General features: G+C 35.4%; 209 protein-coding genes, 3 tRNA genes, 11 pseudogenes and 1 riboswitch (1 of these 224 running past the window's edge). Of the genes and pseudogenes, 108 read left to right on the plus strand and 115 right to left on the minus strand.

Annotated features, from left to right (window positions below; genetic code table 11):
* Window positions 1-137: 137 nt before the first annotated feature.
* Window positions 138-260 carry a hypothetical protein gene (locus AAGD59_RS03545; RefSeq protein ID WP_255324787.1) on the minus strand — a complete coding sequence of 41 codons (123 nt, stop codon included), beginning with the start codon at window positions 258-260 and terminating at the stop codon, window positions 138-140.
* 112 nt (window positions 261-372) lie between these two features.
* A complete protein-coding gene (locus AAGD59_RS03550) occupies window positions 373-3,633 on the minus strand; it encodes a UvrD-helicase domain-containing protein (RefSeq protein ID WP_265027796.1) in 3,261 nt (1,086 codons plus the stop codon).
* A gap of 81 nt (window positions 3,634-3,714) precedes the next feature.
* Between AAGD59_RS03550 and AAGD59_RS03555 the strand changes: the two genes are divergently transcribed.
* The 13 genes from AAGD59_RS03555 to AAGD59_RS03610 all read left to right on the plus strand — a co-directional run bounded on the left by AAGD59_RS03555 (window position 3,715) and on the right by AAGD59_RS03610 (window position 11,325).
* Window positions 3,715-4,581 (plus strand): 4-(cytidine 5'-diphospho)-2-C-methyl-D-erythritol kinase, encoded by an 867-nt coding sequence (locus tag AAGD59_RS03555; RefSeq protein ID WP_015589090.1) that lies wholly within the window; start codon window positions 3,715-3,717, stop codon window positions 4,579-4,581.
* 3 nt (window positions 4,582-4,584) lie between these two features.
* A complete protein-coding gene (locus AAGD59_RS03560; RefSeq protein ID WP_015589089.1) occupies window positions 4,585-4,941 on the plus strand; it encodes an Mth938-like domain-containing protein in 357 nt (118 codons plus the stop codon).
* Window position 4,942: 1 nt separating this feature from the next.
* Window positions 4,943-5,743 (plus strand): metal ABC transporter permease, encoded by an 801-nt coding sequence (locus AAGD59_RS03565; protein WP_010962536.1) that lies wholly within the window; start codon window positions 4,943-4,945, stop codon window positions 5,741-5,743.
* 131 nt (window positions 5,744-5,874) lie between these two features.
* The gene (locus AAGD59_RS03570) at window positions 5,875-6,054 is read left to right on the plus strand and encodes a hypothetical protein (protein ID WP_010082539.1); all 180 of its coding nucleotides are present in this window, start codon (window positions 5,875-5,877) and stop codon (window positions 6,052-6,054) included.
* A gap of 5 nt (window positions 6,055-6,059) precedes the next feature.
* Entirely contained in the window at window positions 6,060-7,052 is a 993-nt protein-coding gene (gene holA, locus AAGD59_RS03575) for a DNA polymerase III subunit delta (protein WP_015589088.1), read from the plus strand.
* 169 nt (window positions 7,053-7,221) lie between these two features.
* Window positions 7,222-8,256, plus strand: coding sequence for a Fic family protein (locus tag AAGD59_RS03580; RefSeq protein WP_015589087.1), 1,035 nt, complete (start codon window positions 7,222-7,224; stop codon window positions 8,254-8,256).
* Between the two features lie 83 nt (window positions 8,257-8,339).
* Entirely contained in the window at window positions 8,340-8,516 is a 177-nt protein-coding gene (locus AAGD59_RS03585) for a hypothetical protein (RefSeq protein ID WP_153801318.1), read from the plus strand.
* A gap of 146 nt (window positions 8,517-8,662) precedes the next feature.
* A complete protein-coding gene (dapB, locus tag AAGD59_RS03590; protein WP_010962542.1) occupies window positions 8,663-9,448 on the plus strand; it encodes a 4-hydroxy-tetrahydrodipicolinate reductase in 786 nt (261 codons plus the stop codon).
* Window positions 9,445-10,203 carry a phosphate ABC transporter ATP-binding protein PstB gene (pstB, locus tag AAGD59_RS03595; RefSeq protein ID WP_006280935.1) on the plus strand — a complete coding sequence of 253 codons (759 nt, stop codon included), beginning with the start codon at window positions 9,445-9,447 and terminating at the stop codon, window positions 10,201-10,203. Before dapB ends, pstB begins: the two co-directional genes overlap by 4 nt.
* 78 nt (window positions 10,204-10,281) lie before the next feature.
* Entirely contained in the window at window positions 10,282-10,584 is a 303-nt protein-coding gene (locus tag AAGD59_RS03600) for a transposase (RefSeq protein WP_265027795.1), read from the plus strand.
* A gap of 71 nt (window positions 10,585-10,655) precedes the next feature.
* Window positions 10,656-11,003, plus strand: coding sequence for an IS3 family transposase (locus tag AAGD59_RS03605; RefSeq protein WP_265023746.1), 348 nt, complete (start codon window positions 10,656-10,658; stop codon window positions 11,001-11,003).
* Between the two features lie 3 nt (window positions 11,004-11,006).
* The gene (locus AAGD59_RS06960) at window positions 11,007-11,168 is read left to right on the plus strand and encodes a DDE-type integrase/transposase/recombinase (RefSeq protein ID WP_010082071.1); all 162 of its coding nucleotides are present in this window, start codon (window positions 11,007-11,009) and stop codon (window positions 11,166-11,168) included.
* Window positions 11,161-11,325 carry an IS3 family transposase gene (locus AAGD59_RS03610; protein ID WP_010082072.1) on the plus strand — a complete coding sequence of 55 codons (165 nt, stop codon included), beginning with the start codon at window positions 11,161-11,163 and terminating at the stop codon, window positions 11,323-11,325. Before AAGD59_RS06960 ends, AAGD59_RS03610 begins: the two co-directional genes overlap by 8 nt.
* Before the next feature lie 179 nt (window positions 11,326-11,504).
* Here AAGD59_RS03610 and prfB read toward each other — a convergent pair.
* Window positions 11,505-12,609 (minus strand): peptide chain release factor 2 gene (gene prfB, locus AAGD59_RS03615; RefSeq protein ID WP_141456981.1). Its coding sequence is split into 2 segments (ribosomal slippage): window positions 11,505-12,533 and window positions 12,535-12,609, totalling 1,104 coding nucleotides; the frame shifts between segments, so codons are not numbered across the junction.
* A gap of 153 nt (window positions 12,610-12,762) precedes the next feature.
* Here prfB and mgtE point away from each other — a divergent pair.
* The gene (gene mgtE / locus AAGD59_RS03620; RefSeq protein ID WP_015589086.1) at window positions 12,763-14,133 is read left to right on the plus strand and encodes a magnesium transporter; all 1,371 of its coding nucleotides are present in this window, start codon (window positions 12,763-12,765) and stop codon (window positions 14,131-14,133) included.
* A 255-nt stretch (window positions 14,134-14,388) separates the two neighbouring features.
* On the opposite strand, the gene AAGD59_RS03625 is transcribed toward mgtE, so the two are convergent.
* Window positions 14,389-15,849: a TrkH family potassium uptake protein gene (locus AAGD59_RS03625; protein ID WP_265027794.1), complete on the minus strand. Its 1,461-nt coding sequence runs from the start codon at window positions 15,847-15,849 to the stop codon at window positions 14,389-14,391.
* 408 nt (window positions 15,850-16,257) lie between these two features.
* Between AAGD59_RS03625 and AAGD59_RS03630 the strand changes: the two genes are divergently transcribed.
* The gene (locus tag AAGD59_RS03630; protein WP_015589084.1) at window positions 16,258-17,244 is read left to right on the plus strand and encodes a hypothetical protein; all 987 of its coding nucleotides are present in this window, start codon (window positions 16,258-16,260) and stop codon (window positions 17,242-17,244) included.
* A gap of 79 nt (window positions 17,245-17,323) precedes the next feature.
* On the opposite strand, the gene AAGD59_RS03635 is transcribed toward AAGD59_RS03630, so the two are convergent.
* The gene (locus tag AAGD59_RS03635; RefSeq protein WP_015589083.1) at window positions 17,324-18,340 is read right to left on the minus strand and encodes a substrate-binding domain-containing protein; all 1,017 of its coding nucleotides are present in this window, start codon (window positions 18,338-18,340) and stop codon (window positions 17,324-17,326) included.
* 141 nt (window positions 18,341-18,481) lie between these two features.
* Between AAGD59_RS03635 and dcd the strand changes: the two genes are divergently transcribed.
* Window positions 18,482-19,039 (plus strand): dCTP deaminase, encoded by a 558-nt coding sequence (gene dcd, locus AAGD59_RS03640; RefSeq protein WP_006280485.1) that lies wholly within the window; start codon window positions 18,482-18,484, stop codon window positions 19,037-19,039.
* A 5-nt stretch (window positions 19,040-19,044) separates the two neighbouring features.
* Here the strand turns inward: dcd and AAGD59_RS03645 are convergent, their stop codons facing one another.
* Complete coding sequence (locus tag AAGD59_RS03645; RefSeq protein WP_141456986.1) at window positions 19,045-20,067, minus strand: hypothetical protein; 1,023 nt, start codon at window positions 20,065-20,067, stop codon at window positions 19,045-19,047.
* 438 nt (window positions 20,068-20,505) lie between these two features.
* Between AAGD59_RS03645 and AAGD59_RS03650 the strand changes: the two genes are divergently transcribed.
* From AAGD59_RS03650 to AAGD59_RS03670, 4 genes are all read left to right on the plus strand, one after another.
* Window positions 20,506-23,832: a glycoside hydrolase TIM-barrel-like domain-containing protein gene (locus tag AAGD59_RS03650; protein WP_174516821.1), complete on the plus strand. Its 3,327-nt coding sequence runs from the start codon at window positions 20,506-20,508 to the stop codon at window positions 23,830-23,832.
* Between the two features lie 57 nt (window positions 23,833-23,889).
* The gene (locus tag AAGD59_RS03655; RefSeq protein WP_015589080.1) at window positions 23,890-24,756 is read left to right on the plus strand and encodes a hypothetical protein; all 867 of its coding nucleotides are present in this window, start codon (window positions 23,890-23,892) and stop codon (window positions 24,754-24,756) included.
* 185 nt (window positions 24,757-24,941) lie between these two features.
* On the plus strand, window positions 24,942-26,105 hold the full coding sequence (locus AAGD59_RS03660) for a multidrug effflux MFS transporter (RefSeq protein WP_006279533.1): 1,164 nt from the start codon (window positions 24,942-24,944) through the stop codon (window positions 26,103-26,105).
* A gap of 309 nt (window positions 26,106-26,414) precedes the next feature.
* The gene (locus AAGD59_RS03670; protein ID WP_410529958.1) at window positions 26,415-27,941 is read left to right on the plus strand and encodes an ankyrin repeat domain-containing protein; all 1,527 of its coding nucleotides are present in this window, start codon (window positions 26,415-26,417) and stop codon (window positions 27,939-27,941) included.
* Window positions 27,942-27,996: 55 nt separating this feature from the next.
* Here the strand turns inward: AAGD59_RS03670 and AAGD59_RS03675 are convergent, their stop codons facing one another.
* Window positions 27,997-28,263 (minus strand): hypothetical protein, encoded by a 267-nt coding sequence (locus AAGD59_RS03675; protein ID WP_341812871.1) that lies wholly within the window; start codon window positions 28,261-28,263, stop codon window positions 27,997-27,999.
* 5 nt (window positions 28,264-28,268) lie between these two features.
* Window positions 28,269-30,257 (minus strand): transketolase, encoded by a 1,989-nt coding sequence (gene tkt / locus AAGD59_RS03680; RefSeq protein WP_015589077.1) that lies wholly within the window; start codon window positions 30,255-30,257, stop codon window positions 28,269-28,271.
* A 113-nt stretch (window positions 30,258-30,370) separates the two neighbouring features.
* Between tkt and rpsD the strand changes: the two genes are divergently transcribed.
* The 8 genes from rpsD (at window position 30,371) to AAGD59_RS03720 (ending at window position 35,191) form a co-directional block, all read left to right on the plus strand.
* Entirely contained in the window at window positions 30,371-30,985 is a 615-nt protein-coding gene (gene rpsD, locus AAGD59_RS03685; RefSeq protein WP_010962555.1) for a 30S ribosomal protein S4, read from the plus strand.
* Window positions 30,986-30,994: 9 nt separating this feature from the next.
* Window positions 30,995-31,081, plus strand: a tRNA-Leu gene (locus tag AAGD59_RS03690).
* Window positions 31,082-31,111: 30 nt separating this feature from the next.
* Window positions 31,112-31,312, plus strand: coding sequence for a Fe-S cluster assembly protein IscX (gene iscX / locus AAGD59_RS03695; protein ID WP_007552114.1), 201 nt, complete (start codon window positions 31,112-31,114; stop codon window positions 31,310-31,312).
* A 447-nt stretch (window positions 31,313-31,759) separates the two neighbouring features.
* A complete protein-coding gene (locus AAGD59_RS03700; protein ID WP_010082513.1) occupies window positions 31,760-32,101 on the plus strand; it encodes a DUF721 domain-containing protein in 342 nt (113 codons plus the stop codon).
* Between the two features lie 37 nt (window positions 32,102-32,138).
* Window positions 32,139-32,453 (plus strand): 50S ribosomal protein L28, encoded by a 315-nt coding sequence (gene rpmB / locus AAGD59_RS03705; RefSeq protein WP_006279619.1) that lies wholly within the window; start codon window positions 32,139-32,141, stop codon window positions 32,451-32,453.
* The gene (lipA, locus tag AAGD59_RS03710; RefSeq protein ID WP_015589076.1) at window positions 32,446-33,309 is read left to right on the plus strand and encodes a lipoyl synthase; all 864 of its coding nucleotides are present in this window, start codon (window positions 32,446-32,448) and stop codon (window positions 33,307-33,309) included. The genes rpmB and lipA overlap by 8 nt, the downstream gene beginning before the upstream one ends.
* 53 nt (window positions 33,310-33,362) lie before the next feature.
* Window positions 33,363-34,079, plus strand: coding sequence for a bifunctional demethylmenaquinone methyltransferase/2-methoxy-6-polyprenyl-1,4-benzoquinol methylase UbiE (ubiE, locus tag AAGD59_RS03715; protein ID WP_010962557.1), 717 nt, complete (start codon window positions 33,363-33,365; stop codon window positions 34,077-34,079).
* Window positions 34,076-35,191 (plus strand): FtsW/RodA/SpoVE family cell cycle protein, encoded by a 1,116-nt coding sequence (locus AAGD59_RS03720; protein ID WP_015589075.1) that lies wholly within the window; start codon window positions 34,076-34,078, stop codon window positions 35,189-35,191. The genes ubiE and AAGD59_RS03720 overlap by 4 nt, the downstream gene beginning before the upstream one ends.
* 194 nt (window positions 35,192-35,385) lie before the next feature.
* Here the strand turns inward: AAGD59_RS03720 and AAGD59_RS03725 are convergent, their stop codons facing one another.
* Window positions 35,386-36,249, minus strand: coding sequence for an Rpn family recombination-promoting nuclease/putative transposase (locus AAGD59_RS03725; protein ID WP_015589074.1), 864 nt, complete (start codon window positions 36,247-36,249; stop codon window positions 35,386-35,388).
* Between the two features lie 979 nt (window positions 36,250-37,228).
* On the opposite strand from AAGD59_RS03725, the gene AAGD59_RS03730 reads away from it, so the two are divergent.
* Together AAGD59_RS03730 and AAGD59_RS03735 are read left to right on the plus strand one after the other, a co-directional pair.
* Window positions 37,229-38,938: an ABC transporter ATP-binding protein gene (locus AAGD59_RS03730; protein ID WP_015589073.1), complete on the plus strand. Its 1,710-nt coding sequence runs from the start codon at window positions 37,229-37,231 to the stop codon at window positions 38,936-38,938.
* A 232-nt stretch (window positions 38,939-39,170) separates the two neighbouring features.
* Window positions 39,171-40,967 carry a hypothetical protein gene (locus AAGD59_RS03735; protein WP_265027792.1) on the plus strand — a complete coding sequence of 599 codons (1,797 nt, stop codon included), beginning with the start codon at window positions 39,171-39,173 and terminating at the stop codon, window positions 40,965-40,967.
* Between the two features lie 330 nt (window positions 40,968-41,297).
* Here AAGD59_RS03735 and AAGD59_RS03740 read toward each other — a convergent pair whose 3' ends face one another.
* The 8 genes and pseudogenes from AAGD59_RS03740 to AAGD59_RS03770 form a co-directional block, all read right to left on the minus strand.
* Window positions 41,298-41,423: a hypothetical protein gene (locus tag AAGD59_RS03740; RefSeq protein ID WP_007549126.1), complete on the minus strand. Its 126-nt coding sequence runs from the start codon at window positions 41,421-41,423 to the stop codon at window positions 41,298-41,300.
* A 518-nt stretch (window positions 41,424-41,941) separates the two neighbouring features.
* Window positions 41,942-43,270, minus strand: coding sequence for an IS4-like element ISWosp9 family transposase (locus AAGD59_RS03745; RefSeq protein ID WP_041573564.1), 1,329 nt, complete (start codon window positions 43,268-43,270; stop codon window positions 41,942-41,944).
* A gap of 106 nt (window positions 43,271-43,376) precedes the next feature.
* Window positions 43,377-43,936, minus strand: a pseudogene (locus tag AAGD59_RS03750) (hypothetical protein).
* A 20-nt stretch (window positions 43,937-43,956) separates the two neighbouring features.
* Window positions 43,957-44,841 (minus strand): Rpn family recombination-promoting nuclease/putative transposase, encoded by an 885-nt coding sequence (locus AAGD59_RS03755; protein ID WP_015589065.1) that lies wholly within the window; start codon window positions 44,839-44,841, stop codon window positions 43,957-43,959.
* A gap of 263 nt (window positions 44,842-45,104) precedes the next feature.
* A pseudogene (locus tag AAGD59_RS03760) lies at window positions 45,105-45,218 on the minus strand (BRCT domain-containing protein); the annotation flags it as partial.
* Window positions 45,219-45,317: 99 nt separating this feature from the next.
* A complete protein-coding gene (locus tag AAGD59_RS03765; RefSeq protein ID WP_081600772.1) occupies window positions 45,318-45,482 on the minus strand; it encodes an IS3 family transposase in 165 nt (54 codons plus the stop codon).
* A 238-nt stretch (window positions 45,483-45,720) separates the two neighbouring features.
* Window positions 45,721-46,062: an IS3 family transposase gene (locus AAGD59_RS06965; RefSeq protein ID WP_095866567.1), complete on the minus strand. Its 342-nt coding sequence runs from the start codon at window positions 46,060-46,062 to the stop codon at window positions 45,721-45,723.
* A 21-nt stretch (window positions 46,063-46,083) separates the two neighbouring features.
* Complete coding sequence (locus AAGD59_RS03770) at window positions 46,084-46,368, minus strand: transposase (protein WP_038198869.1); 285 nt, start codon at window positions 46,366-46,368, stop codon at window positions 46,084-46,086.
* A 198-nt stretch (window positions 46,369-46,566) separates the two neighbouring features.
* Between AAGD59_RS03770 and AAGD59_RS03775 the strand changes: the two genes are divergently transcribed.
* The 4 genes from AAGD59_RS03775 (at window position 46,567) to AAGD59_RS03790 (ending at window position 49,021) form a co-directional block, all read left to right on the plus strand.
* On the plus strand, window positions 46,567-46,752 hold the full coding sequence (locus tag AAGD59_RS03775) for a hypothetical protein (RefSeq protein ID WP_006280029.1): 186 nt from the start codon (window positions 46,567-46,569) through the stop codon (window positions 46,750-46,752).
* A complete protein-coding gene (locus AAGD59_RS03780; protein WP_041573517.1) occupies window positions 46,733-47,074 on the plus strand; it encodes a hypothetical protein in 342 nt (113 codons plus the stop codon). The genes AAGD59_RS03775 and AAGD59_RS03780 overlap by 20 nt, the downstream gene beginning before the upstream one ends.
* A 39-nt stretch (window positions 47,075-47,113) precedes the next feature.
* Window positions 47,114-47,755: a fructose-6-phosphate aldolase gene (gene fsa, locus AAGD59_RS03785; RefSeq protein ID WP_015589064.1), complete on the plus strand. Its 642-nt coding sequence runs from the start codon at window positions 47,114-47,116 to the stop codon at window positions 47,753-47,755.
* 336 nt (window positions 47,756-48,091) lie between these two features.
* A complete protein-coding gene (locus tag AAGD59_RS03790; protein ID WP_174516903.1) occupies window positions 48,092-49,021 on the plus strand; it encodes an ankyrin repeat domain-containing protein in 930 nt (309 codons plus the stop codon).
* A gap of 3 nt (window positions 49,022-49,024) precedes the next feature.
* Here AAGD59_RS03790 and secA read toward each other — a convergent pair whose 3' ends face one another.
* Window positions 49,025-51,685, minus strand: coding sequence for a preprotein translocase subunit SecA (secA, locus tag AAGD59_RS03795; protein WP_341812873.1), 2,661 nt, complete (start codon window positions 51,683-51,685; stop codon window positions 49,025-49,027).
* A gap of 219 nt (window positions 51,686-51,904) precedes the next feature.
* Between secA and AAGD59_RS03800 the strand changes: the two genes are divergently transcribed.
* Together AAGD59_RS03800 and AAGD59_RS03805 are read left to right on the plus strand one after the other, a co-directional pair.
* Window positions 51,905-56,377, plus strand: coding sequence for a tetratricopeptide repeat protein (locus AAGD59_RS03800; RefSeq protein ID WP_341812874.1), 4,473 nt, complete (start codon window positions 51,905-51,907; stop codon window positions 56,375-56,377).
* A complete protein-coding gene (locus tag AAGD59_RS03805) occupies window positions 56,364-56,540 on the plus strand; it encodes a tetratricopeptide repeat protein (protein ID WP_141457140.1) in 177 nt (58 codons plus the stop codon). Before AAGD59_RS03800 ends, AAGD59_RS03805 begins: the two co-directional genes overlap by 14 nt.
* A 38-nt stretch (window positions 56,541-56,578) precedes the next feature.
* On the opposite strand, the gene odhB is transcribed toward AAGD59_RS03805, so the two are convergent.
* Window positions 56,579-57,751 carry a 2-oxoglutarate dehydrogenase complex dihydrolipoyllysine-residue succinyltransferase gene (gene odhB / locus AAGD59_RS03810; RefSeq protein WP_015589060.1) on the minus strand — a complete coding sequence of 391 codons (1,173 nt, stop codon included), beginning with the start codon at window positions 57,749-57,751 and terminating at the stop codon, window positions 56,579-56,581.
* Window positions 57,752-58,787: 1,036 nt separating this feature from the next.
* Between odhB and hemC the strand changes: the two genes are divergently transcribed.
* The 3 genes from hemC (at window position 58,788) to AAGD59_RS03825 (ending at window position 60,832) form a co-directional block, all read left to right on the plus strand.
* On the plus strand, window positions 58,788-59,666 hold the full coding sequence (gene hemC / locus AAGD59_RS03815; RefSeq protein WP_015589059.1) for a hydroxymethylbilane synthase: 879 nt from the start codon (window positions 58,788-58,790) through the stop codon (window positions 59,664-59,666).
* Complete coding sequence (murB, locus tag AAGD59_RS03820; RefSeq protein WP_141457145.1) at window positions 59,657-60,544, plus strand: UDP-N-acetylmuramate dehydrogenase; 888 nt, start codon at window positions 59,657-59,659, stop codon at window positions 60,542-60,544. Before hemC ends, murB begins: the two co-directional genes overlap by 10 nt.
* Before the next feature lie 96 nt (window positions 60,545-60,640).
* Entirely contained in the window at window positions 60,641-60,832 is a 192-nt protein-coding gene (locus AAGD59_RS03825) for a hypothetical protein (protein WP_070356842.1), read from the plus strand.
* 114 nt (window positions 60,833-60,946) lie between these two features.
* Here the strand turns inward: AAGD59_RS03825 and AAGD59_RS03830 are convergent, their stop codons facing one another.
* The 4 genes from AAGD59_RS03830 to AAGD59_RS03845 all read right to left on the minus strand — a co-directional run bounded on the left by AAGD59_RS03830 (window position 60,947) and on the right by AAGD59_RS03845 (window position 64,655).
* The gene (locus tag AAGD59_RS03830; protein WP_015589057.1) at window positions 60,947-61,879 is read right to left on the minus strand and encodes an Rpn family recombination-promoting nuclease/putative transposase; all 933 of its coding nucleotides are present in this window, start codon (window positions 61,877-61,879) and stop codon (window positions 60,947-60,949) included.
* A 306-nt stretch (window positions 61,880-62,185) separates the two neighbouring features.
* Entirely contained in the window at window positions 62,186-63,997 is a 1,812-nt protein-coding gene (gene glmS / locus AAGD59_RS03835) for a glutamine--fructose-6-phosphate transaminase (isomerizing) (protein WP_141457364.1), read from the minus strand.
* Between the two features lie 80 nt (window positions 63,998-64,077).
* Window positions 64,078-64,449 carry a preprotein translocase subunit YajC gene (yajC, locus tag AAGD59_RS03840; RefSeq protein WP_015589055.1) on the minus strand — a complete coding sequence of 124 codons (372 nt, stop codon included), beginning with the start codon at window positions 64,447-64,449 and terminating at the stop codon, window positions 64,078-64,080.
* A gap of 129 nt (window positions 64,450-64,578) precedes the next feature.
* Window positions 64,579-64,655, minus strand: a tRNA-Asp gene (locus AAGD59_RS03845).
* Between the two features lie 191 nt (window positions 64,656-64,846).
* Here AAGD59_RS03845 and rpsB point away from each other — a divergent pair.
* The 7 genes from rpsB to AAGD59_RS03880 are packed head-to-tail and all read left to right on the plus strand — an operon-like array spanning window position 64,847 to window position 69,442.
* Window positions 64,847-65,695, plus strand: a complete 849-nt coding sequence (rpsB, locus tag AAGD59_RS03850; protein ID WP_015589054.1) for a 30S ribosomal protein S2 — start codon at window positions 64,847-64,849, stop codon at window positions 65,693-65,695.
* Window positions 65,676-66,536 (plus strand): translation elongation factor Ts, encoded by an 861-nt coding sequence (gene tsf, locus AAGD59_RS03855; protein WP_015589053.1) that lies wholly within the window; start codon window positions 65,676-65,678, stop codon window positions 66,534-66,536. Before rpsB ends, tsf begins: the two co-directional genes overlap by 20 nt.
* Before the next feature lie 10 nt (window positions 66,537-66,546).
* A complete protein-coding gene (gene pyrH, locus AAGD59_RS03860; RefSeq protein ID WP_015589052.1) occupies window positions 66,547-67,290 on the plus strand; it encodes a UMP kinase in 744 nt (247 codons plus the stop codon).
* Between the two features lie 7 nt (window positions 67,291-67,297).
* Window positions 67,298-67,855 carry a ribosome recycling factor gene (gene frr / locus AAGD59_RS03865; protein ID WP_007549203.1) on the plus strand — a complete coding sequence of 186 codons (558 nt, stop codon included), beginning with the start codon at window positions 67,298-67,300 and terminating at the stop codon, window positions 67,853-67,855.
* A gap of 5 nt (window positions 67,856-67,860) precedes the next feature.
* Window positions 67,861-68,124: a hypothetical protein gene (locus AAGD59_RS06970; protein WP_039964055.1), complete on the plus strand. Its 264-nt coding sequence runs from the start codon at window positions 67,861-67,863 to the stop codon at window positions 68,122-68,124.
* A 6-nt stretch (window positions 68,125-68,130) separates the two neighbouring features.
* Entirely contained in the window at window positions 68,131-68,826 is a 696-nt protein-coding gene (gene uppS, locus AAGD59_RS03875) for a polyprenyl diphosphate synthase (protein WP_015589050.1), read from the plus strand.
* Window positions 68,816-69,442: a phosphatidate cytidylyltransferase gene (locus tag AAGD59_RS03880; protein ID WP_015589049.1), complete on the plus strand. Its 627-nt coding sequence runs from the start codon at window positions 68,816-68,818 to the stop codon at window positions 69,440-69,442. The genes uppS and AAGD59_RS03880 overlap by 11 nt, the downstream gene beginning before the upstream one ends.
* A gap of 16 nt (window positions 69,443-69,458) precedes the next feature.
* Here AAGD59_RS03880 and AAGD59_RS03885 read toward each other — a convergent pair whose 3' ends face one another.
* Together AAGD59_RS03885 and coaD are read right to left on the minus strand one after the other, a co-directional pair.
* Window positions 69,459-69,650, minus strand: a complete 192-nt coding sequence (locus AAGD59_RS03885; RefSeq protein WP_006279326.1) for a zinc-finger domain-containing protein — start codon at window positions 69,648-69,650, stop codon at window positions 69,459-69,461.
* A gap of 68 nt (window positions 69,651-69,718) precedes the next feature.
* Window positions 69,719-70,225, minus strand: a complete 507-nt coding sequence (coaD, locus tag AAGD59_RS03890; RefSeq protein ID WP_015589048.1) for a pantetheine-phosphate adenylyltransferase — start codon at window positions 70,223-70,225, stop codon at window positions 69,719-69,721.
* Between the two features lie 79 nt (window positions 70,226-70,304).
* Here coaD and AAGD59_RS03895 point away from each other — a divergent pair.
* The 3 genes and pseudogenes from AAGD59_RS03895 to AAGD59_RS03905 all read left to right on the plus strand — a co-directional run.
* Window positions 70,305-70,377: transfer RNA gene (locus AAGD59_RS03895), tRNA-Phe, on the plus strand.
* Between the two features lie 218 nt (window positions 70,378-70,595).
* Window positions 70,596-71,459, plus strand: coding sequence for a gamma-glutamyl-gamma-aminobutyrate hydrolase family protein (locus tag AAGD59_RS03900; RefSeq protein ID WP_015589047.1), 864 nt, complete (start codon window positions 70,596-70,598; stop codon window positions 71,457-71,459).
* Between the two features lie 221 nt (window positions 71,460-71,680).
* Window positions 71,681-71,888: pseudogene (locus AAGD59_RS03905) on the plus strand (IS4 family transposase); the annotation flags it as partial.
* A 67-nt stretch (window positions 71,889-71,955) separates the two neighbouring features.
* Here the strand turns inward: AAGD59_RS03905 and AAGD59_RS03910 are convergent.
* From AAGD59_RS03910 to AAGD59_RS03915, 3 genes are all read right to left on the minus strand, one after another.
* Complete coding sequence (locus AAGD59_RS03910) at window positions 71,956-72,120, minus strand: IS3 family transposase (RefSeq protein WP_081600771.1); 165 nt, start codon at window positions 72,118-72,120, stop codon at window positions 71,956-71,958.
* Window positions 72,121-72,358: 238 nt separating this feature from the next.
* Window positions 72,359-72,700 carry an IS3 family transposase gene (locus AAGD59_RS06975; protein ID WP_095866567.1) on the minus strand — a complete coding sequence of 114 codons (342 nt, stop codon included), beginning with the start codon at window positions 72,698-72,700 and terminating at the stop codon, window positions 72,359-72,361.
* A 21-nt stretch (window positions 72,701-72,721) separates the two neighbouring features.
* Window positions 72,722-73,006: a transposase gene (locus AAGD59_RS03915; protein ID WP_038198869.1), complete on the minus strand. Its 285-nt coding sequence runs from the start codon at window positions 73,004-73,006 to the stop codon at window positions 72,722-72,724.
* 85 nt (window positions 73,007-73,091) lie between these two features.
* Here AAGD59_RS03915 and AAGD59_RS03920 point away from each other — a divergent pair, with 85 nt between their 5' ends.
* Window positions 73,092-73,727 carry a hypothetical protein gene (locus tag AAGD59_RS03920; RefSeq protein ID WP_041573515.1) on the plus strand — a complete coding sequence of 212 codons (636 nt, stop codon included), beginning with the start codon at window positions 73,092-73,094 and terminating at the stop codon, window positions 73,725-73,727.
* On the opposite strand, the gene AAGD59_RS03925 is transcribed toward AAGD59_RS03920, so the two are convergent.
* The 3 genes from AAGD59_RS03925 to AAGD59_RS03935 form a co-directional block, all read right to left on the minus strand.
* Complete coding sequence (locus AAGD59_RS03925) at window positions 73,656-74,951, minus strand: Na+/H+ antiporter NhaC family protein (protein ID WP_341812875.1); 1,296 nt, start codon at window positions 74,949-74,951, stop codon at window positions 73,656-73,658. The two genes, AAGD59_RS03920 and AAGD59_RS03925, sit on opposite strands and share 72 nt — an antisense overlap.
* Window positions 74,952-75,995: 1,044 nt before the next feature.
* On the minus strand, window positions 75,996-76,619 hold the full coding sequence (ccmA, locus tag AAGD59_RS03930) for a heme ABC exporter ATP-binding protein CcmA (RefSeq protein WP_015589045.1): 624 nt from the start codon (window positions 76,617-76,619) through the stop codon (window positions 75,996-75,998).
* Window positions 76,620-76,622: 3 nt separating this feature from the next.
* Window positions 76,623-77,054, minus strand: coding sequence for a hypothetical protein (locus AAGD59_RS03935; RefSeq protein WP_006279891.1), 432 nt, complete (start codon window positions 77,052-77,054; stop codon window positions 76,623-76,625).
* 196 nt (window positions 77,055-77,250) lie between these two features.
* Here AAGD59_RS03935 and aspS point away from each other — a divergent pair, with 196 nt between their 5' ends.
* Window positions 77,251-79,053 (plus strand): aspartate--tRNA ligase, encoded by a 1,803-nt coding sequence (gene aspS, locus AAGD59_RS03940; RefSeq protein WP_015589044.1) that lies wholly within the window; start codon window positions 77,251-77,253, stop codon window positions 79,051-79,053.
* Window positions 79,054-79,114: 61 nt separating this feature from the next.
* Entirely contained in the window at window positions 79,115-80,377 is a 1,263-nt protein-coding gene (locus AAGD59_RS03945; protein WP_015589043.1) for an MFS transporter, read from the plus strand.
* 7 nt (window positions 80,378-80,384) lie between these two features.
* Here AAGD59_RS03945 and AAGD59_RS03950 read toward each other — a convergent pair whose 3' ends face one another.
* Window positions 80,385-81,308 (minus strand): RluA family pseudouridine synthase, encoded by a 924-nt coding sequence (locus tag AAGD59_RS03950; protein ID WP_006279888.1) that lies wholly within the window; start codon window positions 81,306-81,308, stop codon window positions 80,385-80,387.
* 408 nt (window positions 81,309-81,716) lie between these two features.
* Window positions 81,717-82,697 carry a pyruvate dehydrogenase (acetyl-transferring) E1 component subunit alpha gene (pdhA, locus tag AAGD59_RS03955; protein ID WP_006279887.1) on the minus strand — a complete coding sequence of 327 codons (981 nt, stop codon included), beginning with the start codon at window positions 82,695-82,697 and terminating at the stop codon, window positions 81,717-81,719.
* 55 nt (window positions 82,698-82,752) lie between these two features.
* Here pdhA and hemJ point away from each other — a divergent pair, with 55 nt between their 5' ends.
* Window positions 82,753-83,181 carry a protoporphyrinogen oxidase HemJ gene (gene hemJ, locus AAGD59_RS03960; RefSeq protein ID WP_010082641.1) on the plus strand — a complete coding sequence of 143 codons (429 nt, stop codon included), beginning with the start codon at window positions 82,753-82,755 and terminating at the stop codon, window positions 83,179-83,181.
* Window positions 83,182-83,749: 568 nt separating this feature from the next.
* Window positions 83,750-85,069 carry a tRNA (N6-isopentenyl adenosine(37)-C2)-methylthiotransferase MiaB gene (gene miaB, locus AAGD59_RS03965; RefSeq protein ID WP_010962578.1) on the plus strand — a complete coding sequence of 440 codons (1,320 nt, stop codon included), beginning with the start codon at window positions 83,750-83,752 and terminating at the stop codon, window positions 85,067-85,069.
* Window positions 85,070-85,208: 139 nt separating this feature from the next.
* On the opposite strand, the gene AAGD59_RS03970 is transcribed toward miaB, so the two are convergent.
* Window positions 85,209-86,675, minus strand: coding sequence for a peptide MFS transporter (locus tag AAGD59_RS03970; RefSeq protein WP_007548626.1), 1,467 nt, complete (start codon window positions 86,673-86,675; stop codon window positions 85,209-85,211).
* A 176-nt stretch (window positions 86,676-86,851) separates the two neighbouring features.
* Between AAGD59_RS03970 and ileS the strand changes: the two genes are divergently transcribed.
* Together ileS and AAGD59_RS03980 are read left to right on the plus strand one after the other, a co-directional pair.
* Window positions 86,852-90,211 carry an isoleucine--tRNA ligase gene (gene ileS, locus AAGD59_RS03975; protein WP_141457155.1) on the plus strand — a complete coding sequence of 1,120 codons (3,360 nt, stop codon included), beginning with the start codon at window positions 86,852-86,854 and terminating at the stop codon, window positions 90,209-90,211.
* 58 nt (window positions 90,212-90,269) lie between these two features.
* On the plus strand, window positions 90,270-92,924 hold the full coding sequence (locus AAGD59_RS03980) for a hypothetical protein (RefSeq protein WP_265027755.1): 2,655 nt from the start codon (window positions 90,270-90,272) through the stop codon (window positions 92,922-92,924).
* On the opposite strand, the gene pheT is transcribed toward AAGD59_RS03980, so the two are convergent.
* Together pheT and AAGD59_RS03990 are read right to left on the minus strand one after the other, a co-directional pair.
* Window positions 92,915-95,254 carry a phenylalanine--tRNA ligase subunit beta gene (gene pheT / locus AAGD59_RS03985; protein ID WP_141457159.1) on the minus strand — a complete coding sequence of 780 codons (2,340 nt, stop codon included), beginning with the start codon at window positions 95,252-95,254 and terminating at the stop codon, window positions 92,915-92,917. The two genes, AAGD59_RS03980 and pheT, sit on opposite strands and share 10 nt — an antisense overlap.
* 112 nt (window positions 95,255-95,366) lie before the next feature.
* Window positions 95,367-95,648 (minus strand): hypothetical protein, encoded by a 282-nt coding sequence (locus tag AAGD59_RS03990; RefSeq protein ID WP_015589038.1) that lies wholly within the window; start codon window positions 95,646-95,648, stop codon window positions 95,367-95,369.
* 229 nt (window positions 95,649-95,877) lie between these two features.
* On the opposite strand from AAGD59_RS03990, the gene AAGD59_RS03995 reads away from it, so the two are divergent.
* From AAGD59_RS03995 to AAGD59_RS04020, 6 genes are read left to right on the plus strand one after another with little or no spacing between them, the layout of a single operon-like run.
* Window positions 95,878-96,603, plus strand: a complete 726-nt coding sequence (locus AAGD59_RS03995) for a F0F1 ATP synthase subunit A (RefSeq protein WP_265027756.1) — start codon at window positions 95,878-95,880, stop codon at window positions 96,601-96,603.
* 59 nt (window positions 96,604-96,662) lie between these two features.
* Window positions 96,663-96,890: a F0F1 ATP synthase subunit C gene (locus AAGD59_RS04000; protein ID WP_006014985.1), complete on the plus strand. Its 228-nt coding sequence runs from the start codon at window positions 96,663-96,665 to the stop codon at window positions 96,888-96,890.
* A gap of 3 nt (window positions 96,891-96,893) precedes the next feature.
* Window positions 96,894-97,373, plus strand: a complete 480-nt coding sequence (locus AAGD59_RS04005; protein ID WP_015589036.1) for an ATP synthase subunit B — start codon at window positions 96,894-96,896, stop codon at window positions 97,371-97,373.
* Between the two features lie 8 nt (window positions 97,374-97,381).
* Window positions 97,382-97,858, plus strand: a complete 477-nt coding sequence (locus AAGD59_RS04010) for a hypothetical protein (RefSeq protein ID WP_141457161.1) — start codon at window positions 97,382-97,384, stop codon at window positions 97,856-97,858.
* A 5-nt stretch (window positions 97,859-97,863) separates the two neighbouring features.
* Window positions 97,864-99,453, plus strand: coding sequence for a glycosyltransferase family 2 protein (locus tag AAGD59_RS04015; RefSeq protein ID WP_141457162.1), 1,590 nt, complete (start codon window positions 97,864-97,866; stop codon window positions 99,451-99,453).
* Entirely contained in the window at window positions 99,435-100,463 is a 1,029-nt protein-coding gene (locus AAGD59_RS04020; RefSeq protein WP_174516784.1) for a COX15/CtaA family protein, read from the plus strand. Before AAGD59_RS04015 ends, AAGD59_RS04020 begins: the two co-directional genes overlap by 19 nt.
* Here the strand turns inward: AAGD59_RS04020 and AAGD59_RS04025 are convergent.
* Both AAGD59_RS04025 and AAGD59_RS04030 read right to left on the minus strand, forming a co-directional pair.
* Entirely contained in the window at window positions 100,412-102,487 is a 2,076-nt protein-coding gene (locus AAGD59_RS04025) for an acetyl-CoA carboxylase biotin carboxylase subunit (RefSeq protein ID WP_015589032.1), read from the minus strand. The two genes, AAGD59_RS04020 and AAGD59_RS04025, sit on opposite strands and share 52 nt — an antisense overlap.
* A 72-nt stretch (window positions 102,488-102,559) precedes the next feature.
* Window positions 102,560-103,315 carry an ankyrin repeat domain-containing protein gene (locus AAGD59_RS04030; protein ID WP_265027757.1) on the minus strand — a complete coding sequence of 252 codons (756 nt, stop codon included), beginning with the start codon at window positions 103,313-103,315 and terminating at the stop codon, window positions 102,560-102,562.
* 149 nt (window positions 103,316-103,464) lie between these two features.
* Between AAGD59_RS04030 and gltX the strand changes: the two genes are divergently transcribed.
* Complete coding sequence (gltX, locus tag AAGD59_RS04035) at window positions 103,465-104,886, plus strand: glutamate--tRNA ligase (RefSeq protein WP_141457167.1); 1,422 nt, start codon at window positions 103,465-103,467, stop codon at window positions 104,884-104,886.
* A 519-nt stretch (window positions 104,887-105,405) separates the two neighbouring features.
* Here the strand turns inward: gltX and AAGD59_RS04040 are convergent.
* Window positions 105,406-105,594, minus strand: a complete 189-nt coding sequence (locus AAGD59_RS04040) for a hypothetical protein (RefSeq protein ID WP_197907315.1) — start codon at window positions 105,592-105,594, stop codon at window positions 105,406-105,408.
* 189 nt (window positions 105,595-105,783) lie between these two features.
* On the opposite strand from AAGD59_RS04040, the gene sdhA reads away from it, so the two are divergent.
* Complete coding sequence (gene sdhA / locus AAGD59_RS04045; RefSeq protein WP_015588990.1) at window positions 105,784-107,583, plus strand: succinate dehydrogenase flavoprotein subunit; 1,800 nt, start codon at window positions 105,784-105,786, stop codon at window positions 107,581-107,583.
* On the opposite strand, the gene AAGD59_RS04050 is transcribed toward sdhA, so the two are convergent.
* The 4 genes from AAGD59_RS04050 to AAGD59_RS04065 all read right to left on the minus strand — a co-directional run bounded on the left by AAGD59_RS04050 (window position 107,584) and on the right by AAGD59_RS04065 (window position 114,066).
* Window positions 107,584-110,190, minus strand: a complete 2,607-nt coding sequence (locus AAGD59_RS04050) for an ankyrin repeat domain-containing protein (RefSeq protein ID WP_265027758.1) — start codon at window positions 110,188-110,190, stop codon at window positions 107,584-107,586.
* A 286-nt stretch (window positions 110,191-110,476) separates the two neighbouring features.
* Window positions 110,477-111,082 carry a guanylate kinase gene (gmk, locus tag AAGD59_RS04055; protein WP_015588988.1) on the minus strand — a complete coding sequence of 202 codons (606 nt, stop codon included), beginning with the start codon at window positions 111,080-111,082 and terminating at the stop codon, window positions 110,477-110,479.
* Window positions 111,066-112,871, minus strand: coding sequence for a pentapeptide repeat-containing protein (locus AAGD59_RS04060; RefSeq protein ID WP_015588987.1), 1,806 nt, complete (start codon window positions 112,869-112,871; stop codon window positions 111,066-111,068). The genes gmk and AAGD59_RS04060 overlap by 17 nt, the downstream gene beginning before the upstream one ends.
* Entirely contained in the window at window positions 112,864-114,066 is a 1,203-nt protein-coding gene (locus AAGD59_RS04065; RefSeq protein WP_015588986.1) for an ankyrin repeat domain-containing protein, read from the minus strand. The genes AAGD59_RS04060 and AAGD59_RS04065 overlap by 8 nt, the downstream gene beginning before the upstream one ends.
* Window positions 114,067-114,198: 132 nt before the next feature.
* Between AAGD59_RS04065 and AAGD59_RS04070 the strand changes: the two genes are divergently transcribed.
* A complete protein-coding gene (locus AAGD59_RS04070) occupies window positions 114,199-114,582 on the plus strand; it encodes a hypothetical protein (protein WP_174516765.1) in 384 nt (127 codons plus the stop codon).
* Between the two features lie 229 nt (window positions 114,583-114,811).
* Here AAGD59_RS04070 and ychF read toward each other — a convergent pair whose 3' ends face one another.
* Window positions 114,812-115,906 (minus strand): redox-regulated ATPase YchF, encoded by a 1,095-nt coding sequence (gene ychF, locus AAGD59_RS04080; RefSeq protein WP_015588985.1) that lies wholly within the window; start codon window positions 115,904-115,906, stop codon window positions 114,812-114,814.
* Between the two features lie 118 nt (window positions 115,907-116,024).
* On the opposite strand from ychF, the gene AAGD59_RS04085 reads away from it, so the two are divergent.
* Together AAGD59_RS04085 and AAGD59_RS04090 are read left to right on the plus strand one after the other, a co-directional pair.
* The gene (locus tag AAGD59_RS04085) at window positions 116,025-117,017 is read left to right on the plus strand and encodes a hypothetical protein (RefSeq protein WP_015588984.1); all 993 of its coding nucleotides are present in this window, start codon (window positions 116,025-116,027) and stop codon (window positions 117,015-117,017) included.
* Between the two features lie 88 nt (window positions 117,018-117,105).
* Window positions 117,106-118,281, plus strand: coding sequence for a CCA tRNA nucleotidyltransferase (locus AAGD59_RS04090; protein WP_015588983.1), 1,176 nt, complete (start codon window positions 117,106-117,108; stop codon window positions 118,279-118,281).
* On the opposite strand, the gene AAGD59_RS04095 is transcribed toward AAGD59_RS04090, so the two are convergent.
* The 4 genes from AAGD59_RS04095 to AAGD59_RS04110 all read right to left on the minus strand — a co-directional run bounded on the left by AAGD59_RS04095 (window position 118,265) and on the right by AAGD59_RS04110 (window position 121,784).
* The gene (locus AAGD59_RS04095; protein ID WP_341812877.1) at window positions 118,265-119,959 is read right to left on the minus strand and encodes a hypothetical protein; all 1,695 of its coding nucleotides are present in this window, start codon (window positions 119,957-119,959) and stop codon (window positions 118,265-118,267) included. The genes AAGD59_RS04090 and AAGD59_RS04095 overlap by 17 nt on opposite strands.
* A gap of 218 nt (window positions 119,960-120,177) precedes the next feature.
* A complete protein-coding gene (locus AAGD59_RS04100) occupies window positions 120,178-120,711 on the minus strand; it encodes an HK97 family phage prohead protease (protein ID WP_006280514.1) in 534 nt (177 codons plus the stop codon).
* A gap of 250 nt (window positions 120,712-120,961) precedes the next feature.
* Window positions 120,962-121,294 carry a hypothetical protein gene (locus AAGD59_RS04105; RefSeq protein WP_044471216.1) on the minus strand — a complete coding sequence of 111 codons (333 nt, stop codon included), beginning with the start codon at window positions 121,292-121,294 and terminating at the stop codon, window positions 120,962-120,964.
* A gap of 55 nt (window positions 121,295-121,349) precedes the next feature.
* Window positions 121,350-121,784 carry an ankyrin repeat domain-containing protein gene (locus AAGD59_RS04110; RefSeq protein ID WP_015588980.1) on the minus strand — a complete coding sequence of 145 codons (435 nt, stop codon included), beginning with the start codon at window positions 121,782-121,784 and terminating at the stop codon, window positions 121,350-121,352.
* A 171-nt stretch (window positions 121,785-121,955) separates the two neighbouring features.
* Here AAGD59_RS04110 and AAGD59_RS04115 point away from each other — a divergent pair, with 171 nt between their 5' ends.
* Together AAGD59_RS04115 and tatC are read left to right on the plus strand one after the other, a co-directional pair.
* Window positions 121,956-123,053, plus strand: coding sequence for a type I glyceraldehyde-3-phosphate dehydrogenase (locus tag AAGD59_RS04115; protein ID WP_174516762.1), 1,098 nt, complete (start codon window positions 121,956-121,958; stop codon window positions 123,051-123,053).
* Entirely contained in the window at window positions 123,050-123,811 is a 762-nt protein-coding gene (gene tatC / locus AAGD59_RS04120) for a twin-arginine translocase subunit TatC (protein ID WP_015588978.1), read from the plus strand. The genes AAGD59_RS04115 and tatC overlap by 4 nt, the downstream gene beginning before the upstream one ends.
* A 53-nt stretch (window positions 123,812-123,864) precedes the next feature.
* Here tatC and AAGD59_RS04125 read toward each other — a convergent pair whose 3' ends face one another.
* Entirely contained in the window at window positions 123,865-124,320 is a 456-nt protein-coding gene (locus AAGD59_RS04125; RefSeq protein ID WP_015588977.1) for an arginine repressor, read from the minus strand.
* Window positions 124,321-124,445: 125 nt separating this feature from the next.
* Between AAGD59_RS04125 and AAGD59_RS04130 the strand changes: the two genes are divergently transcribed.
* Genes AAGD59_RS04130 through AAGD59_RS04140 form a run of 3 tightly spaced genes read left to right on the plus strand, consistent with a single transcriptional unit; the run spans window position 124,446 to window position 126,452 of the window.
* The gene (locus tag AAGD59_RS04130) at window positions 124,446-125,180 is read left to right on the plus strand and encodes an ABC transporter substrate-binding protein (RefSeq protein ID WP_015588976.1); all 735 of its coding nucleotides are present in this window, start codon (window positions 124,446-124,448) and stop codon (window positions 125,178-125,180) included.
* On the plus strand, window positions 125,180-125,827 hold the full coding sequence (locus tag AAGD59_RS04135; protein WP_007548901.1) for an amino acid ABC transporter permease: 648 nt from the start codon (window positions 125,180-125,182) through the stop codon (window positions 125,825-125,827). Before AAGD59_RS04130 ends, AAGD59_RS04135 begins: the two co-directional genes overlap by 1 nt.
* A complete protein-coding gene (locus AAGD59_RS04140) occupies window positions 125,820-126,452 on the plus strand; it encodes an amino acid ABC transporter ATP-binding protein (protein WP_227738583.1) in 633 nt (210 codons plus the stop codon). Before AAGD59_RS04135 ends, AAGD59_RS04140 begins: the two co-directional genes overlap by 8 nt.
* Before the next feature lie 390 nt (window positions 126,453-126,842).
* On the opposite strand, the gene AAGD59_RS04145 is transcribed toward AAGD59_RS04140, so the two are convergent.
* On the minus strand, window positions 126,843-128,042 hold the full coding sequence (locus tag AAGD59_RS04145) for a phage major capsid protein (RefSeq protein WP_015588975.1): 1,200 nt from the start codon (window positions 128,040-128,042) through the stop codon (window positions 126,843-126,845).
* Between the two features lie 48 nt (window positions 128,043-128,090).
* Between AAGD59_RS04145 and AAGD59_RS04150 the strand changes: the two genes are divergently transcribed.
* Window positions 128,091-128,384: a hypothetical protein gene (locus tag AAGD59_RS04150; RefSeq protein WP_010962608.1), complete on the plus strand. Its 294-nt coding sequence runs from the start codon at window positions 128,091-128,093 to the stop codon at window positions 128,382-128,384.
* Window positions 128,385-128,576: 192 nt separating this feature from the next.
* On the opposite strand, the gene AAGD59_RS04155 is transcribed toward AAGD59_RS04150, so the two are convergent.
* The 5 genes from AAGD59_RS04155 to AAGD59_RS04175 form a co-directional block, all read right to left on the minus strand.
* A complete protein-coding gene (locus AAGD59_RS04155) occupies window positions 128,577-129,374 on the minus strand; it encodes a hypothetical protein (RefSeq protein ID WP_015588974.1) in 798 nt (265 codons plus the stop codon).
* A gap of 49 nt (window positions 129,375-129,423) precedes the next feature.
* Entirely contained in the window at window positions 129,424-130,098 is a 675-nt protein-coding gene (gene pyrF, locus AAGD59_RS04160; protein ID WP_006280567.1) for an orotidine-5'-phosphate decarboxylase, read from the minus strand.
* Between the two features lie 30 nt (window positions 130,099-130,128).
* Window positions 130,129-131,451, minus strand: coding sequence for a hypothetical protein (locus tag AAGD59_RS04165; RefSeq protein WP_015588973.1), 1,323 nt, complete (start codon window positions 131,449-131,451; stop codon window positions 130,129-130,131).
* Between the two features lie 157 nt (window positions 131,452-131,608).
* Window positions 131,609-133,090: a hypothetical protein gene (locus AAGD59_RS04170; RefSeq protein ID WP_265027759.1), complete on the minus strand. Its 1,482-nt coding sequence runs from the start codon at window positions 133,088-133,090 to the stop codon at window positions 131,609-131,611.
* A 63-nt stretch (window positions 133,091-133,153) separates the two neighbouring features.
* Complete coding sequence (locus AAGD59_RS04175) at window positions 133,154-135,622, minus strand: valine--tRNA ligase (RefSeq protein ID WP_174516760.1); 2,469 nt, start codon at window positions 135,620-135,622, stop codon at window positions 133,154-133,156.
* 259 nt (window positions 135,623-135,881) lie between these two features.
* Between AAGD59_RS04175 and AAGD59_RS04180 the strand changes: the two genes are divergently transcribed.
* A complete protein-coding gene (locus tag AAGD59_RS04180; RefSeq protein ID WP_341812878.1) occupies window positions 135,882-136,970 on the plus strand; it encodes a hypothetical protein in 1,089 nt (362 codons plus the stop codon).
* 50 nt (window positions 136,971-137,020) lie between these two features.
* On the opposite strand, the gene AAGD59_RS04185 is transcribed toward AAGD59_RS04180, so the two are convergent.
* Window positions 137,021-137,536, minus strand: coding sequence for a gamma carbonic anhydrase family protein (locus AAGD59_RS04185; protein ID WP_141457186.1), 516 nt, complete (start codon window positions 137,534-137,536; stop codon window positions 137,021-137,023).
* Between the two features lie 144 nt (window positions 137,537-137,680).
* Between AAGD59_RS04185 and secG the strand changes: the two genes are divergently transcribed.
* Genes secG through AAGD59_RS04200 form a run of 3 tightly spaced genes read left to right on the plus strand, consistent with a single transcriptional unit; the run spans window position 137,681 to window position 140,041 of the window.
* Window positions 137,681-138,001, plus strand: coding sequence for a preprotein translocase subunit SecG (gene secG, locus AAGD59_RS04190; protein WP_007548880.1), 321 nt, complete (start codon window positions 137,681-137,683; stop codon window positions 137,999-138,001).
* Window positions 138,001-139,605: a CTP synthase gene (locus AAGD59_RS04195; RefSeq protein ID WP_015588967.1), complete on the plus strand. Its 1,605-nt coding sequence runs from the start codon at window positions 138,001-138,003 to the stop codon at window positions 139,603-139,605. Before secG ends, AAGD59_RS04195 begins: the two co-directional genes overlap by 1 nt.
* 25 nt (window positions 139,606-139,630) lie before the next feature.
* The gene (locus tag AAGD59_RS04200) at window positions 139,631-140,041 is read left to right on the plus strand and encodes a nucleoside deaminase (RefSeq protein WP_015588966.1); all 411 of its coding nucleotides are present in this window, start codon (window positions 139,631-139,633) and stop codon (window positions 140,039-140,041) included.
* 106 nt (window positions 140,042-140,147) lie between these two features.
* Here AAGD59_RS04200 and AAGD59_RS06980 read toward each other — a convergent pair whose 3' ends face one another.
* The gene (locus AAGD59_RS06980; protein WP_410529959.1) at window positions 140,148-140,354 is read right to left on the minus strand and encodes a hypothetical protein; all 207 of its coding nucleotides are present in this window, start codon (window positions 140,352-140,354) and stop codon (window positions 140,148-140,150) included.
* A 157-nt stretch (window positions 140,355-140,511) separates the two neighbouring features.
* Window positions 140,512-141,777 carry an MFS transporter gene (locus AAGD59_RS04210; protein ID WP_256359313.1) on the minus strand — a complete coding sequence of 422 codons (1,266 nt, stop codon included), beginning with the start codon at window positions 141,775-141,777 and terminating at the stop codon, window positions 140,512-140,514.
* A gap of 1,102 nt (window positions 141,778-142,879) precedes the next feature.
* Between AAGD59_RS04210 and AAGD59_RS04215 the strand changes: the two genes are divergently transcribed.
* Both AAGD59_RS04215 and AAGD59_RS04220 read left to right on the plus strand, forming a co-directional pair.
* The gene (locus tag AAGD59_RS04215; protein ID WP_015588963.1) at window positions 142,880-143,980 is read left to right on the plus strand and encodes an ATP-binding protein; all 1,101 of its coding nucleotides are present in this window, start codon (window positions 142,880-142,882) and stop codon (window positions 143,978-143,980) included.
* A 547-nt stretch (window positions 143,981-144,527) separates the two neighbouring features.
* Window positions 144,528-145,526, plus strand: a complete 999-nt coding sequence (locus tag AAGD59_RS04220; RefSeq protein WP_015588962.1) for a pyruvate dehydrogenase complex E1 component subunit beta — start codon at window positions 144,528-144,530, stop codon at window positions 145,524-145,526.
* On the opposite strand, the gene AAGD59_RS04225 is transcribed toward AAGD59_RS04220, so the two are convergent.
* The 14 genes from AAGD59_RS04225 to pgsA form a co-directional block, all read right to left on the minus strand.
* Window positions 145,502-145,882, minus strand: coding sequence for a TrbC/VirB2 family protein (locus AAGD59_RS04225; protein WP_015588961.1), 381 nt, complete (start codon window positions 145,880-145,882; stop codon window positions 145,502-145,504). The two genes, AAGD59_RS04220 and AAGD59_RS04225, sit on opposite strands and share 25 nt — an antisense overlap.
* Before the next feature lie 726 nt (window positions 145,883-146,608).
* On the minus strand, window positions 146,609-147,409 hold the full coding sequence (locus AAGD59_RS04230; RefSeq protein WP_197907194.1) for a hypothetical protein: 801 nt from the start codon (window positions 147,407-147,409) through the stop codon (window positions 146,609-146,611).
* Window positions 147,410-147,980: 571 nt separating this feature from the next.
* Entirely contained in the window at window positions 147,981-149,777 is a 1,797-nt protein-coding gene (gene lepA / locus AAGD59_RS04235; protein ID WP_015588959.1) for a translation elongation factor 4, read from the minus strand.
* Window positions 149,778-149,856: 79 nt separating this feature from the next.
* Window positions 149,857-151,260 carry a malonyl-CoA decarboxylase gene (locus AAGD59_RS04240; RefSeq protein ID WP_265027789.1) on the minus strand — a complete coding sequence of 468 codons (1,404 nt, stop codon included), beginning with the start codon at window positions 151,258-151,260 and terminating at the stop codon, window positions 149,857-149,859.
* A 1,001-nt stretch (window positions 151,261-152,261) separates the two neighbouring features.
* Window positions 152,262-152,897: a transposase gene (locus AAGD59_RS04245; protein ID WP_265027790.1), complete on the minus strand. Its 636-nt coding sequence runs from the start codon at window positions 152,895-152,897 to the stop codon at window positions 152,262-152,264.
* On the minus strand, window positions 152,881-153,210 hold the full coding sequence (locus AAGD59_RS04250; RefSeq protein ID WP_141456678.1) for a transposase: 330 nt from the start codon (window positions 153,208-153,210) through the stop codon (window positions 152,881-152,883). Before AAGD59_RS04250 ends, AAGD59_RS04245 begins: the two co-directional genes overlap by 17 nt.
* Before the next feature lie 392 nt (window positions 153,211-153,602).
* The gene (locus AAGD59_RS04255; protein ID WP_265027791.1) at window positions 153,603-154,295 is read right to left on the minus strand and encodes a thiamine diphosphokinase; all 693 of its coding nucleotides are present in this window, start codon (window positions 154,293-154,295) and stop codon (window positions 153,603-153,605) included.
* On the minus strand, window positions 154,276-154,551 hold the full coding sequence (locus AAGD59_RS04260; protein ID WP_006280002.1) for a SemiSWEET family sugar transporter: 276 nt from the start codon (window positions 154,549-154,551) through the stop codon (window positions 154,276-154,278). Before AAGD59_RS04260 ends, AAGD59_RS04255 begins: the two co-directional genes overlap by 20 nt.
* Window positions 154,540-154,642, minus strand: a riboswitch (TPP riboswitch). It overlaps the preceding gene by 12 nt.
* A 76-nt stretch (window positions 154,643-154,718) precedes the next feature.
* Window positions 154,719-155,564 carry an SPFH domain-containing protein gene (locus AAGD59_RS04265; RefSeq protein ID WP_141457374.1) on the minus strand — a complete coding sequence of 282 codons (846 nt, stop codon included), beginning with the start codon at window positions 155,562-155,564 and terminating at the stop codon, window positions 154,719-154,721.
* A gap of 7 nt (window positions 155,565-155,571) precedes the next feature.
* Window positions 155,572-156,510, minus strand: a complete 939-nt coding sequence (locus AAGD59_RS04270) for a M23 family metallopeptidase (RefSeq protein WP_015588956.1) — start codon at window positions 156,508-156,510, stop codon at window positions 155,572-155,574.
* Window positions 156,507-157,247 carry a YebC/PmpR family DNA-binding transcriptional regulator gene (locus AAGD59_RS04275; protein ID WP_015588955.1) on the minus strand — a complete coding sequence of 247 codons (741 nt, stop codon included), beginning with the start codon at window positions 157,245-157,247 and terminating at the stop codon, window positions 156,507-156,509. Before AAGD59_RS04275 ends, AAGD59_RS04270 begins: the two co-directional genes overlap by 4 nt.
* A 60-nt stretch (window positions 157,248-157,307) precedes the next feature.
* Window positions 157,308-158,015, minus strand: a complete 708-nt coding sequence (locus AAGD59_RS04280; protein WP_015588954.1) for an outer membrane protein assembly factor BamD — start codon at window positions 158,013-158,015, stop codon at window positions 157,308-157,310.
* 60 nt (window positions 158,016-158,075) lie between these two features.
* Complete coding sequence (locus tag AAGD59_RS04285) at window positions 158,076-159,017, minus strand: hypothetical protein (protein WP_015588953.1); 942 nt, start codon at window positions 159,015-159,017, stop codon at window positions 158,076-158,078.
* A 111-nt stretch (window positions 159,018-159,128) separates the two neighbouring features.
* Entirely contained in the window at window positions 159,129-159,671 is a 543-nt protein-coding gene (pgsA, locus tag AAGD59_RS04290) for a CDP-diacylglycerol--glycerol-3-phosphate 3-phosphatidyltransferase (protein ID WP_015588952.1), read from the minus strand.
* Between the two features lie 134 nt (window positions 159,672-159,805).
* On the opposite strand from pgsA, the gene AAGD59_RS04295 reads away from it, so the two are divergent.
* A complete protein-coding gene (locus tag AAGD59_RS04295) occupies window positions 159,806-161,128 on the plus strand; it encodes a malic enzyme-like NAD(P)-binding protein (protein ID WP_015588951.1) in 1,323 nt (440 codons plus the stop codon).
* A 14-nt stretch (window positions 161,129-161,142) separates the two neighbouring features.
* Here the strand turns inward: AAGD59_RS04295 and AAGD59_RS04300 are convergent, their stop codons facing one another.
* Window positions 161,143-162,015: a P44/Msp2 family outer membrane protein gene (locus AAGD59_RS04300; RefSeq protein WP_080717615.1), complete on the minus strand. Its 873-nt coding sequence runs from the start codon at window positions 162,013-162,015 to the stop codon at window positions 161,143-161,145.
* 164 nt (window positions 162,016-162,179) lie between these two features.
* Here AAGD59_RS04300 and AAGD59_RS04305 point away from each other — a divergent pair, with 164 nt between their 5' ends.
* Window positions 162,180-162,404 carry a BolA/IbaG family iron-sulfur metabolism protein gene (locus tag AAGD59_RS04305; RefSeq protein WP_015588949.1) on the plus strand — a complete coding sequence of 75 codons (225 nt, stop codon included), beginning with the start codon at window positions 162,180-162,182 and terminating at the stop codon, window positions 162,402-162,404.
* A 9-nt stretch (window positions 162,405-162,413) separates the two neighbouring features.
* Window positions 162,414-162,737, plus strand: a complete 324-nt coding sequence (gene grxD / locus AAGD59_RS04310) for a Grx4 family monothiol glutaredoxin (RefSeq protein ID WP_006280013.1) — start codon at window positions 162,414-162,416, stop codon at window positions 162,735-162,737.
* A 194-nt stretch (window positions 162,738-162,931) separates the two neighbouring features.
* On the opposite strand, the gene fumC is transcribed toward grxD, so the two are convergent.
* The 4 genes from fumC to murC all read right to left on the minus strand — a co-directional run bounded on the left by fumC (window position 162,932) and on the right by murC (window position 168,587).
* The gene (fumC, locus tag AAGD59_RS04315; protein ID WP_015588948.1) at window positions 162,932-164,326 is read right to left on the minus strand and encodes a class II fumarate hydratase; all 1,395 of its coding nucleotides are present in this window, start codon (window positions 164,324-164,326) and stop codon (window positions 162,932-162,934) included.
* 475 nt (window positions 164,327-164,801) lie between these two features.
* Window positions 164,802-165,824: an Obg family GTPase CgtA gene (gene cgtA / locus AAGD59_RS04320; RefSeq protein ID WP_174515741.1), complete on the minus strand. Its 1,023-nt coding sequence runs from the start codon at window positions 165,822-165,824 to the stop codon at window positions 164,802-164,804.
* Window positions 165,812-167,086 (minus strand): phosphopyruvate hydratase, encoded by a 1,275-nt coding sequence (gene eno / locus AAGD59_RS04325; RefSeq protein WP_015588946.1) that lies wholly within the window; start codon window positions 167,084-167,086, stop codon window positions 165,812-165,814. The genes cgtA and eno overlap by 13 nt, the downstream gene beginning before the upstream one ends.
* Window positions 167,087-167,090: 4 nt before the next feature.
* Window positions 167,091-168,587: a UDP-N-acetylmuramate--L-alanine ligase gene (murC, locus tag AAGD59_RS04330; protein WP_341812879.1), complete on the minus strand. Its 1,497-nt coding sequence runs from the start codon at window positions 168,585-168,587 to the stop codon at window positions 167,091-167,093.
* Window positions 168,588-168,613: 26 nt separating this feature from the next.
* Here murC and AAGD59_RS04335 point away from each other — a divergent pair, with 26 nt between their 5' ends.
* From AAGD59_RS04335 to AAGD59_RS04345, 3 genes are all read left to right on the plus strand, one after another.
* Window positions 168,614-169,288, plus strand: coding sequence for a septal ring lytic transglycosylase RlpA family protein (locus AAGD59_RS04335; protein WP_015588944.1), 675 nt, complete (start codon window positions 168,614-168,616; stop codon window positions 169,286-169,288).
* Window positions 169,289-170,159: 871 nt separating this feature from the next.
* The gene (locus tag AAGD59_RS04340; protein WP_141457199.1) at window positions 170,160-171,524 is read left to right on the plus strand and encodes an ankyrin repeat domain-containing protein; all 1,365 of its coding nucleotides are present in this window, start codon (window positions 170,160-170,162) and stop codon (window positions 171,522-171,524) included.
* Window positions 171,525-171,657: 133 nt separating this feature from the next.
* Window positions 171,658-173,145: a type II secretion system protein GspD gene (locus AAGD59_RS04345; RefSeq protein WP_015588942.1), complete on the plus strand. Its 1,488-nt coding sequence runs from the start codon at window positions 171,658-171,660 to the stop codon at window positions 173,143-173,145.
* 7 nt (window positions 173,146-173,152) lie between these two features.
* Here AAGD59_RS04345 and AAGD59_RS04350 read toward each other — a convergent pair whose 3' ends face one another.
* A complete protein-coding gene (locus AAGD59_RS04350) occupies window positions 173,153-174,064 on the minus strand; it encodes an outer membrane protein (protein WP_141457201.1) in 912 nt (303 codons plus the stop codon).
* A 67-nt stretch (window positions 174,065-174,131) separates the two neighbouring features.
* Window positions 174,132-175,358 (minus strand): tRNA (N(6)-L-threonylcarbamoyladenosine(37)-C(2))-methylthiotransferase MtaB, encoded by a 1,227-nt coding sequence (gene mtaB / locus AAGD59_RS04355; RefSeq protein WP_015588940.1) that lies wholly within the window; start codon window positions 175,356-175,358, stop codon window positions 174,132-174,134.
* Window positions 175,359-175,747: 389 nt separating this feature from the next.
* Between mtaB and gatA the strand changes: the two genes are divergently transcribed.
* On the plus strand, window positions 175,748-177,217 hold the full coding sequence (gene gatA, locus AAGD59_RS04360; protein ID WP_015588939.1) for an Asp-tRNA(Asn)/Glu-tRNA(Gln) amidotransferase subunit GatA: 1,470 nt from the start codon (window positions 175,748-175,750) through the stop codon (window positions 177,215-177,217).
* A gap of 180 nt (window positions 177,218-177,397) precedes the next feature.
* Here the strand turns inward: gatA and AAGD59_RS04365 are convergent, their stop codons facing one another.
* Window positions 177,398-177,991 (minus strand): hypothetical protein, encoded by a 594-nt coding sequence (locus tag AAGD59_RS04365; RefSeq protein ID WP_227738582.1) that lies wholly within the window; start codon window positions 177,989-177,991, stop codon window positions 177,398-177,400.
* An 85-nt stretch (window positions 177,992-178,076) separates the two neighbouring features.
* Here AAGD59_RS04365 and AAGD59_RS04370 point away from each other — a divergent pair, with 85 nt between their 5' ends.
* The 4 genes and pseudogenes from AAGD59_RS04370 to AAGD59_RS04375 all read left to right on the plus strand — a co-directional run.
* Window positions 178,077-178,361, plus strand: a complete 285-nt coding sequence (locus tag AAGD59_RS04370) for a transposase (protein WP_038198869.1) — start codon at window positions 178,077-178,079, stop codon at window positions 178,359-178,361.
* Window positions 178,362-178,508: 147 nt separating this feature from the next.
* Window positions 178,509-178,724 (plus strand): IS3 family transposase, encoded by a 216-nt coding sequence (locus AAGD59_RS06985; protein WP_245836010.1) that lies wholly within the window; start codon window positions 178,509-178,511, stop codon window positions 178,722-178,724.
* Window positions 178,725-178,962: 238 nt separating this feature from the next.
* Window positions 178,963-179,115 (plus strand): IS3 family transposase, encoded by a 153-nt coding sequence (locus AAGD59_RS06990; RefSeq protein WP_141457203.1) that lies wholly within the window; start codon window positions 178,963-178,965, stop codon window positions 179,113-179,115.
* A gap of 106 nt (window positions 179,116-179,221) precedes the next feature.
* A pseudogene (locus AAGD59_RS04375) lies at window positions 179,222-179,782 on the plus strand (IS4-like element ISWosp9 family transposase); the annotation flags it as partial.
* A gap of 36 nt (window positions 179,783-179,818) precedes the next feature.
* On the opposite strand, the gene AAGD59_RS04380 reads toward AAGD59_RS04375, so the two are convergent.
* The 4 genes and pseudogenes from AAGD59_RS04380 to AAGD59_RS04395 form a co-directional block, all read right to left on the minus strand.
* Window positions 179,819-180,907 carry an IS481-like element ISWpi2 family transposase gene (locus AAGD59_RS04380; RefSeq protein ID WP_015588908.1) on the minus strand — a complete coding sequence of 363 codons (1,089 nt, stop codon included), beginning with the start codon at window positions 180,905-180,907 and terminating at the stop codon, window positions 179,819-179,821.
* A 60-nt stretch (window positions 180,908-180,967) separates the two neighbouring features.
* A pseudogene (locus AAGD59_RS04385) lies at window positions 180,968-181,087 on the minus strand (MarR family transcriptional regulator); the annotation flags it as partial.
* 16 nt (window positions 181,088-181,103) lie between these two features.
* Window positions 181,104-182,333 carry a DNA modification methylase gene (locus AAGD59_RS04390; RefSeq protein WP_174517000.1) on the minus strand — a complete coding sequence of 410 codons (1,230 nt, stop codon included), beginning with the start codon at window positions 182,331-182,333 and terminating at the stop codon, window positions 181,104-181,106.
* 124 nt (window positions 182,334-182,457) lie between these two features.
* Window positions 182,458-182,934, minus strand: coding sequence for a crossover junction endodeoxyribonuclease RuvC (locus AAGD59_RS04395; RefSeq protein WP_015588906.1), 477 nt, complete (start codon window positions 182,932-182,934; stop codon window positions 182,458-182,460).
* Between the two features lie 845 nt (window positions 182,935-183,779).
* Here AAGD59_RS04395 and AAGD59_RS04400 point away from each other — a divergent pair.
* The 3 genes and pseudogenes from AAGD59_RS04400 to AAGD59_RS04410 all read left to right on the plus strand — a co-directional run.
* A pseudogene (locus tag AAGD59_RS04400) lies at window positions 183,780-184,196 on the plus strand (virulence RhuM family protein); the annotation flags it as partial.
* Between the two features lie 77 nt (window positions 184,197-184,273).
* Complete coding sequence (locus AAGD59_RS04405) at window positions 184,274-185,056, plus strand: helix-hairpin-helix domain-containing protein (RefSeq protein ID WP_174516999.1); 783 nt, start codon at window positions 184,274-184,276, stop codon at window positions 185,054-185,056.
* Window positions 185,037-185,282 carry a BRCT domain-containing protein gene (locus tag AAGD59_RS04410; protein WP_174516998.1) on the plus strand — a complete coding sequence of 82 codons (246 nt, stop codon included), beginning with the start codon at window positions 185,037-185,039 and terminating at the stop codon, window positions 185,280-185,282. The genes AAGD59_RS04405 and AAGD59_RS04410 overlap by 20 nt, the downstream gene beginning before the upstream one ends.
* Window positions 185,283-185,418: 136 nt before the next feature.
* Here AAGD59_RS04410 and AAGD59_RS06995 read toward each other — a convergent pair whose 3' ends face one another.
* Window positions 185,419-185,682, minus strand: coding sequence for a JAB domain-containing protein (locus tag AAGD59_RS06995; protein ID WP_255498674.1), 264 nt, complete (start codon window positions 185,680-185,682; stop codon window positions 185,419-185,421).
* Window positions 185,622-186,032: a DNA repair protein RadC gene (locus AAGD59_RS07000; protein WP_255498673.1), complete on the minus strand. Its 411-nt coding sequence runs from the start codon at window positions 186,030-186,032 to the stop codon at window positions 185,622-185,624. Before AAGD59_RS07000 ends, AAGD59_RS06995 begins: the two co-directional genes overlap by 61 nt.
* Before the next feature lie 518 nt (window positions 186,033-186,550).
* On the opposite strand from AAGD59_RS07000, the gene AAGD59_RS04420 reads away from it, so the two are divergent.
* From AAGD59_RS04420 to AAGD59_RS04440, 5 genes are all read left to right on the plus strand, one after another.
* Window positions 186,551-187,447, plus strand: a complete 897-nt coding sequence (locus AAGD59_RS04420) for an Rpn family recombination-promoting nuclease/putative transposase (RefSeq protein ID WP_213863264.1) — start codon at window positions 186,551-186,553, stop codon at window positions 187,445-187,447.
* Between the two features lie 20 nt (window positions 187,448-187,467).
* Window positions 187,468-188,181 (plus strand): pyrimidine dimer DNA glycosylase/endonuclease V, encoded by a 714-nt coding sequence (locus tag AAGD59_RS04425; RefSeq protein WP_015588934.1) that lies wholly within the window; start codon window positions 187,468-187,470, stop codon window positions 188,179-188,181.
* A 109-nt stretch (window positions 188,182-188,290) separates the two neighbouring features.
* On the plus strand, window positions 188,291-189,766 hold the full coding sequence (locus tag AAGD59_RS04430) for a hypothetical protein (protein WP_015588933.1): 1,476 nt from the start codon (window positions 188,291-188,293) through the stop codon (window positions 189,764-189,766).
* A 53-nt stretch (window positions 189,767-189,819) separates the two neighbouring features.
* The gene (locus AAGD59_RS04435) at window positions 189,820-192,060 is read left to right on the plus strand and encodes a hypothetical protein (protein WP_341812880.1); all 2,241 of its coding nucleotides are present in this window, start codon (window positions 189,820-189,822) and stop codon (window positions 192,058-192,060) included.
* Window positions 192,061-192,100: 40 nt separating this feature from the next.
* Window positions 192,101-193,231 carry a hypothetical protein gene (locus tag AAGD59_RS04440; protein ID WP_341812881.1) on the plus strand — a complete coding sequence of 377 codons (1,131 nt, stop codon included), beginning with the start codon at window positions 192,101-192,103 and terminating at the stop codon, window positions 193,229-193,231.
* 473 nt (window positions 193,232-193,704) lie between these two features.
* Here the strand turns inward: AAGD59_RS04440 and AAGD59_RS04445 are convergent, their stop codons facing one another.
* Both AAGD59_RS04445 and AAGD59_RS04450 read right to left on the minus strand, forming a co-directional pair.
* Window positions 193,705-195,207 (minus strand): ankyrin repeat domain-containing protein, encoded by a 1,503-nt coding sequence (locus AAGD59_RS04445; RefSeq protein WP_341812882.1) that lies wholly within the window; start codon window positions 195,205-195,207, stop codon window positions 193,705-193,707.
* A gap of 524 nt (window positions 195,208-195,731) precedes the next feature.
* On the minus strand, window positions 195,732-196,793 hold the full coding sequence (locus AAGD59_RS04450) for an ankyrin repeat domain-containing protein (protein ID WP_151808102.1): 1,062 nt from the start codon (window positions 196,791-196,793) through the stop codon (window positions 195,732-195,734).
* A 790-nt stretch (window positions 196,794-197,583) separates the two neighbouring features.
* Between AAGD59_RS04450 and AAGD59_RS04455 the strand changes: the two genes are divergently transcribed.
* From AAGD59_RS04455 to AAGD59_RS04470, 4 genes are all read left to right on the plus strand, one after another.
* Window positions 197,584-198,951: a hypothetical protein gene (locus tag AAGD59_RS04455; protein ID WP_265028004.1), complete on the plus strand. Its 1,368-nt coding sequence runs from the start codon at window positions 197,584-197,586 to the stop codon at window positions 198,949-198,951.
* 9 nt (window positions 198,952-198,960) lie between these two features.
* The gene (locus tag AAGD59_RS04460; RefSeq protein WP_265028003.1) at window positions 198,961-199,824 is read left to right on the plus strand and encodes a hypothetical protein; all 864 of its coding nucleotides are present in this window, start codon (window positions 198,961-198,963) and stop codon (window positions 199,822-199,824) included.
* The gene (locus tag AAGD59_RS04465; RefSeq protein WP_265028002.1) at window positions 199,824-201,185 is read left to right on the plus strand and encodes a hypothetical protein; all 1,362 of its coding nucleotides are present in this window, start codon (window positions 199,824-199,826) and stop codon (window positions 201,183-201,185) included. The genes AAGD59_RS04460 and AAGD59_RS04465 overlap by 1 nt, the downstream gene beginning before the upstream one ends.
* A gap of 161 nt (window positions 201,186-201,346) precedes the next feature.
* A complete protein-coding gene (locus AAGD59_RS04470) occupies window positions 201,347-202,654 on the plus strand; it encodes a hypothetical protein (protein WP_265028001.1) in 1,308 nt (435 codons plus the stop codon).
* 487 nt (window positions 202,655-203,141) lie between these two features.
* Here the strand turns inward: AAGD59_RS04470 and AAGD59_RS04475 are convergent, their stop codons facing one another.
* The 7 genes from AAGD59_RS04475 to AAGD59_RS04505 all read right to left on the minus strand — a co-directional run bounded on the left by AAGD59_RS04475 (window position 203,142) and on the right by AAGD59_RS04505 (window position 208,651).
* Window positions 203,142-204,617 (minus strand): recombinase family protein, encoded by a 1,476-nt coding sequence (locus tag AAGD59_RS04475; protein WP_265028000.1) that lies wholly within the window; start codon window positions 204,615-204,617, stop codon window positions 203,142-203,144.
* A 2-nt stretch (window positions 204,618-204,619) separates the two neighbouring features.
* The gene (locus AAGD59_RS04480; RefSeq protein ID WP_265027999.1) at window positions 204,620-205,051 is read right to left on the minus strand and encodes a DUF2924 domain-containing protein; all 432 of its coding nucleotides are present in this window, start codon (window positions 205,049-205,051) and stop codon (window positions 204,620-204,622) included.
* 4 nt (window positions 205,052-205,055) lie between these two features.
* Window positions 205,056-205,529: an ankyrin repeat domain-containing protein gene (locus AAGD59_RS04485; protein WP_265027998.1), complete on the minus strand. Its 474-nt coding sequence runs from the start codon at window positions 205,527-205,529 to the stop codon at window positions 205,056-205,058.
* A 38-nt stretch (window positions 205,530-205,567) separates the two neighbouring features.
* Window positions 205,568-206,278 (minus strand): ankyrin repeat domain-containing protein, encoded by a 711-nt coding sequence (locus tag AAGD59_RS04490; protein WP_265027997.1) that lies wholly within the window; start codon window positions 206,276-206,278, stop codon window positions 205,568-205,570.
* Between the two features lie 167 nt (window positions 206,279-206,445).
* Window positions 206,446-207,606, minus strand: a complete 1,161-nt coding sequence (locus AAGD59_RS04495) for a phage tail protein (RefSeq protein WP_265027996.1) — start codon at window positions 207,604-207,606, stop codon at window positions 206,446-206,448.
* Window positions 207,606-208,397, minus strand: coding sequence for a baseplate J/gp47 family protein (locus AAGD59_RS04500; protein ID WP_265027995.1), 792 nt, complete (start codon window positions 208,395-208,397; stop codon window positions 207,606-207,608). The genes AAGD59_RS04495 and AAGD59_RS04500 overlap by 1 nt, the downstream gene beginning before the upstream one ends.
* Before the next feature lie 2 nt (window positions 208,398-208,399).
* Window positions 208,400-208,651, minus strand: coding sequence for a hypothetical protein (locus AAGD59_RS04505; RefSeq protein WP_265027994.1), 252 nt, complete (start codon window positions 208,649-208,651; stop codon window positions 208,400-208,402).
* Between the two features lie 128 nt (window positions 208,652-208,779).
* Here AAGD59_RS04505 and AAGD59_RS04510 point away from each other — a divergent pair, with 128 nt between their 5' ends.
* Window positions 208,780-209,754 (plus strand): IS110 family transposase, encoded by a 975-nt coding sequence (locus AAGD59_RS04510; RefSeq protein ID WP_265027993.1) that lies wholly within the window; start codon window positions 208,780-208,782, stop codon window positions 209,752-209,754.
* A gap of 89 nt (window positions 209,755-209,843) precedes the next feature.
* Here AAGD59_RS04510 and AAGD59_RS04515 read toward each other — a convergent pair.
* From AAGD59_RS04515 to AAGD59_RS04605, 19 genes and pseudogenes are all read right to left on the minus strand, one after another.
* Window positions 209,844-210,017, minus strand: a pseudogene (locus AAGD59_RS04515) (baseplate assembly protein W); the annotation flags it as partial.
* A 2-nt stretch (window positions 210,018-210,019) separates the two neighbouring features.
* Window positions 210,020-210,273 (minus strand): annotated as a pseudogene (locus AAGD59_RS04520) (PAAR domain-containing protein).
* Entirely contained in the window at window positions 210,270-210,734 is a 465-nt protein-coding gene (locus AAGD59_RS04525; RefSeq protein ID WP_047759504.1) for a phage baseplate assembly protein V, read from the minus strand. Before AAGD59_RS04525 ends, AAGD59_RS04520 begins: the two are co-directional and overlap by 4 nt.
* A complete protein-coding gene (locus AAGD59_RS04530; RefSeq protein WP_265027992.1) occupies window positions 210,721-211,194 on the minus strand; it encodes a hypothetical protein in 474 nt (157 codons plus the stop codon). Before AAGD59_RS04530 ends, AAGD59_RS04525 begins: the two co-directional genes overlap by 14 nt.
* Entirely contained in the window at window positions 211,191-211,703 is a 513-nt protein-coding gene (locus AAGD59_RS04535) for a phage tail protein (RefSeq protein ID WP_406833170.1), read from the minus strand. Before AAGD59_RS04535 ends, AAGD59_RS04530 begins: the two co-directional genes overlap by 4 nt.
* A complete protein-coding gene (locus tag AAGD59_RS04540) occupies window positions 211,696-211,989 on the minus strand; it encodes a hypothetical protein (protein WP_265027991.1) in 294 nt (97 codons plus the stop codon). The genes AAGD59_RS04535 and AAGD59_RS04540 overlap by 8 nt, the downstream gene beginning before the upstream one ends.
* 17 nt (window positions 211,990-212,006) lie before the next feature.
* The gene (locus tag AAGD59_RS04545) at window positions 212,007-213,011 is read right to left on the minus strand and encodes a major capsid protein (protein WP_265027990.1); all 1,005 of its coding nucleotides are present in this window, start codon (window positions 213,009-213,011) and stop codon (window positions 212,007-212,009) included.
* A 37-nt stretch (window positions 213,012-213,048) separates the two neighbouring features.
* A complete protein-coding gene (locus tag AAGD59_RS04550; RefSeq protein ID WP_265027989.1) occupies window positions 213,049-213,423 on the minus strand; it encodes a head decoration protein in 375 nt (124 codons plus the stop codon).
* 76 nt (window positions 213,424-213,499) lie between these two features.
* Window positions 213,500-214,540, minus strand: coding sequence for a S49 family peptidase (locus AAGD59_RS04555; protein ID WP_341812883.1), 1,041 nt, complete (start codon window positions 214,538-214,540; stop codon window positions 213,500-213,502).
* A gap of 23 nt (window positions 214,541-214,563) precedes the next feature.
* A complete protein-coding gene (locus tag AAGD59_RS04560; RefSeq protein WP_341812884.1) occupies window positions 214,564-215,970 on the minus strand; it encodes a phage portal protein in 1,407 nt (468 codons plus the stop codon).
* A complete protein-coding gene (locus tag AAGD59_RS04565; RefSeq protein ID WP_237350031.1) occupies window positions 215,967-216,671 on the minus strand; it encodes a glycoside hydrolase family 25 protein in 705 nt (234 codons plus the stop codon). Before AAGD59_RS04565 ends, AAGD59_RS04560 begins: the two co-directional genes overlap by 4 nt.
* Entirely contained in the window at window positions 216,668-216,892 is a 225-nt protein-coding gene (locus tag AAGD59_RS04570; protein ID WP_114517333.1) for a gpW family head-tail joining protein, read from the minus strand. Before AAGD59_RS04570 ends, AAGD59_RS04565 begins: the two co-directional genes overlap by 4 nt.
* Entirely contained in the window at window positions 216,893-218,719 is a 1,827-nt protein-coding gene (locus tag AAGD59_RS04575; RefSeq protein ID WP_341812885.1) for a phage terminase large subunit family protein, read from the minus strand.
* Window positions 218,716-220,200 carry an ankyrin repeat domain-containing protein gene (locus AAGD59_RS04580; RefSeq protein ID WP_341812886.1) on the minus strand — a complete coding sequence of 495 codons (1,485 nt, stop codon included), beginning with the start codon at window positions 220,198-220,200 and terminating at the stop codon, window positions 218,716-218,718. The genes AAGD59_RS04575 and AAGD59_RS04580 overlap by 4 nt, the downstream gene beginning before the upstream one ends.
* A 3-nt stretch (window positions 220,201-220,203) precedes the next feature.
* Window positions 220,204-220,683 (minus strand): hypothetical protein, encoded by a 480-nt coding sequence (locus AAGD59_RS04585; protein ID WP_341812887.1) that lies wholly within the window; start codon window positions 220,681-220,683, stop codon window positions 220,204-220,206.
* Between the two features lie 28 nt (window positions 220,684-220,711).
* Window positions 220,712-221,314, minus strand: a pseudogene (locus tag AAGD59_RS04590) (DNA-methyltransferase); the annotation flags it as partial.
* Between the two features lie 155 nt (window positions 221,315-221,469).
* Window positions 221,470-222,942, minus strand: coding sequence for a group II intron reverse transcriptase/maturase (gene ltrA, locus AAGD59_RS04595; RefSeq protein WP_264378235.1), 1,473 nt, complete (start codon window positions 222,940-222,942; stop codon window positions 221,470-221,472).
* Between the two features lie 590 nt (window positions 222,943-223,532).
* Window positions 223,533-224,153 (minus strand): annotated as a pseudogene (locus tag AAGD59_RS04600) (ParB N-terminal domain-containing protein); the annotation flags it as partial.
* A gap of 102 nt (window positions 224,154-224,255) precedes the next feature.
* Window positions 224,256-224,723 (minus strand): Holliday junction resolvase, encoded by a 468-nt coding sequence (locus AAGD59_RS04605; protein WP_341812888.1) that lies wholly within the window; start codon window positions 224,721-224,723, stop codon window positions 224,256-224,258.
* A gap of 626 nt (window positions 224,724-225,349) precedes the next feature.
* On the opposite strand from AAGD59_RS04605, the gene AAGD59_RS04610 reads away from it, so the two are divergent.
* The 3 genes and pseudogenes from AAGD59_RS04610 to AAGD59_RS04620 all read left to right on the plus strand — a co-directional run bounded on the left by AAGD59_RS04610 (window position 225,350) and on the right by AAGD59_RS04620 (window position 226,238).
* Complete coding sequence (locus AAGD59_RS04610) at window positions 225,350-225,631, plus strand: hypothetical protein (protein WP_264376457.1); 282 nt, start codon at window positions 225,350-225,352, stop codon at window positions 225,629-225,631.
* Window positions 225,573-225,894: pseudogene (gene rhuM / locus AAGD59_RS04615) on the plus strand (RhuM family protein). The gene AAGD59_RS04610 and the pseudogene rhuM overlap by 59 nt, the downstream one beginning before the upstream one ends.
* Window positions 225,895-225,941: 47 nt before the next feature.
* Window positions 225,942-226,238: a virulence RhuM family protein gene (locus AAGD59_RS04620; RefSeq protein ID WP_264376582.1), complete on the plus strand. Its 297-nt coding sequence runs from the start codon at window positions 225,942-225,944 to the stop codon at window positions 226,236-226,238.
* Window positions 226,239-227,348: 1,110 nt separating this feature from the next.
* Here AAGD59_RS04620 and AAGD59_RS04625 read toward each other — a convergent pair.
* Complete coding sequence (locus tag AAGD59_RS04625) at window positions 227,349-229,481, minus strand: AAA family ATPase (protein WP_265028027.1); 2,133 nt, start codon at window positions 229,479-229,481, stop codon at window positions 227,349-227,351.
* Between the two features lie 231 nt (window positions 229,482-229,712).
* Here AAGD59_RS04625 and AAGD59_RS04630 point away from each other — a divergent pair, with 231 nt between their 5' ends.
* The gene (locus AAGD59_RS04630) at window positions 229,713-230,207 is read left to right on the plus strand and encodes an RNA polymerase sigma factor (RefSeq protein WP_213864031.1); all 495 of its coding nucleotides are present in this window, start codon (window positions 229,713-229,715) and stop codon (window positions 230,205-230,207) included.
* A 52-nt stretch (window positions 230,208-230,259) separates the two neighbouring features.
* On the plus strand, window positions 230,260-230,686 hold the 5' portion of the coding sequence (locus AAGD59_RS04635) for an ATP-binding protein (RefSeq protein ID WP_265024760.1). It continues 383 nt past the right edge of the window; 427 of the gene's 810 nt are visible here — the first part of the coding sequence; it begins with the start codon at window positions 230,260-230,262; the stop codon falls past the right edge of the window.

The following is a 230,686-nucleotide window of genomic DNA, read 5'->3' on the forward strand; positions in this document are numbered from 1 at the left end:
ACAATCGTCATTCCGCTACGTGTTAGCGGCTAAGAGATACCGTGACGGGATGACGTAGGGGTTGCCGAGAACTTGTCATTCCAGTGCTTGACACTGGAATCCAGTTTTCTTTACAAATTCACCAAAAGTGCTTCATTCTATAACGCAAAACCCATACTCACCAAACCCAATGCATTACTTGCAATTAAGTTTCCTGGATCCAAGTAGTCAGGGCACTGGGATGACACCGTCATAAAGGAACCAGTGTCAGCTACTTTCATGACACCCTTCTGGTAGGCCCAAATCGCAATGTTCGTACAGTTGTGGAATGAATCGCGGTATGACGGTTCGCGGTGGTATGACGTAGTAGCTATTTCTTGCAATCAAGTTTCGTTAAAAGTCAGATTGAATGGTTAAATCTTCCACCCAAATAACCACGCACTCTACTTGCTTGTTTGGATATATTTCTTGTACTAAGGTTTTATAGATTAACATCTGTTTTTTTATTTCATTTAATAAGGAAACAGAAACGTTACGGTGTGACTTGTAGTCAATTATGATTGCTTTATCTTGCGTTATGCATAGCCTATCTAGTCGTACTAATACTGGTTCGCCATCGATTATTCCACTCAGTGTAATCTCTGATTTGCCTCCTAAGTCAAACAAATAGCCATATTTTTCATTAAAGGCCAATATTTTACTGTAAATTTCATCCTTATCTTCACTGGTGTTGATGTTATCAAGGTATTTTCTGACCCAATTTTTTCTCCTTTCTTTTTCTATCTTGGGCATATACTGCAATATGCTGTGAATTATTAGGCCTCTTGCATAACCATCTGTCATCCCAGTGCTCTTTTTTTTGTCATTCAAGTAGCTAGACACTGGCTTTTTTTCTCTAGGTTCCAGCGTTACGTGCTGGAATGACATTGATAGGTTTGGCGGAAGAGAAATGACCGGAACGTCAAAGTAATCACTTTTTTTATAAATGTAAGGGTAGTTTGCGTTCACACATAGCACTTCAACTTTTTCTTTAAATATTGGCTGTAAGCATGCTTGTTTCTTTTCATATGATGTTCCATACTGAGTGATTAAATCATACCAAGAGCCCTTTTGCACTGGCTCTTTGCTTAAGATGTATAACTCATCTTCAGCACGCGTGAGTGCTACGTATAATAAACGCAAATATTCATTATAATCCTCTAGTTTTTTCTCTCTTTTTACTTGATCACAATAAGCATTGTTGTTTTTTCCACACCAAAATGGCACTTCCATTCCATCAAAGATGATACTTTCATTGCTTCTTGGCACCGTATTTGTATCAACCAAAAATACTATGGGAGCTTGCAGACCTTTTGATTTGTGAATCGTCATTATTCGCACAGCATTGCGTTCTGATTGCATATCATTCTTAATCTCCGGATTATTCTCCTTGATCCATTGAACAAACGCTTGAAGAGATGGGTTTTCAAATTGCAACACAAGGTTCATAAATTCGTCTAGAACCTCAAAGCACTCAAGACCTAGCCTTGCAGCAAATTTCTTCTTACCTGTGCGCAATATATGTGTAAATAGTGCAAGAGGAGACTCTATGCGAGATAAGTTAATGAGATAGTTTAATTCACTATAGATAACCACAGAATAATCCTGAATTCTTTCCCATAGTGAATGCTCTTTACGGTCGTATGCAATGTTAAATAAATCATCCTCGGTGAAATTAAATAGCGGTGATTTTAAAGCATTTGCAAGAGCTAAATCATTTGCCTGGAGGAGTAAAAATTCGGCCAAAGCTATTAAGTCCTGCACGGCTATATAGTCCATAATTCTAAAATAATCCCGGCCTACAACTGGCACATTTGCTTTTTTAAGTTCGCTTATTATGTAATCAACTAACACGTTTCGTTGTCGCACCAAAATCATAATGTCTCTTGGCTCTATATGGCGATCTTTAGCGACTAAAATCCGCCCTTCGTTTAACCAATTGTGAATTCTGTTAGCTATTGTTTGAGCAAGTAATCGATCTGCTATTGTATAACCTTCCTTGCATGTCAGAGGAATTTGTAAAGCTCGCTGTTCTTTCTCTTTGCGCCTTGGTAACGCTGGCCAAATTTCAATATATCCTTGGTCATTTTCTCTATGTGGAACATGTTTTATTTCATTATCATTAAAAGATATTTCTGCGCGGAAGTTATTAAATATTCTATCTACAAGCATCAAAACTTCTGGAGTTGAGCGAAATGACTTTTCAAGTTGGCATGATATCCAATCTCTACCACCAGTTTTCGTATGAAAGTATTGTTGCATATAGTTGAATAGATGGGGATTTGCTCCTTGAAATCTGTATATTGATTGTTTTACGTCACCAACTACAAATAAGGTTCGCTTTTCATCATTACCGGCAAAAAATTCATCGCAGAGATTTGTTATAATTTTCCACTGGCTGATGCTATTGTCTTGTGCCTCATCAACAAGGATGTGATCTATTTTTTGATCCAAGTTAAACAATATCCAATCTTTATAGTTTGGATTGCTGAGAAGATTTGTTGCTAAGCCAATTATATCATTGTAGTCAAGCAGTGCATTTTTTGATTTTTCGCTACTGTATAGATCAACATATACTTTAAATATACCAAGTAAGCTACTGGTTCTCTTGAATATTTGATAAGAGTTCATGTCTCTTATATGGGTAAATACTACATTCTGAACGCTCTCTATTATTTGCTCTGCATCTTTGAATTTCTCCAAAATACTTTTTGTTGCAATGGATGATATGCTCTTTTTTTCGTGCGATTCTGATTTTAGAAATACCTTGGCTAGGTTTTCTATTTTGGTGTCATTCCACTTTATTCCGGTGTCATCCGAGTAGCTGACACTGGTTCTTTTTTTCTGGATCCCAGCTGGGATGACAGTAGAATAAAGTATTTCACTATAACTCTGATCTCTTTTACTGCCTTCACTTAATATCTCGGCTAGTCTTCCCACGTGCTCAATTGTTTCACTCTGTAAGTCATGAATTCCATCTGGGGCGCTCAATTTATCTTTGATATATTTCGAATCATTTGCTGACATCGATCTTTTTACACATAAAGTATAAAGCAAATCGCGTAGTTTATTTTCATCAATTTCAGTTGCAATAAGGTTGATATCATCCTGCACAGTTTCGTTATGAAGCACTTTATTGAATATGATGGAATGTAATTCTTTACATTCACTCAGCGTGCAATTTGGAGCAATGCCAGCTTCTATGGGAAAGCTGGAAATTAATTTGTAACAGAAAGCGTGTATGGTTTGTATAGTTAGACCAAGATTTTCCAGTTCAGAGAAAAGCCTTCTTGCTCTTGTTAAATAATCTTTATTTTTTCTGGATCCCAGTGTCACGCACTGGGATGACAAGTAGGGGTACATCGGAAAGAAATCTAGTTGTTCCAGATCCATTATTAATTCACTATCTGAACATATTGCCCACTTACTGAGTATGCTGTGAATGCGATTCTCCATCTCGTTTGCTGCAGCATTGGTGAATGTTAAGCAAAGAATATTTCTTTTGTTTTCTAATAAAAGTCTCAATACTCTGTCTATTAAGATTTTTGTTTTGCCTGTACCAGCGGACGCATTTACCCACACAGAGAAATTAGGATTTATGGCATTTGATCTCATCAGAAGTGCGAGAACCTTATAAAAGTTGACTAGAATAGCATTATACATATAATGTAAAAATAGTGTTAGTGAAGATATATAATGAAAAGTTTTTGTGTAAAGGCGCCTGCAAAAATCAATCTTTTTTTGCATGTTGTAGACAAAAAAGAAACAGGGTATCACTTGATTGAAGGTTTATTTGTCTTTGCTAATCTCTCTAATTTTTTGGAAATAAAAGTAGGTGAGAAGGATTCTAGATACGATAACTCTACAGTTGAATTTATAAACTCCGAGTCTAGAATAAATAACCAGTATAACACTGTAATGAAAGCGGTTAATCTGCTGCTTAGGCATGCTCCTGTACGCACTAAAGTCACTGTAAAGGTTGTAAAAAACATACCAATTGCTGCAGGACTTGGTAGCGGATCCTCAGATGCTGGAGCTGTGGTACGTACGCTAGGGAAGCTGTGGGAGATTGATAGGACGATTTTAAATGAAATAGCCTTAAACGTTGGTGCTGATGTTCCCGCAAGCGTAGATAGCAAGCCAGTTTTTGTTAGAGGTATTGGCGAAGAATTATGCCACATTAAAAAATTCTCTTTACCTACAAATGTGGTGCTTGTGAAACCGAAAAAAAGGTTTTTGAGTACACCAGAGGTATTTTCCAAACATGAAGGAAAATTTTCTGAGCCAATTAAATGGAGCGATGACGCTGAAAAGGATTTGTTGAAGCTTCTTAAAGAGACGAGAAACGATCTTCAAGAAATAGCAATAAGCTTTGTACCTGAAATTAAGGATGTGATATCAACACTTGAGTCACAAGAAGGCTCTATACTTTCTCGCATGTCAGGCAGTGGTGTATCATGTTTTGGAATATTCGATAGTGAGGAAAATGCAAAAGCTGCTGCAGTTAATATCGGAAAAAAGCAACCAGAATGGTGGGTATGTGACACTCAATTAATAGTTTGACTTATGCCCTTAATTTCCGAGAATAAAAATCTTATAAATGGTTACAGGGAAGGAAAATTTTTGGTGAATAATAGAGAATATTGCGGCTCAATTATAATTTTTCCTGAAAAGGTGATTAAATTGAAAGAAAGTGATATAAATAGCAAGGAACATTTTAAATCTTTTTTAACAGAGGAAATAGAAATTTTGATAATAGGTACTGGTAAAACACGCAATATACTAAGTTCTTCAGTGAAGTCCTATCTTATGGAACAAAAAGGTTTAAATTTTGAATTTATGACAACAGGTTCTGCATGCAGAACCCATAACGTTTTAATATCCGAAGATAGATTTGTTGTCAGTTATCTAATAGCCATATAGCATGCTTACCCAGGACTTTTTCATCAATAGTCTAGTTGCAGTAGTTGTAATTAGCCTAGTAACAGGCGCTTTAGGATCGTTTATGATATGGCAAAGGTTATCTTATCTTGGTGATAGTTTGTCCCATTCTTCGTTGCTTGGTGTTGCACTTGCTTTAATCTTTAAGATTAGCCCATCGCTTAGCATAATGCTCATTGCAATTACATTTGCTATACTACTTTCTCTTAATTTTAACAGATTATATTCTGCTGATACGATATTGAACATTGTTACCAATGTAGTTTTATCATCGAGTTTAATACTTATGTCTTTTCTTCCATCTGGCAATAATAGTATTATTAGCTCACTGTTTGGTGATATATTAACGCTCGATCAAAGTGATATAGTATTGATTTTTTTAACCTCTGCAGTAGTTACTTTGATATTAATATTTAGATGGCGTTATTGGTTAATGATTTCAATTAATCAAGATTTAGCAGTAGTTGAAAAAATTAATGTTACCTTTGTTAGACTAGAATTTTTAATCACTCTTGCTATATTTATAGCAATTGCTGCCCAACTAATAGGAATATTACTCATTGCTGCATTTTTGCTAATACCAGCAGCATCTGCAAGGCTCATTTCGAAAACTCCAATGCAGATGATTATTGTTGCAACAGTTTTTTCTGTGATCTCTGGGATATCAGGTCTCATGTTATCTGCAAGTTTTGATTTGTTAACTGGACCTGCAATTATACTTGTTGCAGCGGTATATTTAATTATCGCTTATTTTATAAGGCTAGTATTAAGCAGGTTGGCTTAATTTTGATCTCGAATGTTAATAATTTTGTAATATACTCATTATAAAACATCACTATCTTAGCACAAAATAGTTTTTGCTATACTATTATTTATATGCTAATGATAAGTTGTTAATTTTATGGAGTAAGCAATATGAGCGAAGAAGGATTTTTTTCCAAATATATATCTCAACCTGTGAAAAAATTTTATAATTATATTACAGGAAAAACAGAAGAGTCAGATGATGTAGCAGGTGATGTGCATAATATTGCACAAGGAGACTCAGAGTCTTTGGATACTCATGTACAGTCAAATGAGAATGATATCATATAGATAGCATGAGGGTCACACCATCCAAAGTTAAAAAATTCCTAGAGAAACCTGATGCTTTACGTGGTGTGTTAATTCATGGAAGTGATAACAGTAGGGTTGATTTTTATGTACAAGAAATAATTGCTAATTTGGGTGAGTATTCAGTTCAGGTGATGGATTTTGCAATAGTGAATAAGTCACCCAGTTTACTGTTTTCTGAATTGGCAAACGTTTCGATGTTTACCAGCAAAAAATTAATTAAGCTGATAAATGTGAGTGGAGGTATATCCAAAGAGTTAAAAAACGTATTGGATTATAACGCAAGTGGTCACTATGTAATGATGGTAGCAAGTGATCTTCCATATAATTCTGCGACTAAAAGTTATATGGAGAGTTCAAAAATTTTTGGTGTGATTGCTTGCTATAAGGACAGCAACAGCAATCTTTATGACATTATATCAAGTTACTTAAAACAAAATGATATAAAATGCACAAATGAGATAATCTACCATTTGCAATCTTACTTTAATCATAGCAAGCTGCCTATATGTTCAGAACTTGAGAAGTTAGTTTTATACTTAGGGGAGAGAAAAGACCTAAAACTTACTGATATAGAATTATGCTTTTCAACTTCCGGCAACGACTATGCTACACTTGATGATTTATGTTCTGCCATAGCAAGTAAAGATATGTTGCGCTTCATTAGAATTTCTGATGCATTGGTATCGCAAGAAAATTTTTCACCGATAGCGCTAATTCGCATTATATCAAATTATTTCCTACGCCTTGAAAACGTTTTGCTGTCAGTGCAAGGTGGAATGAGTGAGCAGGCTGCGATTGATCAGCTAAGCCCTCCATTGTTTTTTAAACAATTGCAGAGTTTTAAATCTCATTTGAAAAGTTTGCAACTTTCAGAACTTAAGAAGATCTTGGAAAAATTGATAAGCTTAGAAGTTACCTGTAAAAAAACTGATTTAGATCATAAAATGATTTTTCAACATGCACTGACGGGTAGCTGACTACTCGGATCCAGCCTTTCTTATAATTTCATCAAAATGTTGTATTTTAACATAAAATAGCTGCTTTTATGCCTACCAAAATTCATTCTTTAGTGTGTGTCTCACAAGTATTCTTTGCTAATAGGATATTTTCGAATATAATTGAATATAACTAGATAAAAATACAGATATGTTTGACATTTCAAAAATTGTAATAACACCTGAAATGTTAAAATTAGTTGCTGAAATTGATGAATTTAAAGGAGCATGGCAATTGTTTGGTAATTTAGCTCCAGAACGTTTACAAATGCTCAAGAAAATTGCAACAATTGAAAGTATTGGTTCTTCTACTCGTATTGAAGGGGCAAGATTATCAGACCGTGAAGTTGAGCAATTACTATCCAAACTTGATACACGCTCATTTCGTTCTCTAGATGAACGAGAAATAGCCGGATATGCGTATGTGTGTGAAGAAGTATTTCAAAACTTTAACAAGATGCCATTTACAGAAAACACTATAAAACAGTTTCACATCTGGCTTTTACAATTTTCATATAAAGATCAAAGGCACATGGGAGAATATAAAAAATTCCCCAATCATGTTGAAGCGTTTGATGAATCTGGAAAAAGCTTGGGCATAGTTTTTGAAACAGCCTCTCCATTTGAGACAGCAACACAAATGCAAGAACTTATTTATTGGACTAGCCAGCAATTAGAGGTGAAATCGTTACACCCTCTATTAATTATTGGCATTTTTATAGTTACTTTTTTAGCTATTCATCCCTTCCAGGATGGAAATGGCAGATTATCACGCATTCTCACAACTTTCTTGTTACTAAAGTTAGGGTATATCTATGTACCTTACAGTTCCCTTGAAAGTAATAAGGAGAGTTACTACTTAGCTTTGCGTCGTACTCAACAATCCTTGAAGACGAGCAGCAATGATTTTAATCCATGGCTTATGTTCTTTTTAAGGTCACTACAAAAGCAAAAATTTTATCTTGAACAAAAGGTGTCACATGAAAAAGTGTTAAATCTCTATTTACCACCACTTTCTGCTGAAATACTAGCACTACTCAGCAAACATGGACGTCTTACAATTAAGGATTTGGAAAATATTACTAAAGCAAACTGCAATACCTTAAAGAAGCACGTATCTAATCTCGTAAAGAGTAATCACATTACTCAGCATGGAAAAGGCAGAGCAACCTGGTATGTAATATAGAGCTCAATAGGATATGTATTCATTTTGAATTGTTAAATTATTCAGCTATAGAATATAGATCACAGCTGTACAAACATTGTAGTTTGAGCCCACTAGATCCCAGTGCCCTATTCTTGTCATCCCAGTGCCTTCTCCTGTCATCCCAGTGCCCAGACACTGGGATCCAGAAAAGTTTGCTTGTAAGCAAGCAAACTAGCATAGAAAGTGGTTACAACGTTTTCGATGAGATTGCAGAAAGGCTAGATTCCAGACTGGAATGACATCGTTCACTATGTACCATATTGCAATAGTTGTGGTCAAGGCACTGGGATCTGAAATTGCAGTGTTCGTACAGCTATAGAATATAGATCAGAAGTGACAGAGCTTAAAAAAAGGCCTAACATTCTTAATAAACGTAAAAAGCTTTATGAAAATCAGAGTTGGAGTAATAGGCTGCTTAGGCAGAATGGGCAAAAAAATACTCAATGAATTAATTACAAATACCAAAGTGGAAATAGCAGGTGCTGTTGCCCGTTCAGGTAGTAAGTACATAGATTCAGATATTGGACCAATTATAGCCAATCTAGGAATTAAAGTTACAAGTTCTATTAGTGGCATATTTGAGTCATCTGACGTTGTAATAGATTTTACAACTAAAGAATGTATGTTAGACTGCCTTAAAGCAGCTGTAAAATTTAAAACACCGCTGGTTAGTGGCACAACTGGAATAGAAGGTGTCGATTTGAAAGAATATGCTGCTGAAGTTCCAATATTATGGTCAGCAAATATGAGTGTTGGGGTTAATGTGTTGCTGAAATTGGTAAAAAAAGCTGCTGAGCTTTTAGGTAATGAATATGACGTTGAGATTTGGGAAATGCATCATAACTTAAAAAAGGATTCACCATCTGGAACAGCTATAGAACTTGGCAAAACAATTGCTAACGCTTCAAAAGTGGATTTTCAGTCCAATCAATATTTACATAGTGGTTCAAACATAAGGAAAAAGGGGGGAATAGGTTTTGCAGTATCTCGTGGAGGTGGAGTAATAGGAGATCACAGCGTGATGTTTGTTAATTCTGATGAACGGATAGAACTAAACCACAAAGCAATTGATCGCACAACATTTGCTAGAGGAGCTGTTCAAGCAGCAGTATGGCTATACGAAAATAAAAGAGAAATTCCGGGGCTCTATTCAATGCAGGATGTGATATGAGCAATACACGTGCCTCTGTTAAAGATTTAAATCTCTGGTACGGCTCTAAGCAAGTTTTATTCGATATAAATTTGAATATTTATAAAAGAAAAGTTACTACTTTTATCGGACCATCCGGATGCGGTAAATCAACATTTTTGCGTTGTTTTAATCGTATGAATGACTATGTACCAGGTTGCAAAACTGTTGGTGAATTAGATATCGATGGGCTGGGTGATATATATTCACGCGATATGGATGTTGTACTACTTAGAGCAAAAGTTGGTATGGTATTTCAAAAGCCAAATCCTTTTCCAAAATCAATATATGATAATGTTGCTTGTGGGCCAAAATTGCATGGTATGGCGAAGGATAAGCAAAAATTGAATGAGATGGTGGAAAATAGTTTAACCAAGGTTGGTTTATGGGAAGAATTGAAGGACAGATTGCAAGATAGCGCACTCAATTTATCCGGTGGCCAACAACAGAGGCTATGCATCGCTCGCGCAATTGCAGTGAAGCCAACTATTTTATTAATGGATGAACCGTGCTCTGCTCTTGATCCAATGGCAACCAATGCAATCGAAAATCTTATACAAGAGCTGAAATTAAGATTTACTATAATTATGGTGACTCATTCAATGAAGCAAGCTAAAAAGTTATCTGATAGTGTAATTTTCTTTCATAATGGCAGAATTGTTGAGTCTGGAAGCACTCAAGAAATATTCGAAAATGCTCAATCTCCCTTAACAAAGGAGTATATCCTGGATCATTAAATTTCTGACCTTACCCAGAAAAAGTGGAGAGAAAGAAAAGAGTTTTTTCGGGTAAAATAAAATTTTGGAGGATTAGAAATGGTAAGAGAATATACGGCAGAATTCAAATTGGAAGCTGTTAAGCTGACAAATGAACAAAGAAAGGTAGGTCAACCAGTTGCAAAAGTAGCAAGAGATCTAGGAATAAGGGATAGTGTATTAGGAAAATGGATGAAGAAACACAACGAAAAAAAGTCGGCAGCAGATGCATTTCCAGGTAGAGGTAACATGGCTCCTTACGACAAAGAGAGGTTTGATTTACAAAGCAAGAGTAACAAGGGAAAGAGACATTTAAAAAAAAGCCCTGGCCAGTCAAAAAGAGTAAAATATTTTTTTATATAGTAACTGCTATAAAGTACAGGAATTATGTAGGATTTTCTGCTAGTGGCTACTATAAGTGGACCACAAGAAAAATAAGCAGTAGAGAATCAGCAAATAAAGAGTTATTAGCAGATATTCAAAAAATATATCAAGCTTCTAAATGTAGATATGGAGCTCCTAAAATTCATGCTGAATTGAAGGCTTTGGGTAAAAGTTGCAATTTGAAAACGGTGCAAAGTATTATGCAGAAAAATGACATCAGGGCTATACTGAGAAGAAAGTTTAAAATTAAAAAACAACAAACAGATAATAGAGCTGTAGCTCCCAATATACTAGATCAAAACTTTATTGTTGATCAACCAAATAAAGTATGGGATTACTTACATCAAAACCAAGGAGGGATGGCTATATTTGGCAGCAATAATTCTCACGTATGGTAGTTAATGAGTAGTGCAATAAATAAACAATTGGTTATGAACTCTTTATTAATGGCCATTAATAGGCGTAAACCTGTTAAAAATCTACTGCTGCACAGTGACCAAGGTTCACAATATACTGCGCAAGGGTATCAATATCTCTTAGCTGTAAAGAATATAGATGAGTAATAAAGGCTGTTGTTACGACAATTCTGTTGCAGAAAGCTTCTTTAGCTCATTGAAAAGAGAAATACTTATTGATACTTCACAACACTCTGCTCAACAAACTAGAACTGCAATATTTGAATACATAGAAATTTTTTATAACAAACAACGTCACTATTAACTATTGCATTCCAGAACAATTTGATGCATCATTCTTTTTGTAAAAAACATTCCAAACTTTCTCTCCACTTTTTCTGGGTAAGGTCACTTTTCCACTGATCATATTTAATCGCCATAACTTTACTCCTACTTTAACAATATTTTAATTATCATATATTATGGCAAGAAAGTCAACCCTACCTAATTTTGCTTAGTAAGCACACTAACTATGAAACAATCTATATTACCATCAAAAACAGAATTTATATTGCCCACTTCATGTCCGGTTCTTAAATCCTTCACCATTTGATATGGATGCATAACGTACGATCTGATCTGATTACCCCAGCCTATATCGCATTTTTTACCATATTCTTCAGCCATTTTCTGTTCTTTTTTTTCCAGTTCAATTTGGTATAAACGTCCTTTAAGTAATTTCAATGCCTCATCTTTATTTCTGTGTTGAGAACGACCATTTTGGCATTGAACTACAACACCAGTTGGAATATGCGTAATGCGTACCGCACTTTCAGTTTTGTTCACATGCTGACCGCCTGCTCCAGAAGCTCGGTAGGTGTCGATCTTTAGATCCTTTTCATCCACAGCAATATCAATTGAATCTTCTATCACTGGAGTTACTCCTACACTTGCAAAACTGGTATGACGTTTACCATTTGCATCAAACGGCGATATTCTAACCAGCCTGTGAATTCCACTTTCACTTTTTGCCCACCCATAAGCTTTTTCTCCAACGATTTTTATCATTGCAGACTTTATACCAACTGACTCTCCTTCTAATTTTTCTACAACTTCAACTTTAAAGTTGTGATAAATTTCTGCCCACCTTATATACATGCGCATCAGCATTTCAGCCCAATCATTGCTCTCGGTTCCGCCAGCTCCTGAGTGGATTTCTAAAAAGCAGTTATTATTATCTGCTTCACCAGTAAATAAGGACTCTGTTTCTTTATACTTGATTAATTTCTCTAGCTTAGCTAATTCATTTTCAACTTCAGAGAAAAATTCTTCATCATTTTCATCAATAGCAGACTTCATTAAGCTGATGGCATCGTTGTAATCGCTTTCCAGCTTTAAAAACGACTCTACGTCATTCTTAATTTTAGAACGTTCTTTTAAAACTTCTTGTGCTTTTTGGTTATCTTGCCATAGGTCATCATTCGACGCTTGGGAGTCAAGCTCTTCAAGGCGCAACTTTAATTTTTCTATGTCAAAGACACCTCCTGATAAGAGAAATACTTTTATTTAAGCTTTGAAAGTGTTCAAGAATTTCTGGATAAGTTTTCATTATACTTTAGATTTTAATATATTTACTATCAATAACAATAACAGTAAACAAAATAGAAATTTAACCATATGATAGTTAATTTAAATAATTTCATTATACTTTAATGTTTAAGGAAATCAAGCGCGTATATTTATTAAAAAATAAGGTAAAGTAATGAATATTAAAATAAGTTCTCATTATGGTTTAGACAAAAAGGCTATTGATGACTTAATAGAGTCACTTGATAACGAGGAGCTAGAGAATGTTTGTAGTATTGTAAAAACGATAGATAGCGTTCAGTTAGCTTATTTTTTATCTACTTCAATCAGTGATCACAGGGAGAAATTAGTTAATATCCTCGATCAACATTTGTTAAGTGATGCCCTAGTGCATGTAGTGCCAGATTTACAAATAGAGATCATAGAAACATTGGGAATAGAAAATACAGCAAAGTTACTAATGCTCCTTGATGTAGAAGATATAGTAACCATAGTGAAAGATTTAGATAGAAAGTCTGTAGAAAATATACTTTACTATTTGCCCAGCAAAACTCAGAAATCGGTAGAGGAGTTGCTATCATATCCAGAAGAAAGTGCAGGAAGGTTAATACATAAAGATATGGTTATAGCTCCATATTATTGGACAATAAATCAACTGACAGAATTTGTGTGCAACTATAAAAAAATACCAGAAAAATTTCACCAGATATTCATTATCAACTCAAAATTAGAGCCTATAGGCAGTGTTAATTTAAATAAGGTAATATCTCACTCAGGAGACACAATAATAAAAGAGATAATGGATCATGACATAAAAATCATTAAAACTGGAGTAGACCAAGAGGAAGTAGCAAGAATATTTAAAGATTACTCTCTATTATCGGCTCCGGTAGTAAATAAGAATGGTAAAATTATTGGTGTGATCTTAATTGAAGATGTGATAAAAGTTGTTCAACAAGAAACAGAAGAGGATGTACTCAAAATAAGCGGTGTATCTTCTAAAGCCGATATAAATGCCCCTATACATAAAACTATAATTAAAAGGCTACCTTGGTTACTGTTTAACCTCTTAGCTGCAACAATGTGTTCCATAGTAGTTGGCTTTTTCGATGATGTAATAAAAAGTTTTATAGTGCTGCCAATAATCATGCCGATAATTGCATCAATGAGCGGAAATGCAGGATCCCAAACAGTAACGCTAACCATCCGGGCAATCGCAACAAAATATCTAACTGAGCAAAATGCAAAAAGAATACTGATGAAAGAATTTTTAATAGGTCTTATAAACGGGGTGATCTTATCTACTATTTCATTAGTAGTGTTAGCAATAAGGTTTCACAACTTCAAAGTGGAGATGATTTTTGTGGTCTCCATGATTATGATGTCAATTATTGCAACGTTCATCGGAACTTTCATTCCTATAATGCTTCATCGCTTAAAGTCTGACCCTGCCGTTTCTTCTTCAATCCTAACATCGGCAACAACTGATATTCTCTCAGCTTTTATATTTCTTGGTTTAGCTACGATCTTTTTATTAAATAGCTAATACTATCTATAGCTATACCGCCGCGAACCGTCATGCCGCGATTCATTCGCGGTATCTCTTAGCATAGATCCCGCTAACAAGTAGCGGGATGACGAGAAAGGGGCTACTTGGATGACATTCTTCCTGGTGTGCACAAATCACAATGTTCGTACATCTGTGGATTTATTCGCGGTATAGATATCGCTAACGAGTAGCGGAATGACGGTTTTTCAAATTGTCGTAAGTCAGTTTAGCTATAATATCAAGTTTCACCAACTATTTCTCTCTATTAAATAAGAATAAATTACCTATACAAAAATAGATTGGCAATATTTCAAGTCTGCCAAGCAGCATTAAAAACGATAGAAATAATTTTACTTCATTACTGAAAGAGGAATAATTACCCGAAGGACCTATTAAATTACTAAATCTCGGGCCAGAGTTTGTAAGCGTTGCAGAGACTGAACTGATGCTAGTTATAAAGTCTGCATTGCTTAAGTAAGACATCACTATTGATGAAATGGTAAACGTTAACATGAAAATTGCAAAAAATATAAAGACAGAGTGAACTTCATCATTCTCCAGAATTTTTCCATTGAATTTTACTCCATTGTCTGCATCAGGGTTTAATAAAAGGTAAAAGTAATTTCTTATAGACCTTAAAAGAACAATCAAGCGGAAGATTTTGACACCACCACTTGAAGAACCGCTACATCCACCAACAAAGGTTAGAAAAAAAGCTAAGACTGAAATGAAACTCCAATCTATATGATTACAGATTGCATAACCAGTTGACGTAATCAAGGAAGTGATGGTAAATGTGCTGCATCTAAATGATAATGACACTCCTAAATCAACATTTTTATACAACCAAAAACAAGCAAATAAAGATGAGATAGTAGCTATCTTAACAAAGTAAGAGACCTGTTCATCATAGCAAATGTCTAACCGTCTTATAATTTTTAAATAGCTAAGAAAAGGCAGAGAACCCAAAATCATAAAAACGATCGTTATGGCTTCTAGTATGGGATTATTATAGTGCCCTATAGAATCATTATAGTTAGCAAATCCACCAGTTGATACAGCAGACATTCCGTGACATATTGCATCAAATAGTGGCATACCAGCTAGATAATAGGAAAATATGCATAACAAAATTAAGCCATAATATATTGCCGTAACATGAATCACTACGCTTCGCGTGTTCGGCAACTTCCTTTTGGTAGCATCTGAATATTCAGAATAAAGTAAATTATTTAGGCTGAGAACCTTAAACATAGGAAAAACTGCAATTCCTAAAGTGATTACACCAAAACCCCCCATGCCGTGTAGCATTGCTCTCCACAGCAGTATTCCTGGAGATTGTTTTTCAATATCATTAAATATAGTTGCCCCTGTGGTTGTGATGCCAGATATCGTTTCAAACAATGCATCAACATAGCTCAGATTATCAAAATAGAAAGGAATAGCTGCAAACAGAGACAAGGCAATCCAGGTGCAACTAGTAATCGCAAAAATTGCTGGCATTCCATGCAATCTACTTAATTTACCGAGTAAAATAAAAATTGCGCCAGATGTGCAGGTAATTATGAATCCAGCGAAAAAATTTTTCCATTCGTAGCTGAGATACTTATTGGTAATAGCAGGAATAAGCATTGCTAAGCTAAATAGCAATAGGAATATTCCCACAATAAATGCAATTGAACGTAAAGTTTGTAAACGTTGATGATTTTTCATAGAGTTACTTCCTCGCTATACAAAGCCATAAAAGCTACTCTAACGTCAAGCATTTTGTTGGCCTTTATTAACAGTTATTAACAATATACTTGATTTACTTGTAAATATGTATGATAATTAAATTTTTATTAGAGGTAAGATATAGTTGAATTAACTGATGCACAAGAAGAAATTCTAGGTTCATTAAGACAGGCAGTCAGGAATGACAATTTTCAAGAAGTCCAGAACGTACTCAACAATAAGGAACATAATGATATACAAGCAGTTTTGAGCCACGAGGGGACTCTGACTAGTGACAAAGGTACCATTTAAATGATGTTATTGGCTGTACTAAAACTAGCGTTAACACTAAAGTAGGGATCATTGAACTAATTTGGAAGGAAGCTGATCAAAAAAACTCGTGATTTTTTGTGTGATTACAAGGTAACAAAATCTTTTGAAGATCAACCATATTTTACGGATACAATAGATGATCTTAAACGCTTTCAAGGAAAATTTGACCCTCATAGCACAGAATATTTTGCTCTTGTACAAGTTGTTCAAAAAATAGAAGATCACAAGTGGGTAATGGATCTTGATTCCAACTTACAAGAAGCAATAGAAAACCTTGATATTGATCAAGTTAAAGCAGCATTAGAGAATTGTGGTGAAGATGTAGAAAGGGTTTTAGAGCGAGAGGTATATTGGAGTAGTGGAAGAGTAGATGCCCTTTTAGTTTATCCTCTGAAAGTTGAATATAGTGAAGAATTGAACCAAGAAGATGTGGAAAAGATAAAAGAAAGCTTTAAATTAATGTTTGATGCTGCTTCTCCAGGGCTCCTTGGGTTCGAGCCCAATGGAAATAACTATGTAATGGATAAACTTACATGTGCACAAAAACGTTTTGCTAAAATACCTGGAGTAGGTGAGCAATGCTTTCAAGATTTGATTCAAGAATTTGAGGAAAAACTTAGTAAAAATGAACTAGATAATGCCAAGATTAATGATCAGATAGCATGGGATAAAGAGTATGCGACTCGATTTTCACAAGAAATCAATCAGGATCCGTCTGAGAATGATGATCTTAACTTTATAGATGACACTGATCTAGATCAAAACACCGTAAACTCTGCACCAACTGCAGACAACAAAACCCCAGAAAAAAACGATACAAACTTCTGGAGTGAACACAAAGGGAAGATCGCTCTGGGCGTTGTTGAACTATGCGTAGTTGGTGCTATTGCAGCCTATGTGCTGGCATATCCTGTAGTTGCATTAGTTTTAGAAGTTTTAGCAGTTTCAGCATTGGCTGTACTAGCTTATATTGGAGGAGTTTGTGAGAAATCAGAAAGCCCAAATACGAAAAGCTCGGACCCGGTTGTTTCTGGGGTGTTGCAACAACGCAGAACTGTCTAATTAGTAATCCATTGTCATCCCAGCGCGCCGCGCTGGGTCTGACTACGCTAGAACAAAGAATATAAAAGAAACGTTGCCGTCACGTTATATCATAAACCTTTGCTGAAGCTTTCTTTATATCTTCACTTGAAAGTGGAATTAGACCAAGCCTAGATAGGTACCCATCTTCAATGCCGATCGAATCTATAATTTCTTTTATGAATTCTCTTAATCCATCAACAGTATCCAGGTGTTCTTTCTTTATATAAAGGTATAGAGGTCTTGCTAATATATATTTTCCCGATGATATATTTTCGTAAGTTGGCTCAATTCCTGCAATTGTGCTCCCTTGTATTTTATCTTGATTCCTCATTAAAAAGCTAAAACTAAATATCCCTAAAGCGTTCTTGTTACTTTTCAATTTTTGTATTATTATGTTTTCATTAATTCCAACTTCTATATACCTTCCGTCATCCCTTATATTACCACATGCTTTCTTTCTTTCTTCCTGATCTTTATAATTCTCTTTGAAAATTCTCGAGTTCATGCATGAATATTGATCAAGCATAATAGAATTAACCAAAGTTTCGTATGTGCCTGTATTTTGATGTGGACCATAAATTTCAATTTCTGTTTTTGGTAAGGCTTGATTTACATCAGACCAAAACTTCTTATTATTTTTTACTAATTTATCATTTTCTTGAGAATATGCAGATAAAGTTTCAAATAAGTCCTTCTTTGTGAAATCAAATCTATGGCTTTGATTTGAATTTGCAATGACAATTCCATCATAGCCAATGATGATCTCTATCACTTCATTAATTTTATTTCTTTTACATAGTTCTCTTTCTACTTCCTTCATAGGGCGAGATGAAGTGGTGATGTCTGGCGTGTCTTCCCCTATTCCTGAGCAAAACATTTTGAACCCTGATCCACTTCCTATTGATTCCACAACTGGAGTCTTAAAAGGGAATACACGATTGAACTCCTCGGCTATAAACGAGATAAAAGGAAAAACAGTTGAAGATCCAACAATTCTGATGTATTTCCTGGCATCAGCATTTGACGGCGGCGTGAATAATACGAATACAAAAATCAGGAGAAAGTTTCTAAGCATTATTTTTAGTTAAGAACATAAATCTAATTATTGTAACAAAACATCAAACTGAAAAGCTTTAATTGCATGACAAAAGCTACAGTTTACATTTAAATTTTATTTTATATTATTGTAAGTATTACACAACTTTAAGGAACAGTTATGGCAGTTATGCCAGATAAATGGATAAGAGAAAAAGCTGAAAACTTTGGAATGATAGAGCCTTTTGTGAATCACAAAAGCAGCAAAGGTGTTATATCTTTCGGACTATCATCTTACGGTTACGATGCAAGAGTGGATAATAAATTTAAAATTTTTACTAACGTTAATTCAGCCATCGTGGACCCTAAAAATTTTTCTGAGAATAGTTTTATAGATAAAGAAACAGACGTATGCATAATTCCACCAAATAGCTTTGTGCTTGCAAGTACAGTGGAATATTTTCGTATACCAAGGAATGTACTGGTCATTTGTGTTGGTAAATCAACTTACGCAAGATGTGGAATTATAGTAAACGTTACTCCCTTAGAACCTGGATGGGAAGGTCATGTCACACTCGAATTCTCAAACACCACTCCACTTCCTGCAAAAATTTACGCTAATGAAGGCGCATGCCAATTCGTATTTTTAAGCGGCGAAAGTGAATGCGAGAAATCATATGATGATATGAAAGGAAAATACATGAATCAGCATGGTATCACTTTGCCGTTAGTTAAGTGATTACTTTAGGTAAAGCGTGATATTGTTTTATTGTACTGAAGATTACTAAAATGAGTTTTAACTAATTTGTCGCATTCTTTATCACCTAAAACTGCACGTGCAGAGTGGTTTTTAAATGACTCTACATAGCTTGAAAAGAAATTTGTAGAAGGATTACTTAAAGCTTCTGCAACTTCTTTTTTTTCTTTATCATTGGAAAGCTGATTAAATAGTTCTTCTCCCTTTTTTTGCAGCTCATTTTCAAATTCCTGCTTTATAGTATTCTTATCTGCTTTTTGCAAGAAGGAAAACTCTTCAAAAGTGTACAAGGAAGAGACAATACTGTTAAATGTGCCAGTAAAACATGCACTTGAACCACGACCACCACGCACTCCGTATTCTGTTTGCGATTCTACTAAATGTTTAACCAGTTGATATTTTCTCTGTGATATGCGGGTATTAATAGCTATATTATTTGCTCTAGTTTGATCGTTGCAAGCCTTCCAAACTAAATTTAAAACTTGCTTCAATGTTAACCCGCTTCCACTATGTGTACCAGGGTTATTTTTTATACGCTTCAAGCACTCAAGTGCATGTTTTTTCTCATCTTCTGTAAGTTGATCTTTATCTGCAGCTTTTTGTGTGCCATTTGCTATGCACTCTAACTGATCAATAAATCCTTCTATTTCCTCTATAAACTTATCATCAATATCAGGCTCACCGTAGTTTTCTTTTAGCTTTTGAACGTTAATATTAATTGCATCATTTACATCAGTATCATGCGTTGTTTGTGGAATACGTGCTGCCTCCATAAATGCTTCAGCTCTTTGCTCTAGCCATTCTGGTGCTTTGCCTCCTGCAAAAAGATATAGCTTACTCAATACATTGGCGATTGAGAGAAACACCAGGAAAGAAATAACAAATATTATCAAAAGTACTACAGATAAACCTATGATTAGCCACCTTACAGGAGCTAGCAGAATTTCTTTTGCTTTTTTTAATTTTGACGGTCTTTGTATGTTGTCTGGTGTATTTACTACTGCTGGCATAATTAGTTTAAGTTAATATCAATATTATTAATATACTATATTTTTTCTTATTTTGTCAACTCAAATTTCTACTTCCGCACTTTCTTATTGTTGCTTACAATGATTATAGCTACACCATGTGCTTTTCTTAATTACAAACTTCAACTATTCATTGTAAATTATTGAATTTCCTACTATTTAGTAGCAAATTGTCATCCAAGTGGCTGTAAAACGACAAATTCGTCATTCCGCTGCTTGTTAGCGGCTAAGAGATACCGCGAATGAATCGCGGTATGACGGTTAAGTACCCTGCTACGTGTTAGCAGGATCTAGAGATACCGTGACGGTATGACGGTTCGCGGCGGCATAACGATAAGCTCGTCATCCCGCTGCTTGTTAGCGGCGCGGCGGCATGACGTAGAGCCTACATTAACTATAGAAACAAAAAGGAGGATTACCATGTCTACAATAATTTTATCATCAATTTTTGGTCAAGCAGGCAGCATTTTTGGGCCAATTGGCCGGATTATCGGCTCAGAACTTGGTGCTCTTCTTGGTGCACAGCTAGATGGGGCAATGTTCGGCCTTGAAGCCGAGCAAAAAGTAACGCATGGGGCAAGGCTAAAAAATCTGCAAGTTCAAACCTCAACCTACGGCAGAACGATCCCAATTATCTATGGCACTGCTCGTGTTGCAGGGAATATTATTTGGGCACAGCCAATAAAAGAAGAGGCGATAACCACCAAAAGTAAAATTGGAAGAGGTATGAACGTTACATATAATTACTATGCAACGCTTGCAATTGCGATCTGCAAGGGGAAAGTAGAAAAATTAAACAGAATCTGGGCAGATACAACATCACTTAGCTTTGATGAAATAGATTATACTTTTTACAGCGGCAGAGAAGACCAAAATCCTGATCCATTTATGTCATCAATTGAAGGAGAGGGGAATGTGCCGGCTTATAGGGGAATATCTTACATAGTCATCAAGAATTTTCCTTTAGCAGACTATAATAATCATGTTCCGGTATTTACGTTTGAAGTGCAAACTGCAGTAAAGTCAAATGAATTTTCAGTAGCAAAAAATATTCGGAATATCAATATCATACCAGGTTCAGGTGAGTTTGTATATGATACAAAAATACAGAAGAAAATCGCGCAAGAGAAAATAAGCAGCAACCAATATATCCCATATGGGCTGGCGCAAAGGGTAAATCACAACAACCACACTAAAAAGAGCGATGCAATGCTTTCTTTGGATCAATTAAAAGAAGATTTGCCAAATGTTGAGTTGGTGTCGGTGGTAGTCAATTGGTTTGTGAATAATCTGAACATTAAAGATTGTAAAATATACCCTGCAGTTGAATTTCAAGATGATTCCGCGATATTACCTGATGATTGGCAAGTAGGGGGTGTAACCAGAGATAATGCTCAGCTAATTTCAAAAGATGCGAGTGGAAACCCAAGGTATGGTGGCACAGTTAGTGATGCAGCGTTAACTAGATATATAGAAGAGCTGCACAGCAGAGGTTATAAGGTGATGCTCTATCCAATGCCCTTACTTGATACAAAGAACAAAGAGTGGCGAGGAAGATTGAGTGGGGCTCCTGAAGATATAAGTGATTTTTTTAAGAATCAGTACAACAAATTTATAGAGCATTATGCAAGCATTGCCAAACAAACTAAAGTGGAAGGGTTTATCATTGGTTCTGAATTTGCGCAACTTACCAAAATCAGGGATGAACAAGGGAATTACCCTGCCGTTATAGAGCTGGTCAAGCTTGCAAAGCGAATAAAACTTAATCTTGGAAAAGAAGTAACAGTTACCTACGCTGCAGATTGGAGCGAATACCATTCATATGATGGTTGGTATAATATGGATGAACTGTGGTCTTCAGAGTACATCGACGTTGTTGGCATAGATGCTTATTTTCCACTGACTGATGGTCCAGAGCCTCCTTTTGGCTATTCTGCGGAAGATGTAATGGGTGGTTGGAGCAGTGGAGTGGGGTATGATTATTTCTATGATTACTCAAAGAGTGAGTCTGAAAAAGTAAAGTATAACGACAGCAGGTATGCGTGGAAAAATATAGAGAAATGGTGGAGTGAAACTCACATAAACCCCGGTGGTAGTAAAACAAAATGGCAACCAAAAATGAAAAAAATATGGTTTACTGAATATGGATTTCCCAGTATGAACGGCTGCACTAATGAGCCAAATGTGTTTGTTGACAAAGGCAGCATAGAGAGCAAATATCCACGATATTCAAACGGAGAGGTGAGCTTTCTTTCGCAAAAAATTGCAATTGAAGGAACGCTAAAAAAGTGGCAAAGTTCAGAAATGGTAGAAAAAATGTTTCTCTGGGCATGGGATGCAAGGCCATTTCCTTATTTCCCCAATTTGTGTGATATGTGGACTGACTGCCATAATTGGCAGACAGGACATTGGATTCAGGGAAAGCTTTCACAGCTTAATATTTCCGATGTTTTATCGGATCTGTTACAAAAAACAGGTTTAAAAAGCGATCAGTTCGATGCAAGCAACGTCAAAGGGTTATTGTCTGGGTATGTGATAAACGACCAGCAATCGGTACGTTCAATTATTAAAATGCTGCAAAGTTGCTATTTTTTTGATGTGGTTGAACAGGACTCTAAACTGAAATTTGTCCAAAAGGGCAGGGGAGTTACGACTGGAATACCAATTGGTGAAATGGTTTTCAGTAACAATTCAAAACTTGCTAATATCAGTCAATTAGATTTAAACAATAAAGTTAACGTCGTTTATTTTAATCGCAATTTTGGCTATCCAATTGATGTTAAATATGCTGAGTTGCCAAAGCAAGGCGCTGCTATAACAGTTGAAATACCGCTCATTATGGAGGAGGGAGAGGCGCAAAATATAGCTGAGGTTTTACTTTATTCTTCGTGGCAAGAGAGAAATATATACAATTTCAAGCTGCCGATAAAATATGCGTGGCTTGTGCCAAGTGATGTAATAACGATTTTAGACGGTGAGAAAAAGCATACGGTGAGAATTATAAAAACAAAATTCGAAAGCATGTCCATTCAAGTAATTGGCGTTGGTTATGATCACTCTATATATAAGCTTTCTTTTCCTTCAACAAGGTCACTTATGCTGAAGGAATACCCTCCCTCTCACATTAGCAAAACCATCGTAGAAATGATAGATTTACCGGATATTAAAGGTAATAGTGCAAGCTTTACTTTAATTAGTGAGGAAAAGAATTGGAAGGGAGCAACACTCTTTATTTCGTACAACGATAAGGATTATAAGCCTATTGCAAGCACAAACAAGCAGTCTACTTACGGATATGTAATGGAATCTACCGACGAGGGGCTTATAGTAGTGCTACGTTTTGGTATATTGAGTTCTTCATATAACCATTATTTAAGTGATGGTGTCATCCCAGCGCTTGACTATATTTCTCCTGGATCCCAGTGTCTGGGCACTGGGATGACGGAAGAGGGTTTTACAAGCACTAACGTTAGTACTATAAATGTAAGCAATTTAGCACTGGTTGGAAAAGAGGTGATAAAGTTCCAGAGTGCTGAACTAATAGATAAAAATAAATATAAGCTTAGCAACCTAATTAGAGGGCAAGAAGGCACCAAAGAGTATCAGCACACCACAGGTGAAAAATTTGTTCTACTTGATGATTCAATAATATCTTTTGAAGTGCAACCAGGAAAACGACTTTTCCTTAAAGCAGTGACTTATGGTGATTCATTGGATAATACGGAAGCGAAGGTCTTGAGTAATTGAAATTTAATAAAGTAAGTGCTAAAATTAATATACAGGTATTAATGGTAGAGATATAACATGTCAAAGGAAATGGTCAATGCGTTGAAAGCTGAAGTGAAGAAGCTCAAATATGCTGATTTCAAAGCTAACACTTGGGACGAAGTAATTTCTGGTGAGGGAACATATAAGGATCTTAATAGAACACACGGCCTTGCTATTAACGGACAAAAAATAACTAACGAATTTATTAACAATCTGTATTCAAACCATAAAAATCTAATTCTACGGGATGAAAACGGAAAAGGGAATTATCGTCCATTTCTCAGACAAATTTTTACAGAAATGTTTAAACACGTTGGTGCAACAATTCCCAATAACTCTATTATTGAGGAGTTAATAAATAACTATTATCAGGGCGGATATACTCATTTTCTTCCTAATGATATGAATCAAGCTCTTGGATCTTTTCATTTGTCAACGCAAGGCAACTGTATGACAAGAGAGTATATTATGGATTGTCGTGAACCCAATTGTATAAAGCTTAGTTTTAGCATGAAATATACAAAAATGCTTAACTATGATGATTGTACATATATCGAAACACCAGGTTTTTGCAGTTCAGCGGAGTTTAAGCTGAAATGTAAGGATGAAAATGTGACGTATGAAGACGGTAAGGTATTGCTTACCATTCCTAAAGAGTTAGAGGACTATAAAGCTGGTGATGACGGTTTGTTTGATAAGCTTACTTATATTATAAATAAGCTTATTGAGTATTTCAAAAAACTTTGTGAGAAATTGGGCTTTGAGTTTGATACAAGAATAGAGTACGATCCTGAGCGTAATATAAAAATAGAGCATAATCTTGGTGAACCACTAAAGGTAGTAAGTGAGGCAAATGCATCTTCTGTTGAAGACTTAAAGCTTAAAGTGAATAATCAAAGATAAGGTATTGAAATTCAGGCTTTTCATGATTTTAGCTTAAGATTTCAGTGTCCGCTACTCGAATGACATCGTTTACTATGTAACATTGTACTTATACTAATGAAAAAAATACATTATAATTAAGTATATTTAATCCAGTAAATCATTAAGTGAAAACAGCTCTTCCGCAAAATATCATCTCTCTTATTATGATATTGTCTGTAGCAATTGTCGATATGGCAACTGACCTATACTCAGTTGCACTACCAAGCATTGCCAATTATTTTAAAGTAGAAGGCAGTGTAGTGCAGCTTACAATTAGCTTGAATCTAGTTGGATTTGCAGTATCTGGCTTAATTTATGGTCCATTATCGGACCATTATGGTAGGCGTCCAATGATGCTGATTGGTATGACAATTTTTACTTTGGCAAGTGTCATGTGTTATATAGCCGACAGTATTGCGCTCTTGATACTAATTCGCTTCATACAAGGAACAGGGGCTGGTGTTGCAGGTGTTGTTGGGTATGCAGCAATAAGGGATATGTACTCGGGTAGTGAATACTCGAGAGTCATTTCAAAATTAAATATGGTTGTGGCACTCTCACCTGGAATAGCTCCAGTGGTGGGCAGTTATATAATTTCACATGGGTATAGTTGGAAATTTTTGTTTTTTATTATATCACTTGCAGCAATTGCTATACTTATTTTTATCTACTTTAAGTTACAAGAAACACTCACTGTAAATAAAAATGAAACCAGTATAACTAACATAACTACTAATATCTGCAAGCAATATATATCAATATTTAGAAATTATCGTTTCCTTGGGTTTTCAGCCATTCATGGATTAACTTTCATGTGGCTTTGGGCATACATTGCTAACTACCCTTTCATATTTGAATCGATGGGCATTGAAGTACAGTATTTTGGCTACCTCATATCGATCATAGTCATATTTTACATAATTGGAACTTTAATTAATAGAAGGTATGTACCAAAAGTAGGGGTTAGCAAAATGCTAATAATAGGTTTGGTGTTACCGATAATATCCGATAGTTTATTGGTATATTTTTATTTCGCGGACAAGTTAAATATATTAATTCTTCAAACTGTTTGGATTCCAGCCAATATCGGACTTGCATTAATAATAAGCAATAACGTAACTTCTGCTTTAGAAACGATCAAAGGTATAGGGCTTGGTAGTGCAGTTCTCTCATTCTGCAATATGATGTTTGGGGCTATTGGAATATATATAGTAGGAAAATTTTTTCGCTATGGTATTTTACCAAATTTACTATTAACAATAGCATGCTCTACAATTGCAATTCTTATGTACAGCCAGCTCAAATGTACTGAAAAACACAGGGAATAACCATTATTTGCGTGATCCAGAGCTCATGGGTTATTAATGACTTTATCATGATAATATAATTTTACAGGGGGTGAGAGCTCATAGATTATTAACGGCTTTATCATAACAATATAGTTTTACAAAGAGGTGTAGGATGAGTAGTTCACAAAGTAGAGATAATTTTTTTAAGGCTGTTGAAAGAGGTGATATTGATGCAGTAACCCGTCTAATAAGTGAAGGAGCAGATGTTAAGGTAGAAAATGATAAAGAGGAGAGACTCCTTTACATATTGCTGCTGTATGGGGCCATAAAGATGTAGTAGAAGCCCTATTGGATAAAGGGGCAAATGTTAATGCAGTAGATAAAGATGGAAAGACTCCTTTCAAATTAGCTGCTAACGAAGAAATACAAACTCTATTAGAAAACACAGCTAAATTACTTGAGGCTGCTAGAAAAGGTAATATTGAGGAAGTAACCCGTCTAATAAGTGAAGGAGCAAAGGTTAATGTAAAAGATCAAGATAACAAGACTCCTCTACATTGGGCTGCTGAAAAGGGCCATAAAGAGGTAGTAGACGCCCTACTGAAAGTAAATGGAATCAATGTTAATGCAACAGATTGGTCGCAAAAGACTCCTTTACATTTGGCTGCTGTAGAGAGCCATAAAGAGGTAGTAGAAGCCCTACTGCAAGTAAATGGGATCAATGTTAATGCAACAGATTGGTCGCAAGAAACTCCTTTACATTTAGCTGCTGTAAAGAACCATAAAGAGGTAGTAGAAGCCCTATTGGGAAAAGATGGAATCAATGTTAATTTACCAAATAACAAGAAAGATACTCCTTTACATTCTGTTCTTAAAAAGGACAACATAGATATAAATGTATTGAACGCTCTACTGGGAGCAGAAGGAATCAACGTTAATGCACAAGATAAATATGGCAAAACTCCTTTACATTTGGTTCTTAAAAAGGGCAATATAGACATAAATGTATTGAACGCTCTACTGGGAGCAAAAGAAATCGATGTTAATGCACAAGATGGAGATAGGGCTCCTTTACATTGGGCTGCTGAAAAGGGCCATAAAGAGGTAGTAGAAGCCCTACTGCAAGTAAAAGGGATCAATGTTAATGCAACAGATTGGTCGCAAAAGACTCCTTTACATTTGGCTGCTGTATGGGGCCATAAAGAGGTAGTAGAAGCCCTACTGCAAGTAAAAGGAATCGATGTTAATGCAAAAGATCAAGGTGGAAAGACTCCTTTACACTTTGCTGCTGAAAGTGGTTATCAGCAGGTGGTGCAAGCTCTATTGGATAAAGGGGCAGATGTTAATATAAAAGATAAAAATGAAAAAACTCCCTTAAATTTAGCCACTGATAAAGAAATACAAGCTCTATTAAGGAATGCAAAAAACCCTGGCGACGGTTCTAAGCCATCGACGGACAATGAAGAAAATTCAGAGGAAGATGCTGGTACACGAGAGAAAGAAAAACAAGAAGGTGATGCTCAATCAGGATCAGACATTACAAAGCAAGAAGCTGATAAAACTGTAAATTCGGGGAGTGGAACACCACAAACACAACAGGGGACCACCAGTGCAGGACAAGGAACTGATGTACAAGACAACGGTGTAAATTATGTTGCTTCCACAGAACCTGCACAAACAGAAGAACAGCCGAGCTCTTTTTTTGGTAGTTTGTTTAGTATACTTATGAAGCCTTTTTCATTAGTTGCATCATTTTTTGGTGGGTTTTTTTCATGGTTGTTTGGGTCTGATGAGCCAACACAATCATCATCTGAATTTGATCAACCAGTTGTATTAGAATCACCAAGTAGTTCAGAAGGCAATGACATAATATAGCCAGAGGTTTACTAGATTCCAGCGTCACGCGCTGGAATGACATGGTGGTATGTATTCAAGTAGCTGACACTGGTTCCTTTATGACGGCAGTGCCCAGAGGTGTCATCCCAGTGCCCAGACACTGGGATCCAGGAAACTTAATTGCAAGTAATGCATTGGGTTTGGTGAGTATGGGTTTTGCGTTATAGAATGAAGCACTTTTGGTGAATTTGTAAAGAAAACTAGATGCCAGTGTCAAGTGCTGGAATGACATCATCTTGGATGGAAATAACGTCACGCGCTGGAATGACAAAGAAGAGTGGGCTTTCATATGGTTATGCAAGAAGTCTACTGAATGTAAACCAGTTTCTCACACACACATTTTACCACATGATCAGCGTTGATATTAAAATGCTCATAAAGTGTTTTATAAGGTGCTGATTCTCCGAAGCTTTTCATGCCAATAAATATACCGTTTGAACCTATGTATTTATGCCAACCCATTTCACTTCCGGCTTCAATTGCAACTTTAATGCTGTCATTATTTAATATTGCCGCTTTATATTCATCGCTTTGCTCGTCAAAAAGCCTCCAGCATGGCATAGAAACAATCCTTGTACCTATACCCTTTTCCTGCAATTTCTCCCTTGTTTCAACTGCAATTTCAACCTCGGACCCCGTAGCAAATATCGTCACTTTTAATTCTTTTGAACATTCACACAAAATATATGCACCAAACTTCGATAAATTAGCAGATTGATCGATATCAGAGTAGAACTTGCGCATGTAACTTACGTTTTGCCTTGAGAGCGCAAACAGTGCTGGAGATTCTTTCTTTTCGAGTGCAATGCTAACACACTCCAGAGTTTCAACTGCATCGGCTGGCCTAAAAACATATAGATTTGGTATAGCACGCAAAGAGGCTAAATGCTCTATTGGCTGATGAGTTGGGCCATCTTCTCCCACTCCAATTGAGTCGTGAGTCATGACATACATAACCTGCTGCTTCATCAGAGCTGAAAGACGTATAGCAGGACGACAATAGTCGGAAAATACCAAAAAAGTGCCGCCATAAGGAAGAATCGCGCCGTGAAGTGCCATACCATTCATACATGCTGCCATAGCGTGCTCTCTCACTCCATAGTGGACATAAGAGCCACTATAATTATTGCTATTTATTACCTGCATGTGCTTATATTTAGTGCAATTTGACCCGGTAAGATCAGCAGAACCGCCGATTAATTCCGGCATATGTTGTGTTAAAAGTTCCATTACCCTACCAAAAGAAGATCGAGTAGCTTCGTTTGGCATTAGCTCACATATTTGTTTCTTCAGGTCAGCTAAAACACCAGCGATATTATCCGGCAAACGCTTATCAAGTCTTCTTTTTAGTTCTTCATTTTTTTCTCTGGATTCCAGTGTCACGCACTGGAATGACAATGAATTGTAATTTTGTTTTGCTCTCTCAACAGTTTTCTTCCAGGCATTTTTCACATCTTCTGGTACATGGAATGGTTCATAATTCCAGTTTAATTTCTCTCTCATCTGTTTGATGTCTTCCTCCGAAAAAGCACCACTGTGAGCAGAGGATGTGCCAGCACGGCTTGAAAATTTTCCGATAATGGTTTTGCAGCAGATCATTGTAGGTTTATCAGACTTTTTTGCTTGCTCTATTGCAAAGGATATGGCATCAAAATCATGGCCATCAATTTTGTCAACATTCCATCCATACGCTAAGAAGCGTTTCTCTACATCGTCAGAACAGGAAAGGCAAGTAGCGCCATCTATAGAAATATCATTATCATCAAAAAGAGCTATAAGCTTATTCAATTTAAGATGCCCAGCAAGTGATGCTGCTTCATGGCTTATTCCTTCCATAAGACAGCCATCCCCTAGCATCACGTAAGTGTAGTGATTGATTCTAAACTGCTTTTCAAGTATCGATTCAGCAAGTGCCATGCCAACAGCAGCGGCAAACCCCTGCCCTAAAGGGCCTGTTGTTGCCTCTACTCCGGAAGTCAAGCCAAACTCTGGATGACCTGGGGTCTTGGATCCCATTTGCCTGAAGTTCTTTAGCTCATCTATGCTAATATAACCTGTCAAATATAATATTGAATATAGTAACATTGACCCATGACCGTTTGATAAAACAAAGCGATCTCTATTGAACCATTTAGAATCATCAGGATTATGATTCAGATATTTAGCAAACAAAACAGTTGCAACATCTGCCATGCCAAGTGGCATACCTGGGTGTCCAGAGTTTGCTTTTTGTACTGCATCAATTGATAAAAAACGGATGGCGTTTGCCATAGATTCCAAATGTGAATGATTCATGTGTTAATAGAAAAACTTAAAAATGAAGTATAAAAGATTATATCAGCAAAAACAAGTTGACACTGAGTGCTAAAATCCTTAATAATCTAAAGTTAAATCGTGAGAGTTTTTATATGACAACTGTTATCACTAGAAAGTATAGGATTAGCCGTAGACTTGGTGTAAATTTATGGGGTAGAGCTAAAGACCCAGTAAACAAAAGGAAATACCCTCCAGGTCAACATGGTATTCTTGGATTCAAGAAGTTATCCGACTTTGGTAAGCAGTTTGCTGCGCATAAGAAATTTAAGTTTTACTATGCGATTTCAAGTAAGCAGCTCAGACGTACATTTTTAGATGCTTATAACAGAAAGGGTTATACGGCTGATAATTTTATCGGTATCTTAGAATCGAGATTAAGTTCTGTTTTATACCACTCTGGTCTTGTTCCAACAATTTACTCAGCAAAGCAGCTCATATCTCACAAGCACGTTACAGTTAATGATAAGGTGGTTAACATATCGAGTTATCGAGTGAAGCCAGGTGATATAATAAAAATAAGAGAAAGGGCAGCAAAAATCCCTGTAGTAGTAGAGGCTGAACAAAAACAAGAGCGCAAGGCTCCGGATTATTTAGAAGCAGATAGTAAAGAGCATTCAGTGAAGTATTTGAGGTCACCTCAATATTCTGAGGTTCCTTATTCAGCAGACATGGAAGTCAATTTAGTAGTAGAGTTTTACTCTAGATAGATAAAAAAAGCCCGTGTGGCGGAATCGGTAGACGCAGCGGACTTAAAATCCGTGGGTTTTGCGACCTTGGGAGTTCAAGTCTCCCCATGGGCACCAATTTAACTTAGCAGATAAATACAAAAAAGTATGAAATGGCTTGATATAGAAGATATTGTGGAAGCTCTGGAGGAAAAATTTCCAAATGAGAATATAATTAGTATCAGATTCACTGAGCTTAAAAAAAAGGTCTTGAGTTTAGAGGAATTTGATGATGATGAAAAACGCTGTAACGAGAAAATACTCGAAGCCATTCAGGCAGCTTGGATTGAGGAAAGATTAACCGCATAGCAATAAACCATACGCAAACGTGATTTCTATTACAATTTGCATATGGATTATGCTATTTTTTGGATCTAGCCTGGCAAGTTAATAATAATTTAACTAATTACAATTAAAACAGCTATAAGGTTAATTATGAGGCAAAGATGACAGCACAAAATTTGGTAAATGGAACGATCTTGACAAGTGCTACGTTGAGATAAGTTTTGCATAAAAATACTGCTTTTACGGTGTGAGGCTAGAGGTTTGTAAAGCAGTTAGAAGGTTGTCATCTAAGTAGCGTGACCAGAGCTAGATTCCGCGAACACGCCGCGGAATGACGACTATGCAATATGCGTTGCGGAGTGACGATTATGGTCATACCGTCACGGTATCTCACAAACATGTAGCAGTAATGACAAAATCTCAAGTTATATGTATACTTTTATATTATCTACCTACTAAAAAAACAGAAAAATGCTCAAACGTAGCGGTCCAAAAAAATTAAAGTCTATAATAGAAAACTATGCATTAAAATGCATGAAAAATAAAATTAGCAAAAATGAAATACGTCTTATTTTAAACTGGCGAAATATAGTAGGGAAAGAAATAGCAGAGTGTACAAAACCGAAAAAGATCTCATATGCACAGAATATAAATTCGGGTGTGTTGCATCTGGTAGTAACAAATGGCAGCAAAGCATTGGAAATTCAGCATATGATTTCTCTTATAATAGAAAAAATTACGATATTTTTTGGCTATAAAGCAGTATATGGTATAAAAATTAAGCAAGAGAGTATTGACTATTTGACTATATAAGGTAATCTAAGTACATAGAATAATTTGGTATATTGAAGTGAGTAGAGTTTGTGAATTAACAAATAGAAAAAAATCTTTTGGTAATAAGGTATCACATTCAAATCGTAAAACAAAGCGTACCTTTCTTTTAAATTTACATAAGGTTACGTTGACAAGTGATATATTGAATAAAAAGTTTAGATTTCGTGTGGCAACAAGAACTTTGAGAACTATAGATTACAAAGGTGATTTAGATGCTTTTTTGCTCAACACAAGAACGATTAAACTAAGTGAGAAAGCGCAGAAGATAAAAAGAAGGTTGAAAAAAGTTTTAGTAAAGCAAGAGGTAGAGTTAGCAGTTTCAGATGCATAGCAAACCTCAATGGCTCAGAGCAAAAGCTCCGACCGGTGAAGTGTTCAATGAGACCTTAAACATCGTTAAACTGCATAACTTGCATACAGTGTGCGAAGAGGCTGCATGTCCAAACATTGGTGAATGTTGGAATAAACGTCATGCTACTGTGATGATTCTTGGTTCTGTTTGCACTCGTGCTTGTGCATTTTGCAACGTTGCAACTGGCATTCCTGATAAACTAGATCCTCATGAACCAGAAAATTTAGCAAAAGCAATAAAAAAGTTAAACTTAAAGCATGTTGTTATTACTTCCGTTGATCGTGATGATTTACCAGATGGTGGCGCAAATCAGTTTATACAGTGCATAGAAGAAATTAGAAAGATAACTTCAGAAACAACAATAGAGATTTTAACTCCTGATTTTTTAAATAAGAAAGGAGCATTTGAAGCAATCGCTGTTGCATCACCTGATGTCTATAACCACAATATTGAAACAGTGCCGAGATTGTATGCAAAAATAAGACCACGAGCTCGCTATTTTCATTCACTATATTTACTGAAGATGGTAAAGCAGATTAATTCTAAAGTTTTCACAAAGTCAGGGCTTATGGTTGGTCTTGGAGAAACAAAAGAGGAAATACTTCAGGTTATGGACGATTTGCGCAGTGCTGAGGTTGATTTTATTACAATTGGTCAATATCTACAACCAACTCCAAAACATGCAAAACTTGATAGGTATGTTACCCCAGAGGAATTTGAGCATTATAAATATATCGCTTACTCCAAAGGGTTCCTAGTGGTTGCATCAAGCCCACTAACTCGGTCATCATACCACGCTGAAGAAGATTTTAACAGGCTCAAGGCCTGTCGTTGACATTTGTGTTAATTCAAATTAATTTTTACTAATTATAAAGGAGTTTTTACGTAATGTCTACTATAAAAATCGAGAAGAAATCACAATTAGTTAAAGAGGTATTCGATTCCGTGGCAAGTCGCTACGACACCATGAATGATATAATGAGCCTCGGAATGCACAGATTATGGAAAGATAAGATGGTAAATAGTGTGCATTTTACAAAAAACTCTAAGGTTTTAGATGTTGCTGGAGGAACTGGAGATATAGCAATAAGAGTAGTAAGAAAAGAGCCAAGTGCTAAGGTTACAGTATGCGATATAAATCAAAACATGCTAAACAGAGGACGTGATAAAGCTATAAATTCAAACCAAATTAATTTTGATTGGGTATGTGCAAGTGCAGAAAGTTTACCATTTGAAGACTCCGAATTTGATTATTGCACAATAGCTTTTGGCATTCGAAACGTTTCTGACCGCAAGAAGGCTTTAAATGAGGCGCACAGGGTATTAAAACCACATGGAAAATTTATCTGCTTAGAATTTGCCCCTATGCACTATCAAAATGAGATATTTACCAAACTTTATGACTTATATTCATTTAAAGTAATTCCTAAAATTGGCAGCATAGTTGCTAAAGACAAGAGTTCTTATGAATATTTAGTGAGGAGCATTAGAGAGTTTCCAACTCAGGCTGATTTTAAAATGGAAATTGAAGAGGTAGGCTTTAAGAATGTTGAGTTTCATAATATGAGCTATGGAATAGTGGCATTACACATTGGAACAAAATGAATATTAAACTCTGGTATAGAACGCTGGATTACTATCTCATCCTTCCAGTGTTTTTTTTGCTCACTATAAGCTTCATTCTTGTTTATTCAGCAAGCCCTGTAATTGCGCAGCGTCTTTCTTTACCACAAGATTATTTTATACGGCGTCACACAATTTATATAGTCCTGTCACTAATTACCTTGGTGACATTTTCTTTTCTCAACACAAGAACTATACTTAACCTCTCGTTCGCAGGTTTCATTTTATTTACTATTCTAGTAGCAATTGCGATAATACTTGGTATAGAGGTAAAAGGTGCGAAACGATGGTTACATATTGTCAAAATTTCAGTTCAACCATCTGAGTTTGTAAGGCCATTTTTTTCTGTTGTTATAGCTAGTATCTTGGCCAGCGAAATGAAGTTTAAAATACACATATCAATCATAATATTTCTGTTAGTTTTTGTGTTGTTACTTTTGCAACCTGATTTCAGTATGTCTATGCTTTTAACATATTCTTTTATTGGTCAAATGTTTATTGCATGTATACCATTTTTATACTTTCTATGCATAATAGGAATGGCCACAACTGGAACTACAATAGCTTACTTATGCCTCCCACATATAAAGCAAAGGATTTACAATTTTGTCTTTTTTACGCAGCGCGATAACTTTCAAGTCACAAAATCATTAGAAGCATTCAAAAGAGGTCAATTAACTGGGGTTGGACCTGGTGAAGGTAGCGTAAAAGCCTCTCTTCCTGATTGTCATACAGATTTTGTGTTTTCTGTTTTAGCAGAAGAATTTGGTTTGATTACGTGCTTAGCCACATTGATGTTATTTGGCATCATTTCCGCCCGTTTGCTTTACGTTGCATATAGGGAAAATGAATTATTTAATCTGTTAGTGATTCTCGGTATCTCAATGCAATTCATCACACAATTCATAATAAACATAGGGGTAACATTGAGTGTTTTTCCAACCACCGGCATAACCCTGCCGTTACTTAGCTATGGTGGTTCTTCTCTTTTATCTTCGAGCATCGCACTTGGCATAATGCTGTCTTTTAGTAGAAATCAAGCTATTGCATTAAAGTTTCGTGAGCGTATTATGCTTGGAAGGTATATGGACTAAACTTGTACCGCTCACAACTATTATTGGTATCCCTCCAAAATGGGTATCTGTTCAGATGAGTGGCAAGAGATATTATGAAATCTGAAAGAGTTATGTGGAAATTTTTCAGAAAATATTCCACTGACATGCTGAACAACAAATACATCACTATGTCGTTTATCGCAAAAACTTATATTTTTCGTAACCATTCACACTTAATTCTGCAATTCTTTGATCTCACTCATAGAAAGACCAGTAGTTTGAGCTATAATATTAAAAGAAACACCTGCTTTAAGTAGATTCTTTGCGACTTCAATTTCCCTCTCTTTTCTACCTTCCTCTTTAGCAAGATCAAGTCTGTATTCAAGAATGGCTTCTTCTTTGCGCAGATCCATTATTCTTTCTTCATAAGCTATTAGATCTTTTTCATTCCAGTGAAACTTATCTAATTCATCATATGCTAGCTTTATTATTGGTGATTTTTCCGCAATTTTTCTGAGATCTTCGTCCGTTGTTTCATCTGCATATTTGAAAAAAAATAGCCAACGGTCTACTACACTTTCTAGTTGTTCTTCTCTACTCTTAGGAAATTTTGGCAGCTCTATGAAGATAAATTGAAAATCTTTTAAGTCATGCTCATTGGTTTTCTCATCTCTTATGGTATGGCTAGATATATAGTCAAGCTTATCAGGGAATAAGGTACAATTTGAAATCGCGATAAAGAAAATCTTCTTTAAATCAACGTATTTACCAGATTTATCAGCTTGTCTTGAGTAAGCCTTAGCAGCATAAAGTTGTGCACGTTTTTCAAAGCCTTTATCACGAGTGAGCTGCATCTCAATTATATACCTGTTCCCACTAGAATCCCTGCAAAGAACATCAACAATGCTTTGTTTATCAGAAGCAATTTCAGGGTCCATAATGGTGCTTAAGAATTCTACTTCTTGTATAGTGTTGACTTCAGTACATCCTAAAATATCGTTCAAAAAATGAATAAGAATATTCTTATTTCTCTCAGTACCAAATATTTTTTTAAATGTTAGGTCCAATTTTGGATCGAGAAATTTAGAAAGAGCCATAGTAAAAATACTGAGAAAAGATTAATAATTATACACTATTATTAACAACTATTCAACCATATTTTTAAGTATAGCTATACCGCTGCGGCGCTAACACGTAGCGGGATGACGAGCTTATCGTCATACCACCGCAAACCGTCATACCGCGATTCATTCACGGTATTTCTAGATCCCGCTAACACGTAGCGGAATGACGAATTACTATCTACACTGTCATACCGCGATTCATTCGCGGTATCTCTCAACATAGATCCCGCTAACACGTAGTGGGATGACGAGCTTATCGTCACGCCGCCACGAACCGTCATACCGCGATTCATTCGCGGTATCTCAGCCGCTAACAAGAGATCCCGCTAACACGTAGCGGGATGACGATTGTCGTTTAGCTATAAATATTAAGGAATTTACCAAACGAAAAAAAGGCAAAAGAAACCCTAGTCATTGTCTATTTTCAGTATTGGCGTTTTTTAAGTCTTAAACACTGCAATTTAGCTGCTTTTAATTGCAACTAACCTACGCTGCAAATGTTTAAGAAATTTACTAAGCAGAAAAAAAGACAAAGAATTCCCGAGTTAGCTAGTCTTTTACTATCTCTGTCGAGTATTGGCATTTTTTGATGTCTTGTAACGCTTTATAAGCGCGTTCAGCTTATTTAGATAAAAATCTAGATGTAGATGAAGTTTTGTAAAGACATACAGTATCTATATACTGCAAAAAATTGAACATAAGACGCCGATACATTAAGTAATCCTTACCTTTTAATCTGCAGATTGGCGAAAGCAAATACAATAGCTTCAGTTTCATGATAAGAGGGCTGGCGGAGTTTGTCAAGCAAGTTTTTTGTTTCTGCGAGCTACTACCCTTTCTTGGTGGACTAAAATCACAACAGCTGCAGAACCTAAATTGCTTCATACTACACCTTTTCCCTTTCCCCTGAAACTAGAATCTATATACTTAACTTTAGAAACTTTAAAATAAGATGCGATCTAATATTAGGCAGTTATTTTACTATATAAAGCCTAATCTATCTTATTTCATCATAGCTTTTATTGCAGTTTTATTTTCAGCCTTAATGATCCTCCTCTTTGGCAGAGGCTTAAGCAATATAATTGATTCTGGCACAGAGCACGATTTTACTACCAAACTATTAGTTGCAATACTTATAGTTTTAGCCATTTCTCTCACTGCATTTACTCGGTTATATTTCATTGGCATTGGCAGCGAGAAAGTTATCGCAAGAATCAGATATGACTTATATAGCAGTATCACTAACTTGCAACCAAGTTTCTTTGAGAACACAGGCGTACAAGATGTTATTTCAGCGTTAGTTACTGATACCTCTGTGCTGCAATCAATAATAAACAGCAGCTTACTAACCATATTACGAAATTTTGTGATTCTGATTGGTAGTGTTGCTATGTTATTGTATACAAATATACAACTAACTGCGTATGCAGCCGCAATAATACCTATACTACTCATTATCATGACCTCACTTGGAAAAAAAGTGCGTAGCTATGCACGCTTTGCCCAGGATAAATTAAGTGAGCTTGCGTCATTTAGTGAGGAAAATTTTAGATCTATAGTGACTATCAAATCGTTTGTACTCGAGGAAAACGAAAAAATCCGTTTTAAGGAACATTTAAACTCAGTATCAAAATCATACGTAAAATTAGTACTCTTGCGTGCTATTTTAGTAACTCTAGTTATCACGTGTGTGATAGGTTCACTAGTTGTTTTGCTCTTTTTTGGTATTAAAGAAGTCTTAAGCAATAATATAACTATTGGAAAACTCTCCTCATTTGTGTTTTATTCAGCGCTCGCAGCAGGAGCTATAAATAATTTGAGCGATAATATCAGTGATTTACAACGAGGTCTTGGAATAGTAGAGCGTTTATTTGAATTTAAAAATATGAAAAGCTCTATAGCAGATCCCGATGATCCTATAAAAATTTGTAGTGTTCAAAAGGGAATTTCGTTTAATGGCGTAACATTTTTTTATGAATCTCAGTCTGATAAGCCAGCGTTAAATAACGTATCATTTTCTATAGAGGCAGGTCAAGCAGTATCAATTGTTGGACCATCTGGCAGTGGTAAAAGCACCATTTTAAAGCTTCTGCTCCGTTTTCATGATCCAAACAAAGGTAGCATTACTATCGATGGGCACAATATTAAGTCAATTGCGCTAAATGACCTCAGATCGTTGTTTGGCTTAGTGCCACAAGATCACATGATATTTTCTTGCTCAATAATGGAAAATATACTATATGGCAAACCAGGTGCCGAATATGAGGAAGTGAAGCAAGCAGCCATCAGCGCTTATGCGATGGAATTTATTGATAAGCTGCCTGATAAATTTGATACATTTGTAGGAAAAAGAGGATTAAAACTTTCTGAAGGACAAAAACAACGTATTGTAATAGCAAGGGCCATACTCAACAATCCTCAGGTTTTAATACTGGATGAAGCAACCTCTGCCCTTGATTACAAAAGTGAGAACCTCGTGCAAAAAGCCTTGAGCAAGTTAATGCAAAACAGAACAACAATCGTAATTACACACAGGCTATCAACCGCACTCAAGACTGACAAGATTATAGTAATTAATCATGGAAAAGTAGAAGAAGTAGGAACTCATGACTCTCTAATAAGTAAAGACGGGCTGTATGCAAAACTGGCGAAGATACAGTAGGCATGAAATATTGTGTAAATTAAAAGAGAATTTAAGCTATATCGTTGTTGATTTAATGAGTATGCTAGATTTAAAATTAAAATTAAAATTATTAATTTTTTAATTTTATTATTTTATAATGGTTCCATAGTTATCCGGAAATTTCGTGACCTGTGGTTTCTTTCATTCACGTTATATTCATAGCTTGTTCTATCTTAATGTAATTCCAATTTTAACTGTATAGGAGGTCTCTATGTTAAAACATAACTATAGTGATAAAATCAATAATCGCTATTCATATACTAACAAATTTTCTTATAGTGATGAGGGTGTAGATGAGACGATCAAGGATAAAATCACAACTGAAGATCAGGTAGTAACTGATGATAAGGTAGTAACTGAGGATCAGGTTACGGGTCTAAGAGATCAGATCGAAAAAGAGAAAAAGGATGATGAATTTACCAGAGAAACACTTGAAGAGTGCAAAGACAGGGCTAAGAAGGCAGAAGATGGTGCTAAAAAGGCAGTAAAACGTGCAGAAGATGATGCTAAAAAGGCAATAAAACAAGCACATGGTGAAGCTAAAGAAGCAAAAGAACAGTTTGCGAAATGTGAAAAAGATGCTGAGAGGATAAAAGAAGACGCTGGAAAGGCAATCAATCAGGCAAAGAATGATGCTAAAGCAGAAGCTGCGGAAGCAGTAAAACAAGCACATGGTGAAGCTAAAGAAGCAAAAGAGCAGTTTGCGAAATGTGAAAAAGATGCTGAGAGGATAAAAGATGATGCTAAACAGGCAATAGAACGTGCAAAAGATGATGCTAAAGCAAAAGCTGCGGAAGCAGTAAAACAAGCACATGGTGAAGCTAAAGAAGCAAAAGAGCAGTTTGCGAAATGTGAAAAAGATGCTGAGAGGATAAAAGATGATGCTAAACAGGCAATAGAACGTGCAAAAGATGATGCTAAAGCAAAAGCCGATTTAGCAATAAAACAAGCTCAAGATGAGATTGAAAAAGTGAAAGCAGAAGCTAAACAGGCAAAAGCAGACGCTGGAAAAGCAAAAGAGGAGGCTGAAGGGATAAAAGAAGCATTTGTACAGTGTGAAAAGAAAGTTGAGAAAGCCAAAGAAGAAGTTGTAAAGTGTAAAATTGGAATGGCAAAGGCAGAGGTTGAGTGGTATAAAAAAGAAGCTGAAGAATGCAAAAAAGAGAAAGGAATTGGTACAGGCAAACCTGATACTGGTGAAAAAGGAGATGAAACTGGTACAAACAAACCTGATACTGATGAGAAAGAAGATGAAACTGGAAAAGCAAGTGTCATTACATCTCAAGAAATAACCTTAGATTGTTCCCAAGCTGAAAATTGTGGAGCATATGCTTCTTGGTATACAGCTTATAATAAGATAGGTCATCAAGGTTTTAATACATCTGATTTACTAAAGGAATTGTATCCTGAGATGTATAGTAATCCTAAAATTGCGACATATATAGAAAAGGGAATAGAGGGTTATTACGGTGTAGTAAATTTTAAATTTGCCTTTACAGAGCTTTTTGATTCAGCACACTATTTTAGTAATATGTCATGTAAAAAATGTATGGATAATCCACAAGAGATAGCCTGTCAAGACGATGAAATTAAGAGTTTCTGTTACCCTGCCGGTTATCATAATAATAAAGAATACAACAAAAGCTTTTTTATGAGAGAATCATGTCCTGATCTCATTAGAGAGTCCGATCGAACAATTGTTGCGAAAGCAAAACAAATTGCACCATTGATACTTGTTAACACATTAGGACAAATGATAGATAAAGAGGGCAATAACACTCAGATATTGTATAGTTCATTAAAGCCTTATCTAAAGGCTAATGGCAAAATAAAGGACTGTGGAGTTGACAAAAAGTGTGAAGATTTTGCTAAAATTATGAAGAAAGTTGCATGGGACAGTGATAAGGAAGTACTATTAAAAACTGTTTTTGATAGTACGGAAAAAACAAATCCTTACTATTATGATAATGAGGATAGTCTTGTTTCTGTTGATACTAATTTTATATAAGACTGAATGCTTTCTGGGCTTTTCAGCCCAGATGGCATTTTTGCAGAAAAATAGAGTGAGTAACCAGGATCGAACTGGCGACATTCAGCACTACAAACTAACGCTCTGCCAACTGAGCTACGGTTGCCAATAGGAACTCACAACTCTCTAATAAGTGAAGACGGGATGTATGCAAAACTGGCGAAGATACAGTGGAGTTGAAAAAAAATTTAAATCATACCGTTAGTTGATATGCTAGATTTATAATTTAAATTATTAAATTTTTAATTATTTTAATTTATAATAATCTCATAGTATTTTTTAAAGGATCATTATGGTTTATAATTATAGTCATTTACCAAAACTACCATGTACGGCTTTTAATTCGCCAGCATCAGTTTCACCAACACCAGTATCGAACTGTGCACAAGCTTGTGCACCTGCATACGCACCTTGTGCTACTAATTCGTGCCACAATCATTTTAACTCATATCATAATTATTATGACACATGTCATAATCCTTGTGATGAATTTGGGTTTCTTTGTTAGAAGATTGTTTTTAAACAACTCATAAACGCACGTCTAGCTATACGTGCTTCCAAGAGCACATGGGTGTTATTCAACCCATGTGTTTCATGTTTTGCTTGAGAAGATAAGCAATTGTTATTCACAGTAACCATATATTACAATTTATTTCAGCAACACGACTAATTTGACTACTGACAGCTTCTTCTTGGAATCTTATCATTATTCTACCATAGTAAAACTTTTAACTCTAATATCTGCTACATTAAAGTCGTATTTTGAAATGTACTGTAGGTTAAGGACTTTGTATATGCTAATTTTAGCCTTAAAATTATTAAATCATTAACTTTTTTATCCTATAATAATCTAATAGTTGCTTTTTAAAGGATTTTTATGACTTACAATTTTTCTTCGTATCCACGTATGGATTCATGTACTCCTGTGCGCACAGCTTGCATAACCATACGCGTCAAGTTAAGGAATGTAGAGAGCTTAAAGTAGATACCCTGGTCTTCCTATATCTGTCTTTCAAAGAAAACTTTGACCAGATTATAGTAAGCTTTTTTAGAAAAATTTTTAAATTATTGACAATATTGTTTAATATCAAAAAGAGCTCTCTAACCCGCCTTTTCAATTCAATAAATGCCTTTGTTAAACTGAGCTCCGTGTTCTTTTTTAGTTTTACACAGCCAATCATTCCGTGAAATACGAGAATAGCACATAATTTTGCGTATAGCTCGCACAATACTCTAAATGGATTTGTCTTTCCTTTTAGTTTATCAAGATTGATATGACTTTTATATAGTTTAAATAGTAATTCGATTTGCCATCTTACTCTATAAACCGTCAATATTTGTTCAGCATTAATTTTACTCTCTGGAACATTAGTTATAAATATTGACCAATCTAATAACTTTTGATTCTTTTGAGAAGATGTATATCCATGTGACTTTGCTAATTTATTAGCCTTTCTTCTTCTAGCCATAGACTGTTCTTCAGTTAGCTTTTGACATATAATTCTTACCTTAATTTTTACTTCCTTTCCTAATAATACTTCTTTTTCTGAAGATAATTGACCTTCCAAATACTCCAATAGCTCTATTTTTTGATTTGTTTCTATATCATATATATTGGTATCAGACTTATAACGACTAACAAAATATGCACCTGCTTCATCAATCTGTTTAAAAGAACTAGGCACAAAGTAGCCCAAGTCAAATATTAGCAAATCATTGGCTGATAAACCGTTCAGATAATCCCTATAACCTTGATCCGACCTTATTCCTTCCATAAAATTTAACTTATCTAGCGCTTGATTCAGGTAATCAAAGACTAACTGTAGCTTTATTCCTGATTTGGTATTATTCTCACAATCTCTATAGCTACTGCCATATCCTTTGTACATATCTTCCATGCTACTGGGCAGGCTAATGTAGCTGCTATCCAATAATTTAACGCTTCCAAATTGCTGTAAAATTTTGCAATCAATCTGTAGACTTTTTTTAAATAAACACAAAGCTTCGTTATACATTTTTTTCATGAACTCAACTGCTTCTTCACTAAACCTAAAATCTAAACCCTGTTTTGTAATTTCTATCGAGTCTTCATTTAGCAATTGGCACATTGTTTCTATGCTGCAATCATCAACTCCTATGTTACCAAAAACCATAGCTTTTATGAATGATGAGCCATTAAGTTTTCTCTTTCTTTTTATAAAACCTACTGCAATTGATATTTCGTCTGCTTTTTCATTAAAGAATTCATTGAGGTCTTTTGATAAGCAAGCTATTCTGTCCATTGTAAGTTCTCTCATTCATATATCCAAGAGAATTTATACCTTATTATTTTCCTTCACTCTATCAACTTTACTTACACTTTTCCTTAACTTGACGCGTATGGTTTATTTAACACTCCCGAATTTTTTGCAACTTCAATTTTACCTTTTTATATCCAATTTGGATGCATTCTCTACCTATGAGCTGTATGCCTGTAGCATTAAATTTTCCGTTGTCCAATCTTCTGCTCTTTTCCCACTTAGCAAATCTCATCTTTTCCTGTAAATAGTACTTTCTATAGGCTTTTATGGAACTACCACATTTATAGCGATCAGACAGTGCTTGTATAAAAGTTGAAAAATTAGCAAATCCTTATTACTATCACACCAATCTACTATTTCTTCGGATTTATGCGTTCTTTTGTATCGCCAAGTGTACTCTTTACATAATTCTCTTCCGAACCAATAAAAGTTCCCTTCTGATTGCCTAGCCCACAAAGAACAAGGATGATTGTTGTGAGTCAGTTTATATGGGACTTCTATATTCTGATTTATGATACTGACAAAAGGATTTGGATGCTGTTGAAAAAACATTACTCAATAATTGAGCAGTTTCTAATGGCATTTTTACTATATACATAACATTTGCGCCGCAATTGCTGGGTTTTCATCTAGTACAAAGATGTTCATCTAGACATCCAAAGATAAAATTAGCTTAAGTTTTTGATTTCGTCAGCTGTAAGACCAGTAGTTTGGGCTATAATATCAATAGAAACTCCTGCTTTAAGTAGGTTTTTTGCGACCTCAATTTTCTCTGCTTTTCTGCCTTTTTCATGTCCGATTTGGATGCCTTCGTCTCTAGCATCATCAAGTTTTTGAGCGAGGATGCCTTCTTCTTTCCGCAGATCCATTATCCTTTCTTCGTACGCTATCAGATCTTTCTCATTCCAGCGAAACTTGTCTAACTCATCGTATGCTAGCTTTATTATTGGCGATTTTTCTGCAATATCTTTTAGGTCTTCATCTGTAGTATCTTCTGCGTACTTGAAAAAAAAGCACCAGCGCTCTATTGTACTTTCTAGCTGCTCTACTTTGTTTTTTGCGAATTTAGGCAACTCAATAAATATAAAATAGAAATCTTTTAGATCATGCTCATTAGTGTCTTCATCTCGAATAGTATGCTTTGATTTGTACTCAGATTTATTAGGAAACAGTACACAATCTGCTATAGCAATGAAGATAATTTCCTTAAGGTTATGATACTGGTCACCTTTATCAGCTTGCCTTGAGTAAGCTTTAGCAGCATATAGCTGAGCACGTTTCTCAAAGCCCCTATCACGAGCGAGTTGCATCTCGATTACATATCTGAACCCACTAGAATCCTTGCAAAGGACTTCAACGATGCTTTGTTTATCAGAGGCGACTTCAGGATCCATGTAGGTGCTAAGAAACTCAACTTCTTGTATAGTATCTATCCCGGTAAATCCTAAGATATCATTGAGGAAGTGAATAAGAATGTTCTTATTTTTTTCGGTACCAAAGACCTTTTTGAAGGTTAAGTCTAATTTTGGATTGAGAAACTTAGAAAGAGCCATAGCGAGAGTACCTAAAAAGCATTAATAATTATACACAATTCTGAAGAAATATTCAACTTCTTTATTTTTAGTTTATTTTTTAAGTTTTGAATGTGTTGATGAAAAAAATGTCTTCCATAAATGATCTGAGAATAGCATTTCATACTCTAGACTCCTTTTGTACTCTTTTATCAACCATTCTGTAAAGTATCTTAAAAGGCCAGCAAATGGATGTCATGAATTTAGCAACTGTAATGGCCATCAAAGATACCCTTCAATAGCGTTTATTTTTCTCTCATATTAAATTCCTCCTCGGTTAAAATTTTAATACCCAGCTTTTTAGCCTTTTCGAGCTTTGACCCAGGTTTTTCGCCGACAACCAAGAAGTCCGTTTTAGGCGATACACTTGAATGACCTTACCCAGAAAAAGTGGAGAGAAAGTTTGGAATGTTTTTTACAAAAAGAATGATGCATCAAATTGTTCTGGAATGCAATAGTTAATAGTGACGTTGTTTGTTATAAAAAATTTCTATATATTCAAATATAGCAGTTTTGATATGCTGTTTAGAGTGCCGAGAGGTGTCTATTGGTAACTCCCTTTTTAGAGAACTGAAGAAGCTTTCCACAACAGAATTGTCGTAACAACAACCTTTATGACTCATCTATGTTTTTTATGGATAAGAGATATTGATAACCTTGCAAAGTATATTGTGAACCTTGATCACTATGTAATAGTAGATTTTTGGCAGGTTTACGCTTGTTAACGTCCATTAATAAAGAGTCCATAACCAATTGTTTATTTATTGAACTGCTCATTAACTACCATGCGTGAATATAGATCGATTATTGTTGCCAAATATAGCCATCCTTCTTTGGTTTTTATATAAGTAATCCCATACTTTATTTGGTTGATCGACAATAAAGTTTTGGTCTAATATATTGGGAGCTACTGTCCGTTTGTTGTTTCTTAATTTTAAATTTTCTTCTCAATATAGCCTGAATACCATTTTTCTGCATAATACTTTGCACTGTTTTTAAGTTGCAACTTTTACCCAAAGCCTTTAATTCAGCATGAATTTTAGGAGCTCCATATCTACATTTAGAAGCTTGATATATTTTTTGAATATCTGCTAATAACTCTTTATTTGCTGATTCTCTACTGCTTATTTTCCTTGTAGTCCACTTATAGTAGCCACTAGCAGAAAACCCTACATAATTCCTGCACTTTATAGTGTTTACTATGCTCTTTTATGAAAAAATATTTTACTCTTTTTGACTGGCCAGGGCTTTTTTTAAAATGTCTCTTTCTCTTGTTACTTTTGCTAACTCTTTCTGTAAATCAAATCTCTCTTTGTCATAAGGTGCTACATCTGGAAATGCATTTGCCGCTGACTTTTTTTCGTTATATTTCTTCATCCATTTTCCTAATACACTATCCCTTATTCCTAGATCTCTTGCTACTTTTGCAACTGGTTGACCTACCTTTCTTTGTTCATTTGCCAGCTTAACAGCTTCCAATTTGAATTCTGCCGTATATTCTCTTGCCATTTCTAATCCTCCAAAATTTTATTTTACCCGAAAAAACTCCTTTCTTTCTCTCCACTTTTTCTGGGTAAGGTCAAAGGCGGGCTCAGTAATGCTAGAAGTCAAACCAAAAAAAAGCAACAGCCGGCGAACTCACTCTATTTATAGTACAGATGAAGAGAATTGGATTTATATACCAGTGCCGAAAATAGTTGACAAAGATTGTGTATACTTATTACAATTGTTTGGGTACCAGAAGTTTTTACGGCAACAAAGTATGCACTAACTATAAGTAAGGAAGACTTTAAGCAGGCAATAAAAAAAATGAAGGAACGTTTAAAAGAGATTAAAGGAGAGAAGAAAAAGGTAAAAGGGAATACGGCAGAAAATGAATCTTATTACAAATAGCATAAAGGGCTTTTATTCTAGTGTTAAATCGGACCTAGATTGGCAAGCCAAACGTAGTCTTATTAGGACATTAGTAAAAGAAGTCAACATTGATCTTGATAAAGTAGATGTAGTATTTAAGATCAAAGAACTTGAAAACCCCGCCCAGAATGGACAAAATCAAAAGATGGTACATTGTCTAAGGGGTCTGGGCACTGGGATGACATCTTTTTTCTTGGTACAAATTACTCTTATGTCTCAATATTTGTACAGTTGTGTTATCGGCTGTTTGATGTTTACAACGCAGGAAGTTCATACGGTTGTAAGTCAAGCGGTAGGATGACAAGATTTTGCAAGGGTATTTTTTTTATAGGAGATTAACATGGAAATTTTTCTTGATAGCGTTGATTTAAATGAAATTAAAGGACTAAAGGAGTTCATTGACGGCATAACAACTAATCCTTCTTTAATAGCAAAGTCCGGGCGTAAAGATAAATACGAGGATTTAGTGCGTGAAATATGCTCTATTATAAAAGGGCCTGTTAGTGTTGAAGTTGTTGCAGATAGCCATGAAGAGATGATCACAGAAGGTCTGAATTTAGCAAAAATTGCTGATAATGTTGTGATCAAATTACCTCTTACACATGAAGGATTAATTTCTTGTAAAAAGTTATGGACAGAGCATAAAATACCTGTTAACATCACATTATGTTTTTCTCCTGGACAAGCACTGCTTGCCGCTAAGGTCGGTGCTTGTTTTATTTCCCCCTTTGTTGGTCGCCTTGATGATATAAGCTATGATGGCTTATCGCTAATAGAAGATATATGTACTATATATTCTAATTACGGTTTTGATACTAAAGTTCTTGTTGCATCAGTGAGAAGCCCAGCGCATGTAATAGAAGCTGCAAGGTTTGGTGCTGATTCAATTACTGTGCCAGCAAAAGTACTTAGACAATTAATTAATCACCCACTTACTGACCAAGGGCTAGCAATATTTGAAAAAGACTGGGGTGTAAAATAATAAACGGTTACAAATGAACATAAAAATTGGCGTATCCGTTCAGGCAATGGCGTCAACTTAAGAGCCTTCATTAGCAAACTCTCCTAAAGACATGATGGCGTTTGCTACCTTATTGCGGCTGCCCTGGTCGAATCTTAACTTTATAGCTAACCCAAGAAAGGTTTCCCTACATCATACCGCCGAGGCGCTAACGAGTAGCGGAATGACGAATTTGTTGTTTTTCAAATTGTAGGTAAACCTAAAGCTATAGAAAAAAAGAAGAACCAGTTTCTTAGTTTTTCATTGACATAATCCACTCCATATGCCATAATAAAATTTTATATCTTGGAGAAGGAAATGACATTAAGGTTAATACTACAAGAAGTCAACAGTAGTCCAGATCTGAGTAAGGAAAATTTAATTGATAGAATTAAAGATAAGCTGCAGCAGGAAAATCAACTTATATATGATGAGTGGAAAAAAAACGAATTTGATATAAATTACACGTTTATAGTGCTCAAGTGCAATTTATTACTTATAGCAGCTGAAAATGGCTATGAAAAAGTAGTAAGATACTTAACAAAAAACGGAGCTAATGTTAATGTACAAGATGAATGGGAAAAAACCTCCTTACATTATTCTGCTCAGCATGGGCATGCACAAGTAGTAGAAGTTTTGCTAGAAGAAGGAGCAGACGTTAATGCACAAAATGAAGATAAAGGGACTCCTTTGCATTATGCTGCTTATAGTGGTCATATAGAAGTAGTAAAACATCTTATAAAAAAAGAGGCAGATGTTAATGTAGTGGACAGATATGGAAGAAGTCCTTTACATTATGCTGCTGAGAATGGATACACACAAGTAGTAGAAGTTTTGCTAGAAGAGGGAGCAGACGTTAATGCACAAGATAAAGACGGAAGAACTCCTTTATATTATGCTGTTTATTACACTCATGGTGAACATCCAAGACTAAATTATCAACATCCAAAAGTAGCGAAACTTCTGCTAAATTATGGTGCAGATCCATCATTTATTCATAGACCTAAAGCTATAACAGCAGGAATTACTGTAGGTATATTAGCTGCCATTGTTGCTCCATTAGCACTCATTTATGCTACTGCATTACCTGCACTAGCAATAGTTGTAATTACTGTGGCATCTGCACTGATCGTTGGTGGAATTTCCTATGGGGTTGCATATAAGTCATCAGAGCATTCATTAAACAGTAAGCTAAGTGAGGTTAGCTGCAGTAATGTTGATGGAAATAAACAAACTGTACAACCATAATTATTAATTCACCACAGTAACCGCGCCGTGGCAGTGTTTGTACTTCTTTCCAGAATTACAAGGGCACTTGTCGTTTCTTGAGACTTTGGGAAGTCTGCTATTTCTAGCAGAATGTAACCTATTGCCTATCTCTTGGTTATCTGCCAACTTAAAGTGCGCTAGGCGGTGAATGGTGAGTTCCTTCCATTTTTCAAGCATTGACTCAAACATCAAGAAAGCTTCGCGTTTAAATTCATTCAGTGGATCTTTCTGCCCCATGGCACGTAGGCTTATGCTTTGTCTTAGGCTCTCTAGAACTGAAAGGTGTTCCCTCCATAAATGATCAAGTGTCATTATCATCATTTGCTTCACGATCGTATTCCACAAATCTGTAGTGTGCTGACTGTTGAAATATTTTTCTTTCTCAGTAAAAAATTCTTGTATCTTATCATTTATATAATCCAAAACTTCTTGTTTGTTTAAAAACTTTGCTAAATCTTCTTTATCAAGCGTTATTCCATACCTTGTATGGAATTCTTTGACTATATCTTCAATATAATCCTCATAATAGCCACTTTGGACTATACCTTCTATTACGCTCTCATTTACTTCGCTATATACTTCAAGTAAATCATTAATTTCGTTGCCTAAGATATTGTTTCTCTGCTTAAAAATAACTTTACGTTGGTTGTTGATTACGTCATCAAACTTAAGTAGAGATTTCCGCACGTCATAGTTTCTAGCTTCAACTTTCTTTTGTGCTTTTTCGAGTGCCTTATTGATCCATGGATGATGAATAGCTTCGTTATTCTTTAGCCCTACTTTTTGTAAAAAACTTCTCATTCTATCAGAGCCAAATATTCTCATTAGGTCATCTTCGAGCGATAAAAAGAACTTAGAAAGTCCAGGATCCCCCTGACGACCAGAACGGCCGCGTAATTGATCATCTATTCTCCTGCTTTCATGTCTTTCGGTTCCAACCACACATAAACCACCAGCTTTTATAGCAATTTCCTTATCTTTTTTTACTCTTTCAACTATTTCTTGGTATTTTTTTTCTCTTTCATCAGCATTTTTTATCTTCTTTAGCTCCACCTTTGCAATCATTTCAGCATTTCCACCAAGCTGAATATCAGTTCCACGTCCTGCCATGTTAGTTGCTATGGTGACACTGCCTGGCACTCCAGCTTGTGCTATTATGTACGCCTCTTGTTCATGATAACGAGCGTTTAATACGGAATGCTTAAGAGAATGGCTTTGCAAAAGCGCAGAAAGCTTCTCAGAGTTTTCGATGCTTACCGTGCCGACAAGGACCGGTTGAAGGCGTTTATGGCATTCTTCTATGAACTTTAACACAGCATTAAATTTTTCTTTTCCTGTGCCATAAATTTCATCATCAATATCAACTCTTTTTACAGATACATTGGTTGGAATTTTTACTACATTTAATCTGTATATATCACTAAACTCTTCTGCCTCTGTTGCTGCTGTTCCAGTCATTCCGGAAAGTTTATTGTACATACGAAAGTAATTCTGAAATGTGACCGATGCTAAAGTTTGGTTTTCATGCTGAATTTCAAGATTCTCCTTCGCTTCAAGTGCCTGATGAAGACCATCGGAATATCTCCTGCCCTCCATCATACGCCCAGTAAATTCATCAATAATCACTACCTTGCCATTCTTTACTATATAATCTTTATCAGCAGTAAACAGCTTATGTGCACGTAATGCTTGGTCTATATAATGAGTCATTATCATGCTGTCAGTATCATAGAGCGAGGAATTTTCAGGAATGAGATTGTATGACCTTAGTAGTTCCTCCACTCGTGAAATACCATCTTCAGTCAAGAATACCGTTCTACCTTTTTCATCTACTTCATAATCGGAGTCAACTAATTTGGTTACTATTTTATTGATATGCTTATATATCTGATTGTTTTCCTCAACCGGGCCAGAAATAATAAGCGGAGTGCGAGCTTCATCAATGAGTATTGAGTCCACTTCATCAACTATTCCGTAGTGAAAGCCTCTCTGAACCATGTCTTCTTGAGAAAATTTCATATTGTCTCGCAGGTAATCAAAGGCAAGCTCGTTATTTGTGGAATACACGATATCTGCACTGTAAGCCTCTTTCCTCTCTTCGTCTGTCAAGTTATTCGTAATAAACGCAACAGAAACCCCAAGAGAATTATATAATTTGCTCATCCACTCTGTGTCTCGTTTTGCAAGATAATCGTTAACAGTTACGACGTGCACGCCTTTCCCTTCTAAAGAATTAAGGTATGCAGCTAAAGTTGCAACGAGTGTCTTTCCCTCTCCTGTTTTCATTTCTGATATCATGCCATTGTGGAGCACCATTCCACCAATCAGTTGAACATCAAAGTGCCTCATGTTAAGAAATCTTCGAGAGGCTTCACGCACAACTGCAAATGCAGGTACGAGAAGATCATTTAACGTTTTCCCATTTTTCAATTCTCGATTGAATTCTTCAGTTTTACCAGCAAGCTCCTCATCAGATAAGCTCTGCATTTCTGTTTCTAATGCATTTATTTGCTGAACAATTTTCCTAAAGGATTTTATTATCTTCTTATTTGTTGACCCAAATATCTTTCTTATAAAAAAGAATGACAACGTAAAAATGAAAAATATAAGAATGGCTGTCAAAATTAGCGGAGAATCTAGCATAAACTTAAGTAAAGTCTTATTTAATATGAGATTATATTACTAAATGCAGCCTACAGCAATTACATATTAGATTTGGGGAGTCTTTATGCTTAAGACAGCAAACAAAATTGACCCTGTTCGGCACTGTTATTACAATGTTAAAGAATCTGTTGCATTATCTTAGGCACTTGGTGACTTTAATTTTTTATAGAAAGAAGTTATTCGTAGGTTTAGTAGGGTATGAATGTAGAAAACAAACAGTCTGAAGTACTTAGTAATCGTACATTTAAGAAGAGAGATGGCACATCAACAGGTGATCATGGTCGCAAGTATGAAGTAAAATTATTAATGCTGTATCTACTTCATGGGTTAAGTAGTAAAATTGACTTTTGGTTAGCATCAAACATAGAAGGTTTTGGAGCCTTTGATGATATTTTTTTTGAGTATAAAGATCAGAAGAACAAATCGAGAATTATCTTGGTTCAAGCTAAGCACTGCAATACACATCGCTCTTCGAAGAATATTACTTTTGAAGATTTGTTTATTGATGGAAATGATAGAAAGCAACAGAAAGAAGATTTCGGGTTAAACAAATATTTTGAATCTCATCCTGAGATTAAGCAAAACCCTGAGTGTAAGAACAGTGATATTACGCTTGTCATTCATACTAATGTCAATGTGAACCTAAAAAAAGGTACAGAGAAGCAAGGAAGCGTAGAAACATTAGAGAAGTATCTGGAAGAGTCAAAGTTAACAAATGATAACACTTTAAATATTTATGAAGGTCAAAAAGGAACGTGCTACAAAATAAAAAATCATACTGAACTGAAAAAATACTTCAGTTGTGGTAGTGACGATGAAATAGAAGATTTTTTACTTAGAATAAGGTTTGTAGTTGATCAACCTAATCATTCAAAATTAGATGATATTATTAAGAAAGAAATAGGGAATATATACAAAATATCAGGGGAAGAAGATATTGATACAGTTTTTGTCCGTGTATATGATAAGGTAGGGAAATGGTGGGCACAACAGGGTAGCAAAGTTTCTTATCTAACAAGAAAAGACGATTATTTTAGGGAAGTTATAGAACATCTTTATAGTCTCAAACCTAGAGAAGATCTATTTGAACGGTGGAACATTCCACCTAAAATAGCTAGTGGAAATTTCATTGAACGAGAATATCTCAATGAAGAAATAGTAAATCATCTAAAGACAAAAAATGAGCCAGTTATATTAACTGCTTTGTACGGGTTAGGTGGAGTAGGTAAAACACAGTCAGTGCTAGATTTTATTCAAAAACATGGGAAAGAATACAAGGCAATATGTTGGTTTAATGCAAAAGATGAAGATCAACTACTCAGTGAATATGTTAATTTAGGAAGAAAATTAAATATTATTCACGATGAAGACAACATTTCTATTGCACAGCGAGCTTATTATGTGAAAAACTGGCTAGAAGATTCTAAACGTGAAGGCTGGTTGTTGATTTATGATAATGTATCAAATTATGAAGTCATTTCTAAGCTCAGACCTACAAAAGGCGGCAAAATAATAGTTACGTCTCGTAATACTGAATGGCCACAAGGGAGTATAGGTGTAGACGTTTTTACTCCCCCAGAATCAGAATTATATGTTAAGAAAATTCTAGGCCAGGTTTCAGAAAGCGATAGGCCAAATATAGGTATATTGGCAGAAAAGTTAGGTAGATTACCTTTGGCATTAGCTCAGGCTTGCGCTTACATCAAAGAAAACAAAATGACTATCTCACGTTACTTAGAAATTTATGCAGAAAGGAAGCTTTATTTATTATCTCATAAAACACTACCTAAGGATTCTAACCATGAGCCTGTGTTTATTACTTGGGATATTACAATGGACGCAATTCGTAATGAGTCTAAACTAGCAAGCAAGTTGTTAGTAGCTTGTGCATATTTAGACAATGATATTCCTAAAGATTTGTTAAGAATATTTCCTGAGATTGTAGAGAACAATTCTGAAGAAAAACCTTTTGAAGAAGTATTAGGTATATTATTGAGATATTCGATGCTAGTGTCCAATGAGCAGAGTAGTAGTGTTTCTATTCACTGTTTAGTACAAGATGTAATTAGGCTAAAGTCAAAGGAAAGTGGAAAAATTAAAAAAGATATAAAAACCGTTTTTCAATTATTAAAAGAAAGCTTCCCTGACGACAGTGATAAATTAGAAGATTATGCTAAGAAGCGACAATTATTGCCGCACTTAGAAGCGTTTTTATCACATATAGATAATTGGCTAGCAAAAAATCCTTCAGAAAAACAAACAATAGAAAAGGATTATCTTGTGTATTTGTTAATATGGATGAACGATGGATACCATGACTTGGGTAATCCCAGAAGACAAAAGGAGCTGCTTGAACAGGCTTTATCTATCTTTAAGAAATATTATGGGCCTTATAATTTTCAAGTTGCTATAGCGCTGGCAAATCTAGGTATCGCTTATGGGGATCTGGGTAATCATAGGAGACAAAAGGAGTTACTTAAACAGGCTTTACCTATTCTTGAGAAACATTATGGCTCTGACCATTTCCAGGTTGCTATTATACTGACAAACCTAAGCAACGCTTATGGGGGTCTGGGTAACCCTCAGAAAGCAAAAGAGTTACTTGAACGGGCTCTAGCAATTCAAGAGGAACATTATGGGCCTGATCATTCCCAAGTTGCTGTTATATTGACAAACCTCGGTATCATTTATGGGAATTTAGGTAACTATGAAGAAAAAAAGGAGTTGCTTGAACGGGCTTTAGCAATTCAAGAGAAACATTATGAGCCTGATCATTCCCAAGTTGCTAGCACATTAGTAGGTCTAGGTACCTCTTATAGAGCTTTAGGTGATTCTCAGAAAGCAAAAGAGTTACTTGGACGGGCTTTAGCAATTCAAGAAAAACATTATGGCTCTGATCATTTTCAAATTGCCATTGCATTGATAAACCTCGGTATTGTTTACGGTACCTCAGGTGATCCTCAGAAACAAAGGGAGTTGCTTGAACAGGCTTTACCTATTCTTGAGAAACACTATGGCTCTGATCATTTTCAAGTTGCCATTGCACTGACAAATCTAGGTAATGCTTATGGGGATTCAGGTAATCCTAGTAGGCAAAAAGAGTTGCTTGAACAGGCTTTACCTATTCTTGAAGAATACTATGGTTCTGATCATTTTCAGGTTGCCATTGCATTGGCCAATCTAGGTGATGCCTATGGGAATTTAGGTAATTCTCGGAAAGCAAAAGAGTTGCTTGAACGGGCTTTAGCAATTCAAGAGAAACATTATGAGCCTGATCATTCCCAAGTTGCTAGCACATTAGTAGGTCTAGGTACCTCTTATAGAGCTTTAGGTGATTCTCAGAAAGCAAAAGAGTTACTTGGACGGGCTTTAGCAATTCAAGAAAAACATTATGGCTCTGATCATTTTCAAATTGCCATTGCATTGATAAACCTCGGTATTGTTTACGGTACCTCAGGTGATCCTCAGAAACAAAGGGAGTTGCTTGAACAGGCTTTACCTATTCTTGAGAAACACTATGGCTCTGATCATTTTCAAGTTGCCATTGCACTGACAAATCTAGGTAATGCTTATGGGGATTCAGGTAATCCTAGTAGGCAAAAAGAGTTGCTTGAACAGGCTTTACCTATTCTTGAAGAATACTATGGTTCTGATCATTTTCAGGTTGCCATTGCATTGGCCAATCTAGGTGATGCCTATGGGAATTTAGGTAATTCTCGGAAAGCAAAAGAGTTGCTTGAACGGGCTTTAGCAATTCAAGAAAAACATTATGGACCTGATCATTTCGAAGTTGCTAGAACATTAGTGAGCTTCGGTACCACTTATAGGACTTTAGGTGATCCTCAGAAACAAAGGGAGTTGCTTGAACAGGCTTTACCTATTCTTGAGAAACACTATGGCTCTGATCATTTTCAAGTTGCCATTGCACTGACAAATCTAGGTAATGCTTATGGGGATTCAGGTAATCCTAGTAGGCAAAAAGAGTTGCTTGAACAGGCTTTACCTATTCTTGAAGAATACTATGGTTCTGATCATTTTCAGGTTGCCATTGCATTGGCCAATCTAGGTGATGCCTATGGGAATTTAGGTAATTCTCGGAAAGCAAAAGAGTTGCTTGAACGGGCTTTAGCAATTCAAGAAAAACATTATGGACCTGATCATTTCGAAGTTGCTAGAACATTAGTGAGCTTCGGTACCACTTATAGGACTTTAGGTGATCCTCAGAAAGCAAAAGAGTTACTTGAACAGGCTTTAGCAATTCAAGAGAAACATTATGGCTCCGATCATTTCCAAGTTGCTATCACATTGACAAACCTAAGTAACGCTCATGGAGATTTAGGCAATCTTCAGAAAGCAAAAGAGTTGCTTGAACGGGCTTTAGCAATTCAAGAGAAACATTATGAGCCTAACCATTTTACAGTTGCTATAATACTAAAAAACCTAGGCGGAACTTATGGAGACTTAGGTGATTCTCAAAAAGCTAAAGAGTTGTTTGAACGGGCTTTACCTATTTTTGAGAAACATTACGGTCCTGATCATCTTGAAGTTGCTAAACTATTGGCAAACCTAAGTATTACCTATGGGGATTTAGGTAACCCTCAGAAAGCAAAGGAGTTGCTTGAGCAGGCCTCATTTATTCTTGAGAAGCATCATGTCCATGATTACTTCTAAAGTTGTTGAACTATGGGAAATTCTAGGCCCCGCTTATGGTGCTCTAGGTAACCATAAGAAACAAAAGGAGTTGTTTGCACGGGCTTCATCCATCTTTAAGAAACATTATGGCCCTGATCATCCGGAAGTTGCTAAACTGCTGGCAGAACTAGATGACATTTAGGTTTTTAGCAATACTGGATTAACAACAATTCATTTGAGCTACACTTCCAAAACTAATCTATTTGGATCTTCTATATAATTTTTTATTTTAACGAGGAAAGTAACTGCTCCTTTGCCGTCAACTATTCTGTGATCGTAAGAGAGGGCAATGTACATCATAGGTCTAATCTCAATTGAGTTGCCCATGGCAACTGGCCTGTTTTGTATTGAATGCATTCCAAGTATTCCAGATTGCGGAGGGTTTATTATCGGAGTAGAAAGGAGCGAACCATATACTCCGCCATTTGAAATGGTAAATGTTGCACCTTCCATTTCTGATACTTGTAATTTACCTTCTCGTGCTTTTTTGCCAAGAGCAACTAAAGTCAACTCAATTTCTGCAAATGACATCTGATCGGCACCCCGAATAACTGGTACAACAAGACCTTTATCGGTGCCAACAGCAACACCTACGTCATAGTAATGTTTATATATGATTTCATCGCCTGAGATTTCAGCGTTAATTTCAGCAATTTCTTTCAATGCTTGCACCGCTGCCTTTATAAAAAACGACATAAAACCAAGTTTTATTCCATATTTTTTTTCAAAGGCGTCCTTATATTTTGCTCTTAGATCCATGACATTCTTCATGTCAATTTCATTGAACGTGGTCAGTATTGCAGCAGTATTTTGCGATGCTTTCAAACGAGCGGCAATTACTTGTCTTATTTTGCTCATTTTTACTCGTTCCTCTCTTTGCTCTCCACTTACTACACTTTTTGGCAATTCATATTGTTTTATTGCAGGTTGTTCAGCTTTGTTCATATGGCCTATCACATCTGCTTTTGTTATTCTGCCTCCCATGCCAGTTCCTTTGACGCTTTCTGCACTGATTGCATTTTCTTCCATAATTTTACGAGCTGATGGAGCATCTTTTTTAGCAGCACTTTCGCTTTTATCTTCTTTTCTCGCTTCCTCTTTTACTTCTCCCACGGAAAGCTTCGCTAACAATTGATCAGGGCTTATTACATCATCTTCCTTTACAAGAAATTCAGTTATTTGCCCCGAAGCTTCTGCAGTTAATTCGAGTGCTGTTTTGTCAGTTTCAATTTCAAAGATCAAGTCATCTACTTTTACTGCTTCTCCAATACCCTTCTTTATTTTTACTATACCTTCTGTAACTGATTCACCACCAAGAGTTTTTGGTGCTCTGATTTCTATAATTTTGCTCATAAAACAACTTCCGTATAAAACTTTCTATAGATTTATACATGAAAAGAGACATGTAATAAACTAATAAATTCATTGAGGCTCTTATCATTTAGAAGTGGACCACAACTCCCAAATGTCATTCCAGCGCAGCCATAAAAATTCCTTGACAAACTCCGCCAGCCCCCTTATCATGAAACTGAAGCTATTTATTTATCTTCTCTGTACAGATTAAATGACAAAAAAACTCACGTATCTGGCGTCTCATGTTTAATTTTTTGCACTATGTGCACTCTATGTCTTTATCAAATTTCTGGGTTTTTACCTACACAAGCTGAAATATGCTTATAAAGCATTTAAAACATAAAAAAACGCCAACTTAAAAAATGGATAGTGAATAACTAGCTACCCTAGGGTTTCTTTTGCCTTTTTTTCTGTTTAGTAAATTTCTTAATGTTTATAATTTAGATTAGTTGCGGTTTAAAAGCAGCTGAATCGCGGTTATTAAGTGTTTAGAATAAAAAAACGCCATACTTGAAAGTATAATGTAAGTAATTAGCCAACCACGGGGCTTCTTTTGCCTTTTTTTTCGTTTGGTAAATTTCTTAATATTTATGGCTAAACGACAATCGTCATCCCGCTACTTGTTAGCGGGATCTAGAGATACCGCGAATGAATCGCGGTATGACGGTATGCGGCGGCGTGACGATAAGCTCGTCATCCCGCTGCTTGTTAGCGGGATCTCTTGTTAGCGGCTGAGATACCGCGAATGAATCGCGGTATGACGGTTCGCGGCGGTATGACGATAAGGTTTATACCTTGTCATGCAAGTACTAGAATCCAGTAAGCTTATTTATGCATGTAAAAGGCTATTATTTTGTAAAGTCAAAGTTGCTTTTGGTTTTAAGTTAAAGTACAATAAATGCAAAGGCTCATATAAACTGGATCCAAGTACTTGAATGACATCAGAGAGAGGGTAACCGAGGTTCATGCGATACACGCTACCAAAGTGTTTAAATAATTAATTAGGTTAAGGTTTGGTATTCAAACAGTCGTACACATGCCAGTCAAAATAGGTACCAGAGGAAGCAAGCTTGCAGTTGCCCAGGCTTTGGAAGCAAAACAAAAGTTGCTGGATTCTTTTCCTAACTTATCTATTGAAATTGTTAAAATAAAAACTTCTGGAGATAAGTATGCAAACGCAAATCTTGCTGAAATAGGAGGCAAAGGATTATTCATTAAAGAAATTGAGACTGAATTGCTCGAAAATAATATAGACATGGCAGTTCATTCGCTAAAAGATATGCCTGCGTTTTTCTCAGGGGGTTTAACAATTCCTTGTGTTTTAGAAAGGCTAAGTTCATGCGATGCGTTTATTTCTCATAAACACAATAGCCTTGAGTCTTTGCCACAGCAGGCTACTATTGCCACTTCTTCAATAAGAAGAAAAGTTCAGTTATTAAATGTTAGACCAGATTTAAATATAGTACCGCTACGTGGAAATGTAACAACCAGATTGCAAAATCAAAGTTTTGATGGAATAATTCTAGCTGAAGCAGGACTCATAAGATTAGAAAAACATCACTTGATTACAGAGGTATTGCCACCAAAAGTTATGTTAAGTGCAGTGGGGCAGGGGGCGGTTTGTATTCAATGTAGAAGGAATGATGTAAAAATTATCAATCTTTTAGAGAAAATTAATAATAATATGTCTTTTATAGGAGTGAAATCAGAGCGCAGTTTTATGAAGACAGTGAATGGTTCATGTTTTACACCACTTGCAGCTTTGGCTGAATATGTGAGCGAAAATATGCTACACCTTCGTTGTATGTTAGCAAGTGGAAAAAATATATACTTCACTGAGCGCACTTCATTTATAGAAGATGCGGAGAAAATGGGTATGGATGCAGGATTAGAGTTGAAATCAAAATGCTTATAAGCTTACCTAAAGTACGTGGAATCTATCGTTATGATGTCTTAATGTCTAAAGCGACGTGGTTAAATGTTGGTGGACGAGCTGATGTATTATTTAAACCATGTGATATTGAAGATTTAACATACTTGATTAAAAATACTGAACTGCCAGTTAGCGTTATTGGTGCAACATCCAACATAATAGTGCGAGATAGTGGCATTCGAGGAATAACAGTAAAATTAGGTAAGGAGTTTGCATATATTAAAAGTAAGGGTAACAACTCTATTGTAGCTGGGGGAGCTGTGCTGCTCAGCAACCTTGCTCACTTTGCGGGAAATCAGCAGATTAGTGGGTTGGAGTTTCTAGTTGGAATTCCAGGAACAGTTGGTGGCGGAATAGAAATGAATGCAGGTGCATATGGTAGTGATATCGCAAGTGTTGTACAATCCATAAAAGCAGTGAATCTAGAGGATGGAAACCTATATGAGTTCTCCAGCGAAGAAATGGGGTATTTTTACCGTGGACATAGCCTAAAAGGAAATTGGATTTTTGTTGAAGCTGAGTTTAAAGGAATAAACTCAGAGTATGAGCTTATACTGCAAAGGTTAAAGGAAGTTATTGAGAGGAAAAATAAAAGCCAGCCAATAAGAGGAAAAACTGCTGGGTGCATATTCAAAAATCCAAAAAACTACCGAGCATGGGAGTTAATTGATAAATCTGGCTGCCTAGGGTTAAATATTGGTGGAGCTAGAATCTCTAAGAAACATTGTAACTTCTTGCTCAATTACGATAATGCAACTGCATCTGACTTGGAAAACCTTGGCAACAAAGTAAAAGATGCAGTAAAGGATAAATTTAATGTTGAACTTGAGTGGGAAATAAGGGTTTTGGGTAGCTATTAGATAGTTTTTATAGCTTATGTATATTCGTTCAGGAGAACGGCAAATAAGGTAAACAAGTAATCTAAAAAAATAATCATAGAGAAACCGTGAGGTAATGTGGTTAATCTTGTAGAACTTTGCAAGAATCTAGAGAGAAAAATAGCAAAGTTATACCAATTCTCATTATTAGTGAATCAAATAAGCGATATTGTAGAGTTATTTAATTGTGGAGTGAGAAAGAAAGGCAATAGTATGGCTTTTTTTCCATTGTTATCTATCCGTTTATTGTGCAGTGGGAATTGGTATTAGCTGAACGGACACTATTGTTATACTATATCTTATATACAATTGTGCAATATGGACAATGGCAACAAATTTACTAGCGAAATTCAGTGATTTATGATTGATAATTAAAGTTCTTAATTAGTAACCGTTCACACTTAATTCTTCAATCTCACTAATAGAAAGGCCAGTAAATTTGACAATAGTGTTGACATCAACATTGTTAGCCAGCATTGCTTTTGCGACTTCGATTTTTCCTTCGATTTTTCCTTCAATTTTCCCTTCCTCTTTACCGATTTTGATGCCTCTTTCTTCGCCAATTTGGATGCCTTTTTCAGTAGCAAGGTCAAGTCTGTATTCAAGAATGGCTTCTTCTTTCCGTAGATCCATTATTCTTTCTTCATAAGCTACTAAATCTTTTTCATTCCAGCTAAACCTGTCTAATTCATCGTAGGCTAACTTTATTATTGGTGCTTTTTCTGCTATTTTCCTTAAGTCTTCTTCCGTAGTTTCATCTGCATATTTGAAGAAAAATAACCAACGATCCACTATGCTTTCTAGCTGTTCTTCCTTATTCTTAGGAAATTTAGGTAGTTCAATAAATACAAATTGAAAATCTTTTAAGTCATGCTCATTGGTTTTCTCATCTCTTATAGTGTGGCTGGATATATAATCAAGCTTATCAGGAAATAAATTACAATTAGAGATAGCAATAAAGAAAACCTTCTTTAAATCAATGTACTTACCAGATTTATCAGCTTGCCTTGAGTAAGCCTTAGCAGCATATAGTTGAGCTCGTTTTTCGAAGCCTTTATCGCGAGTAAGCTGCATTTCAATCACATACCTGGCCCCACTAGAATCCCTGCAAAGAACATCAACTATACTTTGTTTATCAGATGCAATTTCAGGATCCATTATAGTACTGAGGAATTCCACTTCTTGTATAGTATTTATCTCAGTAAACCCTAAAATATCATTCAAAAAATGTATGAGAATATTCTTATTTTTTTCAGTGCCAAATATTTTTTTGAAGGTCAAATCCAGCTTAGGGTCGAGAAACTTAGATAAAGCCATAGCCAAAGTGCTTAAAAATATTAATAATTATACACTATTATTAACAATTATTCAACCATATTTTTGAAGATAGCTATGCCGCCGCGAACCGTCATACCGCCGCGGTATCTCTAGATCCCGCTAACAAGCAGCGGGATGACGAATTACTTAACCGTCATACCACCGCGAACCGTCATACCGCCGCGGTATCTCGGCATAGATTCCGCTAACTAGTAGCGGAATGACGATTGTGTATCGTGTTTTGCTAAAAATCACAGAATGCAGTCTGGTTACCTTATTAGAAGTTTAGCTTTAACTTTAAATGGACTACTCAACCGTGACAGACTTAGCTAAATTTCTTGGACAATCTGCATCTAACCCTTTTTTTGCTGCAGTAAAGTAAGCAAGGAATTGCATAGCAACACTGTAGATGATTGGAGAGATAAAATTATCAGTGTCTGGAAGTTGCACCACATCTGCGCAAACTCCCCTTAGGAATGGCGCTCCTTGTTTATCACTGAAGGCAATTACTTTGCCTTTTCTTGCAATAATCTCTTGTATATTAGATAGCGTTTTAAAGAATAAATCATCATAAGGGATAATTGCTATAACAAGCACAGTAGAGTCTATTAAAGCAATAGAACCATGCTTCATTTCTCCCGCTGCAATACCAGTTGTATTGATATATGAAAGCTCTTTTATTTTCAATGCGCCTTCCATTGCAACTCCGTATGAACTTCCTCTGCCGATTAAAATAACGTTATTGTGTTCTAATATACTGCCCGATATATGTTGTATTTTCATCACATTCAAAACGTGCTCAACATACTCGGGAATAGAATTGATAGCACTGCTTAGCTGTTTTATTCTCTCTCCACCCAGTATACCTTTTATTTTTCCAAGCTCCACGGCAAAGCATGCTAAAGTTGCAAGTTGCGCAGAAAAGGTTTTTGTTGAAGCAACACCAATTTCTGGCCCAGCAAGAGTATGTAACACAATATCTGAGATCTTTTCAATGCTGCTGCTAAATGTATTAGTTATACTTATGATTGTTTGCTTCTGTGATTTCGCATAACGCAGCGCTTCTATGGTATCTGCAGTTTCGCCAGATTGAGAGATAAATAACCCAATGCTGCCTTCTTCCAGCTTGACGTTGCTATACCTAAATTCTGATGAGATTTCTAGATATACTCGAACTTGAGCGACATTTTCCAGCCAATACTTTGCTATTAGCCCAGCAAAATAAGATGACCCGCATCCAACTATAGTAATGTGATTCAGTTCAGAGAATAATTTTTTGTTGACCTCTTTATATTGCTTGTAAAATTGGTTTATTGTTTTGTTTAATGCACAAGGTTGCTCAAAAATCTCTTTTAACATGAAGCTAGGGTAACCATTTTTGCTAATTAGAAAATCACTTGGACTACTATTTTCTATACTGCGTTTAACTTGTGTACCATTGTTGTATATACTAACTCCACTAGATTTTATCACTGCAATGTCATCATCTTCCAAATGCGATATTTTTTCCACAAATGCACTTAAAGCATTAGAGTCAGATGCAGCAAACACTGTGTTACAGTTATAGCCTATTGCTAAAGGCAAATTTCTCTTCGCAACAAATAAGGCGTCTGGATATTCTGCAAATAATAAGACCAAGGCAAATGAGCCGTGTAGGTTGTTTAAACACTTAAATAGAGAATCAACTGGCGACAATCCTTCATCAAGATATAAGGTTAGCATGTTTGGTATGATCTCTGTGTCAGTGTCAGTATGGAATGGCATTCCCCTTTCTTCTAGACCCTTTTTTAGCAGATTGTAATTCTCAATTATGCCGTTATGAGCAACAACAACATTATTTGTACGAATGGGATGAGCATTTTTAAGGCCTGGAACTCCATGTGTAGCCCAGCGAGTATGTGCTATACCAACTGTACTGTGAGACATCTTGCTGTCATCAACAACTTCACATAACCTTTCGACTTTACCTTCTGATTTTTTGACTTCTATCTTACCTTCGTTATTTATGATTGCTATACCTGAGGAATCATATCCCCTATATTCCAATTTTTGTAACCCAGTTAGTAAGGTTGGTATTACTGAATCACCGCTACTTACTACACCAAATATTCCGCACACAAATGGATCACCAAACAAACTTTTTTCTAAACATGTTAAGCATTTTTGCCTTTATTACTGGTTGATTTATATTCTTTTTATCATTCTTTCGATTTTACCTTTTTAATTGGTTTAGCTGCTACTTTTTGAGTTTCTTTGCTTAAAACCTCAGATATAGCGGACTTTAGAACTTTTATCTCAACTTTTGGTGCTATTTCTATTATAAATTGTGCATTTGCCTCATCAACTTTATTAACTTCACCTATTATTCCACCAGAAGTAATGACTGTATCACCACGTTTTATTTGATCTATCATCTTTCTATGTTCTTTTAGTTTTTTTTGTTGTGGGCGAATAATGAGAAAATAAAATACCACAAATATTAAAATCAATGGAGTAAAACTAGCAAAAGATGCGCCGATACTTGATGTATTGCTAGTTGCATCTGCTGCAAAAACTTCAGAAATGAGCATATTTAATCCTAATTGTTAATGATAAAAACAAACCTATTTAAGTATTAATTACAATACCATGCCATGTCAAGTTTGGTGGAAGCATTTCTCAATATCGGTTGCGAATTCTAAGTTATGCTAAAACTAATATGGCGGGAGTGATGAGACTTGAACTCACGACCTCATGCGTGACAGGCATGCGCTCTAACCAACTGAGCTACACCCCCCTAATTTCTTTTTAGCGTTTTCGGGCTTCAACTTTAAAGCTAATAAACATGTTGCCCTTTGTCAATATTTTTTGTTTGCGCTTTGCTGTCTTTTCTATTACTATGTAAATAATTTAATTTCACACATGGCTTGTACAAGTAGTCCCATTAGGGTTATGCCATGGAAGATAAACTATTTGGAGGAATGATATATGACAAATTTGCCTAAAGTCACTGTGCGTGATTTAGCTGAATCTGGTGTACATTTTGGTCACAAAATTAGTCGCTGGAACGCAAAAATGGCTCCATATATATATGGGGTACATCAAGAAAATCGTATACATATAATTGACTTGCGAAAAACATTACCATTGCTACAGGTGGCCATGAAGGCTTTATATGACGTTGCATTTCAAGGTGGTCGCATTCTATTTGTTGGTACAAAGTTTCAAGCTTTTGATATTATTGCAAGTGAAGCGATTCGTTGTGGTCAATATTATGTGAATCATCGTTGGCTTGGTGGTATGCTTACTAATTGGGGCACTGTTTCTTCTTCGATAAAAACCTTGATGCAATATGAGAAAATATTAAATGACGAGGATAGCATTTTAACAAAGAAAGAATTGGGAAACATTGAAAAGAAAAAGCAAAAGCTTGATAAGGCGCTTGGCGGTATTAGAGAAATGGGAGCAATTCCTGATATCTTATTCATCATTGATACTAATAAAGAGCATATAGCGGTTAAGGAGGCTAAGAAGTTAGGAATTCCAATAGTTGCAATACTTGATACTAATTCTGATCCAGATGGTATTACTTATCTAATACCTGGAAATGATGACTCAAGAAAATCAATAGAGCTCTATTGTAAATTAGCTACCGACTCTATATTAGCTGGAATAGAGTCTAGTCTAGCAAAATCTGGAGTTAAGATTGATGATATAAGGGGTGATGAGTTTATTCAAGAAAAAGAAGACGGTATTGTGCAAACTAAAAAGAGACGTAGTAAAGTTTACAAAGAAGAAGAAAGGGAGGTAGTAACAAATGAAGATGAATCCAGATGATATAAGAGAATTACGTGATAGAACAGGGCTTGGCTTAAGTGACTGTAAAAAAGCATTAGAAGAATGTGATGGTGACATTAAGAAAGCCGTTGATAAGTTACGTACAATAGGTCTTGCTAAAGCTGACAAAAAATCTGATAGAGTAGCTTCAGATGGACTCGTTGTTATGTGTTTGACTGAAAATTATGGTGCATTGGTTGAACTCAATTGCGAAACAGATTTTGTTGCAAGGAATGAGAAATTTATAGAGTTAGTTTCAAATTTAGCATCAATTGCTCATCAAGAACGCTGTACTAGCGTTGATGAGTTAAAAAATGCCAAGTATGAAAGCATTGGCACAGTGCAGGAAGCTATTATGAATGGTACGTCAGTTCTTGGTGAGAAGCTAGAGTTAAGCAAGCTTTGTTACTTAGAAGCTAAGGATGGAGTTATTGCTGGCTACGTACATGGTGATGTGTGTGGCTTAGGTAAGATTGGTGCTTTAATTGCATTGCAATCATCTGGTGATAAGGCGAAGCTACAAGAGATTGGGAAACAAATAGCTATGCATGTAGTTGCTATGAAGCCTGAAGCTTTGTCTATAGATGATTTAGATCAAATGAAGTTGAAAAATGAACGTTCTATAATTGAAGAGCAAGTGAGGGGCTTAAATAAACCTGAAGAAGTAGCAAAAAAAATAGTAGATGGACGAATGGCTAAGTACTATGAAGAAGTTGTTTTACTAGAACAAAAGTTCATAAAGGATGATAAAATGAAAGTTTCTGATTTTATAAAGTCAAGCGAGGTGAGTGCTATTAAATTATCTAATTACAAGTTACTTGTTTTGGGTGGTGCAAACTAAATGGTAAAAAATGTTTCCCTCAACAAATGAAAAAAGCGAAATAAAATATTCCAGAGTGTTATTTAAAATCTCTGGTGAAGCTTTAATGGGGTCACAGTCTTTTGGCTATGATATGGGAATAATAAGCCAATTATGCAAAGATATAGCTGATATTAACAGGCTTGGAGTTCAGGTATGTATTGTTGTTGGTGGTGGTAATATCTTTCGTGGCACATCTGCGTCTTTAAGTGGCTGTGAAAGAGCAAGTAGTGATTATATTGGAATGCTTGCAACTATAATCAATGCTTTAATTTTACAAAACTTTTTAGAAAAAAATTTAATAGCTTCTAGGGTATTATCTGCAATACCCATGGCCACTGTATGTGAACCTTACATAAGAAGGAAAGCTATTCGTCATTTAGAAAAAGGTAGAGTGGTAATTTTTGCAGCAGGCACAGGCAACCCATTTTTTACTACAGATACAGCTGCAGCCTTACGTGCTGTTGAAATGAATTGTGATGTTATTCTAAAGGGTACGCAAGTAAATGGTGTATACTCCGCTGATCCGAAAAAAAATGAGGATGCTGTAATGTATGATAGGCTTTCTTACACGGATTTATTGACTCGTGATTTAAAAGTTATGGATGCATCAGCAATTTCACTTGCTCGTGAGAATTCTATTCCAATTATAGTTTTTTCTTTGAAGGGAGAAAAAATAGTCAATATTATTAAGGGTCAAGGTACTTATACTATAGTTTCAGATTGTAAACATTAGGTAATTTATGTTAAATGAAATAAAAGCTAAAACAAAAGAAAGAATGCTAAAAACTATTCAGTCCTTTCATGATGATATTAAAGGCGTACGCACTGGTAGAGCTAGCGCATCGTTGCTTGATGGTATAGTTGTAAATATCTATGGTGGACATCAAAAGTTAAATCAGGTTGCAGGTGTTTCGGTTATAGATAACAAAACTCTATCAATTAAAATTTGGGATATTAATGTTGTCGGTGAAGTGAAAAATGCTATATTAAATGCCAACTTGAATTTAAATCCTGTTGTTGAGGGCAATACCATACGTATAGCTCTTCCGGACTTAACACAAGAAACCCGTGAAAAATTAGTGAAATTATTGCATCAGTTTGCTGAAAATGCACGGATTGCCATTAGAAATATACGTAGAGATATTATGGAAGAAACAGAAAAAATGAAGGAAAATAAAGAAATCTCAGAAGATGATTTTCATGGTGCTAAAAAGGAAATACAAAATATTACTGATAATAATATAAAAAAAATTGATGGTGAATTGTCCATCAAAGAAAAGGATATACTGAATCACTAAATGATATGGAGAAAGCTTACATAGCAAATGATGTCATTCCAGTGCTTGACACTGGAATCCAGTCTTTACTATACAACTATCTGATGCACTTGTTTGAAATCAAATTTCCTGGATCCCAGTGTCGGAGCACTGGGATGACACCAATTTTGCATTCAAGTATCAACTATTGGTGTCACTACAGTAACTCTCTTCCTGTCATGCAAGTAGCTGACACCTTCCAGGTGTCCATTGAAATCCAAAAAATTTCACTCAAGTCAAAATTAGGTTAAATTTAAATGTTGAATCAAGAATCTTTACCGAAACATTTAGCAATTATTATGGATGGTAATGGTAGATGGGCGAACAATCAAGGAAAGGTAAAAATTGATGGTTATAAAAAGGGCAGTGAAGTTGCATACGATATTGCCAAGTATTGTACGGACCTAACCATACCCTACTTAACTTTGTATGCATTCTCTATGGAGAATTGGCTTAGACCCAAAAACGAAACTGACTGTCTATTTGATTTATTTTACTCCGTTTTAACTAATGAAGATAAAGTCAATTTCATTTGCAACTGTAACATTAAGTTGAATTTTATTGGCAATTTAAGTCTGTTATCCAGTAAAATATTGGATCAAATTAAAAAAGCAGAAGAAATGACACATAAGAACGATGGTTTATTACTCACTGTGGCAGTCAGTTACGGAGCAAAGCAAGAAATTACACAAGCTATAAGCAATATTATAAAAGAAAATATTGCTTATGTATCAGAAGAGGAATTTGAAAAATTTCTGTATACTAAAGATTTGCCAAAATTGGATTTATTAATTCGCACTGGCGGCGAAAAAAGGTTAAGCAACTTTTTATTATGGCAAGCAGCTTATGCTGAATTGTATTTTTGTGATACTTTATGGCCTGATTTTTCTTGTCAAGATTTGAGTAAAGCATTAGAAGATTATACAAAAAGAGAGAAAAAATATGGTAGATAATAATTTTATAATTAGAATGTTGTCCTCAATAGTAATATTATTCATATTTTCCTTTGCTACATATTTCAGTGATTTATCGTTTTACCTATTGATTTTTTCAATAGCAGTTTTATCTTCTTTTGAATGGTATAATCTAACCCAAGGAAATAAAATTTTATACGTTTTTGCATTATTATTGATTGCACTACCAAGCGCCTCATTAATATATTTATATAATCTACCACAGGGAAAATACGCATTAGTATGGTTCGTCTTAACCATTTGGGGAATTGACGTTACTGCCTACCTATTTGGTAAGAATTTTGGTGGAGCTAAAATTTGCCCAATTCTTAGCCCTGGAAAAACTTGGACAGGACTTCTTGGTGCGATTTTAGCTGGAGTAGTGTGCACAATTTTTGGATCAATATTTTTTGGTCTATTTTCAATTTTTTATTCTCCAATCATTGGCCTTGCAATTGCTATTCTAGCGCAACTTGGCGATTTCACTGAGTCGCTTGTTAAAAGAGCTTACGGTGTTAAAGATAGTGGAAATATGATACCTGGCCATGGGGGAGTGCTCGACCGTATGGACAGTTTCATTTTTACTGCCCCTCTTATTGCTATTTACATAAGCTAAGTCTGCAGAAGTGCCATTAGAGTTCATCCCTAGTCAGCTCCCCAACCGCTTCTACAGTGCAGTCATGGACAAACGTCTTTTCACAATAAGGGCAGGCTATTTCCTCTTCTTCTCCCATATCTAAATATATTAATGGATGGCCAGAACCCTCATCATTCTCATCACCATGACAACAAACTTTTCTATTATTAACCCTCACTTTTGACATGCTGCTCCTTTAGCTTATAACATTTTATATATTGAATATACCCATTCAGAAATAAAAAACAACAAGCACTATTCTCCATTTTTTATCCTATTCAGGTTAATCAATTCGTTTTGAACGCCTTTTGATACAAATTTGCTAACATCTTCTCCTAATCTTGCTATTTCCTTTACAAAACTTGATGAGATAAATTGAGTATCTTCAGAAGCAGGAAGAAATATGGTTTCGATTTCAGGAAGAAGTTTATAATTTACCCAGCTCATTTGAAACTCGTAATCAAAATCCGATACTGCTCTTAATCCCCTAATAATAACAGAAGCATTCTGCTCTTTGGCAAACTTCACTAGCAACCCATTAAAAGATATAACATCTGCATCAATTCCTAGTCCTTTGATTTCATTTTCAGCCATGCTTGTGCGTAGCTTTGTGTCAAAGGCAGTATGCTTATTAACGTTTTCTGCAACTCCTATTATTAATTTATCGACTAGTTTACACGCTCTTTTGATTATGTCAATATGCCCAAAAGTTATAGGGTCAAATGTGCCAGGGTAGATTCCTATTTTGTCATTAATGTTCATCCTTTATTTTTATAAACTACTTTAAAAACTTTTGATAGACATAATAACATTTTTTATCTAAAAATAAAAGTATACAGTTGGCCTGATAGCTCAGTTGGTAGAGCAAAGGACTGAAAATCCTTGTGTCGCTGGTTCGATTCCTGCTCAGGCCACCTTCTCTTTCTTGGCAAACTTGCCTTTTTGTTATAAAATACTCTATATCGTAATATAAATATTAGGGAGGCAAGTCATAGTATATAAATATTATAATAAACTATTTAATATCTTATTAATTATAGTTCTATTATTAAGCAATATTACTTATGCTGGCGTTAGTGAAAAACCGGCATCTCAACATGTAACCAGAAAAGAAGAACCAGTGTCAACTGTCTTGACGGCAGAAAATACAGTAAATAATGACGTAGTTGTTGGTTTGTTGAAAACGGAAGAAGCACATGAACTTGGGCTATCTCAAAATATCTATGAGATGTTTAATAACTTTGGGGTTAAGACTGTACTGATTGATTATAATAAGATAATTAGCCTTAAAAAAATTCAGACAGAGTCACTTAATCTCGCAAAACAAGATGAAACATTGGCAAAGAAGCTAACATTAGACCGAATAAAAGTTGAAGTTGCAAAGTTTGTTAAAGAGCACAAAATAAATAGAATATTTATTCCGGATAATTTACACTCAGCACCCACTCCTTGTCGCCAGCTTGTTACTGAAGCAATTGTAAAAATAGTGGATGATAACCCTGTAATTCATTTGCTTGGCATATGTGAAGGCATAATGAATGCAAAGGGAATTGAAGTAGTGAGTGTTGTGAGTGATGAAGAGAAACGAAGATCTCATTTAAAATCAGCACCTAATCCACAGAAAGAGGATGTACCTCTCCAGCAGATAAAGATCGTTCCAAATAGTCGTTTAGCAGAAGTAGTAGCCAAATTCCTAATACCTAATGAAAATGGCTGGTTTTCAACATATTTTCCAGATGCTCATTCAGGAGCAGTAAGTAATACACCAGAAAATAGAAGAAAATTGGAGTCACTTGGATATAAAGTTGCAGCATTTTCCAGTGAGGGGGTAATAGAGGCTATTGAAGATAAGCATGGTAATGTTCACTTTCAAAGTCATCCAGAAGCCCTTGTTGTGAAGTCAGATAAAAACCTCTATTTATCAAATCACAAGGAACGTCAAGTGTCTACACTAGTTGCTATAGCGATTATGAATGATTTTCTTTATCGTGCTTAATGGCTATAGCTTTAGGCTTACCGACGATTTGATAAACGATAGATTTGTCATGTATCCGTTCAGGCAATGGCGTCAACTTAAGGAAAAATATCAGCGATAGTGTATAAAATTTCTCTCCAAATTTTTTATCATTAAATTATCCAAAGAGTGCAAGGGACAGCACTTTTGTTTCTGTTTTATTTCAACAAAGAAGTCTAAAATGTGTCCTTTTTAGGTGAAATATGCAAAAAGGAAAAAACCTTATTCTACAAATTAAAAATATAATATACTCGAAAACTTTTCAGAAAATCCATTGTGTTGAGTTTTACACGAACAAGAAAACTTCCTTTTTCGACAGTATTTTCTATGATTTTAAAGTTAGTTAAAAAAAGTTTGGGAATAGAATGTGAACTTATGGAGCCATTGACATGTGACCTTACCCAGAAAAAGTGGAGAGAAAGTTTGGAATGTTTTTCACAAAGAGAATGATGAATCAAAATGCTCAGGAATGCAATAGTTAATAGTGACGTTGTTTGTTATAAAAAATTTCTATGTATTCAAATATTGCAGTTCTAGTTTGTTGAGCAGAGTGTTGTGAAGTATCAATAAGTATTTCTCTTTTCAATGAGCTAAAGAAGCTTTCCACAACAGAATTGTTGTAACAACAACCTTTATGACTCATCTATGTTTTTTATGGATAAGAGATATTGATAACCTTGCGAAGTATATTGTGAACCTTGATCACTATGTAATAGTAGATTTTTGGCAGGTTTACGCTTGTTAACGTCCATTAATAAAGAGTCCATAACCAATTGTTTATTTATTGAACTGCTCATTAACTACCATGCGTGAATATAGATCGATTATTGTTGCCAAATATAGTCATCCTTCTTTGGTTTTTATATAAGTAATCCCATACTTTATTTGGTTGATCGACAATAAAGTTTTGGTCTAATATATTGGGAGCTACTGTCCGTTTGTTGTTTCTTAATTTTAAATTTTCTTCTCAATATAGCCTGAATACCATTTTTCTGCATAATACTTTGCACTGTTTTTAAGTTGCAACTTTTACCCAAAGCCTTTAATTCAGCATGAATTTTAGGAGCTCCATATCTACATTTAGAAGCTTGATATATTTTTTGAATATCTGCTAATAACTCTTTATTTGCTGATTCTCTACTGCTTATTTTCCTTGTAGTCCACTTATAGTAGCCACTAGCAGAAAACCCTACATAATTCCTGCACTTTATAGTGTTTACTATGCTCTTTTATGAAAAAATATTTTACTCTTTTTGACTGGCCAGGGCTTTTTTTAAAATGTCTCTTTCTCTTGTTACTTTTGCTAACTCTTTCTGTAAATCAAATCTCTCTTTGTCATAAGGTGCTACATCTGGAAATGCATTTGCCGCTGACTTTTTTTCGTTATATTTCTTCATCCATTTTCCTAATACACTATCCCTTATTCCTAGATCTCTTGCTACTTTTGCAACTGGTTGACCTACCTTTCTTTGTTCATTTGCCAGCTTAACAGCTTCCAATTTGAATTCTGCCGTATATTCTCTTGCCATTTCTAATCCTCCAAAATTTTATTTTACCCAAAAAAACTCTTTTCTTTCTCTCCACTTTTTCTGGGTAAGGTCAGTATGGGAAAAGGTGAAAGATGTACTAAAAAACCCAGAGATGATAAAAAAGGAATACCAACGTAGAGTATTAGAAAATAAAAATGATGAATCATCAGAGAAAAAGTTTGCAAGAAGAGAAAATCAAATAAAAGAAGGTATCGAAAAATTAATGGAAGATTATTATAGTCAAGAAAATGCAGGAGAGAAAGGATATATAAGCGAGGAAGAATTTAAACAGACAATGAGAAAAATGAAAGAACGCTTACAAGGGATAGAAGAAGAGAAAAAAAAGGTAGTTGATCAGAAGGCAGTAGAAAAAGGAATAAGTCTTATTATAAATAGCATAAAGAATTTTTATTCTAGTGTAAAATCGAACCTGGAACAGCTAGATTGGCAAACTAAGCGCGGCATTATTAAAGCATTAATAGGACAAATTAACATTGGTTGTGATCAGGTAGAAGTAGGATTTCAGATCGAAGAACCAGCACAGGATGGGGGAATTCTTAATTTGTATCATTGTACTACACATCATAATAAGGGGGTTGGCGAAGGGTGTCAAGTAATTCCGTTCCTTATGGGTAAAAAAAGAGAAACTCTAAGTTGCAGCCGCACAATGTTTCTCTTTTCTGCTGTTGATGATTATTTCGCCTATTGTAACTGCCGCTAGAATAAAGCAATAATATACCTGTGTTAATAAAGAAATAGGTGATACAGAGGCGATGCTACCTGCTAGCAATAGTTGGGAACCATAAGGTAAGATACCTTTTGTAGCACAAGCAAAAACATCTAATAAGTATGCGCTGCGATGTGGCGCAATACTGTGTTTTTGTGCAAGCCTTTTTGCAATGCCACCACTTAGTAAAATAGCAATGGTATTATTGGCAACTAAGGTAGTAAACATAGACGCAATTCCTGCTATCACAAATTCAGCTTTAGTTTTTGTGATATTGCTTTCATCGATGAGTTTATGCAACGCTTTTTGACCTTGCTTGTACATTATATGGCTCAATCCACCGATAAATAGAGCAAATATCACTATTTCGTTTACTTTTTTGAAACCGTCATACACGTCATGAGGAAATTGAATGATAGCATAGTCAAAAAAAGTTATTCCTAGCACACCAGCAATAATTATGTTTATAGTTATTGTTACTAAAGTGGCGACTTCAAGCAGCCCCATGATCATTAAAGAAATGTAAGGAATAATTTTTATTATAGAATAATAATCTAAATTTGATATAGAAATAATTTTTGTACTATTTGAGGCAACTGCTAGGTAGATGAGTGTTATAATGCTGGCAATAAGTGCAACTTTAGAGTTCATTTTAAGTTTATCTTTTGCTGAAGCTTCCTGTGAAGAAACAGATGCAATGGTGGTATCAGATATCATCGAAAGGTTATCGCCAAACACGGCACCACCTACTACAGTTGCAGTTCCTATTTCGAGACCAAAAGCTCCACTTTTTGCCAGATTAACAGCTATAGGTACCATCAGCGCAACAACTCCCATAGATGTGCCAATTGCAGTTGAAATAAAAGCAGAAGCCAAAAATACTCCAGGCAGCAGTAATCTTGCTGGAAGGAAATTAAGAATTAAATTAGCAACAGTGTCTGCGCTACCGATTGATTGAGTCACCGCAGAAAATGCTCCAGAAAATAAAAAAATTAAACACATAGTAAGGGTGTTTTTGTCACCCATGCCCTTGATAACAGTATCGATGTTATGCTGAATTTTATTTGTACCACGTGAGACAGCAAAAAATAGTGCTGGTAATAAGCAGATTACTGGTGAAACCTGATGAAGTGGATTATCAGTTCCGATAAAAGAAAAATAAGCACCACTTCCAAGATACAAGATTAAAAAAATAATCAAGGGGACAAAAGCTGTCATTTTGCTGTACCTAAACTTATAACTATAACTAATTAAGTGGTTTTAAGCAAGTTTGGTTTTCACTAGTTCTACAGGAAGTCAATAGCAGAGTTTTAAACTTCATATTTAATCTACTAAATAAATAGCACATGTAGCTTATTGCTTGACAATAGGATCTAATTGTTGTCTAGATTCCAGCATCACGCGCACAACTGTACGAACATTTGTTTGCGAAGAAATGTTATAGCTGGTTTTGCTTCAAACACAAAGATATCATCCGAGTAGCTGAATACTTGGATCCAGAAAATTTTGCTGCGAATAAGCAAATTTGTTTGGTGAGCATAGAAAGTGGAATGTGTAAGCGCAGCCTCAACAGGGTGTCATCCAAGTAGCTGACTACTTGGATCCAGATTGGATACTGAGTTGGTGAGTATAAAAGTATAGCTAACGCGAGCTCTACGTCATACCGCCGCAGAATAATTAACCGTCATACCGCGATTCATTCGCAGTATCCCTTCGCGGTATCCCTTAGCCGCTAACAAGCAGCGGGATGACGGTTGTCGTTTAGCCATAAACATTAAGGAATTTACCAAATAAAAAAAAAGGCAAAAGAAGCCCCGTGGTTGGCTAATTACTTACATTATACTTTCAAGTATGGCGTTTTTTTATTCTAAACGCTTAATAACCGCGATTTAGCTGCTTTTTAATGCAACTAACCTTTAGTCATAAATGTTTAAGAAATTTACTAAACAGAAAAAAAGGCAAAAGAAACCCTAGGGTAGCTAATTATTCACTATCCATTTTTTAAGTTGGCGTTTTTTGATGTTTTAAATGCTTTATAAGCGTATTTCAGCTTGTATAGGTAAAAACCTAGAAATTTGATAAAGACATAGAGTGCACATAGTGCAAAAAATTAAACATGAGACGCCAGATACGTGAGTTTTTTTGTCATTTAATCTGTACAGAGAAGATAAATAAATAGCTTCAGTTTCATGATAAGGAGGCTGGCGGAGTTTGTCAAGGAAGTTTTTTCGTTTCTAATGGTTGTTAACGTGCTGCCAAAAACTATGCAAGAAGTCTATTGAAATCGCGTATATCAATCGTTGTAAAATCACACAATTGCTCTGTAGAGCTATGCCCTGTAATAATTACTATACCATTTTGCTCAGAGCGTATTGAGATTAAGTTCAGCACTAATTCACACGTTGCACTATCAAGATTACAAAATGGTTCATCTATCAGCCAAACGTTTGCATTAGAAATCAAGAGGCGAGCAAGCGCAACTCTCCTTTTCCAGCCTGCAGAAAGTTCGCCATATCTAATATTAAGTACAGGTTGCAACTGCAAGCAACAAATAGCTGCCACAATCAATTCTCTAGTATTTCGTATTCCTGCCCAGAATTCTACGTTTTGAGCAACAGTTAAGCTATCTTTACAGGCATTCTTATGGCCTATATAGACCATAGAAGATATATAGGATTTTGGATCATCATATATATCTTTTCCGCAGTGCCTTATATTGCCTGATACCGGCGGTAAAAGTCCAGATAAACTTCTAATTAAGCTGGTTTTACCACTACCATTTGGACCAGTGATTAGAATCTTTGATTTTAGCTCAGCTTTAAAACTGAGATTCTTAAATAGTACCTTATTATTACGAGTGCAGGATAAATTTTCACATTCAAGCATGGATTATCTGCCCTTTCCCTTATGTTTACCTTGAGTTGAAGCCTGAGCTTTTACAAACAGCTCCCAAAATCCTTTCTGTCCGCCTTCTCTATGTATCAATTGTGCAAAACGCTGCATTAAACCATTACCCATCATAACCATCTTTGTCCATTTACCTACCGGTTTTGCTATGTCAACTATTTCTGGATCTTCTTTATAAACTTGCACATCTTTTTGTTTCTCGCGTAGCGTTTCTTGTTGTTTCAGCAACTCTTTTTGCTTATTTTTTTGATATAATTCATTGAATTTTCTGTCTTCTTCCCACTCTTCTTTAAAAACTTTTCTAGGAAATATGATTTTTCTAATGCGATTTTTGTATATTTTTCTCAAAAAGAGAAATACTGCAGCTACAGCAAGTAATGTTACGCTATATAATATGATCTGTGTAAGTGGCATTTCCTGTATCTAATTCATTAAAAATACCCTTGCTATTATACCATAATTATAGAAATTGTGCAATTTTTTTGCGGGTAAAGACAATATAAAAGCAGTACTGCTCTATTTCGAAAATTGCGCAAATATCTGACGAACGGGCTTGTATGTAATAAGGTTTATTTCTATACTTCTTAAAGAATTTAGAAGTAAAACAAATATGAACTGCTATAAAACTCATACGTGCAATGAACTGAGGAAGAACGACGTAGAAAAGGAAGTTACCCTTTCTGGATGGTTATATCGTAAGCGCGACCATGGTAACCTAATTTTTGTTGATTTAAGGGACTTCTACGGAATCACTCAGCTAGTATTTAATAATGACAAAGACTTTTTTGATGAGATATCAAATTTAAAATTGGAGAGTGTAATTACTGTTACAGGAATAGTTGAAGCTAGAACTGAAGATACGGTAAACAGCTCTATTTCTACCGGAGAAATCGAGGTGATAGTCAACAATTTGCGCGTTGAGTCGGAAGTTGAGTTCCACTTTGATGAAGAAATAGCAAAAGAAGAAAGAAGTATATTGGCAAGCATTACCGGCGAGCAAGAATACCCAGAAAACATGAGATTTAAATATCGATTTCTTGACTTAAGACGTGAAAAAGTCCGCAACAATATTATTTTGCGCTCACAAATTATTGCAGAGCTCCGCAAGCTCATGATAGAGCGAGGATTTTTAGAGATTCAAACTCCAATACTCACTGCTTCCTCTCCTGAAGGAGCACGCGACTACCTAGTGCCAAGCAGGCTAAATCCTGGCAAGTTCTATGCATTGCCACAAGCTCCGCAGATTTTCAAACAGTTGCTCATGGTTTCAGGGTTTGATAAATATTTCCAAATTGCACCATGTTTTCGTGATGAAGACGCAAGGGCTGACCGTTCTCCGGGAGAGTTTTATCAGCTAGATCTTGAAATGTCTTTTGTGACTCAAGAGGACATATTTGACGTTATTGAATCTGCTTTATATAAAGTGTTCGCCAAATTTTCTCGCAAGTCTGTCGATAAAGATTTTCCACGCATTACATACAAAGAGGCAATGCTTAAGTATGGTTCTGACAAGCCAGATTTGCGTAATCCACTATTAATCAGCGATGTTACAGAAATTTTTCGTGATTCAGGGTTCAATATTTTCAAAAGCAATATTGAGCGTGGTATGGTAGTGAGAGCCATCCCTGCACCTAAAACAGCAGAGGAACCACGCAGCTTCTTTGATAAAAAGATAGAACATGCGCAAAAAGAATTCGGTGCTAAGGGTCTTGGATATATAACGTTTGATAAAGATGGAACTGCGAAAGGCCCAATTGCTAAATTTCTTGATGAAAATAGGCTAAACCACATAAGAGAAGCAACAAACATAGAGCCAGGAGATAGTGTATTTTTTGCTTCTGACAAAGAGAATGAGGCGGCAAACATTGCAGGAAAAGTACGCACTCTTTTAGGGTCAGAACTCAGTCTTATAGATGATAATATCTTCAAGTTTTGTTGGATCATTGATTTTCCATATTTTGTATATGACGATAAAAGTAAAAAAATAGATTTCTTTCATAACCCATTCTCCATGCCACACGGTGGTCTGAAAGATTTAGAGGACAAAAATCCACTGGATATCCTTGCTTACCAATATGATCTTGTTTGCAATGGAATAGAACTGTCAAGTGGGGCGATTCGTAATAACAAACTGGATATCATGTATAAAGCTTTTGCCATTGCAGGTTATAGCCGGGGAGAAGTTGATACAAGATTCGGTGCACTTGTACGTGCATTCAGATTTGGTGTTCCTCCTCATGGTGGAATAGCACCAGGAGTTGATAGAATAGTTATGCTGCTTGCTGATGAGCCAAATATTCGTGAAGTAATCTGTTTTCCTATGAACCAGCAAGGTGAAGATGTTCTAATGGGTGCTCCTTCCAAGGTGGAGGATAAGCATTTACGTGAATTATCCTTGAAGGTTATTGAATGAAAAATTTTATAGCAAGGAGCACCGGTTAATGATATATTAGGTTATGTTAAATTGAAAGACCATGAATAATATCCGAAAAGCAATACTATCGGGCATGATCTGTAACATGATTGTGTGGTATGAACTCACTCTTTTTGGAGTATTAACAGATACAATCATCAACGTTTTTTTCCCATCAGAAGATCATTATTTGAGTACACTCAAATTCCTTGGTGTTTTTGCAATTGGTTTTGCGTTTAGACCAATTGGTGCAGTAATTTTTGGTTATATGGGAGATAAGTATGGCAGAAGAAAGACTTTACTTACTTCAGTAATATTAATTTCAATATCATCCACAATTATGGGAATTATACCTGGGTATAAAGAAATAGGGTTGCTTTCACCTGTATTGCTTGTGTTTTGTAGAATAGTGCAAGGAATAACTGCAGGAGGTGAAACAAGCATTAATACAGCATTTACGATAGAGCATTCAAAAGATAAAAAAAATCTAGGTTTCTTAGGAAGTATGAAGCCCTTTAGCGGAGCCCTTGGAACGCTCTTATGCATAACAATGATATTTATCTGCAAAAGAGTTACAGGTGAGAACTATGAAATATGGGGATGGAAGTTGCTTTTTTATTTTTGCTTTTTTTTGGGGACAATAGGTTTTTTAACTAGGTACATATTAAAAGAAAGCTTAGCATATAAAACTAATAAGTACGCTAATAATTTAGCACATTCACCATTGTTAGAACTAGTAAGAAACTATAAAAGACCGCTTATTATTTCAATCAATCTGGGAATTGCTCAGAATGCAATTGTCTACGCAGCAATAATGTTTTATAATATATCAATAAAAGAGCTAGTTATTTTATCTATTAGTGTTAAAGATTTAATGAGGATAGTAATACAGGTTGTATTTGCAGCATCTGCGGTACTTTTTGCAATTTTATCTGATAAAGTTGGAAGAAAACGCGTAATGATTCCTGTACTGATTATGCTATCTCTGATTGGTACATGTGTATTACCATTATTATCTTCCGTTAACCACTATGTCGTAATAATAACTTACTTATTGATTACTATACCAGTAGGTGCATCTTTTGGAATATATGGTTCTGTTATTTGTGAACTGTTTCCAACAAAAGTAAGATGCACTGGCGTAAGCTTAGCAAATAATATATCTGCAGGAATTTTTGGTGGCCTTTCTCCATACATATGCATGTGGCTTATAGAAAAAACCGAAACAAAACTTGCAGCAGGCATTTATCTTACTGCCTGCACATTAATTAGCCTAATATCTGTGCTTCAAATTAAAGCCAAAGACAGAAAAGTTGATTGGTGAAATCGTTTCAGTCGAAAAATAGCGCTTCAATGGATTTTTCGATGTGTTTAGTGATAGGAGCGGTGATAGTGATTTCTTTATTGTTTGGCAGTTTTAAAGATAAAGAATGCGAATGAAGGTGAATTTTATTTGCTATCCCATCAATAAAAGCTTTTTTACCACCATATTTACCGTCACCAAGAATAGGGCAATTTATATGAGCTAAATGTGCACGTAACTGATGGGTTCTGCCGGTAATTGGTTGTAATTTTAAATAAGCAACATTGTGTTTGGATTTTGCTATAATTGAAAAATGCGTAGTGGCATTCTGAGGTGAATTTTCATCAACGACCACTTTTTCTTGACCTGAAACATATTTTTTCACCAATGGATAGTCTATTGTTCCACTATCCTTGCTCGGTATGCCAGAAGTTAATGCTAAATAAGTTTTTTTTACTCTTCGTCCTTTAAATTCTTCCATAAGGTATCTGGCAACATTAGCGTTGCGTGCGAATATTATCACTCCACTCGTATCTCTATCTAGCCTATGGACAATTTTAAATGTTTCTCCCTCTCTTATTTGGTCAAGCAAATCACTCATGCTAATCTTTACTTTTACGCCACCTTGAACGATGACCCCTGCGGGTTTGTTTATAGCTAGTATATATTCGTCTTCATATAATATGTTCTCTCTTAGTAGATTCACTAACTTTTCATTATATTTGCGATCAGAATTAGCGTTTTCAATATAATTCAAGTGCTTCAGCGTTATAGTTTGCCCAGAATTTACTCTATCACTGGACTTTGCTTTGCAATCATCAACTTTGATTAATCCTTTCCTTAAAGATTTTTCAATTACAGATTGCTTTAGATCAGGAAAGATTCTTCTGATGTACCTATCCAGCCTAACGTTATCGTCTTCTATTAATATGGTTTTTATACTTTGTAGCATTCCATTATTTATAATGAATATCTAGTGAAATGTCAATTATTGGTGTCATTCCAGTGTCAAGCACTGGAATGACACCGAAGGGGTTACTGCCGTCATAAAGGAACCAGTGTCAGCTACTCGGATGACAGGAGAAGGAGACTACTGAGATGACAGCTAGCCTGACAACCGTCATCCCGCTGCTTGTTAGCGGGATCTAGAGATACCGCGAATGAATCGCGGTATGACGGTTCGCGGCGGCATGACGTAGAGCTTGCGTTAGCTATACTTTTATACTCACCAACTCAGCTGGATCCAAGTAGTCAGAGCACTGGGATGACAAAAAAAGGAGGGCACTTGGATGACGGGAGAAGGAGCTATTTGGATGACATCGTTTACTATACAATGTTTGTACAGTTCTGGATAAAAAAATTAGCTAACAAATTTATAAACATCAGTATACAGCTCATCAACGCTTGGTTCTTTACTATTTTTGGCAAAATCTTCCGACTTTTTTACTAAATCACGTATTTCCTTATCAATTACTTTGCACTCTTCTTCTGAAGCCATTTTATTATCTGTCATGTATTTCTTTAAAGTGCTTATAGGGTCATGATTTTGCTTCATATCTTCAACTTCTTCTTTTAAGCGATAAGTAGCAGGATCTGACATTGAGTGACCGCGATATCGATATGTCTTCATTTCAAGCAGGATAGGCCCTTTTCCGCTGCGTGTGTGTTCCGCTGCTTCGCTTGTAGCCTCATAAACAGAGAAAAAATCCATTCCATCAACTTGTTTTCCAGGAATACCAAAACTTTCTCCTCTTTTATATAACTCTGTTACTAAAGTTGACCTTTGCACGGAGGTTCCCATTGCGTATTCATTATTTTCTATGATGTAAACCACAGGCAACTCCCACAAAGATGCCATATTAAACGATTCATATACTTGTCCTTGATTTGCAGCACCGTCGCCAAAATATGTAAATACCACATTATCTTTTTTCTTATATTTATTAGCAAATGCTATTCCTGTGCCAATTGGAACTTGTGCTCCCACTATTCCATGCCCGCCGAAGAATTTTTTTTCAACGTCAAATACGTGCATCGAACCACCTTTACCTTTCGAGCATCCTGTTTCTTTGCCGGTAAGCTCTGCCATTACAACATTTGGATCAGAATCACATGCGAGCATTAAGCCATGGTCTCTATAACTTGTGATAAAAGCGTCACCTAATTTTGATGCAGCTTGAGTTCCAACTGCAACTGCTTCTTGTCCTATTGATAGGTGACAGAACCCGCCTATTAATCCCATCCCATATAATTGTCCTGCTTTTTCCTCAAATCTGCGTATGAGTAGCATTTTCCTGTAGAATCCAATTATCTGTTCTTTAGTGAAATTTTCTGCTTTCATATCGATTTCTTTTTCATTAAACTAACACAATACCAGGAATTTTAAATTTTTGCTAATGAACTATTACCACTGGCTTGAGGCTTTTCACGTTATCTCTGTTATCATGTGGATGGCAGGTATGCTTTATTTACCCAGGCTTTATGTCTACCATGCAACTGTAAAACCGGGATCGGAAAATGATAGCTTGCTTCAAACAATGGAAAAGAGGCTACTTAGATATATCATAAACCCTGCAATGCTTTTCTCACTTGGTCTTGGAATTACACTAATGGTTATTAGGGAAGCATATCGTGAAGGATGGTTTCATGTAAAAGCATTTGCAATACTTTTGATGTTAATTATTCATATGCTACTTGCAAAATATAGGAAAAATTTTGCAATGGGTTCGAATAAGAAGTCACATATTTATTTTCGCGTTTTAAATGAAGCAGTTACAGTATTGATAATAGTTATAGTTATTATGGTTGTTGTAAAACCTTTTTGACTGACCTTACCCAAAAAAAGCAGAAAGCTCGTATCTGTTCAGATGCATGGCTAATGTACAATACTGAAATAAAAATTCCAGTGCTCCCTTTCTTGTCATTCCAGTGCTTGACACTGGGATCCAGCTTTCTTTACAAATTCACCAAAAGTGCTTCATTCTATAACGCAAAACCCATACTCACCAAACTCAATGCATTACTTGCAATTAAGTTTCCTGGATGCCAGTGTCAAGCTACTCGGATGACACCATTCTTTTTCCTGGATCCCAGTGTCAAGCACTGGGATGACAAGAAGAGGGCACTGCCCTCTTGGATGGAAGCCAGTGTTAGCTACTTTCATGACACCCTGACAACCGTCATCCCGCTACTTGTTAGCGGGATCTAGAGATACCGTGATGGTATGACGTAGGGGTTGCCGAGAACTTGTCATCCAAGTGCTTGACACTGAGATCCAGTTTTTCGTATAATTTTGTCAAAATCTATTGTGCTAGCAAGTTCACTAGCGTCACGCGCTGGTCTGTTAGACATTTACGTGTAGGGTGAAGAAATTTTGAAAAAGACATACCAAATATGAAAGGCCTATATATTAAAACTTACGGCTGTCAGATGAACGTTTATGACTCCGTTTTAATGGAAAATGTAATTAAACCTTTGGGGTTCAACGTTGTTAGTGATGCAGGGAAAGCCGATTTAGTGATACTGAATACTTGTCACATTAGAGAGAAGGCAGCAGAAAAACTTTACTCAGAGCTTGGGAAGATTCATTCGTTACGAAAAGAAATGACTATAGTGGTGGCTGGGTGTGTAGCGCAAGCAGAGGGAGAAGAAGTGTTCAGAAGGGCTCCTTTTGTTGATATTGTTGTTGGTCCGCAGAGTATCGCTACCTTACCGGAGCTGATAGTCAAAGCAAGCAGAAGTAAAGGTCATGTAATAAACACTGATTTTCCTGAAGTTGCAAAGTTTGATAAATTGCCAGATGAATGCTATGGCAATAGCCAGGGGTCTTCTGCGTTTCTTGCCATACAAGAGGGTTGTGATAAATTTTGTACGTTTTGTGTAGTGCCCTATACTCGTGGAGCTGAGTATTCACGGCCAGTGAATGAAATATTTCGTGAAGCATTGAAATTAGTTGCAAATGGGGCAAATGAGATCAATTTGCTTGGTCAGAACGTCAATGCTTACCATGGGGAGTGCGAAGGGGAAGTGTGGGATTTAGGAAAATTAATTAGTCATATTGCTAAAATTGAAAAGCTAGAGAGGATTCGTTATACAACTTCTCATCCAAGAGATATGCATGAATCTCTCTACTTGGCACATGCGGAAGAGCCAAAGCTCATGCCGTTTGTTCACCTGCCTGTGCAGTCTGGTTCGAATAAAATATTGCACGCGATGAACAGGAAACACACTGCAGAGGAGTATTTGGAAATAATAGACAGATTTCGCAAATTGAAACCTGAAATCGAATTTTCTTCTGATTTTATTGTTGGTTTTCCTGGAGAAACCGAAAAAGATTTTGAAGAAACTATGAAATTAGTAGAAAAAGTTAGATATGCTCAGGCTTATAGTTTTAAATACAGCCCAAGACCAGGCACACCGGGAGCGGAAAGAAAAGATCAAGTACCAGAAGAGGTTAAAACAGAGCGCCTTCTTCGTTTACAGAAATTAATTAGTAAGCAACAACTTGAGTTTAACCAGAGTATGGTAGGTAAAACTATACCTGTTCTATTTAGCGATAAAAAAGGTAAACACCAAAACCAAATTATTGGTAAAAGCCCATATATGCAATCAGTGTGCATTGATGATTCTGAAGATAAATACAGGGACAAAATAGTAAATGTGAAAGTGTTGGAAGCTCGGCAGAGTAGTTTGCTGGGGTGTGCATTTCACTGATTTTAAGCAGCGTTAAATATAAATCTTAAGCAAAGAGTATTGAAAAAATGCAATCATAATCTTTTTCAAAAGTTACAAAGTTTAATTGCTACCTCTGCTGAACGGGTACCTTAAACCTACAAATTTGAGCTTACCTATATCAATTTTTTGTACAAGATGAGTTAGTAACAACTTTATGTATAAAATTGAAGAAGAATAAAAATACAATAACGAGCATTAAATTAAATATTCCCACCTTTAAAAAACCCTCTTTATATATTTCTAAAGATTCTAAATAATTTATTTTACCATTTACTGAAGGAACTGACATAAATTTTGATATTGCAACTCCGGCTAGGTTAGAAAACGCTAATGACAGCATTACTATACCCATCACTACTCCTCTAAGGTTTTTGGGGGCTAGTGTAGTTGCTTGTTCTTGGACTAATGGAGCAATACATAATTCTCCCAGTCCCATAAAGGAGATAGCAATTATTAAATATAAGTATTCTACTTTACCTTCAATGTTAGAGTTTAAACATCCTATGTACAGTGTGAAAAAACACATAGCCATTGTCAGAAGGCCAAGGGTAAACATGGAAGTTGCATATTTTTGCTTAAACTTCATGTATGTTCCAAAAAGAAAGCCAAATATTATAATTGACAAAGGATTTATGGCTTGAGAAACTGAAGCTGGGATTGTTATACCTAATACATTGTTAATAACGTTTCTTTCGGTGAATAAGTTAACCAAAGAGCCAAGCTGCATTTCTAAAGCAAAAAAACACAAGAAAAATACCACAAGAATAGATAATGCCACTAATTTTCGTCTTTGTTCTGCTGATAATTTAGATATTATATAAATAAATATGCCCAGAGCTGTTATTCCAATAAATATGAGCATATTAGTAAAAAATTCACTATGTATAAGCATTTTAGCAATTATTGATGATGACAAAAAGCTTCCTATCAATACTATACCAAAAATTTTAATCCCTAATATGCGCTTATTCATAAGCTCTGGATAAGGAGAAAGGCCGCTATCTCCTAAAAGATTCTGAAATTTGAGAAAAAAGATTAGCCCTATAGACATCCCAATACCAGCTAAACCAAAGCCGTAGTGCCAGCCAAACAAGTGGGCTACATAACCACATGAAATAGAAGCCAATATTGCTCCAATATTCACACCTACGTAAAATAAAGTAAAGCCTCTGCTACGTTCAGGATCGTCTTTGCCATAGCATGAACTAAGTAAGTTAGTTACGTTCCCTTTAAACATACCAGTACCTATGGCTATTAGAGATAAACCTAAATATAATAAACCTGGTTCAAACTTAACCAATGACATGCAAGCATGACCTGCTATCATCACTATCCCTCCAAGCAACACCATGTTGCGGAATCCCATCAACTTATCAGCTAAAAAACCTCCAAGTATTGGTATAGCATAACCTGTTGCAGCAAATAATGAGTAAATAGTAAAGGCCCTCTCATCAGTGAAACCTAAGTGAGAAGTCAAAAATAGGACCAAAAGTGCCCTCATTCCATAGTAAGAGAAACGTTCCCACATTTCAACAAAGCACAACATTTTTAAAAATTGTGGAAACTTATCTGTCTTCTGATCCATAAAATACCCCTAAAGCTTGGGTTAATGTTAAGTAAAACAATAAAAACTGCAAGTAAAACTTAAAAAAAGGTATTGGAAGCTCGGCAGAATAGTTTGTTGGGGTGTGAGCTACGGAAATATTTTTGAATTTGTAATTTTTCAGAAAGCCCTATATTCTTTAGTTTTACATAGCGAACATGAAGTCAAAGCATTATCCTGATACAGTAAGTAGTCCTGATTTTTCATCGTTAGAAAAGGAAATCATAAAATTTTGGCAGGAAAACAAAGTTTTTGAGCGGTCAGTTGAAGAACGTTCCAAGGATAATTGTTTTGTCTTTTACGATGGGCCTCCGTTTGCAAATGGACTTCCGCATTATGGACATTTACTCACTGGTTTCATCAAAGACGCATTTGCAAGATATCAAACTATGCTTCAAAAAAGGGTTGAACGTAGATTTGGCTGGGATTGCCATGGATTACCGGCTGAGATGGGAGCAGAAAAGGAACTTGGAATATCTGGCAGAACTGAGGTAGAGAAGTTTGGTATTGATAAATTTAACGATCATTGCCGTACTTCTGTGATGAAATTTTCATCAGAGTGGGAGAAGTATGTAAATAGGCAAGCAAGGTGGGTAGACTTTCACAATGACTATAAGACTATGGATAAATCATTCATGGAGTCGGTCATGTGGGCATTCAAGCAGCTTTATGATAAGGGTCTGGTGTATGAATCAATGCGCGTTGTACCATATAGCTGGGCATGCGAAACTCCATTATCTAATTTCGAAACAAGGCTTGATAACGCGTATAGAGAAAAAGTTAGCAAAGCTGTAACTGTTGCATTTGAGCTTTTAGAAAACCCACAGCAATTTAAAAGTGTTAAACGAAAGTGTAAATTACTTGCTTGGACTACAACTCCTTGGACGTTGCCGAGCAACTTGGCTTTGGCGATAGGGAAAGATATTGAGTATTGTGCAGTTTCAGTTCACTCCTTGATGTCATTCCAGCGCGTGACGCTGGAATCTATTTCTGGATCCCAGTGTCGAAGCACTGGGATGACAGAAGTTAATGAAAGGAGTTCAGTGAACAGTGAAATTTATATTTTTGCTGAAAGCTACCTAGAGAAATTTATCAGCCACTCTGAACAAAACAATATTCCATATGAAAACTGCAATATAAAACTTAAAGCGAATGATCTTGCAGGTCTTCCTTATAAACCACTATTTGATTACTTTAAAGATACGAAAAATGCATTCCGCGTTTTCATCGCTGATTATGTGACAGAAGAAGATGGTACTGGCGTTGTGCATACTGCTCCTGGATTTGGTGAGGAAGATTTTTACCTTTGCCAAAGCCATGATATTCCAGTTATTTGTCCAATTGATAACAGTGGAAAATTTACTGCTGAAGTTTCAGATTTGGCAGGGGTTCATGTTTTTGATACCAATGATACAGTAATAAAAAAATTAAAAGAGCAAGGGAATTGGTTTAAAACTGAGCAATATATTCACAATTATCCACACTGCTGGAGAACTGACACTCCTTTGATCTATCGCACTATGCCTTCTTGGTATGTTGCAGTTACAAAATTCAAAAGCAGAATGGTAGAGCTAAATAAGAGAGTTAATTGGATACCAAACCACATTAGAGATGGTCAATTTGGAAAATGGCTTGAAGGGGCACACGACTGGTCAATTTCACGCAATCGATTCTGGGGTACGCCAATCCCTGTATGGAAATCAGATGATGCGAGATATCCAAGAGTAGATGTATATGGTTCAATAGAAGAACTGGAGAGAGATTTTAATGTTAAAATAGACGACTTGCACAGACCATTTATCGATACTTTAACAAGACCAAATCCTGATGATCCAACAGGAAAATCAGTTATGCGCCGTGTACCTGACGTGTTTGACTGCTGGTTTGAATCTGGCTCGATGCCATTTGCGCAAATCCACTATCCGTTTGAAAATAAGGAGTGGTTTGAATCTGCGGATTTTATCACTGAATACATAGCGCAAACCAGGGGGTGGTTTTATACGCTCTTTGTATTGTCCACTGCTTTGTTTGATAGGGAACCATTTAAGAACTGCATATGCCACGGTGTTGTTTTGGATGTAAAAGGGCAAAAATTGTCCAAACGTTTGAATAACTATGCAGATCCAATGGAGGTTTTTGATAGATACGGTTCTGATGCACTGCGTTTTCTTATGCTTTCTGGATCTATTGTTTGTGGTGGTAATTTGCTACTCGATAAAGAAGGAAACTCAATACGAGATGTTCTGAAAAACGTAATAAAACCTATTTGGAATAGCTATCACTTTTTTACCATGTATGCAAATGCAGATGGGATTAAAGCTGAAGTTTGTAAGGATTATCAAAGCACTATTGATCGTTACATGATTTCCAAGTGTTTTGAAGCTGTAGAAGGTATCCAAGCTTCTATGAACAACTATAACTCCCAAGAGGCTTGCAAAATTTTAATGAACTTTTTTGAAGTGCTAAATAATTGGTATATTCGTCGCAGTCGCGAGCGTTTTTGGAAAAGTGATTTGGATCAGGATAAAACTGATGCTTATAATGTTCTATATACGGTTTTTTATTACATACTAAGAGCTGCAGCTCCTTTGTTGCCACTTATAACAGAGAATATATGGCAAGGGCTTAAGTATGAAGAAACATCTGTTCATTTGGCTAATTTTCCACAATTAGAGAAGTTTGATAGTCAGCTCATTGCCAAGATGGATTTGGTGAGAGAGATATGCAACTCTGCACTCTCTATTAGAAACACTTTTAACATACGTATCAGACAGCCACTTGGCAGTATGATCATTTATCATCAGTCTTCCTGTAGTTTTCTTGAAGGTGAGCCGTTTTCTGTCATCCCAGAGTTCTCTCCTGTCATCCGAGTAGCTGACACTGGGATCCAGAAAGAAAAAAGTGCTGGAATGACACCAAGCATGAATGAATATCAAGAGATGATAAAAGATGAGGTAAATGTAAAAAAACTGGAGTTAGTAAACAGACTTGAAGATATTGCATCACTAGAGTTAAAGCTAAGTTTTCCGCTGCTTGGAAAGAGAATACCAGATAAAATTAAGAAACTAGTTCAATATGTCAAAGAGGGAAAATGGAAGCAAGTTGAAAATGAGCAAGTTTTTTTAGGTAATGAGTCAGAAAATTACATCATAGAAAAAGGCGAATATGAACTATTGTTAAAAGCAAATAGTGGATATTCTGCTGTGTTTGATAACAACAAAGGAGTTGTCATTCTAAATACTGAACTAAATGATGAATTAATTCTAGAAGGGTTAGCGAGAGATGTCGTGAGGCTCATTCAAGAAACCAGAAAACAAGCTGATTTTCATATATCAGATAGAATCAGAGTAATAATCAAAACAGAAGAAGAGAAAATTAAGGAAGCAATAAATACGTGGTTTGAATATATAAAAGAGCAGACCCTTGCCTTATCTTTGGACATTAATACAGAAATTGGAACTAACTTCTATTCTAAGGAATATCAGGATTTAAGTGTTGGTATTAGGTTAAATTATTAGTAGTTGAAAGTTGTCATTGTTTATGCTATACTTAGGTTACTTGAGGTAAGGTTATAATATGAATAAGGCTGTTGCAGATGATTATGAAAAAGTTGTTGATTTGAATAACAATAGTGATGATTTAGGTAAAGTAGAATCTGTTGCTACTTTGGAGGAGGAAGAAGAATTTTTTGATGCTGTGGAAGAACAAGAGCCGTTAGCTAATTTTAACGTTCCACTCAGTATATTTCATTATAAAGATTATAACTCTGATTTTTTTACTTCTTGGTATAATATATCAAGTAGAATATTTAAAGAGGTAAATCGAGCTTGCCCGGAGAAGAAAGTATTAAATTTAGCTCTATCAGTTTTAATGTTTCCTTATATAGTTTTCACTGCGTTAGGATTAGCCGTATATAATAAATTAAAAACAAATGATAAGACACAAATCAGTTCAGAGGAGAATAAAACAAAAAAAAGTGAAGTAAGTGAAAGTACAGCAAAAAGATTGGCATATGGTGTTCTTGCTGCAATAGTGATTCTTGTTAATATCGCTGTGCTTGTAGCATTACTTATTCCTGCAACACTCGCTTTGGCTACTTTTTATCTTTTAAATAAAAAATTATCTCATTTTTTGATTGCTGCTATTAAAATAAGTAATGGGTTATGTCAAAATGAACACCAAAATATTGAGGTGTCTTTTCATGAGATAGAGGCTATTGAAGCAGACATTAAGTGGAATATGGAAGTTAAGTTTCCACCGCAATTTAAACAACTAGTTAGAGATTTATACGAAGATAAAGATGGTAGTTGGTTTAATGTTGCACGTGATTCAGAACATAATACCATACTGAAATTATCAGCTAATATCCACTTAAAAAATGGTCTTAAGCCTTTACGTAATGAGATCAAGAATGTGCTTGCAACTTCTATTCAAGAATTTGCGAAGACTATGGAAGAACTGATAAAACTAGAAAAGAAAGAGATTACATATGATAAATTGAAGGAATTGTTGGACGAATTCAGGTTAAAAGTGGTAAGTAGCATAGATTTTAAGTTGACAACTCACTTAATATACAACGCCTATCAAGTTGCCTTTATACAAGCAATTAAGTTTCAGCGAGATAGACGGGGAGAAGATTTTTCGCTGGAAGATGAGATAAAAAATTCTTTAGTGAGACAGGAATTAGAGAGCCAAGGTAAGGAATTACCAAGTAGAAAAGAGATTATAATAGAAGATTTGAAAAACGCAGGAATGGAAGTAGAAGACTCAAAAGATGATGAATTTTCTGTACATGAGGCGGAATGGAAAAAGCTTATAAAGGAAGGCGAAATAGTTAAAAGGACAGTAATTGATATTTATAAAAATAAGCATCTCCAAGCAACAGAGAAAGCCTTAGGTAATGCGAAAGAAGAAATTGAACGTTTAAGAGGAATAGGTCAAACAAGGTGTAACAATATATATAAGAAATTAAAAGAAATACATGAAAACAGTAGCTTAACAAATGACACCTTAAAAAGGGGGTTAGAAGACCTTTTTAAATTCGAATATCATGATCAAGAGATTGAGCGCAGGCTGATAAAATCAGTAATGAAAAAAGTTCAAGGTAAGTTAAGTCAATCAGATATACCGGATAAGGAGAAGCAAAGCCTAAGGAAGCAGCTTGAAGATTTAGAAAAAAAAGTAAAGGTTCCATCGGATAAGGAAGCTTCAGCTAAAATAAATGACTTTATAGAAAAGATGTATTTAGAAATAAAAAAATATAAAGTGCAAAGGTTACTTCGAGAACAAAAAAAGGGTGTTTTACGTTTATGCAAGAAATTAAGAAAATATGGTGAATCAGGTCTAGCAGAAATAATTGAAGCTTTTCGCGTGCAAGATGAAGGACATTTAGAAAAATCTACATTAGAACAAACACTCAAAGATCAAAATAAGCGTTTACAAGCTGAACAAAATAACAGGGAAAAAGGGCATCCGGGTACAAGATCAATAGAAGTGCTCTTAAAAAGGAATGAAGAAATTCTGAAAGCATTAAAACAGTTAGAATTAGGCAAAAAAGAATTATTGATAAATGAAGAAACAAAAAATGATTATAAAGAAGAACTAACGTCTCGTGAAAAAATAAAATTTGCAGTAATAGAAGATGATTTACTGAAGGTATTCAAGCTTGAAACTTTTGATGAAAAAGAAATCAAGAAGTTATTAGAAAGAGCAGAACTGGAGTACTGTTTAGCAGAAAAACGCATCAAATATCCTGTAATTAAAACAAAAGATAATATCAAACATTTTAGTCAAAATTTATTGTCTCCTTTGATAGACAATTTGACAAAAAATATAATAAATAATATACCAGGAAATAGTGAAGGTTGTATACAGAAAGTTAAGAACTGGAGTAAAGTTATGTTTGGTGCAATAAAGATTGGAGCATCAAATGCTTATAAAGAGACTACAGAGAGAAAAGCGTTAAATGTGGCACATAATACTTATAAAGAAGGAGAGACATTTCTTCAATGTTTTCAGTCAAATTATGAAGGTATTGGAGCCTTTTTAGGTAATTTATTTTCTGATGATGGGGTAACATTTAAAAATGATGTGTGGCCTAAAATAGAAGAGCATTTGCATGGAATGTGGGATAGATTTTTCAAGGATATTGAATTCAATATTGGAAATAAATTGGATGAAGTAAGTGTGACACAGCAACGGCAGGAAACTATGATTGTGACTCAACGATAAGTTCTCAAAGTTCCTCCGGTATTTTCACATACTAAATTAACTATAGCACTTGATTCTTTTTGGATCTCTTTTTCAGTTAAAGTGTGGATTGGAGAGCAAAAAGTAACTGACAACGCTATAGACATCTTATTCGGTTCTATATTATTTCCATGGTATACATCGAATATCAAAACTTCTGTGATGAGCTCTGAGCTTTTTTTTATCACATTGATTATGTTACCTACTTCCACATCCTTATTTACTATAAATGCAAAATCACGTTTTACACTTTGGTATTTATAATCGATAAATTTCTTTCTACTTACAGGTAAATTTTCAATATTTTCTAGTATTACCTCAAAACCTACAACTTTTTGCTTGATATCAAAAAGATCTAATATATTAGGATGCAACTCTCCAAAATAACCTGCTACTTTATTCTTAAAAGAGAGAGTGCCTGACTTTCCTGGGTGGTAATGTTCTTTTTCTGCTTTCTCTATCGTTAAATTATCACAATTAACGTTAAAAAACTCCAAAGCTGCTATGCAATCAGCCTTTGCGTCAAAAACATCTACTTTCCTATCAGTATTATAATGGTTTCGCGGTAAATTATTTCCTGACCTAATTCCACTTAAAACATACTTAGACTGAGCTTCACCATCGTAAATCGGCCCGATTTCGAAGATTGCAAGATCAGATATTCCATGGGCAATATTATCAGCAGTAACTTGCAATAAATTTGGCATAATACTTGGTCTCATTATATTAAAGCTATTGTTAAACGGATTATCGATGATAAATAACTTATTCGAGTAACCAAATTTTTCAGCTGTTGATTCACTCATAAACGACCAGGTTAGCACTTCATGAAACCCTCTGTTTGTCATCAAAATACGCAAATTGTCGTATGTACTATCTACTTCTTCAACATTATTTGGTAGTGGTTCTTCTTTTATTTTGTCATAGCCGTATATCCTTGTTACTTCTTCGATTAGGTCAGCCGGTATTGTCACGTCCGGTCTCCAGCTTGGTACTTGTACATTCCAATTGCCTTCGGTTTTTTTATCAATACTAAACCCTAGTTTCGTTAAGATATCAAGCACCTCATCAGGCGATACAGACACACTTCCAAACTTGTTCACATCCTGATAATCAAAGCTCACCTTGGTGTCAGCACTATCTAAACTGCCAGCAGACACTACGCTTGAGGTTTCTCCACCACATAAGTCCAGAATCATTTTAGCTGCAAGGTTGAGTCCATCAAAAGTAAATCCAGGATCAACTGAACGTGCAAATCTGTAACTAGCGTCTGTGGAGATGCCGAGCTGCCTTGAAGATTTAGTAATAGAGATGGGATCGAACCAAGCAGACTCTAAAAAGATATCAGTAGTTTCAAGAGTACATTCACTGCACTTACCACCTATAATTCCAGCAATTCCATGAATATTTTTATCACCTGCAATAACGCTTATGTCTTTGTTTAATAAGTATTCTTTACCGTTCAAACCAGCAAATTTTTCTCCGTCGTTTGCTTTGCGTACTGTGAGCTCTCCTTCTATTTTTTTTGCATCATACGCGTGCATTGGGCGGCTGAAAGATATCATAATATAGTTCGTGATATCAACTATTGCAGAAATGGAGCGCATTCCTATCGATTCCAGCCTATCTTTTAACCATTTTGGGCTTTCTTGATTTTTTACATTGGCGATGTATATTCCACTAATAAAACTTTCCCCGTCAGTAACTTCAACATCGATTGGTGAATTTATGGAGCTGGTAAGTTGTGGAATGCTTAAAGTCTTTAATGTCCCAATTCCAGTTGCAGCAAGGTCGCGAGCTATTCCATAAATGCCTAAGCAATCTCCACGATTTGGAGTAACATTTATATCAATTACAGGGTCACAATTGAAAAATTTATCCCCTACTTTATAATCATCGGAAAGCTCGATTATTCCTTCACTTTTCTCTTGAACCAGCGCAAGTTCAGAAGCAGAGCAGAGCATCCCTTCACTTAGCATTCCTCGTATTTTTGTGGACTTAATTGTGAGATCACTTTCTGGCAACGTGCTACCAAGAGATGCAAGTACAGTTTTCATACCTTCTCTAACATTGTTTGCTCCACAGACTATTTGTAGAATTTTACTTCCATCATTTACTTTACATAATTTTAATTTATCAGCATTTGGATGAGGTACGACTTCTAATACCTCTGCAACGATAAACCCAGTCAATCTGGAATTATCGATCACATCTTCTACTTCTAACCCTATGTGAGTTAATTTATCGGTAATTTCTTCTAAACTAGCATTGGTTTCTAAATACTCCAGTAACCAAGATAACGTGAATTTCATCGATCTAACAAGAAATAAAAAAGTTATTGTAATATAAAATGTAGTGCTTTTAAAGCTTGTTGTAGTGGAATACTTCTACATCATAAACAATGATGTAGAAGCTTTTGTAACTTTATATCTTCTTGCGAAGAGAAAGAATTTTTTCTATGTCACCTTTTAAATCTATCTCCGGAAAGAATTTAAGACTTCCATAATCCCAGGCATCCTCATCAATGTTACCATCAAAAACGAAGTGTTTTATTGCATTATGGCTTTCATCTAGTACGTTGAGTCCTATGTAATAATCGCGAGTATCTTCGTCAAGGAAACAATCTACAAATTCGATGTATCCGTTACCAAATTCCTGCTCCAAATTTAAAAGATGATTAATGTTAATAAAATCTATTTCGTTCATTATATACCTCACTAAAAATTAAATTATAATCAAAATAAGATATTAAGTCAAGATATTGAATAATTTAACAAGATTAGTAAATTTTAAAATACAGAGCTGACTGTAATTAACATTCTAATTACATATTTTGTTAATATGTTAATGTTATAATAATACAGAGCCTTATCTTAATTCTTGACTTTGTCCTATAAAATTCATACTTTATTTACTGTTTATAATTCAGATTAAAATGGCACTAAATCCACTGGAACAGTTTAAGGTATATACAATAATAGAGTTACCTAGGTTATTTGGGTATGACGTAAGCTTTACCAATTCATCTTTTTTCACGATGATTTCGGTGATATTGATGATACTCTTTTTGCTTTTTGGAATAAAGAAGGGGTCAGTAATACCAGGATATTTGCAAGCTGCAGTTGAGTATGTATATGATTTTGTTATTTCAATAATAGAAAATAACACTGGAAGCAAAGGCTTGCAGCACATTCCATTGATATTCACAGTATTTATTTTCATTTTATCGTGTAATTTAGTTGGTGTTCTTCCTCATAGTTTCACGGTCACAAGTCATGTGATAGTCACCTTCGCTTTATCGATGGTGGTTTTTATTTATATAACGATTGTTGGATTTAAAGAAAGGGGAGTAGAATTTTTACGCATATTGCTACCAAAAGGAACTCCTTCGTGGCTTGCACCTATAATAATTATTATTAAGTTGTTTGCTTATTTAGTAAGACCGATTAGCCTATCAATAAGGCTTGCAGCAAATATGATTGCTGGTCATACAATCATCAAAGTGATAGCAGGGTTTATTGTAAATATGAACATATTTTTCACTCCTGCGCCGTTTTTGTTCATAATTGCATTGATAGGATTTGAAGTATTTGTTGCAATTTTACAAGCTTATATATTTACTATATTAACATGTGTATATTTGTCAGATGCAGTAAAGTAATTGACTTCCTTGTAGAATATTTTACAATTATATTATAAAGAAATAATTAAAGGTAATATATGGATTTAGTAGCTTTAAAATTTATAGCAATTGGTTTAGCTGTGTTTGGAATGCTCGGCGCTGGTTTAGGTATAGCTAATATCTTCTCTGCTATGTTAAATGGGATTGCGAGGAACCCTGAATCAGAAGGTAAAATGAAAAGTTACGTTTATATTGGTGCTGCCATGGTTGAAATCATGGGATTGCTTGCGTTTGTACTTGCAATGTTATTAATATTTGCTGCTTAACAGATGCCACAGCTTGATGTTTCAACCTTCTTTTCTCAAGTTTTTTGGTTTTTAATTTTTTTCTCTTCACTTTTTTTCGTAGTAAGTTGTTTATTTTTGCCAAAGTTAGATGAAATAATAAGCACTAGAAGTAAAGAAGTATTGGATTCTTTTAATAGTTCTGTTCATCTTTTAAGACTCACGGAAGATCAGGTTGCCAAGTATAACGCAGCTTTAACCCAAGCTAGAATACAGGCAAAAAAAATCATAGATGATGCACTTGCTCAGGTAGAAGAAATGAGAGCTAATGTAAAGAATATATTAGAAGAGGAAGACAAAAAAAAGAGCAAGCTTATTGAAGAAAAAGTGGCAGAATTTAAATCTGAATATACTGATCAGTTAAAACAAATGGCTACTAGTATTGCTTTAATTTATTATACTAAATTGACCAATTCTGAAATTGAAGAGGAGTTTGTTGCTGATTTGGTGTCCAAAGAATTTTAGGGGTTTTTATGTCTACATCACTGATTATCGGTCTTGCCTTTTTGGTAATTTTTGTCCTTTCGTATAAATTGCTGAAGAAAGTGATAAAAAATGCGCTTAACAATAAGCGTAACAAAAGCAAATTTTCAAGTGAAGAAACTGAAAAATTCAGGAAAGATATGTTGGAGTATTACAAAAAATCTTCTGAAAAATACAAAAAATTAGATGCAGAAGTTAATGAAATGATGAATGAAGCACTTGATAAAGCTAATAGTATCATTAAGCACAATAGACAGCAGCTAGATCAGACATTAGATGACAATGCCCATTCTAACTTGAAGAAAGTCACTGACCAAGTTGAAAAAGCTCTTGGAGATTTACAGGCTAACACAGCGAGTATAGCTGCTGATGCTGTAAAAAAAATAATGCATGAACGTAAAGATGATAAGCGTAGTAGCGAGGTCATATCTTCATTTTCACGTGACTTAAATAAAAAATTGCATTAGGTTTAATGCCTATACTTCAAGCTGATAATGTAGAAAAAATTAAGTTTGATTCTAGTTTATGCAAAGAGCAAGAGAAACTTTTTTACTATAAATTTAATATAATTCCTTGGCAAAAATTAAATGATACTACTTTTTTTATGGTTGAAGACACAAGTCTAGATATCACCCGTTGGGTCGAAACTCATTACGGTATTGACTATGTATTAATAAAAGTGGATAGCGAACAGATTTTAAATCTTCTTAACTCGCACTTTGGTATTTCAGAATTTGCAAGCAACTACTTATATTACAAGAATCCTAATTTTTCAGCCAAAAGCATTAAACTAAGCTCAATATTTTTTGCTTCTTTCTTTATTGTAACTTCAATTTTAACACTCACAGAGAAATGTACATATTTTGCTTTGATGTTGATATTTATAATCGGATGTTCTAGTTATTTATTCAAGTTTATAGCTACAGTTTTTAGCTTATGTGAAATCTCTAATCAAAAAGTGGATTATAGTAAGTTGAATGAACCTATATATACTATTTTACTGCCTGTATTTGAAGAAAGTGCAGTAATAGGGCAATTAATTGAAAGCGTTAAAAGTTTGGATTATCCAAAGTCGAAATTAGATGTAAAGCTTCTGGTAGAAAGTGATGACCAGGAAACGCTAGCAGCTATAGAAAAGTACACTTTACCACAGTATTTTGAAGTAATAAAAGTGCCTCATTCTTTGCCTAGAACAAAAGCCAAGTCATGCAATTATGCTATGAGCTTTGCTAGAGGAAAGTATGCAGTAATATATGATGCGGACGATAAACCAGACCCATTGCAGTTAAAAAAAGCACTGATTGAATTTAATAAGGGCGACGATAAGCTTGCCTGTGTACAGGCGAAATTAAATTACTATAATTGTGATTATAATTTTCTCACAAAATCCTTTTCTCTGGAGTATATGAACTGGTTTCAATACTTATTGCCTGGATTCCAAAAAATGAACATGCCGATGCCTTTGGGTGGTAGCAGTAATCATTTTTCAGTAAAAATTCTAAAAAAAGTGTTTTTCTGGGATGCTTATAGTGTTACCGAAGATGCTGACCTCGGTTTGAGACTTGCGCAAATGGGATATAAAACCAGGATGATTGACTCAGAAACATTGGAAGAGTCACCAATTGCTGTATTTGCTTGGATTAAGCAAAGAGCGCGCTGGATCAAAGGCTATATGCAAACTTATATTGTTCATTTAAAAAATATAAAGTCACTTTATAAACACACTGGATTTAAGGGAATTTTGCTATTGAATCTTTTTGTTGGCTCTGCAGCTTTTATATTTTTTACTACTCCATTTTTACTGCTTTCATTGATATTAACTAAAGTTTTAAATGAATTATTTTTGTACTACTTTGTAGTGGTATACGTTACTAACCTGATTCTTTTGGTAATAGCTGTCAAACAGCAAAAGATGCCTTTTTATTTTTATATAGTATCGATATTTTTTCCGGTCTATAGTCTGCTACATAGTGTTGCAGCTTTTCTTGCCTTGTGGGAGTTTATTCTTTACCCTGAGCGATGGAACAAAACTAAACATGGTTTATGGAAGCAAAACCTGTAGCCATTTGGCTTTTTCTCTGCTGTATTATGGTAATTCTTATGGTAGGAATTGGTGGATTTACCAGACTTACAAGAGCGGGATTGTCAATCACGGAGTGGAAACCTATTACTGGAACATTACCACCACTGAGTAAACAAGACTGGCTACAAGAAAAATTAAAATACGAAGCTACACCTGAATATAAAGCACTTAACTATGGTATTAGTATGGAGGAGTTTCGCGCTATATACTTAATAGAATATGTACACAGATTGGTGGCAAGACTAACAGGTTTAGTTTTTGTCCTGCCATTTATATATTTTACATTAAGAAGAAAAATATCTAAAAAGGTAGTAATAAAGCTATTTGTGGCATTATTATTTGGAGCTTTACAAGCTTTTGCTGGTTGGTATATGGTTAAAAGTGGTTTAGTAACTGAACCTCATGTTAGCCACTATAGGCTTGCACTTCACTTATTATTAGCATTAATTATCTTTGCATTATTGTCATATCAATTTTTTGATTATCAGATAAGGCCACAACAAACAAAACTTAAGGTTAGTGGTAACACTATATACTACGCAAGGATGATTTTGGTCCTAATTGTAATACAAATAATTTTCGGCGCATTTGTTGCGGGATTAAATGCTGGTTTGATTTACAATACCTTTCCACTAATGGACGGACAAGTCGTTCCAGAAGATTTATTTTTCTTACAGCCTATATGGCTGAATATCTTTGAGAACAGAGCGACAGTGCAATTTATACATCGAGCACTGGCATTGCTAATACTAACTTTGGTAGTAATACTCACAGTAAAAAATGCTAGCGTAAAACCGGTATATATTATGCTGCTCTCCATCATCATTCAGATAATTTTAGGAGTGGTTACTCTTTTGTTACACATACCAATAGCCATTGCCATAGCTCATCAAGTGTTTTCATTTATCTTGTTTGGGTCAAGTTTGTACTTCTTGTGTTATTTAAGAAAGCAGACTACATCACCAATCTGCACATTTTTTCCTTCTTGAACGGGAATATTTTTTATCACCATTGCTGCTTCAGCACATATGATATTTTCCATTTTCATTGCCTCCACCACAAATAAAGGTTGTCCTATTTCCACCTGATCTCCTACATTTACGTGCAACTTAACTAATAAGCCAGATATTGGGGATTTTACAGCATCTGCTGAAATCCCTTCTGTTTCATTATTTAGCATTAACCTACTTAATTCAGCTACATGAGGCTTAAATATACAACACTCAGCTTTCATGCCTGCATGTCTTATGAAGTACTTGCTGCCTTGTCTTTCTATTTTAAGTGCTATATTGGTATCGTCATTAATTGTGATATATAGCAATCTATAACTTGATTTCCACTTGCCTATAACGGAGTATTTATTGTGATTATATACCGTTATTAATATATTATCTTGGTATTTTGCATTTACGGAGTACTCATTGTCATTTATATTCACTATGAATAAATCTCTTGCACGGTCACCTGCCATCCGAGTAGCTGATACTGGTGCCCCTTCTTTTTTACTAGATTCCAGTGTCACGCACTGGAATGACACCTGAGATGTTTCATTCACTGCTTTATGATGGTACCTTTCTTCATTTTCCAAATGAACATATAACGCAGTGAAAATAAATATTTTAATATACTCCTCTGTAACAAAATCGCCGTGAAACCCACTAGGGTAATGATCTGGAATGAATCTCGTATGGAGCTTTGCTGCGATAAAATTTGGGTGATGGAAGATGGATTCTAGAAATTCTATATTATTTGTTACTCCTTCTATATAGCATTCAGACAATGCTTTTTGCATTCTGCTGATCGCTTCTACTCTATCTTTTCCATATGTTATCACTTTGGCAATCATCGAATCATAGAACATGCTAATTTCTGAACCTGCAGCAACTCCATCATCTATTCTTACATAATCATTTTCACCCGGTTTATCGTAATATTTTATTCTTCCGCTGGAAGGGAAAAATTTCTTCGATGGGTCTTCAGCGCAAATTCTACTTTCTATTGCAGAACCAGTAAGTTTAATATCATCCTGATTGAATCTCAATTTCTCTCCACAGGAAGTTCTAATCATTTCTTCTACTATGTCTATTCCAGTTATAAATTCTGTTACTGGATGCTCAACTTGCAATCTCGTATTTACCTCAAGAAAATAGAAGTTTTGGTCTTTATCTACAACAAACTCAACAGTGCCTGCTGAAAAATAGCCAACTTGCTTTGCCAGAGAAACACATTGAACATACATTTTTTGTCTTACTTCTTCACTAATGAATGGACTTGGCGTTTCTTCTATTATTTTCTGATTATTCCTTTGTATCGAGCATTCTCTTTCTCCAAGACAAACTATATTGCCATATTTATCTGCTATGATTTGTATTTCAATATGTCTTGGCAACTCTATATATTTCTCTATAAAGATACTGCCATCCTTAAAACTTTTCTCTGCTTCATTTGTGGCTGATGTAAATGCTAGTTCAATTTCTTTTTTGGAGTTTACAATTCGCATTCCTTTGCCACCACCGCCTGATGCAGCTTTAAGCATAACCGGAAAGCCAATTTCTTCAGCAACTTGAGCTGCGTGGGCAGCGTCGCTAATCTTACCCATATATCCTGGCACTACATTCACTCCAGCTTTTTTTGCCGCTTCTTTTGCTGTTATTTTGTTGGCTGTAACTTCTATTGTTTCTGCACTGGGGCCGATGAAGTCTATATTGTGTTTTTGCAAAGCACGTGGAAAATCTGGATTTTCTGCTAAAAAACCATAGCCAGGATGAACTGCCTGCGCACCTGTTTCAACTGCTACTTCACATATTTTTTCAATGTTTAAATAACTGAGGCAAGATGGCGAAGGGCCGATATATCTTGACTCATCTGCTTGTCTTACATGCACAGAATTTACATCTGCATCCGAGTATATGCACACACAAGATATACCCATCTTATGGGCAGTTCTGATAATCCTGCAGGCAATCTCTCCTCTATTTGCTATTAAAATCTTACTGTACTTCTTTTCTATCATCGTATGAGTATACTTCCTGAAGTTAAGAAAGTAAATTTCTATATCATTGCCTGCAAGTAATTTCTAGCTTCATCAAACACCCAAACTTTCTCCTGCAAGTTGTACATTAGCATTTTCCACTAAAGTGCTTTCGTTATGCAAGGCATGTATCTCGCTACATGCTTTAACTGACAGGTATGTGACTCCGCCAGAAGCTATTGCAACCATCGAGCTTAGTGCAAAAGATTGAGAAACTAAAAATAAAAAGTATAAAGACAAACATAAAGCAGCGATACATGCTATCGCTCCTATTATATATAAGCACAGGTGAAACTTCTGGTTACATATAAAGCTGTCTTTTATGCCTGCGATTTGCTTAATTTCTTTCTGTTGTGCAGCATTTAAGTAATAAAAAGGAGTTTCCCTCTTCTTATTAAAAGCATAGTCTTTACTGCAGAGCGCATCTTTAATATATTTTTTATTACATTTGAGTTCCTCTTTCAATCTGCTTACTTCTTTCCGATCTCCAGCTTCTTCTGCTTTCGTAATTTTGTTATCAGCTTCCGTCTCTAAGTCATTCACAATCTCTTGTACTGCAGGCAGCAAAATTCCACTTCTTGCTGCTTCATGAAATGGATTATCTCCATATTCATTATGCGCAGTTACAGAAGCAATGTTCTTCTTACAAATGTCTACAAATTTACCTTTGTTTTGTATTCTTGCAGCTAAATGCAGGAGATTATCTGCCTGTACTCTTTGTTTTGTTTTATCAAAAGGGCCGGTGTAACGCCAATTGATATTAGCTTCATTATCTGAAAGCAATTTTGCTATATCTACAAGTCCATCCATAACTCACCTCGCTATATTCAACCAGTACTAAATTATACAACACAATTTATGAAAAACAAGTAAATTTTATCTCTCAGAACAAATAAATTCTAAATTGTTACAAACATAAATTTTAGCTATCATCATTTATATTACTGTAATAGACAAATATGCCAGACGTAGTCACTAGATTTGCTCCATCACCAACAGGATTTTTGCACATTGGAGGAGCTCGTACTGCTTTATTCAATTGGCTCTATGCAAAGCATCATGGTGGCAGGTTTTTGCTGAGAATTGAAGACACCGACAGAAAACGTTCAACGAAAGAAGCAATTGATGTAATTATAGAAGGGCTAAGATGGCTCGGTGTGAGCTATGATGGGGAAATAGTATATCAGTCAAAAAGAATAGAGCGGCATAAAGAAGTAGCAAACCTTTTAGTTGAGAAGGGTAGGGCGTATCACTGTTATTGCCCTGAGGATGAAGTTGCAGAAAAGAAAATAAAAGCAAGAGAAGAGAGCAAGATATACAAGCATAAATGTACTACAAAACCTCCTTCTTGTCATCCAAGTAGCCGACACTGGAAAAATATGTGGTCACGCGCTGGAATGACATCGGGTGTGAGGTCAGTTGTCCGCTTTAAAGTGCCAGATTCGCAAGAGATCGTTATTGATGATAAAATATACGGCCAAATCAAAGTAAATAGCAACCAGCTTGATGATATAGTGATCTTACGCTCTGACAACACTCCAACATATATTTTTGCTGTCGTAATTGACGATCATGATGCTGGAATAACTGATATAATACGCGGTTCTGACCATCTCACTAATACCTTTAAACATCTGCTAATATACCAGGCTCTTGATTTTGACATTCCACGCTTTGCACATGTGCCGCTTATCCATGGGGAAGATGGGAATAAGCTATCCAAAAGGCATGGTGCCACAAGCGTTTGCGATTATGAAAAGATGGGAATATTGCCAAAAGCGATGCGTAATTACTTGCTGAGACTTGGCTGGAGTCACGGCAACGATGAGATTATTAGCGATGAGCAAGCAATAGAGTGGTTTAATTTAGAAAGTATTGGTCGTTCACCTGCACGGCTCGATTTCAAAAAACTGGAGCATTTGAATAACCACTATATTAGTAATATGAGCAATGAAGATATTCTGACTCTAATGCTTAGAGAAAATACTCTAACTGACAAAAAAAAGGGCTATTTACTGCAGGGACTGACAGAGCTAAAAAAAAGAGCAAACTACCTGACCGAATTATTGGATTTAGCAAAATTTTATATTCAAGATCCGCCACTTGATTTAAGTGAAGAGGCTGAGCAAATTGTCAAATCTAACCTCAATATAATTAAGTTACTCGCGTCATTTCTGTCAAAGATCGGTGATGAAAATTGGAATAAGGGTTTTTTATCTTCTCAGATCAAGGAATGTGCAAAATTGCACGATATGAAAATAAGCGATGTATACCACTCATTACGCGCCCCTATAACTGGAGTAATGGATGCACCTGGAATCATTGATATCATGGTGATTCTTGGTAAAGATGAGTGTATAAGAAGGTTACAAGCAATTTAAATGAAATAAGAAAATTACTTGACATCCTTCGCCAGCCCCTTTATCATGACAGTGAAGCTATTGTATTTGCTTTCGCCAATCTGCAGATTAAAAGGTAAGGATTACTTAATGTATCGGCGTCTTATGTTTAATTTTTTGCAGTATATAGATACTGTATGTCTTTACAAAACTTCATCTACATCTAGATTTTTATCTAAATAAGCTGAACGCGCTTACAAAGCGTTACAAGACATCAAAAAATGCCAATACTCGACAAAGATAGTAAAAGACTAGCTAACTCGGGGATTCTTTGTCTTTTTTTCTGCTTGGTAAATTTCTTAAACATTTGCAGCGTAGGTTAGTTGCAATTAAAAGCAGCTGAATTTCGCTTGTCAAGCGTTTAAAACATAAAAAACGCCAATATTTTAAAGCGGATAATAACCACGGGGCTTCTTTTGCCTTTTTTTTCGTTTGGTAAATTTCTTAATGTTTATAGCTAAAAGAGCCCAAGAGAGGTGTCATTCCAGTGCCCCTGTGATGTCATTCCAGTGCTTGACACTGGAATCCAGTTTTCCATATAATCTCATCGAAAACGTTGTAACCACTTTCTATGCTAGTTTGCTTGTTTACAAGCAAACTTTCCTGGATCCCAGTGTCTGGGCAATGGGATGACACCATTCTTTTTCCTGGATTCCAAACTGGGATGACAGCTAGCCTGATAACCGTCATCCCGCTGCTTGTTAGCGGGATCTATGTTAAGGTATGACGGTTAAGTAAGGGATCTATGTTAAGAGATACCGCGGCGGTATGACGGTTCGTGGCGGTATGACGGTTCGCGGTGGTATAGCTATAGAAAACTTGTATAGATTTTTTCTACTTCTGTGATATCATAAGCCTGTAATGATAAAATAAGTAAATATGGATAAGTCAGCGTATGAGATCATAGAACATGAGTATGACGTGGTAGTAGTAGGTGCAGGTGGAGCAGGGCTCAGAGCAACGCTTGGGATGGCTGCAACTAATTTTTCAGTTGCCTGCATTTCTAAAATTTTCCCTACACGAAGTCATACAGTTGCAGCACAAGGCGGAATTAGTGCAGCTTTAGGTAATATCGGTGAAGACGATTGGCGCTGGCATGCATATGACACAATAAAAGGTTCAGACTGGCTTGGTGATCAAGATGCAATAGAATATATGTGTAAAAACGCTGCTAAAGCTGTTATTGAACTTGAAAATTTTGGCGTACCTTTTTCTCGTACAGAAGATGGCAAAATATACCAGCGTTCCTTTGGTGGAATGACAACTCACTTTGGTAAAGGAAAATCAGCGCAGCGCACTTGTGCGGCAGCAGATAAGACTGGGCACGCAATCCTTCACACTCTATATCAGCAGTGTCTTAAATTCAACGCTGAATTTTTTGTTGAATACTTTGTGATTGATTTAATTATGGATAGCGAAACATGCTGCGGAGTTCTTGCTTGGTCGCTATGCGACGGCACATTACATAGATTTCGTGCGCATAGAGTGGTGTTAGCAACAGGTGGATATGGACGTGTTTATTTCTCTGCAACAAGTGCGCATACCTGCACAGGTGATGGTAATGGCATGGTAGTAAGGGCTGGATTACCACTTGAAGATATGGAATTTGTACAATTTCATCCAACAGGAATATATGGCTCAGGGTGCCTGATGACAGAAGGATGCCGTGGTGAAGGGGGGTACCTCGTTAATTCTCAGGGCGAAAAGTTTATGGAACGTTACGCACCAAAAGCAAAAGATTTAGCTTCTCGTGATGTGGTAAGTCGCGCAATAACAATTGAAATTAGAGAGGGAAGGGGAGTTGGACCGAAAAAAGATTACATGTATTTAACTATAGCACATCTTGATCCGGAAGTAATAAAACTCAGATTGCCGGGCATTAGCGAAACCGCAAGAACTTTTGCTGGAGTTGATGTCACTAAAGATCCAATACCGGTCATTCCGACTGTTCACTATAACATGGGTGGCATTCCAACTAATTATTATGGAGAAGTGATCACGCTGAAGCAAGGTAAGGAAGAAGTGGTAGATGGACTATTTGCAATTGGAGAAGCTGCGTGTGTCTCTGTGCACGGTGCAAATCGACTTGGTTCTAACTCGCTTCTTGATCTTGTGGTTTTTGGCAGAGCTGCAGCGCTCAGAGCAAGAGAGAAACTAAAATCCGGTACACCACATAAAAAATTGCATTCAGACTGCACAGACTGGATAGTAGATAGATTTAATAAAATGCGATTTGCCTCCGGTGGGCTAAAAGTAGCAAAAATACGCAGCGAAATGCAGAACACTATGCAAAAGTACGCATCAGTGTTCCGTGTTGCTGAAGTTTTAGAAGAAGGCAAAAAAGCTATAAAAAAGGTAGCAAAAATGATGCCTGATATTTCACTTGAGGATCGCAGTATGATGTGGAATAGTGATTTAGTTGAAGCACTGGAGCTTGCTAACATGATCCCACAAGCGGTTATTACCATGGAATGCGCAGCTAATCGCGAGGAAAGCAGAGGTGCCCATGCTCGTGAAGACTTTCCTGAACGTGATGACAAAAACTGGATGAAGCACACTATAGCGTGGCTTGAAGAAAAGAAAGGGCAAATTAACGTAAAAATTGATTATAAAAAAGTGGCTGAAAAAACTCTGAGCGGTGAGATTGATTTCATAGCGCCAGAGAAGAGGGTTTACTAGTTACACTATCCCTACACAATTTTTCAACGAGTTTATTGATATGGCACTCATTTTAGTGTCTGGAGGACTCTCAGTATGCTCTGATTGATTTGATGATTTTTGCACCTCTTGCTCTTCTAAATCGTTGGACTTATTTTCTATATCTTTAACAGAGTTATTGCATTGTGTATCATTTTTTGGTGCGTTATCTTGAAGTGTAAGTTGCTTTTCTTCAGTAAACTTTCCTTTAATTTTTCCAAATCCTTCATAAATATTTTCTAAATTCAAGTAAATAAGATAACAAACTCCAATAACTGCTATAATAGATGAGGCAGTTGCAATTGTAATAATTCCTTGAGAAGCACTGAATATTGCTGCACAGGCTAAAGCAGCAAATACAAGCGTTGTCACTGCTTTACAAGCAACATTATTGATGTACTTCACAATATCGCGTGCTTTTAACTTCCTGCCAAAGTTGCACTTCAGTTCAGTTCTCATATCATCTGGAATAAGCGCTCTACCCATTGATTTCTCTATTCCTTTTATAGTTTTATAATACTCTTTGCTCCATAATCTTTCGGGTAGTATTAACTGCTTTGGGTCAACACCATTTTGCAATAATTTTACACAGAACTTGATCGTGTTATCACGGCTCTTAGGATTGACCAAATTATGTTTATCTTTTGTCGTCTTAGTAATTAGCGCTACTTGTAGTGGTGTGCGTTCTTTTTCGTTAGCGGCGTTTGCAGCTTTACTAAATTTCTCTTTTTCCACCGAATTTAAAATCAACTCTAAACATGTAACTTTTTGTTCTCCTTTGAATGAAGCAATATAGTGCAGAGCATTTTTTCCATCTTTATCTTGCACAGTAATATCTGCACCATTTTGTAGAAATAACTCTAAGGTTTTATACCTGCCAGTATCCTTAAATTCTTTTTTTACTACATTTTTTACTACATTTTTTATTTTATTTTTCAATGAAGGCTCTTTACTCTTTTCTTGTATGCGCTGGAGTACCTGATGGAGCGGTGTTTGCCCTTCCTTGTTAGTAGTATTTACAGCATCATCTTTATTTGAAATCAACTCTAAACATGTAACTTTTTGTTCTCCTTTGAATGAAGCAATATAGTGCAGAGCATTTTTTCCATCTTTATCTTGCACAGTAATATCTGCACCATTTTGTAGAAATAACTCTAAGGTTTTATACCTGCCAGTATCCTTAAATTCTTTTTTTACTACATTTTTTACTACATTTTTTATTTTATTTTTCAATGAAGGCTCTTTACTCTTTTCTTGTATGCGCTGGAGTATCTGATGGAGCGGTGTTTGCCCTTCTTTTTTATCATTTACAGCTTTTATAAATTGTTCTTTTTGGCCTGTTTCTAGCAATATATTGAGAAGTTTAAGTTTTTGTTTTGTTTCAGGTTTAACAATCAAGTGTAAAGCATTGTTACCATCTGTGTCTTTAAGGCTAATATCCGCACCTTTTTCCAATAGTTCTTTAAAAAGTTTTTTATCACTATTTTTAATTACTGGATGTAATAGATAATTATCATTACTATCTGGAGTATTTATGGTATGTGGTATAATTTCTTTAATTTTTGCTTCTGTATTGATTCTTATTTCTGGCTTTAATTTAGATTTCTTTCCTTGCTCTGCTAATTTTTCTAAGAAATTACGGTAGTATGTCTTTTGCTCCTCTTTTAAGTTTTGTAATTCTTCTGTAGATAATTCTAAATTATCAGAGCTGGCTCCATGCTCTAACAATTTTGTAAGAAACTTAAGTGTGTTATCGTTACTTCGAATTGTATTAGACTCATGTTTTTCTTTTGTTACCTTGTTAATTAGTGCTACCTGAAAAGGGGTCTGATTTTCACTATTAATGAGTTGTGCTAGATCTTCCTTGGTGACCGTTTTTATTAGGGTACCCAGAAACTTGCATTTCTGTTTCTTTTCCAACGACGCAATGAGGTGTAAAATATTTTTCCCTTCTTCAGCTTTTATGCTGCTAATATCCGTACAATCTTTTAGATATTTTTTTAATTTCCTGTTATTTCCATTTTTGATCGCTTTTAGTAATTGAACATTATTATGCGTTGTTCCGTTGCTTTTCTCTACTTCTTGATCTTCATTTGCTGTATTAGGGTTACTGATTGAATGTTTCTCATAATCATCACCAGCATCGCTACTGTAGTCACTTTCAATTCCACTGTCCCTACGATCATTTTGGTTACAATATTTGCTATTATAAGTAATTTCTGAAATTGCTTGCTTTACTCGCTCTTTTGTTTCATTTGATATTTTTTTCGATCGTTCTATTGCTTTATCTAGCACTGGAAGGAAGCATTGGACATAATACCTATAATATTTTTCTTGTTCTCTAAGTGATTCTTCTAATTTAGTTAATACTTCAGGACTAGCATCTTTCTCAAATAACCTTTTACACTTCTTGAGGGTTCCATCTTGACCTCTTGGTTTTTCACGCTTGTGTTCTTCTTTTTTTACCTTTCTCTTTATAATGCCATACAATTGCTCGTCTTTTCTATCCTGCTCTTGCTTTTTATTTTTATCTATGCATTCACCTAATTTATCTGCATTAGTAGTTAGTGCAGTTATATCTATACCCATACTAAAACCTCAATATTAAAAGCTATTTAAGTTGTCAGCACTAAACTAACAACCAAGAAGTTTGACTTTTAAATTGAGCTAAACGTTGTATATGTATAGGTGGAAAGGCAGAAAACTAGTTTCTATTAGAAAATCTGTTATCATAGTCAAATCCTCACTTGAACAGTTGCTACTATTTTAACCATTTAATCTTAAAAAATAATAAATATAGCTAAACTGCGAAACGTGCTACTGGCTAAAATAGGATAAGAAACTATAGCTGCAAATATCCAAATTGATGTTTTTATCAGTCTTCCAGACTTGGTTTTTCTTTTAGTTTTTTAAGTCTTTCTTTATTTAGTATGGAGCTTATCTCTTCTACACTTTTATCAATATCATCATTGATTATTACATAATCATATTTATCACGTTTGCTTATCTCTTTTTGAGCTTCGGCTAATCTGCGCTCTATTTCGCTTGCATCATCACTATTACGCTTTTGCAAACGCAACCTAAGCTCTTCCATTGAAGGGGGAAGTATAAAAACACTTACAACTTTTTTTCTCATGAGCTTGAATAAGTGAAATGCTCCTTGCCAGTCTATGCTGAGTAAAACGCTTATTCCATTGCTTAAGTTTTGCTCTATAAAATTTCTTGGTATACCATAAAAATTCTCAAAAACTTTGGCGTATTCAAGCATTTGGCCAGCTTTGCATAACTCGTGAAATTTTTCTTCGGTAACGAAAAAATAGTCTTTTCCATTTATTTCGCCGGGGCGAGGCTTGCGTGTAGTCATAGAAACAGACCTAACTAAATTAGTTGATTGCTCAAGTAATTTTGCTGATATAGTAGTTTTTCCAGCTCCAGAAGGGGAGGATAGAACCAATAATACGCCCTCACTTTTTACGGTCATTTTTCTTTGCATTTTTTAACATGGTGCTTTTTGGATCAGAGTTTAAAAAGCTAGAACCTTCTAAATTAGAATTTGATAAGTTGGTGCCAATGAGAGAAGAGTTATCAAAGACAGTATAGCGCAAATCGGTCTTTTCAAAATTTGCCTTATTCAAATTAACGTTTACAAACTTTGCTCTACTCAATGTTGAATTAGAAAAATCGGCATTTTCTAAATTCATATCCTTAAATTCAAAGTAAGAATAATTTACATTAAATTTTTCACCCTGTGATATTTTCTCTTGCAAATCTTCAATTGAAGTTATAGCATTTTCTAAGCCTGCAAGTTTTTTCTGCCCTTGATTGTCAATCAAAATTGAATTATCAAACTTGCAACCTGTTAAATGAGAATTAGCAACTGAACTTTTATATATGCTTGAAGAGAGAAAAGACATATCACTAATTGTTGAATTACTCAAATTGCTAAGAAAAAAACTAGTTTTCCTAAAGGCATTAGCGTGAAGCAAAGAAGATCTGAAATCGCTTTCAATAAAATTTGAATTAGTTACTTTTAAATTAGACCAGCTCGAATTATCAGCTAATAAATTAAAGAATGTTGAATTTTCTATTTCACTGGAATCAATATTATGGCGAGAAAGCGTACTGTTATAAACTTGAGAGTCTTGGATTTTTATCTTATACATTGAAGTTGTAGAAAGGTCTGAATCTTCTATCTTTGCAGAGGTAAATAGTGAATGGTCAAAAAATGAGCCATTCATGTTAGAATTCGCAACTTTAGTATTATGAAACTTTCCATGACGAATGTCAGCATTAGAGACATTAACTTGATGCAGTTCACTAAAACTAAAATCAATATTGGATAAATCAGCATCCTGAAGATTTGTTTCAGAAACATATGCATGTTTTATCTTGGAACCATTTAGTATAGATTGAACAAAACTTGAATTATCGTCATTCACATAGGAAATTTGTGTGTTGCTTAAATTAGTTTCGTCGAAGTTACTGTTAATTATGATAGAAGAATTAAGGCAAGCATCGGAAAGATTGCTACCTGTAAAGTCTGATTCTTTTAACTCTGCACCATATATGTTAGCATTTTTTAATGAAGAAAATTGTATCTTTAATTTATATGCATCCACTCCAAAGAAACTTGCATTATCAAGGTTGTTTTTCTGCATAACGGTATCGTTTATTTCACTATCACTAAAATTTACGTGGCTAACATTCGAGTTTGATAAGTTGGAGAAATTCATTTTCACATTCGAGAAATTAGTATGCAAACCAATTACGTTGTGCATACTTACTTTTTTGAGATCGGAACTGATAAAATCAGCATAACTAACATTAGACTGATCAAATACGATATCTGTTAAGTTTGCAGAAACAAATTTTGTAAAACTCAAATTTGTACCTTTTATTTTAATGCCATGTAAATTAGCATTGGAAAAATTAGCACCACGTAAATCAACATCAATGAAAGACACATCGGATAAATCGGTGTTAGAAAAATCGGCACCAATCAGACTTACTCCATCAAAAACAGATTTACTTAGGTACAGTTGGTTAAAATTAGCTCCATTTAAGTTAGAACCAAAACCTTTCTTAAAATCTTCTGGCACGCCCTCTTTGTGGCACTGCACCAAAAATTCAGCAAAGTCTTTTTTACTGTAAGATACGTATTTTACATCATGCAGAGCGTTTAAAAAATCACTAATCTGATTTTTTTCATCATTTGTTTCGTTTCCATAACATAAATGACCAACTAAAATTAATATCAAAAATCTAATCATCTTGCTTATCACACTGCGACTCATTGTTTTCTTTCGTTTTCACAGCCCAATCGTACATTGCTGAGCTTTCTTTATTGTCTATTTTTCTATCCTCCAAAAGATGTGGCATCATTTCGGCAATCGCATTTATTATATTGATCTGCTTTTTTTCGATTGCTATATCAATTGGGGATTGAAAATTATTGTTAACTACTCTAAGATCAGCACCTTGTAATAAGAGAAAGCGCACTATGTCTACCTCACCTTGTTTAACTGAATAAATGAGAGGAGTATCACCCAATTTATTTCTAAACCTTAGTATCTCTTGAATTGTTAATCCAATTTTTTCTAGCTTACTTATTACTCCTCTTAAGCAAGTTAAGTTGTTCTTCTTAATGCAGTAAAAAAATTGCTTACTGTAATCATCAATAAACACAGTTGTAGGAAGATGCTCATTAAGGCTATCATATTGTCGTTTATATATTGACTTGCTTTGTATGTCTTTATGACCCCATTCTTTTATTGGTTCTCTGTTTAGCTTTGTCCATTTTTGTAAATTTTTCTTTTCACTTTCATCTTTTTTAGTTATAGGTTTTACTCTATTGCGGTCCTTGGAATTACTGTTTGTTTCTTTCACTTTTTTTTCTTCAGACTGATTCTCTACTTTTTCTTTTTTTCCCTCTAATAATTGACTCGCATCACTTTTTGAAAGTTCATTATCTTTTATATCAATCTTCTGATCAGCTTGTAGATTTTTTTGCGGGTCAGTTGTATTCTCATTTAAATCAGCACTTAAAGGCAAAGGCTCTGGTTTCAAATCTTTATTCACTTCTTTATTGGCCATATTTGGTAAATTTTGAGCAAATTTGTCTGTGCTTCCTTCTAGCTGGTCATTTGGCAAATCTTTATCAATCTTTTCACCCTCACTTATAGTTTTTTCAACCACGGAAGCTTTGTTCTCGTTGTGTTGCAGCTTCTCTTTATCGGTAGTGCCGTCTAATCTTTTGCTCTCAGCCTCTTGTGTTTGTTTAGCATCGACGTTGCTTTTCAACTCATCTTTTTGATTTGTACTGCTCAGTAAATCTTGCTTTCTTGCACCTACATTTTCGTTTTTATGAACTGACCCAATTTTCTTTTCTTCACGCTGCTCTATGGCAAACAGGCTCAGTGATCCAAATACAACAACTAATAGTATGAAATATAAAATATTTTTCATAAATGTTCAAAACATAAGCTTAATTAAAATGATACTATAATCAAATGATTAATCTACAGTAAAAAATGCCTTAGGATTTAATTTATAAAAAAATAATAGATTTTTTGTATCTGTTCAGGGGCATCGCAAATATTGAAGCAAAGTGGTCAGTGCTTACTGTACGAACATTGTGATTTGAGAGCAATCTCCGCTAGGGAGGATGTCATCCCAGTGCTCCTTTCTCGTCATCCCAGTGCCCAGACACTGAGATCCAGAAAAAAGAATGGTGTCATGCAAGTAGCCTCCTTCTCCTGTCATCCCAGTGCCCAGACTACTTGGATCCAGAAAAGTTTGCTTGTAAGCAAGCAAACTAGCATAGAAAGTGGTTACAACATTTTCGATGAGATTATATGGAAAACTGGATCCCAGTGTCTGGGCACTGGGATGACAAAGGAGGACGTTATTCCAGTGCCAAGCACTGACCATTTGCTGTGCAATTTACCTTCAAAAATGAATGTTCGTACAGCTATGGAATGAATCGCGGTATGACATAGGACTGCTGTCATTCCAGTCTGGAATTTAGTCTTTACTGGGGAGAAGAAACTATCCTTCTACAGTGTATCCGTTTAGGGGAGGTATCTGTTCAGATGCATGGCTAATGTACAAATATTGAAACAAAAATTCCAGTGCTCCCTTTCTTGTCATCCCAGTGCCCAGACACTGGGATCCAGAAAACTTAACTTTAAATAAGTGGCTGCATAATAAACTACACATTAAACCTAAAGTGCATTATATCACCATCTTGCACGATGTAATCTCTGCCTTCAAAGCGAATTTTTCCTGCGTCTTTGCAAGCTGATTCACTTCCATACTTTATGTAGTCTGCAAAGCTTATTGTCTCTGCTTTTATAAAGCCTTTCTCAAAATCAGTGTGGATTACACCTGCTGCTTTATCGGCTGTTGACCCTATTTTTACTGGCCATGCCCGTGCTTCTTTGGGGCCCACAGTAAAGAAAGTTATCATACTCAGCACTTCATACATAATACGCGCTACTCCATCAAGGCCTGATTCTTGTAAGCCAAATTCTGATAAAAAACTCTGTTTTTCCTCTTCACTATCAAGATTTGCAATATCTGCTTCGAGTTTTGCTGAAATGCAATAAAATTTGCTTTTATTTTCCTCTGCCATTCTCTCTACCTTTTTAGATAATTCATTGCCAGTTATAACATTTGTATCTTCAACATTGCAAACGTACATAACGGGCTTTGTTGTCAGCAATTGAAGCAACTTCATCTCATCTTCATTGATATTCTCCAAACTTCTTGCAGGTTTACCTAATTTTAAAGTAGCTAATACCTCTTGCATTAATTCAAGTTGTCTCTTTAGCTCTTTATCACCTTGCTTTGCTTTCTTTTCCAATTGAGGAAGCCTTTTTTCTATGCTATCAATATCAGCTAGGATTAATTCCATTTCTACCACTTCAGCATCTGATATTGGATCTATTTTACTGTGTACATGGCTGATATCGTCATCCGTAAAGCACCTGAGCAGATGAACGATAGCATCAACTTCTCTGATATGGCTTAAAAATTTATTGCCGAGCCCTTCACCTTTGCTCGCACCCTTTACCAGACCTGCAATATCTACAACTTCTAATTGATTATAAATTATCTTCTCTGAGCCTGCAATTGCTGCGATTTGTTTCAAACGCTGATCTTTTATCGAAATCTTGCCTATATTTGGCTCAATTGTGCAGAAAGGATAATTTGCAGCTTCGGCTGCACTTGACTCTGTAAGCGCATTAAATAAGGTTGATTTTCCTATGTTTGGTAACCCAACTATACCGCAGTTAAAGCTCATATTTGCTATTTAAAGTTATAACTATTGCATAATTTAAAAATTTCTGCTATACTTAATTAGTTTTTTATTAATAATTTTGTTGGTATAGTAACATATAGCTTAAATTAAGGTAAAAACTATGGCTGAACCTAGGAAACGGAAGCTACCAAGTGATTTTCATGATGTTGAGGTTGGAATAAAAAGGCCCAAGATCTCAGGGCAAATGAATGTACCTAGGAAACGGAAACTATCAAATGATTTTTACGATACTGGAAGTCCGAAAAGGTTCAAGAGCTCTGGACAAGAAATAACTCTTTTAAATAGTAATCCTTACCCTGACAATTTCCATGTAGGACAAGCAATTGGTAATGGAAGCTGCTTTTTTGACTCATTCAGACAAGGTCTAGAACAGCAGAAGGGGATAGAAGTTACTGTTGAGCAGTTACGAGAAGACTGTAAAGAATTTGCACAAAAGAATCCACCAAAGTGGTTTACAAATGCAATTGTCAATAGTCATGATAACAATGGCCAGCACCGTAGTGAAACTGTAGATGATTATACAGCAAACATTATGCGTAACGATAGGTGGGGTGATCCTGACGTTGAAGGCAGAATACTTTGTCAGAAGTATGATGTAAAATTGCATGTTATAGAGAACCAGACTGTTGATAACCAAGATTTGTTTTTGCATGAATTAATAGACAATTCAGGTTCAAAAAGTGCAGGTGAATACAATAAAGTTAATTATGACGACAGTAGTGTTTTGCATGTAATAAACAAAGGACATGCTCATTTTGAACCATTGCTTGATAGAAATAAAAGTTTAGCAAAACAAGAACAAGAAGATTTCCTATTAGCAAAAAAGCTTCAGTTAGATGAGATCTTAGAGTATTGTAACCTTTCAAAGGATATCTCTGAGAGAGCAGAGGTTGAGAAGAGATTTGATGAGTTATTGGCAGAAAATGCTGATGGAAAAATTGGTGATGTTGTAGGGCAGTGCGTTAGTGATATAAAGCAGCGCATAGAGCGCTCTGAAAAGCAAAACCCTTCAAGCTTACCAAGATGTAGTATGGAGGAATCAAGAACAGAAAAAATATTTCATCAACAACAAATATCACAATTGGAAGTGTAAAATAAATCTTCATAGCCCTGTATATTTTTATATAGGGGTTTGTGCAAGCATTTCATATAATATGAACTTGCAGTATGTACTAACCTAAATGCAAGTTGACCAGGAGACTAGTTTAATTATTGATGCCATAGAGGAATTTGGTGGTGAGGCTAGGCTTGTCGGCGGATGTGTGAGAGACTCAATTTTGCAACGTGATGTCCACGACATCGATTTAGCTACTAATTTGCTTCCTGATCAGGTGATGAAAGCGCTAAAACTCCGTAATATAAAAACTATTCCAACTGGCTTAAACCATGGAACTATTACTGCAATCTTAAATCAGAGGTCTTTTGAAATTACGACACTAAGGCATGATGTGAAATGTGATGGTAGGCATGCAAAAGTAGAATTTACCAATAATTGGCAAGCTGATGCTTCAAGGCGTGACTTTACATTTAACGCTCTATATGCAGATAAGCATGGCCATATATATGACTACTTTGGTGGCATTGAGGATTTAAAGGCGCGAAGGTTAAACTTTATAGGCAACGCTGAAGATAGAATTAAAGAAGACTATCTACGTATTTTAAGAGCATTTCGTTTTCATGCAAAAATATGTGCCGGAGATTTGAGTGATGAAATACTAAGCGTATGCAAAAAGCATTCGCATATGATCCAAAACCTCTCTGGAGAGAGAATAAGAGATGAAATACTTAAATTGCTGGAGTGCAATGATCCTTTTCCAACACTTAAGAGCATGCAAGAATCTGATGTTTTGCAAAAGATTATCCCAAAAGAAGTAAAATGCGAAATTCTGTCTTCGTCACTTCTTTTCGGCACTGATGTGCTAGTAAAATTAGCGTTACTCCTTAGGACTACTAAAAAAAATGACAGGCTAAGTCTTGGAGAATACATAATCATGTTTCTACGTCTTTCGAACAAGCAAAAGAAAAAGCTGCTATTTTTACTATCCAACGATATCAAAACAGAACTTTCAGAAAAAGAGCAAAAAAAATACATATCTTTATTTGGTAGAGAATTATATTGTGATTTAGTAAGAATTTGTGGTGTTGAGTCTGGAGAAAATGTTGATGAATATATTTCATTTGCTAATACATTCAATATTCCAAAATTTCCTTTATCTGGTGATGACTTGATAGGTATAGGTCACCAGCCAGGAAAAAGTTTAGGTAGAAACTTGGAATTGCTAAAACAACATTGGGAAGATAGCTCCTACACTTTAACAAAAGAGGAGCTGGTGCTTTATGCTAAGAGCCTATTCTAACTGCTTTCTGACTGTTCAATGAATGTATGCTTGCAATATTAGGGGAACTCATAGAGGAATTAGGTATATGTTCTTTTTTAGCTTTTTCTGTTAATTGATATTCGTTTACTCCTCCTTGAGTTTGATTACACATTCCCTGATCTGGAGATAAAAATTTATCTCTTATGCTTAATGCCAGTTGTAACTCTTGAATCTTATTTGAAAAACATTTCATTTTAGCCTCTGTTAATTTTCCTGTAACAATTTCTTTAAGCAATTCTCCTGAGTCGTTATTATTATTATTCTTGCTATTAAAGCTGTGCAAGATAGAGTCTACAATCTTATTTACCCCTTCTTGTTTGTTAAATTCTAATTTTTTTACGCATTTTCTAACAGAAGGTGACAACTTGGCTTTTAACGTGTCATCTCGTAGTTCTTTACCCATATTTTTTCCAATGTTACAATGTTCGTTGACAACTTCTTTAACCTTAGCTTCTATGATCTCCCTTGCGGATTGTTTCAAATTACTTTCTAATAATTCAAGCAGCTTACTGCTTTCAAATTTGCCATCATCTTGATTTGATAGAGACTTTATAGTTTCATTAAGCACGTTATGGCAAAAGTGTTTCTCTTTAAATTCAGGAAAACCTTTTTTTAACTCCTCGTTTTTCCCAGATAAAAAGTTATTGAGACCCTTGTCCCTAGAAAGCTTATTGGGCAAGTTTCGTAATTTTGAAAGAGTTGATTTTGCAGTAGATACTGTACTCACTGCACCTGCCTTTTTAGCCAATTGACCTTCTTTTGCTTCCTGTAGTTTCTTAGTGTCAGCTTTCAATTGACCTTCTAAATCAATCTCCAATTGTTGTTTAGATTCTTGAACACTTTGTAATTGCTTCCCCAAGTTCTCCATTTCACCCAATTGAGCAGTCAATGTATTCACACTTAATCGTAGAGCTTTGTTTTCATGACCTAAGTCACTGACTTTATTTTCTAATTCAGTATTTTTGTCTTTAGCCTGACACAATTTATCAGTCTGTGATTTAAGTAAAGCCACTAATTTGCTAGCTTGCCATTGTTGATTCAATTCAATTAATTTATCCTCCTTGTCCTTTAACCTACTCTTAAGTTCTATTATTTGTGCTTGCAGACTTTCATTATCTTTCCTAGTAGCTTCAATTTCTTCTCCTTGCTCTCTTATTATCATGTATTGATCAAATATAGTTTTCTGTTGTTCATCAACTTTATCCTGCATTGCTTTTTTATCTTGTTTGTATTTGGTTAGTTCCTCTTCTCGTTCGCCTGCATCTTCTGTAAGTCCCTTATAACTCTTTTCAAGTCCTTCAATTGCAGATCGTAATTCTCTATTTTCTTCTTTTAAGGAAGCATTTTGTAAACGTTCAAGTTCTAATTCCTGATTTATGCCCTCCAGCTGTTCTTCTAATGCTTCATCATCTTCCTCTGTTATCAATGCTACTCCATCAGTCTGAACCCCTCCATCTTTGTTTATCACTACACTTTGGCTCTCTTTCTCTACAACTTCAGGTTTTAAGTCAACTTGAACACTTCCATCTATTGTCTTAAAAGCATCAGTTTGAACTTCATTGTTTGCAGTAGTTTTATCGTAGTACAAAATATTTTCTGCCCATCTATATTCCATCTCTTGGGCAATATTCGTCCAATCGTTTTTAGATATAACCAAGCAAATACAGTAGACCAGCTGTATTTTTTTTCCTTTCGCTTAATATTAATTTCATAATTAACCTTATTATTAATATTTAGCATAAAATTACCTTATTTTTTAACTTTAATTTACAGAAAATTTTAATAGTAATAAAGTTATATATATTAGTATAAATGTTAAACAAATACTAACACAGGTGTCAAATTATGGTAAAGTCTTTGCCCGCCTAATACACTTTAAGCAGAAATGTACATGTCTGCAAGTACAGCATTTGCTTTTTCTATCGCTCTTGCTAACACTTCCTGTTCATTGTTCTGATTTTTCACATTGATTACCTGAGCAGCCAAGTTTGCAGGAAAAGTGACCAAACTGACTTCCCATAATTCCACTTGTTTTAACACTCTAGCTCCACTTTTATGATCAACATCATACTCTATAGGTATATAGCCGATGGAAAGTCCGTTAATTGCCCCAGTTTTGAGCATCAAATACACTTCTTCTGCTTTCTGAATACCCAAAAGTAAATGTGCGGTTATATACAGGCCAACATCATTTTCATAAATATCTATGATGCTACCTATAGGTTCGTCAGGATTATGCTGCCAAAGGAGTTTTATTTTATTTCTGTTTAAATTTTCCTTAAATGCTCCGGGCAATATCAGATCATTTTGTTTATCAACTATGTTAAAAACGCTCGCATAACCAGAAAATACACCGTTTTCTCCTATACTTTTTATTGACAATGGTGAATAGAGAAATTTCTTATTCATAAGGCCTCCTGTAGGTTATAGTATTGGGAATTCTGTTTGCACAACGCACTGCAATGTCAAATCTATTATATGCAGTTCTCTAAAAAGGGAAAGTATTTTTTTTAGTTACAAAATAATAAATGAGACTATGAAAGCAATAAAGATCCCAGCGTCACGCGCTGGGATGACAGTAGGAAAACTCAGATGTGAAAGCACTCAATAACAGTCTAGAAAGTATTGAGATATGAGAAAAATCTGTACTCAGGTAACATCAACAATTGATATCTCTAGACAAATTTGATCCTACTTTTACTTCTGACAGAATAGAGATAACGTTCTCTTGTATTTTTTTATATCTAGCGATTTCTGATTCATTTTTTTGCACTTCCAATCTATTATGGAGTAAACTAGAAACATCTCTTACTAACGTAGAAATGTTTTGTGCGGCCTTATATGCTATTGTTCCAATAATAAAGCTAGCAAAGGTATTAATTCTATCAGTAGTAAAATCAGAAAAGTTTGACATGTTGGCATGGAAAACAGGAATGCAAGTAAGACTACCAGGACCATTATAGTAATTACCTTTAATAGCATTAATAGCCATCAAACTCACAAAGCTAGTAATACACCCAACAATAAAAGGTCTCTTATCACTGTGTCTAAGGGTCCAAATGTTGGAAAGCATCTCTTATATTAGTAATTCTGCGTATTATTTCGTAGATATGTGAAACATTAGCATTATTACTTAATGAAATTCTCCTAGATTGTTCAGATTTTTCCTGTATTCTATTACTAATTTCACAATTAAAGTCATCAATGCTTATACCACATGATGTTAAAATACGAACCATATCTTGATTGTCGTTTTCTGATGCAGAATATAATGCTGTCTCATCCTTATAATCACGAAAATTGACATCTCCTCCACTTGATCTATAAACGCTAATTATAAACTCTTCTAAGCTCATCTTATGATTTTCTTCCAAATACCTTGACACTTCCTTAAAATATTCTTTATCGGTAGCAAGTTTGTGTAGAAATGATTGGCCTGAAATTTTTTCTAATTGATCTATAATGATCCTCTGTAATAACATAATTAGCCTCCTATTAAAGTTTCAATACTATTGATAAAATGATACAGTATTATAGTTCTTTAGTCAAGGTGAATATTAATATATTAAGGTTAAAACTGCCAATTAGCAGTCAAAAGAATAAAATGAAATATCAAGTGATATCCTCTATAATTAAATTTTTTGAATGAAGAGATGACGGTTCGCGTAGGAATTAATGGTCTGGGTAGAATAGGCAGAGGCGTATTGCGTGCTATTTTCGAAATAGAAGAATATAGCAAACAAATAGAAGTTGTAGCTGTCAATGGATCGCTCAGTGCAAAGCAGCATGCACATTTGATTAAATATGATTCTGTTCATGGCAAATTCAGTGGTGATATTGATTTTAATGAGTCTCAAAATTGGATTTCTATAAATGGCAAAAAGTTTTCTTTATATAGAGAGCGGAATCCTGAAAATATTCCTTGGAATGTTGATGTAATACTTGAATGTACTGGTGCATTCAATAAACGTGAAGAAGCAATAAGGCACAATGCAGAGAAAGTAATTGTCTCTGCTCCAGTTCCGGATGCTGATGTCACTATAGTTTATGGTGTGAATGACGATATGCTCGAAAAAGAGCATAAAGTGATATCAGCAGGTTCTTGCACTACAAATTGCCTTGCTCCGATTGTGAAAGTCCTACACTCCAGTTTAGGTATAAAAAGCGGTTTTATGACTACTATACATGCCTACACGAATGATCAAAATGTTCTTGATGGTAATCATAAAGATTTGCGTAGAGCAAGGGCTTGCGGATTATCTATGGTGCCAACTACAACCGGGGCAGCAAAAACAATTGGTTCTGTCATCCCTGAATTAAAAGGAAAACTAGATGGCACTGCCGTCAGAGTTCCAGTTAGCAATGTTTCTATGGTTGATTTTAAATTTACGACTGATAAGAAAGCGACCGTTGAAGAAATCAATGAAATATTTAAGGATGCAGCTCTCTCCTCTACGTCATTCCAGCGCATGACGCTGGAATCTAATTTCTGGATCCCAGTGTCAGCTACTCGGATGACATCAGAGGGTACTAGGATGACAGAGGGTTATCCAATGTCAAATGTACTTTCTATATGCGAGGAACCTTTAGTCTCAATAGATTTTGTGCATAACCCTTATAGTGCAATTGTGGATTTAACTGGTACATATGTTACAGGTGATATATGCAGGGTTGCAGCGTGGTATGACAATGAGTGGGCTTTTTCGCTGAGAATGTTAGACATAGCATTATTGAGCTATAGTAAAGTATGAACTGGAACTCAAGCAAATACGCCTCATTTTATGAGCACTTTGCGGAACTCAGAAAAAGAGTTATCTTTTGCTTTCTATTTTTTTGCGTTGCTTTTGGTTTTTGTTATTACTTTAAGGAAAATATATACCGTTTTTTACTCGCACCTTTAATAGAAGCAACAAAAGGTAGCGAAGGTTTTTCTTTAATTTACACAGACTTAACAGAGGCATTTTTTGTGTATCTCCAAGTTGCAATAATGAGCGCACTTTTGTTTTCTTTTCCTGTGTTTGCATGGCAATTTTATATGTTCTTAGCACCTGGGTTATATAAAAGTGAAAGGGCAGTGTTGTTGCCATACTTGATTGCAACACCGGTTTTATTTGTAACGGGAGCTACTGTAGTCTATTACTATATATTTCCTTTAGCCTGGAAGTTTTTCATCACTTTTGAACATAGTGGGAAATCTTTCGGTATACCAATAGAGTTTATGCCATCAGTTAGCGAATATTTAGACCTCGTTCTCCAATTTATGTTTGCTTTTGGCACTGCATTTCAAATTCCAGTAATACTCACATTAATGGTGAGAGTTGGGCTACTGACTGCACAAAGTTTGTCAAATAAACGTAGAATTGCAATAGTGGTAATTTTTATTATCGCTGCAATCTTAACTCCACCTGATGTATTAAGCCAAGTAGGGCTTGCAATACCTATGCTGATTCTATATGAATTGTCCATTCTGATATGTAGGTATATTGAAAAAAAGAAGACAAAGATTTAAACAAAGAAATCCCTCTTATCTCCTTTATATCACATTTTTAACTTACAACATTCTTATTCAGGACTTAAATATGGAAATGTTTCATAAATTGATTGTAATACTTTGTTAAGTTCAGCCTTACTTTTGATGATCAATAATACTGTATCATCACCTGCTATAGTTCCTATAATTCCTATGTTTTTGCTATTATTTAATGAATAAATAACATACTTCTGATCTAGAAAGTAAGCTAGGCTGCTAGCTTGTCCTGGTTGAGTGTGTAGTACTATTAAACCAAAATCCGAAATTTGCATATTAAGTATTAATGGTAATCGATATTGGTTGATGTCAATTACTTTATACATACCAGCAACTTTGGCAATTTTAAGTTTTTTTAATTTTCTTGATAAAGTAGCCTGAGGAATGTTGTGCCCTCTTTCTTTAAGCAAGATCTGTAAATCGCTCTGCTCTAAAATTTCGTGATTTTGAATAATATTTAAAATATGTTCACCTAGTGTGTTGTCATGCATTATGCATTTTCCTCATATTGAATATGTAATAAGTATATTTGAAATTATATTCATTATTTCTTGACTATTCAATTTTTAATGTCTATATTCATAAGATGAATAAAATATGAATATAAATTAGTAATATGAAAAAATATATTTTAAATGCTATTATAGTGATAAGTATTCTATTAACAGGATGCAAGGAAAATAAACACGATAATATCATTAGATTTGCAATTTCTGCAGATTATCCACCTTTTGAATATTATGAAAATGGTAAATTTACTGGCTTTGACATTGAGCTTGCTCAATTAGTAGCAAAAGAGTTAGGTAAAGAAGCGATATTTAAAGATATGCAGTTTAGTACTATATTTGCAGCATTGCAAAGTAATTCTGTAGATGCTGCTATATCTACTATTGGTAGCACAGAAGAGCGTGAAAAAAATTTTGATTTTTCAAATAGTTATTATACAGGGGAATTTGGTATTCTATATCACAAAAATAAACCCATAGCCGGTATAAACAACTTAACTCGCAAGAAGATAGCCGTTCAACTAGGAACTGTCATGGAAATTTGGCTAAAAGAGCATGTTCCTACAACAGCTCAAATTATTGCTATAGACAATAATAATCAAGCTGTAGAAACATTAAAGTCTGGTCATGTTGATGGCGTCCTAATTGATGAATTCCAAGGTAAAGTATTTAGCAAAAAAAATCCTGGTCTATCATGGTCAGCCACTGCCAAGTTAGATGGTGGTTATGTTATTGCTGTGAATAAAGGATCTGCTTTAAAGGATAAAATAAACGAGGCATTAAAAAGTTTAGAAAGTAAAGGTGTAATACAAAAAATAGCAGAAAAATGGCTAGGAGATAACTGATGCAGGAATTAATTTCTAATTTCTTGTTTGTTGGAACAGGCCTTGCCTTTACTTTAAAATTATTGATTGGAGGACTGCTTTTAGGTATGAGTCTAGGAGGGTTATTTTCAGTACTCAGATATAATAAGATCTGTATTCCATTAATTAATGGAATTATATCTGTAATACGTGGCACCCCCCTTATATTACAGTTAAGTGTTGTTTATTTTATGACTCCAACCATTGCAGGAATTAAATTAAACATATTTAGTGCTGGCATTATAGCATTTGGTCTAAATAGCTGTGCTTATATTGCTGAGATTTTACGAGCTGGTATTGAAACTATATCAAAAAACCAGTTTGAAGCAGCTAAAACTTTACAAATACCTAGTTTCTATATGTGGAGAGATATTATATTACCACAAGTTATTAAAAATATTCTTCCTGCAATGATAAATGAGATCATTGCACTCCTTAAAGAAACGGCATTAATCTCTACTATTGGTGGTGTTGATATTATGCGCTCTGCGCAAATGCTTGCAGCAGAACAATTTACTTATTTTATACCACTTTGTCTTGCTGGGGCTTATTATTACGCTCTTGTATTACTAATTGAATATATAGGCAAAAAGATTGAACAGAAAGGTATATATGATAAAAATGCATAATGTTTGTAAATTATTTAATAATGTTCCAGTACTTAATAATATTAACCTGATTATAGAACAATCTATAGTTGGTCTTGCTGGTCCTTCTGGTAGTGGTAAATCAACATTGTTACGTTGTATACAAAAACTCGAAGTTTTAGATTCTGGTAGCATTGAATGCAATGATAGTACTGGTTTTGTATTTCAGGATTTTCAACTTTTCTCACATATGACTGTCTGGGAAAATCTTACATATGCTCCCAAACTTAAAAACAAAACTCAGGATCAAAGTGATTCACTACTTGAGTCTTTGGGTATTGCCTCTAAAAAAAATGATTACCCTAGTAATCTATCCGGTGGGCAAAAACAGCGGGTTGCGCTTGCCAGAAGCTTAATGATGAATCCAAGGATTCTATTATGCGATGAGCCAACGTCTGGTTTAGACGTAGCAACAATAGTCGACGTTGTGGAACTATTACAATCAGTTAGAGATATGGGTATTACTATGATTATCGCTTCTCACAATTTGGATTTTTTAACAAAAATATCAGATCGGATTATTCTGTTAAAAAACGGAAAAATAATTGTAGATATCAATCCTAAAGAAATTGATGAACCAACAAACTATTTAAAAAATAATTATTAAAAGAGAATCACTCATATCATACTGAGAGCTATAACAGATTTTAGCATCGAAAATTACATAATATACATTATGGAAAACAAAATTACATAATGTAAGAAGCAATGCTAAAAATAAAATCACATAATATAGCAAACTATAGCTAACCCAAGAAAGGTTTTCCTACGTCATACCGCCGCGATATCTCAGCATAGATTCCGCTAACAAGTAGCGGAATGACGAATTTTTGTTTTTCAAACTGTCGGTAAATCTAAGTCAGTTTAGCTATATGTGTCAAGCACTGGGATGACACCCTCCTGATGGGCCAAAATCACAATGTTCGTACAGTTATGGAATGAATCGCGGTATGACGTGTTGCTTTGATCAGCTATAAAGATGATGCTGCGGAAGTTTTTAGTACTTGCTCGCAACTTTCAACAATTTAATAGCACTGGTGTTTACAACCTCTCCGCCGACACGCTTAGTGACAAAAAACCTCACATAAGGTTTATTCGTATAAGAGTCTCTTAATATTCTCATTCCTCTGTTATCTACAATCTTATAAGCTTGTTTGAAATCTGCCATCGCAATTACTGGTAGCTGATTGTTTGGCGCTGGTGGCATATCGGCAGATTGATATACTGGTATTCCCATTAAAGTATCTGGAGCTTCAAGCGACAGACTTGGCTGCCAGAGATACTGACCTGTTTGAGATTTTAGCAGCCTGATATCCTTCAACGTACTCCTGTTTATCAAAAATGACGCATTTTTGGAATAATATTCGTCCAGAGAGTAATACAACATCATTATTGAATCACTATCTAATTTTTCAGTTTTAACTTGCTCTATTTTATTATAACTGTTTCCATTTTCATAAGCTAAAATTCCTTTTGGTTGAAAAGTGCCCTCACCCTTAATGAAGGCTTCGCTTTCTTCCTTACTAAAAGTCTCGGCAATCTTTTCCACCAGCCAACTCTCAACATCGACAAACGCATCATCGAGTAACTTTTGTGATATTTGTGGTTGAGCATATAACTCGTAAGTTGTGACGGAAATCTTTTGGATTTTGGGCGTGTCCGTATCTTTTGCAAAATCATACTTAGACTTATTGCCACCGTTCTCATCATCTACTGTTTCACTGCTCCAACCTGCACCGGCGCGGTCAAAATCTTCTATAATGTAATCCAATGTTTCAGTAGAGATTCTTTGACTGGAGCATATTTGTCGCATTGGGGACGAATCAGTTACGCGCTTGTTTATGCGTTTTACAATATGCGGAGTAACTAGATACCCTCCGATATCACTGTCATCTCCACTGAGGGTTTTGTGTGATAAACCGCTTTCCATTCCCTTGCGGATATAATCAGAAAAATATTTATCGCTTGTGCTAAAATCTGTATTTACTTCTGGGCGTTGAGCTGCAGTTTCGATCAAGTCTAAACGCTCTTTGCAACTATCAATGGCATTATTTACCTTGCATAGCTGCTCAATTGTTGCAGAATCAGCACGCCCTTTGCTTTCAATTTCTTTTAGTTTGCGATCATTTATTAATTTAAATTGCTCCCATGATGAAGCGAGTTCATTGATACGGTGAGCGATATCGGTAAGTGACATAATAGCCTCCTTTGAAAATGAAATAAAAATGGAAATAAGGTAATAGGAATGGCATCCATAGATGTTTCCCACAGTTGTACGAATATTGCAATATGGTACATAGTAAACGATGTCATTCCAGTGCTTGACACTGGGATCCAGCTTCTATGCAACTTAATTAAAAACGTTTGTTTTAGCGTAAGACAACTACCTTTAGCTCATCAGCTCAGTTATAAGCAAAATTTCTGGATTCCAGTGTCAAGCACTGGAATGACATCATCTGTTGTGCAATTTACCTTTAAAAATGAATATCCGTACAGTTATGTGCTTGGCACTGAAATGGCATCATTTTTTATCTGTTGAAAATGTAAACCGAAAAATAGCGTGGCACTTTGTGCCACGCTTAGTACTGTAAGTTTAATCCAGTAATTAAATTAAGCGAGGTAAAATAAAAGATAATGACACTATATAATGTTCGTTCTTTTATGTCAAGCACTTTTTTGAATTTTTTTGGTGATAATTTTTATCCAGTTATTTTATTATTGTAGTATAATTTCAATGCCAGATACTATCATTATGATCACTATCTAAATTTAAATCGTAATTATCATCAAATTTATATATCCCCTCCATCTCTTCTCTATGCAATTCATGTGAATCACCTAAAGCTTTTTGATTAGAAACGTCAACACAATACTGTAACAGTGCTCTTAATGCTCCAGCACTATCTTGATCTAAATTAAAATTGCTAAAATCAAATTTCTGCATACTCTCCACATGTCCTTCTCTACATAACCTACATATCTTAGCAAAAGCCCTTTCACTTTCTCGACTCCAAGCATTAAGAAAGTAAGGATCTACTACTTTGCTAAATTGTTTCTCTATCTCTTCAAGAGAGCTCTCTGGATTAAGTTCTAATATTACTTTGAAAATCCCACTGCCATGGAATCTATAAAATTTACTAGATAAGCTATCTTTTACAAAATTAACTGCATCATCTATTGTAACACCAGAGCGAGATTCAAATATCATCTCAAATGCTCCATAACAACTATCAATACCAAAATTAATTATTTTTTCCATAAAATCAATTACCTCTTCTAAGGAAATTTGTGGCTTATTCCTCAAGATAACTTCTAAACTCTTGACAAAATTATGCCCATGCTGACCCATAGCATGGGTTTTCCCATTTATTGTATAATGATATAGCTTCTTATTTTCTATTATATGCTTATTGCACTGGTAGATATGTAGCTTATTCAATTTGCCAGAATATTCCTCTATTTCCTTATCTGGTAATTTTGAGCGGAATTCCTTGATTACTTCGCGTATTATTCTATTGATATTACTCATGCTTATTCCTAATTAATATGTTAGTATTTTTATAAATTAAGTTATTATATTAAAATTCTTTCATGGATTTCAATATTAGCTCCGCACTACTTGTAGTTTTTGTAATGGGTCTGCCAATGACGATATAATCAGCTCCTGAATTTATTGCTTCTTTTGGTGTTGCTGTTCTTTTTTGGTCGTCATGACCTGGATCTATACGAATTCCTGGAGTAATAATTTTAAAGTCTTCACCGCATTCTCGGCGCACTTCTTGAGCTTCTAGTGCAGAACAGACTACTCCATGGAGTCCAATCTTTTTTGCAAGCTTTGCAAGCAAAATTACCTGTGATTTTGCCTCTCTTGCTACTCCAAGCTCGTTTAAATCCTCATTGCTCATACTAGTTAGCACTGTCACCCCAATCAGCTTTATTTTTGTGCCTTGCACTACACTTAGCGCTTCTTCAAGCATTTTTGTTCCACCGCTGATGTGCAGAGTTAACATTTCAATGTTCAGAACTTTTATTACTTCAACTGTTTTGGCTACAGTGTTTGGAATGTCATGCAATTTCAGATCTAAAAAAATTGGTACATTGCATTTTGCAACTTCTTGCACTCCAGAAAGACCTTGAGCAGCAAAAAATTCTAATCCCAGCTTTACCATGCCAACTTTACCACGCAGAGCATTAGCTAGAGAAATAGCCTTATTTAAGTCTTGTGTATCCAGTGCGCATATTATTGGGTTCATTATCTTGCATGATTTATCTTATAATAAGACTCATTGTTGTGTTTTGCAAATACTTTCACTCTGATTGAACTGACTGCGTTCATAAGATTCTGTCAATAGTGAATTTGGCAACTTGGTCGGGGTGGATGAGCGACTGACAAATAATGATTCATATCCAAGATCTTCCAGCGAAGAAGAAGGCGTTTCGTCTGGCAAAAGCCGTGCAATTTCTCCTTGTAACGCAGACTTTAATATTTGAATCGTATCTAATATTGCTTTTCCATCATTATTTCTTATTGGTTCTTCTATATTGTCTGTTACGCATCTTATCAACAGTTGCGCAAAATTCACTTGTTTTTCTTTCTCTTTCAAAAAATCTTCTATTTGACTGTCTCGTTCTAAAAGTGAATTTCTTAAACTTTTTACTTCATTATTACAATCTTTTCTTATCCCATCTAACTCAAAAGATTGATTTTTAATTAAACCATTTGCTTCATCTAACTCTTCAAATTTCTCTTTTAATTCTTTAGATAAATTTTTCTTTTCTTTGTTGACCTCTTTAATTTTACATTGTAGCTTATCTAAGTTTGCATGCAGTCTTTCTTGTTCTTCACGTAATTCCTCTACTTCTTTAGAAAATCTATTTTTTTCCTTATTCAATGCCTCTACTTTTTCACTAAGTTCATGTTTTTTCTCACGTAGTGCCTTTTGTACTTCACGTGACGTTTCTATTCTATCATTTAACCCCTTATTCTCTAGCTCTAAATGTTTATTATCATCCACTTCCATCTTCAGCTTTGCAATAAATCTACTTCTTTCTTCCAACTGTTTCTTTAAACATGAGATTTCAAGTTTTAATTTCTCTTCCTGCTCATTAAGCTTACCTATTTCCTTTCTTGTTTTGTCCAATTCATTGTCTATTTCAAACGTACGATTCTTTGCTGTTTCTAATTTTTTCTCTAAAGATTTTTTTTCTTCAAGAAGAGATTCTCTCTCAACTTCTGACTCATTTACTTTCTGATTCAATTTTTTTGCTCTCTTGTCTAAATTTTGCTTTTCTCGAGTTAATTCATGTTTTAATTTTTCCACTTCTTTGTTTGCAGCTTTTTCAGCTTCCTTTCCTAGAGTTATTTTATTTTCCAACTCTTGCTCTTTCTGAGCGAATTTATTTCTCTCAACCTCTATTTTTTTATTATTACTAATTATTTTATACGAAAGTGCAAGCACCAAAACAGATAATGTAGCTAAAGCAAGAATTAGAGGAAGAGGCACATTAGAAGTTACAATAAGCGCTAAAGATGTAAGTAACGTAAGAGTAGCTAAGGAACTAGCTACAAAATAAAATGCATTAGCCTCACTAAGCAAATTGCTCATTACTCCCCTCCCCCCCACGTTCAGCAGTCTTGTATATATTTATTAAAATTCTCTTATCTGTGGAGGAATTATAGTGCTGCACCTACAACAAACTTTCCTTTTTCAGCCTGCTAGCTAAAAATAGCTAAGGTTTTATGTATCCAGTGTACAACTGTACTCAAAATGTGTGGCAGCTGTTGGTCGGGGTAGAACATCCACTGGTATATCCAGAATCACATGAAGCATCATTCAGCTTTTTATATGGCGGTCTTATTGGAGTGGATATATAAGGTGGTTTTGGTTTCGGGAACTGTTTATTAACAGACTCATTTTCACCTATTCCTTCAAGTTCTGATAAATGTTCACTGCTTATATCTGAAGAAATGGAATGACTTTGCTCGTCTTCCTGCCCAGTTACTGCTTGCAGATGTTCAACTTTTCTTTTCAAATCAGAATTATGTCTTTTCAAATCAGAATTATGTTCTCTTAATTCCTCGCATCCGTCATCCAACTCTTTTTCGCTACTTTTCAACTCACTGTTATTATCGCGCAACTTTTCATTAAGTTTTTTTAACTCTCCGATCTTATCAAGATTTTCATTGTTTTCCTCTTCTAATTCCTTGTTTTCCTCTTCTAATTTCTTGCATAGTTTTTCTTTTTGTTCTAAATCTGCAGCTAGCTGGATCGTTTCTTGCGCTTTTTTATTTAACTCTTTTTTCAATCGTCCTTCTTCTTCTAATACATCATCTAAATCAGATTGTAAACAAGAAGTTTTGCCTTTTTCTTTTCTTAACTGCACTGCTAATTTTCCTACTTTTTTCCTTTTCTCCTCTAAACATGTTTCCAATTCTGTTATTCTTTCTTTTAATGAAAGAGCTAAAATTCCTTCATATTTTAATTCATCTAACTGCCTTTTTAAGGAATCTATTTCTCTTTGAGATTGAGATAATTCCTCCATTAAAGAATCCACTCTTTCATTCAATCTTACATTTTCATCACGTAACTCTTGGTATTCAAGAGAAAGCATCTTCTCCTTATGTTCTAACTGACCTTGTACTTTTGCACTCAATTCTGTATTTTCATCGTGTAAATCTTTGTTCTTATTATTAAGAGCACCTATCTTACCCTCTAATTCTCGGATTTGATTACCTTTATTATTTAACTCTTTTGTAGCATTATCTAATTTTTGCTGTGCATCATCTTGTTGTGTCTTTAACTGCTCTATTTCCTTATTTAACCCTGCAATTTCGCTTTCCAAATCTTGCTTTTCTCGAGTTAATTGATCTTTTAATTCCTTCACTTCTTTATTTACAGCTTCTTTAGCTTTTTCTCCCAGAGCTATTTTACTTTCTAACTCTTGTACCTTACTCTCTGATTGTTGTTTTACGCTTTCTAACTCTTGCTCTTTTTCAGCAAATTTATTTTTCTCAACCTCTATTTTCTTATTATTACTAATTATTTTACATGAAAGTGCAAGCACCAAAATAGAAAGTATAGACAAACTCAAAGCAACAGGAAGAGCTACATTAAAGGCTGCAACTGAAGACAAGAACTTAACATAAGGGGCAACAGGAAGTGTCCCAGACGCAAGCAATACCAAAGTAGCAAGAGCACCAGCTATAAGATATGGTGCATTGGTTTTACTATACAAATCCCTCATTATTCCCTCATACTAATAATGATTACAATAGCATGGATATTAAAGGAAGTAAAGCTATAAAAATCAGTATAAGTCTATATTCACTATGTATTTTCCGTCTTCAGTTTCAAGCTCAGACTGCATCCACTCTATCATTTCTGCATTGCACACTGCCTGCAAATCATCCTGTGCAGATTGATCTAACTTATCCTCTTGTACGCTCGCTTTTATCATCAACTTTTTTATCAGATGCTTAACTGATACATTATTATCTGCCTTTATCTTTCTGATAATGTTTAATATCTGAATAACATTATCTCCCATTTCCTCTGAATATTTATCGTAGATAAGTTCTTCTTTGCTCGGCCAATTACTTTGATTGTGTACAGAATTATAACTATACAACTGGTGGTATATCTCTTCTGTAATGTAAGGCAAGAAAGGTGCAAATAACCGCAAAATAATATTCAGTACATATGCCAAACTTTGCTTTGCACTTAAGGTTGCTTCACTGCTTCCGTACGCGCGTTTTTTTACTAATTCCAAGTAGTTATCACAAAAATCCTTCCAAAAAAATTCTTCTACTGCGCCCAAAGCTTCGCAGTATTCAAACTGTAATAGGTTATTCGTTGCTTTACCTATTACTTTGTACAGCTTAGACAGTATCCATTTATCCATCGTCTCACTGATGGAATTTATGCTTACTGTTTGATGCTTTTCCATGAACATGGAAACAAACTTGCTAGCGTTCCAAAGTTTTGTAACGAGGCGCTTGCCAATTTTGAATATATTTTCAGAGTAGACTGTATCAACTCCAAGCCTTGAGTTCGCTGCCCAATAGCGCACTACATCAGCTCCATAAGTTTCAAGTATTACATGAGGAGTAATGATGTTACCCTTTGATTTACTCATCTTTTTCTTATCATCTGCTAAACACCAACCGCTGATCATAATGTTTTTCCAAGGTAAAGAATTTGCATGATAATGTGCCTTTAAAATAGTATAAAAAGCCCAAGTTCTTATTATCTCATGGCTCTGGCTGCGCAGATCTGCAGGAAATATCGTATCATAGCGATGATTTGGTAAGCTAAACTCACTGTTTACTGCTAGTGCACTTAGTTGAGGAGTAATTGAACTTGTGGCCCAGGTATCCATTACATCTTGATCTGGGATAACCTCTTCTTTGCTATACCCTTTTGGCAAATCTTTCAATGGATCTATAGGCAGGTCCTTTATCTCAGCTAGAATAATTTTACCTTCTTCTCCCTTACGGTTGGAATACCACGCTGGAAATGGCACACCAAAATAACGTTGCCTTGAGATGCACCAGTCCCAATTTAGCCCTTCTATCCACACTTCCATACGTTTACGCATAGTAGCTGGATGCCAATTGCATTCTTTTACTTTATCTAATACTTGAGCTTTTTGCTCTAAAGTCTTGATAAACCATTGATAAGTAGGCAATATCTCAAGTGGTGCACCAGATCTTTCTGCGCACTTAACAGAATGAGAAATGTTAGTGCTTTCTACCAAAAGTCCTTTTTCAGTTAGGATTTCGATCATCCTCTTTCTTGCTGCTACAATTTTTAGTCCATTTATTTCATAGATTCCAGCGTCACGCGCTGGAATGACGCCGGGGTGTGGTGGAATGACATCATGAAGGTTCATCCTCCCATCCTGATCGATGATAATTTTCATCGGCAGATTATGCTTTTGCTGCCAATATATGTCGAGCTCATCACCGAATGTACAACACATAACAAGCCCAGTGCCTTTATCTATTTTAACCTTATCATCAGCTATTATTGGAACTTTTGTCTCTGTGATCGGCACCACGGCTGTTTTTCCGATCAGATGGGTGTAGCGCGCATCCTCTGGATGACAAAAAACTGCAACACATGCGGGAAGTAACTCAGGCCGCGTAGTTGCAATATTGATCTGCTCATTTTCTTGAGTAGAGAAAACTATCGTGTTTAAGGATGACTCAAAAACTTTATCTTCTATTTCTGCTTGTGCAATTGCTGTTTTATCAACCGGGTCCCAAAGGATGGGCTGCATTTTTCTATATGCATATCCCTTATTATATAGATCAATAAACGACATCTGTGAAAGCGTCACAGTTTCCTTGCTGATCGTGTGGTATTCCAAATCCCAGTCATAACTAATGCCGACCGATTTAAATAGTTCCTTGAATTCTTGCTTTGATTTTTCAATAACCTCATGGCACATCTCTATAAATTTTTCCCTGCCAACTTCTTTTGCGCGGGTTTTATAGGTTTGCTCAACCAATCTTTCAGTGGGAAGCCCATTATCATCAAACCCAATTGGGTAAAACACATCTTTTCCCAGCATGCGCTGAAACCTTGCAATAAAGTCCGTGTGGCAATAGCTAAATATATGGCCGATATGGAGTTTTCCTGATATTGTCGGTGGAGGCGTGTCTATAGTGAAAGTGTTATCCTTTTCACCATTCCATTTATAAACTTTACTACCTTCCCATAATATGTTGCATTTGTCTTCAACTTCTTTAAAGCCGTATTTTTCTTTTAACATAAATATTTCTCAATTTTAAACTTTAAGCTAGCAACGTCATACCGCCGCGGTATCTCTAGATCCCGCTAACAAGCAGCGGAATGACGATGGTCGGTAAACCTAAATTACTTTAGCTATAGCACAATTAAGTAAATACGGCAATTTTACGCCAAAATTTTTTGTTTACGAACATAAATTTTCTATGCTATGATAAAAATATTACTTGACCTTAGGTTCTAAGGGTATTATGTAATGTTAATTATATATATTGAGGTTAAATATGCATAATTCAAATCAAAATCTTTCACCTGGAGCAACTTCACCAACTGATATAACATCTGATCAAGAAGGAACTATAAATAAAAACTCTATTGAATCAGGAACAGAGCAGTCGTTACAAGGTTCTTTAGTTGGTAATCAAGAGTCTTTAAATGATTATGTTGATGCGAGTAGCACGCCTGTGTCTGAAGGGATTAATGATACAATGCAGGTTGCCGATGATAATGAGGTTACGTCGGGCAATAAAGGTAATCGAAGTGTTGTTTCTAGTGATAGCACGACATTAAGTGAAGGTTCTGTTAATGGGCAAGAAGGTGTTACTAAGTCAAAAAAAGGAAAAGGAAAAAGATCAAAAAGTAAAAGAATACAACGGAGTAAGCAGCATTTAAAAGAGAAAGACGAGGAAATAACAGCATTAAAAGCTCAACAAAATACACAAGAAGTTGCGGACTTACAGCAACAGTTACAAGCTAAAGACGAGGAAATAACAGCATTAAAAGCTCAACAAAATACACAAGAAGTTGCGGACTTACAGCAACAGTTACAAGCTAAAGACGAGGAAATAATAGCATTAAAAGCTCAACAAAATACACAAGAAGTTGCGGACTTACAGCAACAGTTACAAGCTAAAGACGAGGAAATAACAGCATTAAAAGCTCAACAAAATACACAAGAAGTTGCGGACTTACAGCAACAATTAGCAGATAAAGAGAAAGAAATAGCACAACTAAAACAACAACAGCCAAATGCTGAAGTTGACAAACTGAAGGCAGACTTAACAGCTAAAGAGAAAGAAGTTGACAAGCTAAAGAAGGAAAATAAAGAATTAGAAGCTGAAAACAAAAAAATTCAACAACTAAAACAAGGCAATGGAGCACGGTACACTGCTACTGTTGGTATGGGTCTTGCTGCTGGACTGATAGCATTTACTGCACTTGAACGTACAGTTAAGTTAGAGATGTTAGTAATGATTGGTATAGCAGTAGCATCTGCACTCGTAGCCGGTGGTATTACATATGCAGTATTACATAGTACTCAAGTAGATGGGGCAAAAGCACAAGAAGTAAATGAGAATGGGAAAAAGAAGTAACAAGGGTTAAGCCGAAATGTACGTGTCAAGTAAAACACTTGACGCGAGCTTCAGTTTTTATATTCATTCATTAGCATAATATAATTTTGTGCTGATTGTGTAATATGTTTAATTTCTTCATTCGACATTTTTTTGAAGAATTTTGCTGGCCTGCCAGCCCATATTTCCCCACTTTTTATCACTTTTCCGTGTGTTACCAGTGAGCCAGCAGCTACCATAGCTTCAGGCTCCACAACTGCATGGTCCATCACGGTAGAGCCCATACCAATAAACGCCTTATCATGCACCGTGCATGCGTGCAACACACAAAAATGTCCCACTGTTACCATGCTGCCAATAATTGTGTCACCACCTGGGTTTCTATCCACATGAATTACCGTTCCATCTTGAATATTTGTTCCATTACCTATTTTTATTGATCCAACGTCCCCTCTGATTACACAATTAAACCAGATGCTTGCATCTCTTCCTATTTCAACCTTGCCTATGATATGCGAACCACCTGCGATGAAAGCACTTTCGTCTATTTTTGGTTCATAATTTTTGTATTTTAAAATGTGATACATATTAAGCCCAAAGTTTTATGCATATGTTAATCAAAATAAGGTAAGCAGTAAATACATACTTAGATTTCAAGTTATTTGGGTGACAGATGTTCTTGACTTACGTGCTTTGTACTGCTAAAATTTTTATTTTCAGCCCTATCTATAATGTCAGTAGCGGTATTAAGTATATTTCAAATAATATTGGTTGTTGTGTTAGTAATTTTAGTGCTCTTGCAGCCGCCTGGAAGTAGTTCGTTAAGTGGTTTTAGTAATACACAACAGGGGGTCAATTCGATGATTCCGGTGAAATCTTCTGAAAACCCGCTCAGCAGAATAACGGCTATTGTTGCTGGATTGTTTATTATAAACACATTGCTATTGTCAGGATTATGTTCAAAAGACGTACATAAAAAATCGATCGCAGAAAAAATTATATTAGAAAAAAAGCAAGAAAGTGAATCTACTTCTGTTCCATTTGAAAATTAATGAAGGAAGCTAAATTTATCTTTGTCACAGGTGGAGTTGTGTCATCGCTTGGTAAAGGCTTAGTTGCTTCGAGTGTTGGTGCGCTTCTTCAAGCTCACGGTTTTAAGATCCGTATCAGAAAACTTGACCCGTATCTCAACATTGATCCTGGGACAATGAACCCAACTCAGCACGGAGAGGTATTTGTTACCGAAGATGGTGCTGAAACTGATTTGGATCTTGGGCATTATGAGCGTTTTACTGGAATTAAAGCAACAAAAGATGACAATATAACAACTGGTAAGATATATCATGAGTTATTGAAGAAAGAGAGGCGTGGTGATTATCTGGGCAAAACTGTGCAAGTCATTCCTCATGTAACAGATTTGATCAAATCGTTCATTTTTAATGGTACGGAAGGTTTAGATTTTGTAATATGTGAAATAGGCGGAACTGTAGGTGACATTGAAAGCCAACCATTTTTGGAGGCTATACGCCAAGTTAACTACACATTAGGAAAACAAAGAGTTATCCTGATTCACTTAACTTTAATACCATATCTTACCGCAGCGCAAGAATTAAAGACAAAACCAACGCAGCATTCAGTTCGAGAGTTAAATTCCGCGGGGTTACAACCAGATATTATATTATGCCGCAGTGAGAAAGAAATTTTCGATAATCAAAGAGAGAAAATAGCTAAGCTTTGCAATGTTTCTTTATCCAATGTGATACCTGCCCCTGATGTGAGTCATATATATGAGTTACCGGTGTTGTATAGCCAATGTGGGCTTGATACGCAAATTTTGGAGCACTTTCATTTAAGTAAGCCAAAACCAAGCTTGACTGAATGGGATCAAATAGTGCATTCCATAAGGCACCCAACACAGGAAGTTACTGTATCTATAGTGGGAAAATACACCGAATTCCCTGATGCATACAAATCACTGGTTGAAGCATTAAATCATGGTGCGATTAGTAATAAAGTCAAAGTAAAGATAAATTGGGTTAACTCAAGAGAGAAGGAAGAAAAACCTATAAATGAAAAGCTTATAGGGGAGAAGTTACAGAATTCTCATGCAATCCTTGTTCCAGGGGGGTTTGGTGATGACGGAGTAGAGGGTAAAATATTAGCAATAAATTATGCCCGTACAAATAATATCCCATTTTTCGGAATTTGCCTTGGTATGCAGCTTGCAATTATTGAATTTGCTCGTAATGTTGTTAAGCTTGAAGATGCACACTCTGAAGAATTTCGTAACTGTAAACATCCAATCGTTAAGTTAGCTGGCGATCAAGATGACGATCTTGGTGGAACCATGAGACTTGGGGCATACAAATGTAATATAAATGCAAACTCTAAAATGATGGATGCATATAGTAACACTACTATTTCAGAAAGACACAGGCATAGGTACATAATCAATTCAGATTATAAAGATGACTTAGAAAAAAATGGGCTGTTATGCAGTGGCATATCAGAAGATGGAACGTGCATAGAGGCAGTGGAGTTAGAGAGTCATCCGTGGTTTATTGGTGTGCAGTTTCATCCAGAATTTCAATCAAAGCCGTTTTCTCCTCATCCTCTTTTCGTGTCGTTCGTTAAAGCAGCAATTGATAAGAAATAAGTGCCTAGTGTTTAAGTATCAATATATGGAGCTTGCCATAGAGCAAGCCAAACTCGCTCAAAAAAATGATGAGGTGCCCATAGGTGCTGTAATAGTGAGTGGAGACAATATCATTTCTTCTGCACACAATATATCCAGCGATCCAACTGCACATGCAGAGATGTTAGCGATCAGACAAGCATTTTCAACTCCCACGCTTTGTGATGCTGATATGTACGTAACATTAGAACCATGTCCGATGTGTGCTCAAGCCATTTCCTTTGCCAGAATTAAACGATTGTACTTTGGAGCTTATAATCCAAAAGGTGGAGGAATTGAAAATGGTGCTAAGATATTTCAATTTTGCAGCCATATACCTGAAGTTTATGGTGGGATATTAGAAACAGAATGCTCTTTTTTGTTAAAGGATTTTTTTGAGAAACTAAGGAACATTTGATAAATCGTCATGCTACTTGTTTTCCGATACAAAATCGTCATCCCGCTACGTGTTAGCGGGATCTATGCTAGGAGATACCGTGACGGTATGGCGGTTAAGTAATTCGTCATTCCAGCGCGTGACGCACAACTATACAAACATTGTCCACCAGCAGGGTGTCATCCGAGTAGCTGACACTGCCCTTCTTTGTCATCCCAGTGCCCAGACACTGGGATCCAGAAGACTTAATTTTAACCAAGTGGCTGCATAATAAAGGCTGGATTCCAGTGTCAAGCACTGGAATGACATTACAGGGACACTGGGATGACATCATCCTTTTCTCTGGATTCCAGACTGGAATGACAGCAGTCCTACGTCATACCGTCACGGTATCTCTAGATCCCGCTAACAAGCAGCGGGATGACGGTTGTCAGGGTGTCAGCTACTTAGATGAAACCCTTTCCCGGTCTATCAAATCACATAGGAGAAAACTAAGACCAATCAAATTTCTTATCTTGCGGTTTTATTTGCAATATTGCTACCACACTGATCAACAAGCAGAAGACTATATAAAGCCCAGCAGCAAGGTTTGTTTGAGGAAATGTTACAGTCAACCAAATACAAACCATAGGAGTAAATCCTCCATGTAACGCATAAGAGATATTGCGTGATAAGCTCACACCACTAAATCTAACATTGGTAGGAAAGAGTTCAGATGCAACTATTCCTATGGGAACTATACCCCTTTCTATTATAGAGAGAACCATTACGCTCAACGCAATCACAAGATAATTTTTATAGTAATATGCAATAGATAACGCAGGACAACACAGTGCCATTGTAATTGCTATAAATAAGATTGCAGTGCGCTCTTTTCCAACTTTATCAGCCAACATTCCAAACGCTATTGAAGATATCGGCATTAATACACTGGTTATAATCAATACAATTTCGTTGATATATGTTGTTACATAAACATCCACTGATGCTATTTCCTTTGCGAGAGTTCGAAGAAATATGGTAAATCCAACAGCAACATTAACAGGTACAGATATTAAAATAGCAAGTATAAGAGCTCTCTTGTGGCGTTTTATAAGCTCTATTATTGGCAAATCAGGTAAATTTCTTTGTTTTCGATTTTTTTCATATGCTGGAGTTTCTCCCAATGTGTATATGCTATACGCGCTAATTAATCCTAAAATAGCTGAGAAAATAAATGGCAATCTCCAACCCAAGGTACAAAAATCAGTAGTTTTTTTGCAGATAATCACTATCACCGCAGAAAGCAAGACGCCAATGGAGCGACCAAAACCCATCATTCCAAAATACATCCCTAAGTTCTCTTTCCTACTGGATAAATGCTCTATAAGATAAACAGAACTTCCTTGTTCACCACCAAGTGCAATTCCTTGTGTTATATGGATTGCAAGAAGCAATATAGTAGAAATTATACCTACTTGATTGTGACTTGGAATAAATGCAATGAGACTTGATGGTATCGATATTAGCAAGATAGTAATTATTAATGCTATCCTCCTTCCATACCTGTCACCAACGTGACCAAATATGAATGCACCAAGTGGCCTTACAATTGCACCTAGCCCTACAATTCCAAATAATTGCAGTATGTTACTGTAGACATCTTTTGCAAAACAAAACTCTCTGCTGATTATGTTAATCAAATCAATAAAAAGCATGTAGTCATACCATATTGCGATTCTGCAGAGTATGGTTGATATCAACACCCTTGTTTGCACTAAATTCAATTCGTAAATGTTTGCTTATTCTATTCTGGCTGCTTTTTGGGATTTTACAACCTAAACATATGGAGTTGACTTTTTTATTATGGTGTGTGATAATTGCAATGAATATAGCTTATTTAGCAGCACTTATAGCAGCAGCTATAATAAAAATAGCAGCAGTAATACTTTGTGCTATAATGTGTATAAGCATTTTCTTTATATTATTTAAGGGAAAAAGAACACTTAGATTCAAAAGGATTTCTATCTCTTCTGAAAACAGTAGGTGTAATTTATATAATACTATCAATTATATCTCTCCCACTTATTATATTAAGCCTTACTACTCCGTCACCTCTGGTAGTAGGTATAGTAGGTGGTATCGTTGGTGCTATTTCCATAATACCATTAATAGTAGCTTACATTTTGCTTGTGGCTATATCGAATATCTTTATTACCAAGTCTTTATAAATTTGAGCTAATGTTACTGTCTTCATTTCTTCTTGGTTGTAATATTGCTGAAAGTTATCTATTTCCATAGGTATAACATATAATCTGATTTTATAAGATATTCTACCGGGATTAAAATATCGTAAATCTTAGGCGTTATAAACAAAATTTACAGGAAAAATAAGATGATACTACTCAAAAAGGCAAACAATACGGTATTTTTCTGGCATAAGTTAGCGTTCAGCTTTACCTTTCCTTGCAAGACATTTTAGAGCTATTATGTCTTACTTCTTGAAGATACAAGTTAGCGTTTTTAACCCGAATTCTGGATTGGAGATTAAAAAAAACAAGAATATCAATAGCTTATTGTTTTAGCATTTACGATAAAGCAGTAAGCATTTTAAGACTAGTTACTAATTTAGTAAAATTCAAGACTTTCAATAATTTACCTAAAATCTAATCCAGAATTCTGGTTAATAATAAAATCTTGTTTTTTGAAAATGAATTTGGTAAACTTTAAAGATGTATGTGACAATATGGTGATATATTGTTTTTAGTATTTAATAAATTAAAGTACGTACTTGATAATTTTTCTGAACGCTCTAATCAAGCTAAAATAGGTAAGCTAGATAAAATTATTCTTAGTTTAAAATTGGTATAAGGTATTAAGATGAAAAAAATTGAAATTTCAGAATTACTAAAAAGAATTTCAATCTGTTTACTATGCGTGGCAACTATTGTCTCTATCGCTTTTTTGTTTGCCTATATGCATACAATGTTGCTTAGTAAAGGGTATGAGTTAGCTGCACATTATGTTAGTGAAGCTATGCCTTGTGTGTTACTTGTCGTTCCCCTTTTTATTGTTTGGTTTGTATATGATCAAGTATTCAGCAAACTAAAGGAAGTAGAGCTGCCTATATCGATAGAATTAGCTAATTCAGATGATAAAAGAATAACATTTGCTGATGCTATAATTGATGACTCCTTAAAACAACGGTTGCAGATGATTTGCTGTGACCAAATGACAGAAGAAATGCGCAAGCTGTTTGGAAATAAAAGTATTAATTCACTAAGAGGTTACATATTATATGGCCCTCCTGGAAATGGTAAAACACTTATCGCTCGTGCAATTGCAGGTGAATCAAATATGAATTTCATAAGCATCTCAGGTCCTGAACTTATTGGAGTATATATTGGTCATGGTGCACATGCTGTACGCGAGCTTTTTAAAATAGCAAAAAAATATTCTCCTTGTATAGTCTTTATAGATGAAATAGATGCAGTTGCTCAAAAAAGAAGTACCGCTAATAACTCAGCTTACCATTGTCGAGAGAGTTTAACACAGTTGTTAACTGAAATAGATGGATTTAAGAGCAGAAAAGATATAATAGTAATTGGTGCAACTAACCTTATCGGTGGTATAGATCCAGCACTTATTAGACCTGGACGTTTAGGTCAGAAGGTTTATGTCCCTAATCCAAACATAGAGGTGAGACAAAAGATATTGGCACTTTATATGCGAGGTACAAAAACTGATGAAAAGCTAAGCCTCCAAGACATTGCAGACAAGACTGAAGGCTATTCTGGGGCTGAGTTAGAGCAATTAGTGAATGAAGCAAAAATTAGCGCTGGTGCGCAAAGACGGCTTATAGTGAGTGAGGAAGATTTCAGTTACGCGCTTCACAGGTTAAGTCCAGAACAAGAAAGAGATAGAATAAAGTTAGTTTCAAACGCGAAGACACAGATAGAAGAAACTTCTTTTATACGGTAAACATAAAAATTGAAATTATAGAAGTGTAGCTGAGCCAACCTTCGTTATTCTTATTATTACCCACAAATAAAGACATGGTATTGCATTTACTCAAATAATTTAATTTTATTAACCTGAAAGCTTATTGGATTAAAATTATTAAATTAAGAGTTATAATTTTAGCAACTAAAAGCTGTAAATTGCACCATATAAACAGTTATTTCAAGCAAAAGTTATACTGACCTTAGCCAGAAAAAGTGGTGGAAAAGTTAGGAATGTTTTTTACAAAAAAAGACAGTATCAATAAAAAGGATTTTATTCTATTTGAAATATAAAATTATCATGTATTTTTCTGTTATTCCCAAGTGAATTATTATTAACTTAGCAGTATATATTATTAAAAACACAAGCAATACAATCATTTTTAGCAACCAAAACCAGCAAGCGTGAGAAGATTTTTTTTTGGAATGAGTTGGTCATGATGTTTGTAAAACTTAATTTGTACACTTTACTTACCCCCAGTAATTCTGATATAGTTACTTTAGTTAAAGTCTATAAAAGTTTATAAATGGCAACCTTAAGTGTAAGAGAAGCTTTATGCACAGCAATTAGAGAAGAAATGCAAAACGACTCTGATGTGCTTATCATGGGTGAAGAAGTTGCAGAGTATGATGGTGCTTATAAAGTAACGAAAGGATTACTGAAAGAGTTTGGAGAAAACAGAGTAGTTGATACGCCTATTACCGAACATGGATTTGCTGGCCTTGCTGTTGGAGCGGCATTTGCTGGATTAAAGCCAATAGTCGAGTTTATGACTTTTAATTTTTCTATGCAAGCTATTGACCAAATTGTGAATTCCGCAGCAAAAACAAATTATATGTCAGGCGGACAACTTGGATGCCCTATAGTATTTCGTGGACCAAATGGCGCTGCAGCAAGAGTTGCTGCACAACATTCTCAATGCTTTGCAGCTTGGTATTCGCATATACCGGGGTTAAAAGTAATAGCACCCTATTTTGCCTCAGATTGCAGAGGTCTGCTTAAAGCTGCAATTCGTGACCCTAATCCGGTAATATTTCTAGAAAACGAAATAGCTTATGGACATGAGCATGAAGTTTCTGACTCTGAGCTATCAAACAAAGATTATCTACTTGAGATAGGCAAAGCTGCTGTTATACGGGAAGGAAAGGATGTAACTATCACTGCTTTTTCATTAAAATTAATGGATGCCTTAAATGCAGCAGATTTACTTTCGAGTGAAGGTATAGAAGCTGAAGTTATTGACCTCAGAACCTTAAGACCACTTGACACTCAAACTGTTATTAACTCTATTCAGAAGACTAATAGGTTAGTTAGTGTAGAAGAAGGATGGCCATTTGCAGGAATAGGAGCAGAGCTGTCAGCCGTTATTATGGAACAAGGATTTGACTACCTTGATGCTCCAGTTGTACGTGTAACTGGCAAGGACATCCCCTTACCTTACGCTGCAAATCTAGAAAAAAAAGCATTACCGCAAGTGGAAGATATAGTTGAAGCCGTGCATCAGGTCTGTTTTAGAAAAAAATAGTTCTTTTTTGTGTCTCCTGTTCCGCATTGGTCCATCAAAGAAGTATTTCCAGTGCCGCCTATACCACCCATTACTTTTATGACGATAGTTTTAGCACCGAAAAATACAGCACAAAATATACCGAGTGCAAAAAGAGCTGGCCATGGCATTCTACCAAATATCGCAAGCAAAGCTGCACCTATTATCACTACGGTCATAAGCGGTCCGCCTATTCCCCAAACGTAGCCAATAATGTTACATATTACTTGAGCAGTTGTATCAGTATTAGTGTCAGCGGCAGCACTCCCAACATGAGAAAAAGAAATAAATAATACTATAAGAAAAATATTGAAAATTCTCTTGATTGTAGGATTCATCTCTATACCTTAAACTTAGATATTGTAATTATATCTAAAATAGTATAATTTTTAGTAAAACTAGCATAAAGATTGAATAACAAACGGTGCCACAAAAGTAGTTGACACACAACTGCACGAACATTGTGCTACCAGGAGGGCAATGCTTCCTTCTCCTGTCATCCAAGTGCCCTCTTTTTGTCATGAAAGTAGCTGACACTGATTTCCATCCAAGACGGTGTCATCCAACTCCCCTGTCATCCCAGTGCTTGACACTGGGATGGCTTTGTTGCATCGCTAGCTATGATGGATTAAAGATAAAAAAGGTGGAGAATATCAGTAGCTTATTATTCTGGTATTTATAACAAGAACGGTCAGTGAATACCTAAATTTGAGTAAAAGAAATTTCACTACCACTCACTAATCCGGCTAAAATTCAAGAATTTCAATGCTTTAGCTATTTTCAATAGAATTAAATTTATTAATATAAATAACAAATTACTATTCTTAAATTTGATCAGATTGATTGCAAAAAAACAAGATTTTCAATAAGTTGCTTATAATCCTAATTATAGTTAGCCTTTCATAAGTAGCGATGCAACAAAGCCCACTGGGATCCAGCCTTTCTGCAATCTCATCGAAAACGTTGTAACCACTTTCTATGCTAGTTTGCTTGTGAGCAACCTGGATCCCAGTGTCAGCTACTTGGATGACAAAAAAAGGAGCACTGGGATGACATCTTTATATTTAGGGCAAAAGAGGTACTTTCCGCTCATTTTTAACATTTCCTTCTTTTGCTTCATCCACTTTAGAGTCTGGTTCTTTATGTGTATCAGTCACAGATTCTTTTTCTGCTTGCATTATTTTACCTGATATGTACTCCTTAGCTTGCTTAGCGAGATCGATTACAATAACTACTCCAATTGCAGTTGCAATCGTAAGTGCTAGTGCATGTATTCCTACTGCAGGTAAGGACTCTAGTGCTGCTGATAAAGATGATAAGGAATCTACTTTACATATTGGAAAAACACCACTTACAGCGATAAAAGCTCCAGCTATGATGTTTCCAATAAACAGTAAAAGAGAAGTTAAGAACAAGTGCTGATAATTTTCAGGCTGTTGAGACAATCCTTTCGATGTTATTGAAAGCAAAATGTAAGCTACTATTAATGGTATTATGGAAATAGCACCAACGATACCACCTACTATACCTACTACCAGAGGTGACGGAGTAGTAAGGCTTAATATAATAAGTGGGAGAGATATAATTGATAGTATTATAGAAATTACACCTACTGTTTTCAGAAGAGATAGAAATCCTTTTGAATCTAAGTGTTCTTTAATTCCCTTAAATAATATAAAGAAAACGCTTATACACATTATAGCACAAAGTATTACTGCTGCTATTTTTATTATAGCTGCTGATATAAGTGCTGCTAAATAGGCTATATCCATTATCATTTTACCACTAAACTTAATAACACTGCAATTATCACATACCATAATAAAAAAGTCAACTCTATAGCTAACCCAAGAAAGGTTTCCCACGTCATACCGCGATTCATTCGCGGTATCTCTTAGCCGCTAACAAGCAGCGGGATGACGGTTGTCGTTTAGCCATAAACATTAAGAAATTTACCAAATAAAAAAAAAGGCAAAAGAAGCCCCGTGGTTGGCTAATTACTTACATTATACTTTCAAGTATGGCGTTTTTTTATTCTAAATGCTTAATAACCGCGATTTAGTTGCTTTTAAACCGCAACTAATCTAAATTAGAAACATTAAGAAATTTACTAAACAGAAAAAAAGGCAAAAGAAACCCTAGGGTAGCTAGTTATTCACTATCCATTTTTTAAGTTGGCGTTTTTTTATGTTTTAAACGCTTTATAAGCGCGTTTCAGCTTATGTAGGTAGAAGTTTGATAAAGACATAAGGTGCACATAGTGCAAAAAATTAAACATGAGACGCCAGATACGTGAGTTTTTTTGTCATTTAATCTGTACAGAGAAGATAAATAAATAGCTTCAGTTTCATGATAAGGGGGCTGGCGGAGTTTGTCAAGTAAGTTTTTTCGTTTCTAACGGTTGTTGCCAAAAACTATACAAGAAGTCTTTTAAGATCAATCACTTATCTTCAAGGCTTGAATAAAAGCATTCTGTGGAATATTTACGTTCCCTATAGAATGTAACCTTTTTTTACCCTTCTTTTGCTTTTCAAGTAGTTTCATTCTTCGCGTTACATCTCCACCATAGAGTTTAGCTGTTACATCTTTTCTGTATGGGTTAATCGTTTCTCTGGCAATAATTTTTCCGCCCACTGCCGCTTGAATCGCGATTTTATATTGCTGACGTGGTATTAGATCCTTCAAGCGTGCACATATTTCACGCCCCCTTTTTTCTGCCCTACTTTTGTGAACGATACAAGCCAGTGCATCTACGGGCTCTCCATTAATTAAAAAGCTTAATTTATCTATTTGGCTTACCAGATAGCTGGAAATTTCCCAATCCAAACTTGCATATCCTTTGGAAATTGATTTTAATCGATCATAAAAGTCAAAAACAACTTCAGATAGTGGTAATTTATATCTTAACAATGCTGTTGTTGTGTTACCAATGTAAGATAAATCCTCCTGTTCTCCCCTCCTTTCTTCACATAGAGATAGAATCTCTCCCAAGTATTGGTCAGGGACCATTATTGTTGCAGTAATCCACGGCTCTTCCACAATTTCAATTTTCGTTGGATCTGGCATATCACTTGGGTTATGAATATTCAAAACTTCACCACTTCGTGTTGTAACCCTATATATAACACTCGGTGCAGTTGCTGTTAGGTCTAAATCAAATTCTCTCTCGAGCCTTTCTTGAATAACTTCAAGATGCAACATTCCCAAAAAACCACAACGAAATCCATAGCCTAGTGCATTTGAAGTTTCAGCTTCGAAGGTAAAACTTGCATCATTTAAATGTAACTTTTCTAGAGCTTCTCTTAGATATTTAAAATCATCCGTTTTATGAGGAAAAATGCTACAAAATACCACAGGATGCACTTCTTTAAATCCAGGAAGTGCTTTACTACAAGGTCTCTTTTCCTCAGTGATAGTGTCCCCTACCTTGCAGTCTGCTACTTCCTTCATTGAAGCAGTTATAAAACCAACTTCACCCGCTGAAAGTTCACCCGTCATCACTTTTTTAGGGGTGAAAATACCGATATTATCTATCTGATATGTAGCATTATTAGACATCATAACAATTTTCATGCCTTTTTTTAGCACTCCATTTTTAACTCGCACTAAAATTACTACTCCTAAGTAAGTGTCATACCAACTATCAACTAAAATTGCTTGCAATGGAGCATTGACATCACCTTGAGGAGCTGGAAGTTTTGCTACTATTGCTTCCAGTACATCTTTTATTCCAAGTCCAGTTTTTGCTGATATTAAAACTGACTCACTTGCGTCAATGCCAATTACTTCCTCAACCTGGAGTTTTACCTTTTCTGGATCTGCAGCAGGAAGATCAACTTTATTGAGCACAACTATTATTTCATGGTTGTTGTCAATAGCTTTATATACATTTGCAAGGGTTTGTGCTTCAACGCCCTGGCTACTATCTACCACTAAAAGTGAACCTTCACATGCGGCTAAGCTTCGACTTACCTCGTAAGAAAAGTCAACGTGACCTGGGGTGTCCATGAGATTTAGGCAATATTGATTACCGTCGTTTGCCGTATAATTGAGTTTTACCGTCTGTGCCTTAATTGTAATCCCACGTTCGCGTTCTATATCCATTGAATCGAGTATTTGATTGGTCATTTCTCTTGCTTCAAGGCCGTTACATTCCTCTATTAAACGGTCAGCAAGCGTTGACTTACCATGGTCTATATGCGCTATTATTGCGAAATTCCTTATGTTGTTCATTTATGGCCCACTATACTTAATTAGTGAAACTATTTTACATTTTAAGTGTTGTGAGGGCAATCCTTTATTAAGAGACTATTTACTCCTTCAACATAGACGACACTTTTTTCGAGCAGGAAATCACTTTATTAACCATATAGTTTTCATGATTATTATCTATTTTAGGCAACTCATATAGATAATTTACCATCATCCCGGCTGACTGACTAATACCCTTTTCAGAAGTATCCGCCATCCAGTTTAATTGTTTTATTGATGCGCCATTGCTTAAATGAAAATGCGCCACCGGGTCATAAGTATTTCCATTACTATTATTCACTTTTAGTAAATAATATGCACATAGTTTAAGCATGTATTGTTTAGTTTCATTTGTACATTCAACATTAGTTTTTAATTGCTCTGCACTTTCTAAAATTTCTGCACTAGATTGTTTTATATTTAGTTTGCCCAATAAAGTGACATCTTGGTTTAGATTGTTTTTTAGCCATTTCGTAAAGCCAGGTATTGGAGAAAGAGTTGCATATGTTTTTATACTTTTAAACTCCTGTGATAGCTTTTCTACAACCCTTTTGATCAAAAAATTACCAAGGCTGATTCCAGATAACCCTGCTTGAGTATTTGATATTGAATAGAATATAGCAGTGCTCGCATTACTCGGATCATTTGAAGGTACTGACTCATCTAAAAGGTGTTGAATGCTATCTGCAATCTTATCCACCAATGCAACCTCTACAAAAATTAGAGGTTCGTTTGGTATCTTGTAATGAAAAAAAGCAAAACAGAGACGATCAGAGTCTAGTCTGTTTTTTAGGTCGCCCCAAGAGGAAATTTTATGCACAGCTTCATATTTTATAAGTTTTTCTAGCAATGATGCAGGTGAATCCCAGGTGATTTGACGAAGATCGAGTAGATCAACATCAACCCAAGTATAGAGTATATTTTTTAATTCGCTCTCTAGTGGATTCAAGCTTCTATATTGGTTCTTTAGCTTAAGCACATCAGAACGCATATCAACAATAAACTTAATGCCTTCTGGTAAAGAAATAAATTGCTTTAATATTTTAGAACGCGGTGATTCAAGAATTTTTATTAAATCCTGTTCAAATTTATAGTTTAACTCGGGATCTTGGTTTTTCTTATACTCTCTAATTTTCTCATCTATTTCCGCTTTATTCGGATTAAATTTTTCTGCCAGGGTTTGTAGAAATTTTATTTTACCTTTCTCTGATAAGCTTAAGTACAAGTTACCAAGAGATACAGCGTTTTTACGTGCTGAAACCTCCCCTCCCTTTGGATTTAAGCACTCGTTCATCTTCAAGACTAAACTATCGATATCGCGACTGTTGCTTAAATCAGGACTGATGTTACCAATCCACGATCTTACAGCATCTGCCACTCCACCTAGTATTTTAAAAAAGCTTCTTACCGCCTTTTTGTCTTCAACTTTCACTATATCAGTTTTTACCAATGATTCTTTTGTCATAGATTCCCTTTATTATACATAGCTAATGCAAGTCAGGGTCATACCGCCGCGGCATCTCTAGATCCCGCTAACAAGTAGCGGGATGACGAATTTGTCGTTTGTCAAATCGTCGGTAAACCCAAGTTATTTTAGCTACATATAGCTTAAGTTAAAGGAAAATTTTAGCTACATAGCAGGCACTATTACTGAATTATTAATGATTCAGTAATACAATAGACTTCTTGCACTACCTCCCAAGCCACAACTGTCATTCAGTAGAAACAAAAACTTCCTTGACAAACTCCGCCAGCCCCCCTATCATGAAACTGAAGCTATTGTATTTGCTTTCGCCAATCTGCAGATTAAAAGGTAAGGATTACTTAATGTATCGGCGTCTTATGTTCAATTTTTTGCAGTATATAGATACTGTATGTCTTTACAAAACTTCATCTACATCTAGATTTTTATCTAAATAAGCTGAACGCGCTTATAAAGCGTTACAAGACATCAAAAAATGCCAATACTCGACAGAGATAGTAAAAGACTAGCTAACTCGGGGATTCTTTGTCTTTTTTTCTGCTTAGTAAATTTCTTAAACATTTGCAGCGTAGGTTAGTTGCAATTAAAAGCGGCTGAATCTCGCTTGTCAAGCGTTTAAAACATAAAAAACGCCAATATTTTAAAGCGGATAATAACCTCAGGGCTTCTTTTGCCTTTTTTTTCGTTTGGTAAATTTCTTAATGTTTATAGCTAAACGACAATCGTCATCCCGCTACGTGTTAGCGGGATCTATGCTTTGAGATACCGCGAATAAATCGCGGTATGACGGTTAAGTAGGGTGTCATCCCAGTGCTCCTATGATGTCATTCCAGTGCTTGACACTGGGATCCAGCCTTTCACGCAATCCCATCAAGAACGTTGTATTTTACATAACACTTTTATGCTTACCAACTTAATAAAATTCCTGGATCCCAGTGGGCTTTGTTGCATCACACTTTATGAGATGGTGATTTATGGTAAATTCATGTAACTATCTCAAATTTAGCCATACCAATATCAGTGAATTTATTAAGCAAATAGCATTTGATTAGCAGTTCTTTTTCTCGATTTATCTCAGATTTATTCCTCAAACTAAATCCGAATATTTGCTTTAATCTTGAGAAAAACCCTTCAATATAAGATCTTTTCCCATAATTTACTTCTTTTTTCCATTCTTTCATGCCATCTTCACCGTATAATTTTATTAACCTAATAGCAGCATTCCTGTCAGACATATAATCTATTTCTGGATGTTCTGCCGCATTGTTTATTGGTGGAATTTTTGTCTTTATATCATATTCGTTACACAACTTATAAAACTTGTGCCTATCACATGCTCTATCTGCATATAGTGCTTTTATGGCATGCTGAAAATCAACTTCTTTTAGCAAATCACAAGCTCCATAGTGATCAGAGTAGACACCGTTACTGTATTTTACAGCTATGGCTTTTTTGTTGTTTATATTCAACATTACGTGCAATTTTCTCGTTTGCTCATAGCCACGATATTTTCTGTCAGTGCTATTTTCCTTGCTGTGACCAGGAGTGTTGTTGTATATACTAATTCCTGTACTGTCTATAGCAATTTCGATATCTTCCATATTATTTTCTGCAATCATTTATCTTAATATTAAGTTTCTTAAACCTTCTTGATGCTTGTGAATAGCTGATAACTGCCAAATCTCTTCCTATTTGTTGCAAATACCCTTTTATAAACCCGACTGTTTGTCTTAAACCAATTCTAAAGAAACTGACGATTATATGCACCAAAATCACAACTTTATCACTATAAATATAGTTGCCGCCCTGCATTTTTGGACAATTCTCGTACCAATTTTCTATGGCGTCATTGATATAACAAAAAATGCTTCCTCTTTCTTGGAGAAATTTGTTATATTCATGGCAGTTACTGACTCTCATTTTTTGTGGCATATTTTTTCTTCAACAGTTAAATGGCTATTTATAATGAATTTTGTCAGTAACTGCCAGTTCTTTTCACTTGAGCGATGCAACAAAGCCATCCCAGTGTCTGGGCACTGGGATGACAGGCTAGCCTGACAACCGTCATCCCTGTAAAGATCAAGTATCCCACTACGTGTTAGCGGATGAGATACCGCGGCGGTATGACGGTTCGTGGCGGTATGACGGTTAAGCAATTCGTCATCCCGCTGCTTGTTAGCGGCTAAGAGATACCGCGGCGGTATGACGTAGGACTGCTGTCATTCAAGTAGCTGAAACTGGAATGACACGTCATAAAGGAACCAGTGTCAGCTACTTGGATGATACCTTTTTTCTACTTAGTTTGGGTTATGCAAGAAGTCTATTTACTTCTTAACTTGACGCACATGATGTCTTGCAGCATCATCTAATGTCTCTAAATAAATCATTGCTAGACATATACCACTGTGTACTTCTACGGATACCTTATTGCCTAAACTTCGATTAAAGCAAGAATTTTTTCCCGGAAAAGCAAGATTACTAAGGTGCAGTTCCCATTTTAATCCTTTAGTTGATATTTGAGCTCTCGGTATACCAAGTAAAGATATTTTAGTATTTTTTGGCAAAGAAAAAAAATGGGTAATACCTTTTTGTAAAGTGTAACCTACCATGGGAGGTGAAGGTGTGTAAAAGATACTGCCCGTACTTAGAAAAATGTTAATATTCTGTAGTATGTGATCAATTGCTCCTCCAGTAATACCCGTTACTATTGATGGCAATAACTTTACTGTTTTTAAGTGAGCCATTGCTTTAGAAAAGTCGCAATAATCTTGATCAGGTAGATATATCGTATTCAAATTAGCACGTAAATCCAGATTTACGCTATCCAAATCTCCTACTACAAGATCAGGTTTTACGCCAATTGATAGAAGCTTGTTTGCTCCTCCATCTACAGCAATAATAGGTATATCTCGTTTAAAAAACGATGAGCTCGGTATTTTTCCATTTAGCACTACAATAGAACGATATTGTTGTTGTGTACTGCAGTGCAGCACATGATCATGGTGCAGGTTTTGCATCGTAGTAACATTTTTGAATAATTGATATTATGCTAATCACTAATCCAGCAATATTGCTAAGCACCACAAAAATTGAGCTCTGGTAAAGACCATAGCCAATCCAAGACAATGAACAAATAAGATAGTTTACTAACATTAACATCGATACATCACGAGTAACTTTAGTGATATATGCTTTATATACTTGAGGTGATAATCCAATTAGAGATGCAATTAACGCAATGAAGCCGAAGCATTCTTCAATATTTATATACATACATTTTCCTACGCTTGCTTTAACAATATCAGGTTCAAAGGGTTGTACTTTATGTACTCTCAGCTTTTCTAGAGCACCCCTAATGCGTGTAATTTATAACATCATTTAGTCTATTAATCAAGAAATTAATAGTGACTTGCATTTATGAAACCCAATCGGCTCCTATGCTAATTATTATCTAAACTAATCTTCGGTTGTGCATCTTGCTCAGAGATTAGGGCAACCAACAAATTATTTATCAATTGAACCTTTTGCTTGCCATCTAATTGTAAGCTTTTGTTTTTTTCAAAATGAGCTATTACTTCCTCGACAATTCCTATTGCATTTTGCACTATATGCCTTCTTGCCGAAGTGATAGCATGTGCTTGTTGACGCCTTAACATTGCTTGTGCAATCTCGGACGAATACGCCAAATGCGATATTCTTGCTTCTGTAATCTCAATTCCTGCAATATCTAATCTTTGTTGTAACATTGACCGCAATTCATCTGAAATTTTATCAGAATTTTTACGTAAAGACTCCTCATCGCTTTCGCTATCATACGGATAATTGCTTGCTAATTCTCTTATTACTGAGTCACTTTGTACAAAAACAAATTCGTGATAGTTGTTAACATTATAATACGCCTTCGCCGGGCTGTTCACTCTCCAAACAATCACTGCTGAAATCTCTATTGGACTTCCATTGGCATCATTCACTTTTATTTTTTCTGTGTTGATATTTTGAAATTTTAGGGAAACTATATATTTGCTTGAAAAGGGAAGCGTTACACATATTCCAGACTTAAAATAAGTTCCAATATAATGACCAAAAAACTCTATCACTCTTGCTTCATTAGGGTCATTAATAAAAAATCCTTGAAGAAAAGTCAAAATTGAAACGGCAGCAACTCCAAGTGCAATTGTGCTGTCATATGCCAAAAAAAGCAGCGATAAAATTAATCCTAGCGCTATTAGTACAGGAAAAAACCGGAGTTGACTTAAATTTCTATCGTTTATCGTATTCTTATCCATATTGTCTTTAAACTTCTTTTTCACTTGAACCCTCTCTGTTGATCGTTTTATTTATCTTATTTACAAATAGTTTAAACTCTCTTAATTCATGATCAGGCAATTTTACTTCAGTTTTATGCGCTATCGTAAGCGGATCGATGTGTTTGCCGTTATATATAACTTCGTAATGTAAATGAGGTCCTGTTGCAACACCAGTGCTACCAACATAGGCGATGACCTGCCCCTGCTTTACTTTAGAGCCTAACTTTATATCGCCACTAAATCTACTTATATGCGCGTAACAGGTTGAATACTCATTTTTGTGTTTTATTTTGATGTAATTTCCATAGCCACCATTCTTTCCTATATATTCTATCACACCCTCTGCAGCAGCGTATATGGGAGTGCCAAGTTTAGCTGCATAATCCACTCCTTTGTGAAAAGCAATTTTACCGCGAACAGGATGCTTTCTATTGCCAAATTTTGAGGATATGCGATAATCTCCATTTAAAGGATTTGCAAAAATTTCGCCATTTTTTAAGCTTATTCCTTCTTTATTAAAATACCTTTCTTTGCCGTCTTGTGATTTATAATGATATAAACTAATAGCTTTTTTGTTTATTGTCAGTGAAGCATATAAAATTTTTTCTTCAGTCTTCTGATTATTAGGCAATCTCTCAAAAAGAACCTCCAATTTACTCTCTGGCACAATGTCTTTTTTAAAATCAACACCAAAATCTTTATATATGTTGATCAATTTCACCACTGTATTTGGCGCCAACCCTTCCGTGGCAAAAAAGGAAGATTTTATGGTACTGGATATGAATAACAACTTTCTATCACTTTCTGTCGTCAAAGTAGCTTTTTTTTTTCTGATTCCATGCTGGAATGGCTGTGCAAGATCTGTTGATGTTTCAGTAGCATATGCTGGTAAAATACAAAGCAATACAAATATTACCAGCCTCATAGCTTATCAACAAAAGTAAAATTACCTTCCACATACTGTACATCATCATTATCTTCCAGCTCTTCAACCAATGCAGATAATTTATCAATCAACTCTTTATCGCTAATTTCAATCAGATCTTTTGGCTGCCATGAAAGACGAGCAAGTTCTGGTTCTCCGAATTTTGCATAAAAGGCATCGCGTACTTTACCAAAATCTTTTATTTCACAAGTTATAACGTGTAATCCTTCTTTGTCATTTTCCTCAATATTCAATACTTCTAATTCGATTCCATGACTGAATAAATCGTCAAAATTCACACCCTCTGCTTTATAGACGATTAAGCCTACATGATCGAAAAGGTAACTAACACTTCCTGTTTCTCCTAAATTTCCACCTTTACGAGAAAAGATATAACGTACCTCAGAAGCAGTACGGTTGCGGTTATTAGTCAAGGCATGGACAATGAGTGCAGTGCCAGAAGGCCCATGACCTTCATATTGGATTTCCTCATAATTTTCTCCAGCAACGTTACCAGTTGCATTTTTTATTGCTGTTTCTATTTTATCTTTTGGCAAATTTTCCTTGCGCGCAGCAAATATAGCAGAACGAAGGCGTGGGTTGAGTTCGTGATCGGGTAGCCCTTGCTTTGCAGCAACTGTTATTTCTCTAATCAGCTTCGTAAATTTTTGAGAGCGCTTTGCATCCTGAGCGCCTTTCCGATGTTTTATATTTGAAAATTGTGAATGACCAGCCATATTCAAATAGTTAAAAATCTAAATTATATATCAAAGCATAGAAAAAGCTAAAGCAAATTTTCAAGCCTCCGGCTTGGCATCTTGTAGGTTTTCTGCTAATAACATACTTTCATACTGCTCAGCTTCTAAGTCAAGGCCAATAGCTGAATGGACTGCTATTAAATAGTTAATAGATTTAGAAAAATATTTAGAATCCTTATAGCTTGCCATATTCTGGAAACGCTTAATTGCTGCTAAATATTCACCACGCCTCAGGTAAAATTTACCGATAGAATACTCTTTTGTTGATATATGCTCTGTGATTAGCTTTGTTTTTTCCTTTATCTCGTCTACATATTCGCTGCCTGGAAAGAGATTAATGTATTCTGTAGCCAGCTCTAAAGTTTTATATGCAGTTTGCTGTCCAAGTTGCACTTTATTAATTTGCATGTAATAAGATAATACTCTTAAGTAGTATACATATGGTAAATCTTCACCATTTGAATAAACATATATATAATCAGCCATATCACTTGCAGCACTGCTATAGTTACCCATATTATAGTGAGAAACTCCAGATAATAATTTCGCTTTCATTGCCCAATAAGACAAAGGATACAAATCCTCTATCTTGTGAAATGCCCTAATAGCTTGTTTATATTTTTTCTGGTCAAAAAGTTCAACTGCTTCTTCATATAGTTCAGTTTCAGTTTTTTCAAGATCATCCGCATACGATTGTGTAAAGGAGCAAATTAGGAAAATAAAGCACGTGATTAAAGTCTTATACATAAGATTTTTTTCGATCAAAATAAAGTATAGACCTAAATATTACTTAAATAAATAAATTTCTTAGGCAATAGCCGGCCCTTCTTCTTTATAACTACGGTCAGAACTACCTGCATTTCTTGATTCACCTCGTCCTTCCACTTTTGGATCTTTCAGCGTCTTGCTGTAGGAATGTATAGTTAAGATCTGTACAGCCATAAAAATTGCAATACCTATCAAGCCTAAAGTAGGTCCAACAGCAGGATTTAAGGACGATGCTAATGCCATTAACATTATCCTTCTTATTAAAAATATAGAAGAACCAGCAAGCGCCAATCCGGCTACAGATATATTGCTAGTTTTCTTGCTAGATTTCTCATCAAGATCAGACTTTTCTGTTTCCTTTTTCTTATTTTTTTCATGCTTATCAATATAAGAAACAAGAGTTGCAAGAAAAGCAATTGCATTGGCAAGAAATAAAATTGCATCCTCTGCTGCTTCAAGTGAAGATGTTTCACCCATTATCATACCTACAATAACCAGTGCAGTTGTTATAGCCTCAATATAGATCAAACACTGACCTATATCAGAAATATTGTGCTCTTTTTCCTTTACTTCCTCTCCATTTTCAATAATCTCCAACTCTCGTTCTTTTTGTGCTATCTTCCTATTATTGTAAATTAAATATAGCGTACAAATAAGAGATAAGACTGTAAAAGGTAATATAGTGTGGCTTAGCGCGCCACTTATCACGCCAAGTAATACCTGATCGCTACATATTTTTTCCAGTTCAATAGCCATAAATAATGCAAATGGAACCATTGTTACCAATGATACACATTGTCTATATAGCTCTCTTTTTTTTAGTGCTAATAGTTCTTGTTCTAGCCTTTCTCTTTTGACTTCTTTATCAACTGTTGGCCAAAAATCCCAAAAAAACTCTTCTAATGGTTCAAAATCTCTTTTTTTCTTATTCTTTCCTGGAACCTTTTTGGTAGAAGAAAATTTGCCACTAGGTATTTTCATAATATTAACCTAATTAGTTGTAAGTTAATACAATTATACACCTTTTTGCTTTCTGAGTCAATATCACTAAGATATTAACTACTCTTGTCTATTAACTATTTCCTAGGAGATTTAACCAATCTGTTTGATGCCGGCTAGGATATAATTATAGCCTGACCACATAGTTATAATAGCTGCAACCCATAAACAAATCGCACCTGTATATTGAATCATATAATAATCGTTCATTATTAGCGCTACTACAGCAACCATCTGCAAAAATGTTTTAATTTTGCCAGCTTTGCTTACAGGTAGACTAACATTTGTAGCTATCAAAAACTCCCGCAAACCCGAGACTAATATCTCCCTACAGATGATGATAATCGATGGTACTATTGTAAAATCATTTATCTTCTGCTTATAAACTAGCATAATTATCGTTGAAACCACTATTAATTTATCAGCAATTGGATCAAATAGCTTGCCAAATTTTGATTGGACTTTCCACGCACGCGCCAAGTAACCATCAAAAAAATCCGTAATGCACGCAAACACAAAGATTGATATTGTTATCAGGCCTGCATATTTATTTTCTATATAAAAACTTAATATTATTGCTGGTACTGCAAGCGCACGAGAAATTGTAAGCAAATTAGGCACGTTTTTCTTAAGCATGTAATACCATTCTACGTAGTAGGTAAACTTATACAGAAGTACACCAGAGTTCACAAGCTAATAGTTTACAATTGAACATTTATAAAAACTCCATATACTTAAAAAATATAAGCTTAAAATATAAGGATGTAATGATGAACGATGATTTAGATAGTACCACAAAACAAGAGGCACTTAATTATCACAGTAGAGGTGGTAAGCCTGGTAAAATTTCAATCATGCCAACAAAACCTTTATCTACCCAGTATGATTTGTCACTTGCTTATTCCCCTGGCGTTGCAGCTCCGTGCCTTGAAATAGCTAAAAATCCTGAGGTTATTTATGATTATACGGCAAAAAGCAACTGTGTTGCTGTCATTTCAAATGGCACTGCAGTGCTTGGACTTGGTAATATCGGTCCTCTTGCTGCAAAACCTGTCATGGAAGGCAAAGCTGTTTTATTTAAGCGTTTTGCTGATATTGATGCAGTTGATATAGAAGTTGGTACAGAAAATATAGAAGATTTTATCAATGCAGTAAGGTACCTTGGGCCAAGTTGGGGGGGGATAAATTTAGAGGATATAAGATCTCCCGATTGTTTTATAATAGAGAAACGTCTGAATGAACTGATGGATATTCCAGTGTTCCATGATGACCAGCATGGAACTGCAGTGGTTGTTGCAGCTGGTATAGAAAATGCTCTTGATATTGTCGAAAAGAAATTAGAGGACGTTAAGATCATTATGAATGGTGCTGGAGCAGCCGGTATTGCATGTTTAGAAATACTAAAGTCCATGGGCGCTAAAAATATAGTGCTGTGTGATAAGCAAGGAGTAATATACAAAGGTAGAAACGAGGACATGAATGAGTGGAAGGAAAAATATGCAATTGATACTTCCGAACGTTCTCTACTTGATACAATAAAAGGCGCTGATGTATTCATCGGACTATCTGCAAAAGATGTGTTAAATGAAGAGATGTTAAAGAGTATGGGCAAAGACCCGATTATTTTTGCTCTTGCCAATCCCGATCCAGAAGTAAGGCCTGAGTTTGCAAAATCTGTGAGGCCAGATGCAATAATTGCAACTGGTAGGTCAGATTACAACAACCAAGTCAACAACGTAATGGGTTTTCCTTATATATTTAGAGGGGCACTTGATGTACATGCAACAACAATAAATGATGAAATGAAAATTGCAGCTGCAGATGCAATAGCAAAGCTTGCCCGTGAGCCAGTACCAGGTGAGATATCTGCAGTCTATGGCGGTCGTAAAATGGGCTATGGACGTGAATATATAATACCTACTCCATTTGACCCAAGATTAATTTCTATAGTAGCTCCTGCTGTTGCAAAAGCCGCAGTTGATTCAGGTGTTGCAAGAAAGGCAATACAAGATTGGAGTAAATATGAAAATCAATTAAAATCTCGTCTTTCTAATGTTCTCAGCACGCTGAATTTACTATCTTCACATATGTAATTTATTGGATAAAGTTAAAAGTGATAAACCAACCCAAACTCTAAGCCATATATGCCAAACCTATTGGTAATGGTTGCAGTTGTTGATTCAACACGTGCAGTTTCATCAACTTTACTTCCTCCACCGGCAGGAATATATCCTTCACCAGCTAGTATCTTTATTCCTGGTACAATATCTTTAAATTGGTTATCAAGGATACCAAAATAGCGTAAACCAGCAAATGCTTGAGTTTGTGCTGTAAGTTGGTGATTGATACCAAGTTTTGCTTGGTAAGCCAAGGCATATCTGGTTTTTCCTAGAAATTTAACCCTAGTTACACCTGCACCAATACCAACATATGGGGTGAATGGCATTTTTGCTATATTAAAATCACGATATACATTGACCATTCCAGCTAAGTTATTAAAACCTTCATTTTTCATCTTAAATGCAGCTCTGAACTCTGCTTCAACACTACAATTTTCTTGAATGTGAATATCAACCTTTCCACTTCTCCAAGGTGAATTGCATTCCGCTCCAGTAGACGCATCATTGTGACGACGAAGTTCAATATATCTTGCTTTTTTCTTATCTGAATAATCTTCATCATATAAGTTAGTCTGAGAATATAAGCCTTCAAACTCAACTCTCATATTTTTGAATAAATACCCTATTGCAGCACTACCGGCAAACCCTGGAACATATTTAGGACTGTATCCAGCTTCAATTCGCTCCTTCTTATTAAAACTAAAAACCCCCTCTGTTATATTGTCACCTGCATCTTCTTTTCCTTCTAGAGAACCTATTGCATTGAAGAATGCTCCAAAATAGTTAGCTTTGATGTAAACATTCTCTAAGTTATTTATTTTATCATCGTAAGATAAGCACCTAAATGAAAAAGTTAGCAAAACCAAAGATATGTGAATTTAAATCTTTCGCCCACCACAAAGCCTCCCTGCATAACTTGTCATTCCATTATTATAGTATGCTTCTATTTTTTATGATAGCAACTTTTTATTGCGCTCAATCGTTTTAGATTTATAATGAAAGTATTGTAATTTAAAGCAAATCAATGACTATTGCAATTCACGAATTAGAGAGGATCATCAAACAATCGTTCCCCGACGCTGATATAAAAATTCATGATCTTGCTGGAGATGATGACCATTATCATTTAAAAATAAACTCCAAGTGTTTTCTTGGAAAGACAAAAATAGAACAGCATAAAATGGTATATAAAGCTCTGGAAGGTCAGTCTATACACGCCTTGCAACTGGAAACTAATACTTTAAAATAAGGTGAATTTATGAGCAATTTTGAACAAATAAAAAAAGATATAACAGAAAATGATGTGGTATTGTATATGAAAGGCACTTCTGATTTTCCTCAATGCGGATTCTCTGGACTCGTCGTGTCAATCCTAAAAAAATTGAACGTGAAGTTTAAGTATATTAACGTGTTGGAGAATGATGAAATACGTGAATCTATAAAAAAGTTTTCTGATTGGCCAACAATTCCACAATTATATATAAAGGAAGAGTTTATTGGTGGTTGCGACATCACTCGCGAGATGTACGAAAAAGGCGAACTGCAAAGTTTATTGAAGGAAAAAAAAATTATTGCGGAATAAGTACCAAGAAACCAGTGCCCAGACGCTGGATAACGTAGTATAGCTATGAAAAAGGATCTTATGTCTTAAACCGTATCCGTTCAGGGGAGCGGCAAAATAAGGTAGACAAAGCAAGATAATAATGTTGATGTTAACACTATTGTCAAGTTTACTGGCCTTTCTATTAGTGAGATTGAAGAATTAAGTGTGAGCGGTTACAAATAATTTACCATTTCTTCTGGTTTCACTATCCTTTCAAACTCTTCCTCAGTGAGCAGTTGAAGTTTTGCTGCTGCTTCTTTTAGAGTGATATTTTCTTTATAAGCAAGCTTCGCTATTTTTGCTGCATTGTCATACCCTATATGCGTATTTAATATAGTGACCAACATCAACGACTGATTCAGTAAATCTTTTATCCTCTCTTCATTTGCTTTAATACCAACTACACATTTTTCTGTAAAATTTAAACTTGCGTCAGCTAAAAGTCTTATAGACTGCAAAACATTGTAAATTATCACTGGCTTAAACACATTCAATTCAAAATGACCGTTTGAACCACTAATGGTTACAGCAACATGATTTCCCATAACTTGAGTGCATACCATAGTCACCGCTTCACACTGAGTTGGATTCACTTTACCTGGCATAATTGAAGAACCAGGCTCATTTTCCGGTAACATTATTTCCCCAATTCCGCATCTTGGACCAGAACCAAGCAGCCTTATATCATTTGCAATTTTCATTAAACTGACTGCTACTGTATTGAGTGTTCCACTGAGCTCAACTAAAGCATCATTTGCTGCTAGCGCTTCAAATTTATTGCCTGCTGAAGTAAATGGAAGGTTAGTAATTCCTGCAACTTGCTTTGCAAAATCTTCAGCAAAACCCTTTTTAGTATTGAGTCCCGTGCCAACCGCAGTGCCACCTTGTGCAAGCTCATATATATCACTTAAAGTTGATTTTACTCTCTCTATCCCCTTTTTAATCTGGGCTGCATAGCCAGAAAACTCCTGTCCTAGTGTTAGGGGCGTTGCATCTTGCAGATGAGTACGTCCTACTTTTATTATATCTTTAAATTCCTGAACCTTATTATCCAGCACCTTATGCAATTTTTCAAGATTTGGAATAAGCAAGCGGTTTATCTGGTCTGCTGCTGCTATATGCATTGCTGTTGGAAAGGTGTCATTTGACGACTGACCATAATTCACATGATCATTTGGATGTATCGGAGATTTACTACCCAAATTACCACCTAAAATCTCTATTGCGCGATTGCTGATCACTTCATTCATATTCATATTAGTCTGCGTTCCGGATCCGGTTTGCCAAACAACAAGCGGAAATTCATTATTAAATTTGCCATCTATTACTTCCTTTGCGGCTGCGCAGATTGCGTCCCCTACCTTATTATCTATGCTACCCTGCTTCATGTTAACATGTGCTGCTGCAAGTTTTACTATTGCTAATGCTTTAATCAGAGGCTCTGGCATTTTTTCTGTGCCAATCTTAAAATTTTCTAAAGAACGCTGAGTCTGCGCTCCCCAGTAATGTTCACTTGGTACTTTTACTTCCCCTAAGCTGTCTGATTCTATTCTCGTCTTTCTATCCATATTTTCCTCCTGGTGTTATGCAAACTGGTTCACTACATAATTTTTTCATGCCTACTTCTTGGTTAATTAAATCATACTAGATCCAAGTAGTCAAGTGTACGAACATTGCAATTTTCAGGTAACTTGCATGGTAGATGTACAACTGTACGAACATTGTCTAGCAGGAGGGTGTCATCCCAGCGCCCCTATGATGTCATCACAGTGCTTGACACTTGGATCCAGAAATTTTATTAAGTTGGTAAGCATAAAAGTAGCCGTTTTATGTTAAAATACAACGTTTTGATGATTATGAAAAGGCTGGATCCCAGTGTCTGGGCACTGGGATGACACCATCTGCCACGCAAATTGCCTGCAAATTGCAATGTTCGTACAGTTGTGTGGTAGATGCAAGTAGCTGACACTGGGATTTGTTGTGTTTAACAAAAACAAATGTTCGTACAAATATATTCTAGTTATATGATAAAATAAATGAAATTCACATCTTAAAAGGATCATATACATCGATTTCCTTAGAATTACTCTTTTTCAATTTTTCACTTAATAATCTTAAAATAGGCTGTAAATCACCATTAATTGATAAGCACAGCACTTCTTTATTGAGATAATTAGCTAGGTGATTCTTCTTTTCCAGAATTTCTGCTTCCCTCAATAAGTCGCATTTGTTTAATACTACAATCTCTTCTTTTTCAACAAGATCACTATTGTAAAGTTCCAATTCATTATGGATACAACTATAAGCCGAAACAACGTCATCGTGAGTTACATCGATTAAATGAAGTAAAATTTGACACCTTTCTATGTGCTTTAAAAATTTATGCCCGAGCCCAACTCCAAGGTGAGCATCAGTAATTATTCCAGGAATATCTGCTATTACAACTTCGCTATCATCCACTTTTACCATGCCTAAATGAGGTCTTACGGTGGTAAATGGATAATCGCCTACTTTTGTATCGGAATTTGAGCAGCGAGTCAAAAATTTTGATTTACCTGCGTTTGGCATGCCAATAATTCCAACATCTGATAAAACTTTTAGTTTTAATAATACATGTTTTTCTTCGCCAGGCTGACCGTAAGTAAAATGTCTTGGTGCCTTATTAGTAGAAGATTTAAAATTAGTATTTCCAAGTCCACCTTTTCCACCCTGTGCTACTTGAAATTCCATACCAGGCTTGTCAAGGTCTACTATTATCTCTTCACTTTCTTCATCAATTATTTGTGCACCGACTGGAACTTTAAGTATAACGTCTTTCCCTGCTGTGCCAGATCTATCCCTGCCTGCACCATTTTTTCCACTATCTGCTTTAATGTGTCTTCTATAACGAAAATGAAGCAAAGTGTTGAGATTAGCGTCGCTGATGAAAACTATGTTTCCACCCTTTCCTCCATTACCACCATTTGGACCACCAAATTCAACGAACTTTTCTCGACGAAAACTTGCACAGCCATCACCACCGTCACCGGCTTTTAAACACAATTTTACTTCGTCTATAAAACCCATGCTAACCCACGATAATATTTAGCATCCTTTCCTAACGTGCTTTCTATTCTCATTAGCTCATTATACTTCGCGAGTCTATCAGAACGCGATAGCGACCCGGTTTTTATTTGCCCGCAATTTGACGCAACTGCTATATGAGATATTGTTGTGTCTTCTGTTTCACCTGAGCGATGAGAAACAACAGCTTTATAGCCATTTGATTTTGCCATTTCAATTGCATTAAACGTTTCTGTTAACGTCCCTATTTGATTTGGCTTGATCAGTACAGCATTTGCCATTTTTTCCTCTATTCCTTTACGTATTAGTTCACAATTTGTAACAAATAAATCATCCCCGACCAATTGAATTTTATTCCCTAGTTTTGCAGTAAGCAATTTCCAGCCTTCATAGTCGTCTTCACTCATTGCATCTTCTATAGAAATTATTGGATATCTTTCCACAAGGTTACAATAATATTCGGTTAACTCTTCTGAAGTAAGCCCCTTACTTTCAAATTCGTAAATTCCATCTTCATAAAAAGTAGATGAAGCAACATCAAGGCCTAGTGCAAAATCACTTTGCGCTGAATAACCTGCTGATTCTATAGCGTATATGATCAAATCAAGTGCTTCTTCAGTACTTTCAATATTTGGTGCAAAACCACCTTCATCCCCTACATTTATGCTATAACCTTTTTTCTTAAGAATGCTACGTAAGTTGTGGAATACCTCCGCAGATATTCTAATCGCTTCGCTGAAAGTCTCAGCACCGACCGGAAGAATCATGAATTCTTGGAAATCGAGCTTATTGTCTGCATGTACTCCACCATTAATTATGTTAATGAGTGGAACCGGCATAACACTCGTCTGCTTTCCTCCCAAATATCTATATAGCGGCATTTTGAAACTGTTTGCTGCTGCTTTTGCAACTGCAAGAGACACACCCAAAGTTGCATTTGCTCCAAGTTTTGATTTGTTTTTTGTTCCATCCAGTTCAATTAATGCTTTATCAATTGCATTTTGGTCCGCTGCATTCATTCCAATGATTTCATCTGCTATTATCCCATTTACAGCTTGAACAGCTTTCAGCACTCCCTTACCACAATACCTTTTCTCATCTTGGTCCCTGAGTTCCAAGGCTTCTAATTTACCAGTTGAAGCTCCAGAAGGTACAGATGCCCTGCCTATTGCGCCATCACAGAGCTCAATTTCTACCTCAATAGTGGGGTAACCCCTGCTATCTAAAATTTCTCTTGCAAATACGTTATTGATTATCTTATTCATTACATTAAACCTTAACTTCCGCAATAAGTGCTGCAGTTTCTTTTGCTAGCTTAGCTATATTACTACCAGCACCAATAAATAATACTATATCACTTGGACTTGTCGAATCACTAATAAAATGTGAAATGAGCAAAGCATCATTCATAATTTTTGTGTTATTAAATCCATTACTGATTAAAGCTTTTTGTATATCATCAATCCCACAACCAGGAATAGGATTGTCTTCTGGGGGATGAACAGGAGTGAGGATGACATAATCAAACATCATGAAAATTCGTATGAATTCATCAAAAAAATTACGAATGCGGGCAAAACGAAGTGGTTCGATAATTCCTATTACTTTTCCTTTAGTAATCGAACGTGCAGCCGTTAAAGTTGCATATATTTCATTTGGATGATGGGCATAATCCTCAATTAACTTAACACCTTTAATATCGTCAATCAAAGAGAATCTTCTTGCTACTCCTTGAAATTCCAAAAGGCCTTTTTTAATCTCTGCATCGCTAATTCCGAGCTTTATCGCAACTGATATTGCAGCTAGGGCGTTGCTTACTTTGTGAATTCCAATTGCATTTGATAGTACTATGTTTTTTAAAGGGCTGGATCCCAGTGTCACGCACTGGGATGACATCTCTGTACACTTTCCTTTTGTCATTCCAGCACGTAATGCTGGAATCCAGTTGTTCAACACATCAAATTCTATGCTGTTAGCATGCTGTTTAATGTTGCTGGCTCTTATGCTACCATTCTCAAACCCAAACGTTATAGAATTACCCGCATCATAATCGATGTCTACAGAATCAGGTAAAACTGCAGAACCTGCATTATTCACGAATTGGGAAAATGCATTTTTGATATTATCAAATGTGCCGTAATAATCTATGTGGTCATTGTTGATACTTGTTATGACAGCAATCTTTGCAGGGATTTTTAGCATAGTTCCATCAGACTCATCAGCCTCGATCAGAAAAGTGTCACTCCCTCCAAGTTTGAAGTTGCTCTTATAGGAATTTAATATCCCTCCTACAGTTACAGTCGCATCAATGCTAGAATGATCAAAAATGGAAGCAATCATAGCGGTTGTTGTTGTCTTTCCGCTTGAACCTGAAACCGCTATCACATATTTATCTCTTAAAAGTTCAGCAAGCATGTCTGATCTATGCAAAACGATTTTATTGTTATTTTTTGCCGCAATTAACTCCACATTATCAGATTCTATCGCAGAAGAATATACAACTATTTGAGCTTGGCTTATATTATCAGCATTGTGACCAATGTAAACTTCTATACCCAGCTTTTGTAATCTATCTACATTGTTGTTTGACTGCGCATCACTGCCTTGAACTTTGTAATTGGAATTGTGAAGAATTTCAGCAATGGCACTCATTCCGATTCCACCTATACCAATAATATGTATTATTCCTTCTTGAGTTTTGTTAATATTTAGCAGTAGATGTTTACTCATTACTAAATTTATTATAGTATAATTTAAAATCCTCATAGTATCGAACCCTCTTACCGAATACAATGATAAAAAACCTAGCCTTCCTATGTCTAATATTCGTTTTGATGAGTAGTTGCAGTTTTAGCAACAGGTTTAATTGCACTGCAGGTCATTACAAAATTGGCAGCAGCTACACAATAAATGGTATAACTTATTATCCAAAAAACTGTAAACACTATGAAGAGATAGGGACAGCGTCGTGGTATGGAATAGAAGATCATGGCACGCTTACAGCAAATGGTGAAGTGTTTAACCGTCACTTGATCTCTGCAGCGCATAAGACTTTGCCCCTACCCTGCTTTGTTCTTGTCACTAATTTAGAAAATGGAAGAAAGCTTGTTACAAGGGTTAACGATAGAGGACCATTTATTGAAGGTAGAATAATAGACTTATCAGAAAAAGCAGCTCAAGTCTTAGGATTTCATAAATCTGGGCTTGCAAAAGTAAAAGTCCAATACCTAAGAAAGATGTCAGAACAATTGATACAAAATACTCCTCATTACAGAAAGCAGTATGAAAAAGAAATACAGAAACGTCACCCAAAACAAGACAGTGCAGAAAGTAAGGGATATGTTGCATTTTTTAAAAGTGCTCAGGCTGCTAAATCAGCTGCATCAAAGCTTCGCAATCAAGGAATAAAAAATGTTAGATTGCTTTTTAAGAACGATCAATATTGCGTGAAAGTGAGTTATAGGTAGTGGTGAGTGCAGAATTTGAAAAATTTGGTTAATGTCAGAAACGCTGGCTAACTATTGTAAGTTAAAAATGTGATATAAAAAAGATATCAACAATTTATAGCTATACCACCGCGATATCTCTTAGCCGCTAACACGTAGCGGAATGACGAGCTTATCGTCACGCCACCGCTAACCGTCATACCGCGATTCATTCGCGGTATCTCAGCCGCTAACAAGTAGCGAAATGACAGCAATCCTACGTCATGCCGCCGCTAACCGTCATACCGCGATTCATTCGCGGTATCTCAGCCGCTAACAAGTAGCGAAATGACAGCAATCCTACGTCATGCCGCCGCTAACCGTCATACCGCGATTCATTCGCGGTATCTCAGCCGCTAACAAGTAGCGGGATACTTGACCTTTACAGGAATGACAGTTGTCGTTTAGCTATAAATATTAAGAAATTTACCAAATAAAAAAAAAGGCAAAGAAACCCTAGGGTAGCTAGTATTCAAATTCTCCCTTGTCTATTTGACGTCTTTTACTGTCTTAAACACTTTATAAGCGCGTTTCGGCTTGTATAGGTAGAAACCTAAAAGTTTTATAAAGACATGAGGTGCACATAGTGCAAAAAATTAAGCATGATTTACGCCAAATACATTAAGTTTTTTGTCATTAATCCACTGCAGAGATTGCGAAGATAAATAAATAGCTTCAGTTTCATGATAAGAGGGCTGGCGGAGTTTGTCAAGTAAGTTTTTCGTTTCATCCAATGCGCTGCCAAAAGTTTGTTATGCAAGAATGCACTAGCCATTTCTCACAGATTCATTTAAACTTAATCAAGTAGGAGTATTATTAACGCGAAAAGAGTTTAATTAGAGATTTAAGTGATATGGCGCGTGAGGAAGATATAAACCAATTAGTAGAAAATGGATTTGATATTAACTCAAAAGATGCAAGTGGAATCACTCTCTTGCACAAGTTCACAAAAGAAGGTGATTTAGTTGGAGTAAAGTCATTACTAGAGCACGAAGCTGATTTCAATGTCGTAGACAACGAAAATAGAAATCCACTGCATTATGCCATTATGCATGGACACAAGAAAGTTGCTAAACTTTTTGTTAATCAACTGACAATTAATTCCAAGGATAAAAATGGATTTACTCCACTGCACCTTGCTGCACTACAAGATGACACGGAATTAATAGATTTTTTGATAACAAAAGGCGCAAAAATTAATGAAAAAGATGTCAAAGAGGGCTATACTCCTCTTCATATAGCTTCACTATACGGTTCTAAAAAAAGCGTCCAAATTTTAATTGATAGCGGAGCAAATCTCGAATGTGAAGATAACAATTTTCGTACTCCTTTGTTTTTAACCATTTATCAATGCACCGCACATTATGACAGCAGAGCAGAAATTATAGAATATCTGATAAAGAAAGGTGCAAATATAGAAGCCAAAGATGCAGAAAATAACACTACGCTTTTCCTAGCAGCGTATAACAACAAAATGCAAATAGTAAAGCTTATTGCAAAAAAACAGCAAGCAAGTAACGATAAAATTAAACTTAAAGAGTTTTTTTGCACAAAAAACAATCATGGTTTTGATGCATTAGATTGCGCTATTGAGCATAATAATAGAAAAATGGTAACATTTCTTGTATCAAAAGGAATAGATGCAAATGATCAAGATTTTAATGGCAACGCCAGGCTGCATAAAGCTAGCCATAATGGTAACACTAAAACAGTTAAGCTCTTATTGAGGCTTAAGGTAAACATTAATGCTGTTACTAAATGTAACAGAACTCCCTTGCTACTGGCAGTTAAAAAAGGCCATACAAAAATTGTGAAAATGTTATTGGAAGTTAGAGCCAATATGAACATTTGTGAGCAACAAGGTTTTGCACCTCTACATCTTGCTGTTCAAAAGGATTATTTTGATATAGCTCAGCTATTAATAGAAAAAGGTGCAGACCTTAACATTAAGTGTAATAACGGTCATACCGCAATAGATATGTTCATTAGCAAGGCTCATAGCAAAAAAAACATCGAAGAAAATTACAAAAAATTTTGCAGATTTTTGATGCTTTACCTGAAAGAGCTACATAGTAAACACAAAGCCTGTTGTATACTTTCAACCCTAGCTCTAAGCCTAACAATTATAGGCTTACCATTTATTTTCAAGCCTATTATTAAATATAGAGAAAGAAGTAAAATATATAAAAAAACTAAGGCTATGCTGGTCTACATTTAAGTACAAGAAGAGTATACAAAAAATACATAGCCAAAGCTAATATATGACAATTATCTGCTCGATGAAAACGAAATTAAATACATTTTTAATATTTTTATAGAAATCTATTAGTATAGATCTATATGCTGTTCTAATGGCTATTTTTAAATGCTTAATACTCCTCTTCATTATTTCTTGCACACATCTACCTACCAAGCAATATCCTATTAACATAGACAATTATAAGCACGATTATCCGTTGCAACAATATAACACCTCTTTGGAGATTAATGAACCGGCAATACCAGAAATTATGCCTTTACCAATAGAGTTTCCCGATCTCACAATCAGTAATCAGCTTATTTCTATTAATGTTAGTGAAGAAGTATCAGTAAAGGATTTGCTGATTGAGATAGGAAAACTTTCTGACGTTAACTTGGATATGGACCCAAAAATATCAGGTAATATTATTTTAAAGCTAAAAGATAAGGATATAAACGAAGTAATTCAGAGTATAGCAAATAGCGCCAAACTGCGTTACTCAACAAGTAATGGTGTAATTAGAATTGAGCAGGACTTGCCATACGCACAAAATTATTACGTAGACTTCATCAATATTCAACATTCTGCTCAAAGCAGTTTCGTCATTAATAACAATATTACTAACAGTGATGGAAGTAACGTTGATAGGGACTATAACAATGTTATGAAGTCTCAATACAGTAGTGACTTATGGAATTCATTAGAAAAAGGCTTGAATGCAATAATGGATGTTAACGGGGTGGATGATGGCGAATTCCTTTCATCCAACAGAGAAGCTGGTGTTATTATTTTGAATGCTAGAAAAGATATCCACAAAGCTGTTGAAGAATATATTAATAAGGTTAAGAAGTTAGCGTCTTCTCAAGTAATGATAGAGGCAAAAATAGTTGAAGTTGTGCTAGATGACAAATACCTTTCTGGTATGAACTTAAATGACTTACAAGATGGAACTAAGTCTATAATAAATCAAGATAACTCCATTATTAACCTAGCAATGAACTTTGGTGCAAATGATCTAGGAGATTTAGTAAAAAATTTAGACAAATTTGGCACTTCAACTGTAATTTCAAGCCCCAGAGTACATGCTATAAATAATCAGCAAGCGATGATTTCATTTACTAAAAACCATATTTATTTTACCTCCGATATACAAAAAGATACTAGAAACTCTAATCAGACCTTAATTACCAAGATGAATAGCGTCCCAATAGGTGTTGTGCTAATAATCCACCCAAGCATTAACATTGATACTAGTGAAATATTCATGGATATACATCCAACTTTATCAAGAATTAACGGCTACACTAAAGATCCAGATATAGAGTACGTCGCACAGCAGAGTAAAATGAAATTAAATAGCGACATTCCAATTGTTGAAATCAGAGAAATGAACTCTATGTTAAAAATTAAGAGCGGTGAAATTATGGTAATCGGCGGGCTTATAGAACATAGAGAAGATAAGCAAAGCTTATTGCATCAGAAATCAAAAAGGCTAGCGAATAATATTAGAACAGTAGAAACTGTCATTTTTTTAAAAGCAACAATCGTACCAACATTTGGTTTGTTAGATAGAAAAGATAAGAATTTATATATATATTAAATTATCACTAAAAATTAAATATCAAACCAACTTCAATATTGTGAGTAGATATGTCATCTGCAACAGGTATCGGAACGCTAAAGTAACGATAGCCGAGAAAGGTTTTGATTTCTGGGATTATTGAATAATCAACACCAAGTTTTATTTGATAAGCAAACCAAGGAACATTCAGTGGCATTGAATTTTGGGGTGACCCATTAATCCTTTTTAATCTAAAAACTGTTGGTCCTATACCAAGACCGATGTACGGAGCAAATTGTGTATCCTGAACGCTGGGATTATAATAGAAGTTTAACAAAAACGCAAATATACTTGCTGATTTATCAAATACCGGAGGAGAATTACTATCTTCAATATTGGCTATAGAATACGCGGCTTCAAAATCAATTTTACCATTTTCTCCAGCATAGTAACCTAAAGACATGCTGCTAAACCACTGGAAATCAATTTTACCATCAAATTGCTGTATACTTTTAATTTCATCTGCCACTATATTTTTTATTATAAAACCATAATGACTTTCAACTAAAGTTAGGACTCTCTCCCCTATTGCCTTTATACCCTTTACAAATATTTCTGAATTATCATGGTATACCTTACCACCGTTAGCGCTAACATAAAAATCAAGTTTTTTTGATTTTTCTTTTGTAGGCTCAGCTTGATCTGCAATACGTGACCACATATTTTTCTGATCAGCTACTTGGAAAACAGAAGGTGGACTACTTTCAAGTTCTTGATATTTTATTGGTATTTCTTTTGCAGTAACCTCCTCAGAACGTATCACACTTTCATCATTGTCTGTTTCTAATTTTAAGGGTTGTACTTGCTCAATGTGTGTACTATTACTAATATAAGTAATAAAAAAATAGACACATGGAATGAAAATTAAAAATAAAGCAATAGATATTTTAGTTATCACAAATGAACCCATAATTATCATTTATAGTATAACTACTATATCATATATTTCTTTAATGTACAAAAAATTAAGGTAAGATACTTCCGATTAGATAATTATTTTCCACTCCTTTAACATTAACTTTCACAATACTCTTGGCTTGAGCTTTTGGTTCAAGCTTTACTAATGCAAAATTTTCTGTTCTACCGATATGATTTTGCTCAACCAGAACGCTTTGCTCGGTGCTGAGCAAAGATTGATAAAAACTGCTCATCATTTCCTTATTCACCTCTCTTAGGTGCTTTACCCGTTCTTTACGTACATTTTCTGGTATTTGCGGCATCCGTGCAGCAGGTGTATTTTTCCGCTCTGAATATGGAAAAGCATGTAGGTAAACTACATTTATTTTTTTTAGTAGATCAACCGTATCCTGAAACATTTCATCAGTTTCTGTTGGAAATCCAGCAATAATATCAGCGCCAAATGCTATATTAGGTCTCAAGCTCTTCATTTTATGATAAAATTCTATCACTTGCTCTCTGTTGTGACGACGCTTCATTCTCTTTAGTATTAAATTATTACCAGATTGTAGACTCAAATGTAAATGAGGCATAAGTCTTGACTCATTAGCTATTAAATCCATTAATTCGTCGTCAACTTCAGCAACATCGATAGAGGAAAGTCTTAGCCTCTTCAACTCTGGTATATCCTTTAAAACTCTCCTAATCATTGAACCAAGTGATGGCTTACCCAACAAATCTGTACCAAAGTCAGTAATATCAACCCCTGTAAACACTACTTCTTGATATCCATTTTCTACAAAGATCCTGATTTGCTCTATAATACTGTTTATTGGCACAGATCGATTATTCCCTCTTGCCTCAGTAATTGAACAAAATGTGCAGCTATGATTACAACCATTTTGAATTTCAATAAATGCCCTTGACTTATCTTCAAATCCATTAATTAGAACAGGTTCTACTTGGTTATCACTGACCAAGATTTTATCGTCATTTAGTAAGTAATTTTCAGCTTTTAGCTTATCTTGATTACCGAGCACTTTACTTACACCAGGAATGCTACTGTAAACTTCTGGATCCAACTGAACAGCACAACCAACTACGATAATTTCTTTATTTGGATCATTTTTGTAAATCTTACGTATCTTTTGCTTTACCTGACGTTCTGCTTCGTTTGTCACTGCACAGCTATGCACCACAACAACATTTTCTCTCTTTGCTTTTTTTAATGCTTCTTTGATTAACTCGCTCTCGTAAAAATTTAGACGACAACCAAATGTTATCACTTCATTCATGTTAGTATTTTTTGCTTTAATAGACCTAAATTATATCAAATATCCAAGCAAAGTCTCTTGCATGACTATTTTTTTGTAAATAAATGCTATGCAAGCAGCAGACACTGGGATCTCAACGATTTTCACTCAGACACAGTATCACTCCTTTGCTTATTATAGTCTTTTGACCTTTTTAAGATACAATCCGGATTGGATACTGAGTTGGTGAGTATAAAAGTATAGCTTCTACGTCATACCGCTGCGGTATCTCTTAGCCGCTAACAAGTAGCGGGATGACGATTGTCGGTGAATCTAAGTTACCTTAGCTACATTTCTAGCTGTAACTATAAATGTATGGATTTTTTATCGTGCCATGTTATAATTAACGTCTTGCTAAAAATTAAATATTGATGAATGAACTAAGAAAGTTAAGTATTACACAAATGCATGACGGGCTCAAAAAAAAGAGTTTTTCTGCCGTTGAACTCGTAGAGGCGCACATCAGTGCGGTTGAAAATGAGAAATTAAATGCATTTATAACAAAAACCCCAGAGATAGCAATGAAAGCTGCTAAAGCTGCAGATGAATATTTCTCTAGGCAAAAGGATGATTTAATCTCGCCGCTCATGGGTGTACCAGTTGGCATCAAAGATCTATTCTGTACAAAAGGAATAAAAACAACAGCATGCTCAAAAATGCTGGAAAATTTCGTTCCGACTTACGAATCTACGGTGTCTGACTTGCTTTTAAAAAGTGGAGCAGCCATGCTCGGTAAGCTTAATATGGATGAATTTGCTATGGGTTCTGCGAACACAAACAGCTATTTTGGCCCTGTCGAAAATGTGTGGATTAGAAAAAGTGATGGGGAAAAAGTTGTTCCTGGTGGATCATCTGGTGGATCTGCAGCATCGGTGGCTGGATTTTTATGCGCTGGAGCACTAGGGAGTGACACCGGTGGATCTGTACGCCAACCAGCAGCTTACTGTGGAGTAGTTGGAATAAAGCCAACTTATGGAAGATGCTCGCGTTTTGGTATGATTGCATTTGCGAGTTCTCTAGATCAAGCAGGAGTCATTACTCGTTCTGTCTCTGATTCAGCATTAATGCTGGAAGCAATCTGTGGCTATGATACAAAAGATTCAATATCAAGTAGAAAGCCAGCACCTAAATTTTCCAGCTTTATAAATGGTGATGTTAAGGGTAAGCGTATTGGTATACCAAAAGAATATAGGATGGATGGAATTTCAGAGGAAATAGTCCATAATTGGGAGAAAGTTGCTTCCTATTTAAAAGAAAATGGCGCTGAAGTTGTTGACGTTACTCTGCCACATACTAAATATGCAATACCAGTCTATTATTTAATTTGTTCTGCTGAAACTTCATCCAATCTTGCTCGTTATGACGGTGTGCGTTATGGGTTCAGGGTTGATGCTGATACCCTTGAAGAAATGTATTCACTAACAAGAGCAGAAGGTTTCGGTAAAGAGGTGAAAAGAAGAATTTTAATTGGCGCTTATGCGCTTTCTTCAGGTCATCATAATGAATATTACGAAAAAGCGCAGTGCATTAGGGCATTAATCAGAAATGATTTTATAAAAGCGTTTGAAAAAATAGATTACATACTTGTGCCATCTGCTCCAACAGAAGCTTTTGGCTTAAATGAAAAGCCAGATCCGCTAATTATGTGCATCAATGATGTGTTTACTGTGCCGGCAAGTCTGGCAGGATTGCCTGCTATTTCTGTTCCTGTTGGGCTCTCCAATGAGGGTTTACCACTTGCCTTGCAAGTGATTGGAAATTATTATGATGAAGCTGGAATATTAAATGTGGCAAGTGTGATAGAGCAAAATTGCGGCAGAATAATTAGACCTCTTGCATAATCTATTTTTTGATAGTAATTTTTGCATTAAAATTTGCTTACGCTCCTCAACGTACTCTATGGTTCCATTTTTAGATGAATAGCAAAAACAGGGTATATTAATCTGTTTACAAAATTTTCGTGTAACAGTTCACACTTAATTAAACAGACTGAATTCTGTAATTTTGGGATGTTGAAAAATTTACCTCACGTTGTCATTCCAGCGCATAACGCTGAAATCCAGATTTATAGAAACGAAAAAACTTGCTTGACACCCTTCGCCAACCCCCTTATTATGATGTGTAGTACAATGATACAAATTAAGAATTCCCCCATCCTGTGCTGGTTCTTCGATCTGAAATCCTACTTCTACCTGATCACAACCAATGTTAATTTGTCCTATTAATGCTTTAATAATGCCGCGCTTAGTTTGCCAATCTAGCTGTTCCAGGTTCGATTTTACACTAGAATAAAAATTCTTTATGCTATTTATAATAAGACTTATTCCTTTTTCTACTGCCTTCTGATCAACTACCTTTTTTTTCTCTTCTTCTATCCCTTGTAAGCGTTCTTTCATTTTTCTCATTGTCTGTTTAAATTCTTCCTCGCTTATATATCCTTTCTCTCCTGCATTTTCTTGACTATAATAATCTTCCATTAATTTTTCGATACCTTCTTTTATTTGATTTTCTCTTCTTGCAAACTTTTTCTCTGATGATTCATCATTTTTATTTTCTAATACTCTACGTTGGTATTCCTTTTTTATCATCTCTGGGTTTTTTAGTACATCTTTCACCTTTTCCCATACTGACCTTACCCAGAAAAAGTGGAGAGAAAGAAAAGAGTTTTTTTGGGTAAAATAAAATTTTGGAGGATTAGAAATGGCAAGAGAATATACGGCAGAATTCAAATTGGAAGCTGTTAAGCTGGCAAATGAACAAAGAAAGGTAGGTCAACCAGTTGCAAAAGTAGCAAGAGATCTAGGAATAAGGGATAGTGTATTAGGAAAATGGATGAAGAAATATAACGAAAAAAAGTCAGCGGCAAATGCATTTCCAGATGTAGCACCTTATGACAAAGAGAGATTTGATTTACAGAAAGAGTTAGCAAAAGTAACAAGAGAAAGAGACATTTTAAAAAAAGCCCTGGCCAGTCAAAAAGAGTAAAATATTTTTTCATAAAAGAGCATAGTAAACACTATAAAGTGCAGGAATTATGTAGGGTTTTCTGCTAGTGGCTACTATAAGTGGACTACAAGGAAAATAAGCAGTAGAGAATCAGCAAATAAAGAGTTATTAGCAGATATTCAAAAAATATATCAAGCTTCTAAATGTAGATATGGAGCTCCTAAAATTCATGCTGAATTAAAGGCTTTGGGTAAAAGTTGCAACTTAAAAACAGTGCAAAGTATTATGCAGAAAAATGGTATTCAGGCTATATTGAGAAGAAAATTTAAAATTAAGAAACAACAAACGGACAGTAGCTCCCAATATATTAGACCAAAACTTTATTGTCGATCAACCAAATAAAGTATGGGATTACTTATATAAAAACCAAAGAAGGATGACTATATTTGGCAACAATAATCGATCTATATTCACGCATGGTAGTTAATGAGCAGTTCAATAAATAAACAATTGGTTATGGACTCTTTATTAATGGACGTTAACAAGCGTAAACCTGCCAAAAATCTACTATTACATAGTGATCAAGGTTCACAATATACTTCGCAAGGTTATCAATATCTCTTATCCATAAAAAACATAGATGAGTCATAAAGGTTGTTGTTACAACAATTCTGTTGTGGAAAGCTTCTTCAGTTCTCTAAAAAGGGAGTTACCAATAGACACCTCTCGGCACTCTAAACAGCATATCAAAACTGCTATATTTGAATATATAGAAATTTTTTGGGAGTGTTAAATAAACCATACGCGTCAAGTTAAGGAAAAGTGTAAGTAAAGTTGATAGAGTGAAGGAAAATAATAAGGTATAAATTCTCTTGGATATATGAATGAGAGAACTTACAATGGACAGAATAGCTTGCTTATCAAAAGACCTCAATGAATTCTTTAATGAAAAAGCAGACGAAATATCAATTGCAGTAGGTTTTATAAAAAGAAAGAGAAAACTTAATGGCTCATCATTCATAAAAGCTATGGTTTTTGGTAACATAGGAGTTGATGATTGCAGCATAGAAACAATGTGCCAATTGCTAAATGAAGACTCGATAGAAATTACAAAACAGGGTTTAGATTTTAGGTTTAGTGAAGAAGCAGTTGAGTTCATGAAAAAAATGTATAACGAAGCTTTGTGTTTATTTAAAAAAAGTCTACAGATTGATTGCAAAATTTTACAGCAATTTGGAAGCGTTAAATTATTGGATAGCAGCTACATTAGCCTGCCCAGTAGCATGGAAGATATGTACAAAGGATATGGCAGTAGCTATAGAGATTGTGAGAATAATACCAAATCAGGAATAAAGCTACAGTTAGTCTTTGATTACCTGAATCAAGCGCTAGATAAGTTAAATTTTATGGAAGGAATAAGGTCGGATCAAGGTTATAGGGATTATCTGAACGGTTTATCAGCTGTAAAAGACAAGATTTGATCTGACAGACAAGAATTAACTGACAGAAGAATTGAGGTAGTCAAAACTAATATCAGGCTCTTGTGTAATGCTACTAATATTTTTCTGAAAAGCAATATATTTGCTATCAAGAAAAGTTTGCATAGGCGTTTTGCCATAGCAATATTTACCCGAGTGAGGTCTTGTCTCATTATAAGAACGCAACCAATGATCAACATCAATCTGTAGATCTTCCAAAGAACTGTAGATTTTCTTTCTAAAGATGATATTGTAACACTCATCTTGCATGGTTCTATGAAACCTTTTACATATGCCATTAGTCTGTGGAGAGTTGGCTTTAGTTCTAGAATGATCGATGTTTTCTATGCCCAAATAAAGCTGATAAGCGTGATTTTCGGGCTTGCCACAGTACTCCGTACCCCTATCAGTTAAAATGCGTAATAATGGAATTTTCTGCTCATCAAAAAATGGAATAACTCTATCGTTGAGAAGATCTGCAGCTGTAATAGCTGTTCTGTCCGTGTAAAGTTTAACCATTGCAACTCTGGAATAAGTATCAACAAAAGTTTGCTGATAAATGCGCCCTATACCTTTGATATTGCCCACATAATAGGTATCTTGAGAACCCAAATAACCTGGATGTTGCGTCTCAATTTCACCATGAGCTTCCCTTTGTTCTTTCACTTTTTCTAAAGCTGCAAGTTGTTCTTCAGTTAAAATGATTCCGTCTTGAGCTACTTTTGTCTCTAGTGCTTTAAGTCTCTTTTTGAGAGTTTCAAGGTCATTTCTTAGCCATACAGACCTTACTCCTCCCTGAGAAATTATTATACCTCTTTTTCTCAGTTCATTTGCAGCTCTTTCTTGCCCATATGCTGGAAATTCTGTTGCTATACCAATCACTGCTCTTTCTATATCGTCGGAAACTCTGTTTGCTAATAGCGGTTTTTTCTTACTTATTTCATGTAATGCTTCCTCTCCTCCATTTTCATATAACTCCTTAAAGCGATAAAATGTATCTCTTGAGTATCCCATCACTTTGCATGCTTGAGACACATTTCCTAGTTGTTTTGCTAGTTCTAATAATCCTAGCTTTGGTTTTAATATTTTTGTCTGTATTGTACTCATATCTAACACTCCTTTATTTTTATTATTTTTAACTTACTTTTTTAAAGTGTCAGGTCAAGTCTTATTTAATACACCATCCTCCAGCTCAACTATTCCTTTCTTTACTAAATAACAGACGTATTGCTTTGAAACTCCCAGTTCCCTTGCCCATTCCGTCTGCGTGATTTTTCCTCCTTCCACTTTTTTCTCCTTTCTTTTACCGTTTTTCTTCTTGAATTTGTGCAAAGGTTTTGCCAGTATTGGAAAGTATCGCTTCTCTTCCCGTGTATACTTGCCAACGTTTTATGGTCACATCTACAAACGTAGGATCTAGCTCTATCGTTCTACAGATTCTTCCTGTCCTCTCACATGCAATCAACGTACTCCCAGACCCGCTAAATGGATCAAGAACTATGTCCCCTGGTCTACTGCTGTTTACTATCGCTCTCTCCATTAACTCCACTGGTTTCATCGTTGGGTGCAGTGAGTTGTACGTTGGCTTATCGTAAAACCAGAGATCACTTTGATTACGTCCTCCATGCCACTCACGCTTATTGCCATTTTTCCAACCGTAGAATATTGTTTCGTATTGTCTTTGATAATCAGATCTTCCTAGCGTAAAATGATTCTTTGCCCAAATTATAAATGTCGACCAACGACCACCTGCTTCTTCAAATACCTTTTGCAGCGTTGCCAGCTCGGATGATGATGCACAGATGTAAATTGCACCTTTGGTGTACGCTAAAACGTGAGAACAAATGTCATACAGAAAAAGTTCGTATTTTTCACCTTGATCATCGTTTAGTATTTTTTTGTCTTCTCTTTCCTGACTGTCACCATATGCTAAGTTATACGGAGGGTCACACACGGTAATATCTGCCATTTTATCGTCTAATACCGCTTTAAATGATTCAACCAGACAACTATCACCACAGTAGATTCGATGACCACCTAAAATCCATAGATCCCCTGGTTTTGTTATTTTTACCTTTTTGCTATCACCGGCTAAGTCGGAAAAATCTTCTTTTTCACTGTTTTCTCCATCTAAATCATCAAGAAAACGTTGAACCTTTTCCAGCTCAAATCCGGTCATTTTAAGGTCAAACTGCAAATCTTCTAACTCTTGAATTTCCACTTTTAAAAGATCATCGTCCCACTTTGCCCAGTTAGCTGATTGATTGGCAAGTAAACGAAAAGCTTTGGTTTGGGCTTCACTTAAGTTATCACTGAGGACTACGGGAATACTCTCCATACCCAGTTTTCTTGCTGCTTTGAGGCGTAAATGACCATCAACCACAGTGCCATCGCTTTTTGCAACTATTGGGATACGAAAACCAAATTCCCGAATAGAGGCACACATTCTGTTTACTACATCGTCATTCTTGCGAGGGTTACGATCGTATTCGACAAGATTTTCAACGGGGTAATAGTGGATTGCTAAATTCATATAATTGCTATGTTTAAATTCTTAATAACTTGTTAAAAAGTTAATAATCAAAATACGTCTGACGCTAGAGAGGGCCCGGGGTTTCGCTCCCAAGTCCGCCAGTCTGGCCGAAAGGACCCACTTCCTATGTGTTATCTAGCATATTAAAATCTTTACTAAAATTATTAACATAGAACATCAATGCCAAAGCATCAGCTTCATTATCGTCTTGAGGGAAAAAACCTTTGCCCCTTACAGCTTCAATAACTTCACCCTTACTTGCATTGCCTTTGCCTGCTATGAAACGTTTTATCGTCTTCACCGGAACACCTTTGTATGGTATATGATGCTCTTCACACCAAGCAGTTAAAATGGCAAAAAAACCACCATAACAATGTGCAGCGTCAGTACCTAAATGTCTTCTCACTTCTTCAAAATACACTGCTTCAATATCTGAAAATCTTTCCCTCATCTCATTGAGCCACCTACGAAAATTTAAGAAGTGCATTCCACCTCCGCTGAAACGGCTACCATGAAAGTTTTTGCTCCCACTTTGAATTACTCCATCTGTAAGAATAGCCCAGCCGGTTTGTTTGCCGAGGTCTAGTGTTAAGATTGACATTTGCTATAATTTAAAACTGCAAGTAGCACTAAATATCATTTGGTTCCTTCAAAATACGCTATGAATGGGTTTTTATTGGCCAATGACAAGAATCTTATGCTACTACCTTAGTTAGGACTTGCTATTATATATATTCACCGATTTTACAAAAACTGTTCACTTTTTTTTAATTTTTCTTTGCAAAGCGTAAAAAACGTGCTAAACTCACTTGTGAGTTTACTATACAGCAATAGAATTGCTAAGAATGCCATTTATTCGAGTTCTAAGGGGCATTATATGCGTTCTTTGGTAATGGTAGTATTTTAGTACCCTAAAGTTACATCTAGCTTTAAAACAAAGTTTTTGCCTCATCTAAAAAAATATAAAGCTGTTTCTTCTCAATTACGTAACTTACCAAAAACCTAAATTTCTTTTGCTTTCTTCAATCTTTTCTTGTTTGCCGAATTTAAGCTTTTGTGTTTGAAGCACATCTACACTCAATGCCCCTATACTCCGGATTTCTCACCACTTTTTCCGGGATTTTCTGAAAAAAAGTTAAAATAATTTGAATGCAGCTAAGAAATTAAAAAGAGCCTAAACTTTAAGAACCCGCTAAACGGAAGTCCGACCTCCTAGACACCTTACTATTTGAGTTGTTTCCATTTTGGAAATAACTGTTTACTGGAGCTGAGAAGAGGTCACATGAATTTTTGATAAAACAGATACTTCCCCTCTATCTAGCTCATTAATAAGTTATAATAGCCCTCTAAAGACGTTTTAAAGAATTTAGTTGCAGTAGAGACAATTAATTGGTTAAATTCCTATTGATGATCAATGGTTTGTTTGTAAGTTATAGGAGATAGATAATGGATGAGAATAAGATTGTATTTTATACTACTCCAGGTGGAAATATAGAAATTGAAGTTTTATGCAGAGATGAAAATCTTTGGCTTACGCAAAAAAGGATGGCTGAATTATTTGATGTACAACTGCCAGCTATTAGTAAGCATATCAAGAACATATTTGAATCTGGTGAATTACAGGAAAAAGAAGTTGTTTCCACTTTTGAGGTAACCGCTGCAGACGGTAAAAATTACCCAACACAACTTTACAATTTAGATACAATTATAGCTGTTGGTTATCGAGTTAATTCTAAAAAAGCAACATTATTCAGAGTATGGGCTACAAAAGTTTTGAAGGATTTTATTATCAAAGGATTTGCTTTAGATAGTGAACGACTAAAAAACGGGAAAAAGTTTGGCAAAGACTACTTCGAGGAGCTATAGCTCATAAATTTCCTGCAGCTCAAGGAAAAACTAAGATAGTTAAAATATTAATACAAGTAGGCAAAACGGGTAAATTGAATCCGGTTGCAAAAGTAATTCCAATAAATATAGGAGGGGTTCTCATTACAAGGGTAAATTTGCATAATAAGGATGAAATTAAGCGTAAGGACATAAGGGAAGGAGATATTGTAACAATCAAAAGGGCAGGAGATGTGATTCCTAAAATTATAGATGTAGATAAAAGTGCTCGTTCTCGAAAAGCACCAAAGTTTGTTTTTCCTGATATTTGCCCGGAATGTGGCAGTAGAGTTGATGACTGGGAAGCTACGATTAGATGTACCGGAGAAAACGTTTGCCCAGCACAGCGAATAGGAAAGTTAAAACATTTTGTGGAAGTTCTTGACATTAAAGGTTTTGGCGGTAAACAAGTGGAGTTCCTTTATGACCTTGGTTTGATAAGGAAAATATCTGATATTTTTGCTCTCGAAGAAAAACTCAAAAATTTCAACTTAAGTGAACAAAGGGGATGGGATAAACAATCCATATTTAATTTATTGCACTCTATCAACAGCAAAAGAACTGTAACGCTTGAAAAGTTTATAACTTCTTTGGGAATTAAATTGGTCGGACCACACGTAGCAAAATTACTAGCAAAACATTATCAATCTTATGAAAATTGGATGGCTCAATTACCTTATGATAGAGAAGCTCCTGATAAATTAATGATAATAGGCGTAGGCGAAGAGACCATAACTTCCTTGGAGGAATTTTTCTCTGATGAGGATAATGTTGAAATGGTAAAGAATCTCGCCTCTCAACTAAAGATTGAGCCTGTAAGTGCTAAATTCCCCTCTTAGCGGCAAAACAGTGGTCATCACAGGAGAATTATCAGGAATGAAAAGAAAGGAAGCGCAAGCAAAAGCCGAATCTTTAGGTGTAAAAGTTAGCTCTAGTGTGTCCAAAAATACGGATTTTGTGGTTATAGGTAAAGATCCAGGGTCAAAGTATCACAAAGCTTTGGAGCTAGGTGTTGAAATTTTAAGTGAGGAGGAATTTAATAAACTAATCATGAGAGAAAAATAAACGCTATTATTTCCTATACCTTCTTCATCACTGAAAGCCTCAAATCAACAAGTAGCAATTTTCTTTTCGTTAGATTGCAGCTCAACTGCGAGAAAAATGTACATAAAAAAGAGGCTTACAGCAGATGCCCAAAACTCTACAACAATCCGTTTTGTCGAAAACTAAAATAATCGTCGCCTGTAATGATAATATGATCAAGAAATTTGATACCTACACTATGACACGCTAAAGCTAAACTCTTAGTCATGGTTTTATCAGCTTCAGATGGTTTTTCACTTCCGCCGGGATGGTTATGTGAAATTACGATTGATGTTGTATTTTTTAATAATGCTTTTTTTATTATTTCCCTTGTATAGACAGGCGCCTGCCAGCAAATACTTCTTCCCCTATCAAATGGCACCCTTGATTCAAATACATTATTGTAATATTCTCCTTATCTGAATAGCCGATACTTACCCTTAAATATTCTATAAGCTTATCTAGGTTATCTAGTATCGGCCCTTTTTTTAGCTCTTCCTTTAATACCCTAGTCAAAGTTTCCTTGACACAAAAAATCATTGAAACTGTAGAGTCTGCTACACCTTCTATACTTTTCAGCTCATCCATTTCGCGACCTAAAATCCTTCCTATCCCTGTACAAGTATCCACTAGGTTTTTAGCAATTGCTTGAGCCTGGGCCCTATCATGCACTGCACTCAGAAATGTTTCTATTATTTCACGATCAAGCAGAGCCTTCCCTTTGCTTTCCAAGATTCTGAATTCTATTTCTTTTTTACGTTTATTTTCTTCTTTACTTTTATTCTAATTATTCATATAATACACCCTTCACTAATAATAAATTATTTTTAAATGTTTACTATTATTTTCTTAGCAGTATTGGCATGAAGCCATAGCTTACGGGTGAAGTCAAATCAATTTTTCAATTTTTTTTTGTTTATTTTTTTATGAAAAAGTAGAAGATATTAATAGCTGCTAATTTCTTTAAACGATGTCGTTGTAGATTCGTATTTTTATACACCAAAAAGCGTATCTTTGATGTCTCCTACAGCTCCAAATTCATTGTCATCCATTTCCTGGGCTTGTAAGGTGCTTTACAGCATGGTTGATAAAAGATGTACAAAAGGACGTCTAAAGTAGAGGATGCTATTCTAAGATGATCTCTGACAGTCGTTTTCTTCATCAACGCATTCAAAACTTAAAAAAATAAAAAACTTGAACATTTCTTCACAATTGTGTATAATTATTAATGCTTTTTAGGTTTTTTTCTCATGGCTCTTTCGAAGTTTCTCGACCCCAAAAATGATATATCTTTTCGCCGTATCTTCGGTACTGAAAAAAATAAAGATATTCTTATTCACTTCCTCAATGATATCCTTGGCTTCACTGACAAAAGTGCAATAAAGGATATAGAGTTTCTAAGTACTATTCAAGACCCTGATATTGCTGCTAAAAAGCAAAGTATTGTTGACGTTCTCTGTAGAGATGAAGATGGGGTGCAAGTGATCGTCGAGATGCAGGTCGCTAAAACTAAAGGCTTTGAAAAACGTGCCCAATACTATGCAGCTAAAGCGTATTCAAGACAAGCCGATAAAGGTGATCAATACCAAGACCTTAAGGAAATTATCTTCATTGCTATAGCAGATTGTATCCTGTTTCCGGACAAGTCTGAGTATAAATCAAAGCATACTATTCGGGATGAAGATACTAATGAACACGATCTAAAAGATTTTTACTTCATATTTATTGAATTGCCAAAATTTCCAAAAACCAAAGAGGATCAGCTTTCAAATATAGTTGAAAAATGGATCTACTTCTTTAAATATGCAGATGAGACTAGTGAAGAAGAGCTGGAAAAAATAATAGGTAGTGATGTAATAATTAAAAAGGCCTATGAAGAACTAAATAGATTTAACTGGTCAGAAAAAGAATTTATTGCCTATGAACAGGAAATAAAACGTATTCTTGATGAACAGGCTGTCCTCGCTCAAAAACTTGATGATGCTACTGAAAAAGGTAGAGAAGAAGGCATCCTTATCGGACATGAAAAAGGCAGAAAAGCAGAGAAAATTGAGGTCGCAAAGAATCTACTAAAAGCAGGTGTTTCTATTGATATTATAGCTCAAACTACTGGTCTTACAGCTAATGAAATTAAAGACTTAAGCTGATTCTATCTTTGGATGTTTAGATGAACATCTTTGTACTAGATGAAAACCCAGAGATTGCGGCAAAAATGTTATGTGATAAGCATATAGTAAAAATGCCATTAGAAACTGCTCAGTTATTAAGTAATGTTTTTTCAATAGCATTAAAAGCGCCAAATCCTTTTGTTAGTGTCATAGATCAGGATATAGAAGTTCCATATAAACTCACTCACAGCAATCATCCTTGTTCTTTGTGGGCTAGGCAATCGAAAGGAAACTTTTGTTGGTTGATAGAGTATGGAAAAGAATTGTGTAAAGAGTATACACAGCGATACAAAAGGAAGCATAAATCAGAGGAAGTAATAAATTGGTGTGATAGTAATAAGGATTTACTCATTTTTCGATCAACTGATATGCAAGCTTTTATACAAGCACTGCCGGATCAGTATAAATGCAGCAGTGCTGTGGAAGCTTATAGGAGATATTATCTCAAGGAAAAGATGAGATTTGCTAAGTGGGAAAATGGCAGAGAAGCACCAGATTGGATAATCTGCTACACAACACCACAGCTAATACAGCTCATAAATAGAGAAGCCATCCAAATCGGACATGAAAAAGGCAGAGCCGAAGGCAGAAAAGCAGAGAAAATCGAAGTTGCAAAGAATTCACTTAAGGCCGGTGTCTCTATAGATGTTATAGCTAAAATGATCGGCCTTTCTATTGATTACATTAAGGACATTCAAGAAGAAAAGTTTTAGCCATAACGTTTTTTTTATTAAGTCCTCTATTCTAGTAATTTTTATGTTGCAATCCATTCTAATGTATGTACAATGCCTTTTTTATATAAATACTTAATAGGAGGGGTTAATGCCAACACAGAAAGAGCTTCGGGCTACGATGTCCAAAAAATTACAGGAAGCTATTAAACATCCAGATCCAGCAGTTGCTGCCGGGAGGAAGTCAGCTATCAAGAGATGGGTGGGAGTCCTTCAAGATAACTTTATGGAGCACATAAAATACTTTAAGGGTGATAAGTTGAAGTTTTTGCACAATGTATTCCAAGATGAAGGTTGCTGGTCAGGTGTAAGGTTGGATAATGCTGCTTTAGGTCAAAGGTTTACTGAAGAAAAAATAGGTGGAATAGATAATCCACTTCGCAAATATGAGATGGCTTGTAGTTACTGTGTGGTAGATAAAATTCATCCACTCTTTCAAAAAGCATTTGAATCCTACAAAAATGGATTTTCTTCTGATGAACTTGATAGTAGAGGTAATCCTATAACTGATGAGTACATACGAAACTCGCTTTTGGGTGGCATTCGAAGGAAAGGTCCTGTATTTGATTTCTGGATCGATAGAGAATCTGGGGAATTAAAGAAGTATGATGCAGTAGAAGGCTTTGACAGTGCTGTAAAACTTAGGTGGAGTGAGGGAGTAGAGTATTTTTATAATCATTTAAAAGAAGAAGATAAAGAGAAGAAGCTTACAGAAGCTATTATTGCTCTTTCTCGTCCTCAATCTGTTGAGAAAGATGCTCCTATTTTAGATTTTTGTGTAAGGAATATAGCTGATAAAGATACTCTTTTACAGAAATTATCGCAGAAAGATAAAGGAATATATTCCCTTTTTGCTGAATTAATAGAGTCATGTTTTTTTGATACGGTTCATGATTTGGTACAGTGCTGGTGTTATGAGGAAGCTTCAGCACGAGGTGATCATTCAAAGGAAATACTCTCACAGGATGAGTATGACCTCCTTCTTTACTCACTTTCAAATGTAATGTTGAAAAATCCTGAATCAAATGTTCAAGCTAGATCTCTTATTATGAAGATTTGGAAATGTGACTGCTTTATTGAATACAGAAAGATTTCTGTTAATATTTCTAATTGTATAGTTCCTATACAGGACATGCTTGCAGGGTTAATAATTAACTGGAAACGAGAAGACATTTATAAGTCTGATGAGGAAAAAGAAGTAGAGAAAAAAGAAATATTAGATGTAATATTATTTGCTAAAGATTGCTTTCCTGAAAAGTTTGAGTTCTTTAAGGAAAAGATAATAAAAAACCTTAGATTATGCGGTAGGGAAGGAATGAAGGATTACGTAGATTACGGTTTGTTTGCAGAAGAGTTATTCTCTGAGTTAGAGAAAACAACTCTACCTCTTGGTCCTGTAGGTGATGGTCCTTGGAATAATTTACGGTCACGATCTAAAGCTCATGGTAGTAAGGAAACAACTTTGCCAGTTGATGATGGTCCGCAGTCTGAGCTTGGAACTCCTAGTGTAAGTGGTGTTTCTTCTTATAAGAAAAAAAGCGTCTTTACGCTTAGTGGTAATAAGTAATCTACTTATGAACTCTTGGTGTTTCTGGTCGTAGTAAATAAGGGGTATTTTGTATGAGTAATGGTGATGGACTTATTAGGAGTTTGGTGGATGGAGATCTTGAAGGATTCAGACAAGGATTTGAATCTTTTTTAGATCAATGTCCATCTTTCTTGTATCATGTAAGTGCAGGTCGTTTCCTTCCTGTATTCTTTTTTAGCATGTTTGCTACTGCACATGATGCTGATATCTTGGATGCAAATGAGAGAGTCTATTTTCGTTTTGATAATCATGGTATTGATACAGGTGGTAGGAATAGAAATACAGGAAACTTAAAGGTTGCTGTTTTAACTCGTAGTCGTGACGGACAGCGAGTTGTCAAGTGTTACAGCATTTCTGATCGCCCTAACAGTGATGGGTTAAGGTTTAGTACAAGGGAGAGAAATGCTCTAATACAAAAGATTATACAGCAAAATCCAGATTTAAGGGAAGGAGACCTAGATTTTGAGCAATATAAAGTATGCATGCATGGAAAAGGCAAGAGTCAGGGAGAGGCAATTGCAACAGTATTCGAGGTGATTCGTGAAAAGGATTTTAGGGGTAGAGATAAATTTGCCAAATATTCAGCATCTGAGATTAGTCTTCTTAGACAACTCTTAGGAGATCACAGATTGACAATTCAGGAAATAAAAGGAAGACAACTCAATCAAAATCAGCTCAGACAACTTGATAGATCAGTCAATTTTGCACAGGTAGCACAAGGTCAACAAAGGATTGACAACTTTATGGAAATACTAGCAAATAACCAAAGACAAAATGTAGAACGTAGAATGCACAGGGAAGTTTTGCCATATATAACTGACATCTATGATAATTGCAGACAAGCGCTAGAAAATAATATTGAAAATCGCAATCAAAAATTTGAGAGTCACGGGTTTTTATTAGGTTTTTTAGCAAATTTTAGTCATCGCTACACAATAGGCATCGATCTTGACTTATCTCCTAGAAACTCACATGTTGCATTTCTTATACATCATCAAGCAGAAAGAGAAAATATTCCTATTGTTATTAATCTTGCTATATTTGACACACCGTCAGATGTTGCATTAAACTGTGCCATAGGCTACGCTGGAAGGTTACACAATTCTTCATTTATACCTATCCATACTGAATCAAGAAATACTGTCTGTGTTGGATTAAATTTTAATTTAAATCGAATTCCTTTTAGGGTTGATACAGTAGGGCTTCAACAGGGCAGGTTTCCTTTAGTACAAAGATTGTTTGAGTATATAGAAGATGAAGAGGTTGGAGAGAATATTAGAGATTTCTTGCTTCAACATCTTCCTGGTGAAATACCAAGAAATGCAGAGAATTATAACAGAATATTTGATTGTATAACTGGTTTTGCTTTTGGAAGTAGTGCTTTTGATAGAGAGTATTTAGAGCTGGAAGAAGGAGAAGATCGAGTACGTGTAAGAAAGTATATATTTAGATACGGTGATGGAGATTTAAGAAGACATACTTTAACTATGGTCTCTTATGCTCAGGGTTATAATATAGTTACACTTCATATTAGAGCTTACGATGCGCAACAGCAAGAAGCTATCGATTTACAAGCTCTTAATGTTAATAGAAATAATGTTCATGTATGGGAAGTTTCATGCACACTTAATGACCAATTTGAGCTAGATATTGATCAACCAAATGACCTTGGTTTATATCACGATTACCAAAATAATAATGCAAATAATTTTCTTGATGGTGATCTTGTACAAGTACCTAATGCTGAAAATGTACATGGTATTTCAGAAAGGGTTATGAATGATGGCTGGAAAAATGTAGGTCAGCATAGAGAACTATTTCAAGAGATCTCTGGAGCATTGATGCCACTTAGGGACGCAATAAATGTTAATAGTGAGGATAAGTTTCGTTCTATACTACATGGTACATTTTATGCTAGTGATAATCCTTATAAAGTGCTTGCTATGTATAAAGTTGGTCAAACATATAGTTTGAAAAGGGGTCAGGAAGAAGAAGGAGAAAGGGCAATACTCACAAGAATTACAGAACAGAGATTAGACCTTTTATTATTAAGGCAACCTACAGCAGATACTCATCCAATTGGATATATATTAAGATTTGCTGGTAATGCAGAAGAAATAATACAAAAGGAGAATAACGCAAAAGATCAAATAAAAGAACTTATAAACAAGCAGAGAGGATATGTGCCTATTACTTCTGGAAATGAGGTGGTTTTACTTCCTCTTATATTTAATGCAGGTGCAGAGAGAGTAGAAGGTCTTATATCTATATAGACTTGATCGTGGTGGTCGTGACTCAAGACCAGGAGTATTAGTGGGACCTGAAAGTGTTATTGATGAAAATCCACCAGAGGGTCTATTATCAGATCAGACTCGTGAAAATTTCAGGCGCTTTTACACGGAAAGAAAACCAGGACAGAACTCGATTTTTTTGCTTGATATAGATGATAATCTGCACGTTCCATTTAGTTACTTGCAAGGTACTAGAGCACAGGTAATAGAAACATTAAAGTCAAGAATAAGGAGAGGTGATAATTCCATTCCTACAGCACAAGAGATAAGAAGACAAATAAGAGATATTCTTAGAAATCAAGGGATAGAAGTAAATGATCTACTTACGCTAGAATTTGCGACGAGAAATGGACATTATGATTACTGGCTTCAACAAATTGATATAGCTCACGCTGGAAGATTGCGATATCAGCTTCGTACTGAAGGTAATCACACTTTTGAAGTAGCTAATTTGGCAAGGAATGACGGTAACGAGCACATTGTTAGAGTATTAAATCAATTTAGGGAAAATGAAAAACAACAGCGTTTAACTTTAATCATTACTTTAAATAATACTCATTGGGTTACACTAGTGATTGAACGTCAAAATGGGAACTATGTTGGGTACTATGCTGATTCAACTGCTACTGCTGTTCCAGGTGGTATTACTGATATCATTCAAAATAACTTAGGAAATAATATCAGGATTAATAATGTTTCTGTTAGTCAGCAAACAGATGGTTGGAATTGTGGTTTATGGGCATTAGAAAATGCTAGTGATATTAATCGAGTTCTAAACGAAAATCCTGTTGGGCAAGTGCAGAATATCATAAATATAATACGCGATTTTCTTGGAAGAGGCCACCCAAACAGAGATAGAAATTACTTTCAGAACATAAGAGTGGGCATTTCACAATTATTCAGGAATGATCCGGGATTTCAAAGTGTGCAATTGCAAGCATACATTCAAAATAGAGAACAAATTGATCCATTACTACGTACTTATCTAGAATTAGGATATCACAGAGTGGGAGGAGGGTGTGGACCAGTAGAAGCACCTATATCGCTTAGTGTTAGTGATTCCAGTAATTTTGGTGGCCTGCCACAGTCGAGTTTAGAAGGTCCTGAAGCTAGTCGTGTTTCTGACCTTAGCAAAGGTAAAGGCGGTAGGTAGAGGTAATCGGTAGATGAAAGGAGTGTAACAAAAACCTTATGCATCAAGTAAAGATTGTGAGCAAATTTAAAGAAGTTAAGGTGGGTAACCTGTTTTTTTCTACTTGCAGCAATGTTTCAAAAAGTATATGTGTCGAGTTGGGTAAAGTTGAAGGAGGTTCTTATAATTTGGTAGTGTATAACATTAATAAATTTAAACGATGCAACCATTTCCAGCAACCAAAACCAGCCAGCGTGAGAACAATTTTTTTTTGGAATGGGTAGGTTTTGCAGCACACTACCCCTAGATTTTTCACTTTTTCATATAGCTTGAACAAACTTTTTCTAACTCATTCATGTTTGTACTTTAACATATTTAATAATTGAAACGACGTCTATGAGTCAGATACCGCCCATACCACTACACTTTGGGGATGCACATCAAGCCGATAGTAGTTGCATATTCCATACACAAGGAGCTAAACTTCAACAAGCCTAAGTTCTGCAGATGTATGTTTCTTCACATTCGATTCTCTCTATTTTAGCACTGGGCTTTAATATCATATATGTAGTCCCACCAACCGCTAACGCAAGTGTTGTGGCTGCAGCAACCGCCCCTACTATAGGCAGAAATCCAATTGTAAATACTGTTGCAAAAATGGTTGTCGCAGCTATACCTAATACTGCTGTTGATCCGCCACTAACAAGACCCCACTTGGTTGCATTATATTCTTGTTGTTTTATTTCTGCTTCCCCGAAAAGCTGTATTAAACTTTCATCTGTGGCTAACTCTCTTGGAGTTTTACCATTAGTGTCTTTTAACAAAGGATTTTCCCACTTTTTCAGTAAAGACTCTGCTACTTCTGTGCAGTCATAAATAGCAGCTAAATGTAAAGGAGTACGACCTTTTAGTAACGTATGTGCTCTATCTTCTACTACACACCTCACTAGATGCTCTACAACTTCTTTCATACTTGGTTCTTTTCCTATTAAATACTTAACTACCTTTGTGCAATTATTATAGAAAGCACTATGTAAAGGAGTATTTCCGTCTTTATTCACTACATTAAGATCTGATCCTTTTTTCACTAGAAGTTCTATTATGTCTATATGGCCATTTGCAGCAGCTAAGTGCAAGGAAGTATTTCCGTCTTTATTCACTACATTAAGGTCTGATCCTTCTTTCACTAGAAGTTCTATTATGTCTATATGGCCATTTGCAGCAGCTAAGTGCAAGGAAGTATTTCCGTCTTTATTCACTACATTAGGGTCTGATCCTTCTTTCACTAGAAGTTCTACTATGTCTATATAGCCATTGGATGCGGATAAGTGCAAAGAAGTATTTCCGTTTTGATCTTTTATATCAACACCTGCTCCTCCTTCTAACAGTAATTTTGTAACATTTATATCCCCAAAATTTGCAGCAAAATGTAATAATGTATATTCTTTTGTATGGTTAGAATCATCTTGTACTTTGAAAATGTAATTTATATCAAACCCATGTTTTTTCCACTGATTACATTCATGCATTATATGTTTTATACTACAACGCTCCTGCTCTAACTCTCTGAGCTCATTCTCATATTTCTTGAATTCCATATTAAATTTTGCTTCGCTATCTTTCAAACTATTATTATACCTTTCATATTCCCAATCATAATCAGGTATAGCATGTCTAGAATCATAATTGGATTTACTACTATTGGCATTGTTATGCAGCTCCTGTAACAATTTACTATTGTACTGGTAGTTTAACGACTGTATCTTTCTGCCATAGTTTTCACTCGATAACTGTGTCTCTCTGTTATAGTTTTCATCCAATAGCTGCATTTTGTGGTGAATAGATTCACTAGATTCATTAATTTCGCTTGACCTTCTTGAATTATATTCTTGTAATTCATTTGCTATTCTTGTAGTTGTGTTATTGCTGTATATACTTGGATTTTCCTCTATCCCCTGCAATATTATTTCAAATTCATTCTTCATAAAGTCTATCATACCTATACCTCAAAATTAAAAACACATGCCTAAATTGTACACGTATTTAATAAAAAAGCAAGTTTTTGCTTGTCAGTTCTAATTTCTTATATTCTTTTCTTCTGTCTTTTTCTTAATTATATGTATGTCTTTATGTAGATATTAAAACAATATTTCTACTATTCCACAAACCAATAAATGCAACAGAGAAGAAGTTGCTTTGGAATCGGAAGGTCCGCTGCGGAGGCTTAAGACCTGCTGCAAAAGGAAAGCCCAGTTTTTGTGGTAATTATGATCTTTAAAAAAACCACGTTTAAAAATACTTCATACAAGCGAGGAACACCTCTTCTTGTTTTCGCAGCAGGTCTCCATGTATCCTTCTTTAATTAAGAGAATGACTAGCTCCTTGAGTTTGTTCAGTGCTTGGGCACTCAAGGTTACTATTTATATCTTTATTTTTAACCATCTCTGCAAATGTCTTGACTTTCAGTGTAGGAACATGTCTTGTTGTAACATCTTCGAAGTCTACAAAGTAAATTAGTGTATTATTTCGTACTCCTGTTCTTTATACCAGTAAATGTCATTGCTTGAAAATTACTTCCATAATGCGTCGATAAAGCATCAATCAATGGTTTATGATTATGTAGAAATATTCTTTTTTCTATTTCTGGCATTATCTGAGCTTTAAGTTGTATATTCTCTGGACTGACATATAAGCCAGTAGCTTCCAGTTTTGCTATGTGATTTACTATTAACTCAGCATTGTCTATTTTATTCGAGATAATAACGCAATTTAAAGGAGTATTGCCATCACCATCTATCACATCAATATTCGCTCCTTTTTCAAGTAAAGACTCTATCACACCTTTTTGGCTATGTTCAGCAGCCCAACTTAAAGGAGTATTGCCATTATCATCTATCGCATCAATATGCGCCCCCTCTCCGATTAAAAGCTCTACCACTTCTCTTTTGCCACTTAAAGTAGCAGCATGTAAAGGAGTATTTTTACTCTCATTCACCGCATTAATATTCGCCCCTTTTTCGATTAAGAACTCTACTACTTCTCTTTTGCCACTTAAAGCAGCAGCATGTAAAGGAGTATTTTTAACCTTATTCACCGCATCAACATTCGCCCTTTTTTCGATTAAAAGCTCTACCATCTCTCTTTTGCCACTTAAAGCAGCAGAAAATAAAGGAGTATTGCCATTATCATCCACCGCATCAACATTCGCCCCTTCTTTGATTAAAAGCTCTACCACCTCTCTTTTGTCACTGAAAGCAGCAGCATAATGTAAAAGAGTAGGTCCATCTTCACTTACCATATTAATATTTGCCCCTTTTTCGATTAAAAGCTCTACCATCTCTCTGCCACTTAAAACAGCATAATGTAAAGGAGTGAGTCTAAGTTGCTGAATATTCGCTGCCTCTACTACCCCTCTTTCCCTTGTATTACTTAAAGCAGAAAGACGTGAAAAAGCTTTTTCACCCTCATCTACCGCATTAACCTCTGCTCCAGCTACTATTAACTCCTCAATTTGCCCTATATTACCCTGTACAACAGCATTAAAAAGTTGTTCATTTAACTCTCTTTGTTGTATTTCGTTCATAAATTACCTCTAATTTGTTAGTATGCTAGATGATAATGCAGTATAAATATTTGATATTTATTAATATTACTACACTTACATTATATATAAAATTTTTAATTCAATTCATCATCACCTGCAACATCAGCAAGCCAAACGCCTCCCTTTTTTCGTTGAGCGTCATAAAGCTTTTTCTATATACTTCCACAATCTTTGCCTCTTTTCCATGAGAGTTTCTATTGCATCTTTGTCATAAGATGAGCACAAACCTTTTTTGCTATAAATTTACCTTAGTTTTCCTTTTTATCCTCAAATGAATTGGTATTAATTTAGTAAAATATATTACTAATAACCTAACCGATACAACCACTTTCAGCAACTTAAAATAACAAGCGTGAGAACAAGTTTTTTTGGGATCAGTTGGTCTACCATGTGATACATACGAACTTTTATTTATAATAATTTTACTATACGGTAAAACTAGCCATATTAGCCCATTTGATCCATATCTACATACGAACTGTTTTACCTAAGCTTATTAAAATAATTTAAATCTTCTATTTTTATAACCTTATTTTTACGCTGCTTGTTCTCACAAATATAAGATCTTTTTTCTTTTTAAACAAAGTAAACATTTAAAATTTTTATGACGCTGAGAAATTAAGGTATTGTCTGTAAATTCCAATAGAATTTTTGTATCCGTTCAATATAGAAAATGTTTTTCATGAAGTTTTTTTATCCCTAGTAATTTTAGGTTGCTATTTAATTCTAACTTTCACATAATGCCATAAGTATTTTTTTAGGAGATCAAATGCCAAGAAAAACAGAACGTCATGTTACAGTACTTAATAAGTTACAAAGTGTTATTGAACATACAGATTCTAAAATTGCTGCTGGAAGGCATTTAGCGATTGAAAGATGGGTGAAAACCTACATTGAACAAATAGAGTATTTAGAAGATAGTGAGTTGCAATTCTTATACAACATATTTCGCGATGAAAGTTGCTGGTCGGATACAAAATTAAATAATCACATCCTAGGACAGAAGCTAACTGAGAAAAAAATAGATGAAATAGAGAATCCATTTTGTAGGTATAACATGGCTTGTAGGTATTGTGTGGTAGATAAAATTTATCCGTTGTTTCAAGAGCAATTTGAGTCTTACAAAGGTAGAGTCTCTCCCGGTGCAGTAGACATGGATGGTAATCCTGTAGATGACAAATATATAAGAAGTAATTTGCTTGAGTCTATGGGAAGTTATGATCCTGTATTTAGCTTTTGGATTAATAGAGAATCTGGAACATTAAAGGAATATAATAACGTAGATGGCTTCCGAGAAGCTGTAGATCTTAAATGGAGCGAGGGGGTAGAATATTTCTATAACCTTTTAAGCCGGCAAGAAAGAGAGGAGGAAGCTATTAGTGCAGTTACTACCTTGTCCACTATTCAATGTAACTACAATCGTGCTACCGTTTTAGATTTTTGCCTGTATAAAATGGATGATCCAGCAAAACATGAGCTATTGCTTAAGTTGTTAGAAAAAAATCAAGGAGTATATTCACTTCTTAATGGTTTGATACGTTGGAGTTTTCTTGGTACAGTTCGAGATATGGTGAAGAGCTGGTGCTATGAAGAAGTTTCAGTACCTGCAGACAAAATACTTTCACATCATGATTATACACTCCTTCTTTCCTCACTTTCAAATGTAATGCTAGAAAGTCCTGAGTCAGGTGTTCAAGCTAGATCAATTACTATGGATATTTGGAGGTGCAATCGCTTTAATGAGAATAAAAAGGCTGCTGTTTTTTCAAATGGTAGAGTCCCTATCAAACGCATGCTTGCTGGATTAATTGTAGATTGGGAGCGCGGTTGTGCTTTAGGTGAAGGTGATACTGGAAAGAAAGACGAGCTGTTAGAGATTTTACAGTTTGCAAAAGAGTATTGTACACAGGAGGATTTTGTGAATTTTAAAAATTATTTAATTAGCAACCTAAAAATGGTTGGTAGACCTGGTATGAAGAGTGGTGTTGATTATGGCAAGCTGGCAGAGGAGTTGTTTTCTGAGCTAGATAAGTTACCTATTCCTCATAGAGGTGGCGGTGACTTTGGTGGCTCTGGTGACCCGCAGTCTATGTTAGGATCTCCTGGCGTTAGCGGTTTATCTGGTCGTAGTAAATAGAGGTGTTTTATGCATAACAATGGTGAAAATATTGGACTGATTAGAAGTTTGTTAAACGGAAATTGCCAAGAGTTTGTAGAAAGGTTTGAATCTTTCTTGGATCAGTGTCCATCTTTTTTGCACTCGGTGGGTAAGGATCGCTTTTTTCCTGCATTCTTTTTTGGTATGTTTGCTACTGCGTTTGATTCTGATGTTGCAGATAATGAAAAAATTTATTTTCGTTTTGACAACAATCCGAATGAACCTAGAAAAGGAAACTTAAAGGTTGCTGTATTAACTAATGACAGAGATAGAAGAGGCTACGGAATTGTAAGATGTTTTACTATTGCCGATAGACAAAATAGTTTTGGTTCAAGATTTAGTCAGCAAGAGAAATTGTGGATAGAGAATAATTTACAACAGCAGAATGTTGCATCACGGGCTGGGCGGTTTGCATGGGAAGAGTATAAAACATTTGCATGGGCAGAAAATCTGGGAGAAGACGAAGAAGAGGAAGCAATAAAATGTGTAAAAATTCGTGAAAGAAACGCATTTACTGGAAATTCAGCATCTCTATGTAATGGCTTTGAAGAGATCACCAGGAACTTTGGTATACAACAAGGTTTTCTGTCAGGTTTATTAGGAGACTTGGCAAGTAATAATGCAGATGATGTTGTTGATACTATTGATGATGTTTTGCAGTACATAATTAATCTCTACAATAGGTATAATCAGCAACTGAACTTCAATAGCAAGGAGTCGGACTATCATGGTTTTTTGTCAGGGTTTTTGATGAATTTTAGGTATCGTCATACAGCTGGTATTTACCTTGAGTTATTTGTGGGGGGTGGATATACAGATATTACTTTCTTGTACGTGGTGTACAACGATTGATGGATTCTGTTCCTATTATAATTGAACTCAAGGCAGGACAAGCAAGGGATAGATATGCTGATCGAGCATTGGCGCAAGCTGAAAATTACGTTACAAGATGTCCCGTTTCTTCCATATCCATACACACCTCGTCGGAGGATGCTGTTTGTGTAGGATTAAATTTTGATTTAGATAACAATGAACGTTTACAGCTTAGTACTCAAAGCTTTTTGGAAAGAGAATCTTCTTTATTGAAAAGGCTATTTAATGGACCAATAGCCGAAATTGAAGAGAGCGTTAGAGATTATTTACTATACCCAGCGTTTGGTGTACCTGCTGTACCAGGCATTAGAAATAGGGATGGTGTTAGTGCTAGGGATAGGAGAATATTTCTCTATACAACCGGCTTTACCTTTGGGAATGCTACATTTGCAAAGAAAAGAATTATGTTAACAAGAGGAATTTGGGTAGATGTAACCAAACACTTATTCCATTATCACAATGACGATAAAATGCTAGACCTGCAAGGAGGGGTTACACAGATAAATGTTGGAAATCGTGCCTTGACCATGATTTTACATGCATTATTAGGAAGAGAGGAAAGGGTTATTATACTTAATATACGTCATGTACTAGCAACTCACCAATTTCCAGAACGAGGCCTAGATCTATCACGTTGGCCAAACGCTAGAGTGTATGAGGTAGTATGTGGATTGGACCCAACAAGAAGAGCCGAGGATGATCTTGGTTTAACTGTTGGTGTAACACCATTTGACTCACCTGCCCTCTATTTACAAAGTAAAGTAGGTGGATCTTTTCTAGGTGAATTTTCACAGATAGGTGGTGTCAGTAACGTACACAGCACTGCAGATATAATGATGAATACTGGTTGGCAAGTACAAAATCGTCATGCACAAATATTTCAAGCAATTTCTCATGTGCTATTTCCGTTAAGGTGGATAGTAAATAGGGATAACGCTAGAGAGGCTGGATTTCATTCCATACTGCATGGGTTATTTTATGCCTGTGATAATCCAGCTAGGGTAATTATTGAATTTCAACTGGGAGGAGGAGAGAGATTAGATCTGGTATTATTACGGTCTCCAGATAGTAGAGATGGTGTTCACCCGATAGGAATAGAGTTGAAGTTTGCTGGTACTGGTGAATTACAGAGTAAAAAGCGTGAAGCAAATAACCAACTAGATGATTATATGCATTGTAGAGGTTATAAGCGTATTACCGATGGAGACACAGTAGTTTTATCGTACGCTATATGGAATGATCGTGCGCAGAGGCCAGATACTCTTATATCAGTTAAGGATGTTCTTCGTATAAAGGACAACCTAGGACACAGTTCTGCAGATGATCTTCCTGGCAGATGAGGGTTATTGAGAATTTACATATCAAATTAGGTGTACAATAGATTATACTGGCCAAATTTATATGGCAGTTTGCAATATGAAAATTAGAAAAATTATACTTGCATTGGCTTTTATTCATGCTAATTATTGTACATAATGTATTTATAGATTAAGGAGGGAGTATGGTGTTAGAATATATTTTAAGGAATGAGCAGGTTTGTGCAAATGGTAGGTTAGCTACTGAAGAACAGCATACGGAGCGTTTTGGTCAGCACACTCTTGAAGAAAGCACATCATCGTTAAGCCAAGAACAAAATGATGACTGGAATGAGTCCGTTGTTGAAGACAACAATACTGTTGTTGAAAGTTCTTTTATTCCAGAGAACTCAATTTTAATGAATTTAGCAAATCTGTTAACTGAGAGCGAAAAAGCTTCGATTGATGAATTTCATGACAATATGGAAAGTATAATGAAAGAGTTTCATAAAAATAGATATGAAAATCCTGCAAAGGTCACTCTAGAAAAGATGGAACATTTAATAGATGAATATTTGAAAAGAAAAATAAAGCTAAATTTACGCTGTGATCACTATGAATGTAGTGTGTCGAATTTTATATTAAAAAAAATAATTGACATTGCTAATGCTAGCAGTGTTATGCGTATAACTCCTACTACTAGATCACGTTATAAGGACAATGGGGAGGAGCCAATAGATGAGTGGGAAGAGGCTTTAGAACCTTTATTCAATATTGTCAATAAGCTACTATTAGCAGGTGCAAAAATAGAGTCTGATTTTTACAATGACGGAATGATAGATGAAGCTATGTACGGAAGTGATGAACCTATTTTTACAGAATGTAAAAAAATTAAGGACGAATTAAAAAGTATCGCATACAGAGGTTTAGTAAACAAAAATGAACAAGTTAAAGATAATGATCTGAAAGTAGAAATAGATAACAATCTTGTTCTTTTCATGTGGCCACAAAACAGTATCGTTGAAGTTGCAAAGGTTATGAATAGTAAGGTGAATGAAAATTTCAGTATAGAAAGTAGCATCTTACAGATTGGGGAAAGTATAATAAGAGTTGAAAGCATAGGAAAAAAAAGAAATTATACAGATGTCTTAGGAGATAGCATTGAAATGTCCTTTACCACTGAAGTAGGAGAGATTAGTATTCATCTGTGTCCTGGTGATAGTAATATAATAAAAGTAAAGCTTGATGGAGAGAACCAGGAGAAGTTTGACAAATTAAAAGATCAATCAAGTTTAGGGGAAAGCTGCTTTTTAGGAGGAAAAAGTGTTCTACAAGCTGTTAACGATAAAGGTTTTGAAAGAAACGGTAGAATACTTATAGAGTCAGCTGAAACTATTAAACAATCAAATTTTGTAGTGAAAGAATCAGGTGTTCCATCTACTCTTATGAAGCCAATCGATAGTTTAGACCAGCTGCAAAAGATGGGAGCTTCGAAAGAAATAGTAGTGTGTTAATGAAGTCAACTAAAATTAGTAAACAAAAGAAAGGTCTTGGAGGGGTAAAAAAATTGATGTATCTTCAAAGTAAGATTTTTTGAAGTATAAGCCATACTCTCAAGGTGAGAAGAAATAGTAGGGAGATAAGTGTTGAATTAATAATTTAGAGATTCTTCTAAAGAAATTATTTTTCTTTCTTGATCCTTATTCTTTTATAGGTATAGCCTTTTGTGTTTGATTGAATTGACTTTTTTGATACCTACAGAATTTCCTTTATCAGACCCAACACATGATTCAGCGGGAGAAGAGCGGTCAGGGACATTTAGCTCTTACGCAATAACTTTGGGAGTTCTGGAATCGTTTCATACATATGTTTAAGATTATCACTATTTTTATTACATAATTAAGTGTCAGTTCCTGTAACATTAGTTTACCTCCTATTCTTTGTTTTAAAGTATTGGTTTTCTGGCACATAGTCTTTTCCATTGCCTATTGCTTTTGTAAATTAAGATTCTAAGCCGTAAAACTTCTCTAATTGCTCACCCCATAACATCGGTATTTCCCTCAAGTCAGATAGCTTCAAATCTCTTGGCTGTCTCCCATTTACTATGTCTTCCTTTATTTTTGGAGCTAAATAATTTAATCTCAAAATTTGCTGTATACGTCTTGTACCTATATTAATTTTGGCACTCATCTCTTTAACACTTCTATACTTTCCCTCTTCTAGCTGACGTTTCCATAGGTGAGCTCTCACCACTGCTTTCAGTAGTGCATTATTTGTTTTCCCTTCTGGCTCTACTACTGTGCATTTATTTCCTTTCTTTTTTATTGGTATAAATTCCACCTTATCCTCTAAACACACTTCTATTTCATCTTCTTTCACCAATACTGTTCTTATTAACTTTTTCACTACTTCTTTCTGTTTTCCAAAACTTAAATTTTTCCACTCTTCTCCCCATTTTCCATATAGCTGCTCTGTCCTCCTCATTACTTCTTTTTCTACTTCTCCTGCTACTACAGTTCTGTTTATTGATTCACAATTTTTTCCTCTTAAATGATTATTACACACGTAATATCTATATCTTTTATTCTCCTTCTTTGCATACGTTAGTGTCATATTTACACCACAGCTCTTGCACTTAATTATTCCCTTTAACAGCGCTTCCTCGTATTTCGCCTTTCTATATGGCTGATTCTTTATCAATTCTTGTGCTTTTTGCCATTTTTCCTCTTTTATTATTGCTTCATGCTTTCCCTCATACTGTTTGTCATAATGTCTTATCTTTCCCACATATATTGGATTTGTTATTATTCTCCTTACCGTCGCTTTTTTAAAGATATCTGATTTTGTTCTGTAACCTTGACTATTTAGCTCCCTTGCCAATTCTGCAATTGACTTCAGCTCTATATACCTCTCAAATATATGTTTTACCAACTTTGCTTCTTTTTCATTTATTATTAATTCCTTCTCTTTTACATCATATCCCAGAGGCAAAGTTCCACCCATCCATATTCCTTGCTCTTTTGATGTTGCTATTTTATTTTTTACTCTCTCTACTATCATCTCTCTTTCTAACTGTGCTGCTCCTGATAACACCGTTTGTACGAACTTTCCCATTGGCGTATTATTGTCAAATATCTGCGTTACTGCTACAAAATTTACTCTATGCCTTCTAAAAAATGATGTTACTTCAATGCTGTCTTTTGTTTCCCTTGACAACCTGTCTAGCGTATATACTACCACACAATCTACTTCTCCTGTTTTTACATCTTCAAATAATCCCTTTATCGCTGGTCTTTCTAAATTCTTTCCTGAGAAGCCTCCATCGTCGTACCTTTTGGCCAATACTACCCAGCCCTCTCTGCTTTTTATGTACTTTTCACATGCTACCCGTTGTGCATCAAGACTATTAAACTTTTGTTCTAGACCGTCTTCATTTGATTTTCTCGTATATATCGCACATCTTACTTCTTTTAGCATTTTCAACTTCCATTTTTATCACGCATTCCAAATAATAAAGGTCCATTATAGCTCATTCCCATTATTCTGCCTGCCACCGCTGACAATGACGTAAAAAATTCTTCTCTGTAGATTAAACCCTTATCTGTTACCATTACTGCATGCGTTTCCTCACCTCTCTCCAATATCAACTCTGTTCCTGCTACTGGAAGTTTGTCACTACTTATTCTTTTTCCTTTCTCTAGCCGATCTGCCAGATACTCTAGTCTTTTTGCTCCTTTTCTTGACATTTCTCCATACGCTTTTTCCTGCATTCTATAAGCTAATCTTGGTATCAGATATTTCTTTGAATACCTAGGCGCTTCTTTCCCATATACCTTCTTCCATATTTTTTTCAGCTCATCCAAAGGTTTTCTCTCTAAATTCATTACTTTCTTTTCTGTTTCTTTCTCCATATTTTTAGCCTTTCATAAATAACTTTTCAATTCTGTCTGTTTCTTTCTTCAATACTTCAGCTACCTCTTTACTATTTTTCGCATAATCCATCGCTGTCATTCCAAATTTATCCGCTTGCTCTATTTCTGCTCCAGCTTTTACCAGCTCCTCCACTATTTCTTTTTCACCTACCATGCACGCAAGGTGTAGAGGTATGCATTTATTTCCATATTCCTCAGCATTTACGTCTGCTCCTGATTTTATCAATTCCCTCACGATTTCTAGACGTTTCTCCGTTACCGCTAGGTGCAGTGCTGTGTATCCTTTCACATCTGCTGCATTCACATTCGCTCCTTTTTCGACTAATAACTCCACTGTTTTTACCTCTACTGCATAATGTAGAGCTGTTCTTCCTTTTTCGTCTCTTTCATAAATATTTTTAAATGATTTCTCTAATAATCCTTTTGCTGACTTATTAAATTTGCCAAGCTTTAACATAATCCACCTCACCTTTTCTTTAAATTTTAATCCTTCTTTTAAGCATTCCTTTTCGCTACCTCATCTATCATTTCATTCACTTGGCTTATTATCTTGCTTGCTAAATTTTGACATTCTTCCTTTATTAGTGACTTATCTTTCTTCCTTATTTCTCCTATCTCTATTATTTTTAGCTCCGGTAAATAACTCCCATTCAACATGTCTGCTATTTCTCCCACTAACCTCTCTATTCCATAGCAGGTCAGTTCTCTACTTTTTGTTATTCCTCCTTGTTCTCTCAGAAATTTACTCGCCTCTTCACTCTCTTTGCTATCACATAGACGATACTTTTCACTTTCCCAGATGTAATACATTGGTGTTGCACCGTACTTATTCAGTTGATTAACTTCAGCTCCCGCTTTTACTAGCTCTTTTATTATTTCAACTTTTGCTCCTCCTATTTTGCACGCAGAGTGGAGTGGCGTACATCCAGTGACATATTGAGTGGCATTTACTTCTGCTCCTTCCCTTAGCAGCACTTTTACATTTTCTAAACTTTTTGCGAATACTGCACAGTGTAGTGGCGTATAACCATTTTTATCTCTTGCATTAACCTCTGCCCCTTTTTTTATTAATAACCTTATTGTTTTGTAATTGGAGATTTCTACTGCTTGATGTAATATCGTCTCTCCTTCTTCATTTCTTTTATTAATATCGTTACTTGATACTTCTTTAAAAAACTTACTAAAAGATTCTTTGCTAAACTTCATACTTACCTCACAAAACTAGCTTTTCTAGCGTTAGATAAATTTCTTATATTTACCTGCTGCTATTCAAGTCATGTCCTTTTTAGCATGAGAAAGCAAGTCTTTTTCTTTTTATTTCATACACTTTTACCTATTATTAATATAATATATGAGTATCTAAATATAAGTACTTAACTTATTAGAGATATTATTCGACTATCTTTCCAACTTCTGTGCAAATGTCGATGTTCATGCCACTTCAGTACTCCCGGGTAAAATACTAAAATGTGCTTTTCTAATTCGTGTATTGAGTCTTTTTGCTCTGAATCCAAATCATTTTTATAGTAAACGTTGTGTTCTGCTAAAACATATTTTCTGACCTTCTGATCTGTATAATTTTCTACTTTATAGTTGTGAGTAACGCTAAACCTTTCTAAAATTGGTTTGTGTTTTAAATTCCAACGTTGCCATGAAAGTTTATCGTTTCCCAATACAAATTTATTTCCTTCTTCTTCTATGCTACCAACCGGAAAGCACGCATTTATTTCTTCTAAGTTCCAACTGTCCGATAATATAACTTGCGCCTTCGCAAACTTAATTTCTGGTAATAAACTCTGTGGTAATGGATATAGTGCTTTTAAGTTATACCACTGATGACTTCTTTCATAGACGCCTTTGTAATCTTTTGTATGAGGCTCTGTTTCTCCAAGTACTGCTACATCTAATCGATATATGTCATTACTAAATGTTTGTTCATAATGGTTGCGTAGATAACTCTCTATAACCTTAATTGACGTAACACTAAACCTGAAGAAATTTACTCTTCCAAACGATAACACCGGTCCATCTTTTTCTATTTTTACCCCTGAATAGTCAGAAAGAAGATCTCCAAATAAACTCTCATCCAATATAAATCTTTGCGCATTATAATAATCGTTAAAAATCCTCATCAATCTGGATCTTACAGGCAGTGATAGTTTTGCCAGCTCTACTACTGCATCTACGAAGAAGTCATTTGGTACCTCTTTTATCCCTACTTGCAACTCAAAAAAGTGTTTACCGGGTGGTTCTTCGATGATTGTAATGTCTTCTATATTTGCCCACTTGAGTGCTATTTTAAGTGATTTAGGTGTTCCTCGCAGTCTTTGAAATTTTACTCCTTTTACTATGGCTCTTCTTTTATCTTTTACCCAGCGTAGTATTTCTTCTAAACCATATTCTTCTATTATCCACGGCAATGTTTCTTCTTCCAATCTAAACTTAAATCCCCTGATACAGCTTGGATCTACTTTATAATCTATCGCATCTACTAGCGCTTTTTCCTGTTTTGTTGCATTTGGTGGCAGTAACATTAATTCAACTCAATCTTTAAATTTCGCAAATTTGCACATTCATTTCCTAGCACTACAACATCTTCTTTTGGCTCGATTAATTCCACATTTTCTACACCCTCTACAAATAGATTCGCTATTATCCATGATCTTGTAACACTCCACCCTAATCTTTTTGCTAATTCAAACTTCTTAATAAACTGCTTCTTGATTTCCTCCTTTGATATTATAGGACTTATACTCATTCTGCTGTGAATATCTATTTCCATAATATTGCAACCAATCACTGTTACTGTATCTGTTAAAACCCTTATATCATCTCTAGTAACCTGCTTTTTTACAATTTCTAGTAGCTCTTCTGACAATATGCCAGTTGTGGATAATTGTGTTGATAAGATTGAAATTTGTACTTTTCCTGGTATAGGTGATTCTACTAATGCATCTTTTACTCTACTATCTGCCGACAGTGCATGATACCTATAATACTCCTTGCTTCCACACGTGCTTGAGCCTACTATCTTTGCTTTAATTCTTTTTCTAAATCGTTCATCATCTTCTTCTTTTTGCCTCTCCACTCCATAAAACTCAGCTAAATTATCAAGATCTTCTCCTGTCGCAAATTTTAGTAAATTGCTCTTTACTGATTCATTTATTCTTTGTCTTAGTAACAATTCCCTCCATGCTGCTACTTCTAATACCTTCATCGCTGGGTCGCTTTCTACTAATGCTGTAAAACTTTTCACTAACTCTTCCTTCATCCGAGAAAAAATCTCTTCAAAGTTCAGTGGTTCGATAATATTTGGCTGCTGCATTTTTAAACAACTACTCCATTAATATTTATGAACTTACCTTCTGAAAGATAGACACCTTCTAAATTCAATGTTACTCTCCCTTCTTTTACTCCTTCAACTTTTACTTTTTCTAACTTAAATCTCTTTTCCCATTTTTCCAAAGCTTCTGCTGTTGCTGCATATATCTTATATGTTGAAATTAAGTCTTTATAAGTATTAAGAAGTAGTAATATAAAGATGTATAGAGAAGAGGAACCGGCATAGATCTTGGTCATAAGGACCGTATTGGAGCAAGGTTCTCTTCTCTGGTTTATTATACTGAAAGTTCCGAACAACTGACTGAGCTTTTAGGCTCGTATATAAGGCTGGAAAATGCAGTATATGTTATTATTACGGAGGAATTATGAATTCATCAAACATTATTGCTGGCATTGATGTTAGCAAAAGTAAATTAGATATCCACATTCACCCACTTGAGCATTATAAAATATTTGAAAACAATGTACAATCCATTGATGAAATGCTGGACTTTTTACGTTTGCATAATGTAACCAAAGTTGGTCTTGAGGCAACTGGTGGATACGAAAAATTATGTACCTATACTTTACTAAGCAATGGTTTTGAGGTGTACGTCATTCAACCTAGATGGGTTAGAGACTATGCTAAAAGCCTTGGTATTACTACAAAAACTGATAAAATAGACTGCAGTATCATTTCACGTTATATCAACAACACAGGTATGCGTGTTACTCCTTTAACAGTTGATAATGGTAATATTGATTGCTTGAAACAAAAACTATCTCGTAGAAACCAACTTGTAGAAATAGCAAAAATACAAAAAACCCAAATCCAACAGGTAACTGATACATCTATAATCAAACAAATAGAGGAGCTTCTCGCGATTTTACGTAATCAAATTAAAACTTTAGAAGATGAAATGATTACATTTATCGGTCAAAATCAAGAGCTTAAAAGAAAATACATATCAATAACTAGTATACCAGGCGTAAGCAAAATCACAGCCATTACTTTGATTTGCTATTTGCCCGAACTTGGAACCCTTCAAGAAAAGCAAATATCTAGCCTTGCAGGACTTGCACCTTTTAATCGAGACAGTGGTTTCAGTAAAGGAAAGAGATGTATTCAGGGCGGTAGATCACAAGTTAGAACGGTTTTACACATGTGTATTCTCAGTGCACAAAAAGTTAATTCCTATATCAAACCTTTTTTTACTAGATTATATAGTCAATATAAAAAGCCATATAAAATTGCTTCCACTGCTGCTATGAGAAAACTGCTTATTCTTGCTAACTCTTTGGTCAAAGATGATAGGATCTTTACTGAGGAATATAGTCCTAAGACTGCTTCTATACAGTAATAGCGTAGCTGTGAATAAGTACGCCCACACAAATTTTAAGTACTTATTCACAGCTACATCAATTTTTCTATTGACTTTTAACACAACTGCTCAAGTGTTAAATCTCTATTTATTGGCTTATCCACCAATTCAAATAATCTTGAGCCATAATCTCTCCTCATTATTCTACTGTTAATAGGAGTGGTCAGTATATCAATTATCGACTGCTTTAAGTGCTCTATTCCTTCTAACGTCTTTCCTGTTTTAGCATCCATACCCTTCATTTCTATTTTGCAAAGACGCTTTCACTGCCTTTTATTACTTTAAACCCACATGAAACTATATCTCCTACTCTTCCTACACTAAGACCATTTGCAAACACTGTTTTTGATCCTTGAATCATTACTTTTCCTTCACTAAAACTGTCTCCTTGTCTACACATGACTTACCGTTTACAAAAACATTATTACTTCCGCTAATGCAGAAATGTGGTATAGCTTCTCCACAGTAGTCTCCTAACCTCACTATTCCTTTGTTCAATTTAAGTCGATCCTTTCTGCTTTCAGTTTTATTCCACTTTTTGTCATTTCTATCTCTGATTTTCCTACTTTGAAATTTAATTTATCCACTACAGAAATTTCAAGATTCTTGCTCTCTTTGTCATACAATAACTTTGTTCCATCTTGAAATACTAAACTGTTAATCATTTCACTATTCTCTGGAGCAGAATAATTTTGCTGATATATTCCAGCTAGTACTACTCCTAATGATAACTCTCCCAATGGTGACAATATTACTACCTGTTCATTTATGCTTGGTGGTAGCCAGCTTCTTTCCTCTCCTGCTCTAGAAGTTATCCATGGAAGAAAATCTGTTAAAAGTTCTCCTATCTTCACTCTTACTTTTGCTTTCTCATAATCTACTTCTTTTACAACTCCTATTCGTACAATGTTTGCTAACTTTCTTTGCAGCTCTGAAATAGCAAAATTACTCTCTAACATTTTCTTCTATTATAATCGTATGTGGCTTAATCTTATTTTCTGTCCATATCGATTTACCTAAATGAAGCTGATGACTCCAATCAACCATCCACACCAAATATGCATCTAATTCGGGTCTAAATCCGTCAATTTCTGCAGAGATAAATTCTCCTGGTGAAACATTTTCCACATTCCAAGTATTTTTATTTACTACTCTTGCTACTTCTGCTGCTAATGTTCTGACAATAATAGGGGCATTTTCTATTGTGCTATCAGTCACAATGCGTGCTTCAAATCTTGCTTTCAGCGCTAATTCCTCTGTTCCAGGATCTTTTCCCGATTCTAAACTCACAAGCTCTACAAATAACGCTGGCGCTAATAATTCTTTTCTTATCGATGGATAAATTTCACAAGTTTGAATTGCTGGTATTTCTCTCTTCAGCGTGGTACAAATTTTATCATGTAAATCTTTCAAATTCATCCTTTATAGCTCAATTCACGTTCAAAAAACTTTGTAAAGACTTCTTCAACTTCATAATTAACAAGATTCCCTATTATCCTTGAAGCCTCTGGTTCCAGTGGTAGTTTTACTTCCTTTATTGGAAATGCTGCTCTTCCTTCACGTTTAAACATACCGCTATTTCCTTTTGGCATAACTGCTGCAAATCCTCCTATAAACTCATGCTTTCCTACTTTCGATCCTCTTCTTGTTTTTTGTATTTTGCCAATTGTCGATGCTCTAATGTCATAGAGATTTGCTCTAATTAACACGTCTAATCTGCTAGTTTTCGCCTTAAAAATTCTTAATCTCTTTCTTATCAAACTTAATTTTATCTGCTTTTCCTCACTGATTTCCTTAGCTGCTTGCGCTTTTAACCATAGTGCCGTTTTGTTTAACGCTTTTATAGCTGCCAGTTTTATTTTCTGCTCTTTTCTTTCAATATTGGAGATTATTTCATTAATATTGTTACTAATTTTAATATCAAACACTTTCTATTGCCTCAATTTTCCATATTTCACTCGAAGAATCTTTTAACGGTGGTTCAAAAATCTTGTAGAACCTTTTTTCAATCTTGATATAATCGCCTATGCTAAAGGAAGTAACGTCCTGATCACGTATTTCTATAGAAGCAATTTGCTGAGTTAATGCTCCATCTGCACCTAGAGAGTACGTAGTCTCAGGACGTTTAATTAGCACTTTTATTTTTCGAATCGCCTCCTTATTTTTATTACAATATATGGCTTCCACTCCTAGATGATCAAAACAATCCTTCAATAACCTCTCTATAATCGTCAACTTGCAGTAATTTTGATTAATACTCCAGGTCTGTGGCACATTGGAAGAGGATTTGACTGCGTATGTAAATCTGTTCCTCTATCAAACCTCCTTGGTTCTTGTTTTGCATATAGTGGCTGTCCAAGTGTATTTACTGTCTCATTAAAATCTGCTGGTGCAAAATATGTTGTAAATGTGCTTGCTGTTCCTACTGGAAAACAGTGCCCTGTATCTTTCTCAATAAATCTTCTAACCGTTCCTTCAGGGTCAGTTGCTTGCCCCCTATATTCCTCAAACGTTATTCCACAGAATGTAAATCTTGACCTCATATCATTCCTTAGCGCTGCTCCTTCTTGCCATCTTTCATATGCTTCTTTTACTTTAGCATGAGAAGTTAGTGCATCAAAAAACTCAGGACTTACTAAGGCATGAATCCCGGTCATATATTCACCACTTAAGTTGTCTTCAATATGCCGCAATACTTCCAGACACTTACGTTTTACATCAGTTGTTGCTGTTCCAAGGGCAAAATTTACTACTTTTGGTGTTATTTCAAATTCATTATGCAGATTTAATAATTCACTGCCATCAGCATCTAAAATTATTCCTTTGAGCGCTCCCATACGCAAATGCTCTAATGTTATTGCATGTTTGTTTCTCATTAGCTGTAAATGATCGGTTATTACATCCGCCAGCGCTTTCAGTTCACTTTCTGATCCAAATGCCCTTATTCCCTGTACTTCCTCTGGTAACACTACATCATCATGTGGAATATGCGGAATCGTAAACGTTCTTACCTTTCTTTTTCCTCTTTTTCCTACTGTTGCTGGTGCTCCTGGAACTTGCGTTGGTAGTAAACTTAAAACTCCGTTATGTTCTTCTATTGTAATATGTCTAAATCTTACTGACCTATTTGGAAATAAATTTAAATTTTCAACACGTCCATAATTTATCGGCAATATATTCATCGCATTTGTTAGTGCCGTCATGCTAAATGCTGTATTTGTAAATGGATTTTGCATTTTTTCTTTTCCCCCTTTTGTATTTTTAATAGTTTTTTTAAGCTCCCTTGCGGATAATGATCCCTCGTGCTTCAAGTTGCTTTATTGCTGCAGCTTTTTGCTCTTCAGTGATATTTGCTGGCCACACAATTGCATGATCTGCTAGCATTGCACTGCGAGTAATAATTACTCCTTTCATATCAGAATCTTTGCTATGTATATCGGTTGTAATTACTCCTACTGCTGTTTGTGTGCCGTCTGTTCCAGTGGGGTTCAGCACTCTAATAAAACCATCATCTGTCTTCTTGGCAACTACTGTACCAAGTTTAATATTTTGACCTTTCGCTACAGTTATTTGGTCTCTTGAATATAGACTTGATGCCTCATACTTTAATAAGTCACCCAGATTATTTTGTTCAGTTATACATGTCATATTTTCTTTTCTCCTTTTTTTTCCTTTAGTTTACCGCCATGTTTGTAGTTGTTGTACGCGGCGGTTATAAGAAAACTTAAATACTTGATTGCGCTCGAGCTTTAGCTACTTGTATCATCAAATCTTCTGATGAATTTTGTGGTAAAGCGCTGAAAATCTCAGCTTTTGCTGTTCGCTCTGCAAGTAACTCCATTAAAACTTCCCTTGCTTGCTCAACACTTACGCTTTGCTCAATAAATTCTCCTATCTTTTCTGGCATCTTTGATACATTACATAATCTTATTATCTCTAAAATTTCTCTACGACAGTTTTCGTAGCCTTCATCAGTTAACTCATTAGTTGTCATACTAACACTCCTACTTTTATGATTATTGATAAATTCAAAAAATGTTGTAACTCCATCTGCAAGACCTATTTCTACTGCATTTTCACCAAAGTAAAGCCCTGCTTCCGTTGATCGAATCTTTTCAATTGAAAGACCTCTGTTCCTTGCTATTAGCTGCAAAAACATTTCATATAGTCTTCCTACTTCTTTTTGTAAGCTTTCTAAACTTTCAGACGTCATTGGCTCATGCGGATTTAAATCATTCTTCCGACTACCAGCAAAAATTGTGGTGTATTTTATTCCCTGTTTTTCGTCAAATCCACTTTGATCTATATGACTTGCTATTACTCCTATACTCCCAATTCCTGAAGTGCGGGTGAGAAAAATCTTTTCAGCGCTAGAGGCTATAGCGTACGCAGCAGAATATGCATCATCATTTGCTATTGCAATAATTCTCTTTTTTGCTCTTGATTCATAAATAAAATCAGCTAGGTCAAAGACACCGTTTACTTCCCCTCCTGGACTGTCTATGTCAAGTAGAATCGTCTCTATGCTTTTATCTTCTAAAGCGCTCTCTATCTCTTCATGAATGTTTTCATACGAAGTCATATCTAAAATATGATCAAAAGCTTCTGTTTTTTTAGTCAAAACTCCATAAATACGTATTATTGCTATTCCTTTTGGGTTTATATGAAAATGCTTTAAGTTCTTAAAGATAGGTTGTTTGCTGTTATATAATGATAGTAGTTCAAAGCTTCTTCTCTCTACCATTACTGGTTTATTTATCCACATCACCTTCCTCCCCTTATTGTACTTTATGGCACATTAACGTCACAATCGAAACAAAGTCCAAAAGAATTAGCACGCTTTTGATCTTCTGCTATTTCTTGGTCAATTTCTTCTACATCGTAACCCATTTCTGATACTACTTCTGAGCGGCTCTTGAAGCCATTTCTTACCGCCATTTGCTGTGCTTGCTGATCTTTTAGCGGATCCACCCAATCAAATCCCTGTGGTATCCATTTTACTTCTTCTTTCGCTGCTTTTACTACTTTTTCATCTATACTCAGTTCTCCACAAAGCACTGCTAATTCTAGCCATCTACTCCATACTGGTCTGCAAAATTGAAATACTATAGTGTTGTGTTGCAGCATAGCACATCGACGACGAAACTCTATCAGCCCTGCTCGAATGGATGAATAATTAACACCGGTTAAATCTCCTGTTAGCTGCTCATATGTTATCCCTGTACCAATCGCTATTGCCCTGAGTTGCTGTCTTATAAACGCTTCATAACTTCCTCCAACATCTGACGGCTCTGAAAATTTTATGTCTTCTCCTGGCTCTAAAAGCTGCATTGTTCCAGGTTCTAGGCCAGATAGTGCTACTCCTTGCTCATTACTTTCACCTTCTCCTAAAATATTTGCTTCTGGATCGAGTCTCGTAATAAATCCTGCAAACATCGCCGCTGTCTTTTTTCTCACTAATTCTGCATCATCGTATTGATCAAGTTCATAAAGCTTTAGCAGTATATTAGAAAGCCATGGCTCTCCCCTAATTTGCCCAGGTCTTAGTGGTCTATAGATATGTAAAACATCGTTTGCTGGCACTCTTACTGACTCTCCAAAGGTATTTTCACCAGGGTGTTCTTTAAATAGGTAGTATGCTTCTCTTTGCCCAAGCCTGTTAAACTCAATCCCGTTTCTTATTACATTACCATTTCCTAAAGTTTGATTTGTTTTATTATCTAAATGTTCAGACTCAAGTACTTGCAGTTGTAATGGTACAGAAAATCCATCTTCGAGTTTACGATTTCGGAGGCGTACAAAACATTCTCCTCCCTCTATCATACTTCTGCATACTAGAGCTTGTAATCCATAAAAATCACTTACTCCGTTACTGTCTGCTTCATCTGTCCATTTTAGCCATAATTCTTGCACCTTCTTTCGAAATTCTCCATCTCTTGCTTTTGATTGCGGTTTTATTCCTGTTCCAATAGAGTTACTTACTATTGTATCAATAATATTTGCTGCATATGGATTTTTTCTTACCATATCACGAGAGCGGCTACGCAAGTGCTCAAGGCTTTGAGAAAGCAAATTATTTATGCTTCCCGCTTCTCCTTGCCAATACATTACCCTTCTTCCTGAGCCTGCTGCATCCCAGGCTGAACTTTTGATTTTTGGCTTGCTAAATAGTTGTTTGAAATTTTTCAGCATCATACTAACCAAAATTCTCTTAATTCTTTTAATGTGCCGTTAAATTTATTTCTGTCACATTTTCCGATTCCACTTACTTCATGTGGCTCTGGACCATTTTTACCGTCGGTGTATTGCCATAAAATCCACTTATTCCAGCCTTGCGGTAAAACAGGTTGATCTCCATATCTTGCTATCCATAATGGACATTTAGTCAAAATTGGTGTGGCAAAATCTTTCAAAAAATTAGCACCTCCATACACTAAAGGTGAACGCCCTGTTTCTTCTTGAACTTTTTTAATAAAATCTTCTGCTTGTCTTGGTTCTATATTTTTTCCACTTTCGTTCTCTTCAATATCAAGAGCAACAATTGTATTTTTAGCTTTACCCACTGTATTCAAAAAGTGATTTGCTTGATCCTTTCCATCTTCCCCTACACCGAAATGATATGAACCCCATAATAGACCCAAGTCTTCAGCTTCTTTTCTTCTTTCTTTGTATTTTGAATCTATGTACTCTGTTCCTTGCGTTGCCTTATGAATTACTCCAACTATACCACTCTCTTTAGCTAACTCAAAATCCACATTTTCTTGCCAATGTGACAAATCTATTATTCCATTTACTGAACTCTCTCTATTGTCCCATAGTTTTATGAAAGTTTTTAATTGCTCTAAAAATTCAGAATATTCCTCTTTTACAACTTTTCTCAGAAAATTTTCCCTCATATAACTCCTTTATTTGTTGCAAAAATAATCTTTCGTTTAGGCTTCATTCCAGCAATCTTTAGTTCACCTTTGATGCGTTGTCTTAAGCTCAGTAGATCCTTTATCTGAACTTCAGCATATCTCACAACATGATCACCATATGCAATTGATACCACTCTTTCGCCACTCTGAAGCTTCTTTATTGCTTGTTCAACTTGAATTAAATAATCTTCGTTATACATTTATTGCTTGCTGATCCATTTGCTTTTGACTATTTTCTTTGATTTTTTATTTTCCGGTTTTTCACTTAAACTATTCCATTTACTCTCTGGCCATCTGTCTACTCCCAGTGCTATCGATGCTGCTCTTGCGTAAATTCGGCAATCTAGTACTTCATTTCTTTCTCTTACCTTTTGCCACTCCTGTTTTGTGTATCCTTTTACTACCTTGCTGACTAATTGCTCTGCCGTTAGCTGCTTAAAATATTCAGGTACATACTCAGGAAAATGACAATATCCTGCTGGAGCTTCTTCACCTTCTTTTAAAACATTAAGTAATTGAAAAAGCTCTGACTTTAATATCGATACTCCTACTGGCCAGAGCTTTATTCCTCTTTTCAGCTTTTGACCACCAACTGTTATATCTACTCTGCTTGGACTGCTAAGTGGTACTAGAGCTTTATTTACACCTTTCACTGCCATTACTCTTCCAGATCCTTGATGACCTCTTACCCAGTTGTATACTTCTTGCGTTGCATATCCAGCATCTACTGCCATCATACTTATCATATATTCAAGCCCATTTTCACCGATAAAATGATGATTGAGGAGCTCCGAAAGCTTTCCCCATACTTCTCCACCTCCTGTATCTCCTTCAAATACTCGGTAGTCTATTGACCAACTTTCACGACTTTTTCCCCATGCTACAACTTCTACTTCTAAACGATCTTTTTGGACATCAACACCTGCTGTGAGAACTACTTCGCCTTTTGGTACTGTGCCAATCTGAAAAAATTCTCTTCTGTTAAATAATTGCTTCCAGTCTGGTACTTCTCCTTTATCTACCCAAGTTTCTCCAAGCGTAGTATTTATCCAAACTTTCAGTAATTGTTCACTTTCTTTGGCATGGAGAAAATCTTCTACTGCTTGTTGCCAACTATACCAACCAACTGGACTGTAAAGACTTGAAAGATGAAATCCTTTTTTCTCACCTTTTACTCTATTAGTAGGTCTCCATTCTCCACGCTCAAGTATCTCTGTCTTTTGATGATTTTCTATTTTGCCGCTACATTCAGTGCAGACATAATGTGCTGTTCTTGAGTCGTTGTTCTCCCATTTAATTTGTGGCCATTTTAATACTTGATAGTAATTACAATGCGGACATGGTACAAAAAAATATCTCTTATCTGTTGCTTCAAATTCTTTCTCAATTCTGCTTATTCCATGAATCGTTGGCGTTGACACTAAAAAAATCTTTCGCCGTGCAAATGTATTAGTTCGTGCAATACTGAGCAGTACTGGATCTCCTTCTCCTCCTGAATCTCCTGGGTAGGCATCTATTTCATCAAGAAAGAGATATTTTACTGGCATAGATCTCAGTGCTACACTGCTATTTGCTCCGGTTATTACTACTATTCCACCTGGAAATTCCTTACTTTGTACAGTATTGCCTGAATCTCTTGATCTTGGGTCTTTTACTTTACTTTTTAAACATGGTGTACTTTCAATCAGTGGCGCAAATCTTCCTTTTGACCAACGCTTTCCCATTTCAACTGTTGGCTGTACTACTAGCATTGGTCCTGGTGTTTGATCGATGATATAGCCAATCCAATTGTTGCCAGCTTCTGTTCCTCCAATCTGCGCTCCCTTCATAAATACTACTTTTTCTGCTGGTGAGGACGGAGAAAGTGAATCCATGATTTCTTTTAAATAAGGAGTTCTTTCCGTTCTCCACTTTCCTGGCTCTGATGCTGCAGTTGGTGCTAGAACTCGATACTCATTCGCCCACTCTGATACTTTAAGCTCTGGATCTGGTTTTAAACCTTCAGAAAATGATGTGGCGTATATCATATTGCTAGCTCTTCACCATCATTAGATGATACTTCAACATCACTTAAATTAGGACTTACGCTCTCACTTGTTTTCTCACTTTCGAGTTCAATAAACATTTTCTTTTCAAGCGCTTCTTCTATATACTTCTGAATTAAATTACTCATTACTATTGCAGCTATGAGTGCAACTATTCCCACCATTACTGCAGCTATAATGTTAGGGTAAATTCCCACTATCGCTATTGCACATACTGTTATAGAAACACAGATGATATTGATATATTTCTTTATTTTTTTGTCTGCTATTTTCCTTTCTTCAAAATATTTATTGCTCAATAAATGAAACGTTGGAAAGTTGTCATTTTTTCCAAATAAAACTATATCTTTTTCTTTGCTTAATAACTTTATCAGTTTTACGTTATTTGTTGTTATTGCGTACTGAAAAACATCTGTAGCATCTGCTCTTTTCTTTAGCAGTAATTTTACTATATTAAAATGTCTATTTATTGCTGCAAGATATATCGCTGATTCTCCTTTATTGTTTAAAATATCTACTTCAACTCCCTCTTCTAAAATCTCTTCTAGGAACTCCTCATATCCTTTTTTTGCAGCTAAATGAAGTAAACTGTTTTTATCTTCTCCATATTTACTACTCATTAAAATTTCCACTATATCTTGTTTATTCCTTTCTCTTGCATAACAAAATGGTGTTTTGCCTTTATCATCTCTAATCAAAGGATCTATATCTTCTCGCGTTAGTAAAACCTCTATTGTTTTAAGTCTTTCAGCATAATGTAATGGTGTTTTATTTTCATAGTCTTGTAAATTGACCTTGGAGTTTGGAGCATTTGTTAAACACCTTACAATATCCAAACACAAATCTCGTTCATCATAATTGCTAACGCTTACAGCATTGTGAAGAGGTGATAACTTTGTTGCATTTTCTCCACTACCGGTCCTATTTACATTTGCATCGAGGTCTACTAGTTTTTTTACTACTCCTATTTTCTTGTTGTTTACTGCATAATGAATTGCTGCGTGATTTCTCGCATCAAGAATGTTCTTATCCGCATTTCCTTCTCTAATTAAAATTTCTACTATTTCTTCATTTCCAGCTCCTGCTGCTAAGTGTAATGCTGTATGTAGTAGAGCATTCTGCTCATTAACATTAACCCCTTTGTCGAGTAAAAACCTTACAGCATTTGCTTCATTCAACATCGCAGCTAAGTGGAGTAAGCTATCTTGCTCTGATCCGTATTTGTTATTAATTAGCGCCTGTAATATTTCTTCTCTTGCACAAGAGAGCGCACTTTTACCATCATCATCAGTGATCAGTGGATTAATATTTTTCCTGTTCAGTAAGAGTGCAACCATACCAAACTCGTTAATTTCTACTGCATAATGCAGCGGTGTCTTTCCATTTAATCCTCTAACATTTACATCCACTCCTGGTTGATTAATGAGACACTTTATTAATTCTAAACTTAAGTTAGCAGACATTATTTAAAACTTAATATTAGATAATTCTTGTAATGAGTTTGTAATCTCTTCAGTTAGCGCCATATGAATCTTTTCAGTGTCACTCAGTGATGCAAGCAGCGCTGAAACTCTATTTGGAATATTAAGCAAATTATTACGGACAACTCTTGCTACATTAAATGCTTCGGTTTTTACCTCCTCTACTGACACAAGTTCTCCTATCTCAGCCCTAGCTTTTGCCTCAAGAAGTTTACCTCGTTCCATTTCATTTTTTATTCTAGTTTTTAGCAACATCGTGGAAAGGTTACTTGTATTTTCATTTTCTGGATTTTTCCTCCTCAGTGGCTGACTTGGATCTCTTATTGCCGCTACTGCTTCATTTGCTTGTTCTCTATTGATCAAACCATCCTCCAACTCAACTATTCCTTTTTTTACTAAATAACAGACATATTGCTTTGATACTCCTATCTCTCTTGCCCATTCTGTTTGTGTGATCTTTTCCACTCTTTTCCTCCTCTCTTTTCGCTCCTTTTTACGAATTTTCTTCTTGAATTTCTGCAAAAGTTTTACCAGTACCAGAAAGAATAGCTTCTCTTCCGGTATATATTTGCCAACGTTTTATCGTTACATCTACAAATTTTGAATCTAGCTCTATTGTCCTACAAATTCTTCCTGTTCTCTCACATGCAATCAGTGTACTTCCAGATCCGCTAAATGGATCAAGTACTATGTCTCCTGGTCTACTGCTATTAACTATTGCTCTCTCCATTAGCTCTACTGGCTTCATCGTTGGATGTAGTGTATTGTGCGTTGGCTTATCATAAAACCACAGATCACTTTGATTTCTTCCTCCATGCCACTCACGTTTATTGCCGCTTTTCCATCCATAAAGCATTGCTTCGTATTGTCTTTGATAATCTGATCTTCCTAGCGTAAAGTGATTCTTTGCCCAAATGATAAATGTTGACCATTTTCCTCCTGCTTCCTCAAATACTTTTTGCAAAGTTGAAAACTCTGATGATGATATGCAGATGTAAATTGCACCTTTCGTATATGCTAAAATATGGGAACAGATGTCGTAGAGAAAAAGTTCGTACTTTTCACCTTGATTATCGTTTAATATTTTTTTATCTTGACTGCTACGCCGGGTAGAAAGAGAAGCGTTGCCGCTCCTTTTCCCCCTAAGAACCGTACTTGACAGTTTTCCGTCATACGGCTCAAGCCTTTCAAAGGCAGATTTATTTGCCCGGCTGTTATCGATAGAAGACTGGTTCTCAAGTTTCGTCATAATTACTTCTCCTTAATACAATGTTGGTATTTCTTTCTTTCAAGATTTCGCTTGAAAAAGTATGAATTAAACTTTGGATCATAGGGATTAGCATCTGCTCTTATTTTGACATGTCTCACAATCGGAATTGAGGCAGCTTGCATTAAAGTTACCATGCTACCTTGTCCTTTATCTTTTGAAGACTTAGCAAAGAAGGTCCAGTTATTATTGCCAATGGTGCAAAAGTATCTCTGCTTTCTCCATTGAAAATTTTTATTTGGATGCCTTCTTTTAATCCATCTCAAAAGCGCACCAAAGATCTTATGATCGACATAGTTGAACACTTTCTTTGACACAACATGACGGTAATAATTTGTCCATCCTCTGATCTTAGGATTCAAGGTGTAGATAAGTTGTTCCGTTGTTATTGTGCTGTGAAGTCTCATGGTTTCCAGGATCATTTTTAGGAACTCTTTGATACTTGCTTTAGAAGGCATGATCAAGAGCTTTCCTCGATACTTTCGAATCGTAAATCCTAGAAAATCAAATCCTTCATCAATGGAAGTAATCTTAGTTTTTTCTACTGAGAATTCCAATCCACGCTCCTTCAAAAAGGCACACACTGCTGGTTTTACTTTGTTTTCAAGGACTTCTTTCGATCTTCCTGTAATAATAAAGTCATCAGCGTAGGCGGTAGTATTAACCTTATCGCGCCAAAAGGCAGATTTTTGGGCTGTCTTTTCTAAGCCTCTAAGGGTAATATTCATCAGTGTAGGAGAGATGATCCCTCCTTGAGGAGTACCTTCTTTAATGATATAAAAAGTGTTCTTATCCATGTATCCTGCTGTCAGCCATTTTTTCAGAATTTTCTTATCCATAGGGCAGTGTTCTAAAAGCCATGCATGACTAATGGAGTCATAACAAGATTTGATATCTGCTTCTAGGATCCATGGTGCCGATACTTTTTGGCACAACGTTTTAAAACATTGGTCAATAGCATCAGCAGCTGATCTTTTATGCCGAAAACCATAGGCATGACGATCTAAAATTGATTCTGAAACTGGTTCAAGTGCTTGCAGATAAAGAGCCTGCATTGCCCGATCCTTCATAGTTGGTATTCCCAAAGGACGTTTTTTTCCTGCTCTTTTTGGAATCCATACTCGTCGGAGCGGTTGGACGCAATATCCTCGACGCTTTAACGATTGAACAGCTTTGATCTTTTGTTGCGGTGTGCGCCAAACTAAGCCATCAACCCCAGGGGTGTTTTTTCCTTGATTTTGAGTGACTCGTTTAACAGCCAAAAGTTTTGCAGTAAACGAATGTGTCAATATCCATTGCAAAGCTTTCACTTTGCCGTACCTTCTTTCTCGAACAGCCTTTGCAATACGCATCTGGAGCTTTTTGACACCTATTATCACTTTAGTCCAATTAATAGATTCCCATGTAATTGTAGGTGTAGAGGATGCACCAATCGCTGAATATGTCAGTGTTGTCATTTGCTTTTCCTCATATATAAAAAGTTCTCCAAAATCTCTTACAAAGAAAGACCTATCGGACGTGGGCACACTTTTATGTCCAGTAATGTTTCAACTGGTATTCCCACCATTACAGTGAGACCTTTGCTTTTTCCGACATCCCAAACCTGCACTGCCATAAGCATTCCTTACAGTTTGCTGTCCCCACTATGGTAGGGAGCAAGTACAGGGTTTCCACGCTTCCCCAAAAGTAGCTTGTGAACTTAGGTGCCTGCTGTCGACCGAGAAGCTTATAGGTTACGGGAACACAACTACGAGATGTTCCTCCTGCTTCCAATGCCTTTTGGCCCAAGCGTATCAACCGCTTTCGCTTGTCAACGTTTACGGTCTTTATCACAGGTTCAGTTACCTTCACCTTATTCACTATCTAGCACTTACCCTCTGTATGGTTTGAGGGAGAATACGCCTTTTGCAATTTGTATCCCGCATAATGCTTTGTTACATTGTCAGGGCAGCTACTTAATTCATGCCCCTAGATTCATCCGGCAACACGGACGGTTTCTTCTTGATCTTTCTAAGAAAACCTAGAAAATCCTGAGAAACAGCTACTTCTGACGCCTTCGCGTCGCAACGTAATCAACGTTATATGGAGGATCACATACGGTAATATCTGCCATTTTATTATCTAATACCGCTTTATATGATTCAACTAAAGAGCTATCACCACAATAGATTCGATGATCACCTAAAATCCATAAATCACCTGGTTTTGTTATTTCTACCCTTTTTTCATCACCAACCAAGTCAGAAAGATCTTCTTTTTCACTATCTAAATCATCAAGGAAATGTTGAACTTTTTCTAGCTCAAATCCAGTCATTTTAAGATCAAACTGTAAATCTTCTAACTCTTGAATTTCTACTTTCAAAAGCTCATCATCCCACTTTGCCCAATTAGCTGATTGATTGGCCAGTAATCGAAAAGCTTTGGTTTGTGGTTCATTTAAATTATCACTTAAAACCACTGGAATACTTTCCATACCAAGCTTTCTTGCTGCTTTAAGTCTTAAATGACCATCAACCACAGTTCCATCGCTTTTTGCAACTATTGGAATACGAAAGCCAAATTCCCTGATTGAAGCACACATTCTGTTGACCACATCGTCATTTTTACGTGGGTTACGCTCATATTCAACTAGGTTTCGAGTAGGATAGTAGTGGATTGCTAAATTCATATCTTAATAATTAAAAAGTTAATATTCAAAATATATCTGACGCTAGAGAAGGCCTAGGGTCTGACCCACCAAACCCGCCATTATGGCCGAAAGGACCCACTTTTATGGTATTTTTAATATGTTAAAATCTTTACTAACATAGAACATTAATGCCAAAGCATCAGCCTCATTATCATCTCGAGGTGAAAAACTTTTTTCACGTATCGCTTCAATAACTTCACTCTTACTTGCATTGCCTTTGCCTGTGATAAAGCGTTTTATAGTTTTAACATTAACACCTTGGTAGGGAATATTGTTCTCTTCACACCAAGCAGACAGCACTGCAAGAAAACCACCATAGCAATGAGCTGCATCAGTTCCTAGATGTCTTCTTACTTCTTCAAAATACACTGCTTCAATGTTTGAGAACTTTTCCTTCATTTCATTTAGCCAGCTACGAAATTTTAAGAAGTGCATTCCACCTCCGCTAAACCGGCTACCATGAAAACTTTTGCTTCCACTTTCAATTATTCCATCTGTTAGAATTGCCCAGCCCGTTTGTTTGCCGAGGTCGAGTGTTAGGATTGACATTTGCTATTATTAAAATTACAAGTAGCACTTACTCCAAAATATCGTCTGGTTTCTGCAAAATACACTAGCAATTCATAGGTTTTTGTAGGCCAACAACGGAAATTCGAGAATTATGTGCTACTGCAGAAAGTTGTTTTCTTATTATATATATTCACCAAAATTACGAAAACTGTTCAATTTTTTTTGCAAAGGATAAAAATCGTGTTAGACTTACATGAAGATTTGTTCTATAGTAGTAAGGTTACTAAGAATGCCATTTAATTAAGTTTTAAAGGGTGCTACACTCGTTCTTTTACGCAGTGCTATATTTTAGCATCCATCTTTAAAATGAAGTTTTTACCTCATCTAAAAAAATACAAGTATGCTCAATGTTTGTTTGCCGAGTTTTGAATTGACACTTAAAGCTTTTGTATTTGAAGCGCATCCACAAACTATAGCCCTTCTATTATATATATACCGGATTTCTTACTACTTTTTCCGGGATTTTCTAAAAAAAAGTTAAAATAATTTTAAAACTGCTTATCAGCTAAAGAATAAAGCAGATAGTCCTCTATTTTTAGAGTTTTACAGTTGCTTGTCTTTTTTACAAATAACCCATATGCTACTTGAAGTAAGGTAGAGTAGATATGACAATAAATGGGAACGAAATTTTATTATATACAACTCCAGATGGAGACGTAAGAATTGATGTTTTGTATCGAGATGAAAACATTTGGCTTACACAAAAAAGAATGGCGGAGTTATTTGGTGTTAACATTAGAACAATTAGTGAGCACTTACAGAACATATTTGCTAGTCAAGAGTTAGATAAAGATTCAGTTATCCGGATTTTCCGGAATACTGCTGAAGATGGTAAACAGTACCCTACACAATTTTATAATTTGGATAGCTATTGGTTATCGAGTTAATTCTAAAAAGGCTACATCTTTTAGAGTATGGGCTACGAAAATTTTAAAGATCAAAGGATTTGCATTAGATAGCGAACGGCTAAAAAACGGCCCAAAGTTTGGTAAAGACTACTTCAATGAATTACTTGAAAAAATCAGGAGCATCCGAACGTAGGTTTTACCAGAAGATTACTGACATTTATGCTGAATGCTCTGCAGACTATGATCCAAATTCAGAAATAACAAAACAATTTTATGCAAAAGTACAGAATAAATTATATTGATGGCCTAACTGCAGCAGAGCTCTCGAGTTGACCACAAAAAACCAAATATTGGGCTAACTACATGGAAAGATGGTTCTGGCAACAAAATTCATAAGAGTGATGTGAGTACTGCAAAAAACTACTTGACTGAAAAAGAGTTGAGTGCATATTGTTTCCTAGATTATGCGGAACTTCAAGCAAGAAAGCATCGGCTAATAAAAATGCAGAATTGGGTTGAAAAGTTGGATGCATTTCTATTGTTCAATGATTATGAAGTACTTAAAGATGCTGGTAAAGTTAGTGCTGAAGTTGCAAAAGCTCTAGCTGAAGGAGAATACGAAAAGTATAGAGTTATACAAACATGAATCTGACTTTGATGAATTAAGTAAAGAAAGTGAGAAAATAACTACAACAAAAACCAGCTTGTAGTTGAGCTATCTGTGTTTGATATCTTGTCTATCACCTTTTGTTTTAATTTCAAGGGGGGTGAAAAATTGTCCCCACCCTTTAGAAAGCCCCGTATCTCTGCTTTTTATCTACCAATAATATAGTAGAAATATAAGTCTTTGTCTCCATTATACTAGATAAACCTGGAGACGTAAATAAATAAATTTTGATCTTTGTCTCCATTTTAAGGTAGCTTCTGTTTCTTCTTTTATAGCAGCAACTCCAAACTTTTTTCCTTTAGATTCATCTACAAATTATTTATAGAGATTACCTAAAAATTCAACTTAAGAGTTTTAGATGAAAATAGTTATATTTCAATAAGACCTCCAAAATAACCAGCTCTGGTGATATATATTCACCGAAATTACAAAAACTGTTCACTTTTTTGAAAAAGTATTTTACAATAAATAAGAAATATGATAGAATAAGCTGAGGTTTTTTGTAGCAAGTAAAAGTTTAAGGTAAAAGATAATTTAGAAATGCCTCATAATCGAGTTTTAAGCTGCCTTACATAAGTAACTTAGTTCTTGGTAGTATAATTGTACCCTGGAGTCGTATAATCACTTTAAATTCGCACTAAATGCAATTGCCTCAAGGTTGTATTTTTTTCATTAAATTTAAGTAATGTTTTGTGGTAATCTCTCTAGGTCTTCTTCATTTCTATTTATCCAATATATTTTATATTTATTATTACTGTTATTATTTATTACTATTATATATATATAATATATAAGGGTTTTAGGAAGCTAGAATCCGCCTCACTGGCTGACTTTAGACATGTGGTTTCTAGGAACGCTTTTAGGAACGTAGGCAAAAAAGCTAGCTCTCACGCAGAATTTAGATTCCTGATTTCTAATTACTGATTTAGGAACCTAGGAATTAGGAATGTAATACAATCATTGATGGTGCTATTTCTTAAGTGCTAAGTTCTAGTTGAGTGGATGTAAATTGATAGTAGCTATATAGATTGAAATGGCAATAGAGAAAACTGGGTAAACTCTAAAATATTTTTACCCATAAAAAAAGACTTATCCTAACATTAAATTTTCCATATAGCTAAAATCTTCAGCTCCAAGAGTGAATTTTCCTATACCACAAGCAAATGGTCCAGTTGGAATGTCAAGCCACTTATCCTCTCTTGAACCTGTAGACATCACTTTAACTAACTGCTTTACCTGCAAAAGTTCCTGTACCATACGCTCTAGTCTATCCCTTCCCATGCTGTGAAAAACTTCAGGTAGTCTATGGCGTTGCTTATATACTCCTGTGCTTCCTGTGTGAGTAAATGGATGCCCTGAAGCAGCAGATCGTGTAACTGCATCGATAAGACATATTTTAAGGTCTTTTTCACTAGCATTTTTAACTGTTAGTTGTATTGTTATATCTTCTAGTAGCCCTGTTTCCTGATTTCTTAGGTAAGTTCTTACAGTACGATCAGCTAACCCATTGGCCTTCACAACTGCCCCATGAAATAAAGCATTCTGTCTTGGTGTTTCTCCTACTGCCTTAAAGATCTCTAGCCTAGCTGTATTTTCTATTGGCCAAAAAGCGTATGAGCATCTAACACCATTAACAAGAGCAGAGGTACCTCTTATTGCATCTCTTGCTTGTTCAACAGTTAGTATAGGTTTTTCTCCTTTTGGTTTTCTCATGTGGTGAGCAGTAACAATTGAAGCTCCAGTACTATTTGCTAGATCAGACAATAGACACATCAGATAATCCCCTACAGCTGGGTCAGCATTTATATCTGCATGGATAAATGAAGCAAGTGGATCAAATACTATCAATTTCAGATCTTTAATTTTCTCGAGCTGTTTTATTATAGATTCGAATTCAGGAGAAACTTCGACAACTTTACCACGAACGTTTCTTAGTATTGTAAGTGATCCTCTGACGTTTGGCAGTGGTACAATAAATAGTTTGTCTTTATATTTTAATCTTTCACATTTAGGGTCAAGTCGTTCTAAGCGGCGATGTACTTCACCTGCATCATCTTCTGCTAAAAAGACTACCACTGATCCATGTTCAGTCACAAGCGAACCAAAACCACATATTTGATCTGTATCATTTACAACTTTGAGAGCCAAATCAAGTAGCAGCATTCCTTTTCCTGTGTCTCCCATAGCAGCAACTATTGAAGTAACGCCCAAAGGAAATATCCCTTCAACAAGAAATTTTTGCTCTGGTACTGGACCTACAAAGCGCTCTGCACTCCAATCTAAAATATTAAGTGGCTGTTTTATGGGTCTTTCTAAACTTTTCATATTTGAAGTATCAGTAGTTGGAATATCAGTAGCAGGTAAATTTATACATGGAGTTGAAGTTAAAAACTCTTTGACATCTATACCTTCCTCTACACAATCAGCAGCATCCCAGCCTTTTGTTTTATTTTGTGGAATATTAAGAACAACAAGTGATTCAACTCCGATTTCTAAAAGCTTTTTTTCAGCATTTTTAGCATATTTCTTACCTGCTTCATCATTATCTGGCCATATAATAATGTGTTTACCTTTTAGCGGAGTCCAATCAGTTTTCTCAATAGGTGCATTTGCTCCAGACATCGCTGTTGTTGCAGTTATTCCCTTCTCTATCAGCGCTTCTGCACATTTTTCCCCTTCCACCAGAACAATTTTATCAGACTTTAAGATTTCTGGAATATTATATAGAGGCCTTATTTCTGGTGATGCAAACTTAGATTGTTTGATATCAAAAGGCTTGTATACTTTTTTCTTTCCAGGAGGATCAGAACGATAAACTTTTACAATCACCTGACCATTTTCATCATAATAATTCCAACTTTGGGTAATGAATTTCTCAAAGTCTTCATCAACATATTGTTTCTCTCTGTATTTTTTATTATTTCCGAGCCATTCACTTATTGAAGCTATTACCTCAGGAAACTCTGTCCTTGCATTCTTTCTATGTACAGCTGCCCAAAGGTCGATAATGTCACCACCTTCTCCAGTTGCAAAATCATTCCATAACCCGGCTCTACTGCCACTTAGTTCTACTCTTAAACTTTTTCCTTTATTACCCCATATATCACCTACTTGAAACTCATTTTTGTGAAAAGTTCCGTTAGGTAGCAAGTACAAAAGACAAGATCTTAAGTTTAATAGAAGTTGTGCTTTAAGTTCTTGAACATTGTATGAATCACTCATGAAATTACCTGTAAGTTGAAAGTCTTGTTCTATATATTCACCGGATTTACAAAAACTGTTCAGTTCGTAGGTGCATTGTCTGATCAAAGTTTTGAGTGTCTGAGGTTTGAAAAAAGATTCCAGGTTTTCAGAGGGTAAAAAACTCACGATTGTCTGAGGTATTTTTTTCATGTCCTACAATATTTACTAAGAAAGTTTCATCCTTAAGTCTTTCATTTAAGGACACATCTTATGAAATCTCGAAACTCTTATTCAGGTATTGATCCTAAAGTTGTTAATTTAATAAAATTTTACGCAAAATATTATAAATCGCTTACTGATCAAGATATTGAAGACATAGAACAAGACCTCTTCTGTGAGTTTCTTTCATGCATAGATCAGTATGATAAAACTAAGGGCAGTCTTTCAACCTTTGCTAAGCAAGTTGTTAAAAATCGTATTAATAATCTAGTCCGTAAACACTCACGTACTACTCCTAAGCTTGAAAATAATGTGCAACAAGAAAGTTACTGCTTTGAAGATGAAACGATACTACGTATTGATGTTGAGCAAATTATTTCAAAATTACCAAAGAAGTGGCAAGTTTTATGTGAACAACTTAAACATCACAGCATTGCTGAAGTTGCAGACATGAACAATATGTCACGGACTACTTTGTACAACATTTTCAAGAAAATGCGATCTAAATTTGCACCTGTTTACGGAAAAAAGCATAAGAAAAATTGAACAGTTTTTTGAAATTTGGTGAATTTATATATAAGTGCATATAGGTAAAAACATGAAAATAATAAACAGCGAAGAAAGAGCAAAAATAGTCACAGGTGTGAAGATAGTAATCTTTGGCCCTTATGGAATTGGTAAAACTAGCTTACTCAAAACTCTCGATGAATCAACAACACTTTGCCTTGATTTTGAAGCAGGACTTCTAGCTGTACAAGACTGGAAAGGAGATTCAATCAATATGCGCACTTGGAATGAGGCCAGAGACATTGCTTGTCTTATTGGTGGTCCTAATCCTGCATTAAGGTCTGATCAAGCGTATAGTCAAAAACACTATGAGCATGTCTGTAGCAAGCACAAAGATCTTCTTTCTAAAGTTTCTAAATACCGATGCATCTTTGTGGATAGTATAACCGTTGCCTCACGTTTATGTCTATTATGGGCAAGAATGCAACCTGAAGCTTTTTCAGATAGATCAGGGAGAG

The sequence above is a fragment of the Wolbachia endosymbiont (group A) of Cephus spinipes genome (genome assembly GCF_964026895.1).
Lineage (GTDB): Bacteria > Pseudomonadota > Alphaproteobacteria > Rickettsiales > Anaplasmataceae > Wolbachia > Wolbachia pipientis.

Excerpts from the sequence above, each read along its gene's own strand:
- AAGD59_RS03545 (WP_255324787.1), bottom strand. The coding sequence starts at position 260 with ATGAAAGTAGCTGACACTGGTTCCTTTATGACGGTGTCATCCCAGTGC.
- AAGD59_RS03550 (WP_265027796.1), bottom strand. The coding sequence starts at position 3,633 with ATGAGATCAAATGCCATAAATCCTAATTTCTCTGTGTGGGTAAATGCG.
- AAGD59_RS03555 (WP_015589090.1), top strand. The coding sequence starts at position 3,715 with ATGAAAAGTTTTTGTGTAAAGGCGCCTGCAAAAATCAATCTTTTTTTG.
- AAGD59_RS03560 (WP_015589089.1), top strand. The coding sequence starts at position 4,585 with ATGCCCTTAATTTCCGAGAATAAAAATCTTATAAATGGTTACAGGGAA.
- AAGD59_RS03565 (WP_010962536.1), top strand. The coding sequence starts at position 4,943 with ATGCTTACCCAGGACTTTTTCATCAATAGTCTAGTTGCAGTAGTTGTA.
- AAGD59_RS03570 (WP_010082539.1), top strand. The coding sequence starts at position 5,875 with ATGAGCGAAGAAGGATTTTTTTCCAAATATATATCTCAACCTGTGAAA.
- holA (WP_015589088.1), top strand. The coding sequence starts at position 6,060 with ATGAGGGTCACACCATCCAAAGTTAAAAAATTCCTAGAGAAACCTGAT.
- AAGD59_RS03580 (WP_015589087.1), top strand. The coding sequence starts at position 7,222 with ATGTTTGACATTTCAAAAATTGTAATAACACCTGAAATGTTAAAATTA.
- dapB (WP_010962542.1), top strand. The coding sequence starts at position 8,663 with ATGAAAATCAGAGTTGGAGTAATAGGCTGCTTAGGCAGAATGGGCAAA.
- pstB (WP_006280935.1), top strand. The coding sequence starts at position 9,445 with ATGAGCAATACACGTGCCTCTGTTAAAGATTTAAATCTCTGGTACGGC.
- AAGD59_RS03600 (WP_265027795.1), top strand. The coding sequence starts at position 10,282 with ATGGTAAGAGAATATACGGCAGAATTCAAATTGGAAGCTGTTAAGCTG.
- AAGD59_RS06960 (WP_010082071.1), top strand. The coding sequence starts at position 11,007 with ATGAGTAGTGCAATAAATAAACAATTGGTTATGAACTCTTTATTAATG.
- AAGD59_RS03610 (WP_010082072.1), top strand. The coding sequence starts at position 11,161 with ATGAGTAATAAAGGCTGTTGTTACGACAATTCTGTTGCAGAAAGCTTC.
- mgtE (WP_015589086.1), top strand. The coding sequence starts at position 12,763 with ATGAATATTAAAATAAGTTCTCATTATGGTTTAGACAAAAAGGCTATT.
- AAGD59_RS03625 (WP_265027794.1), bottom strand. The coding sequence starts at position 15,849 with ATGAAAAATCATCAACGTTTACAAACTTTACGTTCAATTGCATTTATT.
- AAGD59_RS03635 (WP_015589083.1), bottom strand. The coding sequence starts at position 18,340 with ATGCTTAGAAACTTTCTCCTGATTTTTGTATTCGTATTATTCACGCCG.
- dcd (WP_006280485.1), top strand. The coding sequence starts at position 18,482 with ATGGCAGTTATGCCAGATAAATGGATAAGAGAAAAAGCTGAAAACTTT.
- AAGD59_RS03645 (WP_141456986.1), bottom strand. The coding sequence starts at position 20,067 with ATGCCAGCAGTAGTAAATACACCAGACAACATACAAAGACCGTCAAAA.
- AAGD59_RS03650 (WP_174516821.1), top strand. The coding sequence starts at position 20,506 with ATGTCTACAATAATTTTATCATCAATTTTTGGTCAAGCAGGCAGCATT.
- AAGD59_RS03655 (WP_015589080.1), top strand. The coding sequence starts at position 23,890 with ATGTCAAAGGAAATGGTCAATGCGTTGAAAGCTGAAGTGAAGAAGCTC.
- AAGD59_RS03660 (WP_006279533.1), top strand. The coding sequence starts at position 24,942 with ATGATATTGTCTGTAGCAATTGTCGATATGGCAACTGACCTATACTCA.
- tkt (WP_015589077.1), bottom strand. The coding sequence starts at position 30,257 with ATGAATCATTCACATTTGGAATCTATGGCAAACGCCATCCGTTTTTTA.
- rpsD (WP_010962555.1), top strand. The coding sequence starts at position 30,371 with ATGACAACTGTTATCACTAGAAAGTATAGGATTAGCCGTAGACTTGGT.
- iscX (WP_007552114.1), top strand. The coding sequence starts at position 31,112 with ATGAAATGGCTTGATATAGAAGATATTGTGGAAGCTCTGGAGGAAAAA.
- AAGD59_RS03700 (WP_010082513.1), top strand. The coding sequence starts at position 31,760 with ATGCTCAAACGTAGCGGTCCAAAAAAATTAAAGTCTATAATAGAAAAC.
- lipA (WP_015589076.1), top strand. The coding sequence starts at position 32,446 with ATGCATAGCAAACCTCAATGGCTCAGAGCAAAAGCTCCGACCGGTGAA.
- ubiE (WP_010962557.1), top strand. The coding sequence starts at position 33,363 with ATGTCTACTATAAAAATCGAGAAGAAATCACAATTAGTTAAAGAGGTA.
- AAGD59_RS03720 (WP_015589075.1), top strand. The coding sequence starts at position 34,076 with ATGAATATTAAACTCTGGTATAGAACGCTGGATTACTATCTCATCCTT.
- AAGD59_RS03725 (WP_015589074.1), bottom strand. The coding sequence starts at position 36,249 with ATGGCTCTTTCTAAATTTCTCGATCCAAAATTGGACCTAACATTTAAA.
- AAGD59_RS03730 (WP_015589073.1), top strand. The coding sequence starts at position 37,229 with ATGCGATCTAATATTAGGCAGTTATTTTACTATATAAAGCCTAATCTA.
- AAGD59_RS03735 (WP_265027792.1), top strand. The coding sequence starts at position 39,171 with ATGTTAAAACATAACTATAGTGATAAAATCAATAATCGCTATTCATAT.
- AAGD59_RS03745 (WP_041573564.1), bottom strand. The coding sequence starts at position 43,270 with ATGGACAGAATAGCTTGCTTATCAAAAGACCTCAATGAATTCTTTAAT.
- AAGD59_RS03755 (WP_015589065.1), bottom strand. The coding sequence starts at position 44,841 with ATGGCTCTTTCTAAGTTTCTCAATCCAAAATTAGACTTAACCTTCAAA.
- AAGD59_RS03765 (WP_081600772.1), bottom strand. The coding sequence starts at position 45,482 with ATGAGTCATAAAGGTTGTTGTTACGACAATTCTGTTGTGGAAAGCTTC.
- AAGD59_RS03770 (WP_038198869.1), bottom strand. The coding sequence starts at position 46,368 with ATGGCAAGAGAATATACGGCAGAATTCAAATTGGAAGCTGTTAAGCTG.
- AAGD59_RS03780 (WP_041573517.1), top strand. The coding sequence starts at position 46,733 with ATGAATCTTATTACAAATAGCATAAAGGGCTTTTATTCTAGTGTTAAA.
- fsa (WP_015589064.1), top strand. The coding sequence starts at position 47,114 with ATGGAAATTTTTCTTGATAGCGTTGATTTAAATGAAATTAAAGGACTA.
- AAGD59_RS03790 (WP_174516903.1), top strand. The coding sequence starts at position 48,092 with ATGACATTAAGGTTAATACTACAAGAAGTCAACAGTAGTCCAGATCTG.
- secA (WP_341812873.1), bottom strand. The coding sequence starts at position 51,685 with ATGCTAGATTCTCCGCTAATTTTGACAGCCATTCTTATATTTTTCATT.
- AAGD59_RS03800 (WP_341812874.1), top strand. The coding sequence starts at position 51,905 with ATGAATGTAGAAAACAAACAGTCTGAAGTACTTAGTAATCGTACATTT.
- AAGD59_RS03805 (WP_141457140.1), top strand. The coding sequence starts at position 56,364 with ATGATTACTTCTAAAGTTGTTGAACTATGGGAAATTCTAGGCCCCGCT.
- odhB (WP_015589060.1), bottom strand. The coding sequence starts at position 57,751 with ATGAGCAAAATTATAGAAATCAGAGCACCAAAAACTCTTGGTGGTGAA.
- hemC (WP_015589059.1), top strand. The coding sequence starts at position 58,788 with ATGCCAGTCAAAATAGGTACCAGAGGAAGCAAGCTTGCAGTTGCCCAG.
- murB (WP_141457145.1), top strand. The coding sequence starts at position 59,657 with ATGCTTATAAGCTTACCTAAAGTACGTGGAATCTATCGTTATGATGTC.
- AAGD59_RS03830 (WP_015589057.1), bottom strand. The coding sequence starts at position 61,879 with ATGGCTTTATCTAAGTTTCTCGACCCTAAGCTGGATTTGACCTTCAAA.
- yajC (WP_015589055.1), bottom strand. The coding sequence starts at position 64,449 with ATGCTCATTTCTGAAGTTTTTGCAGCAGATGCAACTAGCAATACATCA.
- rpsB (WP_015589054.1), top strand. The coding sequence starts at position 64,847 with ATGACAAATTTGCCTAAAGTCACTGTGCGTGATTTAGCTGAATCTGGT.
- tsf (WP_015589053.1), top strand. The coding sequence starts at position 65,676 with ATGAAGATGAATCCAGATGATATAAGAGAATTACGTGATAGAACAGGG.
- pyrH (WP_015589052.1), top strand. The coding sequence starts at position 66,547 with ATGTTTCCCTCAACAAATGAAAAAAGCGAAATAAAATATTCCAGAGTG.
- frr (WP_007549203.1), top strand. The coding sequence starts at position 67,298 with ATGTTAAATGAAATAAAAGCTAAAACAAAAGAAAGAATGCTAAAAACT.
- AAGD59_RS06970 (WP_039964055.1), top strand. The coding sequence starts at position 67,861 with ATGGAGAAAGCTTACATAGCAAATGATGTCATTCCAGTGCTTGACACT.
- uppS (WP_015589050.1), top strand. The coding sequence starts at position 68,131 with ATGTTGAATCAAGAATCTTTACCGAAACATTTAGCAATTATTATGGAT.
- AAGD59_RS03880 (WP_015589049.1), top strand. The coding sequence starts at position 68,816 with ATGGTAGATAATAATTTTATAATTAGAATGTTGTCCTCAATAGTAATA.
- AAGD59_RS03885 (WP_006279326.1), bottom strand. The coding sequence starts at position 69,650 with ATGTCAAAAGTGAGGGTTAATAATAGAAAAGTTTGTTGTCATGGTGAT.
- coaD (WP_015589048.1), bottom strand. The coding sequence starts at position 70,225 with ATGAACATTAATGACAAAATAGGAATCTACCCTGGCACATTTGACCCT.
- AAGD59_RS03910 (WP_081600771.1), bottom strand. The coding sequence starts at position 72,120 with ATGAGTCATAAAGGTTGTTGTTACAACAATTCTGTTGTGGAAAGCTTC.
- AAGD59_RS03915 (WP_038198869.1), bottom strand. The coding sequence starts at position 73,006 with ATGGCAAGAGAATATACGGCAGAATTCAAATTGGAAGCTGTTAAGCTG.
- AAGD59_RS03925 (WP_341812875.1), bottom strand. The coding sequence starts at position 74,951 with ATGACAGCTTTTGTCCCCTTGATTATTTTTTTAATCTTGTATCTTGGA.
- ccmA (WP_015589045.1), bottom strand. The coding sequence starts at position 76,619 with ATGCTTGAATGTGAAAATTTATCCTGCACTCGTAATAATAAGGTACTA.
- AAGD59_RS03935 (WP_006279891.1), bottom strand. The coding sequence starts at position 77,054 with ATGCCACTTACACAGATCATATTATATAGCGTAACATTACTTGCTGTA.
- aspS (WP_015589044.1), top strand. The coding sequence starts at position 77,251 with ATGAACTGCTATAAAACTCATACGTGCAATGAACTGAGGAAGAACGAC.
- AAGD59_RS03945 (WP_015589043.1), top strand. The coding sequence starts at position 79,115 with ATGAATAATATCCGAAAAGCAATACTATCGGGCATGATCTGTAACATG.
- AAGD59_RS03950 (WP_006279888.1), bottom strand. The coding sequence starts at position 81,308 with ATGCTACAAAGTATAAAAACCATATTAATAGAAGACGATAACGTTAGG.
- pdhA (WP_006279887.1), bottom strand. The coding sequence starts at position 82,697 with ATGAAAGCAGAAAATTTCACTAAAGAACAGATAATTGGATTCTACAGG.
- hemJ (WP_010082641.1), top strand. The coding sequence starts at position 82,753 with ATGAACTATTACCACTGGCTTGAGGCTTTTCACGTTATCTCTGTTATC.
- miaB (WP_010962578.1), top strand. The coding sequence starts at position 83,750 with ATGAAAGGCCTATATATTAAAACTTACGGCTGTCAGATGAACGTTTAT.
- AAGD59_RS03970 (WP_007548626.1), bottom strand. The coding sequence starts at position 86,675 with ATGGATCAGAAGACAGATAAGTTTCCACAATTTTTAAAAATGTTGTGC.
- ileS (WP_141457155.1), top strand. The coding sequence starts at position 86,852 with ATGAAGTCAAAGCATTATCCTGATACAGTAAGTAGTCCTGATTTTTCA.
- AAGD59_RS03980 (WP_265027755.1), top strand. The coding sequence starts at position 90,270 with ATGAATAAGGCTGTTGCAGATGATTATGAAAAAGTTGTTGATTTGAAT.
- pheT (WP_141457159.1), bottom strand. The coding sequence starts at position 95,254 with ATGAAATTCACGTTATCTTGGTTACTGGAGTATTTAGAAACCAATGCT.
- AAGD59_RS03990 (WP_015589038.1), bottom strand. The coding sequence starts at position 95,648 with ATGAACGAAATAGATTTTATTAACATTAATCATCTTTTAAATTTGGAG.
- AAGD59_RS03995 (WP_265027756.1), top strand. The coding sequence starts at position 95,878 with ATGGCACTAAATCCACTGGAACAGTTTAAGGTATATACAATAATAGAG.
- AAGD59_RS04000 (WP_006014985.1), top strand. The coding sequence starts at position 96,663 with ATGGATTTAGTAGCTTTAAAATTTATAGCAATTGGTTTAGCTGTGTTT.
- AAGD59_RS04005 (WP_015589036.1), top strand. The coding sequence starts at position 96,894 with ATGCCACAGCTTGATGTTTCAACCTTCTTTTCTCAAGTTTTTTGGTTT.
- AAGD59_RS04010 (WP_141457161.1), top strand. The coding sequence starts at position 97,382 with ATGTCTACATCACTGATTATCGGTCTTGCCTTTTTGGTAATTTTTGTC.
- AAGD59_RS04015 (WP_141457162.1), top strand. The coding sequence starts at position 97,864 with ATGCCTATACTTCAAGCTGATAATGTAGAAAAAATTAAGTTTGATTCT.
- AAGD59_RS04020 (WP_174516784.1), top strand. The coding sequence starts at position 99,435 with ATGGAAGCAAAACCTGTAGCCATTTGGCTTTTTCTCTGCTGTATTATG.
- AAGD59_RS04025 (WP_015589032.1), bottom strand. The coding sequence starts at position 102,487 with ATGATAGAAAAGAAGTACAGTAAGATTTTAATAGCAAATAGAGGAGAG.
- AAGD59_RS04030 (WP_265027757.1), bottom strand. The coding sequence starts at position 103,315 with ATGGATGGACTTGTAGATATAGCAAAATTGCTTTCAGATAATGAAGCT.
- gltX (WP_141457167.1), top strand. The coding sequence starts at position 103,465 with ATGCCAGACGTAGTCACTAGATTTGCTCCATCACCAACAGGATTTTTG.
- AAGD59_RS04040 (WP_197907315.1), bottom strand. The coding sequence starts at position 105,594 with ATGACGGTTATCAGGCTAGCTGTCATCCCAGTTTGGAATCCAGGAAAA.
- sdhA (WP_015588990.1), top strand. The coding sequence starts at position 105,784 with ATGGATAAGTCAGCGTATGAGATCATAGAACATGAGTATGACGTGGTA.
- AAGD59_RS04050 (WP_265027758.1), bottom strand. The coding sequence starts at position 110,190 with ATGGGTATAGATATAACTGCACTAACTACTAATGCAGATAAATTAGGT.
- gmk (WP_015588988.1), bottom strand. The coding sequence starts at position 111,082 with ATGACCGTAAAAAGTGAGGGCGTATTATTGGTTCTATCCTCCCCTTCT.
- AAGD59_RS04060 (WP_015588987.1), bottom strand. The coding sequence starts at position 112,871 with ATGATTAGATTTTTGATATTAATTTTAGTTGGTCATTTATGTTATGGA.
- AAGD59_RS04065 (WP_015588986.1), bottom strand. The coding sequence starts at position 114,066 with ATGAAAAATATTTTATATTTCATACTATTAGTTGTTGTATTTGGATCA.
- ychF (WP_015588985.1), bottom strand. The coding sequence starts at position 115,906 with ATGAGCTTTAACTGCGGTATAGTTGGGTTACCAAACATAGGAAAATCA.
- AAGD59_RS04085 (WP_015588984.1), top strand. The coding sequence starts at position 116,025 with ATGGCTGAACCTAGGAAACGGAAGCTACCAAGTGATTTTCATGATGTT.
- AAGD59_RS04090 (WP_015588983.1), top strand. The coding sequence starts at position 117,106 with ATGCAAGTTGACCAGGAGACTAGTTTAATTATTGATGCCATAGAGGAA.
- AAGD59_RS04100 (WP_006280514.1), bottom strand. The coding sequence starts at position 120,711 with ATGAATAAGAAATTTCTCTATTCACCATTGTCAATAAAAAGTATAGGA.
- AAGD59_RS04105 (WP_044471216.1), bottom strand. The coding sequence starts at position 121,294 with ATGGCTATTAATGCTATTAAAGGTAATTACTATAATGGTCCTGGTAGT.
- AAGD59_RS04110 (WP_015588980.1), bottom strand. The coding sequence starts at position 121,784 with ATGTTATTACAGAGGATCATTATAGATCAATTAGAAAAAATTTCAGGC.
- AAGD59_RS04115 (WP_174516762.1), top strand. The coding sequence starts at position 121,956 with ATGACGGTTCGCGTAGGAATTAATGGTCTGGGTAGAATAGGCAGAGGC.
- tatC (WP_015588978.1), top strand. The coding sequence starts at position 123,050 with ATGAACTGGAACTCAAGCAAATACGCCTCATTTTATGAGCACTTTGCG.
- AAGD59_RS04125 (WP_015588977.1), bottom strand. The coding sequence starts at position 124,320 with ATGCATGACAACACACTAGGTGAACATATTTTAAATATTATTCAAAAT.
- AAGD59_RS04130 (WP_015588976.1), top strand. The coding sequence starts at position 124,446 with ATGAAAAAATATATTTTAAATGCTATTATAGTGATAAGTATTCTATTA.
- AAGD59_RS04135 (WP_007548901.1), top strand. The coding sequence starts at position 125,180 with ATGCAGGAATTAATTTCTAATTTCTTGTTTGTTGGAACAGGCCTTGCC.
- AAGD59_RS04140 (WP_227738583.1), top strand. The coding sequence starts at position 125,820 with ATGCATAATGTTTGTAAATTATTTAATAATGTTCCAGTACTTAATAAT.
- AAGD59_RS04145 (WP_015588975.1), bottom strand. The coding sequence starts at position 128,042 with ATGTCACTTACCGATATCGCTCACCGTATCAATGAACTCGCTTCATCA.
- AAGD59_RS04150 (WP_010962608.1), top strand. The coding sequence starts at position 128,091 with ATGGCATCCATAGATGTTTCCCACAGTTGTACGAATATTGCAATATGG.
- AAGD59_RS04155 (WP_015588974.1), bottom strand. The coding sequence starts at position 129,374 with ATGAGTAATATCAATAGAATAATACGCGAAGTAATCAAGGAATTCCGC.
- pyrF (WP_006280567.1), bottom strand. The coding sequence starts at position 130,098 with ATGAACCCAATAATATGCGCACTGGATACACAAGACTTAAATAAGGCT.
- AAGD59_RS04165 (WP_015588973.1), bottom strand. The coding sequence starts at position 131,451 with ATGAGCAATTTGCTTAGTGAGGCTAATGCATTTTATTTTGTAGCTAGT.
- AAGD59_RS04170 (WP_265027759.1), bottom strand. The coding sequence starts at position 133,090 with ATGAGGGATTTGTATAGTAAAACCAATGCACCATATCTTATAGCTGGT.
- AAGD59_RS04175 (WP_174516760.1), bottom strand. The coding sequence starts at position 135,622 with ATGTTAAAAGAAAAATACGGCTTTAAAGAAGTTGAAGACAAATGCAAC.
- AAGD59_RS04180 (WP_341812878.1), top strand. The coding sequence starts at position 135,882 with ATGCATAATTCAAATCAAAATCTTTCACCTGGAGCAACTTCACCAACT.
- AAGD59_RS04185 (WP_141457186.1), bottom strand. The coding sequence starts at position 137,536 with ATGTATCACATTTTAAAATACAAAAATTATGAACCAAAAATAGACGAA.
- secG (WP_007548880.1), top strand. The coding sequence starts at position 137,681 with ATGTCAGTAGCGGTATTAAGTATATTTCAAATAATATTGGTTGTTGTG.
- AAGD59_RS04195 (WP_015588967.1), top strand. The coding sequence starts at position 138,001 with ATGAAGGAAGCTAAATTTATCTTTGTCACAGGTGGAGTTGTGTCATCG.
- AAGD59_RS04200 (WP_015588966.1), top strand. The coding sequence starts at position 139,631 with ATGGAGCTTGCCATAGAGCAAGCCAAACTCGCTCAAAAAAATGATGAG.
- AAGD59_RS06980 (WP_410529959.1), bottom strand. The coding sequence starts at position 140,354 with ATGATGTCATCCCAGTGTCCCTGTAATGTCATTCCAGTGCTTGACACT.
- AAGD59_RS04215 (WP_015588963.1), top strand. The coding sequence starts at position 142,880 with ATGAAAAAAATTGAAATTTCAGAATTACTAAAAAGAATTTCAATCTGT.
- AAGD59_RS04220 (WP_015588962.1), top strand. The coding sequence starts at position 144,528 with ATGGCAACCTTAAGTGTAAGAGAAGCTTTATGCACAGCAATTAGAGAA.
- AAGD59_RS04225 (WP_015588961.1), bottom strand. The coding sequence starts at position 145,882 with ATGAATCCTACAATCAAGAGAATTTTCAATATTTTTCTTATAGTATTA.
- lepA (WP_015588959.1), bottom strand. The coding sequence starts at position 149,777 with ATGAACAACATAAGGAATTTCGCAATAATAGCGCATATAGACCATGGT.
- AAGD59_RS04240 (WP_265027789.1), bottom strand. The coding sequence starts at position 151,260 with ATGACAAAAGAATCATTGGTAAAAACTGATATAGTGAAAGTTGAAGAC.
- AAGD59_RS04245 (WP_265027790.1), bottom strand. The coding sequence starts at position 152,897 with ATGATTGCAGAAAATAATATGGAAGATATCGAAATTGCTATAGACAGT.
- AAGD59_RS04250 (WP_141456678.1), bottom strand. The coding sequence starts at position 153,210 with ATGCCACAAAAAATGAGAGTCAGTAACTGCCATGAATATAACAAATTT.
- AAGD59_RS04255 (WP_265027791.1), bottom strand. The coding sequence starts at position 154,295 with ATGCAAAACCTGCACCATGATCATGTGCTGCACTGCAGTACACAACAA.
- AAGD59_RS04260 (WP_006280002.1), bottom strand. The coding sequence starts at position 154,551 with ATGTATATAAATATTGAAGAATGCTTCGGCTTCATTGCGTTAATTGCA.
- AAGD59_RS04265 (WP_141457374.1), bottom strand. The coding sequence starts at position 155,564 with ATGGATAAGAATACGATAAACGATAGAAATTTAAGTCAACTCCGGTTT.
- AAGD59_RS04270 (WP_015588956.1), bottom strand. The coding sequence starts at position 156,510 with ATGAGGCTGGTAATATTTGTATTGCTTTGTATTTTACCAGCATATGCT.
- AAGD59_RS04275 (WP_015588955.1), bottom strand. The coding sequence starts at position 157,247 with ATGGCTGGTCATTCACAATTTTCAAATATAAAACATCGGAAAGGCGCT.
- AAGD59_RS04280 (WP_015588954.1), bottom strand. The coding sequence starts at position 158,015 with ATGTATAAGACTTTAATCACGTGCTTTATTTTCCTAATTTGCTCCTTT.
- AAGD59_RS04285 (WP_015588953.1), bottom strand. The coding sequence starts at position 159,017 with ATGAAAATACCTAGTGGCAAATTTTCTTCTACCAAAAAGGTTCCAGGA.
- pgsA (WP_015588952.1), bottom strand. The coding sequence starts at position 159,671 with ATGCTTAAGAAAAACGTGCCTAATTTGCTTACAATTTCTCGTGCGCTT.
- AAGD59_RS04295 (WP_015588951.1), top strand. The coding sequence starts at position 159,806 with ATGAACGATGATTTAGATAGTACCACAAAACAAGAGGCACTTAATTAT.
- AAGD59_RS04305 (WP_015588949.1), top strand. The coding sequence starts at position 162,180 with ATGACTATTGCAATTCACGAATTAGAGAGGATCATCAAACAATCGTTC.
- grxD (WP_006280013.1), top strand. The coding sequence starts at position 162,414 with ATGAGCAATTTTGAACAAATAAAAAAAGATATAACAGAAAATGATGTG.
- fumC (WP_015588948.1), bottom strand. The coding sequence starts at position 164,326 with ATGGATAGAAAGACGAGAATAGAATCAGACAGCTTAGGGGAAGTAAAA.
- cgtA (WP_174515741.1), bottom strand. The coding sequence starts at position 165,824 with ATGGGTTTTATAGACGAAGTAAAATTGTGTTTAAAAGCCGGTGACGGT.
- eno (WP_015588946.1), bottom strand. The coding sequence starts at position 167,086 with ATGAATAAGATAATCAATAACGTATTTGCAAGAGAAATTTTAGATAGC.
- murC (WP_341812879.1), bottom strand. The coding sequence starts at position 168,587 with ATGAGGATTTTAAATTATACTATAATAAATTTAGTAATGAGTAAACAT.
- AAGD59_RS04335 (WP_015588944.1), top strand. The coding sequence starts at position 168,614 with ATGATAAAAAACCTAGCCTTCCTATGTCTAATATTCGTTTTGATGAGT.
- AAGD59_RS04340 (WP_141457199.1), top strand. The coding sequence starts at position 170,160 with ATGGCGCGTGAGGAAGATATAAACCAATTAGTAGAAAATGGATTTGAT.
- AAGD59_RS04345 (WP_015588942.1), top strand. The coding sequence starts at position 171,658 with ATGGCTATTTTTAAATGCTTAATACTCCTCTTCATTATTTCTTGCACA.
- mtaB (WP_015588940.1), bottom strand. The coding sequence starts at position 175,358 with ATGAATGAAGTGATAACATTTGGTTGTCGTCTAAATTTTTACGAGAGC.
- gatA (WP_015588939.1), top strand. The coding sequence starts at position 175,748 with ATGAATGAACTAAGAAAGTTAAGTATTACACAAATGCATGACGGGCTC.
- AAGD59_RS04370 (WP_038198869.1), top strand. The coding sequence starts at position 178,077 with ATGGCAAGAGAATATACGGCAGAATTCAAATTGGAAGCTGTTAAGCTG.
- AAGD59_RS06990 (WP_141457203.1), top strand. The coding sequence starts at position 178,963 with ATGAGTCATAAAGGTTGTTGTTACAACAATTCTGTTGTGGAAAGCTTC.
- AAGD59_RS04380 (WP_015588908.1), bottom strand. The coding sequence starts at position 180,907 with ATGAGTACAATACAGACAAAAATATTAAAACCAAAGCTAGGATTATTA.
- AAGD59_RS04390 (WP_174517000.1), bottom strand. The coding sequence starts at position 182,333 with ATGAATTTAGCAATCCACTATTACCCCGTTGAAAATCTTGTCGAATAC.
- AAGD59_RS04395 (WP_015588906.1), bottom strand. The coding sequence starts at position 182,934 with ATGTCAATCTTAACACTAGACCTCGGCAAACAAACCGGCTGGGCTATT.
- AAGD59_RS04420 (WP_213863264.1), top strand. The coding sequence starts at position 186,551 with ATGGCTCTTTCGAAGTTTCTCGACCCCAAAAATGATATATCTTTTCGC.
- AAGD59_RS04425 (WP_015588934.1), top strand. The coding sequence starts at position 187,468 with ATGAACATCTTTGTACTAGATGAAAACCCAGAGATTGCGGCAAAAATG.
- AAGD59_RS04430 (WP_015588933.1), top strand. The coding sequence starts at position 188,291 with ATGCCAACACAGAAAGAGCTTCGGGCTACGATGTCCAAAAAATTACAG.
- AAGD59_RS04435 (WP_341812880.1), top strand. The coding sequence starts at position 189,820 with ATGAGTAATGGTGATGGACTTATTAGGAGTTTGGTGGATGGAGATCTT.
- AAGD59_RS04445 (WP_341812882.1), bottom strand. The coding sequence starts at position 195,207 with ATGATAGACTTTATGAAGAATGAATTTGAAATAATATTGCAGGGGATA.
- AAGD59_RS04450 (WP_151808102.1), bottom strand. The coding sequence starts at position 196,793 with ATGAACGAAATACAACAAAGAGAGTTAAATGAACAACTTTTTAATGCT.
- AAGD59_RS04455 (WP_265028004.1), top strand. The coding sequence starts at position 197,584 with ATGCCAAGAAAAACAGAACGTCATGTTACAGTACTTAATAAGTTACAA.
- AAGD59_RS04460 (WP_265028003.1), top strand. The coding sequence starts at position 198,961 with ATGCATAACAATGGTGAAAATATTGGACTGATTAGAAGTTTGTTAAAC.
- AAGD59_RS04465 (WP_265028002.1), top strand. The coding sequence starts at position 199,824 with ATGGATTCTGTTCCTATTATAATTGAACTCAAGGCAGGACAAGCAAGG.
- AAGD59_RS04470 (WP_265028001.1), top strand. The coding sequence starts at position 201,347 with ATGGTGTTAGAATATATTTTAAGGAATGAGCAGGTTTGTGCAAATGGT.
- AAGD59_RS04475 (WP_265028000.1), bottom strand. The coding sequence starts at position 204,617 with ATGCTAAAAGAAGTAAGATGTGCGATATATACGAGAAAATCAAATGAA.
- AAGD59_RS04480 (WP_265027999.1), bottom strand. The coding sequence starts at position 205,051 with ATGGAGAAAGAAACAGAAAAGAAAGTAATGAATTTAGAGAGAAAACCT.
- AAGD59_RS04485 (WP_265027998.1), bottom strand. The coding sequence starts at position 205,529 with ATGTTAAAGCTTGGCAAATTTAATAAGTCAGCAAAAGGATTATTAGAG.
- AAGD59_RS04490 (WP_265027997.1), bottom strand. The coding sequence starts at position 206,278 with ATGAAGTTTAGCAAAGAATCTTTTAGTAAGTTTTTTAAAGAAGTATCA.
- AAGD59_RS04495 (WP_265027996.1), bottom strand. The coding sequence starts at position 207,606 with ATGTTACTGCCACCAAATGCAACAAAACAGGAAAAAGCGCTAGTAGAT.
- AAGD59_RS04500 (WP_265027995.1), bottom strand. The coding sequence starts at position 208,397 with ATGCAGCAGCCAAATATTATCGAACCACTGAACTTTGAAGAGATTTTT.
- AAGD59_RS04505 (WP_265027994.1), bottom strand. The coding sequence starts at position 208,651 with ATGACCAAGATCTATGCCGGTTCCTCTTCTCTATACATCTTTATATTA.
- AAGD59_RS04510 (WP_265027993.1), top strand. The coding sequence starts at position 208,780 with ATGAATTCATCAAACATTATTGCTGGCATTGATGTTAGCAAAAGTAAA.
- AAGD59_RS04525 (WP_047759504.1), bottom strand. The coding sequence starts at position 210,734 with ATGTTAGAGAGTAATTTTGCTATTTCAGAGCTGCAAAGAAAGTTAGCA.
- AAGD59_RS04530 (WP_265027992.1), bottom strand. The coding sequence starts at position 211,194 with ATGAATTTGAAAGATTTACATGATAAAATTTGTACCACGCTGAAGAGA.
- AAGD59_RS04545 (WP_265027990.1), bottom strand. The coding sequence starts at position 213,011 with ATGCAAAATCCATTTACAAATACAGCATTTAGCATGACGGCACTAACA.
- AAGD59_RS04550 (WP_265027989.1), bottom strand. The coding sequence starts at position 213,423 with ATGACATGTATAACTGAACAAAATAATCTGGGTGACTTATTAAAGTAT.
- AAGD59_RS04555 (WP_341812883.1), bottom strand. The coding sequence starts at position 214,540 with ATGTGGATAAATAAACCAGTAATGGTAGAGAGAAGAAGCTTTGAACTA.
- AAGD59_RS04560 (WP_341812884.1), bottom strand. The coding sequence starts at position 215,970 with ATGATGCTGAAAAATTTCAAACAACTATTTAGCAAGCCAAAAATCAAA.
- AAGD59_RS04565 (WP_237350031.1), bottom strand. The coding sequence starts at position 216,671 with ATGAGGGAAAATTTTCTGAGAAAAGTTGTAAAAGAGGAATATTCTGAA.
- AAGD59_RS04570 (WP_114517333.1), bottom strand. The coding sequence starts at position 216,892 with ATGTATAACGAAGATTATTTAATTCAAGTTGAACAAGCAATAAAGAAG.
- AAGD59_RS04575 (WP_341812885.1), bottom strand. The coding sequence starts at position 218,719 with ATGATATACGCCACATCATTTTCTGAAGGTTTAAAACCAGATCCAGAG.
- AAGD59_RS04580 (WP_341812886.1), bottom strand. The coding sequence starts at position 220,200 with ATGTCTGCTAACTTAAGTTTAGAATTAATAAAGTGTCTCATTAATCAA.
- ltrA (WP_264378235.1), bottom strand. The coding sequence starts at position 222,942 with ATGACAACACTGACATATTCAGCGATTGGTGCATCCTCTACACCTACA.
- AAGD59_RS04605 (WP_341812888.1), bottom strand. The coding sequence starts at position 224,723 with ATGTCAATCCTAACACTCGACCTCGGCAAACAAACGGGCTGGGCAATT.
- AAGD59_RS04610 (WP_264376457.1), top strand. The coding sequence starts at position 225,350 with ATGACAATAAATGGGAACGAAATTTTATTATATACAACTCCAGATGGA.
- AAGD59_RS04625 (WP_265028027.1), bottom strand. The coding sequence starts at position 229,481 with ATGAGTGATTCATACAATGTTCAAGAACTTAAAGCACAACTTCTATTA.
- AAGD59_RS04630 (WP_213864031.1), top strand. The coding sequence starts at position 229,713 with ATGAAATCTCGAAACTCTTATTCAGGTATTGATCCTAAAGTTGTTAAT.